The organism is Moraxella sp. CTOTU46711 (genome assembly GCF_031975715.1).
GTDB lineage: Bacteria > Pseudomonadota > Gammaproteobacteria > Pseudomonadales > Moraxellaceae > Faucicola.
In genome coordinates this window covers 1-230,686 of record NZ_DALYMP010000003.1, presented here as the reverse complement: position 1 = coordinate 230,686, position 230,686 = coordinate 1, and the positions used below count along the sequence as shown (strand labels likewise).

Genomic DNA, 230,686 nt, shown 5'->3' with positions numbered 1-230,686 from the left:
CAAAGGATTGCTTTTTTCTTCCATCGCATTTTCTGCGTCTTCTTATGCCTCAAGTTATTACAACTGTGCCAATGCCACTGGCTGTGTCGCAGTCACCACCCTCAACGCCACCTCAGATTATGCAAAAACTAAATATCCTATCGTACTTGCTCACGGGCTTGGTGGCTGGAGCAAACTGTTTGGCTTGGTCGATTATTTTAATGGCATCCCTCAAGATCTCACCAAAAATGGCGCAAGTGTGTATGTGACCAAGACATCAAGTGTCAATGACACCGAAGTACGCGGTGAGCAACTACTCCAACAAGTCAAAACCATCATTGCCATCACCGGCAGCCCGAAGGTTAACTTAATCGGCCATAGCCACGGTGGGATTGATATTCGCTATGTAGCGGGGGTTGCGCCATCGCTAGTATCCTCTGTGACGGCGATTTCTAGTCCTGAGCAAGGCTCAAAAATGGCGGACTGGACAGTCAAGATGGTGACTGAAGGCAGTGCGGCTGATGGGTTACCCGCTGGCGAATTTAATACCGCCTCTTTAATGGCAATCAAGTTTTTTGAATTGGTGGGCGGTGTGATGGATATCGGATCTGGCGTGCCACTGAATCAACTGCAGCAGCAAGATGGCTGGGCAGCCGTCAATTCACTCACCACCAATTACGCAGCCAAATTTAACCAAAAATTCCCTGCAGCGATGCCGACCAGTTATTGTGGATACCCAAAGAACACGGTGGTCAATAATGTACGTTACTACTCATTTAGTGGCGCCCAAACTATGACGATGCTTATCGATCCGTCTGATACGGTATTGGGGTTGACGGGTTTGTCATTCAATGGCGAAGCCAATGATGGGCTTGTTTCACCCTGTTCAAGTCGTCTCGGCGAAGTGATTCGTGATAACTATAAAATGAACCATATGGATTCAGTCAATCAGGTATTTGGCATTGTCAGTTTGCTAGACACCAATCCATTGACTGTATATCGCAACCAAGTTAATCGCTTAAAAGGTCAATCATTGTAAGCTTATGCCTATGGTTCCTTCAAACAACCCTGACACAAACCAACGATCGATAACCTGGCTAATAATCGTATTAGCCAGTGGCATCATCGCATTATTGATAGCCTGCATACTGTGGTTAAAACCTAAGGACGCTGTCAAAACAGCCAATCCTTTGCAGCATGATGCCGCTAGTACGATACCATCTGGTGTATTGTCGTCCAATCAAACCCTAACGCTAGCCAATGCATCCTCCGTCAGCGCGAAGAACGCTAACCCCTTGCCCACATCACTGCCCAAATCACTACAAGGCACCCAAGTCGATGGCGAAATTATTATCGATGAAAATAAGCAATTGGTGGTGACCGCAGGTTTGCGCCAACTATTTGATTATTTTTTGTCAGCACAAGGGGAAGAGCCGTTAAGCCAGATTGAACAACGGGTGATTGCGTACATTCGTGAACATACGCCTGAGCCTGCCGCAAGCCAAGCGGTTAACATTTTTCAAAATTATCTAACCTATTTGACTGCTATTAGCCAGCTAGATAAGCCTAAAGCACAGCAAAACCCCAATGTCAGTGCATTAGATTTATCTGCGATTAAAAACCAATTACGCGCAGTACAACAGCTGCAAGCCCGCTATTTTGACGCCAAAACCCGTGAAGCCTTTTTTGGGGATGAACAAGCCCTCAATGACTACAACATGACGGTCGTCGAAGCCAACCAAAACGCACAACTGAGCAATGACCAGCGCCAAGCCATCATTGATAAAGCGCAAACTGCCTATATCGCCAGTGTTAAAGACCCAAATCTACAGACAAAGCTAACCCAGCAGCGCAATATTGACAAGTTATTAGCGCAAACGCAGCAAATGCAGCAGCAAGGGGCAACGCAAAGCCAAATCAATGCCATGCGTAGTCAATATGTCTCGCCTGAAGCGGTCAAACGGCTTGAGCAGCTTGACCAATCTGAAGCGCAATTTGCACAGCGTGTGGCAACTTATCAGACACAGTCTAACCAAATACTGAGCAAATTGGGTAATGTGCCGCAAGCACAGCAACAAATTGTGGCGTTACAGCAGACGATGTTTACGCCTGAAGAACGGCTACGCCTAGATGTATTGACAAAGCAGCCTTAAATTCCTCATTAAAATGAGTTAAATGAGTTAAATGAGTTAAATGAGTTAAACGCCCCGTTGAATTGCCATAAGCTGTTGAATTACCAAAGGCGCGTTTGAGCCTATTTCACACGGTAACGGGCTGAACGTGCGTGGGCATCCAAGTTTTCTTCCACCGCCAATATATCGGCAGTTTTTGCCAGCGTTTGGCTACCTTGCTCGCTACAATAAATAATCGAAGATTTCTTTTGAAAATCATATACGCCGAGCGGTGAACTAAAGCGTGCGGTACCTGACGTTGGCAATACGTGATTAGGGCCAGCGCAATAATCGCCAATCGCTTCAGGGGTATAGCGACCCATAAAGATAGCGCCCGCATGACGGACATCTTTGACCATCGCTTCTGGGTCATCTACTGATAACTCCAAATGCTCCGGCGCAATGCGGTTAATCACCTCAATACCCTCTGCTCGGTCTTTCACCAAAATCAGCGCGCCACGGTTGGCAATCGCCACTTTAGCGATTTCAGCTTTTGGCAAATCTGCTAAGGCTTTTTCGATTTCCTGCGCAACTTTTTTGAGTAATGACTCAGATGGGGTGACAAAAATCGCTTGCGCGACGGTGTCATGCTCAGCTTGCGATAATAAATCCATGGCTAACCAGTCGGCTTTATCATTTGCCACACCTTCGGCATATACCAGTACTTCCGAGGGACCGGCAATCATATCAATGCCCACTTGCCCAAACACGGCGCGTTTGGCGGCTGCCACGTATTTGTTGCCAGGTCCTGTGATTTTATCGACTTGCGGGATGGTGTTAGTGCCGTAAGCCAACGCTGCCACCGCTTGCGCGCCGCCAATGGTAAAGACTTTATCTACACCCGCCAAATAAGCGGCCGCCAATACCAAGGAATTTAGTTCACCATGAGGTGCAGGCACCACCATGATAATTTGCCCGACCCCTGCCACTTTGGCGGGTAACGCATTCATCAAGACGCTGGATGGATAACTTGCCAGCCCACCTGGCACATAAATACCCACTTTATCAAGTGGCGTAACTTGTTGTCCAAGCGTATTGCCTAGCGCATCTTGATACGTCCAGCTTTCTTGCCGTTGGCGCTCGTGAAAAGATGTGACGCGCTGTGCCGCCAGTTCAAGCGCTTGCTTGATTGTAGGGTTTAACCCATCAAATGCTTGTTTGAGCTTTTCTTGTGAAATCTCTAGCTCAGCAAAAGTTTTGGCAGGATGGTTGTCAAATTGTTGGGTCAGTTTTAACACCACCTCATCCCCACCCTGACGCACTTGCGCGATAATATCATCGACCGTAGCCAGTAGCGCTGGATCATTTACCGTTTCAAAAGCAAGCAGCTCTGTCAATTCCTGCTCAAAACTGGCTTGTTGGCTATTTAACAATCGCATGGTATTCCCCTAAGAATAAAAATGACTAACACATAGCATAACAAATTTTATCATGGATGAAAGCGGCTTTTTAGCCTGCAAAGCTTCGCCAACCCATCAAAATTGGCACATCAAAATCGGCTAAACTGGGCCAATCCGTCACCACTTTTAGTTCTTGCCTAGTTAAAATTCGCCCAGTTAAAAAAAGACGTCTTAATAACGTCTTTTTTTAATCTTCAATGTTTTAGTTTTCCATGTTTTCATCTTCCATGTTTTAATCGGCATAGCCAGCTTTAATAATGCTGTAGATTGTCGAGTGCATAAACAAAGGTTTGGATTTTCGCACCATTGTCAAGTGTGGCTGTTACTTCAATGCGCTGATAGGCTTCACCTTCAAACTCATCTAGCCGCGTCCAATGATTGACCAAATCATCCGACGAAAACACCAAGCCCGCTACCATGTTGCCTTGTTCATCGGGGATGACTGCAGGAAATCCTAGCGCCGAGCCCCAACCGCCATCTGGCATCAAACGCCCACGAATAGTCGCAGGCTGCCAACTGCCGTTGTTGATGGGTGTCATAATGGTGTGGTTGTCGCGATTGGGCGCTAACGTGCCATACACAAAAAGATGCTGCATCATGGTGATTTTTGAACCGTTACTGGGTGTTATCAGCGATGCTTTGCTTAAAGCTTTCAATAATTGGCTCAAGCAGCGCAAATTTGCGTTTATAACTGACCTGATTGACAATCAAACGCGAAGAGACTTGGCAAATCTCTTGGCGCGGCTCTAGACCATTGGCTCTTAAGGTATTACCCGTATCGACCACATCCACAATCAAATCACCCAAGCCCACCAATGGCGCAAGTTCCATGGAGCCGTATAGTTTGATGACATCCACCTGTTCACCGCGACTGGCAAAAAACGCGCGCGTCACATTAACATATTTGGTGGCAATTCGAAGACGACGACTGGGTAATTGTAGCCCCACCTTACCTGCCGTCATCAAACGGCATTTGGCAATTTGTAGGTCAAGCAATTCATATAAATTACTTGAGCCATGCTCCATCAGCACATCTTTACCCGCCACACCAAAATCTGCCGCCCCATGCTCCACATAGGTTGGCACGTCACTGGCGCGTAAAATTAAAATCCGCACGTCAGCATGCGTGGTCGGAAAAATAAGTTTACGTGATTCTTCGGGGTCTTCAAGTAGTTCGATACCTGCCTTTTTTAGCAGGGGCAAGGTATCTTTTAAGATTCGCCCTTTGGATAACGCTAAGGTAAGACCGTTATAATTGGCATCATTTGCTTGTGTCATTGTCTTATACCTGTCATTCGCCTTTTACCCGCTCAATGGTGACGCCCAAGCCGCGCAGTTTGTCTTCCACATACTCATAACCACGGTCAATGTGGTAAATGCGCTCGATACAGGTCTCGCCTTGGGCTGCCACCGCTGCCATTACCAGTGACATGGAAGCGCGTAAATCGGTTGCAATGACAGGCGCGGCATTGAGCTTGTCGACGCCTTGAACAACGGCGGTATGACCATCGACTTTGATATTGGCGCCCATACGTTGTAGCTCAGGGACATGCATATAGCGATTTTCAAAAATATTCTCAATAATGGTACTGGTGCCTTCTGCAATACAGCAAACTGTCATGAGCTGGGCTTGCATATCGGTTGGGAAGGCAGGGTGTGGTAGTGTGCGGATATCAACGGCTTTTGGACGACCCGCCATTTTAACATTAATCCAGTCGCTACCAACAGTAACTTGGGCGCCCATTTCTTCAAATTTTTTAAGCACAGATTGCATTAAGCTTGCTTCGGTTTTTTTGGCAGTCACTTCGCCGCCTGTCATCATAGCAAGCGCAAGATATGAGCCTGTTTCGATACGGTCTGGTACTACTGAATACTCACAGCCATTCAATTTTTCAACGCCTTCAATGGTCATATAAGCGGTGCCAATGCCTTCAATTTTTGCACCCATTTTGACAAGCATATTAGCCAGATCAACCACTTCTGGTTCGCGCGCACAGTTTTCTAGGTGCGTGGTTCCTTCTGCCAATGCCGCTGCCATGATGGTGTTTTCCGTACCGCCAACCGTGACCATATCAAAGGTGAAATGACAGCCTTTTAGCCGACCGCTCGCGGGTGCTTTGGCTTTGACATAGCCATTTTCAACGGTGATAGTCGCTCCCATCGCTTCCAAGGCTTTTAGATGTTGGTCGACAGGGCGTGAGCCAATTGCGCAGCCACCAGGTAGCGACACTTCAGCCTGCCCAAAGCGCGCAAGCAAAGGCCCCAATACCAAAATCGATGCACGCATGGTTTTGACCAGCTCATACGGGGCATAGTAGCTATTGATGGTAGTGGTATCGCAAGTCACCGTATCGCCGTTCTTTTCAATGGTGATACCCGTGCCAGCAATCAATTTGACCAAGGTATTGACGTCTTTGAGTGTCGGTACATTGTGCAGGGTGACGGGGGTTTCTGCCAAAATCATTGCCGCAAGCAAGGGCAATGCCGCATTTTTTGCGCCAGAGATGACCACTTCCCCTTTGACCTGGGTACCACCCGTGATTAAAAATTTATCCATGTGTTTCTCCTAAAAATGGCTTATTGCGCAGCTTGTTTGGCTTGCATCTCATGCCACTGGGCATAGGTCAACGCTTGGATATTCAGTGCATGGATTTCACCTGACGCAAATTTATCAGACACCAACCCCAATACGGCTTGTTGACGCGCGACAGGACGTTTACCCTCAAAGCTGTCGTCCACCACGCGCACATCAAATTTGTTGCCTTGATTGGCGGCTTCGATTTTGCCACTCGGAAAATGGGGTTGTAGTAAAGTAATTAAATCTTGTGCGTTCATGGGAAATACCTAATAAAAGAGGGGTAAAATTATACTATTTTGCTGCGTAGCATAGCATAATTTTTGCTAAGTTTATACGTTATACAAAATGCTTAATTTACGCTAAAAGCGCCCTTCACCCACGTAGGCATTGGCATGACAGCCTGCCCTGCAGTTGCAGCGCCTTCATAACTTACCACATCAAAGCGAATGTCAAAGTTATCAAATTGCGGATGCGCTTGTAAAAAAGCTTCGGTGGTTTTAATGATTTTACGTTGTTTGGCGGGGGTGATACTGTCTAAACTTGTGCCAAATTGGCTGGCTTTTCGTTGACGCACTTCGACAATGACGAGGCAAGGGATTTTTTGCGTCGGCTCAAGCATCACCAAATCAAGCTCGCCCAAGTTTTTGTAGTGCCAGTTTTTGGCAAAAAACGTTAAGCCTTGCGCTTCAAGGTAGCCTTTGGCAAGGGTTTCATAATAGTCGCCTTGGCGCTGTTTTGGGGCGGTGAGTTTCATTGTTGGGTTATTTTACTGTTGCAAAGGCTTTTTCTAAAGCGGCACAAGTTGGGTATTTTTGCTGTAATTTTGCCAAATAATAGGCTTGGTTGTTGTCGATAAAGCCATCCAAAATCCCTGCGTAATTTTGACCAATCCCACATCGTTGCTGCTGTCGATTCCAACTGACCGGTATCACCAACGGGTTTTGTAAAATCAGCTTGTTGTTTTGACAAGTCAGCTTTGCCACACTATCAATGCAGTAATTATGCGGTTTACCCCCCATCATAATAACTCGCTAATGCCACAACGATATCGTTGGGTTTTAATGAGTTAATGGCAAAACACCTTCAAAACACTGCGCCGATGGCAAAATAAGCCGTTGACGCCATGTGCGAAATGCCCAGTGATAATCGGTAAATTTTAAGCCAAAACCTTGCTTAGATTGGGTTTCACGTTGCAATTCGCCGCCTTTTTCGATACTGGCAATTCTTCCGACCAACACATCAGCCGGGGATAAAGGTAAACAAGCCTTTGCGGTTGAAATTAAACTTACACTTAAAATAGCAAAGCAAATTGTTTTCATGACAAATCCTTTTTTCCGTAGAAAACCTTATAATACCACCAATATTTAGCAAAATTTGAGAAAAATCATGCAGCAAACCGGCACACTCTATATCGTCGCCACCCCAATTGGTAATTTATCCGATATCACCGCCCACGCCATCGACTGCCTAAAAAGCGTGGCTATCATCGCCTGCGAGGACACCCGCACCTCGGGCAAAATGCTCAACCACTTTAACATCCCCACCAAAACTTGGGCTTATCACGACCACAATGCCGAAGTACAGACCCCTAAACTGATTAAATTATTACAGTCAGGGCAAAGTATCGCGCTTATCAGTGATGCCGGCACCCCGCTGATTAGCGACCCTGGTTTTCGACTGGTACGCGCCTGTCACCAAGCCGGTATCAAAGTCTCACCGGTTGTCGGCGCCAGTGCTGCCATAGCCGCCCTATCGGTCGCAGGATTACCCTCAGACAAGTTTTATTTTTATGGCTTTTTGCCTGCCAAAACCACAGGACGACAAAGCGAATTGACTAAAATCAAAGATTTAACCGCTACGCTGATTTTTTATGAAGCGCCCCATCGTATTGTTGAGTGTATCGATGACATGATTACGGTGCTTGGCGACAATCGACAAGTGACGTTTTGCCGTGAGATAACCAAAACGTTTGAAACCATTTATCCATCAACGCTCGGTGAACTAAAGCAGTTTGTTGCAAGCGATGCCAATCAGCAAAAAGGGGAAATGGTACTGGTGGTCGCTGGGGCAAGTGACTTACAGAATCATGATAATCAACATGATGAATTGCTAAAACGATTATTGCAAGATTTGAGTGTGAAAAAAGCCGCACAGCTCGCCAGCGATATCACAGGGGCTAAGAAAAATGCCTTGTATGAAAGGGCGTTGGTTTTAAAAGAGCATCTAGATGAATAGCTTGACATTAGACGAACGCCAAATTTGGTTTTTGGATGATTTATTTACTTTTATGCTCGAAAATTATGATTTGACCAATACCGATTATGTACTATTAAAAAATAAAATTGAAGATTGGCAGCAATATGGGTTTTGGGATGATGCTATGCTCAAATTTTGGTACTATGAGCCTATCGAATCATTACACAGCAAAGCAATCGATAACTATTTGATTTTTTGTAAGGTAATTAACAATTTAGGCTTTTATTTACCTACCGATGAGCAGGTCGTCATTATCAACACGTTAAAATTGCTTAAGGAAATTGAAATCGCTGAAACAATGCATGATAAGCGTGATAAGATTGGCGATTTGTGGGAGGCATACGAACATGGAGAAGCTTACGAGTGCACACATATAATCACTGCTTTTAATATCGTCAGGGAAAAAGGTTTTTTTGAGTATCATTGCAATCTTGGGTTGTTTAATACGTTATACCAAAGATTAGTTAAATTATTTGAATTATGGAAAGCAAAATCCCCAACTAAAGAGCAAATTTATTTGTCACTGATTCAATAATTAAAAGCTTTGAATAAGGCGTTAACACCTAAAAGTAATAAAATCATTAACGTCATATTTTTGAACATTTTTTGTGAGATTTTATGACGAAAATAAAACCCAATATACAAACACAGCAACGACAACAGCGTCGCCACGCCAATCACGCCCAATTCTGTCGTTGGTAGGTTCACAAAGCCTTGCCACAGCACGATGAGCTGAGCGATTTTGCCGACCACATAGCACAGGTTACTGGCTTTAATCAGCTCGGTTTTGGGGTCTAGGCTGTCTTCGGTAGCCGATAGCAAATACATCACCAGTAGCGGCGACATGGCATTGGTCGCACCGCCGAGCACGCCTGCCACCAGCCCACTGAAGATTAAACTTGTTTGATTATTGGGCAGTCGAATATTTTTGCCCGTTTGACTTGCCAAAAACTGGGTCAGCACATATCCGACAATCAATAGCCCAAGGGCGATCAGCAAATAATGCGGTGCGATGAGAAACACCAACTTTGTGCCGATCAGACTGCCCACAAAACTAGTAAACACCAATAGCCAATATTTTTTGAGGTAGTAGCCAATATTGCCACCCTCCAAAAACACCACCAAGTTAATCACCAAACACGGCATGACCGTCAGCAGCAGCACATGCGACATCGGATAAAAACTTGCCAATGCTGTGGTCGCAATCAGCGTCACGCCAATCCCTGTCAGCCCATGAAACATACTGGCGATGGCAAATATCGCGGGGATCATGAGCATCGAAAGCATAACGCCTTGCTGAACGGAAAAAATCGCCATCAGCGACTATCTTACCAAGGTGAATTTACCCGCTAATTGCTTACCAATTAAGCTGACTAGATGATTGGCAATGATATCCTTGCTGGCTTTTTCGAGGCTGACTGCGGCGTCTTTGCCCTTAAAAAACACCGTCATGGCATTGTCATCACTGCCAAAACCAATATCGGTGCGGGACACATCATTACAAGCAATCATATCTAAGTTTTTGGCGTCAAGCTTGCCACGAGCATATTTTTCGATATCTTGGGTTTCTGCCGCAAATCCTACCACAAAAACCTCAGGGAATTCTTCGGCAATGGTCGCCAAAATATCAGGATTTTTCACCAAATCCAGCGACATCTGATCTTGCGTTTTTTTAATCTTTTGCGGCACGACATCACGCGTGCGATAATCAGCGACCGCAGCTGTGGCAATAAAAATATCGGTCGCTGTCCTGACAGGTTCGACTTCGATATCATTGCCAAATTCATCATGGTCATGATGGTGGTGATGATCATGGTCGTGATGGTGGTGACCATGGCACTCACATATATCGTCACTGGCGCATTGGCGAGCGGTCATTAGCATTTCTTCTGCCGATAACACATCGATACGATTGACCAGTAGTGGCGTTGGCAGCGGTACTTTACCCCCAACGATTAAGGTTACCCTCGCGCCTGCATTGCGGCACGCTTTTGCCAGCGCAAAACCCATTTTGCCCGTGGAATGATTGGATAGATAGCGCACAGGGTCTATGGCTTCAATCGTCGGACCTGCGGTGATTGTCACATTTTTACCCGCCAATAATTGCGGGGTGATTTGTCTAGCGATGAAATATTGCACGTATTCAAGCAGTTGCTCTGGCTCTGGTAATCTCCCCTCACCGATATCGCCACAGGCTTGCTCGCCGCTGGCTGGTTGGATGATTTCATAATCATAATCGGTTAATGTCTGCAAATTAAGTTTAACCGATGGATGTTGCCACATTTGCTGATTCATAGCAGGTGCCACCAAAATCGGGGCAGCGGTAGCAAGGCAGACGGTAGTGAGTAAATCATCCGCTATTCCCATGGCCAGTTTAGCAATCGTATTCGCGGTAGCAGGCGCGATAATCAGCAAATCCGCCCATTTTGCCAGTTCAATATGCCCCATTCCCAGCTCAGCGCTCTCATCCAACAAGTCGATATGCACTGGGTTGCCCGTCAGGGCCTGCAGCGTTAACGGTGTGATAAAGGCTTGCGCGCTTGCTGTCATAATAACACGGACGTCATAGCCACTTTTAATCAATAGTCGGGCAAACGAGGCAGATTTATAGGCAGCAATACCGCCTGTAATACCAAGAAGGATATTTTTCATAAGATAAAAGCACTAAAAAATTTCGCCTATAGTAACAATTTTCCGCCACTTTAGGTATGATTAATCATCATTTATTAGGAAATGCCTATGGCAATCAAAGACTGGCACCAAGACGAGCGCCCCAGAGAAAAGCTACTGCAAAAAGGCGCTGAGAGTCTATCCGATAGCGAGATTTTGGCAATATTTCTGCGCACAGGCACCAAAGACCAATCTGCCATCGAACTGGCTCGTGGCTTGATTGAAAAATTTGGCAGTCTGGCTCAGTTACTAGCTGCGCCTAGTGAAGCAGTTATGGGGTGTCATGGTATCGGCATGGCAAAATACGCGCAGATTTTGGCAAGCCTTGAGATGGGCAAACGCTACCTTGCCAGCCAAGTCAAACAAGCCCCTACCCTTAACGCCAGCCAATTGGTCAAAGACTATCTGACTACGCAGCTGCGACCGCTCAATCGCGAGGTGTTTGCGGTGCTGTTTTTGACCAATCAACTCACCTTAATCCAATATGAGGTGTTATTCACAGGCGGTATTTCATCGTGCTCGGTGTGTGTGCGGGAAGTGTTGCGCTGTGCGTTAAAATATGGGGCAAGTCAGCTTATAGTCGCCCATAATCACCCAAGCACCTCTGCCACAGCGTCACAAGCAGATTTAGAAATTACCCGCAGTTTGGCAAAAGCGTGTCAGCTTGTCGATATGACTCTGATTGACCATATTATCGTGGGTCAAGATGGTACGCTTTCTTTACAAGAAACAGGCAAGATGCCTTAGCGTTTGACGCGGTTTTTAACCATTATTACCACCCAAATCATCATCAGTAAACCAATGAGTAACGCAATCATCGCAAAAATGGGTGAAAAAATCGACAAAGCCGACAGCCCTATCGCTGTCCCGGTCTCTGCCACTGAAACAGCGGGATTTGCCAAACCGCCCGTCGTCGCAGTCGAAGCCACGCGCGTGGTGGCTGCTGTACCTTTTATCGTAGCCGCGGCGCCGCCGCCAGCAATGATCGCTAGCGCCCAAGTCATGGCAGGACTCATATCGGTCAGTGTCGAAGCCATGACTAATGTCCCTGCAATCCCTGCGAGCGGTACAGCAACCGTATCTAACAGATGATCAACCAACGGGATTAAATAACTGATCGACTCTGCAATACTGGCTACACCTAAAATAATTAACGCAGGCGTAGAGCCTACCCACTGCCAGCTGTCATTGAGCGAAATAATATGAAAATATGCCGCACAACTGAGCGCAAACAGCGGCACAAACACACGAAACCCGCTACTTGCTGCCAAACCAATCCCAAGAAAGATACTTAAAATCATTTCAGTTGTCATATTCTCGATACTCAAAGTATGAATAATGTTACCGCTATCATAAATAAAAATTATTAAGAAAAAAACACATATTTAATTAGCATCGCAAAACACATCACCACAATCACTGGTCGAATAAACTTGGTACCGCCTTTGACCACCATCTGCGCGCCCAATGAAGCACCGATAAATTGCCCTAGCATCATAGCAAGACCCACTGACCAAAGCACCTTCCCTCCCAATATAAAAAACATCAGTGACGCGGCATTGCTGGTAAAGTTGAGTAATTTGGCATTGGCAGTCGCGGTAATCATATCCAAGCCGCGCATGGTGATACCGCCTAGCGCAAAAAACATCCCTGTACCAGGGCCCAAATAGCCATCATAAAAGCCAATCAAGGGTGACATCCCATATTGCCATTTGTTTTTGCTGATTCGTGGAGCAGATTTGACCTCACCGATAGTGGGTGCAAACAAATAATAAATACCAATAAGCGCGATTAAAAAAGGAATGCCTTTGGCTAATAGCACTGGCGGAGAAAGCTGCACAGCCATGGCGCCTAGCACGGCCCCCACAAAACAGGCAATAATCGAACGCCAAATTTGCTTAGGGTGAATTTTGCCTTTGCGTATCATGGTAATAGAGGCAGAGAGCGAACCTGCAGTCGCTTGAAGCTTATTGGTGCCCAAGGTATATAGCGTAGGAACATTTGCCATTAACAGGGCAGGAATGGTCAATAAGCCGCCACCCCCTGCCATGGCATCTAAAAATCCTGCAATGCCCGCGACCAACGTTAACATCACTAGCACATCAAAACTCAATTGCATCATATTTCCAAAGGTTAATTGAGGATTTATTACTATAAACAAAAAAACCCCATAAGCGCGAACTTATGGGGTTTTTTTAGTCAGTACGATTAGTCACGGTCTACTAATTCAACGTATGCCATCGGCGCAGCATCGCCATCGCGATAACCACATTTGATGATACGTAAATAACCACCTGGACGCGCTTTATAGCGTGGGCCTAGTGTCGTGAATAATTTACCTACAGTCGCTTTATTACGTAAGCGGTTAAACGCTAGACGACGGTTAGCAACTGAATCTTCTTTTGCCAAAGTAATTAGCGGCTCTGCCACACGGCGAAGCTCTTTAGCTTTAGGAAGAGTAGTTTTGATGAGTTCATGTTCAAATAGTGAGTTCGTCATATTTTGGAACATGGCCTTACGATGGCTGCTGGTACGACCCAACTTAACTCCACTGTTACGATGTCGCATGGTCAAACTTCCTTTAAATTTTAACGGCTACGGTAAGAGAAGCGGTCATCAACACGTAAATCAGCAGGTGGCCAATTTTCAAGGCGCATACCAAGCTCTAAGTCCTTAGAAGCAAGGACGTCTTTGATTTCAGTTAATGATTTCTTACCGAGATTTGGGGTTTTTAACAACTCAGTTTCGGTGCGTTGTACCAAATCGCCAATGTAATAGATATTTTCCGCCTTCAAGCAATTTGCTGAGCGAACCGTTAATTCTAAGTCATCCACTGGGCGAAGTAGCACAGGGTCAACTTCTTCTTTTTCCTTAACAGGTTCTGGAGTAGCTTCTGCTTCAAGGTCAACAAATACGGCAATTTGCTGCTGCAAAATCGTTGCTGCTTTGCGAATCGCTTCTTCTGGATCGATGGTACCATTGGTTTCAAGTTCGATAACCAAACGGTCTAAGTCAGTACGTTGTTCAACACGGGCATTTTCAACTTGGTATGCCACGCGTAAGATTGGGCTATAGCTAGCATCCAATTTTAAACGACCAATAACTTTATTATCACCAGAATCTTTACGTACATTGGCAGGCTCATAACCACGACCTACTGCTACACGTAAACGCATTTTTAAATGACCACGATCACTTAATGTACCTAAAACTAAATCAGGATTGATAATCTCTACATTATGAGGTAACTCAATATCTGATGCTAGTACAGTGCCAGGACCTTGTTTGTCAAGGGTCAAGAATACTTCATTTTGATCATGCAATTGGATCGCTAAACCTTTTAAATTTAACAATAGATCTAGCACATCTTCTTGCAACCCTTCAAGGGTTGAATACTCATGATCAACGCCTTCGATTTCAGCTTCGATTACAGCTGCACCAGGCAATGAAGATAATAGAATACGACGTAGGGCATTACCTAACGTATGCCCAAAACCTCGTTCTAACGGTTCGAGCGTGACTTTGGCGTGTGTTTCATTGACCGTGTCCACATGAATGGCATTCGGTGTAAGAAACTCAGTAGCATTTAGCATCATTTGTCACCTCGACTTTATAGTAAAATTAATTATTTAGAGTACAACTCAACGATTAAGCTTTCGTTGATTTCGGTTGGTAAATCAGCACGCTCTGGCGCTTGTTTAAAAGTACCTTGCAATTTGCTGTGATCAACTTCCAACCATACAGGTGTACCACGTTGACCCGCCAATTCAATTGCGTTTTTAATACGTAATTGTTCTTTGGCTTTTTCGTGTACGGCAATCACATCACCATCTTGCAATTGGATTGAAGGAATGTTCACACGAACAAACTCATCACGACCCGCTTTTTTTACTAGAATAGCACGGTGGCTAACTAATTGGCGAGCTTCTGCGCGAGTTGCACCAAAACCCATACGATAAACAACGTTATCGAGGCGACGTTCTAACATTTGAAGCAAGTTTTCGCCAGTTGCGCCTTTCATACGCGCAGCTTCTTTATAGTAGTTTGAGAATTGACGCTCTAACACACCATAAATGCGTTTTACTTTTTGTTTTTCACGAAGCTGTGCAGAATACTCTGACGTTTTGCTACGTGGATTACCATGTTGACCAGGGGCACGGTCAGCTTTTTTGGTTTTTTCTTCGTACGCTTTTACGCCTGATTTTAATTGTAAATCAGTACCTTCACGACGAGAAAGTTTTAATTTTGGACCTAGATAACGGGCCATGAAAGTCTCCTTATACGCGACGTTTTTTCGGTGGACGAGTTCCGTTATGAGGAATCGGGGTTATATCGCTAATGCTGTTTATTTTATAACCCAATGCACCTAAGGCTCTTACCGCAGACTCACGACCAGGTCCTGGACCTTTAACCAAGACATCAACATTCTTGACACCATATTCTTGTGCTGCTTTACCAGCAACTTCAGCCGCAACCTGTGCAGCAAATGGTGTAGATTTACGTGAACCACGGAAGCCTTGTCCACCAGCGGTGGCCCAAGCCAAAGCATTACCTTGACGATCGGTAATCGTTACAATGGTGTTATTAAAAGACGCATGGATGTGCGCTACGCCCTCAGCTACCGAGCGGCGAGTCACTTTTTTGCGACTACGAGTGTCTTTTGCCATCTTTTAGCTTCCTAAGTTAATTATTTTCTGATTGCTTTACGTGGACCCTTACGAGTACGCGCATTTGTTTTTGTGCGTTGACCATTTACTGGTAAACCGCGACGATGACGCAAGCCACGATAGCAACCTAAGTCTACTAAACGTTTAATATTCATCGAGATTTCACGACGCAAGTCACCTTCAGTCGCATATTCTGCAACTTGGGTACGGACAGCATCAAGCTGAGTATCATTTAGTTCACTGATTTTAGTAGTTGGTGCAATGTTTACCGCTTCTAAAATTTTAGCAGCAGTGGTACGACCAATACCAAAAATATAAGTGAGTGAAATGATAGCGTGCTTGTTGTCCGGAATGTTTACACCGGCAATACGAGCCATTGACATTTCTCCAATTATAAGGAAAAGATGAGTTAATCATCTACTGATGTAGCATTTTGAGACATTTGGTTATCTACAAATGTGTCAAAATAACAACAAGTAGCGGATAATACAGTATCCGCTACCTGATTTCAAGTCCAATCTAACAATTTAGATTAACCTTGACGTTGTTTATGACGCGGTTCTGCACTACAAATAACGCGAACAACGCCTTTGCGGCGTACAATTTTGCAGCTACCGCAGATTCTTTTTACAGATGCTTGAACTTTCATTTTCAGCTCCTAGTAGTAGTTATGAATGCTTGACTTCCATGGTTGGAATGAGCGAATAATCATGGTATTGGTGAGTCATTAAGTGCGCTTTAACTTGGGCAATAAAGTCCATAATTACGACCACACTAATCAGTACTGAGGTACCGCCTAAATGAAACGGAATACCAAACGCAGATTGCAATATCATCGGCATCAAACAAATAATTGTCATATAAATCGCACCAATAAAGGTTAAGCGATTTAGTACATGATCTAAATAACGTTGAGTTTGTAAACCTGGACGAATACCTGGAATATACGCCCCACTTCGTTTCAAATTCTCTGATACTTCTTTTGGACTAAACACCAACGCGGTGTAAAAATAACAAAAGAAAATAATCAAGGCTGCAAAAATTACCAAATACAGTGGCTGACCGGGTGATAACACTAATGCCATATTCTGCAAGAAACTTTGAAAAATATTAGGATTGGGGGATTGACCTACCCACTGTCCCAAACTCGCTGGGAATAACAACAATGAACTGGCAAAAATCGCTGGAATGACCCCTGCCATATTAATTTTTAATGGCAAATGCGATTGCTGCTGTGCATATATTTTTCGTTCTTGCGATTGCTTTTGGGCATAGTTGACTGGGATACGGCGCTGGGCACGCTCAATAAATACAATCCCCGCCACCACCGCTAACGCCAATAAACTAAATATCAACAAGGCAATCATATTCATTTGACCTTGCTGGACAGAGTTAATTGACTGCGTGACCACTTGTGGAAAAGTCGCTACGATACCCGCTAAGATTAGCATTGAAATACCGTTACCAATACCACGTTCAGTAATCTGTTCACCTAACCACATTAAAAACATTGACCCTGCAACCAACGAGGTTACTGCAGGAATATAAAAACCAAGACCACTGGTCAACGTGAGATTCTGACTAATCAACCCTGTGCACATACCAATTGATTGAACCAAAGCTAAGGCAAGGGTTAATTGGCGTGTATACTTGTTGATTTGGCGTTGCCCGGCTTGACCTTCTTTTTTTAATGCATCCAATGATGGTATAACCGCCGTCATCATCTGAACAATGATTGAAGCAGAAATATAAGGCATAATCCCGAGTGCCATGACTGACATCCGCTCTAATGCCCCACCAGAAAACATATTAAACAAACCTAAAATAGTATTCTCATTGGTTTGAAAAAATTTCGATAAGCTTTCTGGATCCATACCAGGAATAGGTACGTGTGAACCGAAACGATAGACGACTAAAGCACCCAACAAAAATAGTAAACGATTAAATAATTCATCGTATTTACGAATAAATGCTAGAGGATTCATCGATGTTGAATGCTTAGTCATGTAGGATTACTCCTCAACAGTACCACCAGCTGCTTCAATAGCTGCTTTAGCACCTTTAGTCACTTTAACACCTTTAAAAGTATATGCTTTGGTTACGTCACCTGAAAGGATAATACGAACACGTTGCATATCGTGGCGAATGATATTCGCTGCTTTTAAAGACTCAACGCTTACCACGTCACCATCAACTTGATTTAATTCTGATAAACGCACTTCTGCCGTTACCATTGCAAGTTTACTAGTGAAACCAAATTTTGGCAAACGACGGTATAAAGGCATTTGACCACCTTCAAAACCTGAGCGAATACCAGAACCTGTACGTGAGGTTTGACCTTTGACACCACGACCACCGGTTTTACCGATACCAGAACCGATACCACGACCACGGCGAAGTTTATTTTTTCTTGAACCTTCAGCTGGGCTCAATTCATTTAAGCGTAGACCCATTATACTTCCTCCACTTTAACTAAGTAGTTAACGCGGTTTACCATACCACGGGTCGAAGGGGTATCTTCAACTTCGACAGTATGTCCAATACGACGTAACCCTAAACCTTTCAAACAAGCTTTATGGCTTGCTAGGCGATGGGCACTCGATTTTACTTGAGTAACTTTCATTTTTTTCATGTTAGCTCACCTTAGCTTAGCCCAAGATTTCTTCAACTGATTTGCCGCGTTTTGCCGCAACTTTTTCAGGAGAAGACATTTCTTTTAACCCGTTGAAAGTTGCACGTACAACGTTAGCGGCATTGGTTGAACCATAGCATTTTGCTAATACGTTTTCTACGCCTGCAACTTCTAATACTGCACGCATTGCACCACCTGCGATAACACCGGTACCTTCAGAGGCTGGTTGCATATACACGCGGCTTGCACCGTGGCTAGCAGTAATAGGATGTTGAAGGGTTGTACCCGCTAAATCAACGGTAATCATATTACGTTTGGCAGCTTCTAGTGCTTTTTGAATCGCTGCAGGCACTTCACGCGCTTTACCACGACCAAAACCAACACGACCATTGCCATCACCTACCACTGTGAGTGCAGTGAAAGAAAAGATACGACCACCTTTTACAACTTTAGATACACGGCCAACTGTGACTAAGCGCTCTACTAAACCGTCTGTTTGTTCAACTTTTGCCATGATTAGAACTCCAATCCATTTTCACGAGCGGCTTCAGCTAATGCTTTAACACGACCATGATATTTAAAACCGCTACGATCAAACGCAACTTTAGTAATACCAGCAGCTTTAGCGCGTTCTGCAATTAATTTACCAACGGCAGTTGCAGCTTCGATGTTGCTAGTTTGACCAGCACGTAAAGTAGTATCTAACGTTGAAGCTTGGGCTAACACTTCACCACCCGTTGGTGAGATAACTTGTGCATAGATGTGGGTGTTAGTACGATTAACAGATAGGCGATTTACGCCTAAACCACGGATATGTGCACGGGTTTTTTTCGCTCTGCGAAGGCGAGCAGCTTTTTTATCAAACATGTCATTTCACCTTATTTTTTCTTAGCTTCTTTACGAGCGACATACTCATCGCTATAACGAACGCCTTTGCCTTTGTAAGGCTCAGGTGGGCGATAGCCACGAATGTTTGCTGCTGCTTGACCTAGCTTTTGTTTGTCGCTAGATTTTAACACGATTTCAGTCGCAGTTGGGGTTTCAGCAGTAACACCTTCAGGTAGTACATATTCGATTGGGTGTGAGTAACCTAAGTTTAGGTTAACTTTATTGCCAGCAACAGCGGCTTTATAACCAACACCGATCAATTGTAGACGACGTTCGAAGCCTTCAGTAACACCTTTAACCATGTTGCTTAATAATGCACGAACTGTACCAGTGTGCATCCAACCGTCTTTGGTGTCAGATTTTGGTGAAAGAATAAGTTGATTATCTTCCTGTTTTAGCTCGACCAAATCATGCAGGCGTAAAGTTAGCGTACCTTTGCTACCTTTAACTTCAACCTGCTGACCGTTCAAAGTAACACTTGTACCATTTGGTAGTGCTACAGGGGCTTTAGCCACACGAGACATACGGGTAATTCCTATAAAAGTGATAAAAAAACGAACAGGCACAACAAACTATGCCTGTCCCTCTTAATGTTAATTAAGCTACGAACGCAATAACTTCGCCGCCTAATCCAGCTGCACGAGCTTCACGATCGCTCATGATGCCTTTACTGGTAGAGATGATTGCTACACCTAGACCTTTTTGGACGCTTGGTAGTGCATCTTTACCACGGTATTGACGTAAACCTGGACGACTATAACGTTTAATCGTCTCAATAACTGGTTTACCTTCAAAATATTTCAACTCAATGGTTAATTCAGTTTTACCTGTACCAATTTCTTGAGTTTCTGCGGTCGCAACATAACCTTCTTTCACTAGCAAATCAGCAATTGATTTACGCAGTTTTGAGCTTGGCATAGTCACAGACGCTTTTTGAGCCATTTGTGCATTACGGATACGAGTCAACATATCAGCAACGGTATCTTGCATACTCATATTGTTTCCCCTTACCAGCTTGCTTTATGAACGCCAGGTACATCACCTTGCATTACTTTTTCACGAATCATGTTACGTGAAAGACCAAATTTACGGAAATAACCGTGTGGACGACCTGTCAATGCACAACGATTACGTAAACGTACTGGTGAAGCATCACGTGGCAGTGCTTGTAATGTAAGCATTGCGTCCATACGCTCTTCGTCAGTTGCGTTGATGTCGCTGATAATTGCCTTAAGCTTTGCACGCTTCTCAGCATATTTAGCAACAGTCGCTTCGCGTTTAAATTCGCGATTAATCATACTTTTCTTTGCCATATTGCCTTATCCTTGCTGTTAGCCCTTGAATGGGAAGCCGAATGCTTTAAGCAATGCACGACCTTGATCATCAGTTTTTGCGGTAGTCGTAATGGTAATATCTAAACCACGAATACGGTCGATTTTGTCAAAGTCAACTTCAGGGAAAACGATTTGCTCTTTGATACCTAGTGAATAGTTACCACGGCCATCAAATGCTTTATCTGTAAAACCGCGGAAGTCACGGATACGTGGAATAGCGATTGAGATTAAACGATCTAAAAATTCGTACATCTGTTCGCCACGTAGCGTCACTTTACAGCCGATTGGCCATTCTTCACGGATTTTAAAGCCTGCAACTGATTTGCGAGCTTTGGTTACTACAGGTTTTTGACCGGCAATTGCCGTCATATCCGCTAATGCGCCTTCAAGAACTTTTTTGTCTTGAGCCGCATCACCCACACCCATATTTAGGGTGATTTTGGTGATTTTAGGGATTTCCATAACGTTGGCTAAACCAAGCTCTTGCTGAATTTTTTGCTTAAGCTGTTCGTTATATTGTGTTTTAAGTCTTGCCATTACTGATACCCTTAGATGGTTATGCAGTCGCCACAACTTCACCAGATGAACGATAAACGCGTTGTTTTTTGCCTTCGTCATTCAATTGGTAAGAAATACGATCTGCCTTTTGGGTTGCTGCATTATAAATTGCAACATTTGAAATGTGTAAAAATGCTTCTTTCTCGATAATACCACCTTCAACGCCAGTCTGTTGGTTTGGCTTTTGGTGTTTTTTAACGATGTTGATGCCTTCAACTTTTACACGGTCTTCTTTTACTGCTAGTACTGTACCTTGCTTGCCTTTATCTTTGCCAGCAATTACAATCACTTGGTCGCCTTTACGTAATTTTGCCATGTTTTCCTCACAATACTTCTGGGGCTAATGAAACAATTTTCATAAATTGTTCGCCACGTAGTTCGCGGGTTACTGGTCCAAAAATACGTGTTGCAATTGGTGCTTTATTGTTGTTCAACAACACAGCTGCATTATCATCAAAACGTAGTACTGAACCGTCAGGACGACGTACACCAAACTTCGTGCGTACGACTACCGCGTTCATTACATCACCTTTCTTGACACGACCGCGTGGAATTGCTTCTTTCACAGTCACTTTAATGATGTCGCCTACTGATGCATAACGACGATGTGAGCCACCTAGTACTTTAATGCACATAACTCGTTTTGCACCACTGTTGTCTGCAACTTCCAGCATTGTTTCAGTCTGAATCATCGCGTTACTCCATAAATTGGCAAAACAAGTCTTTGCCACAATAAGCCATTTTTAAGGTGGCGTATTGTAGCAGTTACTGACTTGCTTTGCAATTATAACTATCTATTTAAGTTAAATTAAATATTAACTGCTTTTTCTACGACGTCTACCAACACCCAAGATTTGGTTTTTGATAGTGGACGTGTTGATTTGATACGAACTGTATCACCAACGCCACACTCATTGTTTTCGTCATGAGCATGTAGTTTAGTAGAACGGCGAATCATTTTGCCATATTTGGCATGACGAATACGACGCTCAACAAGTACAGTAATGGTTTTATCCATTTTGTCACTGACAACTTTACCAGTGACTGTACTTTGTTCAGTAGCGTTAGCTTGGTTGGTATTTTGCTCACTCATGATTAAGCCCCTTGGTTTTCGGTGTTCTGTTTTTCAGAGATAAGAGTCTTGATTTGAGCAATCGTACGACGATTTGCTTTAATCTCATGGGTGTTGCCTAACTGACCAGTGGCTTTTGCCATACGAAGACGAAATGTTTCTAACTGTTTTTCGTCTAGTAATTGGGTCAGCTCTTCGACTGATTTGTCTTTAAGTTCACTGATCTTCATTACATTATCGTCCGTTTAACAATGGTGGTTTTGAAAGGCAACTTGGCAGCTGCAAGCGTGAACGCTTCAGTTGCTAGCTCGTCAGAAACCCCTTCGATTTCATAAAGCATTTTGCCTGGTTTGATTTCGCATACCCAGTATTCTACTGGACCTTTACCTTTACCCATACGAACTTCTAGTGGTTTTTCGGTAATTGGTTTGTCTGGGAATACACGAATCCAAATTTTACCACCGCGCTTGATACGACGTGAAATCGTACGACGAGCAGCTTCGATTTGACGTGCAGTCATACGACCACGTTCTACTGATTTAAGTCCGATTGTACCAAAAGATACGCTACTACCACGGTGAGCTAACCCCGTATTACGTCCTTTTTGTACTTTACGAAACTTGGTACGTTTTGGTTGTAACATATCGATTAACCTCTGTCTTTAGCTGGACGCTCACTACGTGGGCGGTCGCTACGATCATTACGAGCACGACGTTTTTGAGGTGCACGTGCTTGCTTTTCTTCTTTGACTGGATTATATACACGGTTCATGCCGTCAAGCACTTCACCACGGAAAATCCAAACTTTTACACCGATAGTACCGTAAGTGGTTTCTGCGCGTACATTTGAGTAGTCAATGTCAGCACGTAATGTATGCAAAGGTACACGACCTTCACGATACCACTCTGAACGAGCAATCTCAGCGCCGCCAAGACGACCTGATAGCTCAACTTTGATACCTTGTGCGCCAGCTTTCATGCTGTTTTGAACAGCACGTTTCATAGCACGGCGGAACATGACACGACGTTCAAGTTGTGAAGCAATACCATCAGCCACTAGACGTGCGTCTAAGTCTGGTTGGGTAATTTCTTCAATGCTAACTTGTGCTGGTACGCCCATTAATTTGGTAAGTTCTTTTTGTAGGCTTTCGATATCTTCGCCTTTTTTACCAATGATGATACCAGGACGTGCCGTGGCGATAGTGATTTTAGCTGCGCCTGTAGGACGTTCGATACTAATACCGCTAATCATTGCTGCTTTAAGCTTTTTCTCTAAATATTTACGAACTTGTAAATCGTTGATTAAGTATTCAGAGTATTTTTTTGGATCTGCATACCAGTTAGCGTTTGATTTACGGATTACGCCAAGACGGATGCCGATTGGATGAACTTTCTGTCCCATATTATGCTCCTACCTTAACTGTGATGTGGCAAGTACGTTTGCTAATACGGTCAGCACGACCTTTGGCACGTGGTAAAACACGTTTTAACGTAATGCCTTCATCCACATAAATGGTAGAAACACGCAATGTATCGATGTCTAAACCATTGTTATGCTCAGCGTTAGCAATCGCAGATTCTAAGCATTTTTTAACCAATTTAGCGGCTTTTTTGTTGCTAAAGGTTAAGATATCTAATGCACGCTCGATTGATTTGCCGCGAACTTCGTCAGCAACTAAGCGTACTTTTTGTGCCGAAATGGCGGCACCGCGTAATTTTGCAGTTACTTCCATGATGAGCACCTTATTTCTTAGATTTCTTGTCAACGCCGTGACCACGATATGTACGGGTTGGGGCGAATTCACCAAGTTTATGACCAACCATTTGCTCGTTTACAATAACAGGTACGTGTGTACGACCGTTATGAACAGAAATAGTTAAGCCGACCATTTGTGGCAAAATCATTGAGCGACGTGACCAAGTTTTGATTGGTTTGCGTGAGTTAGTTTCTAACGCATTCTCAACTTTGGCAAACAAGTGCGCATCGATGAATGGACCTTTTTTCAATGAACGAGGCATGAAATTATTCCTTATTTCTTATTGACGCGACGACGGCGGATAATCATGTGGTCAGTACGTTTGTTAGAACGTGTTTTAAGGCCTTTAGCCTTTTGACCCCATGGGCTGGTTGGGTGTTTACCGAAGTTACGACCTTCACCACCACCGTGTGGATGGTCAACTGGGTTCATTGCAGTACCACGAACGGTAGGACGAACGCCACGCCAGCGATTGGCACCTGCTTTACCCAATGATTTAAGGTTATTTTCAGTGTTTGATACTTCACCGATAACCGCACGACAATTTACGTGGATACGACGAGTTTCGCCTGAACGTAAACGAACGATTGCATAGATACCATCACGACCCAATAATTGAACCGCAGCACCTGCTGAACGAGCGATCTGTGCACCTTTACCGATTTTAAGTTCGATATTGTGAATCACTGTACCTACTGGAATGCTACGTAGTGGCAAGCAGTTACCTGGGCGAATTGGTGCAGTTTCACCAGAAATAACGGTATCGCCTTGTTGCAATTTTTTTGGTGCGATAATGTAACGACGCTCACCGTCTGCATATTTAAGTAGTGCGATGTGTGCAGTACGGTTTGGATCGTACTCAATACGCTCTACAACAGCAGGGATGTTGTCTTTGTTACGTTTGAAGTCAACAACACGGTAATGCTGTTTATGACCACCACCGATATGACGGGTAGTGATACGACCGTTGTTGTTACGACCACCAGTTTTGCCTTTTGACTCTACTAATGCTGCATAAGGACGACCTTTATGAAGGTGTGGATGCACCACTTTCTCGACAAATCGGCGACCTGGTGATGTCGGTTTGGCTTTTACGATAGGCATTGTGTAATCCTTATTCGTTGTCAGCAGCAGGTTGTTCTGCTACGTCGGCTACTTGAACATCTTGACCAGCTTTTAAGGTCACATAGGCTTTTTTGAAGTCTTGACGACGACCTACCGTGCGACCAAATCGCTTTGTCTTACCTTTAACATTCAAAGTGTTAACTTTAACTACTTCAACACCTTCAAACATTAATTCTACGGCTTTTTTAATCTCTTTTTTTGTCGCGTTGGTGTCAACTTTGAACACTTGCACACCTAAAGTATCGCCCAAGATTTGAGATTTTTCTGAAAATACAGGTGCTTTTAGTACCTGATATAGTCTTGCGTTATTCATGCTAACACTCCCTCAATTTCTTTGGCGGCTGCGACAGACATGATGACTTTGTCAAACGCAATTAGGCTAACTGGATCAACTTCAGTGCTACCTAGTACGCTGACGTATGGAATATTGCGAGCAGCTAAGTAAAGATTTTCGTCAACTTCATTGGTAACGATCAATGCTTTAGGGGCATTTAAGTCTTTAAGTTTAGCGATAAGCTCTTTAGTTTTTGGTGCTGAAATGCTGATGTCATCAACCAATACCAAACGGTCTTGACGAATCAATTCAGCAAGAATGCATTGCATGGCACCACGGTACATTTTACGGTTCACTTTTTGTGACCAATCTTGTGGTTTGGCTGCAAATGCGCGACCACCACCAACCCAAATTGGGCTACGGATAGAACCCGCACGTGCACGGCCAGTACCTTTTTGACGCCATGGTTTTTTACCACCGCCAGATACTTCACCACGCGTTTTTTGAGCACGGCTACCTTGACGACCACCCGCTAAATAAGCGGTAACTACTTGGTGTACAAGTGCTTCGTTGAATTCACGACCAAATGCTACGTCTGATAGCTCAACCGCCGAACCTGTTACTGTATTTAGATTCACGTTAATCCCCTTGATTAAGCTTTAACTGATGGACGTACGATAACGTCGCCACCGTTGGCACCAGGAATTGCACCCTTGATAACTAGGATACCTTTTTCAGCATCAACTGAAATCACTTCTAAGCCTTGTACGGTCACACGTTTGTTACCCATTTGACCTGGCATTTTTTTGCCTTTAAATACACGACCCGGTGTTTGGTTTTGACCTGTAGAACCCACAACGCGGTGAGATACTGAGTTACCATGTGTCCAATCTTGTGAACGGAAGTTGTGGCGTTTGATACCACCTTGGAAACCTTTACCTTTGCTGGTACCAATTACGTCAACGATTTGACCTACTTGGAACAAGTCAGCAGCGATTTCACTACCTGCTTCGCGGCCTTCAAGTTCGCTGTCTTCGACGCGAAATTCCCAAGTGCCACGACCTGCAGCAACGCCAGCTTTTGCAAAGTGACCTTTTTGAGCTGCATTAACACGAGAATCACGACGTTCACCAGTTGTTACTTGGATAGCTTGGTAGCCGTCTGTGTCTTGTGTTTTGATTTGAGAGATACGGTTGGCAGTAACTTCAACAACAGTTACAGGAATTGAAACACCTGCTTCTGTGAAGATACGAGTCATGCCGCATTTTTTTCCGACTAAACCGATCGCCATGTTGTTAACCTCTTAATTTTTACTGTTATTCAATATAGGTGTTACCCTAAGGGGTTAGCCTAATGCGATTTGTACATCAACACCCGCCGCCAAATCTAACTTCATCAGTGCATCGACTGTTTTGTCAGTAGGCTGAACGATATCTACCATACGTTTAAATGTGCGGATTTCGTATTGGTCACGGGCATCTTTGTTCACGTGTGGTGAGGTTAAGATGTTAAAGCGTTCAATGCGAGTTGGTAGCGGTACTGGACCACGAACTTGTGCACCTGTGCGTTTTGCGGTATCAACAATCTCTTGAGCTGATTGGTCAATCAGACGATGGTCAAAAGATTTAAGTCTGATACGGATTTTCTGGTTAGCCATGCCAGTAAGCTCCTAATATAAAGTTTGATATGGGTTAATTTGCGTTGGGTGTTAAGCTGTTATTGAGTAAACACCTAACTTGCATTTTTTACCTGTTTTTGACAGGCACTTTTTGAAAATAAAAAAATTTCAGTCCCACTCAAACCATTAACTTGCAATACATAGATAGCATTATTAATAGTCGGTGAAACTGTATTCTTTAATTTCGTGTCGCAAACAATGGAGCGACTGTATTAAAGGGCTTATTCTTTTAAGAATTGACGAATCATCTTCGTCGCCCTGCAATAAGTTAAGTGGGCTGTATTATACCGATTTTTTGGGTAAAAGCAATAGGCTAATCTAGCAGAATATCATATTGTTCTTGATTAAAACGGTTATCACTCTCCAAGTTAATCGGACGACCCAGCAAATATTCCATCTCTGCCACCGTGTCTGCTTCAATGGTTTCAAGCAAATCAATCACGCCGCTATTTGCGACCACGGTAAATTTCTTAGGGGCGTTGTAGGTTCTGGCGCAGCGCATCAATTCGCGGAAAATCTCCAAACACACGGTTTCGGCACTTTTGACAAACCCTTTACCGCCACAGGTTGGACACGGCTCGCAAAGCTGTTGTTGTAAGCTCTCACGCGTGCGTTTGCGAGTCATCTCTATCAGCCCAAGGGCTGAGACTTCGCTGATGTTGGTTTTGGCATAATCGCGCTTTAATTGTTCTTGCAGGCTTGCTAGCACTTCATCGCGGTGTTGTTGCTCTTGCATATCGATAAAGTCAAGAATGATAATCCCGCCTAAATTACGCAGTCGCAGCTGACGGGCGATGGCGTGGGTGGCCTCTAAATTGGTTTTATACACCGTATCCTCAAGGGAACGCCCTCCAACAAATGAGCCTGTATTGACATCAATAGTGGTCATGGCTTCGGTTTGGTCAATGATGAGATAACCGCCTGATTTGAGATTAACACGGCGATTGAGCGCGTCTTTTAAATCATCTTCAACGCGGTGAACATCAAATAACGCCTGCTCGCCTTCATACAATTGAATACGTGGATAAATCAGTGGGACAAATTCTTTGGCAAAATGACGAATAGCGTCAAACACTCGGGCGTTATCAACCGTCACCCTTTCAGTCTGCTCACCAATCAAATCTCGAATCGCGCGCAAAGGTAGCGACAAATCTTGATAAATCAGCTCAAAACGGCGATGGGTCGGCGTTTGTTCACGGCGTGCTTGTACCATACGCCAAAGCTGCAGTAGATAATAAATATCTTCTTCAAGTTTGGATTGCGGGATATTTTCGGCAGCGGTACGCGCAATCAATCCGCCTTGCAGATTGACTTGGTGCATCAGCTCGCCAAGCTGTGTTTTTAACCGCTCTCGCTCATCGCCATCAATCCGCTGTGAAATCCCGATATGTTCACCATACGGCAAGTACACCAAGTAACGCGAAGGCAATGACACATCCGTCGTCAGTCGTGCGCCTTTACTGCCTAATTGGTCTTTAATCACTTGTACCAAGATACGCTGTCCTTCATACAAGCGGTTTTCTATCAACTCGCTAGGCGGTGGCTGATAGGTGGATGTGGTCATCGCAAGCGTAGTGGTGTCAGGGTCTAAGGTATTGTCAATTGCGGGATTTTGCGGTTTTGGCGGTTCAATAGCTGAGAGCTTAGGACGCAGGGTCTGCATATCATTGACGTGCAAAAACGCAGTGCGCGATTGCCCAATGTCGATAAACGCCGCCTGCATGCCTGGCAGTACGCGCACCACTGTGCCAAGGTAGATATTGCCCACTGAGCCAAGTTTGCTATGGCGTTCGATAAAGATTTCGTTCAGTATCCCATCTTCGAGCACCGCGACTCGGCTCTCAGATGGGCTGATGTTGATGAGTAGTTCTTCGGTCATTGTAAACAGCTTTTTAAAATTTTTAGTTGCCGTTATTCTACTCGAAGTTAGTTATCTGCACAAAGCTAAACTAAATTAGCTGTTGTTTTAGTTCATTGATTGTGGTCACAAGCTTGGTTGGATGTTCTTTTGCTAAAACATCGGCTTTTTCACAGCCGTAACTTACAGCAATGCTATCCATCTGTATTGCATTTGCCATACGGATGTCATGAATACTATCACCTACGAATACCGCATCTTCCACCGTTTTACCCGTTTCGCTCAAAATTGCTTGCAGCATGAGCGGATTGGGCTTACCTGCGGTTTCATCAGCGGTTTTGGTAGTTGTGAAAAAGGCTTCAATTCCAGAGTTTGGCAATACTCGCTGCAGACCTTTACGTTTCTTGCCTGTTGCAATGGCTAAGGTTTTGCCTTGTGCGTGTAAATCTTGAATCAATTCTTTAATACCATCAAACAATTTGTCATTGTCGCAATGCTTGACATAATACTCAGAGTAAGTGGCTAAAAGTTCATCATATTTATCGCTATCATTGGGAAATAGCATGGGAAACGCATCGACTAACGCAATGCCGATAATAGATTTGGTGGCTTCATCGGTGACGGTTAAATCGTGCTTTTCAGCAGCATAGCGCATGGCATCGACAATTAAGCCAACCGAATCCATCAGCGTACCATCCCAATCGAAAATGATTAGGGATTTGTTTTTGAAATTATTTGTTGTCATTTTCTATCTTCAATTTCATTAAAATAGGGAGATAATAATTTGTCTTGCTGACATTCAAATTTACCTTTTTTTAAACTATACACTTGAAATTGATTGTCGAATCCTGCTTTATCTTCATCGTCAAAATAATGAAGCAACCCATATGCGCCAACAGCATTTTTAGCAAGCCACTGATAAATTTCTAAAACGTCAAAAAATTCTTGCGATTTATGATTATGAAACCCAAAAATCATAAATTGATAGTTGCCATTCAGAATACCCGTTTTAATCTGTGGATTTTCTAAATTTTTAAAGGTCATATCTATTTTAGAAAGAAATTCTTGCCAAATTTTACCCATCATCTCTTCAGATTCGTTGGCTTCATTAAAACCTTCTCGGACACACACCCAACCATAATATTCAATCATTTTCATTACCGATTAAGCTTTGCATATCCTCTGGCAATTTGGCTGTAATTGTTTCATATTCTGGAATAGCAAGCTGATAAGCATGCAAGCACAAACGGCGCACGCTTTTATCGCCTTTAGCTACATTAGGATTGTATTTATCATCACCCAATAATGGATGCCCGATACTCGCTAAATGCACCCGAATTTGGTGGGTACGCCCTGTGAGCGGTTTAGCTTCAATTAAGCTGACTTTTTGACCATTTAACTCGAATTTTTGCAACACGTTAATTTGGGTTTGGCTTGGCTTGCTATCTTCGGATTTTACATCTACTTTGACACGGCGTTCACCGCTTTTGCCTTCTTGTGTGGCAGGCAACGTGTATTTTAATAGTGGTTTATCAATGGTTTGTGTTTCGCTACTTATCCAACCTACCACCAAACACAGATAGGTTTTTTGCAAGGTTTTTTCTCGCAAATGCTCTTGTAAAGTTTTAAGGGTTGAGCGTTTTTTGGCAATCATCAGTAAGCCAGAAGTATCTTTGTCAATGCGGTGTACCAGCTCAAGGTATTTTTTACCCGTTGCTTCTCGCATAGCTTCAATCACACCAAAACTCTCCCCACTGCCGCCATGCACTGCCATACCCGATGGTTTATTGAGCACGATTAAACCCTCATCTTCATACACAATGCGCTCAAGCAAACTCTGGGCAAAGTCAGGGCTAATCACGGGTTTTTCACGCGTGGCAAGCTTGATGGGTGCAATGCGCACCACGTCATTACGCTGCAGTTTATCGTGGGGTTTACAGCGTTTGCCATTGACACGGATTTCGTCGGAACGAATCATGTTATAGACATGTGAGCGCGGCAGTCCTTTAAGACGACCCAACAAAAAGTTATCAACACGTTGGTCATGCTGCTGGCGTGTCACGGTCAGATAGTTGACTTTAGAAAAATCTAAAATCTCATCATCCGCCGATTGCGGCTGTTTGCTCGGTGGTTGTTTGCTAGGCGTGCGTTTTTGGGTTTGATGAGCCGATTGCTGCGATGGGGTGTCGCGTTTTTTGTTAGGATGGGCAGGACGTTTGGGAGACTGCGAGTGCTCTGTCATATTTTAATAGCCGTTTACATAAAAATTTGCTATAGTTTAGCAGTTTAGTGCCTGTGCCGCTATGAATTCGCGCCATCAATTCGACTTAAACCCTGTTAAGCTTCATTTCAAAGTAGTGTATGCAGGATAATTAAACTGTCGCTTTTGCTGTTGCCCATACTGCCGAAATTTATTCATGGCGGTATGACTCACGATAGGGCGCACTAGACTGCCAATATTTATAGATTTTAAGACTGATTTTAATCAATATCAGCACACGACATACGAGTAACGAAGATAATTGTCATTTGAAAACATGTTCAAATAGTTTGTAAAGATTAGTGATATATAGAGATAACAGATAAATGGTGGGTTTTGTGCCTTACAACCACAAAGCTGCTGGTAACGATTAGCGTATTATGCGCCTAGGTAAATGAACTCAATAGTTGCGATTTTGAGATAAACGTTTACGGTTTTGGACGATTTACCATTTTAAATTGCCCACGCCTTTGTAAAACCTAACTTATCAGGCTTGCCATTTAAAGCGAAAACTAACGCTAACACTTTTTGACCAATAGGGAAAGGGTTCATTCATTTGTCCTAAAACACGCATTGTTTTGGGCAACAACCCCAAATCCAGCATGATGGCTGTATTTACCTAACAGGCTTACAACCTTGTTATGGTAATCACGCAGCCTGTAATGGTCAATAAACCTTGATAACAAGCCGCCTACGCTTAGTATCAGCGAGTCTAGTCAAGACTGTTTGACGTTGTTTCATCTAATATTTGATAGTAATGTTTGATAGCAACATTTATCTACGCTCGTATGTTTTGTGTGTTTAGGAGAAAACACATGAAACGCATCCTCATCAATGCTACCCACGCCGAAGAAATCCGTGTTGCCCTGTGCAATGGCAATCATTTGTATGATTTCGATTTAGAAAACCGTACCCGCGAACAAAAAAAAGCCAATATTTATAAAGGTCATGTGACCCGTGTCGAGCCATCGCTTGAAGCGGTATTTGTGGAATACGGCTCACAACGTCAAGGTTTTTTACCGATTCGTGAAATCGCCCCAGAGTATCTAGCAGGTGACCCTCGCTCTACCAATAACATTAAACAACTGATTAAAGAAGGCGATGAGCTCATCGTTCAGGTGGAAAAAGAAGAACGTGGTAATAAAGGCGCGGCTTTATCTACTCTGATTTCATTGGCGGGTCGTTATTTGGTATTGATGCCCAACAATGCGCGTGGCGGCGGTATCTCTCGCCAAATCTCTGGTAAGTTGCGCGATGAGATGAAGCAAGCGTTAAGTGAGCTAAGACTACCTAAAGGCATGAGCGTTATCATCCGTACCGCAGGGATTGGTAAAACCACGGATGAATTACAACAAGACCTTGACCATTTATTAAACATCTGGAAAGGCATCCAACAACAAAGCCAAAAATTCCCCTCACCTCGCCTGTTGCACCAAGAAGCGGGCGTAGTCACCCGTGCCGTACGCGACTACCTGCGTGATGATATCACGGAAATTTGGGTCGACAATGAATACGCCTATAATGAAGCGGCGAATTTTATTGAAGCGGTGATGCCGCAGCAAGCGAATAAACTGCGTAAATACACTGACTATGAGCCGATGTTTGCCCGTTTTGGAATTGAAAAACAAATCGAAACCGCCTACCAACGTGAAGTACGTTTGCCAAGCGGCGGTTCGATTGTGATTGACCAAACTGAAGCCCTGGTATCAATCGATATCAACTCATCAAAAGCCACCAAAGGCGCGGACGTCTCAGAAACGGCGTTTAATACCAATTTAGAAGCGGCAGATGAAATCGCCCGTCAATTACGCTTGCGTGATATGGGTGGTTTGATTGTTATTGACTTTATTGACATGGCAACCGATGACCACCAAAAACAAGTGGAAAATCGTCTCAAAGAAGCCACCAAAAACGACCGCGCGCGTATCCAATTCGCTGAAATTTCACGTTTTGGACTACTTGAAATGAGTCGTCAACGCTTGCGTCCGTCACTTGAAGAAGCAACAGGTTACCTCTGCCCGCGTTGTCACGGTACCGGTATGATTCGTGACTTGCGTTCACTTGCTTTGTCAATCATGCGTCAAATCGAACAGCGCGCGCTACAAGAGCGTCATGGCGAAATACAAGCCGAAGTGCCAACCGATATCGCAGCATTTTTACTCAACGAAAAACGTGAAACGCTCGTCTGTCTTGAGCAAGAAAGTGGCACGCGCATTACCATTTTGCCGCATGCCCATCTTGAATCCCCTGAGTTTAATATCACTTATAACAGTGATGGGTTTGCGCCATCGAGCTATGAGCGTGTCGCCGAAAGCCAACAACAAGAATATAAAGACCGTGGCTACGATACTAGCAACTGGCATACCGATGACAATGAAGTCAGCCGTGTAGCACCGACAGGTAATCATAATGCCTGGAGCAATGCTAGCAACGCCGTCAACACCACGCCTAACCCTCCAACGCCATCCAACAAACCTCAGCAAACTGCCAACAATACGACTGCCGCCAAAGCTTCCGCGCCACAGCCCGTGCAGCCGGCTGCCAGTGTCCCTGCAACTTCTGCAGTCGCTTGGCTATCGAACTTGTTTGCTCCTACCCCGCAAGCCCAAGTCACCCCACACTTTAGCGGTCAAGATGCCGCTTCGGCGATTGAAAGTCTTGTCAATACCGGCGCGCAAAGCTTGGGGGTGCAAGGTCAAATCAATCACGCCGCCGCATTGACGGCAAGTATCCCTGCGGTGAGCGCAAACACCAGTGAAACCAGCGCCAATCCTTATCAAGAAGCGTCTCAACAACCTTCAGCCACGGCTGAATCAAGCGATAAAGATGCCGAGCGCCGTAAACGTGGTAACCGCAAGCCAAAAGCTAAAAAACCAAACCGTTATCAATCTGAAACGAGTGAGGCGGAAGTTTCATCACAGGACACTGATAGCAATAAAGACAAATCAAACGATGCGTCAAAAACTGCCAAAACTAGTGAGCTGCCAAAACGCGAGCCGAATAGTCGCCGTGACAGCCGTGGGGTCAAAGAACGTCGTGCTACACTAGCGAACGATGATAGTAACGCGGTTGTAGTCAATGATGTAACAGCGACTGATACCGCTGTTGCCCCTGTCGATGGTAGAAAAAACAACCAATCCAGAGCAGAAAAACCGAAAGGCACAAAACAACGTGACCCCAACAGTGTGCAAGTTCAAGTATTTAAAACTGAACAACAGCAACCTATAGCTGCGGTTGAAACAACGCACCTCTCGCTAGATGCTAGCAAAGGGGAAATTGCAAAACCTGAGGTTCAGCCAATAGCATCGGTTACGATGCCCGAACCCACAACACCCGAACAGGCAATTGAGACGCCAGTTAACCCTAGCAACGTTACAGTGTCCAATGACGAGGTAGCAGAGCTTTCTACAGCATCCAAACCATCTGCGCCATCAGCTGAACCTGCTACTGCAAAGCTGGCAGTGACACCGAGCCAAGGTCGTGCCAAAAATGACCCACGCGAAGTCTACAAGGCTTATCAAGCGCAATTTAGCCCAGTTGCCTCTGTAGTGACCACTTCGGTGACAAAAATTTCAGGTACCGTGAGTCAGTTTATTAACCAGTACTTAGATAATGCCGCTGAAAAAATGGCAACCGACAGCGTGGTTAGCTGCTTTATCCAAGCCATCGATGCTTTTAATCATCAAGCTGCTACCACCACTCCATCAAAAGATAATATCGTAGTGGCTGAACAACAGCGTTTTGGGCAGTACTTTAGAAATTATGGTTATGCCAGTCTATCTGCGCAAAACTTGGAGGATTATCATACGGCCATTTTGCCCGCCAATCAGTTCCAACGCCAAGCAGGCAAAACTGACGCTGCGCTACCAGCGGTAACTAAACGCGCCATCAATGACCCACGCGGTTCCTTGGTTAATACCGCTGTTGCTCAAGCGCCAATTGACTCAACCTCGTCAGTTGCTGAGCCTACCTCTAATGTAACTGACAGTGTTACAGGTCAAGTAGAAGCAGCCTCAACTCAATCAGCGTCGCCTAGACAAAACCACCTGTCATATCAAGCAGGTAGTGTAGGCGCATGGATTGTTGCGCGCTTAGGCGAGCAAGGTCATGCGTTGATTGAGCAAGGTAAATTAGTCGAAGCTTACTTGCAAGCGCACAATGCGCCAGTCGCTAACCAACCAGCCGAGCCAGTCTCTGTGACAACAATAGCGGATGATGCTATAGTGAATCAGGACGTTGACTTAGTGCCAACAGCTGATGAACCCGCATTAGACAATAACAGTGGCACCGAAGCGCTTGAACAAACGGACGTAGAAGATAGCGCAAAAGCAGCGGCGCAAAAACGCAAAACCACACCCGTTAGTTATAAGAATATGATTGAAAGTGTGGCAGAACAAATGAAACCGGCAACCGTTGGTATGCTGACGTTGGCAACCCCAAAAGCACCGAAAACCCGTACGCGTAAAGCTAAGGCGAGCGAAAAACCAGCAGCCAAACCCAAAACGCGTACCAGTAAAAAGGTGGAAAATGCCGTGGTTGTCACGAAAAAATCGACGACCACCGCCCAAACTGACGTAGCGCCCTCTCACGATGAGTCGGTAACGCCGCAGCACAATCAATAATTCAATCGCGTTTGCATGTAGGTATAACAATAAAAAAGCAGTTCAACATGAACTGCTTTTTTATTTTAGCTACAAATTTTAGATACAATGAATGGGCGGGCTTGTTTAATGGGCAGGTTTATTACGAATTTTCGAGATGACTGTCATGATCGCAACCACCACCAAACCTGCTACTAAACCAACCAGTGCATTTAATAGGTTGGTGGTTAAACCTGAAAATACGCCTGACAAGTCACCTAAATGTTCAATCCCATGATGTAATGCGCCAACGCCATGTGCCAAAATACCACCACCCACCAAGAACATTGCCAAAGTACCGGCGATTGATAGCACTTTCATCAAAATAGGCGCAAAGGCTAATAAGGCCTTCCCTATACTTTGTGCCGCTGATGACGACTTTTGCTGCAAGTGCAGCCCCAAATCATCTATCTTAACAATCATGGCAACAAAGCCATACACACCCACTGTCATGATGAGTGAAATTACTACCAGTGTTACTGCCTTATCCAGTAAAGGCACCGCTGCCGCAATGGTGCCCAGTGAAATCACAATGATTTCAGCCGATAAAATAAAGTCCGTCCGCACTGCCCCTTTGATTTTCTCTTTTTCATGCGCCACCAAATCTATGCTTTCATTGGCATTGGCTGCTACCCGTTCGGCTTGCTCGGGGTCATTGCTGCCAGCGTGGGGCCAAAATTTGTGTACCACTTTTTCTGCCCCTTCATAACACAGATATAAACCACCAATCATCAATAACCCGGTCACCAAGGCTTGCGAAATCGCACTAATAATCAAAGCCAGCGGCACCAAAATCGCTTTATTGACTAGAGAACCTTTGGCGACACTCCACACTACAGGCAACTCGCGATCGGCTTTTACCCCTGACACTTGATTGGCGTTGAGTGCCAAATCATCGCCCAATACGCCCGCCGTTTTTTTGGCAGCGACTTTTGTCATCACCGATACATCATCTAGGATGACACTAATATCGTCGAGTAAGGTTAACAAACTAGCAATTGCCATGATAAATTCCTAAAAAATAGTAAAAGATGAAAAAATAATAATAGTTATTAAACTAGCTGAAGATTTGTTAGTTTACAAATTTGTCATTTAAACACAATGTCTAAATTGTATCGCAACTTATCAATAGTTATTTACTTAAACGTTGAATTTTTTAATCAACCCAGTTAAACAAACTTTGTTAAATAAACTTTCAATCAATTGATAGAATCTGGCTTTGAGCCGATTGCTTTTAGTGGATTGAAAGATTGGAAAAAGCGTAAAGATTGAAACGGGCAAAAATGTGAGCCCCGACCTAGTAGACCTGGTAGATTATTAACAATAAGTTGACAGGGGTAGCACTCATACGCCATAACAATATGGTAAAATAAAAACCTATATTAACGTTCTGTGGGTTTTCTCATGCTCATTCGTTTTGCAACTTATCCTGCTAAAACCTCATTAACCACCCGTTTAATTACCAGTGTCATCGCCGTGGCTGGCATTGTTGGTTTGGCAGGTTGTGATAATGCTCAATCGCGCACACCCGCCAATTCTGAAACTCAGAAACACGAAGCAACTAGCAGCTCAGCCCCCGTGGCAAAAAATGAATCACAGCTACAGCAAATGCTAGCGGCAAATTTAGTCAAATCAGGTATCACTGCCAAAATCACCTCGGTGACAGCGACCAGTATGCCAAATATTTATTGGGTCAAAGCCGAAGGTTTACCGGCGTTTTTTACCGATGCGACAGGTCAATATGTGGTACAAGGTGATATCATCAAAGTCGGTGGTGCCAAACCTGAGCATATCTCAGCGAACTTGCAAGCGCAAGATGCGAAAGCCAGTCTTACCACCATCGATAAAAAAGATATGATTATCTTCCCCGCCAAGGGGCAGACGAAAGCGGCAATCTATGTATTTACCGATGCAGATTGTGGTTATTGCCGTAAATTTCACAGTGAAATTGATGAGGTGAACGCACTGGGTATCGAAGTGCGCTATCTACCTTGGCCACGTAGTGAACAGACCATGCCAATCATGGAAAAAATCTGGTGTAGCAGTGACCGCAAAAAAGCCTTAACCGATGCCAAATTGGGCATGCCTATCGATGCACCGACCTGCAGTAACCCCGTACGTAAAATTTATGAGTTAGGCGCAAATTTGGGTATCAATGGCACCCCAGCGGTTTTTGACACAGAAGGTCATCAACTTGGCGGTTATCTGCCACCGGCTGAATTGGCACAGGCGCTCAACCTCAAATAAGTCAACCCCGGATGGGATACAAACCAGCTAGTCATCATTAGCTGGTTTTTTTATTTTAATTTTTTTGGGCAATTGGATTTTATACCTTACCAATCACAAGTTAGCATGGTATATTTACCTAGCCAACTTTTAAACTTTTAAACTTTTATTTTTATATTTTTGACATTTGAGAATTTTTTTTATGAATAATCGACCTATTCAATTAGCGATTTTAGGGCTTGGTACTGTGGGTACTGGGGTGGTTGAACTACTACAAAACAACCTTGATGAAATGACGCGTCGCACAGGACGTGAGATTAAAATTACCCACGTAGGCACGCGTCGCAACCGTACCGATATCCCAACAGACATCAAACAATCTGCCGATTTGCTTGATATCGTCCAGCAAGATGATGTGGATATTGTAGTGGAATTGATGGGCGGTACCACCACAGCTAAAGAGGTGATTTTAGCGGCAATCAAGCATGGCAAACATATTGTGACTGCCAACAAAGCCTTACTGGCAGAACATGGCAATGAGATTTTTGCCAAGGCGGATGCCAAGGGCGTCAAAGTGGCGTATGAAGCCGCGGTTGCCGGCGGTATTCCGATTATCAAAATCTTACGTGAAGGTTTAGCTGCCAACAAAATCGATTGGCTTGCAGGTATCATCAATGGTACAGGCAACTTTATCATGACTGAAATGCGCGATAAAAAGCGGGACTTTGCAGATGTCCTCGCTGAAGCCCAAGCGCTGGGGTATGCCGAAGCCGATCCGACATTTGATGTCGAAGGGATTGATGCTGCGCATAAATTGACGCTGCTTGCGTCAATTGCATTTGGTATTCCATTGCAATTTGACAAAGTTTACTGTGAAGGCATTACCAAAATCACCAAGCAAGATGTGCGTTATGCCAACGAGCTTGGCTACCGTATCAAGCATTTAGGGTTTGCCAAACGTCGTACTCTAGATAGTGGCGAAGAAGGTATTGAATTACGTGTACACCCCACTTTGATTCCAAAACAGGTGTTACTTGCCAATGTAAATGGGGTAAAAAATGCCATCATGGTTGACGCAGAGCCTGTCGGACAAACCTTGTATTACGGTTCGGGTGCGGGGGCAGGCGCAACTGCATCAGCCGTGATGGCAGATGTGGTGGACATGGTACGCGCCCTTGCAGAGACCAATGATTCAACCGCCAATTTGGTGCCGCATCTGGCATTCCAGCCTGAGACACTCAATAACACACGCATTTTATCGAGCGATGAGATGATCACAGGCTATTATCTGCGCCTACAAGTCAAAGATGATTTAGGTGTACTAGCAGAAGTCACCCGCATTTTAAGTGAGTCTAAAATTAGTATTGATGCAATTTTGCAACAGCCAGCACATGATGATACTAGCACTGATTTGCCTGTCATTATTATGGTGGACCCCGTTGTTGAGCGCAATATGAATGAAGCGATTGCCAAAATTGAAGCGTTAGATACCGTGACCGATAAGGTGACACGCATTCGGTTGGATGAGTTAATGCAGTAAGATTTGGGTAGATTTGACTGGTATATTTTACAGTGTTTTCAGTAGTTTAATTTACATTTTAACTATGATAATATGAAATGTATCGCATTAGCTAAACTTAAAACATCTATTGTGATTGGCATGGTTGCCGTTTACAACCCTGTTTATAGACCGTAATGATTTAGGTCGTAGTTTGCTTGTGACAACAAAAACCCTAACTCAAAGGAAATTTAATATGGAAAATTCAGTCGTAATCGTAGATGGCGTTCGCACCCCAATGGGTGGATTCCAAGGTGATTTGAACGAAGTATCAATGCCAGAGCTTGGTGCAACCGTCATTAAAGAAGCCGTTAACCGTGCTGGCGTAAAACCAGAAGAAATTGACGAAGTTATCATGGGTTGTATCTTAACCGCAGGTGCAGGTCAAAGCCCAGCGCGTCAAGCGATGCGTAAAGCAGGTATCCCAGATGCCACAGGCGCAGTCAATGTCAACAAACTTTGTGGTTCTGGTATGAAAGCTATCATGCTAGGTGCCAACTCAATTCGTAGTGGTGAGTTTGATATCGTGGTAGCAGGTGGTATGGAATCAATGACCAACGCCCCTTATGTACTACCAAAGGCACGTGGTGGTTATCGCATGGGAGATGGCGAGATCAAAGACACCATGTTCTTAGATGGTCTTAAAGATGCTGATACCGGCAAGTTAATGGGTGTGTTTGCTCAAGAAATGGCAGATAAACGGGGTATCACACGTGAGGCGATGGATGCATTTGCTATCGAATCGCTAAAACGCGCCAACACCGCCATCAATGAAGGTCACTTCAAAAACGAAATCGTTCCGGTTACTGTCAAAACTCGTAAAGGCGATGTGGTCATTGACACGGACGAACAACCCGGCAAAGCCAATGTAGACAAAATCCCAACCTTAAAACCTGCGTTCTCGAAAGATGGTACAGTCACTGCTGCTAACTCAAGCTCAATCTCTGATGGGGCAGCCGCCGTTGTATTGATGTCAGAAGACAAAGCCAAAGAAAAAGGCTTAAAACCAGTCGCACGTATCGTTGCCCAAGCCACCCATTCACAACACCCAAGCGAATTTACCATCGCACCCATCGAGTGTGTGAAAAAAGTTTTAGCAAAAGCTGGCTGGACCAAAGAAGACGTTGATCTTTGGGAAATTAATGAAGCATTCGCCATGGTAACCATGCTTGCTATGCAAGAAAATGACCTTGATCATGCTAAGGTTAATATCGAAGGCGGCGCTTGTGCATTAGGTCATCCCGTGGGCGCATCAGGTGCGCGTATTGTAGTCACACTTATCAACTCACTCAAACGCACAGGCGGCAAAAAAGGCATTGCTAGCCTATGTATCGGTGGCGGTGAAGCGGTTGCCTTAGCGATTGAGTTAATCTAACTGTCTCATGCTAAAAAAATCCCTAATCTGTATTAGGGATTTTTTTAGCTCAACAATCGACCTATAACAACCAATTTATCAAGCAATCATCTGATTTTTAGGTTGATATAACTTATGATTGCCAAAGCTAAGAGATTCCCCATCACTGTCAAGTAAAAAGCCCTACGAAATTCTGGTTTGGTCGATTTATGGCGCAATAACCAATGGGCAAACGCCGCCCCTACCCAGCCCCCAGCAAAAGCTAATTTATGGAGTGACGCTTCTTGCACGCGCCAATCTCCATTTTGCGCAGCTTTTTTATCATGCGCGTACAGCAGATAGGTCGCCAAGCTTATCGCAAAATACCAACCTATAATCCATAAGGGTAAGTGCTTAACCAGCACAATAGCGGTCAGTAACACAAAGAACAGCACCCCAATAGCCACCCACGTGAGTAATGTTTGATTTTTAAGATCGTTTTGAGCTTGACGAACTTGGCGAGCATTTTGTTGGGCAACTTTTTGTCTAACAAACGTCTGTTGCTGCACATTGACAGCACAGGGTTTGCCATCTCTGCCTTGCCCTATTTCAAAAACTACCGCTTCATAAAGCACAGGACGTTGGTTCGCTCGGTATTCGCTAATATGAAAAAAGATGGCTGAGTCTTGCAAATTGTTATCCGTTCGCTCAATAAACCCAAAGCCTTTGTCATCTTGCCAGCGGGTTATTTTGCCCTGATATTTTTTCATTAAAAATTACCTAATGCTATGTTTTTATAACGCATTTTTTATAACCCATTATTGAGGTTTGCGGTTATGGTTTGAGCGATGTATTCTACTCAAATTTTTTAATATGTTTTTACTTTATTGCTAAAAGCCAAATTCTTTTACGCTTGGTTGCAAAAGTTACTTAAGACAACTGCCAATTACACCCACCAAACAAAACTTTATCCAATTCCACTATTTAACAGGCGAGTTTTTGAGTAACCTTGTGTGCATGTCGAACGATAAAGATTACGAAGTTTTTCATGACTATTATCATCGGCGAATTCAACAATCCATCAGTAATAAAATATTTAATTTGTTGAATTTTAAAAAATTTATTATAACAATTTTCAGTTAACTATAAAAAATTATCTTATATTTGTTAAATTTTAATTTAACGATTCTAATAAAAATAGACGATAAGATAAATAAGGGAGATTTTCTCATGGCAAGTTTAATGCGTTTACGCGATATCCAAGACACCCACGTTGACCTTTTAGGTAACGATTATTTTGATCCAACCGGTAAAACCGCTTATGGCGCCGATGGCGATAAAGTGGGTAGTATTCAAGGTGCTCTAGTTGACGATACTACAGGTCGTATCCGTTATTTCATCGTTGATGTAGGCGGTTGGTTTAGCTCAAAAGAAGTATTGGTACCAGCAGGGTTAGCCCGTATCCAAGATGACAATGTCTATTTTGATTCGCTCAGCCGTGATACTGTTGAAACAATGGATAGCTACGATCCTGACTACAACTACAGTATTGAAGAACAAACGGTTCGTGACCGTCATGTATTTGACCGTGCTGCAACGCCCGTTAAACTCACTGATAATCACTACCAATCACCCAATACACTGCAGTTGCTTGAAGAACGCCTTTCAGTCAATAAAGACAAAATTGTAGCGGGTTTACTAAAAGTTGGTAAACATGTTGTGTCTGAGCCACGCACTGTGAATGTTGAGCTAACTGAAGAACAAGCGCACATCCAGCGTACACCAGTTAATAAACCTACTAACCGCAGCATCGATGATAATGACAATGCTACTATTGAGGTCGAACTGGAAGCGGAACGTGCAAATGTCAATAAACAAACTTACGTGACTGAAGAAGTGAATGTAGATAAAGTTGCCCAAACTCGTACTGAGACATTTAATGAAACCGTTCGTCGTGAAGAGTTAGATGTACAAAAAGATGGCGTTGAGCGTGTAACAGGTGTTGATACCGTCGATGGTAATGTATCACCTGCAATCGATCCAAATGCGCCCCGTAAACTTTGATAATTAATATAATTAGAATTAATTACTATAAAGTTTAACTTCTGCCAACGGTGTTGCCATTGGCTAAAAAAAGGCAGATGATTTCATCTGTCTTTTTTGTGGTTGTTATATATTATTACAAAATTTTGGAACAATAACTTTGCAATGGAAAACACTCAATGAAAAACCCGACGATGAATACTGCTGAACTAAACACCCATGATACCCATACTCATGATAACATTGTCAAAACTGTCGATCTTCGTGAGGATACCACTAACACCTTAGAGCTATTAGCTGAACGCCCCCAAGTGCAAATTAAGCGATTTATCAAAGATAATATTAAATTATCAAAAAAAATCATCAGCCAAACGGTTAACGTTCCTGTGACACTCAATCAAGAAGTTTTGGTGATTGAACATGTATTTGCCCAGCCTAGCACCTCTCATGATAATTTAGTTAGTGTGGTTACTAATAACGTCAATGTGCCACAGTTGATGGTGAATGGGCAAGCGATTACTTTAGGGGATACCCCGATTGAGATTCCTTTACTTCAACAAATAGCTAAAGTAAATATTGAAACCATTGTGGCGGAAAAAGTACAGTTAATGACCCAAAACGTCAGTCATGAAACGCAAATTCCTGTAATACTTCGCCATGAGGAATTGGTTACTGAGAAAGTTCAATACGATGAGCCAACAGTATTAGCAACAACGCATATCCCACCCGAAGATGTTAACTTGGTTTCAAAGTAATTCCTTTCTACTTTGGGTGAGCTGGACTTAGCTTCTGTTGGTGTGTCTTTTGTTGGCGTGTGTGGGTATGTAATTTGGGTGTGGCATACATCAACATAAGTGTCATAATGTCACACCCAGCATTTTTAATTGATTAGGCTTAACCCATTAGGCTCGATGATGGGCGGGTAATATCGGTTTATGGGTAATCTCTGGTAGTAAATCCAAAAACCCTTGAATATAAGCCACCTCTTTACTTGTGGTACGGGTCGCCGCATAAAGCTGGCAAAACACACCTTCCCCCAATGCCCTTGATATTACCCAGCCCTTTTTTTCGTATTCATTGACCACCCAATTTGGTAACGAAGCAACCCCTCGCTCACTCGCAACCAGCTGAATTAACATCGCGGTCAATTCTGTGGTTCTTAGTTTCTTGGGTGCAAGTCCTGCAGGCGCAAAAAAATGCGCGATGATATCAAGGCGCTTGGCTTCCACAGGATACACGATGAGCGTTTCATCAATCAAATCTTCTGGCAAAATCGGCGATTTTTTATCGACTAATGGGTGCGTTGGTGATAACACCAAGCGACTTTCATATTGGAATAACGGCAGATAGCTGATTCCCTCCAAGGGTAAGCGACTGGCTGTGATAAGCACATCAATTTCTTCATCGAGTAGCATTTGGTGGGGATCTGGTTCAAAGCCTGAGCTAAAGTCCAGCTCAACGTCTTGCCATTCCCTGCGATAACGATTAAGGATAGGCATCAACCAATCAAAACAGCTATGACATTCCGAGGCCAAACGTAATTGTCCAGTTTGACCACGACCCAGTCTTTTAAGGTTGGCGGTGGTACGATTAAATTGCGGTAGCACACTGTCCGCAAGTTTGAGTACTTCTTTGCCTGCCGGGGTAAAGCTTAGCGGTCTTGAGCGGCGATTGACGAGACTAACACCATAATAATTTTCGATTTCTTTGAGCTGGTGGGAGACCGCTGATGCCGTGACATACAAGTCCTCAGCCGCGGCAGCAAGCGAACCTTGCTCACGTAGTGCGGTCAATAATTGAAGGTGGCGGATTTCAAGCATAAAATAATTTTACCGTTTGCCAAGCCCAAAAGAAAAAAGTTCACGATTTGATGAAACCATGAACTACTTTAACAAGAAACGTGAAAAAAGTTAATCAGTTTCAATGTCAAAGCGGCAGTATTACCTACTCACCTTGACTAACTATCACTGATAATTTGATTTTCTTCGTCTTTGACATAACGGGTAACGAGTAATTGGTCAATTTTATGATGATCGATATCGACTACTTCAAATTTATAACCTTGATATTCAACAAAATCTGCAGGACGAGGAATTTTGCGCAGTTTATACATCATAAAACCCGCTAAAGTTTCATAATTATCCCAATCAGGAAAATCTTCGATACCAAGCGCATGTTTGACATTTTCAATCGGTGTAGTACCTTCAATCAGCCATGAGAATTCATCACGCTGGATAATCTGCTGCTCATCTTCAATCGGTGCGACCCAATCCCCCATCACTGTCATCATGATATCAGATAGCGTAATGACACCGACAATGAGCGCATACTCATTCATCACCACAGCAAACTTTTCTTTACTGGAGCGAAAACGGTCTAGCAGCTCGGATAAGGTTAATGTATCAGGGATGATTAATACATTACGAATCGTAGTTTCATTGAGCAAAATTTGCGACTGGTTACTAAGAAGTTTTACCAAGATATCTTTGGTATCGACATAGCCAATCACTTCATCAATATGATCTTTACATACCAAAAATTTTGAATACGGGTAATTGGCGATTTTTTGGCGGATACTTTGCTCAGACTCGCCAAGGGTGAAATACACCACATCCTCACGGGTGGTCATACTCGATGGCACGTTACGTTCTTCAAGCTCAAAAACGTTCTCGATAAAGTGATGTTCTTGCTTGAGCAGCACCCCCGCTTGCGCCCCTGCATCCACCACAGCAGAAACATCATCAAAGGTGATATTTTCTTCTCTAACCATGTTGACTTTAAAAATTCTAAAAATCAGATTTGCCAGCCCGTTGATAATCCATGCCAGCGGCTTAAATACTTTGATTGACAGCAGTACAGGCTCAATCACCGCTAACGCCACGCGTTCTGGGTTAATCATGCCAATGCGTTTAGGAATCAAATCGGCAAACAAAATAAATAACAAAGTGACCAGCAAAAATGACATCATAAAACCGATATTATCAAGCATTTTGCCTTGATAAAAGGGGGAGATAAGGTCAATAAAGTAGGGACGAAGCGCAGACTCACCGACAATACCGCCCAAAATTGCCACGGCATTTAGACCAATTTGTGAGGTAGCAAAAAATTCGGCAGAATTTTCTTGTAAATGTAAAATTTTATTGGCGCGATTGTCACCCGATTCTGCCAACAACTTTAGCTTGATGCGCCTAGCACCTGCCAAGGCAATTTCGGAAATGGAGAAAAAACTGGAAATCAATACTAATATACAAATAATTAGTAGATTTTGGAATAAACTCACAATACACCTATATTTATCTATTTTTATCTAGACAACATAACAGATTTGGCAAAAAATTTCTTAGACTTTATGGTAAAGCAATAGTAGCAAACAAACATTGATAAAGAAACGGTAATAAAGAAATATGACAAAGAAAAAGAGATAAGAAAACATCGGTAAAAAAATGGGTAAAAAACTGCACGCATAAAAAAACCCTTGATTGAAATCAAGGGTTTTTTTAATAACAAAATAATTATACACGTTCAATGATGGTGGCAATCCCTTGACCCAGACCAATACACATGGTGGCAAGACCGATTTGGGTGTCCTGTTGTTCCATCACATTTAATAGCGTGGTGGTGATACGTGCACCAGAACAGCCTAGCGGGTGACCTAATGCAATAGCACCACCATTTAGGTTAACGATGTCTAGTTTGTCTTGTAGGTTTAAGCCCTTAAGAACCGATAAGCCTTGTGCGGCAAATGCTTCGTTAAGTTCGATGGTTTGCATATCGTCAATGCTCATGCCAGCGCGTTTTAAGGCTTTTTGGGTAGCAGGTACTGGACCATAACCCATGATAGCCGCATCACAGCCTGCAACTGCCATACCGCGAATACGGGCGCGCGGTGTTAGACCTAAGTCTTTGGCTTTTTGTGCAGACATGATAAGCATCGCAGACGCACCGTCAGATAAGGCTGATGACGTGGCAGCTGTCACGGTACCACCTTTAGGGTCAAATACAGGACGTAATGCCGCAAATGATTGCAGGTTGGCATCGGGACGAATCACTTCATCGATAGTGCAAAGTTGTAGGTTACCGTTTTCGTCATGACCTTCAATGCCGATGATTTCGTTTTTGAAACGACCTTGCTGTGTCGCTTCCCACGCACGGCGATGTGATTCCACACCAAACGCATCTTGTTCTTGACGGCTGATGTTATTCATACGTCCAAGCATTTCAGCGGTTAAACCCATCATGTTAGAGGCTTTTGCATAGTATTTTGAAGCCTCTGGGTTGATGTCAATACCGTGCATCATGCCCACGTGACCCATATGCTCAACACCCCCAATAATGAACACATCACCTTGACCGGTCATGATTTGTGCCGCTGCGGTGTGAAGCGCTTGCATTGATGAACCACATAGACGGTTGACCGTTTGACCTGCCGTAGTACGTGGTAATTCAGCCAATAAACCAATGTTACGACCAATGTTCATACCTTGCTCTAGGGTTTGGTTGACACAGCCCCAGATGACATCTTCTACAAGTTTGGTATCAAACGGGTTACGTGCTACCAAAGCTTTAACAAGCTCCGCAGACATGCTGTCAGCGCGTACATTGCGGAACATACCATTTTTTGATTTGCCCATTGCGGTACGAACGCCATCGACAATCACGACATCTTTTGGACTTAATGTAGTCATTCTATTCTCCTTAAAATTTATAATCGTCGATTACGCTTGTGGGTAAAAAGTTTTACCATTTGCCGCCATATCACGAATCATTTGTGGCGCTTCATAGGCTTTACCTAAGCTTGCGTATTTGTCGCAAAGGGCTAGGTAATTTTGTAGGCCGATTTGGTCGATGTAACGGCATGGGCCACCACGGAATGGCGGGAAGCCAATACCCATAATCATCGCCATGTCTGCTTCTGCAGGCGTAGATACGATGTTATCTTCTAAGCAGCGAACCGTTTCATTACATAATGCAATCATCAAACGATCGATGATTTCTTGGTCTTCAAACTGTTTTGGCGCATCGATAAATGGTTTTAGTAATTCAACGGTTTGTGGATCGGCAGTTTTAACTGGCTTGCCTTTTTTATCCGTTTCGTATTTGTAGAAACCAACGCCATTTTTTTGACCTAAGCGATTGGCTTCAAACAATATCTGACCGCTCACTTTGTAGTCTGGTTTCATACGGTCTGGGAAGCCTTCCGCCATGACTTCTGCCCCATGAACCCCTGTGTCGATACCCACAACGTCCATCAAGTAGGCAGGACCCATTGGCCAACCAAATTTTTCCATGACTTTGTCGATTTGAACAAAGTCAGCGCCTTGTTTGATCAATAAGTCAAACGCACCGAAGTAAGGGAATAATACGCGGTTAACTAAGAAGCCTGGGCAGTCATTTACCACCACTGGCACTTTACCCATTTTTTCTGCTAACGCTACCGTAGTCGCTACTGCTTCTTCGCTTGATTTTTCACCACGAATTACTTCAACCAGCGGCATACGATGGACTGGGTTAAAGAAGTGCATACCCACGAAGTTTTCTGGGCGCTCAAGTACCGATGCAAGATAAGTAATTGAAATGGTAGAAGTGTTAGATGCCAAGATTGCATCTTTTTTCACCAAACCTTCAACTTCTTTTAATACCGCGTGTTTAACTTTTGGATTTTCAACAACCGCTTCAATCACGATGTCAGTCTCACCAAAATCACCGTAGTTGAGCGTAGGACGAATACGGCTTAAAGTTTCGCCCATTTGTGCTGGGGTTACTTTACCGCGTGCCATACCGCTTGATAGGTGTTTGCTCGCCTCACTCATACCCAAGTCAAGCTGCTCTGCCTTGATGTCTTTCATGATGATTGGCAAGCCTTTTGAGGCGGCTTGGTAAGCGATACCGCCACCCATGATACCTGCGCCCAATACAGCAGCTTCTTTAATATCATGCGCTTTGGCGCTGTGAGTTTTAACCAGTTTACGAACGGCTTGGTCGTTTAAGAATAGACCGACTAGGCTTTCTGCTTGTGGGGTTTTTGCTGCTTTTGCAAAACCTGCAGATTCAATTTCTAACGCTTTGTCACGTGGTAGGTTCACGTGTTTTTCGATAGACTCTAACGCGATTTTTGGCGCTGGGTACTGCGCTGGATTGGCTTTTGAGAACAGTACACCTTTGGCTGAGTTAAATGCCATCGCTTGTTCTAAGGCGTTTAATTTGACTGGATTGATTTTTTCGTCATGGCGTGCTTTCCAATCTAAATCGCCTGCGATACATTTTTTGACTAAATCAATCGCTGAAGCCTCTAACTGGTCAGCGGCAACAACTGCATCCACCATACCGACTTTCAATGCAGCAGCTGGTTTTTGTGCTTCGCCAGTTGCGATGATTTCTAAGGCATTATCGATACCGATGATACGTGGCAAACGCACCGAACCACCAAAGCCTGGGAAGATACCCAATTTAACTTCGGGCAAACCGATGCTCGCTTTGTCACTCATGACACGGTAGTCACACACCAACGTCATTTCTGTACCGCCGCCCATTGATGCGCCATTGATTGCCGCAACTTTTGGAAAAGGCAAATCTTCAAAACGGTTGAATGTTTTGTTGATGTCAAGTACCCACGAAGCAATCTCGCCTTCTGGTTTTTTGAAGTTACCAACAAATTCAGTGATGTCCGCACCAGCGATGAAAACTTTTTTTCCTGAAGTAACGATTAGACCTTTAACGTCTGAAGATTGTTCTAATGCCGTGACTGCTTCGCCAAATTCTTTGATGGTGGCTTGGTCAAATTTATTAACGCTCTCAGTTTGATTATCGTAGTTTAATTTAGCAATACCGTCTTCGAGTAGCGATACCGAGATGCTATTTCCTTGATAAATCATTGCTAACTCCTTGAGTTATGTTGAAATCAACGGGGAAAACCGAAAAAATGATGTTTTGCACGATGTCTTTATATGATGTCTTTAAAAGATGCTTGTGAAAAGATGCTTATTAAAATTTTTACATACCGCAGACAAAACAAAATCTTGACTAGTTTACTATGTTTGCGATAAGTTGAGAATAACGCAAATGACTGTTTAGTCATTGGCTAGCAACGGGGCCGCTACTGCGGGTTTTGTTGCCAAACTTACTATCTTACCAATTGGTAAAAGTCAGCAAAAATGTCCTTAAAGCAGCCAATTTTTATCACTAAATCCTTTATTTGAATTCGACATACTGCTTGACATAATTGGCGCTTAGCGTGGTGGGATTGACGCAAATCTGTAAACTGCCAGCAGGCACCTCACTTTCAAATTCCTGCAGATGCGCTTTGATAGCATCGGCAATGCGCTGCGCTAATGATTGAATGGTAGCGTCATCACGCCCTGGCATCAGATAAAAATGCGCCATAACAAAGGCTTCATCTCCGCTATCGGTCAGTCCTACTAAGGCATGATTTGGATAGTAGATACGTGATTTGATATCACTTTGCAGCTTAAAGTTGCCAGACTGCCATAGCGTATCATTGACCCGTGCTAGCAGGTTATCAGGCTGACTAATAAGATGGTCGTGACTCACTTCAATAATGACATTGGGCATGGTGTTATCCTTTACTCTTGAATTAAATCTGCAAACTTGGCGTTTACTGCGCCTGCTAAATCCGACGGTGACAACTCAATCTCTAAGCCGCGTCTACCGCCACTACAATAAATGGTCGCAAAGTGTTGTGCCGACTGATCGATGACCGTGGGCAGACGCTTTTTTTGACCTAGCGGGCTTACCCCACCTAGCACATAGCCTGTGGTACGTTCTACCAATTTGGGGTCTGCCATTTGTGCTTTTTTACTGCCGATGGCTTTGGCGATTTTTTTTAGGTTTAGCAAATGCTCAACAGGCAGTATCGCAACAGCGAGTTTGTCATTGTCGTCTTGTACCACCAAGGTTTTGAATACCCGCTTTGGCTCAACTTGTAGTTTTTCTGCCGCTTCAAGCCCATAGCTTTCACTATGCGCGTCATGATGGTATTCATGTAATTGGAAGTTGATTTTTAGTTTTTTGGCAAGATTAACGGCAGGTGTCATGGCGGTTTCTTAACAGGGCTTGGTGATTGAACATAGTCATTCATCATAACCAAACTGCGGGTTAAAACAAAGCACATTGGGTATAAAAAACGTATAAAAAAAACCAGCCAACTATTTTATTAGTGACTGGATTTAGTGAAGTGCTAGATACTAGTTGTTGCATAGGCTTGAACGTACAGCCTTGAGTTATAAATGGCACACTACCTATTAGCTTGCTTTTGAGACCATATAATCAACGGCAGCTTTTACTTCATCATCAGAGGCTTGGCTACCGCCTTTGGCTGGCATTACACCGGCTTTTCCTTGATAGCCGCCAATGGCGTGTTTATACAGCGTGTCTTTACCTTGCGCAATGCGAGGTGCCCAAGCGGCTTTATCAGCAAGTTTTGGTGCGCCCATCAAGCCTGCTGTGTGACAAGTGGTACATACACTACCAAACAATTTTTCGCCAGCATCAGCAGAAACTGGGGTAGCGGTTGCGGTCGTCGTGGTGGCAGCGGCTGAGGCGGCTGTCGGTGGCACAAATGAAGCAGGCTGTGAAGCCACTGGCATGGGATGGTTTGCACGAGCGATTTCACCTTGCTGTGCAGCAATTTCTTCGGTTGGTTTGCTTTCGGCTGATTCATGCTTACTACATGCGCTCATGGTAAGACCCAAGGCAAGCATAAGACTGGCTAGCGTGGCATTGCGTGTTGATATCGGTAGCATAACCTTTTCCTTTCAAATAAGGTGAAATCTAATTTCACATCAATGTATAAATTTTTAATAGCCCTACAAACTGTTTTTGCATGGTAATATTTCGCGTGGTAATGTCAACTGGCAAATGACTAGTGCGACATTTGGCGGTATATGGTTATCATAAGATGATTAATGAGTATATTAGCATTACTGCCGTATGAATAAAATAACATTTTAAAGCCACCTTGCTAAATCATTACTATCGTTGTGTATTTTGTTACGATAACGGGCAAAAATTTTTTATTGGCTAGCTAAAACAGTGCAGTTGGATATAAATAGGATTTTTTAATTTAACTGGTTATTAAAAAGCTAAAATTTACATTGACTTACATTCAATATTTAGTTAAAATTCGCACCTATTTTTATCCTAATCTGAGCTGATGCCAAACCATGGGTAGGTTGGCTAATAATCACCTATACAGCCGGATTAATGTTCCTGACCCATTAACCCCGCTTTGTTGATAGCACATTCATTGTCTATCAATCAGCCTAGACTTAAGGAGTCTACATGCCAGCAGTAAAGGTAAAAGAGAACGAACCTGTAGATATCGCAATTCGCCGCTTTAAACGTGCTTGTGAGAAAGCCGGTATTTTAGCAGATGTACGTAAACATGAGTTCTATGAAAAACCAACTCAAGAACGTAAACGCAAAAAAGCAGCTGCGGTAAAACGTTACAAAAAGAAAATGTCACGTGAATCAGTACGCACGACTCGTCTTTACTAAGGTAATTTGTCGACAGACAACCCAATACCAGTAAATGATAAAATCCACTTTGTTAAGTGGATTTTTTTATGCTATGTTGCTAACCACAATTTTAAAAACGCCATTAGCTAACATTAGGGAGCGTTAAAACCATGAGTACCATAAAAGACACCCTGACCGATGTGGTCAAAACTTCCATGAAAGCGCGTGAGCTTGAAAAAGTTAAAGTGCTACGCAGCGTACAAGCGGTGATAAAACAAATCGAAATTGACCGCCAAATAACGCTCGATGATGCAGGTGTACTAGACATCTTACAAAAGCAAACCAAGCAGCGCCAAGAGTCGCTCGCGATTTTTGCAGCCAATGGTCGGGAAGACTTGGCACAAAAAGAACAATTTGAGATTGATGTGATTAGTCAATTCTTGCCACAACCCATGAGTGAAGCAGAAATTGCCAATCTGGTAGCGGCTGAAATTGCTGAGCAAGGTGCCACTTCAATGCAGCAAATGGGCGCTGTGATGAATGCGCTGAAAGTCAAAACCGCAGGTCGCGCTGACCCCGCTTTGATTTCAAAGTTGGTCAAAGCGACATTGGCTTAATCCATGCATCCTAAAAAAAGCCATAAGATTTGTACTTATGGCTTTTTTTTAAGTTTATTTTTACTGATGGGTTTGCAGCACCTGAGAAAGCAAATCTAAAGTTTCCACCAATGGCAGTCCAACCACATTGCTATAGCTACCATCAATCGCTTTGACCCACGCAGCGCCCAGCCCTTGAATGGCATAACCGCCGGCTTTGTCTTGTGGTTCACCCGTATGCCAATAATGCGCCATCATGCTGTCAGTGAGCGCGATAAATTTGACATCAGTTTTCACCACAGTGCGCTCAGCATAATCCATCTGCCATTCACCGCCACGCTGCGCCAGTCGGCTCACTTGCACTGCAGTCCATACTTGGTGCGAGGCATTGCTCATTTGCCGCCACATCGCACAGGCATCGGCAAAATCTATAGGTTTTTGCAGCACTGCCCCATCCAGCAATACGCCAATAGTATCGGCGGTAATCACCACACACTCGGTCATAGCGGTTGGCAAAACTTGTAAAGCGGCTTGCGCTTTTTGATTAACCATACGCCCAATATAGTCAATCGCCGATTCCTCTGCTAGCCGTGTTTCATCAATGTTGACTGCCACACAAGTATGTGGCACCGCAACTTGATCTAACAACTCACGCCGTCTAGGTGATGTGGACGCCAAGATAATGGGTATAGTGGCATTAAATTGATACATAATAACTTCTCAATACGCTTATCGCGTATAACGCAGCATGACAGCGACTAACAGTGGCCAAATTAAGGTACTGACCGCAACAGTATAAAGCAGTTGCGGTGCAAACACCCCTTGGGTAAATAAATGCAGAAAAATTAACCCAAATTGATAAATCAGCAGACAGGCTCCCGCCAAAAGCCACACCAAGTTTGAGGACAATTGGCGTAAATAACCACTGACAAACTTAATAAAAAATGCCACCAGCACTGCACATAAGGCTTGCTGACCGATTCGACTATCCGTCAGTAAATCAGCAAACAAACCAACCACAAACGCCAATCCCATGCCAATTAAAGTCGGTTGAAATATTAGCCAAAAAATCAGCATCATGATCATCCACATCGGACGAAATAGCGCAATCTCTGCCGACAGCGGATACACACTAAGTACCGATGCGATGATAAAACTGATTGCCATCACAATATATAAATGCTGTTTGGTTTTTTTGCGCTGAACGACGACCATAATCAGTGATTTTAAACCTTTTGTTGAAGCAATAAAACATAAGACGTATTGATAAAATTGGCAGCGGGTTTCACCATAATCTTGGCATAGCCGCCCGCTTGCTCGGCTTCTACTTTTGCCACCCGCCCAACAGGAAATCCGGCAGGAATACGACCGCCAAGCCCCGATGAAATCAGCTCATCACCAATGCGTACATCCGATGCCTTAAAGATATAATCTAGCACCAAATACTGCGGATTACCTTTGCCCGATACAATGGCTTTTTGCCCGGTACGTTTAATAGTCACTGCAACCGATTGTTGGTCATCGCTGATTAACACCACACGGCAGGTATCGGGATAAACATTGACGACTTGTCCAAGAATACCGTTTTCATCAATCACCGTTTGCCCGACAATCACTCCGTCTTTGCTGCCTTTATTGATGACCACCATTTGCCGCAGTGGATTGCTATCGGTACCAATGACATGCGACAACAGCAAATTAAACTGGTCTGGCGTGGTGGCGGATAAAATCCCTTGCAGTCGGGCATTTTGCGCGACAAGATAATCTTGCTGCTGCAATTGCGCTTTGGCATGCACCAGCTCAGCTTTTAACTGGACATTCTCACGGCGTAATGCTTCTTTTTCGGTCATGGTACTATCAAGCCAGCCTGCAAAAAAACTTGGGTAAGCCGATACTTGATAGATGGGCTGCATGGCGGCATGGGTCACGGTACGTACCGGCTGAAACCAAGTGCTATTTTTACTATCCAATAACATCAGCACAATCGCCGCAAACACCACAATAAGGGTCTTGCGAATGGCGAGTGGTTGTTGGGTAAAAATAGTAAGTGACATAAGTAACATCCAAGTAAAATCTGTGGCGGTCAATACAGCAAGCGGCACAACACAGATAAGGGTAGCAAAAATCTTTTAAAAAAAGCTATCGTAAAATCATCTTGTCAATAAAGCAATAAAACCGCTATTAAAAAATAGCGGTTAACGGTAACACATCAGTTAACATCAGACAAAAATCATATTCAATGCTTTGTTATTGATAAACTCTAGTGCTTTACCACCCCCACGGCTGACACAAGTCAGTGGGTCTTCAGCTACAGTGACGGGCAAGCCTGTCTCGCGTGAAATCAGTTCATCAAGATTGCGTAATAGTGCGCCACCACCGGTTAATACAATACCACGCTCTGCGATATCGGCTGATAATTCAGGCGGGGTTTGCTCAAGCGCCGCTTTGACACCTGAGATGATACCAGTAATAGGGTCGCTTAAGGCTTTTTGGATTTCGGCGGATGTCACCACAAATGATTTAGGCACCCCTTCTGCCATGCTACGACCACGCACTTCCACTTCCAAGGGGTTTTCGGGATCTTCAATTGCCGTGCCTACTTCGGTTTTGATGCGTTCAGCCGTGGTTTCACCAATCACACAGCCATGGGTGCGGCGGACATGAGTAATAATCGCTTCATCGAACACATCACCGCCGATACGGATAGAGTCGGCATACACACAGCCTGATAGCGCAATCACCGCAATCTCTGTGGTACCACCCCCGATATCCACCACCATCGAACCGCTGGCTTCATGCACGGGTAATCCTGCGCCAATCGCAGCTGCCATAGGCTCTTCAAGCAATAAGGCTTTGTTTGCGCCTGCCGATTCAACCGCTTCACGAATCGCACGACGTTCTACCAAAGTAGATTTACAAGGCACACAAACAATCACATTTGGATTGGCTAAAAAGCGTTTGACTTTCACTTTGTTGATAAAATGCTTGAGCATTTTTTGGGTCACTTCAAAATCGGCAATCACACCGTCTTTGAGTGGACGAATCGCAGTGATATTATCTGGGGTACGACCTAGCATCTGTTTGGCATCAAGACCGACGGCAGCAACGGTAGGATTTTGGGTACGGTTACTACGAAGCGCAACAACCGTTGGTTCATTGAGGACCACACCTTTACCTGGGGTGAAAATTAACGTGTTGGCAGTGCCAAGGTCGATGGCGATATTACTTGATAAAAATCCGAAAAGGCTCATGTATCATTTCCCAGTGATAACAAAACTACACTGCAAGCAAAGCAGAAATTAGCGGGGTGTTTAATCGCACATCGAGTCAAGGACGCATTTTTTAAAAGCGTTCATTTAAAAGCTTTTAATGCCGATGTTCCTAATACCCATGTTTCAAAACCACCCTATTATCGTACCCACTAACAAAAAAATCTGAAGCAAGCTACTTAACGCAACTATATTTTACATAAAAAATAGCAAGAAACTCTTAACGATTAACAGTTAAAAGGCTATCTTTTTAGATAAAAAAGGTGACGATGATTTTAAAGAGGTTTAGACGATAGTGACTTTAATGCGATTAATTTGCGTTTAGTAAGAATAGTGCTAGATTATAGCGGTAAAATATCGCAAAATATAGTGATTTAATCACATTCTATCTTTATTCACGAATTTTTTGTGACAAATTATTTAGGTCACATCACCCTATTTTTTCAAATTTGTTATTAAAAGTAACTAAACTAAAGCAACTGTTTTTATCAGGTTTTATCCTCTTTTATTATAGCCTGTTGCTATAATTGGGTGGTTTAAAATCGCATTAAACATTTGCCTTGTTTGTCCGTTTTTTATTTTTGTTTGTACTTAAGGAAGTCATCATGTCGCAGACTCTTTCAACTGATGAAATTATGAACATCGCAAAACTTGCTCGACTTGGCGTTAATACTGAGCAGGCTGATAGTTATGCCAATGACCTAAGCAAAATCCTATCGATGATGGATATTTTGGCAGAGGTCAATACTGACAATATCGCACCGCTTACCAATGTCCATGATATGACCCAGCCACTGCGTGAAGATGTTGTTGGCGGTAATGGGGTCGAAGTCAATCGTGAGCTAAATCAGTCCATTGCGCCAAGTGTCGCTGATGGCTTATACCTTGTGCCACAGGTCATTGAATAAGCCACAGCTCATCGAATAACTTGTCAAATTTTTGTTAATTAATTATAAGTGAAAATTATGTCTGAACTACATACGTTTTCGGTTGCCCAATTGGCGGCAGGTCTAAAAAATAAAGACTTTAGCAGTACCGAACTTACCCAACATTTTCTTAATCGGATTGCCCAGCATGATAAAGCCATCAACAGCTTTATCACGGTCACGCCTGAACAAGCATTAGCGCAAGCCGCTGCCGCCGATAAATTATTGGCAGAAGGCAAAGGCGCAGACTTGACGGGCGTACCACTGGCTCATAAAGACATTTTTTGTACCCAAGGCGTTTTAACCACTTGTGGCTCAAAAATGCTAGAAAACTTTGTGGCGCCTTACAACGCCACCATCGTTGAAAACTGCCAAAATGCAGGCTTAGTTATGCTTGGCAAAACCAGCATGGATGAGTTTGCAATGGGCTCGGACAATGAGTCATCATACTTTGGCGCCGTGCACAACCCTTGGGATATCAGCCGTGTACCAGGCGGTTCATCGGGCGGGAGCGCAGCTGCGGTTGCGGCAGGTTTTGCGCCCTTTGCCACAGGCTCAGATACCGGTGGCTCGATTCGTCAACCTGCGTCATTTTGTGGTTTGACAGGGATTAAGCCAACTTACGGGCGTGTTTCACGTTATGGGATGGTGGCGTATGCGTCAAGTTTTGACCAAGCTGGCAGCTTTGGTAAAACCGCAGAAGATTGTGCTTATTTGCTCAACGTGTTATCAGGTCATGACAGTAAAGATTCAACATCCGCCAACAAAGATGTGCCGGATTTTGTCGCTAGTTTGACCACCAAACGCCAAGCCAATGCCAGCCATGATAAACCGCTTCAAGGGTTACGCATCGGTATCCCAACCGAATACTTTGCCGATGGCTTAAATAGCGAAGTTAAAGCTAGTGTAGAAGCGGCATTAAAACAATACCAAGCCTTGGGTGCAAGCTTGGTGGATGTGAATTTGACCAAACCTGAAATCACTCTTGCCACTTATTATTTGCTCGCCCCAGCCGAGGCTTCATCTAACTTATCGCGTTATGATGGGGTGCGTTATGGCTACCGCTGTGACAGCCCAAAAAACTTGGAAGATTTATACACCCGCTCACGTTCTGAAGGCTTTGGTGCCGAAGTACAGCGCCGTATTTTGATGGGTACCTATGCGCTATCAGCGGGTTATTTTGATGCCTATTATGTCAAAGCGCAAAAAGTGCGCCGCCTCATCAGCCAAGACTTTGCCAAAGCCTTTGAAAGCTGTGATGTCATTGCCACCCCAACTGCACCAACGACGGCTTATAAAATCGGTGCAAGCCTTAGCCCTGCCGAAATTTATATGGGGGATGTTTATACCATTGGCGTGAATTTAGCCGGTTTACCTTCATTAAGCCATCCGGTGGGTTTTGATGGTGACAATCTGCCTGTCGGCTTACAGCTGATTGCAAAAGCATGGGATGAAGAGACACTACTGCAAACTGCCGATGCGTATCAGCAAGTAACAGATTTTCACCAACAACTATCACCCATCGCCAAAGCCTAAGGAGCCTTGTTATGACAAACGAAAATAAACCGCAAGCGCCTTTAGTTGATGGCTATGAAGTGGTTATCGGTATCGAAATCCACTGCCAACTCAACACCAACACCAAAATTTTCTCATCGGCTTCCACCCTATTTGGGCAAGAACCCAACACCCAAGCCAATATTGTTGACCTAGCCATGCCAGGGGCGCTGCCTGTACTCAACAAAGATGTGGTAGAAAAAGCGGTAATGTTTGGGCTTGGCGTCAATGCTGAAATTGGCATGATGAACGCCTTTGACCGTAAAAATTATTTTTATCCCGATTTGCCAAAAGGCTACCAAATCAGCCAAATGGCGCACCCGATTGTCGGTACAGGCTATATCGACATCGTGGTCAATGAAGGTGAAAAAAACGAATATCCCAAACGTATTCACATTACCCGTGCTCACTTAGAAGAAGATGCCGGCAAATCGGTGCATGATGCGGTGCCACAAATGACAGGCGTGGATTTAAACCGCGCCGGTACGCCGCTGATTGAAATCGTCTCAGAGCCTGATATGCGCTCAGCTGCCGAGGCGGTTGCCTATGTCAAAGCCATTCACCAGCTGGTCACTTGGCTCGGTATCTCTGATGCCATTATGGCGGAAGGCTCATTCCGTGCCGACTGTAACGTCTCCGTGCGAAAACCCGGTGCCGACTTAGGTACTCGCTGTGAGATTAAGAACCTCAACTCGTTTCGCTTTATCGAGCGTGCCATCATGGTGGAAATCGAGCGTCAAATTGACTTGATTGAAGACGGCGGCAAAGTCATACAAGCCACTCGCCTGTATGATCCAGACAAAGATGAAACGCGCTCAATGCGTACCAAGGAAGAAGCCAACGACTACCGCTACTTCCCAGACCCCGACCTTTTACCTGTGCATATTGATACCGCAACTTTTGAACAAATCAAAAACGCCATGCCAGAATTGCCAGTGGCACGTCGTGAGCGTTTTCAATCGGCGCTTGGCTTACCTGAATACGATAGCCGTATTTTAACCGCTAGCCGCTCGCTCGCTGATTACTTTGAGCAAGTAGTGGCAAAAGTCGGTCATGATAACGCCAAACTGGCTGCCAACTGGATAATGGGTGATCTGCTCGGCGCGCTCAACAAAGATGAAAAAACCATAGAGCAAAGCCCGATTTCAGTGAACCAATTTGCCAAACTGCTAGAGCGTATCAAAGACAATACGCTATCAGGTAAGCTGGCCAAGCAGGCCTTTATCGCCCTATTCGCTGGCGAAGGCGGTGACGATGAAACAGCCGTAGATAAAATCATTGCCGATAAAGGTTTAAAACAAGAAACCGATACAGGCGCGATTAAAGCGATTGTCGAAGACGTGTTGAAAAACAACCAAGCGATGGTCGATGAGTACAAGTCAGGTAAAGAAAAAGCCTTTAACGGTCTTGTCGGTCAAGTGATGAAAGCCTCCAAAGGTAAAGCCAACCCGGCTCAAGTTAATCAGCTGCTAAAAGAACTAATTGGATAAGTTGGTATTGCAAATTCTGTCATTTTTGGTAGAATAGTACACCTTTCGGGGCGTAGCGCAGTCTGGTAGCGCACTTGCATGGGGTGCAAGGGGTCGCGAGTTCGAATCCCGCCGTTCCGACCAAATTAAAAAGGCTTACGTGTTACGTAGGCCTTTTTCTTTTTTGAGTTTTTTTATACCTATTGTCACAGTATTTTTACGTGAATATGACAATAGTTTCTTTGTTTTGATAGATAATTTTTTGATAAAATTTTCTCCCTATTTGGCTGTATTTATTTGACTATATTTTTTGAAAAATCATGAGCGCGATCATTAAATCATTCCTTGCTAACTACAAACTGACAAATTTGGCTGCGGCTTTGGTATGGGTGGTTTTACCAATTACTGCGCAAGCCGATAGCGTTCATCGAGCACAAACCAACAAAGATGCGATTGTACGTTCTTGTCCCAATCGTTTATGCCCCGTGGTGCAGACTCTGCCCAAAGGCATCAAGTTTAGCTGGGTATTAGCCAAAAATGGCTTTGTGAACATTGCCGATTCTACCTTATGGGTATCCACTGCTGACATCAAATAAGTGATTGTATGTTTTCAAATTTTTCTTAAAAAGCCTGTCATGAATATGATGGGCTTTTTTGTTATGATAGTCTAAGCTTAATGTTGAACGAGTCGATTATGTGTTACCCAAAAATCATTATTTCAATTGAAAAACAACAGCTTACTTTACATCTGAGCCCCACTCAATCACAAACTTACCCCATCTCTACTGCCAAAAATGGTATTGGACAACTGCAGGATACTGGCTGCACCCCGCTCGGTGCGCACGTGATTAGCGAAAAATTTGGTGATAATTTACCTATCAACAGTGTATTTGTGGCACGTCAATTTACCGGCGAAATTTATGACGATCATTTGGCAACTACATTCCCAAATCGAGACTGGATTTTGACGCGGATTTTGTGGTTAGATGGTTATGAAGAAGGCTTTAACAAAGGCGCCAATGAGCAAGGGGTATGTGATACCAAGGCGCGTTACATTTACATTCATGGCACGCCCGATACCGAGCCGATGGGCATTCCGCTTTCTCATGGCTGTATCCGTATGCGCAATCAAGATGTTATCACACTGTATGACCAAGTGGATATTGGTACAGTTGTCGAAATTTTGCCGTAAATTTATCAAAGTTAACCTTAATAATATATTAGAAAAAATTGATAAATATGATTATTGGTTAAAAAAAATTACAAAATAGCTTTTTTTTACTTAGGTTTTAGGCATATAATAGCCGTGTCACATCAATCGGCTTTAACTTTAGTTAATATTAATAAGGTAGATTGATTATCAAATAACAATGAAAAGGAGCTGATTATGTCAGTCGAAACATTACACAATATCGCAGAAACTCGCCGTTCTATCTATATGCTCAATGACCAATTGCCTGTCTCAAAAGATGAAGTGGTTAAACTGGTTGAACATGCCGTGTTACATACCCCCTCTTCATTCAACTCACAATCAAGCCGCTTGGTGGTATTGTTTGGTGAAGACCATCAAAAACTTTGGCAAATCACCGAAGATTTGCTACGCGCGATGGTGAATGATGATGAAAAATTTAAATCAACTGCCGATAAAATGGCCATGTTTAAAGCCGGTGCAGGGACTATCTTGTATTTCGAAGACCAATCAGTGGTCAAAGGCTTACAAGAACAATTCCCACTTTATGCGCATAATTTCCCAGTATGGGCTGAACACACCAGTGCGATGCACCAATATGCAATTTGGAACGCCTTAGCTGCGCTCAACATCGGTGCAAACTTACAGCATTACAATGGTGTGATTGATGAAAAAGTGGCAGAAACATGGAACATCGATAGCAACTGGAAACTCATTGCGCAGATGGTATTTGGTGGTATCGCCGCTCCAGCCGGTGAAAAAACTTTTGAACCTATCGAAAAACGCTTAAAAGTTTACGGAAAATAATTTTCCAATACGCGTTTTGATAGGCGTTACAATAAAAGCAAAAAGCCAATATCTGACGGTATTGGCTTTTTTATATAAATTTGATTACCAATCACTACAAAACTGGGTCAATCAAGCTTCTTTTTCGGCAGCTGTTTGTTAGCTTTGAGCAGTAACATCAGGGCAGAGAGCAAAATAATCAGCCAACTTGCCGATAAAACACCAAACAGCATTTTACCATAACGCGTAAATCTATATTCTTCAGGCAGGTATAAATACCCAGAATACGGCGCTTGTACCAAATCCATGGCAATGGGCGTCGTTAAATTCTCTTGGTTTGCAAAGGTGATGTTATCAAGCCAGCCATTTTCTTGCAGTGTTTTAGCCAATTGGGTAGAAGGCGCTTGTTGCAAATCACTATGTTCAATGCCGACATGGAGGCTACTTAATTTGGAATCCGTGTCATCAAAACTCATCCAATCAATTTTGGTGTGGATAGCTATGGGGGATAAAAAATCGCCAATGCCTTTACCTCCAATCGCAGAAAATACGATGGCAAAAAATAACGTCAAGGCAACGCCTGTCTTGGGAATACTTGCGATGAGCATAGCACATACACCCGCCACCACCATCATAAATCCGATATTGGCTAAAGCAAGGTTGGCATAAACATCCAAGTAGCTACCAGTACGCTCGTTCGGAATCAACAACAGACCTACAGATATTAATACAAGCCAGCCTACTGCATGGGCAATGATGGCTTTTTTAGCAATGCGAGACTGCTTATCATAATTTGAAAAACAGATAAACCATAATAAGGCAAAAGCAAAGCTCAATAAAAATTCCACAAAACCGACAATATACATCATGGTTTCTGTGGTCGGTATCAAGATTAGCGGCTGAATGATGTCGTGCATGACTAACCCAACTAGTAATACAATGATTGACTGACTGGTGCTTTCTACTCAGGAACTTTTACAGGCATCAGCCACTTTTACAGGCACTTTTATTTTATTCTCTGTTATTTATATACAATCAAGCCAAACTATGACCAAAACTTTGGCGCATTTTTCACTGTTTTTAGACTCACCGCGCATTGCTCGGCACTCGCTTGCTCACGTCCGCTAAACCAACCCACCGCAAATAGCGCATTCGGGTCAGTTTTGGCTTTCTCAAGATAGTTAGCATGACCGACCACGTTGTCATTATATTCACCGAGTACGTCTTGTGCAGGCTCTAAGTATTGCAAAAAGGCATTGAGCTTCGTCGCTTTTTTTCCTTTTTTGCCATTGGTTTGGTTGGCAAAAAGCGGCGCAGCAAATTCACTGACATACCGCAGGCTTTTTAGGTCTTTACGCACACCATGCTGGCTGTCAGTATCAAGACTGGCAAATTTATCACTTGCCGCGGCAATTGCTGTAAATAGTTTTTCCAACTTTTTGGCAACTGGGGCTTTGGCTTTTGGATTATCGGCAGGTACGGGCAAATGGGTGAAGCCAATCAGCTCTAACAACAGAATTTGAAAATCATTGGCTCTGACTGCATCAATCGGCATGATATCGACTGCCGTTGACCACTCGACATGCGGTGCACCGACTGATTCCAGCAAGGGCTGGGTTTTTATTTGCAAGATTTCTTTATCGCGATACTCCCCTAGCAGACTAAAGGTTTGTTTGAGTACCATCAGCCAATTTGGGTCGATATAATCTGGGGCAAATTTGAAGTGTTTGAGGGCAGTACGCAAACGGCGAATACCGACACGCAGTTGATGTACTAAGTTTCCATCGGGACTGCCTTCAGCAATTGCAGAGGCATTTGGCAAAATCTGCACTAGGCAGTTATTGACCACTGCCTGCAAAAACGCAAATTGGCTGATGCCTTTGTGTAATTGCAGCACAGCCAAATCCGCTTTGACAGGTTGGGCAAATCGCTTATTCGCGAGTAGCAGACTACCCCGCTGGGCTTTGGTAACGGTTGATAAATATAATTTGTATTTTTTGCACCAAGTTTTAGCTACCTCAATCAAATCACTTGGGTCACCTTCAAGCAGCTCAAATTCAATTTCATGAATATCCGATTGGGTTAACCCATGATTATTGGCGGGTTTTTGTGAGTTTAGGCGACCTATGCCAACCTTGCCGATATCATAAGCGATTTCGATGCGGCTGTTATTTTTCTTAATTTGGCGAGAAGTGCGTTGCACATCGGTAAAATATTGTACGGTTAAGGCTTGAGCGAGCTCATCAAGCGGCATGATGCTAGCCAACTGCGCTACGACTGTTGGCTCTGTAATTAGTGAAACATCAGGCACAAGGCTACTAACATCAAGGGTATCTGGCGTACCCGTCAGGCTCAGCACGGTATTGAGCTCAACGCGTTTGGCAACGCCATCACCCGCTGTTTTGAGGGTTTGTACCCATTGGCTGTCTTCAAAGCGGATACGCAGGGCAATGCCTTTTTTGGCAAGGTCTTGATTGGGGGTATCAAAGTAATACGCAGATAGGCGCTGTTGCTGCGCAGTTTTGGTGTCAATGTTTTTTCTTAAGACGCTTTGTTGATAGCTTGGGACAGCAAACTTGAGTTCTAGTTCGTGCATGATGATGTCGATTAACCTATATAGCTAACGGATAAAACACCATCATAGCACAACTTTGCTTTTTAAAAATAACCACTTGGCTCATTTGTTAGTGGTAAAATTTTAAAGCATTTAAAGAATGCCCTATGATAAGTGATGACCAGTTATGCAATCACATCCAAACCTTCTTCTTTGAGCGATTTTTGTACTGCAGGTTGTGATTCCACGTTGTTAATCAGTTTTGCCAAATTCCGATACCCAGATAAATCCAATTTTAGCAAATGCGCCCAGCGCAAGGTGACATACAGATACACATCAGCAATAGTAAACTCGCCTGACATATAATCTTTATCAGCCAAGTTATCATTGGCGATTTTAAAAATTTCAATGACCCGTTGTTGCGCTTTTTCAGCGACTTTAGGCTGCAAGTCTTTATCGTCGATAAATGCCCCAGCGTTGAATAAAGGTAAAAAAGCTTTATGCACATCGGCATTGGCGTAGCCGAGCCATTGGTGCGCTTTGGCTTTTTGTTTATCACTGCCTTTACCAAAAATATGGGCTTGGGGGAATTTCTCGTCAAGGTAGTGTAAAATTGCCACGTTTTGCGCCAAATAAAAATCGTCCGCTTCTATTGCTAGCAGTGGCACTGTTCCTTGTGGATTTTTGGCAAGATAATCTGGCTTTTTTGAATCTGCATGGCTGATGAGCTGTAAGTCATAATCCACCCCTGTCAGGTTAAGCGCCGTATGGGGTACAAATGAACAGGCGCCTTTAAATCCGTATAATTTTAATTTTTGCATGATTTTCTCTTTGGGTTTGCTAATAAAGTAAAGTCAGATAGTAAAGTCAGGTATTGATATAAAAAAAATCCATTTTAAGCTATCATAACCACAAAATTTTGATGAATTTTGTAATAAATATTTACACTGACCCTCGATTAAATAGGTTTTTTAATAAATGCCAAACGCTACCGCTGACCAAACCCAGTCTACCCAACTCACCAAAAACCCAAGCAAAAAAATCAAACCCACCGCGCGGGTGCGTAAACGTTTGCAAGACGCCCCACCCGTTACCCTCACAGTAACCAACCTTGCCCATGACGGACGTGGCGTGGCAAGTTACGGTGATCAGCCCGACCATCACCTCGATAAACATGGCAAAAAAGTATTCGTCAGCTTTGCGCTGCCCAATGAGACCGTAAGCGTCAAAATCACAGGCTCACGTAAAAGTATGGAAGAAGGTGATGCGGCTCTCGTACTGGCAAACCCAAACCCTGAGCGCACGACCCCACCTTGTCCGCATTTTGGGGTGTGTGGTGGCTGTAGCTTACAGCACTGGCAACCCGATGGGCAGATTCAATTTAAGCAATCGGTACTAGCAGAGCTGCTCGAGCACCAAGCCCATATCCAGCCTGAACACTGGCTTCCTCCATTGGTTGCTGACCGTTTGGGCTACCGCACCAAGGCACGTATGGGCGTGCGCTATGTCGAGAAAAAAGGCACAGCATTGGTCGGTTTTCGTGAGCGCGCCAGCAATTTTTTGGCAAATTTAAATGAATGCCATGTGCTTGACCCGCGTGTCGGCTTTGAAATTGAACCGCTAAAAGCGCTTATCAGTTCGCTTGACGCCCGTGACCATATTCCACAGCTTGAGTTAGCGATGGGTGAAACGCTTGAGGATGTTATCGATAGCAAAAAATCCATCGCCGTTATTGTCCGTCACATGGTGGATTTAGGTGAGCATGATATCGCAAAACTGCAAGCTTTTTTTGCCGAGCGTAACTGGCAGTTATTTTTACAGCCCAAAGGTAGCGACACGGTACATCGTATTGACCCATTGTATGAAAATACTGGCCATGCGCGCCCATCAAGCCTGACCGTACCACCGACGGGCGGTTTGTTTTATCGATTGCCCGAGTTTGATGTGACGTTTGAATTCTCGCCACTGGATTTTACCCAAGTCAATTTGTCAGTCAATCGTAAAATGACCAAGCTAGCAATTGATTTGTTAGAATTGCAGCCAGGCGAGCGAGTGCTTGATTTGTTTTGCGGTTTGGGCAATTTTAGTCTGCCACTCGCGCGTCAAGTGGGTGAAACTGGCTTTGTGATTGGGGTGGAAGGTAGCAGTGAGATGACCGAACGCGCTAAAATGAATGCCACCGCCAACGGCTTGCACCATACCGACTTTTTTGCCCAAGATTTGACCAAAGATTTTTCTGCTGAGCCTTGGGTTGGGCAAGTCGATGCACTGCTGATTGACCCACCGCGCTCAGGCGCCTTAGAAGTGATGCAGTATCTGGATAAATTCAATGCCAAACGCATCGTCTATGTGTCGTGCAATCCCATCACGCTTGCTCGTGATACCGCTGTGCTACTTGAAAAAGGCTATAAACTCACCCACGCGGGCGTGATGGATATGTTCCCGCACACAGGGCATGTGGAAAGCATTGCACGATTTGAGAAACGCTAAAATTTGGCTTTATTCATACAATTTAAATAGCGTACGTTGACTTTGTCGGCGTACCATTTGGTATTGTAATCGCGGCTGAGTTTTGCCCCAGAGATAACCACTTGTGGCATGATGGCGGTAAGGGTATTTTTGCCGGTTTTCATTTTGTAAAGACTACCGATGGTACGGTAGGTTTCGGTATTTTCAAAATCTTGGCTTTTTTCTTTTGCCAAGTCCATACGTATTTGCCGTTCTGTTAGGCTAATCATGCCTTGTTGTATCATTGATATCAGCGCCTGCTCACTTTGGCTGATATTGGCACTGATTTTATTGCCTTTTTCATAAATCAATAAATCCCCATCGTAGTCAATCTTGGCATCAGATAGCTCGTGCAGCATTTTTTGAAAAGCGGCATTACGGCTTGAATACATCCCTGAATTGTAGTCAGCGAAGCGATAAATCGGGTCTTGATAATTGGCTTTATACAGTAGCAAGCGATGGATACCATAGTACAATCCGCCATATTGGCTATATAGGTCTTTACGCAGTTCAAGGTTATTGCCATTCATACGGCGATGGTCACGCGCATAACTTACTTGCACCTGCATTGAGCCTAACGTGGTAATCGGGTCTAATTTTTCTTCAATATCCCCGCCTACCAGTTTGGTGACACTGTTAAGCTTGCTGGCATAATATTTGCTTGAAAAATACGCAAACATCTGATGATAAATATCGTCAAGTTCTTCTTCGGTTTTGACTTTAGCGATTTGTTTTTCAAAGCTGTTATCGGGCGTGGGCTCAGTTTTTAGCATGGTGCGAAAATATGGGGCTAGCGTTGAGCCCAATTTTTCTTCCAACTCCTCATTCATCGCTTTTAGGCTTGATTGCCCCAAATTCGGAACAGGCGGATTGGCTTTAAAATTAGACTCTTGGTCGATAATGGCGACAGCGGTACAAATATTTTGCGCATTTTTTTCTATTTTTAGGGTATCAAAAATTTGATTGATATCTTGTGCCCAGCTTTTGCTATCTTGTCCACGTTTGGGAATCAGTTTGGCAATTTGTTTGGCACCAATGGGCGAGTTAGCGTCGGTTTGCGTTTGAAAATAATCACACCCTGTCAATCCAAGCGATAAAGTCAGCGTTATCGCCAACGTTGACAGGGTTTTACCAAAGTTCGCAAGGCTTTTTGAGCGGGTCATGGTAAAATCTGACGCTACAGTAGTCGCATTTGTAACAAAATGAGATGGTAATTTCATTAAACTCACCTATACTGAACAAGATAGTTTTATCTTAATTTGGATTGAAGTTCGGGCAAATCGCTGATTGGGTCGTTGCCTAACACTCATTTGAGTGATACAAAAATTTTATCGACGGGTTGACTTGCAATTGTTTGCTAATAGACACATCTTAATAAAATTAACACATGAGTAAGCGTAATAAAGTTAGTGTTAAATGGCCAAACATGGGCAACCCTAAAACGGTTAAGATATATAAAGTGAATATGGCATTTACTTTATTTTAACGTTTAACATTTATTTCAAGGGTTAACACGCCCAAAACCAACGCACTATCATAGCTAAAACGCGCTGCTATAGCGACTACTCTGTCATATTTTATTATTGCTAGCGCAGTATCAAATCAAACTTAATCACACAAAAATTCACAGGGAAAGTGAGTTGATAATTTTAAATGAACAAGGTTAGTTTTTTTGCTCTTTGAGGAAATCTGGTAAGTAAGGTGTAGAATTGACATGGTAAAAATACGAGAAAGTTTGCCGCTATTGGATGGAAAAGACGTTGATCATGATAGTACTACGATGATTGCGAGTATCACTGCCAGCCAGCGTCATTTCACCCATACTGATTTGCCCATTCTCTCTGAGCCTGCCAGCCACATCATCGATGAGCATACCATTGATACCGAAGCTTGGCTGGCATCGATGGCAAAACGTGCTCATCTCACTGAGCTGCCTGAGCTGACCAAAGCTTGTCAACTACTCAAAAATCAAGATTTAAGTACCGAAAGCAACCGCTCTAATGCGTTTTTGACTGGGATTGGGATTGCGGATATTTTGGGTTATCTATACCAAGATGAAGCCACGCTCGTTGCTGCGATGTTATATCGTGCCGCGCGTATCCAAATTTTTACCCCCAAACAAATCCAAGCCACCTTTGGCGATGAAGTCGCAGAGCTGGTTCAAGAAACCCTAGCGCTGGGGCGACTGTCCGATTTGATAGAGAACAATAAGCGCTTAGAAGACCACTTTAACAACAACCAGCGCGAGCAGTTATCGGGCATTTACAACATGCTCATCTCGATGACCAACGATGTGCGCGTGGTGCTAATCAAATTGGCTGAGCGTACTTTTGCGATGCGAGAGCTGTCGTATGCCAGCCCAGAGCGTCAGCAACGCGTCGCGCGTGAGGTCATGACAATCTACGCGCCGCTAGCGCATCGTATGGGTATTGCCCAGCTTAAATGGGAGCTTGAGGACTTATCATTTCGTTATCTTGCGCCTGACCGCTACAAAGAAATCGCCAAATTACTCTCTGAAAAACGTAGCGAGCGCGAAACCTATATCGACCGGGTTGCGCAACAGCTGCGCGAGGCGTTAGCTGCCCAAGGGATTGACGGGGAAATCACCGGTCGTGTTAAACACATCTATTCGATTTATCGTAAGATGAAACTCAAATCACTATCGTTTGACCAGTTATATGATATCCGCGCACTGCGGGTACTGGTGCATAACAATGCCGATTGTTATCACGTATTGGGGCTGGTGCATGGTTTATGGCGTTATATTCCCGAACAGTTTGATGACTATATCACCAACCCAAAAACCAATGGCTATCGCTCGCTACATACCGCGGTGATTGCCGAGAACAAATCGCTAGAAGTACAAATTCGCACCTTTGACATGCACTATGAAGCTGAACTTGGCATGTGTGCACACGTCAACTACAAAGAAGGCACCAAAAACAAAAAAGACGACTATCTAACCAAAAAAATCAGCTCACTGCGTCAGTTATTGCTCAATCAAGAAAATGCTGACAATCATGACCCGTTAAAATTTGTATTAGATAAACATGTTGAGCATGAGCAAGGCGAGCTCGATGAAGAAGAACAAGTCGTTGATTTTGGTGAATTTGAGCGGATTTATGTGTTTAGTCGTGATGGCGATATCATCGAATTGCCCAAAGGCTCAACCGTGCTTGATTTTGCCTATCATGTGCATACCCATGTCGGCAATCGCGCCCAAGCTGCTCGCGTCAACAAACGCTATGTGCCGCTCACCTATCAGCTCAAAACAGGCGAGCAAGTTGAGATTATTACCAAGCAATCACGCGAACCAAACCGTGATTGGCTAGTGGCATCCTTAGGTTATATCAATACCAGTCGCGCTCGCAGCAAACTACGCCAATGGTTTAATAAGCAAGACCGTGATAAAAATATCGAAACAGGTAAGCACATATTAACCAAAGAATTGGCGCGCATGTCGGTACACCCTAACAGTATCGATTTAAATGATTACGTCAAATTTTTTAATGCCAAAAATAGTGATGATATTTTGGTAGGGCTAGTCAATGGCAACGTTGAATTGCACAATTTGACCGGTCATATCAGTCGTCATCTAGATTTAGAACCCGAAGTCACTGATACTGAGCTTATCCCCAGCATTCACCCCAAAGCTACAGGCAAGCTGGATGCATATAAAATCGAAGTCGATGGCTTGGATAACATTGCTATTCACTTGGCAAATTGCTGCTCGCCTGTGCAAGGTGAGCCAATTGCGGGTTATATCACCCAGTCCAATGGCGTATCCGTCCACCGCAGTGATTGCGTCGAATACGAGCGATTGGTGGAGCGTGAGCCTGAACGCGCCATTAGTGCCGCTTGGTATGGCAATAAAGGCAAAAGCCAATTGGTACAAATATACCTTGAATCGTATGACAGGCGTGGCTTGCTCAAAGACTTGACCCAAATCATCGACCAAGAAAATGTCAATATCCGCCAAGTCGATACCCTAAGCGGGGATGATGATATCGCGCGGTTGAATTTTACCATAGAAGTGACGGGGTTAAGTCAGTTGTCTAAGCTGCTCGCAAAACTAGAGCAGCAACATGGTATTATCTTGGCGCGTCGTATCGTCAATAACAACAAGTCTTAATGCTTTAAATAGGAGTCACACGGCATATGCCAGAATTGCCCGAAGTGCAGACGACAGCGACGAGTCTGCAACCTTTGCTCAATCAAACCGTTGAAAAAGTTAGCGTCTTTCAGTCCAAATTGCGCTGGGCGGTGCCTGATGACTTGGTGAGTTTGATAGATTATCAACTTATCGACATTGAGCGCCGAGCCAAATATCTGATTCTCACCTTTAAAGGCGGCGCAGCGCAAAAAAAACTGCTCATCCACTTGGGGATGTCGGGTAGCTTACAGCAGCATCCTGTGAGGTTTGACAAGCGTAAACACGATCACGTGATTTTGACATTTAATGATGGCAAAAAACTTACCCAACTGCATTATCATGACCCACGGCGGTTTGGCATGCTACTGTGGTTAGAGGACTATGAAGGCAAACTGATTACCCATTTGGGTGTAGAGCCATTGTCAGAAGACTTTAGCGCTGACTATCTATATCACCATATCCACAATCGCAAAAAACCGATTGAACGCCCCATCAAATCGGTGATTATGGCGCAAGAGATTGTGGTCGGTGTGGGGAATATCTATGCAACCGAAAGCCTATTTTTATCAAAAATTCATCCGTTGACCCCTGCTCATCTAATCAGCCATGAACAGCTGACCACCTTGGTCGCCCATATTCGACAAGTCCTACAAACATCGATTGAAAAAGGCGGCTCAACGTTAAAAGATTTTACCGTGGCGGATGGACAAACGGGGTATTTTCAGCAGACGTTATTGGTGTATGGGCATAAAGGCGGCGATTGTCCGAGCTGTGGCACTACCATCGAAAATGTCAAAATCAATCAGCGAGCGAGCACGTTCTGTCCCACTTGCCAGCCGCTGATAACCCACAAAAAAACAGTGAAAAAACCGCTCAAACAACCACTCAAAAAACCGCTCAAAAAATAAAGGCTCTCCATTAACGTAAAAAAACCTGCGGCAAAGACAATTTTACTTGATAATTCTTGGCAAAATTGATGTAATGTTCCTGAACTATTCAGCAACAACCTAGCAAAACTTGTTAGGTACAACCTGTCAGTCAACCCCAGTTATTTGGTTATCTAGTTGCCTAATTATTTATTCATTTAATTTAGTTAGTTAGCTAGTCACCTTGTTAATAGTGGCCTGCTGCCAGTTAGGAACCTGCTATGAAACTATTAAATACGATTGCCTCAGCCATAGCCTTGATGGTTGCAACGACGACTTGCAGCTTTGCCGCTACCGAAATTGATGAAAAAGATTTTGGTCCAACCTATGGCTCCATGGTCGCTGATACCATTGTGGGTAAGCCATTGGGCGCATTGGCAGTGATAGGTGGCGTGGTGACGGCGATTGCCAGTATGCCATTTACCATCTATAACGATGAAATCGATCAGGTAGAACGCAAACTGATTCTTGAGCCACTGGCGGCACTCGATCGCTGCTTGGGCTGTACCCCTGCTGAAGACCAATATTTTCGCTCACAGCGCCCTAATAATAACCAAGTACGCGTCACCGTTGATGGACCTTCTGAGATTTTAATCGACACCAACCAAAAAGTTGTCGTTAAAACCCCTTAGTTTTTTCGTCAACGATTCAAACAAGCAATTGGTCACCGCTGATTGCTTTTTTTATGACTGTTATGTTCATGATAACTTTTTTGCACCGATAAATTGTTTGCTATAGTCGGTTTTAAACGAGTCTTATCATCATTTGTCAAAATTTGGCTTACTGCTCGTATAAAAAGCGCTCGTATAAGCTTGTATAAAAAGTTGATTACCAAGGAAGATAACAGTCATGTCGAATCTGAATCTAAAAACTCCGTCACAACTCTCCTCAACCTCTACCCAGCAAACCATTCAAATAGCCACCAAACACCCTGCCACACTGGCGGCGACTGTGTTTCGTCCCGATACGGTTAAAGCCGCCGTGATGATTGCGCCCGCAACAGGTATCAAACGCCAGTTTTATCAAAATTTTGCGCAGTATTTAATGGAGCATGGCTATGGCGTCATTAGCTATGACAATGAAGATATTGGCGAGTCGATGCAAGGCGACCTCAAGCACTCTAATGCGTCACTGATTAGTTGGGGACGCTACGATATGACTGCGGTACTTGATAGGCTGATTCAAGAGTTTCCCAACACCACCTATCATCTGGTCGGTCATAGCGCGGGCGGTCAATTATTTGGTTTGATGCCCAATCATCACAAGTTCACATCCGTGTTTAACGTTGCCTGTTCGTCTGGGCAAATCCGCAATATGGCGATGCCGTATCGTGCCAAAGCCATGTGGTTTATGGATGTATTTATTCCTGTGTCCAATGTGTTGTTTGGCTATACCCAATCAAGCAAAATTGGCATGGGCGAAGACTTGCCTAAAAACGTTGCCAAACAGTGGCGAGATTGGTGCAATGGCGCAGGCTATATCAAAACCGCCTTCGGTAAAACAGTAAAAAACCACTATTACAATGAGGTTAACTTGCCTGCTATGTGGGTGAATGCCCCAGATGATGATATCGCCAATGATAAGAATGTTGCCGATATGATTCGGGTGTTTCCCAACATGCAAGCGACCACCAAAACACTACAGCCCAAAGATTATGGCTTACAACATATCGGTCATATGAAATTTTTTAGCCGACAAAACCAGCTACTTTGGCAGCAAACCCTTGATTGGTTGCACCAACATGGGTAATTAAAAAAGGGGCATAGTGATTATGCCCCTTGTTTGACGCTAACAGTAGGATGAAAACAGCACTCTAACCCCTATCAATTTAAAAGATAGATTGCTAACAACCTACGCGATTAAAACGGCACGGGGCTTTCCCATTCCATCCATACACCCGTATTGGGATGTTTTAAACGTAATTTGTGTGCATGTAAGCAAAGCCTAGGCGATAAATCAAACGCTTGACCGTCCAGTACATCTTGCGCGTAGATGGGGTCGCCAAGCATTACATGCCCGATATGCAGCATATGAACGCGTAGTTGATGACTGCGCCCTGTGACCGGATACAAGGCAACACGGCTAACCGCCTTACCCTCACGCAGTTCATGGTGCAAGGTTTCATATTTCGTATAGGCGCGCTTATCCCAATTCATATCGACGATATGCTTGGGTTTTTGTGGTGGGTCGTAGCGCACGGGCACATCGATTTCGCCTTGCTGCGGTGACGTTCCCCAGACCAGCGCTTGATATTCTTTGCTCGGAATACGGTCGATAAATTGTTTGCTGATATGGGTTTGCGCCTCGCTATGGCGCGCAAAAATAATAATGCCTGAGGTGTCCATATCAAGTCTGTGAATAAGTTTGACGTTGGGATCGGCTTTGAGCAAACGAGATTGCAAGCTTACTTTGAGTTCTTTACCATCCACCGATAACAGCCCGTGCGGTTTGTCGATGACCCAAATGTCGTTATCGCGATACAAGGTAACAGATTTGGCAAACTCATCAAAAAAGTGTTGCGGCTGCTGACTTTCTTCAAGATTACGCTGTGCAATGGATTCTGGGGTTAACGCTTGGGGGAGTTGTCGCATGGGTGGTTTTTAGTCTCTAAAATCTATTTGATTGAAAATTGTTAGTCTTTAAATCACTATTTGCGCTCTAACCTTTGGCAAACTTCACCAAAGGCAACCGTCCAAACGCAATTAAAAATCCTTTGGCAAATTTTTTATGTGCATCCGTTATGCTTTCGCCATTATCGCAAAGACTTCTTTTGCCGCTTGCAAGGTCGCGTCCAAGTCTTCTTGCGAATGCTCACTACTTATAAAGGCTGCCTCAAAGGCGGATGGCGCAAGATACACACCGCGATCGAGCATACCGTGGAAGAAGGTCGCAAATTTTTGCGCATCGCATTGACACACCTCTTCAAAGTTTTGTGGCAATGTATCGCTATCAGTAAAGAACATCCCTAACATACCGCCACAGCGCGTGGTTTTAAAGCCAATACCCGCATCCTTCGCCAACTGTTCAAGATTATCAGTCAAGTAAACGACTTTTTCGCTTAATGCTTCATAAAAACCCTCAGCCGTGAGCAAATCAAACATGGCAATACCGGCACGCATCGCCAGTGGATTGCCCGATAAGGTGCCTGCTTGATACACACCGCCTAACGGCGCGATACATTCCATAATCTCACGTTTACCACCAAACGCCCCGACTGGTAGACCTGCACCGATGATTTTACCAAACGTGGTCAAGTCTGGTGTGATGCCAAAATGGGCTTGCGCTGACTGTAAGCCAACCCGAAAACCTGTCATCACTTCATCAAAAATTAGCACAGCACCATGCGCGGTACACTCGGCACGCAAGGTATCGTGAAATTCTTGCGTGGGTACAATCATGTTCATGTTGCCGGCGATAGGCTCGACAATCACACAAGCAATGTCATTGCCAAATTGCGCAAAGCAGTCTTTGATGGCTTGCGGGTCGTTGTAACGAATCGTGATGGTATGTTTGGCAAAATCGGCAGGGACGCCTTTTGAGCTGGGTTCACCGATATCTAGCATGCCCGAACCCGCTTTGACCAGTAGACTGTCGCTATGACCGTGATAACAGCCTTCAAATTTGACAATTTTGTCGCGCCCTGTATAGCCACGTGCTAGCCGAATGGCGGACATGGTGGCTTCAGTCCCTGAGCTGGTCATACGGATTAATTCAACACTGGGAATCAATTCACAGATTTTGTCCGCCACCGTGGTCTCAAACGTGGTGGGGGCACCAAAGCTTAACCCGTCATCTGCCGCATTTTTGACCGCTTCGATAATATGGGGGTGCGCATGACCCAAAATCATCGGTCCCCATGAGCCCACATAATCTATGTAGGGTTTGCCTTCGGTATCATACATTTTGCTGCCACGGGCACGGCTGATAAAGACAGGTGTACCCCCAACGCCTGCAAATGCCCGCACAGGGGAATTCACGCCACCAGGGATGTGGGCTTTGGCTTGTTTAAACAGTAACTGGTTGGTTGTCGTGTTGTTTGAGTTATTTGAATTCATGAGGCTCTCAGCTAGATAAATTTTTGCCTATTTTAACAAAATTCGGGGGTATTGAATACGCTTGCCGCCTATCTTGAATTTGGCTGGCTTGACTTTGGCTGGCGAAAAATAGGCGATTGTCGATAAAAAAATGTGGTTTTGGCTTGTTTGATATGTCCCCACCTTTTGGCAGCAGTGGTTTGGCGGCAATAGTAGCGAACTACTTGCTGCTATCTTTAACGCTAAAAACCCCAATGCCGTGCACTGGGGTTATTGTGTTGTTGTTTTGTGGTGTTTGACCCATTATTTTACTGGGTAATTATTTGTGGGCTTTAAACGAGATATTGGGTACTGCCAATTCGTTATATTCGCCTTTTTCATATAAAGCCCCGGCACGACCCACAATCAATGGGTCAACTGTTCCCACGACTTTAGGGTCTTTACTGTCGTAAGGTAGTTTGCTTAATACATAGCGCATCGCATTCAAACGCGCGCGTTTTTTATCGGTTGACTTGATGACAATCCAAGGTGATTCTGCACTGTCGGTGTTAAAGAACATGGTTTCTTTGGCAAGAGTGTAATCATCCCATTTGTCGAGTGATGCTTTGTCAATGGGTGAGAGTTTCCATTGTTTGAGCGGATGGGCTTCACGCTCAGCAAAACGGCGGCGCTGCTCTTCACGACTGACTGAGAACCAAAATTTGATTAAATGAATACCTGAGCTAATCAGATGTTTTTCAAACTCTGGGACTTGACGCATAAAGTCATTGTATTGTTCTTCGGTACAAAAACCCATGACACGCTCGACGCCCGCACGGTTATACCATGAACGGTCAAATAGCACGATTTCGCCTTTGGTCGGTAGATGCTGGACATAACGCTGGAAGTACCATTGACCGGCTTCTTGCTCGGTGGGTTTTTCAAGGGCGACGACTTTGGCACCGCGCGGGTTTAAGTGTTCCATAAAGCGTTTTATGGTACCGCCTTTACCTGCGGCATCACGACCTTCAAAGATGATGACGATTTTTTGCCCGCTATCTTTGACCCATTTTTGCAGTTTTAATAGTTCAACTTGTAACTCGTATTTTTGGGCTTCATAGTTTTTGCGTGACATACGGTTTTTGTAGGGATAACCGCCTTCACGCCAGTTGTCCGCCAATTCGTCGTCTTTGTTGATTTTGCTTTGCACGGTGGTGGTTTGGCTGCCAAATAGTTTTTTGACTTCGTTGATTTCATCGTTGGACATACCATTGATCAGCGCTTGCAAGTGCTCTGCCATTTTCTCGACACTGCCTGTTGTCAGGTCTTTATCCATGATGCTTTCGATGGCGCGTTTTTTGGCATTGGCTTTTTCACTCACCCCTGCTTGCTGCGACTGCTCAAGCAACACTGTGGGGTCGGTCTCATAAGGTTGGTCAATACGCTCGGTCGCTGGTGTTTTACTGCTGCGGCGCGCTGGGGTGTTGTTAGATAAGGTCTTTGTAGCTAGGGTCTTGCTAGGCTGCGACTTTTGGGGCTTCGCTTTATCCGTTTTGGCATTGTCAGTTTTTGTACTGTCAGTTTTGGCGCTATTTACCGCTGTGCTATTGGGGGGATTTGCCATGTCTCACTCCTTAAATTCAATGGTCGGCTGATGGGTTGAAGTAAAGTGTAACAAATTATTTACTATTGACTATAGACCATTTAAAACCAAGCCACAATCGCTTTTTGCCCTATATTTTGGTCATACTTTTCACTTGTAGTGGAGTCAAAAAAGGCGTTTAATAACCTTAGGTATATAAGGGAATTAGTCATCGAGTGAGGATAAACTGGATGACTAAATATCTTCAAGCTTTAGCACATCATAAGCAGGGGTTTCATACGGGTGTGCCTGTTTTAAGGCTTGCACCACCGCTTTGATGCGCTCATCTGCAACCACCATCTCGACTCGCCATTCTTCGATTGTTTGTAGTTGATGGGTGGTACCAATAAAGGCTTGATTGCCTGCCAATGGCATAAACTGTCCTGTACCCAACACCTGCCAACAGCAATACTGATAATTGCCAATCTGCCCTGCCCCTGCGTCAAACAAGGCTTGCTTTACAGCATCTAGATAATCGGTCGGTATGTAGGTGGTGAGTTTATACATGGGTTGCCTTATTAAACTGTTAAGCCGTTAAGCCGTTAAGCCGTTAAGCCCTATCATTATCGTTGCGCACTTATTTTAATCTAACATAGTTTTTTTGCAAAAAGCGCGTTGGTTGGCAGTTTTTCGTTGATTATTCTCCCGTTTTAAAAAAATTTACCCTTAAACGCGCTATATATTATACAATATTGTATAATATATATTATTGTGAAATGCTTAGGTGGCGTATGTTGTTATTTTCTATTGCAGATTATAGTCATCCATTGGTGGGTGGTATGTTGATTGGGCTCTCTGCGGTTATGCTGTGGTGGAGTATTGCCAAGATTGCTGGCATCAGTGGCATTATCGCTAGTCTCTGGCAGCCAAACTCACCCGATTTTACTTGGCAATTGGCATTTTTTGTGGGCTTGCTGGTATCGCCTTGGGTGTTTGCTATGTTCTTTAACTTGCCAACCATCACGGTATCATCATCGCCTTGGCTGTATGTCATCGCAGGGTTATTGGTCGGTGTGGGTACGCGGATGGGCTCAGGGTGTACCAGTGGTCATGGTATTTGTGGCAATGCACGTTTTTCACCGCGCTCACTGCTGGCAACCATTGTCTTTATGTCCGCAGGGTTTGTGACGGTGTTCATCGGTCGTCATTTGTTGTCATTGATTTAATTGAGACGTTAGCGGCATATATCATGCGAAAAGAAATTGTGTTATTGATCAGTGCTATCTGTGGGTTGGTTTTTGGTACAGGCTTGATTGTCAGCGATATGGCAAACCCAAAAACTGTGCAAAGTTTTCTTGATTTAGCAGGCGATTGGAATCCTGCGTTGATGTTTGTGATGATTGGCGCGCTTATTGTCGCGACCATCGGTTTTAACTTAAGTCGCTTAAAAAAAACCAGTCTATCGGGTGCGCCGTTTCCACCGATTCGCCGTGGTATTGATAAGCGCTTGGCGATTGGGTCGATGATATTTGGTGTCGGTTGGGGCATCGCTGGTATCTGCCCTGCCCCTGCGGTGGTGCTCATGGGCATGGGCATCTGGCAAGGGGTGGTGTTTTTTGTCGCCATGCTAGTGGGTATGAGAATAGTGATAGCGTTTGATAAAATCCAATCAGTTTAGTCATCGGTAGGGTGAAATAACCGATAAAACCCGCCCGCCATGAGCCAGCTTGCTAGTTGCTGTGGCGTTTCTGTTTGCCCTTGCCGCACCCAATGAATATAGGTGTGATACAGCATCCCTGAGGCAAATACCAGATTGTACTCCCCGCTTTTATCCTGTGGCGCGGTCATAGCTTGGCAAGTCAATGACTGCTTTTTGCGGTATTCGACAAAAATTTTGCTATTGAGTAGCGTATCTAAAATCAACCCTTCAAAGCCTTGATTGAGCAAAATCTTGGTCGATAACTCAAACTTGCTCAGATAGTCAAACACACGTACCAAAAATGCATAAAATTCGGACTCGCTTGCCGCCGTCAAGTCGATAAAAGGAAAATCATGCTCAATCTGCGCCAAATAGTCTTTGAGTAGCGCAAGTTTGCTATCGTAATTGCGGTAATACCCCATGCGACTCACGCCTGCCTTTTGGGTCAGCTCGGTGACGCTGATATCGGCAAATGGGGTGGATTCCATGAATTTGAGCAGCGCTATGGCGAGCGAACGTCTGACCACGGTGTTGGCATTGCCCATAATATGCGCCTGCTGTCCAAAATCACTCAAACTCGACTCAATACTCGTACCCGTGGGCGATGGAAGCGGTGTGAAGGTTGGCTTTGGCACGCGTTAATCCTTTCAACTCAATCCTTTACTTAATCTATCAAAACAAAACAAACCCAAATGTCACAGTTGCAGCAGCCTGCTGAAAAATTAGTATACCCTAATCAAGTAGCGGGTTGAACTGTTTAGCGGTAAACCGCTGTTATACAAAGACAGATACAGCCAAAAAGTCACTGCAACGTAGTCCGCGGCAGGTCAGCTTTAAGGAAAACTATTCAAGATAACTATTAAGGACGATAAGGAAAGCGACACATGGAAGATCAATCATTTGATACGGATTTTTTGGTCATAGGCTCAGGCTTTGGCGGTAGCGTGTCAGCGATGCGACTGACCGAAAAAGGCTATCGCGTGATTATTGCGGAGCAAGGCAAGCATATATCCCCCGAGACCATGCCCAAAACCGTGCGCGATATCAAGCAGTTTTTGTGGTTGCCTGCGCTCAAGTACAAAGGTTTTTTTTCGCTTCAGCTATTTAAGCATGTCATGGTGCTGCATGGTAATGCGGTGGGCGGCGGCTCAATCACTTATGCCAACACCTTATTACAGCCAGAAGACAAAATTTGGCAACAAGGTAGCTGGGCAGGACTTCACGACTGGGAAGCGGTGATGCCACAACATTATGAGACCGCCAAACGGATGCTAGGCGTGAGCCAAAACAAAAAAGTCGGCAATGCCGATTTGATGCTACAAAAAATGGCAAACCTGAGTGGCGTGGGCGATAGTTTTTATCTCACCGATGTGGGCGCCTACTTTAGTGAACATGACAAGTATGCTCACCCTTCTGTCAATGGTGACCCGTATTTTGGCGGCGCAGGTCCTAAGCGCAGCCCTTGTATAGGCTGTGGTGGCTGTATGGTCGGTTGCCGTTATGGCGCCAAAAATACCCTAGATAAAAACTACCTGTATTTTGCTCAAAAAAATGGCGCTACCCTGCTCGCCGAAACCAAAGTCACGGATATAGTACCGATAGCTGATGCTAGCAAATCGCCAAGCGACCCTACCTATCAAAACGGCTCGCAAGGCTATCGGGTGACGCTGCAATCAGCGGATAAAGGTGAGTATCAAATCACCACTCAACAGATTGTACTGTCAGCCTCCAGCCTCGGTAGCCAAAAACTGCTGTTTGAGCAGCGCCATAAAGGCAATATGCCCCATATTTCCCCTTATCTTGGCAAGCGTATCTATACCAATGCTGAATCTTTGCTAGGCGTACGATTTTTGGATGAGCAACATGGCGCCATGAGCGATGGCGTGGCTATTGGCTCTGGGATTTATTTGGGCGATGGCACACATATTGAGGCGACGCGTTATCCTGAAGGCTTTAATATTGCGTCATTTTTGGCGACGTTAAGCAATTATAAAAACGGCAAAAAAATCTCGCTACTGGCTTGGTTATGGTGTTTTATAGTGCAGTTTATCCTCAAGCCCCGTCAAGCGTGGCGTGCATTTCGACCACATAATATGGCAAAACAAAGCCTTATCTTGTTATGTATGCAAAGCACGCCCTATACGCTTGAAATGCGCTATCAAAAAAGCCCGTGGTGGCGGGCTTGGTTAGGTAGTCGCTACCAGATGCAAACCTATGGTCCTGCCATCCCCGCCTTTATTCCAGAAGCAAGCGCGTTTGCCGAGCAGATGGCAACCCAAATGGGGGGAGTCGGTTATGGCGTGCTGTCGGAAGTATTTTTGAACATCCCGACCACCGCGCATTGTATGGGTGGGATTTCGCTGGGCAATTCTGCAGCAGATGGCGTGGTCGATAAGTACCATCGATTGTTTAATTATCAAGGGTTTTATGTCTGCGATGGCGGCAATATCTCGACCAACTTGGGCGTCAACCCAAGTCTCACCATAACGGCGTTGACAGAGCATGCCATGAGCCATATTCCACACAAATCAACCCAGTTACTGCATGCTGCGGATACCACGAGACAAAACGTAACACTGGTTCAAAAAGATGCTAGCAAGATACCGGCTTAACTGCTATGTTGAGTTAAAATTTAACTAAATGATTGGAATAATACACATGACAACTCAAGACAACTGGGATGCAACTAATTCGAATGCAACTATCAATACCATGCAGCAGCAATTCGACATCATGCGAACGGCTAGCCGCCAAGACCAATATGTTGATTGGTCAATTCGTAGTGCGCGGCTAAAAAAATTAGAACAGTTGGTGATGGATAACCAAAGCGAGATAATCACCGCTATTCATGCCGACTTTGGACAACGCCCAGCGGCTGAAACCACCATGCTTGAACTATTCCCAACGCTTGAAGCGATTCGTTATACACAAAAGCACGGTAAAGCTTGGTCTGCCAAACAGCCGGTCAAAACTGGGATTTGGTTTTTGCCCGCTCGTAGCTATATCCAGCCGCAGCCGTTAGGACTCGTGGGCATTATCTCACCTTGGAACTATCCGTTGTATTTGGTGATTGCGCCGCTGGCTGCCGCATTGGTCGCAGGCAATCGTGCGATGCTCAAAGTCTCAGAAGCGTCACCAAATTTTGAGCAGTGGCTGGCTAATGCGTTACCCAAGTATTTTGCCGCAGACGAAGTGACCTTGATTACAGGGGGTGTCGAAGTCGCACAAGCCTTTAGCCGCTTACCGTTTGACCATTTGTTTTTTACTGGCTCTACCGCAGTGGGCAAACATATCATGAAAGCCGCTGCCCAGAATTTGACCCCTGTCACCCTTGAGCTGGGCGGAAAATCCCCAGTCGTGGTGACACCGAGCGCTGATGTGGCAAAAACTGTCAACCGCGTATGGACAGGCAAAACCATGAACGCCGGGCAAACCTGTATTGCGCCTGATTATGTGTTGATGGAAAATGATAAAAAACACGCCTTTATTGAACAATCAACCGCATGGCTTGACGCCCACTACCCCAATCTTGCAGACAACCCTGACTATAGCTTTGTCATCAACCCCAAACAAGCCAGCCGCGTGCAAGGTTATCTTGACGAAGCCAAACAGCGCGGCGCCACCCTCATTCCACTGACCGATTATGAAGTGAATATCGAGACTGGATTTTTCCCACCGATGATTGTCACCGATTTACCAAGCGATGCTAAATTGCTGACCGAGGAGATTTTTGCCCCTGTATTGCCACTGGTGTCCTACCAAGACTTGGCGCAAGCGGTGGCGTATGTGAATGAGCGTGACCGCCCACTGGCGCTGTATGTGTTTGGCGAGGACAAAACCGACACCGACTACGTACTTGCGCATACGGTGAGTGGCGGCGCGTGTATTAACGAAACTATTTTTCACATTGCCCAGCAAAATCTGCCGTTTGGCGGTGTCGGGGCATCAGGGATGGGACGTTACCACGGCAAATATAGCTTTGACACCTTCTCTCATCCAAAAGCGGTGTTTAAACAAAGTCACCTTAACTTCGCGCATTTGCTCCAACCACCGTATGGCAAGACCTTTTGGAACATGATGAAGGTGATTTTAAAAGCCTAGTGATTGCAATGCCTAGACAACCTTGTATGGATAACTTTGCCTATATAACTCGGCATAGATAACCATTACTGTCACTGTTATAAATTACTAACGTCGTATGTGCTAGTTTATTAGTATGTGCTAGCTCATTGGTAATAGCTGTCGTGCTTTTTGAGCCACCAGTTCATGTTATCTTGGCGTTTGGCACGAAATTGTTCCAATCTTTTGGCAATAGCCGCATTGTGCGCTCGCGCGGTATCAAGCCCAAATAGAATCGGCACACTGACAAGCACGCCATAGCGCCATTTTGGGCTAGGCAGTCCCAAGCCATCGCCAATATCATCACCCACTAAAGTCCGTGTGACACTGGCATTGATCCGCTCAACCAGCTGTCCACGTCTGTTATCCTCACCCATAATTTGCGAGGGTAAATCATGCAGCGCTTTGGCGAGAGGTTTACCAAATTCAAAATCTAATTGCTGGGTTGCCAAATAGCTATAAAGCCATGCCCACGCCTCGGTTTCATCTTCAGGAATCCGCGCCAGCTCAATCCCCATCCACCAACTCGCCAATTGCCATAAATGCATGATGCCTTGGGACTCTTCGGCGCTGATTCTTGCTCCGAGTAATTTTAGTCCGCGCATAATGAGTAGCGAAAACTGCAAGTGGGTTGCCACCATGTCGGTTTGGTTGATGGGTAACCCCCAGTAGGCACTATCCCAATCATGACTGCATAATTGTTGTCGTACCAGACCGTGTATTTGACGCACTTGCAGACTTTGCAGCCAGCCTTGCGTGCCGATTGCCAACGGTGGTTGCTGATTGCGGCTAATCGCTGGGTACTCAGACACTGCCAAAATATATGCATAGGTTCGCATGAGCCTTGGCAATGCATCGTGCACTAATGCCCCTGTTTTAATGAGTGGCAATGAGAGCGCAGGGATACTATACCCTGCCATTAGCGCGACATTACGCAGTAACCAAATCAGCATCAACGGATAGCGCCGATAGGCAATTGCACCAATCTCGGCAAGCTTGGCATCATACCAACTTGGATATTGGCGAAACTGCTGATACAGCGCCTCAAACGCGGGCTGTTGCAATAACGCTTTAGCTGCCGATACGTTATTCGTTTGCGCTATCCCTTGCTCATGCAAAATCAATTGCTGCAGGGGTTTGGCGAATTTGATACCGCTGGATAACAGCGCATCGACAGGCTGATCTGCGACACCATATCCCTGCTGCATCTGTTGCAATAAATCCTTTGACACCTCAAAATCACGGGGCAATAAGAATCGTTTGATACGCTGCAGCACTTGTAAATCAGCATGGTGGTCAATGTCAGTATTGCGCCCCAGTGTCGGCAAATCGGTTTGATAAAGCGGGTTCATAGCAGTGATGAATCAGTGATGAATGAACAGATAGCCTATCGCATTTTGGCAACTAAAAAACACCTATGTAGCAAAAAAATCGAATTTTTTTGTTTAAAAATGTTAGACCTTAAGCGACTAAATGTATTTACTAAAGGGACTTGATCGTAGCTTGCTTGATGGGTTTCAATGACCTGTGGGATAATGATTGATTGGATAATGACGGGTTGGGCAATGATGGCTAGCATAGCGCTAGTCCATTTCACATGTATCATGTCACATTTATCGAACTATTTTGTCGCTGACGCTAAGCCTATTTTTGATTACACTATAGCCAACCTCTCTTGTCTTAACAGTATCAAAATCGAGCCACCCTTTGAAATCACCTAGAATCTTAGAAACGCCACCCAATTGGACCGAGGATGAAAAACCCGCGTTACCCGGTTCACCACCGAGTATTGCTCACTCTCGATCAAAAAGCATTGTGTACTTCGTCATCGGTGTTTTTATTGCAATTTGTGGCGGCTTGGGCAACGGCATTATTACCGCCAATTTACCGCAAATCCAAGGCGAATATGCGCTGACACCCTCACAAGTGGCTTGGATACCTGCTGTGTATGTGATGGCAAATGTCAGCGCCAACCTGCTGCTGTTTAAAGCGCGTCAACAATTTGGGTTACGCTGGTTTTCTGAAATATCCCTGCTGATGTTCATGCTGGTGATGTTTATTCATATATTTGTGCAAAACTATCCGATGGCTTTACTGGTGAGGGCGATGGGAGGCTTTGTCGCGGCGCCGTTATCCTCACTTGGACTTTATTATGTGATGCAAGCCTTTAGTAGTCAGTATCGCCTGCAAGGTTTGTATATTGGCTTTGGGGTCAGTGCGCTGGCGATTCCGTTGGCTTGGATAATCTCCCCTTATTTGGTCAATGTGAACGACTGGACTCGGCTTTACACCTTTGAGTTTGGTTTGGCGCTGTGTTGTTTTGCGATGGTGGTCGCTGTCAAGTTGCCACGAAGTTTACGTATTGAAGTGTATGAAAAGAAAGACATTCTCACCTTTTTGTTATTGGCGCCCGGTTTTGGTTTACTGTGTGGTGTGCTAGTACAAGGGTCGATTTTGTGGTGGAAAAACTCACCGTTATTGGCGTATATGCTCATTGGCGCGTTGGCGCTGTTGATGTCAGGCTTTTTCTTTGAGCATTACCGCAAAAATCCCTTGATTATGACCCGCTGGCTGGGGAGTTTTGCGTTATGGCGTTTTGTAGTAGGCGCTTTTTTACTGCGTTTGATTATGTCTGAGCAAAGTTACGCGGTGGTGAATTTTTTAAAATCCCAAGGTCTAACGTCCGACCAGTTTGTGGGTTTTTATACGGTCATATTTTTTGGTATGTTGGCAGGTTTGATAGTCAGCGCACTAACCTTTTCACGGGATCATTTGATTCCGCCAATGGTGGTGGCGACTTTGCTCGTAGCGGTTGCCGGTGTGTATGATGCCAATATGCTCACCAGTGACGTACGACCCCAAAATTTTTATCTCAGTCAATTTGCAGTCGCGTTTGCAGGATCACTGTTTATGGGTCCATTGGTATTGATGGGATTTGGGCTGACGCTGCGACAAAGCGTCAATCATGTCATCACCTTTATCATATTGTTTGGGGCAACCCAAAACTTTGGCGGGCTGGTAGGCTCGGCTTTTTATAGCACCCTGCAACAGCAGCGCACCCAGTATCATAAACAAAGTATTTTACAGCAAATGCAATCGACAGATGCCACAGTAACCCAGCGGCTTCAACAATACCAAGCAGGGTTTAAACCCGTCATCACCGACAACAATTTGTCGCAGCAACAAGCCCAACAATCCCTCAACCAAATTGTCACGCGAGAAGCGCAGATTAAAGCGTATGGCGATATCATTACTGTGAACAGTTACATTGCCACGTTCTTATTTGCTTGGGGTATGATTAATATCGCCCGCAAAAAATACATTGAAAATCGGCAAAAAGCAGCAATTAAGCAAACATAGACTTGATACGCTAGAGGGTCTAACAAAGCGACCCAATTAGATAACTGTTTTTAGATAACAGTTTAATGATAAATAAAATTTAATCATCAATAAAATGCTTACGGAAAACCCAACTCATGAGTAGTGAAGCAAAAACCCAAAATGATGCGCCAGCTGATGACAGCGATGATAAAGCCACACAGGCGCCTGAAAAGATTATCAACCCTAGACCGCTTACCTTAATTATCATGTTGGTGGTTTTTTTGCTCGGTGTTGGGGTGATTTTATGGGCATGGCATTTGGGTCCGTTTAATACGCCACTGCAACAAACTGAAAACAGTTATGTCAAAGGCAATATCACCCTATTGTCAGCACAAATTAATGGTTATATCGAAAAAGTCTACGTTACCGATTTTGAGGACGTCAAACAAGGTCAGCCGTTAGTTAAAGTCAGCAGTGCGAACTACTCACAGCAAGTGGTACAAGCCGAATCAGGGCTGGAACAAGCGACCACCAATTTAGCCAACCAGCAACAAATCATCGAGCAGCGCAAAGCCGATGTCAAAGCCGCACAGGCAAAAGTAGCACAAGTTAAAACCCAACTAGAATTGTCTATCCAACAGCTGAAACGACTTGAGTCCTTGGTCGGTGTTGGCGCCGTGTCACAAAATGAAGTCGATACTGCCAAAGCGGCAGTTAAAAACAATGAAGCATTGATGAGCCAAGCAATCGCCAGTGTCGATGTCGCCCGCGAAGGTCAAAAGACCGCGGAAGTGGCAAAGATTGGTTTGGTAGCACAGATTAAAAGCGCCAATGCACAGTTAAATCAAGCCAATACCAACCAAGAGTATGGCTTAATCACCGCCCCGACCTCAGGTAAATTAGGGCAAATCAATATCCGTACCGGTCAGTTGGTGACGCAAGGCACGCAGTTGGTTTACCTCATTCCAAAATCGATGTGGGTCATTGCCAATTTTAAAGAAACCCAAATTGATAAAATGAAAATCGGGCAAAAAGCGTGGTTTACTGTCGATGCCCTAGGCAAACAAAAATTTACGGGGGTAGTCAAAAGTATCTCCCCCGCAACAGGGTCAGAATTTAGTGTCATTAAAACCGACAATGCCACCGGGAATTTTACCAAAGTGGTACAGCGCATTTCTGTACGCATTGACATCGATGGCAACCAAAGTCGTCTGAATGAATTGATGCCCGGCATGTCCGTAGTGGCAACGGTAGATACGTCAAGTTAGCAAATTAACCCTTGTTTATTCTCCCTGGCCAAACGCAGTTTAGTCAGATAAGCTTAAAAAATCTTTCGCTAAATAAGCTGGGTTAGGATATTGATAGAACCCCTCACCCGTGGCTTCACCCAGTTTGTTAATATTGACCAGTTCTGCTTTGAGCTTTGCAGCGGGCTGCTGCAAAGAAGGGTCCGTTTTTGCCAGTTCATTAAAGATGTTGTAGTTGGTTTTCATGCCATTTTTATCCAAAATCGCCATCGGTCCAAAGGGTGAACCCGTGGCTATCATCCACGTTTTATCAATGGTTGCGGCATCGGCAACGCCGTTTGCCCACAGTTTTAACCCCGCTACCAACAACGGAATCAATAAGCTATCAAGCACATAGCCCGACTGTTCTTTTTTTACCGCTATCGGTAACATGGCAATGGCTTTGGCAAATTCGATTACGTCAGCATAGACTTGTGGGTCGCAGCTTGCTGCCGCCATCAACTCCACCGTATTACGGATATGGATGTGATTGGCAAAATGCAGCATCAAGAATTTTTCTGGGCGGTTAGTAAAGGTCGATAACACGCTTGGCAATAGCGTCGATGAGTTACTGGCAAATACGGTTTTGGCAGGTGCGGCGGCTGAGGCTTTGCTATAAAAATCTTTTTTTATGTCTAAGCTTTCTGGCACCGCTTCAATCAATAGGTCTGCATCTTTTAACGCCTCATTCAAGTCCGTGGTGTAAGCTAAATTTTTGCTAGCTGCTGCCACTTGGGCATCGGTTTCACCTAGGTCATGCTGATGCTGATTGGCAAGGTCGGTAAAGCGGGTTTTCGCCTTAGCAATCGCGTCATCATTAATGTCATAAATCGTCACGTTAAACCCATGAAACGCACATTGCACCGCAATTTGGTTGCCCAATACGCCACTGCCTGCCACAGTAATATTTTTATAGGGTACTTTGGATAAATCCGCTTTCGGTGGTTTTAAAAAATCAGGGTGGTTAAAGGCGGGATTGGGGTATTGATAAAATCCTTCGCCCGTTGGCACGCCCAGTTTATGTTGCTCGATATACTCTTTTTTGAGCATATCAACGACTGCTTGGTCTTGTTGTTTGCCCTTAGCCACAGCAAGCTTGTAAATATTGTAAGGGGTAGTCAGCCCCAGCATGTCATAAAAAGCAAATGGTCCCATCGGCGAGCCTGTGCCAAGCATCCAAGTTTTGTCGATGGTTTTAATGTCAGCAATACCGTGGATATACAGCTGCATCCCTGCATTTAACCAAGGATTAAGGAGTGAATTTAGTACATAACCCGAGGTTTCTTTGTTGACGATAATAGGCACCATGCCGATTTGTTTGGCAAACGCGGTCACCGCATCAAATACATTAGGGTCAGTATCGGCATGCGACATAATTTCGGCAAGATTGCGCTTCCAAATCTCATTGGCAAAGTGCATCATCAAAAACTTAGCAGGACGGTCGGTAAATTTGACCAAATCACTGGGCAACATGGTAGATGAGTTACTGACAAATACAGTTTTTTCGGGGGCAGCGGCCGAGGCTTTTTGATAAAAATCTTTTTTGATGGCAACATCTTCGGGCACCGCTTCAATCAACAAATCTGCGTCTTTTAAGGCGACGCTTAAGTCTGAGCTATAACGCAAGTTTTGCTCAGCCTGTTTGGCTTGTTCGCTTGTTTCGCCCAAATCATCCTGATGACGTTTGGCGATATCGGCAAATTTGGTTTTGGCTTTATTGAGCACCTCGTCATTGATATCATAGACAACGACTTTAAAACCATGAAACGCCGCTTGTACGGCGATTTGATAGCCCAAAACACCACTGCCTGCGACTGTGATATGGGTAAAATTAACAAGAGGATTCGACTCTGACATACAATACTCCTAGATTAATAGGCAAATACGCAACTTTATTTTTGGTATTATCGTATTTGCTGTCGACTATTTTTGATTAGATTAAAAGAAAAAAAACCGTTAGCCCAGTCACCGGCTAACGGTTGTTGAATGATTGAGGGCGATGTAGTTTTTCACCCATTGGGTGAAATCTTACCCCAAATAATGCCCCCATAACCGCCCCGCTACTGATTTTTTGCTAAATTTAAAGACTATAAAAATCTTTATCAAATGCCTGTTTTAGGTTGGTTGGCTCGGCACGTTTTTTATGATTTAAACGATGGCGAGTGGTTGAGGCGGTTTGATAAGCACGCAGTCGCGCGTGCTGCAAATTACCAATCGGACGGTTGGCTTCAATACAGCGAAACGGGGTAAATGACAAGTGTTCCATGATGTCAAAGTTACCGTCATCCGGCACATCTTGGCAAGGGATGGTAAGTTTTGCTACTGTCACAAATGGCGCATCTTTTTCATCCCATTCTTTGGTCAAGTCATTGATGGGTTGGTCTTTTAAGTTACGGCACAGCTGGATTTGCACATCAAACTCATAATCATGCTCACGGATTTCTTGTAAAATCAGAGGACGAATCGCCTCGTTGGTGGCGTTGACATCTAGGTCACGGCGTTTGATTTTGGCTTGTGACGCTTTGGTCGGGGTGACGCGGATTTTTGCCATATAGTCGCCATGACGCACGGCACCTTGTGAGTAAAAACTGTATAACAAGGTATTTTGCGGTTTGATGGTTTTAAATTTACTAAAAGCCCTAAAAGTCTTGAGGGATTCTTTGGATGGTAGTTTTTTGCCATAGTGGGTAACCCAGTCAAAAGCAAATTTGGCTTGACCTTTTGCGCCTTTGGCAAAATAATCATTTAATTGTAAAAATAGTCGTGAAATATAACTATAGTCTTGGATAGTATTACAAAAGAAAATAGGAAAATTAATCAGATTATAGTCAAAGTTTGGGCTATCTGGCTCATCTGGCAGTAATTTTTCGCCTTTGATACCAAAGACTTTAATCGCCAACCCTTGAGAAAGCCCCAACTTGTTGTCGGCAGCCACACGAGATGAGCCGTTAGAAAAACGAATCACCGCTTCATGGCGAGCGGGTTTGGCATAGATACCTTGGGCGTATTCTTTGGGCAGTTTTGGTAAAATCTCAAAGTTGGCTTTTAATGCACAGTAGCCTTTGGCATGGGCATCTCGGGTGTGATAGTTGATTTTGCTAACGGTGTCTGATTTGCCGATATAGTCACGAATATCTGCGGTGATTTGGTCGATGGCTTTTTCATCGTCACTCGTAAGCTTGTCGATGGCTGGGTCAAACTTGGCATAACGACGACCGAATAATTTATTTAACATGATGATTGTCCTTTGTTATTTTCATTATTTTATAAGGTTAGCAGTACTAAAAACGCCTAACCTTTTTTTATTTAGTTTTACTCTAATATGAATTTTCGTTAAGTTCACTAATCCATTTGAGTGCCGACAAGCTCGGTACAAAAAGATATTCACCGCCTTGTAGGGTATTAAATTGCAAAATATTGGTATGACGCTTACGAATTGGCTCATCGGGTACGGTGAACACATCGCTATCAGCGTCACTACCTGCGTGTACGCCTAGCATTGGGTCACGTTCTTCCCCAAGGTTCATAAAGTTACCGTCATTAATCCATTGGCTTTGCAAAAACTCCAGCGTGTCCATGGCATGCGCGTTAATACCAATAAAAAACAAACCCCGCTCTTGACCGTCGTCTTGGGTCACGTTGGGCGGCACGATATCGCCATACGAAACGCTACGGCGGATGATACGGTGAAGACGCACATCGCTTAGAATAAAGTCTTTGGTATTGCGGGGGTTCATACGGCGAGCATGGGCACCAAACGGGCAGCCTTTGCCATAGGGGTCGTCCGTGTAGTCAAATTTATTGTTTGCTACATTGTCTTTGCCGAGGGCTTCATCATCGTGATCTGGGCTTAGGGTAATAGGGGCACCCGAACGCCAGCGACCGAACATTTTTGCCCCCAGTTTATCGGCTTTAGCTGGGTCATTGTCGCTTTGTTCTAGGCAATAGCGGTGAAAGTCAGCCACATTACTGCGGTATTTTCGTAGTACCATAAACGAGCCGTTTTTTCCCAATACTTTAGGCTGTGGCATGGGGGGTACCACGCCCGCCTCACCTTTATAACCTAACACAAATTCACCCGCTGCAATCGGGCGTTCGGTGTTATTTTCAAGGGTGATACCACTGCCATCAACTTCTGGGTTACTGATGCCATCGCGATAACCAAACACGTTTTTGACGTCACCATCTGCGCCAAAATCATGCTCCACTAAGATTTCGATGGCGTTACGGCTGGTATCTAGATAAGGGGCAAACGCCTGTTTAAGTTCGGCAAGTTTGGCTTGCCATTTTTCTTGGCTATCGGCAATCACCGCGCCGCAAATATGAATATCGCCTTTATCACCAAATGGCGCAAGCCAGTTGCTAGGGTCATTATCGCCTTTGTCACCCAAGATATCGGAGCGGCGTGCCATACCTGCTTTGAAATTTTCTGGGAAAGAATCAAGCGAGCTTTGCGGTAACCCTAAAGCTTTTAGCCCCTCATACGTCATCACAATGGTCAAATTGGCATCCATGTCTTTTTGGAAATTTCTTGAGCCTGTGACGTTTGGTAATACCGCTTTTAGTAATTCACGACCCGCATTGCTGTCATTGACTTTTAGCGCGACAAGCGTGCCATAGTAAGGCGCAGGGCGGTCATGCAAAATGATGGCTTGAATATCCTCAAGTTCCATTGTGGCGATATTGGGATAGATAGCGTTCGTTGCCCGTGTGGTGACGCTGTGCAGCTGCGTGCTGATTTTTTGTTTGGCTTCGTGTACCCGTTCTTTGACACTGCCTTTTTCAGCGGGTTTATCGCTGTGTTCAAATTTGTCTTTAACGGCCTCTATGCCATGCTCGATACCATCTTGTAGATGGGTTTTTAATTTGCCAAGTAGGCTTTCATTCGCTGGGTTGTCGTTATTCATGGTTGTTCCTAGCAGGGAATTTTAAAAATTCGATGCTAAGAACCTGCTCACCATACACCACGCTAAATATCGCTTATGGTAAAAGTCACTGAAAAAATCGCTTTTGTATCGAAATTTTAACCTAAAGCTTGCCCGTTCAGAGTACCCTTAGAATAGTACACTGATAAACGTGATATGGTGAATACAGGTTCTAAGCAGGCTTATTGGGCTTGTTCAATGGCTTTATTAATGCCACGCACGATTTTGTCATTACGCGCAATATCGCGAACCGTCAGATGAGGCACACCCACATACCAACCGGTAGCGGTAATCTGATGGTCAAGGATGAATTGCTTGACAGTCGGGTCTTTAATCCCAGGCCAACCCTCTACATTGCCAAAAATTAAGTCCATGAGTTCTGGAATTTTGGTAGCAAAGTCGTTGATGTAGGCATCCCAATCGCCATCATAGGCGGTACAAAACAGGAGCTTGGTGTCATTGTCTAAAAATACTAACCGCAAATCATGCAAGGTTCCTACATTGGTCGCCCCTGCAAGATTGCCTTTGGTAATTTCCAAAATTCGCTTGATACGAGCTGCCCCATCTTTGGTTAAGGGAGCGATAGCGGTGAGTTCAGACACTTTGCCTGATTTTAAGCCCTTTTCACCAGCGCTGGTAACAGAATGGTCATAGCCATCATTAGCGCCCTCTTTTAGATTTGCCATCAGCATTTGGGCTTTTAATGCCACATCGTCTAATAAAGAAAGTTTTTCGTTGTTTTCAGTTGTCATGTTTTATTGCCTTTATAGTTAGTTGATCATTAAGTGAAGTGCATGATTTAAATTTATTTATCCCATTGTTTTATTATTTAAAATTTAAATCTTTTTCATTATATAAGCCGTAAAAAGTAAAAAGCGCTAAATTAACTTTTATCACCCATAAAATTACATAACTAAACTATTGATTAAAAAATTACATATTACAAACTGCAAAGTTAACAGTATTAGGTTGCAAAATTTTTATTGCTATCAATAGGTTATTCAAATTACGAATGTAACCCATTATAGAGAAGTCTTTTTCCTGCTTTGTATTTGCTAAAAAAAGTTGGGATATTGACACTTTGATGATTAACTTTGGCAAAGTAGCTTATTGGTCTAATCTCACTGCATAACTGGCTACCACTTTTAAAAAAAATGTTTATCATTTAAAAGATTTATCAGTTAAAAGATGTTTATCATGGCTAGGGTAGATTCCGCGTACTCTGTCGGATAATAGATATAGATAGGTATAGACGAGGCGCAAAACGTGCTTTACTTAGCACGTTTTATCACAAGTATTTAAGATACATTTAATATGTCTTTAAGATTAATTTAAGATGCAATGGCGTGTTTTGATGCGACAGTGGCGCGTGTTTTTTGGGTTGCCGTGTCACGGGTTTGTTGCGGGGGTGCATAGTTATTAGCAACAATTTCACCAAACGGCCCTGTCAAATTTGGCTTGACCAAGGTGTTTTGGGTGTCAATCGGTAATAATGGGAAAACCAATTCAGCAAACCGATAGGCTTCTTCCAAGTGTGGATAGCCTGAAAAAATAAAGTTATCAATGCCCAAATCAGCATACTCTTGAATACGCGCGGCAACGGTTTGTGGGTCGCCCACCAATGCGGTACCTGCGCCACCACGTACCAATCCAATCCCTGCCCATAAGTTGGGCGAAATTTCTAAGTTATCACGGCGACCGCCATGTAAGGCTGCCATACGTTGTTGTCCCACCGAGTCCATTTGGGCAAATTTGGCTTGGGCGGCGGCAATGGTGTCATCATTGACGTGACTCAATAATTCATCAGCAGCTTGCCAAGCGGCTTCATTGGTTTCACGCACAATCACGTGCAGACGAATACCATAGCTTAATGTGCGACCTTTGGCAGCGGCTTTGGTTTTAAGCTGCTCAATCTTCTCTTTGACGGCGGCAGGCGGCTCACCCCAGGTCAAATAACTGTCAACCTGCTCGGCAGCCAGTGTTTGCGCCGCCTCAGATGAACCCCCAAACCACAAGGGCGGATACGGCTGTTGTAGAGGGGGATATAGCAATTTGGCATCCTCGACTTGCAAGCGTTCACCGTTAAAAGTAAAGGATTCGCCTGTGTGCGAGCGAGTTAAAATCTCTCGCCAAATCGTGGTGTATTCACTGGCTGTCTGATAACGCGTGGCGTGGTCTTCAAAGATGCCATCGCCTTTAAGTTCTTGTTCATCGCCGCCTGTGACCAAATTAAGCAGTAATCGACCATTTGATAGTCGATCAAAGGTGCCTGTCATACGAGCGGCCAGCGCGGGTGTCGTCACCCCAGGGCGTAATGCCACCAAAAATTTTAAGCGAGTGGTCGCATCAATGAGACTAGCAGCGACCAGCCAAGGGTCTTCACATGAGCGACCTGTCGGAATCAACACGCCCTCATAGCCGAGGTTATCGGCTGCCACTGCAATTTGCTTCATATAGGTATGATCAACGGTTCTTGCCCCTTTACTCGTGCCTAAATAACGACTATCGCCATGTGTCGGTATAAACCAAAAAATTTTCATCGTAACCCCTGCTTGTAAGCTCAAAAATTGATTAAGATAACTCGCCTTTTGTCATGGGCGGTTTATCAGTAGCCATAAGCTTAAAGCAAATATCGCTCAATAAAAAATAACAAAAACTGCTTTGGTTAGCACAAAAACTACTTAATAGTTTTGCTGCTAACCCTATCAATTTAATCGCTAAAGCAGTGACATCAAAAAACGCTTTACAGTTTTCACCATAAAGCGTTTTATCGTCAAATGAATTGATATCAACAGCAGATAAACAAGCCCAAATCTTAAAAATGGCCCAGCAAGCGAGACAGCAAGCGAGTTTAATGCGTATTACATCGGATGTAACAGACGATAAGTTTGCCAACTTGCTTATCAGTATTTAGCATTATCAGGATTTAGCATTAGCTGCTAGGTTGTATGGCATCATGCATTGTTGCTTGGGTCAACGTAGGGTTACACAAGGCTAAAAACTGATAGCCAAACCCTCGTAAAAAATGCCCTTGTCGCACCGCCAGCAAGGTGGTATTTTGATGAAATAGCGGCTCGCAACTGAGTAATGTTAACTGGGTGTCTTTATTGGGATTAAACGCCATATCCGCGATGATACCAATGCCCATGCCAAACTCCACATAGGTTTTTATCACATCAGAATCCAACGCCGTCATCACGATATCAGGCTGTAATGCTGCTTTGGCGAACGCTTCATCAATCATCGTTCGCCCGGTATGACCACTAATGTAAGTGATAATCGGATAATGGGCTATGTCGGCAAGCGTTACCTGTTCAAGCTGGGTCAACGGGTGATTAGGCGGCACCACAATCGCATGATACCAGTGATAATAAGAAAAAGTCACAAGCTCGCTATAGCTTGACAAGGCTTCGGTGGCAATGCCAATATCTGCTCGCCCATCAAGTAGCATTGCCGCAATTTCTGGCGGCGCGGCTTGTAACAATCGCAAATGCACCTTAGGAAAAAGCTGTTTAAACGCTTGCACAACGGGCGGCAAAATATAACGAGATTGGGTATGGGTGGCTGCGATGGTCAATTCGCCTTTATCTTGGCTGGTATATTGTTCAGCCAAGGTTTTGATATTATTGGCATCATGTAGCATCCGCTCTACAATCACCAATAACTCTTTACCCGGTTCGGTCAAACCTAAGAGCCGTTTACCCTTACGCACAAACAGCCCGACGCCAAGCTCATCTTCTAAGTCTTTGATATGTTTGGATACACCCGATTGTGAGGTAAATAATGCATTGCCTACTTCCGTCAAGTTATAGTCACAGCGCACCGTTTCTCGAATAATACGAAGTTGTTGAAAATTCATAGTCTGTTGCCCCAAATAATCCGATAATGAATAAAACTAGTGTAAGCCGAGCGGCCTAGGACAACAAACGCCTATCAAACAAATTAATATTCCAAAATTACATATATCACTCACACAAAAAAACAAAATTCGAATAACCCAAGCAGTTTGTTGCTCGGGTTGTATTTACTCATACTGAGCTGGTGATGTCAGCTAATACACACTAAGGCATGCGCCCTTCAGGCGACGGATGGATGGGTTTTAGGGGATGATTGAACAGTTTGCGGGTGTAGTCTGGCTTCAGCGCTCGATAAATCTGGCACTGCCACAGAGGGTAATATTTCGGCTTGTTCGACTTGTTTATTAATGCCTAACTGCTGATTGGCTTGCGCCGATTTTTCTTTAATGGCTTGGGCGCGTCTGCCTTTGGCGGGTGCCCACTCAAGTATCGGCAACGCGCGCGCCACGGCTAACACGATACGGTCACGCAACTGTTGGCTTGAGACGGTGTATTCTGGGGTAAAGTCTTTATCCGTCGCATACACGCCTATTGGCAATGTCTGGGCTTGAAAAAAACTAAACAATGGGCGAAGTTGATGCTCTAGTACCAGTGCATGACGCTCGCTACCGCCCGACGCTGCCAATAATACTGGCACATCCACGAGCGCGGTTTGCTCTACAAAGTCAAATAAGTGCTTAAACAATCCGGTAAAAGACGCGCGATACACCGGTGTTCCTACAATCAAGGCGTCCGCCGCTTCAATCGCTGCCAAGTCGTTTTGCACACGTTCGGGTAGTTGGTTACGATAAATCGCCCCACTGAGTAAAGGCCCGATTTCGCTAAGCTTGATAAAATGTACGTTGATGGGTGTGGCTTGTGCCAATTCATCTACAATATTTTGCACCAGACTTTCGGTTTTTGATGGTGTGTTGAGCCCACCCGATACCGCAACGATATTGAGTGGAATGGCTGGATTTGGTTGATTTGTGAAATTTTGAGTGATAGACATCTTTATTCCTTATTTAGTTTAATACCGTAAATCGATGACATTTCGATAAGCCCATTAAACGAAAAATTAAGCCGTTTGTGAAACAACAATATCTGCATTATTTAGCTGATTTTTTGCTATATCAAATTTGCCATATCAAAGGGGTAAATCTGCAGAGCTACAATTGGCGTTTATCGACCCATTGAGCCAAACTATCGCCTGTGGCTTGCACCAACATCACCAATGCCACCAAAACGACAATGACTGATACCATCATTTGCACATCAAAGCGCTGATAGCCATAACGATAGGCAATATCGCCCAAGCCCCCCGCCCCAATCGCGCCAGCAATGGCAGACGAATTAATCATGGTGACAATCGTCACGGTAAACCCGGCAATAATGCCAGGCAATGCTTCGGGCAATAAGACATACCGAATAATCTGTGTACGGTTGCAGCCGATTGCTTGTGCCGCTTCTATGAGCCCTGGGTCAACTTCACGCAGACTCACTTCGGCAATTCGAGCAAAAAAAGGGGTCGCTGCTAAGGTTAACGGCACCACGGCTGCCCACACACCATAGCTTGTACCGACAATCATTCGAGTGGCTGGAATAATAGCCACCATCAATATCAAAAAGGGAATAGCACGCACAATGTTCACCGACCAACCCAAACTTAGATTGGTCAAAAATGATGGGGCAATACCTTGCTCGCTTGAATTGACCAATACCAATGCGATCGGTAACCCCAATAAAAACGCTAAAATCGCTGATACGCCAACCATAATCAGCGTATCAGTCAACCCCGTCAGTAACAACTCAAGCATAACCGATTAACTCCACATGCAAAATTTGATGACCCAAGCGATGCGCTAATTGCGCGACATCTAAACCCGTGGTTGCGACGCCAACGACGATATTGCCTACCAAGTAGCCTTGAATGGTATCCACTTGACTTTGATACAAAGAGACGGGCGCTTCAAATTGTGCAAAAATTGCTTTTAAATCAGGCGCAGATTTTACTGGGGCAACGTATCTTAGGTTGAGCAAGGTATGAGTGGCATTGTGCTTGTCGGTGAGTTTATCCTCACCCAAATCAATGGATGACTGGTTATAGCCTAGTAATTCTTGGGTCATGGTGTGCATGGGTGAGGCAAATACTTTCCACACTGGTCCTGTTTCAACGATTTGCCCTTGGTTAATGACAATCACTTGGTCACAAATATCTCGAATGACTTGCATTTCATGGGTAATGAGCACAATGGTAATGCCAAGTTTTTTATTAATTTGCTTGAGTAACTGCAAAATCAACTGGGTACTTTCTGGGTCTAGTGCTGATGTGGCTTCATCACACAATAAAATTTTGGGTTCATTTACGAGCGCCCGCGCAATGCCCACCCGCTGTTTTTGACCGCCTGATAACTGAGAAGGATACATCAATGCTTTATCACTGAGCCCCACCATCTCGAGCACTTGCGCCACACGTTTCTTGATATCAGCCTGACTTACCTTGGCGACTTTTAATGGCAAGGCGACGTTGTCTTGTACCGTTTTACTCGACAGCAGATTAAAATGCTGAAAAATCATACCAATGCCTTGTCGCAGCTGTCGTAGCTGGGCTTGGTTGAGTGAGGCCACATTGTTATCATCGATATAAACATGACCATCACTAATCGACTCCAAGCCGTTGATAATGCGTAATAAAGATGATTTGCCTGCCCCGCTTTTACCGATAATACCCAGAATTTTGCCTGTTGGCACCTCAAGCGAGATATCTTTTAGTGCATGTATCGTTTGCGCTTGTCCTTGATAAAACTTATTGACCTTATCGATTCGGATATAGGGAGGTGATGAATGACTGTCATCTTGGGTAATATGAGTAAACGACTGCATAGCATGATCCTTTGTAATTGTTATGGCTAAAACTTGTTAACGCATTACGAGGTCCAACCTGGAAACCAAAGTTTTCCCCCGATTTCTTTGTCAAGCACTTGTTTTACGTTGGGTGACGTTTGATAAATGTGAATGAATTTTTTCAGCTGTTCGGCTCGTTCAGGATTTTTTTGGGCAAAATCATCCCGAGTGACAAATAAAATCGCATAGCGGTTGTTGGTGGTATCATCAAGGATTAAGGCTTGATTGGGGTCAATGGTTTTGGCTAAGCGCAAATAATGCGGGTAGCTAAACACCAAATCAGCATCATCAACCGCTCTTGCGGTCTGCGGGCCTTCGACTTCAACAAACTGCAATTGTTTTGGATTGCTGCTGATATCGCTTAAGTTAGACAGAAAATTATTTGGGTCTTTTAGCCCAATTAATTTTGCCTGTTGCAGCAGTAGTAGCGCTCGCCCTTGATTAACAGGGTCATTTGGCACCACCACACGGGCACGCGTCGGCAATGCCGCTAGGCTTTGGTATTTTTTAGAATACAAACCGACATGGGTGGCAACCCCTTTCCCCAATGCCGATAGCTTATACTCTGGATGCTGTTTGAGTGCATTGGTTAAAAACGGCTGATGTTGAAAATAATTGGCATCGATGTCGCCACTGTTAAGTGTTACATTTGGGGTATTCCAATCCGTAAACTCGACCAATTTGACGTTGATACCTTGCTGTTTTGCCGCCGCGACTGCTTCTTTAAGTGGATTGGCAAAAGGCGGGCTAATACCGATGGTTAACGGATTGTCTTTGGTGACGTTTGATGCTTGGCTTTTATTGTAAAATGCCCAGCCGCTCAGTAACACCAAGACAGCAATGATGGTTACTCCCAAAACAGTAGCACGATGTTTTGCTGCGATTGCCATAATAGCTCCTTAAAAATGATGGTTTAAAAATAGCTGCTTAGAAATAGCTGCTTAAAACATAAAAAACTGATAGCACTAAAAAATGTCGTCTAAACAAGCCCTTAACATCGAAAGCTTTGCACTGGGTGTGAACTGGGTAACCGCTCACCTTTGCCAATGAGCTTGTGGCGTAGACTGCCTTGTTTGTATTCGGTTTTGAAGCGTCCACGACGTTGTAGCTCAGGAATGACATACTGGATAAAGTCCTCGTAAGACTCAGGCGTGACCGTGCGAGTGACATTAAAACCGTCAATCCCTGTCTCATCCACCCAAGTCAACAATGCCTCAGCCACCTCGCGCCCATCCCCCACGATCAGCGGATAGCGTCCCCCTAACCGATGCTCTGCTATCAGCTGCGCTTTGGTAACCTGCTGATGCTGAAAGCGCTGGTTCACCGACGCAATGCTATTGGTTTGTTGGTAGGCAATCACCTCATCATCGGCATACTGTGATAAATCAATCCCCACCGAACTTGAGTAATGTGCCAATCCTGCCTCGCTACTGGCATAGCCTTCATACTCCGCCAGTTTTGCTTGGGCAAGGTCGTGACGCTTGTCTGTCACTACCGTGATTCCCATCAGCACTTTGATGTCATTGGGATTGCGACCCTGTGCTTTTGCCAACTGGCGAATCGTCTCCACCTGCCGTTTAATCGCTGATTTTTCACCACCCCCAATAAAAATCGCCTCCGCGTGCTGGGTGGCAAATGCCAAACCTTTGGCTGATGCCCCTGCTTGAAATAACACAGGCGTGCGCTGAATAGACGGCATCACTTGAAAAACGCCGTCACTTTGGTAAAAACGCCCTTGATGGTGAATCGCTTTTACCTTGGCAGGGTCAGTAAAAATGCGCGCCTGTTTGTCTATTTTGACTGCATCGTTTTGCCATGAGCCTTCCCAAAACTGGTAGCACAACTGCAAAAACTCGTCCGCTTGCTCATAACGTAAATCATGCGCCTTTAGCCCTTGATTACCAATCAATCGTTCAGCGCTGTCCAAATACCCTGTCACGATATTCCATCCCAAACGACCTTGGGTTAAGTGATCTAGACTCGCCATACGTCTAGCAAATTGATAAGGCGTCTCATAACTTAAATTTACAGTGATACCAAAGCCCAAATGCTCGGTCACCGACGCCATGGCAGACACCAAGGTGGTCGGGTCATGGCTTGGCAATTGCACCGACTCTTTAAGGGTCACATCGATGTTATGTTGATAAACGTCATAACAGCCTGTGATATCCGCCAAAAACAACCCATCAAACAGCCCTTGCTCCAAGGTTTTTGCCAAGCCTGTCCAATAGCTAAGCTCATTGAATCGATAAGATTCATCCCTTGGGTGCGTCCACAAACCATGATTGATATGCCCAGCGCAATTCATATCAAAGGCGTTTAGAATAATCGGCTTTGGCGGGTTATTTTCTTTTTTTACCGTCTCACCCATCACAACGTCCCTCGCCGTGGCGGCAATACGCCATTGAGTACATAGTTGGCAATAAAGTAGTATTTCCACCGTGCCGCATCGTGCAAGGTATGCACCCGTGCGTTTCGCCAAAATAAGTCTAATCCTTTGTCACGTTGGCTACCGCGACTGCCTGCCAGCTCAATGAGCTGTGAGGAGGTTTTTAGTGCCACTTCGGTGCTTAATGCGCGCACTGCCGCGACCGCCAATGACGCTTGGGCAATATTTTGCTCATTGGGCGTTGGACGAGCGGCATCGATGGTTTGGGCAGCGTGTTTGAGTAACACCTCCACCGCTCGCACATCTGCCGCACTGCGCCCAATTTGCAATAGCGTGAGTGGGTCATCGGTGGCTTTATCCACGCCCGAATCAATCCAAGGACGAGCTTGCCGCACTTGTACCAAAGTTTCATCAAACGCCCCACGTGCAATACCTGTCTCAATGGCGGCGTGCAACAGCTGGGCAAACGGCCCGCAAACCGTTGGACTTTGATAGGCTGTATCCAAAGCAATGACATCGTCTTTATCTACAAAAACTTGGTCAAATAAGACCGTGCCTGAGCCTGTGGTACGTTGACCAAAACTTTGCCAATCATCAATTAGCGTGAGACCTTTGGCGTCTCGCTGCACAAATGCCAAAAATTCACGGTCGTTGTCATCTTTTACCAAAGTCGGAATACGGTGTGCAAACAGACTGCCTGTGCAGTAAAATTTTTCGCCATTGATTAGATAACCGCCTGGCGTTGAGGTGAGTTTGGTGGTTTTATCAACGGCATTTTTGGGCTTAAACTCAGCCAACGCATTGCCTAGCCGCGCCCCTTGTAATACCTCAGCAAAAATTCGTTGCTGCTGGGCTTCTGTCCCCGTGTTTTTTAATACTTCTAACGCATAGTAATGATTTTGCGGAATTTGCCCAATCGCCCCATCTGCACCACTCAATAGCGCAATGATTTGAGCGAGGGTCCAACTTGATACATCAGCGCCGCCAAAGCGTTTTGGCACGGTGATTGCCCATAACCCTGATTGGCTCAAGCTTTCAATTTCTGCAAAGGGTAATAGCCGTTCGCGGTCTCGTTTTATACGCGCTTGTTTAAACGATTGGGCAAGCTGATAGGCGATTTCTAATGCTTCGTTGTCCGACTTGATGATATGGGCGACTGGCGCAGGTTTGACTAGCGAGGCTTGAACGTCCGTTACTGGACGGGTGATGGTATCTGACATGGTGTTTTCCTTACTTTCTAAATCCAAGCATGACGGTTGGGCAATTTGTGATTTAAGTAATAATCGCCCAATGCGTGCAACTTCCAGCGCACTGGGTCATGCAAAGTATGCACGCGGGCATTTCGCCAATGCCGATCCAAGCCATGCTCGCTAAGTGATGAACGACTACCGCCAATTTCAAACAGTTTTTCAGAAATCGTGAGAGCGGCGTCATTGGCATATACTTTGGCTTCTGCCACTTTGATAGACGCGAGTGCTGCCTCTTCTGCGGTGACAAAATCCAATCTATCCAGCGTATCCAAATAATCAGCCGCTTCTTGCAGTAATAGGGTAGCCGCATCCAAGCGTACTTTTAACTTTCCCACTACTTGTAGCAAATACGGCTCAAAGCGCGCAGCTTCGACTTTGGCATCGACAATGGGACGGGCTTTTTTTGCCACGGCTAAGGTATCTTCAAACGCCCCTTCTGCAATTCCGACATCAATCGCCGCTTGTATCAGCTGAGAATAAGCTCCTCGATAGGTCGGTGCATCGCTGAGCAAACGCTCATCAAAAATTAGCTCAGGTAGGACTTTGACTTGGTTGAGTTTGACCGTGCCGCTTGAGGTGGTACGCAGTCCAAAACCATCCCAATCATCTACTACCTCAACGCCGGTTGCGGCTTTATCAATAATGGTCAGTACCACATGACCTTCAGGGTGTAAGGCTTTAATCGCCAAGTAATCGGCAAAACTGCTGCCTGTTGAATAGAATTTTTCCCCGTTAAGATAGTAACCATTGTTGGCAATGGTCAATGTCGTCGCCAAGGTTTTGCTGTCTTTGGTGTCACGTTCTGGCCCGCCATTGGCTAAGCGACTGCCTGACAAAATCTCGCCAAAAATAAAGTGTTTTTGACTGTCATTGCCGATGATATTGATGATATTGAGTAGGCTGATTTGATTTTGTGGAATCAATCCAATATTGGCATCGGCTTTGCTCAAAATGCGAAAGACGTCTGCCAAGGTACGATTTGACACTTCGGCGCCGCCATATTGTTTGGGAATACGTATGCCGCCAAGCCCGGTTTGGCTAAATAGGTCCATCACTGCAAAAGGCAATTGTCGCTGTTGGTCGCGCTCGTCGCGCTTGATGAGGGCAAAAGCCGCCACTTGCTTGGCAGCTTGAATGGCTTGCTCATCAGTGACAATGCGTTGCGCTGGGGCATATTTATCAAGTGGCTGATTAAAATCCGTCATGCTAATTCCTTATGGCTAAATGCTTAAATAAGGCATCATGGTAAAGATTTTTTTTCGCAAAGATAACCAAGATATTTTGCTATCTATAGCAAGAAATATGATGAACAACATGTCATTTGATTGATTGGGTGAACATAAGAAAAGCCCATTAATTTTTTAATGGGCTTATATCAGGGCTTAGACCAACAGGTAAATTTTTGGATAAATTTCTAACCAATAACAAAGCTAATTTGTAGAGATAGGTTTTTTCAAACCATCAAAAATATCCCCACTGTCGGCTATAATTTACTGTCAGCTGATATTGATTTTCATCGATACCCGCTGCTTTGAGGGCTTTTTTTAACTCCCATGTATCAAAGACGGCTTGGGAGCAATGATTGCTAAAGCCAAATTGCACTAACACCGTCTTTGGCAATGGGATTTGACTTTTGATAGTGGTTGATTGGGTAATCATAAATTTATCCAATAGTTTGCAAACACATGGTTAGAGAGCCAATAGCCTAGCGGTAGATTGACCAAAACACCCGCTGTAAACGCAAGTACAGGTTTAATGCCCACGCTTGCCAATGCTTTAAATCGCGTTGTCATACCAATTGATAAAAATGTTAAGGTAAAAAACCAACCGCGATAGTCTTTGATAAGACCTAATGCTTGTTTATTAAAGGCTTCAGCGTTGGGTGCAATCAGTACAAATAAGGTAGTGATGATTGAGGCAATAAAAAAACCGATAATAAACTTAGGAAATCGACGCCAAATCTCTGATTTATCAATTCGCTCGTTCGTTGAAGCACGCTCCCAGACGGTGACCGATAAATAAGCTGCCAAAAATGCCCATAATCCAACAAACATATCTCGGCCTACCACTTTCATTAATGTAAAGGCTTGGGTAGCAGACTCATTACCAATCGCTTCAACCGCCGCAAAACCAGCCGCATCTGCAAATTCAGACGTTCCAATCCAGGCACCGGCAATCGCAGGTGGCAAATCCAACAACTTACAAGCAAATGGCAGCGCAAAAATCATAATTACCGCCCACACAATCACCAACGAAATTGACGCCGCCACATGCTCATGCTTGGCTCTACAGGCACCGCCAATGGCAATCGACGCTGACACCCCACACACCGAGCCACCTGCCCCAAGGGTCGCTGCAAATCGGTTATCAAGCTTGAATACTTTTGTTGCTACGAAATAAATGGTAGAAAAAGTCACAACCGAAACAATTAAGGCTTGTACGATGGCCGCCGGACCCGCTTTTAAAATCGTAGTGAAGGGTAAGGTCGCCCCCATTAAAATAATACCAATTTTGACATAGTATTCGGTTCTCAGCACTTCCTTTAATTTATCAGCAATTGAGGTAAAATTGCCAAGTAACAGACCAATGAACAAGGCTACTAAAGGACTTTCTAGTTGCCATGCTTTGACAGTCTTATTACTGCTTAAAATCAAAATGCCCGCCGCCATCAAAAATAATAAGATAAATTTGGCTAAAAATGGGGGTAACTTTATTTCTGGTTGCGCGGATTTGGCACCCAAAAATAGCAATAACCCAAAACCAATCGCTAAGCTTAGCAGTCCTAGGATTGAATGGCTAACTAGGTTAAATAGCTCACTAAAGTCTGACCAAGGTTTTATTTTGACATTTAAGTTGGTGATAGGTATTTGCAATATATACAAGGTGCAAATCACCACCACAATAAATAGTCCCAACACAACCGACCAATTATCCTCATTTTTTAAAAATTTCATGACCGCACGCTCCTTTCTCCCAGTATTGATATAGCACTTGCATCAAATAAAAAAGGCATTATTCCATAAATTATTGATTACACTTAATAACCATAACTGATATGAACATAAGAAATTCTGCTAACAGGCGGTACTGTGACCGCATAATGTTTAGGTGTTTTTTACTGACTGACTTAGCACCAATGAAAGCGCTGAGCAAAGATTTGACTAGCCTAGACAGAGAGAAGCAAATCAATTAAGTTTATCATTAAAAAAGCCCATTAATTTTTTAATGGGCTTTTGCTAAATAAGTGTTACCAAAGGGTGTCAGTGGCTTGCCATTGAACGATTGACAGACTCAATGCACCGCTAAAATTTTATCAAGCACAATTTGCTCAAGTGGTGCAGTTTTAGTCATGTTATTACGGGGATGTGGCAATAAGATTGGCAAGTCCAGTCCAATTTTGCCTTGTTCAATTAAAATCACCCTATCAGCCGTGATGACCGCTTCACTGACATCATGGGTCACTAAAATCACCGTAAATCGATGTTCTTGCCATAATTTGACCAACAGTTGCTGCATATCAAGACGGGTTAACGCATCGAGCGCCCCCAATGGCTCATCAAGTAGCAACAGCTGCGGACGATGAATAATCGCTCTGGCCAAAGCCACTCGCTGCTTTTGCCCCCCTGACAATGCCGATGGCCAATCATCCGCCCGCTCTGCCAAACCGACCTCTGCCAACGCTTTCAACGCTTGCGCTTTCCAGTCTGGCGTTTTTAGCCCAAGCCCCACATTTTCCAGTACCGTTTTCCAAGGTAATAATCGGTCATCTTGAAACATCAGCCGCGTGGCTTGTCGCCATGCCTGAGGCGACATTGCTTGATTGGCAATTGACATGGCTGTCAACTCCCCACTACTCGCCGTTTCTAACTGAGCAAGTAAACGCAGCAACGTTGATTTGCCACAGCCACTGTGCCCGACAATAGCGATAAAATCACCACTTTGAATGTGCAAATCTAGGTTTTTAATGACTTCTCGATTGTCAAATTTTTTGACCACATTTGTTAAGCTTAAAGCCAATCCTGCTGATGTTTTTGATGGCGCTCTTGAAGGCGCTGACAATGGTGCTGACAATGGCGTTGACATTAGTGTGCTCCTTGTTGATACGCGGGGTGCCATTTGAGCCAAACAAACTCAAGCTTTTTGGCAATAAAATCGGCTAAAAACCCTAATAATGCATAAACCAAGATTGAAAACATAATGATATCAATCTGAAAAAACTCGCGAGCGTGCATGGCTAAATACCCAATGCCTGTGGTGGCCGAAATGGTTTCCGCCACAATCAGCGTCAGCCACATAATGCCCAATGAAAAACGCACCCCAACCAAAATACTCGGCAATGCGCCAGGTAAAATCACTTCTTTAAACAATGCCCAACCTGTTAAATCATAGCTTTTTGCCATCTCAACTAGTTGTTTATCTACATTACGAACGCCATGATAGGTATTCAAATAAATCGGAAAAAATGTGCCAACTGCCACTAAAAAAACCTTTGCCGCTTCATCAATCCCAAACCACACGATGACCAGAGGAATTAGTGCCAAATGTGGAATGTTTCTCAGCATTTGAAAGGTGGTATCCAATAACGTGCGAAATACAGGCAAAGTGCTGGTCAATAGTCCAAACCCCAACCCAAACAACCCGCCAATCAACAACCCCGCAAACGCTCGCAGCGCACTAATACCGAGATGCTGCCAAAGCTCACCACTTTTTATGAGTTGATAGCCCGCTTGAAGAACGGCATGGGGTGACGAAATATTTTTAAGGTAAGCTTCAGGCAGTAATTGAAAACTTGCTACCAGTTGCCAACCCGCCAACATAAGTAACGGCAACCACCAACCCCCCGTACGCTCAAATAGGGTTTTAATAACCTTGCGGGTTGACAATGTCTTGACTGACGTATCCACCCTTATCGGTTTAGTAGGTAGCGGCTTTGATACCGCTACCACTGAATTATCCGCAACAAAACTTGACGTTTTCATAAACAATCTCTCAATGCAAATTTATCAATGCAACTTTATTAATGCCTGTTAAAAGCTTAACTGTCGGCTGTATCGCTTCAAAGTAGTAAGTGTAAGCTAGCGTCATAAAGGTTACCTACCCTTTTTTACTAGCCATGTTTTTACTAGCAATAGCTTTTACTTGGGTGGATACCAGACAATATCTTTTACCTGTATTTGTTTTGGCAGCAATTTATTTTTATAAAAAGTATCAGCTTCTTGCTGCTGCGCTTGAATGATGTCATCGGTGATATAGTTGACACCGTAATTTCTTGATTTCACCGAGGCTAACGCCACGTCAGGTTTTAGATTGGTGACTTTTTGGATCATTTTGCTAAAAGTTACCGGGTCAGCGGTAATGGCTTTATCCGCTTCATCAATGGCTTTGACAATGTCTTTAACCACATCGGGATGTTTTTGAGCAAAATCCGTTGATGCCAAATAAAACGATGTATTATTGGGCTTAAGACCTGTAGCGTCGGTCAAAACTCGCGCTTTTAGCTCAATTTTGGCACTCGATAGATAAGGCTCCCAAACGGTCCAAGCATCCAGTTTCCCCGATTCAAAGGCAGCACGGGCGTCAGATGGTTGTAAATACTTGACATCTATGTCTGCAAAACTTAGTTTGTCACGTTCCAATGCTTTTAGTAACGTATAGTTGGCACTAGAGCCTTTAGTCACCGCCACAGATTTACCTTTTAATTCAGCCACTGACTTTAAGGTTGAATCGGCGGGGACAATGACGGCTTCAGACTGTGGTGAAGGATTTTCATAGGCAACATACACCAGATTACTACCCGCGGCTTGGGCAAAAATGGGTGGCGTGTCCCCTGTGGTGCCAAAGTCAATATTGTTGGTATTTAGCGCTTCTAGCATCGGCGGTCCCGATTGAAACTGCACCCAATTGACTTTGATGCCGGATTTTTCGAGCGACTTTTCAAGCAGCTTACTTTCACGCAAATACACCAACGCCCCTGAACTTTGTAATCCGATACGCACTTCTTCGAGTGGTTTTGAATCAACGGTCTTAGTGTCATTGGTCTGTGCTTCATTGGTGGTTGCCGCATTGGCAGATTTGGTGGTATTTTGCTGGCAACCTGCTAATAGCAAGCTAATACTAAACCCCGAAATAAGTAGAGCAGAAACTTTTTTCATTACAACACCTTATGCAATATTTAGGACAATTTGTCCTTATCCTCAAAATTTTTCATTTTTTTCGATATGAAATGCTATAAAGCCCTATCAAGTATCATCGAATGGTGACATTATTCCACAGAATAATAACAAAGCTTAATAATTATAATTGATAAGAATATAGAGGATTCTGCTAACCGCTCTACAATGCGGATACTTTAGCTTGCGGATATATAAGGGAAGTGTGAATAGATTAACTGCTGTTATCCGTAGAAAAAAAGGCGCAATCTTTAATCAAGCAGACCCGATAAAGCAACTTGCTGACCAGTACAGTAGACTTATGTACTTATTAGCTTAATCACTTAGCTTAATCACCTAAATGCAATCTAACTGAGCAGTTTTGAGCGGTAATTAAAAGGGTTCGTTTAATGCGCAGCAAATTTGGTACGCTTAAAGATTGGATTGAAGGTTATATTGTAGATGGAATTGAAGGAAGATAGGATTGAAGGGTGTTTGGTATTATTCAGTTTCGACTCATAGCCGCTTGCAGTTTGTGAAATTGGCTTTCACTGGGTTATTATTGAAAAGATTGTGAACAAATTTTTGCAAGCAACAAGGCTGCATAACAATAGCAGCCTTGCCCTTGTGAGTCATTCAGTTAAATTCAGCCAGTCGGTTACATTCAAATAGAAGCCGCTGTAAAATGCTGATGAAGATGGGCTTTATTTTCTAAATCATCGGCAATGGCAATCGCTAAATCCGCCACACTGATACCTGCAGGTATATCGCCGTTCATCAACAGTTGGTTGTCACCTAAACGATACTCTCCTGTACGCTCTTCACTATAACCAGCGGTTACACCAAGCATGGCAGGCGGAGAAATAAACGCCCAATTCACATCACGACGGTCTGTTAACGATTTGATTAAATGGCGTGCTGCATTGGCACCGTCAAAGATTTCTTTAGGAAAATCTGGTGTATCAATCAACTGTTTATTGTCAGCGACATACAAACTACCAGCACCGCCGATAATCAGCAGATAAGGTACATTTGCCTGTTTACCACCTTCGATAATCGCCTGAGAACCTCGTGTAAATTCTTCACCAATATTGGGGTTAGTCCATCCGGGGTTATATGCACTCACAACGGCATCAAACCCTTGTAATTTTTGTGGAAAATCCGCACTCATCACGTCAGCTTGTACAGCGGTGACATTGTCTTGGGGTTCAACTTTATCAATATGGCGGGCAAACGCAGTAACTTGATGTCCACGTTGTGCTAATTCTTTGACAACCGCTTTCCCAACATACCCTGTGGCTCCGATGACGGCAATTTTTTGTGAGTTCATTTTTGTTCCTTTATTTGACTGAGTTAAGATAAAGCTATTATAAAACGCTTATTCACAAACGATTAGTCTGTAATAAGCTAAAATATTATTAGCTAAAAGACAATAATAGAGAAGTTATCATGAATCAATCTGACTTTGGGCAATTACTGATTTTTCATAGTATTGTTCAAGAAAAATCGATTACCAAGGCGGCTAAAAAGCTAGGTATCGCGATACCATCGGTAAGCAAGGCGCTTAAGACATTGGAGCGTAATGTTGGTATTGCCTTATTCGTTCGCACAACACGTAAACTACAATTAACCGACGCTGGCGAACAACTTTACGGCCAAACCCGAGAACCGATTTCTAGGTTACAAAACACTTGGCAACATATTGGAGATCAGTACCAACAACCAAGTGGTCTTGTACGAATTACCCTATCACAGCTACATTTCGAGCTGATATTTAAACCTTTTTATGCAGAATTTTGTGCGCGTTATCCAAAGATAATTTTGGAATTCTCTATTAATAATGCTAGTGTGGATTTGATAGAAGCAGGGTTTGATTTGGGGGTAAGATTTGGTAATAACTTGACTGATAACGTGGTGGCTAAGCCCATTTATCCTGCGTTTCGGCAAGGGCTGTATATTTCTTTAGACTATGCAAGCAAATACGGCATACCAAAGACCCTAGATGATTTACAACATCATCGGATGATTGGCTTTCGTTTTATGAGTAGTAATCGAATCGAGCCCTTATTTTTGCAGATAAATGGGGAAAATAAACTACAACCCATTGAAAACACGCTGATTTTTAATGATTCTGAACAAGTGTTAGATGCCACTTTGCAAGGTTTAGGCATAGGGCGAATCTTCGAACCTTTAGCAACCAACTCAGCGCTGATACCCGTACTTGAAGAATATTGGATAACCTTTCCTGCCAATTATTTATACTATTTGCCGACACCTGTTAAAGCTAAAAAAATACAGCTTCTCATTGATTTTTTAATGGAGAAATTTGGCGGTTAGGCCTCATCTTAAATTAACAATCTGTGTTCATGACTATGAAAATTAAGTCGATAACAATCCTTGGTTCGCATTTCTCACCCAATTTAATTGCACTGTTAGCCTTTATCAAAGAGCATCATGGTAGTCGCACCCAATGGTAATGCCTATGTGGGAAATTTTGGCTATGATTTAATGGGAGGGGCTGACCATAAGGATACAGGGATCGTGTTGGTAAAACCAGATGGTTCAACACAAAAAGTTGCCGAAGGTTTATCCTTCCCTAATAGTATGGTGATAACACCCGATGAGAAAACACTGATTGTCAATGAATTATTTGGCAATCGTATCTCTAAATTTGCCGTTCATGCGGATGGCAAACTCGGGGAAAGACACGATTTTGCCAGCTTTGGGAGTTTAGGCGATGAACCAAGTGTCGCTAGACGTATGGAAAAAGCAATGATCAAGCCTGATGGGCTTGCTTTAGATGCTGAAGGCGCTGTTTGGTTTGCCGATACAGTGAATCAAAGAGCCGTTAAAATGGCAGAAGGGGGTGAGATACTCGAAACAGTTGACGTCGCTCCAGAACTAGTGTTTGCTGTGACTTTGGGGGGTGATGACGGCAAAACACTGTTTATGTGTGTCGCACCTGATTGGGATAAAGCAAATCGTAAAAGTGAAAACCTTGGACGTATGATATCAACCAAAGTCTCAGTGGGTCATGCAGGTACACCTTAATGCACAAAACAATCTATACCGTTAAAGCATAAATTTTTGCGTAAGTCCTAATATACAAGTTGTGGTTCAAATCAATACGATAGTTTATTGCTGAAATGAGAAAGCCGTTACTGGGGATTCCCTGTAATGGCTTACAAGTTCAATAAAAACAGGTGTTTTGACTAAATTGTCGGCTCAATCTTTTCCCCATCTTCTTTGATAAAGGTTTTGGTTAAGGGCGTATCAATCAAATCTAGTACAACTTCGGAAGGACGGCACAGCTTAACGCCTTTATCACTCACAACGATTGGACGATTGATTAGAAGTGGGTCAGCTAACATAGCTTGAATAAGGTCATCATCAGTCAAACTAAGGTTATCTAGCCTACGTTCAGCGTAAGGCGGCACATTTACACGCAGTAATTGTCTTGGGGTAATACCCATTTTGGTAATTAAATCATGCAGGGTTGTTTCATCAGGTGGGTTATCCAAATACTGAATAACAGAAGGCTCAATGCCTTGATGTTTGATAAGAGCAAGCGTGTTGCGTGATGTGCCACAGTTAGGGTTGTGGTAAATTGTGATATTTTGCATACTTGTTCCTTTTTAAGTTTTAAAATTATTGAATTATTGGTAACCAAATTGCCAATGCAACCAATGTAGCCACCAATACAGGCAAGGTTAAAATAATACCGACTTTAATATAATAGCCCCAACTCACCGTAATATTTTTACTGGCTAAAACGTGCAACCATAATAAGGTAGCGAGTGAGCCAATCGGGGTAATTTTCGTGCCTAAATCACAGCCTATTACATTGGCATAAATCATGGCTTGCTTTATCATGGGGTCATGGATAGTCGCCTCATCAATCGCTAAAGCCTGAATTAGCACCGTTGGCATATTATTCATGACAGATGAAAGCCCTGCCGATAATAACCCTGTTCCTACTGTAGCTGTCATCATGCCATGATTAGCGAGTTGGCTTAACTCATGAGCTAAATAATCGGTCAGCCCTGCATTTTTTAAACCATACACCACCAAATACATACCCAATGAAAATATTACCACTTGCCACGGGGCATTTTTGATAATCGGCAGCACCGTTATTTTTTTACCCATTTTCGCTACCACAAGCAACACCAACGCTCCAACCCCTGCAATGAAGCTAATGGGCACACCTATAGGCTCAAGCACAAAAAAACCCAACAAAAGTAACGCCAACACCACCCAACCCATGATAAAGGTATTTTTATCCATGATAGCCGATTGTGAGCTTTCGATTAAATCCAACGCATAAACCGTAGGAATGTCTTTATGATAAAACCCATACAATACCAATAATGAGGTGACAACCGCTACCACGTTTACTGGTATCATCACTTTGGCATAATCGGTAAAAGGGATTTTAAAAAAGTCAGCCGACACAATATTTACCAAATTAGACACCACGAGCGGAATACTGGCGGTATCAGCGATAAACCCTGCTGTCATAATAAAAGCAAGAGTAGTCGCAGGGGAAAAGCGTAACGTGGTTAAAATCGCAATCACAATGGGTGTTAATATCAAAGCCACACCATCATTGGCAAACAATGCCGATACCACCGCCCCAAGTAGCACAATAAACGCAAACAACCGATTACCGCTACCTTTTGCTAATCTTGCAACGTGCAAGGCGATATAGCGGAAAAAGCCTGCTTCATCAAGTAACAGACTAATGATGATAATGGCAATAAAGGCAAAGGTAGCGTTCCAAACAATATTCCACACTACAGGAATATCGGCAACCGTTATTACCCCTAATAGCAAAGCTATCCCAGCCCCGATACTGGCAGTCCAACCGATACCCAAGCCTTTAGGTTGCCATATTACAAATATCAAAGTCACTAGAAAAATGAGTAATGCGGTAATCATTGACTGCCTATAGAAACCTGTTAAAATTGATCTATACTATAATCTATATATTTGGATATGTAAATATATGAATAAAACAGACTTTCTCAAGGCGTTAAGCGACCCCACCCGATTAAAAATTGTGCAACTACTTAATCAGAAGCAAGCGTTATGCGTGTGTGACATCATCAGCGAGTTAGACCAACCACAGCCAACTATCTCACGGCATTTAAACCAATTAAAGCAAATCGGTATTTTAGAAAGTGAGCGTAAAGGCACTTGGATTTGGTATTCGATTAGTCAAGAGTTGCCAAGTTGGGGCAAAGCGATAATTGGTGCATTGGAATTAAATTAAAGGCGTTTCCTCGCTTAATTCAAAATACCTCTCCATAGGTGTTTTTCCCTTCAAAGCTGAATGTGGTCTTAGCCAATTAAGGCTATGTCTGAGCTGTTTTATTTTAGGGGAGAGTTACAGCTAGCGATGGCGTCATCGTTGTTTCAATCCATGATAAGACATTTTCCCATAATGGTTGGGCATTGGCTCTAAAATAGCCCATATGCCCAATCTTGGGCAGTGATACAGTTAAGGGAATGTCTAGCAAGGTTAAGTCTGCGTTTGTATAGCCTTGCATAAAGGCATCCCGAGATTTTGGTAATGCCCACAAATCATCCACCGCGTTTGCCGCCACAATAGGCATCTTTATTTGGGCAAATTTTTCTTGCATTTTTTCTGATACAATTGGGTCATCAAAAAAATAATGCGGATATTTGCACCATTGTCGCCACTGCTTATAGACACCATAAGGCAAATCTTCACCCATTCCCAACATTGACATCGGGGTATAACCTTTAAAGAACGTTAAAGCAGGTAAGATAGCATTCCACAACAAATTAACGCGCATCGATTCTCGGCGTGTCATCCATCCACGCCACCCTGCACCCGTAGCAAAGACATACATATCTGAAATTTTATAATGGTTGGGTAGAAGTCCAAAGGCATGACCACCAAATGAGTGTCCAACGATAAAGGTTGGGGTTTCACCTGTGGCAATTTCATCAATCACTGCCGCCAAATCTAACCTAGCCCAATCAAGAAAACTTGCTTTAAAGCCTTTAAGCCTCGCTACCTTAGATCGAGCAATGCCCCTATAATCAAATGTCACTGTGCGATAGCCATTGTCTGCGGCAAACCTAGAAAATCTTTGGTAAAATTGTTGTGGCACACCCGTTGCCCCTGCGATCACAATCGTGGCTTTATACTCATCAGGCTCATAGCTTGTGGCTGCCAATGCGAAGCCATCGGCTGCTACAATGGTAAAATCTCTTTGGGTGAAGTGTTCACAAGTAGGTGTCATAAGTCACAATTCATTGGTTGATAAAATGCGTCGATAAACTAGGCATTGACCTTAGTCATCTCTTTACTTGCCTTGAAACTGAGCTGGTCGTTTCTCTCTTAAGGATGCGACACCTTCTGCAAAATCTTGGGATAAAAACAAATCTGGTAAGTAACCAAGGACATTGGCAAAGGCAGTTTTAGGATCTTGCTCAGTCCCTTGTTTGGCAGATTGTAATAAACGTTTGACGGCTAAAGGGGCAGAATGGCTGCTAATCTGTGTGGCAATCTTAAGTGCGACGGCAAACTGCTCGCCTTTAGGCACTACTTGGCTGACCAATCCCATCGCATCTGCCGTCGCGGCATCAAAGCGATCGCCAGTGAGCAAATAAGGCATGGCTTTTTGCCAACCTGCCGTTTGTACAAAACGGATGGTTGCCCCACCAAACGGCATCAAGCCTCGTTGCACCTCCATTTGGGCAAAGCGGCTGTCATCACTGGCAATCACAATGTCGGCATTGAGCATCAGCTCGATACCCGCCGTAAAACAAAGCCCTTGTACCGCAACGACATAAGGTTTAGTACGCGGCATGCCAGATACGCCCCACGGGTCAATACGGTCGTTCGGATAATCAAAAATACCTGACAGTACCTTGTCTTGCAGCTCCATTAGATCAAGCCCTGTGGTGAAATTCTCCCCACGCGCATACAGTAAGGCGCAGCGTAATTCATCCCGCTGCTCATACTCAGTAAGCGCCTTTGATAGCTCTTGAATCATCAAGCTATCAAAGGCGTTATATTTCTCTGGGCGATTGAGCTCAATGAGTAACACACTATCTTTTTGTTCTACATTCAGACGGACATAATCGGTCTGGAAACTGGCTTTATCTTGGTTATTAGATGTCATCTCTGACTCCTTGTATTAATTGGCTAAAACTCGCTTACTGGCTAATTGAGCATCGATGCGTTCATAAACACCTTGTAAATAACTGGGGTCATCATAAATTCGCCCCAGTAAAATCGCCCCTTCATAATCTGCTACACTTTGCTTGGCTAAGGCATCCGCCTGTGCTTTAGGATAGACCTCATCAAATAACACCTGCATGGTTTGTTGCCAACGGCTTAAAAACTGCCGAGTTAATCCCAGTAGCGATGGCGATAAATACCTTGCCTCACCGCCAATCACCGCCATCAAGCAGCCCATACCGCCTTGGCTAAAAAACTTGACCGCTTGCTCATGTAGCCGTTGATAACGCATTTGGACGCTGCCTGCCTCATACACCAAACTAAATAATTTATGGTCAACCAATTGGTGCACATAGCTGAGCATATCTGCTACTAAGCTTTCTTTGTCTTGGTACTCATAATAAAACGCCCCTTTGGTCAAATCACAGGCACTTGCCAACATCGCCATACTAGTGCCTTGATAGCCATGTTGTTTGAAAACAGGCATACAATACTGTAATAGCTGCTCTCGACTGAGCTTTTGTGGTCGCATGGTTCGCTATACCTCATTTTTTAAAGTAAATGATCTCGCCACTTGTAGATAACGCACGACATACACCAATAGCCCAATCGCCGCAAGTGCCTCTAACCAAATAAACGCATGAATCTTAAGGCTAATGTGCTCACTGGGGATGAGGTAGTGACCCAATACCAATAAACTCATTAGGCAATACAGCACCATACTCACCACGCCCCAATACAAGCGCTGATGTTTAATTAGCCAAAGTGCCAAAAGGGCAAATGGGGTCATCACAAACCAAAATGCATCCACCAACGTGGGATTGAGCCAGGTAGGTTCGGGATAATGCTCAAAAAACAAAATATTGTCCACATAGTGCAAAATCGTGGTGAAAATATTAAACCATACCAACCATTTTAAGCTGGTATATGTCCAATATTTGCGGTTAGGTTGTTCAATTAGCATATTAACTCGTTAACGATGTCCATTTAGCTCTTTAATGATCATAATAAAAGTAATTTAAACGAACGTTTAAAAATAGTCAATAAACATTTTGCTATTAGTGCATGCTGCAAAGCAGTACTTTAAGGTACTCCCCAATGTCTAGACCCATCAATTACCGCCACCAAGTATACAAAGCCCCTGATTAGGCGAACGTAGGTGATATCCGTACGCCATACCTGATACATCATGTAATGGGCAAACTCATCTCGGGGGTGAGCTTGGTGTGGTGCTTTTTAACCAGTCATTAAGGCGGCTGAGTCTTAATTAGTAAAACAGTGAAGTTTATTTATTTTTACTAAAGTGACCAAAAACAAGTGGGTGTGAAATTAAAATTCTTAAAAAAATTCGTGGCCACCAAATGGTCACCTTTTGGTCACCATTCAATTTCTGTAATAAAAAAGGTGCCCAAAATCACAAAAGTGGTCAAAATTTCAACTCTCGAAAAACTATGTAAACCGTTGATATCACTGCAATAAAAAAGCCCCAATCAATCGACTGGGGCTTTTGGAATATGGTAGGCATAATCTGACTCGAACAGACGACCCCCACCATGTCAAGGTGGTGCTCTAACCAACTGAGCTATATGCCTAAAAGGGTCTAACAATCTACTTGCGTAAGTAGGAGTGCCATTTTACCAAAAAATTTTGCTTTTGCAAGTGGTTTTAATTCTTCGCTTCAATTTTTATTGCGCCATCTTCAGCTAAGTTTTCGTTAAGGTTATGTTGTTTTAATACACTCAGCCACTCGGATATACCTCAGTATCGACTTTATCCCGTGACCTGACAACTTTATCAAAAACTTAGGATGGCATTATGAAAAAATCATTAATCACCTCAGGCTTATTGGCACTTGCTATGTTATCAGCCAGCAGCGCATTTGCCGAAGCCAACTGCCAAGCGCACCCAAAAAACGAACAAATCCCGCAAGCCGATTTTCAAAAAGCGTTAGAAAAACATGGCTTTACTATCAAAAAATTCAAAACTGATGGCAACTGCTATGAAATGTATGGCAAAAGCAAAGGTGGGAAAAAAGTCGAAATGTACTTTGATACCAAAGACGGCAAAATCGTTAAATCAGAAATCGACTAATGATAGGATAAGCAAACCGTCCAACCAACGTAATTTGAGGTAGGTTTGCCAATGTTACACCTTCACACGGCTAACTTAGCCGTGTTGATATTTTAGACAATGGAAACTAACAATGTTACCACAACCACAATCTGCACAAACCGTCAAAGTCTGGGATATTTGGGTGCGCATCACTCATTGGGCAGTCGCTGCGGGTATTTTTGCCAACCTTATCGTCACTGAAGGTGGTAGTGATGTGCATGAGTACATGGGCTATGCCGTCGTGGCGCTCGTAGTGTCTCGTTTGATTTGGGGGTTGGTGGGTAGCCAATACGCCAGATTTAGTAATTTTTTCCCTACCCCAACCCGCATTCGCGAGCATATGACCGACATCAAGCAGCATAAGTTTCAAGGTCATCTGGGTCACAATCCGTTGGGTGCGCTGATGATGTTTGCGCTGTGGGGCGTTATTATCGCGCTGGGTGTCACAGGCTATTTGCAAACCACCGACCAATTTTGGGGAGACGATAGCATCCAAGCGATTCACGAATTTTTAGCCAACAGTCTTTGGGTGCTAGTCCCTTTACATGTGGCAGCCGCGATTATAATGGGAAGACTACAACAGCAAAACTTGGTAAAATCGATGATAACGGGTGAAAAAACCGTTCAATAAATACCTTCGCTAAAAAATAAGATAAAACCCACGGAAAACCCTCATGACCCGAATTTTACTGATTGAAGATGATGCCACCATTGCCGATGGCATTGTCAAAGGCTTAAGCCAACAAAACATGATGGTGGATTGGTTTGCTGATGCCAAACTCGGTGAAATGGCAATTCATGAAGGGGTGTTTGATGCTGTGTTATTGGATTTGACCTTGCCACGTGGCGATGGGATGACCATTTTAGCCAATTGGCGACAGCAAAAGATTGACACGCCTGTCTTGATTATTACGGCACGCGATGCCATTGCCAACCGCGTGGCAGGCCTGAATGCTGGGGCAGACGATTATTTGGTCAAACCGTTTGCCTTAGATGAAGTGGTTGCCCGTTTGCAGGCTTTGATTCGCCGTAGCCAAGGTCGCAGTCAAACTGAAATCCGCTATGGGGATGTCAGCTACTTGCCACAGCAGCAGCAAGTTTTTTATCAAGGCAAATGGGTGGATTTGACTGCCAAAGAAATCACTGTTCTTGAGCAGTTTATCAGCTATCCCAATTTGGTGCATAGCCGTGCCAGCCTTGAGGATAAGCTATACGGTTGGCAGCAAGATATCGAAAGCAACGCGATTGAAGTACATATTCATAACCTGAGAAAAAAACTCGGCAATGATTTTATCCTCACTCGGCGTGGTATTGGCTATTATCTCAATCCTGCCTTGCAGCGTCCTGAATGATTCCCCCGCTATCCCGCTTTAAGCTGTTACCACAATGACCCATGCCACCCAAAAAGCTTATAGTATCCAACGGCAGCTGCTCAATTCCCTGCTCATCGGACTACCGATTATTTGGCTATCGATTACCCTCATATCGGTATGGCGGCTTTCGCATGAAATCAACGAAATCAATGACACCCAAATCACCCAATTAGCCCGCTATCTGATTGGTATCTCACAAGACGTTAAACTTCATCTCACCAACCCTGCCAATGCGCCTAAAATTTTAAATCTTGAAAATGGCTTGCTATCAGGCGATTTAGGGGATGCCGAAGAAGATTACATGGGTTTTGCGATTTGGGATAAAAACGGTAAATTACTGATGGCTGATAAAGACGGTCAGCATTTTACATTTTTGCCCAAACAACACGGTTTTTTGGAAAACAACAGTGCCTATCAAGAGCTCAATCCCTTTAGTCACTCGTGGCGCCTGTTTTATGCGCACGATGACGTCACCAACCATCTCATCGCCATCGGGCAAAACCTTAATTCGCGTCAAGAGATTATCTATAAATCATTAACCATTCAACTTGTTCCCTCGCTGATTGGGGTGATGCTATTGATTATGCTGACATGGCTGTCAGTGCGGCGTGGCTTTGTTCCGCTTAAACAGATTAGTGACTTGTTGAGCACTCGCAGCCCTGAAGATAAAACCCCTTTATCGGTTGATACACCGTTAGAAATTCAACCCTTGCTAAACGCGCTTAATGGGTTATTTGATAAAGTCGCGGATACCCTTGAGCGTGAAAAACGCTTTACCGCAGATGCCTCTCATGAATTACGCAGCCCGCTCACTGCCATCAAGCTACAGACCGATGTGCTACAACAAACCATTTTGCAAGCCAATTTAACCGATAGCCAAACTGATGCACTCCTGAGTCACTGCCGACAAATCAGTCACAGTAATGAGCGCGCCAATCGACTGGTTGAACAGTTGCTGATTTTAGCAAAACTGGCACCGCAGCAAGGCCTAGACCCGCAGACCTTTGCACCGATTGATTGGATAGCCCTATCCAATGACATCCTCTCAGAAGTCAACCGCCGTGCCCGCGAAAAAAACAGCCAATTACGCCGTGATGTGTTAGTGGATGCCAAAGCTATCTTGCCTTTGACAGGTAACGCCACTTTAATCAGTATTTTGCTGCGTAACCTATTGGATAATGCCATTCGCTATAGCCCTGACCATACCACGATTCGGTTAGTATTAGATAGCGATGCGATTACAGTCATCGACAATGGCAACGGGGTCGCACCTATCGACCTTGCTCGGCTGTCAGAGCGGTTTTTTCGTCCCGCAGGTCAAGCTGAGATTGGTAGTGGCTTGGGTCTGTCGATTGTGTGCCGTATCGCTGAGCTTCATGGTTTGCAAATTACTATGCAGAACCTAGAACAGAATGGGCAGATTTGCGGTTTTCAAGTCAGTCTCTTTAAGCGCTGACTTGCCCACTGCTGAATTTTAACTGACCAACAACAGGGGGCGTTTAAAAAAGGTACATAGCGTATCTTTTTTTGCGAGTAAACTAAAAAATTAATACACGTTGGGCACATACATATCTTCCCCGATTGGCTCACGTTGGTAATTGTCGTGATGCTCGCGTTCTGGCAATACCACATTATCCCGTTGTATTTCTTGGTAGGGAATTTGTGAGAGCAGGTGGTTGATGCAGTTTAGCCGCGCTTTTTTCTTATCATCACCCTCAACTACCCACCAACGGGCTTCTGGAATATGGGTGCGTTCAAACATCACTTCCTTGGCTTTGGTATAATCTTCCCAGCGGCGACGCGATTCTAAATCCATCGGTGAGAGTTTCCACTGTTTGAGCGGGTCATAAATACGGCTCATGAAGCGTGACTCTTGCTCGTCATCTGAAATAGAAAACCAATATTTGATTAAGCGAATCCCCGAGCGCACCAACATACGCTCAAATTCTGGCACTGACTCAAAAAACTCTTCGTATTGCGCGTCAGTACAAAATCCCATCACTCGCTCAACCCCAGCACGGTTGTACCAACTGCGGTCAAATAGCACAATCTCGCCCGCGGCTGGCAGGTGCGCGACATAGCGCTGAAAATACCATTGGGTCTTTTCTCGGTCATTAGGTGCAGGCAGTGCGGCTACACGGCAGACGCGCGGATTGAGCCGTTGGGTGATACGTTTGATAGCGCCGCCTTTACCTGCTGAGTCGCGACCTTCAAAAATGACAACGATGCGCTCACCGGTTGCCACTACCCAATCTTGCAATTTGATCAATTCTTTTTGCAGACGAATCAATTCATTGAAATAAATATGACGAGCGATTTTTTGGCTGTCGGTCAACGGCTGACCGTCATATCGTAAATCTTGGATGTAGTCGTCCATTTCGGACTCAATCTCTTCATCGTAGCTGTCAATCAAGTCGTCGTGCATTTGTTGTCGCAGTCTATCATTATTTTTGAGGGTTTCATCATTTAAAAAATGTGATTGCGGTAAGTCATCAAGCATATCGGTAATATGATTGCTGATAACAAGGTTACTATTAGCAGTGGGCTGATTATTTGGCATATTGAGACTCTCTAATGAGCATTAAAAATGCTGATAATATGACAAAATTATGAAGGTATGATGATAGAGGATGTTAAAAAAATAGGCTTATCGGAAAAAAACAACGTTCTGACATAAGTTTGTTGTTTTTGGTTTTATTTCAATTTAATTGTCGTTAAAATTGTACCAATGCTTACTTATTTTTAAGATAATTAAATAATTGTTACATTAGGATAACTCTATGCAATATGCTAAGCCCAAAGTCTATTGGCTGATGCTGATAGGTGTAATATTTTCAATATTAAATATCAGCACTTCTTATGCTGCTGCTACTGCTCCGACTTGTCCTAGTGGTGATAAAATGTATTATGTTGGGGCAAGTGCTCCCTCTGGGTCTACCAGTATGGCATTGTCATGGACGGCTGGGAATACAAGTAATACATTTAGTTTTACTGAGGGCAGCATTAATATAATATTAACGCTTACTTTTAGCAACGTTAAAAATTTATCACCAGATGGCAACCCACCATTTTATGGAAATATATCCGGTCTATCCACGAATGCTATCAATATGCGCCATACGAGCCAAACTGCAGATATTAATCATACTTTATCGGCAGCAATTAATAGACCAGTGACTAAGTTTGGTTTTGTAGTTCAGGATTTGGACACAAACCAAACGTCAGGATATGTTGAAACCCTTAACTTAGATACCGCAGGTGGCTCTTTCTCAAATATCAATACTAGTAAGATTTCATTAGTTAATAATGGACAAAAAGCTCAAGGTATTGCTTGGCAAAATTGTAATGATACTACTACTACTACTGATAATTGTGATTTTAATATTAACTGGGGTTCTCAAACTCAAAATACACCATTTAGCGTATCACATGGTAATAGCTATTCACCAGGCACAAATAGCACCCATGTAGTAGCTTATAAAAACTTTTATTTCTGCGTTACCCCGCCCAAACTGACAACTAAAAAAGTTCTAACAGGCAACCGTGTGGAAACAAACGACCAATTTACCATTGCCACTACCACAGGCACAACGTCTGTTAGTAGATTTACGACCACAGGCACGGGTAGCAGCTTAAGCAGCAACAGTACAACCGCCTCAGGGCTGTCCACTACCGCGACCTACACAATCGCTGAAACCATCGCCAACACGGACGGTAAAGGCGACTTAGCCAAATATAGCACCACTTATGCCTGTACCAATGCTAGCTCATCTTCGGCGACCACCATGCCGAGTGGTTCAACCACTAGCTTTAATCTACCGAATTTGACCTATGGAGACGATATTACCTGTACCATTACCAATACGCCCGCTTACATTTTCTCTGGCATCATATTTAACGATAACGGTGGCTTAACTTTAACAGAACGTCAACTCACTGGTACCAATACTCAATACTTTAATGGTGTGTATGATCCAACCGCAGGTGAAACAGGAATTTCTCAAGCAGGACTAACCATTAACCTTGCCAAAAACTGTAATACAGCCACACCAACCGTTATTAAAACCGCCAATGTCACTACTTCAGGGGCGGATATCGGTAAATATAGCATCACTGCGACCCAAACTGAAATGGCAGGTGCGACCAATGTCTGTCTGATTGAACAAGAACCAGGTGGTAACTTAACAACATACCCTGTGGATACCACCAACAACCAGCTCAATGTAAACTATATCGCCACGACCTCTAACTATCCCAATCTCAACTTTGGTGAAGTCAGCCAAAATAACGCAGGCTTAGTATTGGTCAAAGAGCAAGCTACCAATGATTGTAATATCACCAATACCGATATGTTAGGCTTGACTTATAACGCTGTCACTCAGTCAGGTATTGATGCGCGTAAGTGCGTGGCGTACAGAATCACCGCTTATAACCGCACTAATTTGACCAAACCATTAACCAATGTGCGAATCACAGACGCGCTGCCCAAAAAAGGGGTAAATACCTCAACAGTCACATCAACCCTCGTTGCGCCAACAGATACCACGCCTGCTAACTTTAATATTAATTTTAATAGTGGGGTGACAGGTGCAGTCACTGCCTTGGGGCAGACTGGTACTGTAGTCAGTAATCTTAAATCATTGAATGCAGGTGCTAGTATGTCACTGTATTTTAATACCAAGTATGATAGTAGTTTGCCTTAAGCTTAATTTATGATTAAAAAAGACCACCAAAGCGTAGTCTTTTTTAGTGCAGATATTTTTTAGCGAGGGTTAGGATGGAGGTATAGTTCAACATTTAACTCGCTACTCCTTTTAGTCAAAACCTGTATTTCCCATCCTTAATCGTCATAACCTCAGTTTTTATACGCTTAACAAAGTTATCAATAGGATGGATTAGATTAATGGTTACGTTAGCCGATAAATGGTTAAATTCTTAATAAAAATGCTGATTTATACCCTAAACTATAATTTTATAAAATTAAATAAAATTATTAGGGGAAATAAATTAACAAATATAAAATAAATCAACGGCTTATTTTTCTGCCTTAACAATTGTTGTTTTTTTAATCAACTCTCATCTAGTGCTAACTCACCCTATCCCTGTTGACGATAGAATCAATACAAACCTTAGCGATATAACTTTTTTAAAAATTCAAACGATTAGGCTATTTGCAGCATTTTACAGCTTATCGACTTTTTAGGACGTTTGACGAATTTCAATTATTTGTCGCATTATTCGCTAAGATATAATAGATACAAGTTAACAAAGAGGTAATTAAATGAAACACAATCTATACAATTTAAAATTTTTAAAGACCTTTGCCTTATCAACTGTTCTAAGCTTAAGTTTGGCAAATATTGCCCATGCCGCAGAGGCATTATCGGTCAATTTACAAGCCAAACAAATCGTCACAGAAAATGGCAAACAAGTGCTAAAAACAGTCAATCGAGCCAACAGTGGCGATGTCATCCAATATCAAGCGATTTACCGTAATAACATCCAAAAACCCATGACGGATCTAGCTTTGACCCTTCCTGTCCCAGCGAACATGGTCTATGTCAGCTCAAGCTCCCCTGCGCCTACACAAGCCAGTTTAGATGGCAAAAAATTTGAGCATTTGCCAATCATGCGTAAGGTCAATGGCAAAATGGTTGAAGTACCCACATCACAGTATCGTGCGGTACGCTGGATTGTTAAAACCTTACCTGCTCAGCAGAGTACCACTGTTAGTTTGAATGCAAAAGTTCAATAACTGGGTAATTTTTTTATTTTTAATGTTTTGCTGTTACCTATAACGTCTTATTTTAATAGGGTGTTTTCCCAAGTCTTATTTTTTTCCTATTTTCGGAGTTATGAATGAAAAAATTCAATTTTAACCCTAATGTACTGACAGCTGGCGTAGCGTTAGCTCTGGGTTTTGGTATTGCTAATGGTGTATCAGCAAGCACATCTTCAGGTTCTGCCTCACCAACTGGTGGTATTCAAATTAACAATACTGCGACTGCAAGTTACAGTGTGGATGGCGTTGCTCAGCCTACGGTCACTTCAAATGCTGTTGTTGTTAACGTGAATGAAATTGGTAGTTTCACCTTAGTCGCTACGCTAGGTACAAGTCCAACAGATGACAAGAACGAAGGGATTTTAGCATTGCCTAATAGCAGTGTTACCTTTACCAATACCTTAAGAAATGCGGGTAATGTCACCGATACTTATACCATTGACCTAAAAGATGTTAATTCCAATATCATCGGTGCTAAAAAAGATGGTACGTTTGGCAATCTAGCAGGACCTATTACAGTAATTATTAGAGATACAAATGGTAATCAGGTAGGTGCTACTACCACAATTAATCCAGGTCAAACCATCACACTGCCAGGACAATATACTGCGGATCTAAGCTACGCTTTGAAAGTACAGACTAGCAGTACCACACCACTTGCGAATGATTCAATTCTTTCAACATTGAGCGCTACCAGTTCTTATCTTACAAAAGTTGATTCAACCAAAGCCAATCTTATCAACGAAAACCAGGCGATTGTATCAACGCCTATTTTTAGTATTGTCAAATCGGCTTCTTCAACGATTGATTTGAATACCACAACGTCATTTCAATACACAATTAAAGTCACCAATACTGACAAACTTACTTATAGCGCTGATGCAACCAATATTTTAATCCAAGATACTATTCCCGCAGGTCTTGCATTGGATACCACTCAAGCAATTACAGTAACTGGCGCAGCCAATAATGGCAGCACGTCAGGCTCTACTGCTTCTAAACTTGTGGTAAGCGGAGTTAATCTCAACCGTGGTCAAACTGCAACCATTACCTTTACTGTTAAAGTAACTGACAAAGCAGCATTAGCTGCAGCTGGCTCAGTGGTTAATAATGCAGAGGTATATGACAATTACGACACATCTACCCCAGATACAGCAAATCCGCAAATTCGTGATAGTACAGACTCTAGTGTACCTAACACCAGTACTAAGACCACCACCACAGATGATGGTACTGATCCAGCTCAACCAGGTGGCGACCAAAATTCTACCGTTGTGTTTACTAACCGTAATGTAACCATTTCAGCTGGTACACCTAGCTCTGGTGTTACTGCAGCCGATGGCAGTTTTGAAATTGCACCAACATCAACCCAAACTATTAAGCATACAATTACCAATACTGGTAACCAAGCTGAAGGCTCTACCACCAATCCATTACAGATTGCCATCACTGATGCAACTACTGGCAATAATATACAACCTACTGGCCCTGTAACTGTTACTATTTTTGATAAGAATGGCTCCCAAGTAGCCACCAAAACTTATACTCAGCTTACTAATCCTATTAATGTTAGCGATGTTTTAGCAACTGGTATCCCAACGGGTGGTACAGCAACGGTAAGTTATACAGAAGCTAGTAGTAACAATACTACATCTAATGGTGCAGTTGTTACCAAAACTGAAAAAACCGCGCTTACATTAACACCAAGTGGTACTGGTGCACCAGCTGCTGTGACGGTAACTGATACTTTCAATGTTCAATCTATGACTTTAAATAAAACTCAAGTCATTGATGCTAACTGTGACGGCAATCCTGATGCAAACCAAACTTATTCGAAAGCGGACATTAACGATGTCAGACCTGGTCAATGCATTATTTATCGTATTGAAGCATTAAATGGATTTACCACAAAAGACCTTACTGGTGTACAAATTACGGATACTGCTGATAAATGGTCTAAAGCAGCGAACTATGTTGCGGGTACTGCGCGCGATTCTGCAAATGGCTTAGTAACAACGCCAACTCAAGATGCTTCGGGCACAGATACTGGTTCAGTAGTTTCTTCGTTGATGTCTATACCGAAAACAACTGATACAGCCAATCCAAGTTCAGTGTTTTTACGTTTTATAGTTAAAATTAAAACTTCAAAATAATCAGTGCAATACTAATTATTGTGATATGAGGTGGAAGTCTAGCAAGGTGGCGATTTCTCTAGACTTCCCCTCAATTAAAGTTAGTTGATTATTTATTTGTATAAGTGAGAAACGCTGATATGACACTTTTTTGTCATCATATGCCGAAGCTAGCTAGTATTGACCAGTTACCTAGTGCAAGAAAAACTTGTCTAAGTAAACCTACCTTACTAATGACAAGTTTGTTACTTATTCAAGTAAATTTAGCACATGCTGCGATTGGTCACGGTGTTATCGAAATCAATAATACTGCCAATGCTACTTATAGAGTATATGATAACGCTGATATTAATAACGTAATCGAATCAAATACCACCATCGTTCAATCTTTTACTCTGCCTCGTTACGATATCAAGCTTACCCAACCCCTTAAAATCACGATCAAACCAGGGAATAAAGTGCAATGGCAAAATACCCTTGAAAATACGGGCGCATCTGATGAGACCGTTGCCGTCAACTTTACTATTCCAAAAACCTTATCAAATTTTCAAGTGTATGTTGATGCCAATAACAATGGCATTATTGATAGCAATGAGACCGAGCTGCAGCCTACGATAAGTATCGCGGCAGGTGAGCAAATTCATCTGATTGTCAAAGCCTTGTCCAGTACCGAGCTTAAAGATGGCGACACAGTCGATGTACCCGTCACCGCGGTAGTGCAAGAAGATAACACAGTACAAGCTAGCGCAACGGATAGCTTAGTGGCTATCGTGCCAAGCATTGTATATAAAGACCCAACTTACCAAAATAATCTGAGTCAAACCTCTGCTGGACAGCCTGTCTATATTGAAGTCGGTCTTGCCTACTGTAATGCCAATCCAACACAGGTTGACAATGTATGGCTCAATGTTACTTCCAGCAAAACAGGCGATACCATTCGTCTAAAAGCCGTTGAAACGGGCGTCAATACAGGTAAATACCGTATCTCAGCCCCTACCGAGCTCAATGCCAATGCCATTGCCGATGCCGTCATTCAGACATTGGATGGTGATACTTTAACAGCCCAAGCCGATAGGTGCGAAAGTGCCGACGGTAGCACGACTGGGGTGATTTCAGACAAAATCTTAACATCAATCAATGTTAATAACGATCAAACCGCGTTAAGCATTAGTAAAGAAGCGAATGTCAAATCTGCTGAAATTGGTGATTTTGTTGATTACACCATCAATGTCAAAAACGTGGGTAAAACCGATGCGGTAGACGTGGTGGTCAAAGACGATTTACCCTTAGGCTTTACTTATGTCAAAAACTCGGTCAGAGTAGATGGTCAAAAATACACCCAAGATTTTGCCCAGTCTGGCAAGTATATGACATTGGGTTTAAACAGCCTAAAAGCCAATGAAACCAAAAAAGTCACCTATCGTGTTGCTTTGGGGTCTAATGCTGCATCAGGCACAGGCACCAACATCGCATTTGCAGAAGGTAAAAACTCGCTCACAGGCAGTGTCGTTCAATCGCCCTTAGGTGAAGCGCATATTGACGTAACAGCTGGAGTATTAAATACCGATGGCATTATCATTGGTAAAGTCTATGCTGACCTAAACCGAGATGGCATTCAACAAAAAGCGCAAAATGAACTGGGCGTTGCAGGTGTTCGTCTGTATCTAGAAGATGGTACCTTTGTCGTCACAGATAGTGAAGGTAAATACAGTGTGTATGGCATGAAAGCCAAAACCCACGTTATCAAACTTGACCGTACCACGCTACCGCGCGGTGTGGAACTTATCGAACAAAGCAATCGTAATGCAGGCGATCCAGGGAGCCGTTTTGTTGACTTAAAATTTGGTGAATTGCATCGTGCTGATTTTGCGATAACCGATGGGATTGACAGCAATGATAACCAAAGTCATGCTGCATTAATTAGCGATTTGCAAAAACGCGCCAAACAAATTGCGATTAAAAACGATGCGTTAGAGCAAGCCATCAAAACAGATCTGGCTTTAGAGCCTACTTACACGGTTGATAACGACACCAATATTGAAGCCTCTGGGTGTAAAAATCCCAATATCGCTGATGCTCAAATTAATTGTGAATCGGTAATTTCTGATAATACTGTATCTACCAAAAAAACTGGTCAGCTTGAAGTTCATCCGATTGCCCCTGTCAAAGCGCCTGAGATTGAAAAAGCCTTGTCTACAGGCGATGACAAGCGTATTGAAGGCGTGACCGCTGATGCAGATTTCTTAAATTTGACCAATAACCAACGTGTCGATAGTACAAAAATCCGTGTTCAAATTAAAGCACCCAAAGGCGCAAGCACGCAATTATTGGTTAACAACCACCCTGTTGATGCAAGCTTGATGGGTAAAGAGGTCGCTTGGGATAAAGAAGGCATCTCAGGGTTTGATTATTTTGCAGTACCATTACAACGTGGCAACAATACACTGGCTATCCGCTCTACTGACAGCACAGGCAAAGTTGTTTCTAGTAAATCTATCATCGTGCACGCGCCTGACCAAATTGCAGATATCTCTACGGTTAATCAATCAAACACCGTAGAAGCGGATGGTATTAGTGAATATCAAGTGGTAATTCGCCTGAATGATAGTGATCATGGTCAATATGCTGGTTCTGCCACCATGTCGCTTGATACTGATATCGGTACTATTATCAGTCATCAGCCAGATCACAGTAAAGACCAAGCTGGCATTCAAATGATGGCTGAAGGTGGTGAATTGCTAGTGAGTGTGCGTGCTCCCACCAATCCAGGCAAAGGCAACTTGATGGTCAAAGCCGGTAACTTACAAAAAATTATCCCTATCCAATTCGTGCCACAACTTCGCCCGATGATTGCGGCAGGTATTGTTGAAGGGGCGATTTCCTTTAACAACCTTGGCTCAAAAATTGAATCCGTCAGCAACAATGACGGTTTTGAACAAGAATTACGCAGTCTATCAGGCAATGATAGCGATAACACCAGCACACAGGGTCGTGCCGCATTTTTCTTAAAAGGTAAAGTACGCGGCAATATGCTATTGACCATGGCGTATGATTCCGATAAAGACAAAAAAGATCGTCTATTTCGTGATATTGACCCCGATCAATACTATCCTGTGTATGGTGATGCCTCTGCCAAAGGTTTCGATGCCCAGTCTAGCGAAAAATTCTACGTACGCTTAGACAAAGAGCGCTCATTCGTGATGTATGGCGATATCAAAACCCATATCGACAACGAAGAAGGCTTATCATTGGGTCAATATGACCGTACCCTAACAGGTGCAAAAGCACACTACGAATCCGATAAAGCCAAAGTCACTGCCTTTGCGGCACAAACGAGCTCAAGCCAACATGTCACAGAAACTCGTGGTTTGGGTATCTCAGGTCCCTATCCGACTGGCGTTAAAGATTTTGCGGACATCCTACTCAACAGTGAAACGGTTGAAGTACTGGTTCGCGACCGCAACAATCCAGGGACAATTATCTCTCGTCAAGCGCTCAACCGTTATAGTGACTACGATTTTGATAGTGTTAGCCGTGCTATTTATTTACGCGCACCGATTGCTAGCACGGATATTGATGGCAACCCCATTTATTTGCGCGTGACCGTTGAAACGGATGATGTTGGTGAAGACTATACCATTGTGGGTACCGCTGGTAACTATCAGCTCACCAAACGAGTGAATATTGGCGCAAGCTATGCCCAAAGTGACGACCCCACCAATAACGAAAAACTCTCAGGGGTGAATAGCGTTGTTAAATTTAACGATAAATTAAAACTTATCGCTGAGGTTGCCCATTATGATTCGGATAAAATCAATGACTCACTTGCATCAGCCATTAATGTTCAAAGCTTAAATTCAGAGACATCCGGTGATGCGGCGCGCGTTGAATTGACTTATAAAGACAAAGCGCGTGATGCCAAATTGTATTACAACCAAGCCGATGAAGGCTTTACGCCTGCAACTTCACCCATTACTGCTGGGCGTACTGAGGCTGGCTTGACGGTCAATAGCCGTATTAATGATAAAACCTTGCTAAAAGCTGAAGCCATTCAAACCAAAGACCACACCAATGACAGCCAACGTCAAGGTGCGACGGTCAGTATTGAGCGTAAACTCAGCAACATCTTAACAGGTGAGTTAGGCATACGTTACTACGAAAAAGATGCCAAAGCGGCTTCCACCAATTATCAAGAAGTGGTCAATACCGATGACCTTAATCAATCATTGACTTCAAGCGTGACTAACAATAACAGCAATTATCAAGGTACGACGCTTCGTGGTAAATTGACTGCGGATTTACCAAGACTGAATAAATCAAAAGTGTTTGTCGAATATGAGCAGGATATTGATGATGCTAGCCGTAATGCGTGGAGTGTTGGTGGTGAAACGAGCCTATGGAATAAAGGTCGCCTATATGCGCGTCACGAATTGGCTTCAACCTTAATCGGTGATTATGGTCTAGATAGTACAGATGAACACCAATCAACCATCATCGGGGTAGATGCCAACTACATGAAAGACGGTCAAGTCTTTAGCGAATACCGTGTCAAAGATGGCATATCATCACGCGAATCCGAAGCGGCGATTGGCTTACGCAATAAATGGAAAGTGCAAGATGGCGTCTACGTCAATACGTCATTTGAACACCTTGAATCTATGCAAGGTGAGAGCGACAACACAGCAACAGCAGCAACGGTAGGTATTGACTACTTAGCCAGTGACAAATATAAAGTGAGTGGGCGTGTTGAAAAACGTTGGGGCGTACAAACCGACACCTTGTTGACTAGTTTTGGTTATGCCAACAAAATCAATGATGATGTCACCTTGCTAGCCAAAAATATCTATTCGCTGCAACAAGATAATGAGCACAATAAAGATCGCACCATTGATCGGTTTCAGTTGGGTGTGGCTTATCGTGACTACGATAACAACATCAGCGACCATCTAGCAAAAATTGAATATCGCTATGACAATAACGGTCTAGATGCAGATAGCCCTTACAAAAAAGAAACCTATATTGCTTCTTTACATAGCAATTATCATCCTGTACGCCGCTTGACTTTATCGGGTCATTACGCGGGTAAATACAATGAATTGACGATGGATGGCATCACCAGTGATAGCACCTCTCAAGTATTATCCGCTCGCGCTATGTATGACATCAACGAACGTTGGGATGCGGGTATCCAAGCGGGTACCATGTGGAGCGATAATGACTCACGTAATTATTTAATCGGCGCCGAGGTGGGTTATACACCCATGGCGAATCTGTGGGTTTCTGCAGGTTACAATTTCAAAGGCTATCATGACGATGATATCGCCAGTGGCAGCGACAACCAACAAGGCGCGTATGTCCGCTTACGTTATAAATTTGACGAAGATTTATTTAACAAAAAACGCCCTACCGTCAATAGCCGTATGATGGCAGATGATGAGGTTGCTAAAAAATGAAATTAAACCCAATTCAGGCTTGTGTCTCGGCTGTGTCTTTATTCGCCCATCCATCGTTATCCATTTGCTCTGTCGCTATCATGGTAGGGATTATGGCAAGTTCTGCTCATGCTGAACTAGCCAGTCAAGCAGTGCCTATCCAATATAAATCAGGGGCTTATTGTTCAACTGATACAAAAGCCGTTGCACCTGTTATAGCTAAAGGCACCCAAAATAAAGCCTTTGTCGCAGATGTTTTTTGTATTCGTGAGCAGCTACAGCCCTATCAAGCTGAGCACCAGCCAATCAATACTCGCTTTCAAGCTTATAAAGCCGATGCGTGGCTAAGCTATGTGGGACATGAAAGAAATGAAGCCAGTCTCACCAAAGCAAGTCATTATGCGTTGGCTGAAGCATTAAGTATTATTGAGGCGTTAAAAACCAACCAAGTTGACAAGTTGCCTTTGACAGCAGACATTCCGCCCACATCAGGCTTACAGCGTCCCGATCTTTGGGCAAGTCTGTTGACCATTAAACAAACGCCTGCATTCACCCCGCTCGTCAAAACGGTAGCCGATAGTGAAGTCAAACTCATTTGGGCAGAAGCAGAATTTTGTGAGTTTGGTTGGCGCCACTCTCGCGAGCACTATAACACTGTTGACCGCTGGGTTGCTACGGCTGAATTAACCGCCTTAAATACGTCGGGCGTGGATAAACAAAGCTTTAATGCGTTAAAAACCCAGTATTTGGCGCGCTTAAAGCCGCTTGCCGCGACTAAAAATAGTAAAGAAATTTGCCGTGGCGCTGTGTTACCTTATATCGAGCCACCCAAAGTTGGCATGGCTGAGCCCAGCTCGCAACCTCTACCACCTATTGTTGTATCCACTCATTGAACTCAACACCGCGTTCAAACCTGCCATTATACGATTTGGCTTAGCTAAATCAGCTATTGCTGCCAGTGCTCGTCAAGTGATTTTGGTAGAGCACGCCTGACGCACATCATTTCAAATCTATATCTATTGTAGTAAAATGACACCTGCACCAGATAAGCCTGCTGAGCGCCAGATTCTTTTAGCAGGCATCAATAATTTTCGAAATATTTATTAAACTATTACTATTGTCTTTTAAACTTTGAGTTATTTATTGTTTCTAACCCCTACCACGCGATTTTTCAATATATATTTTATTTAACTGTAAATCATTTTCTTTTCTTTCATTTTCTTTTCTTGCATTTTCTTTACAGTATAGATGCTAAAGGTCTACGCTTATGATGTCATCTGATGCAGCACTTGAGATAAATACCGAAGTTTCTCATGCCGCAGGTCGCCCCAAACTTGATCATAAACCCAATAAACTCACCGCCATTGTATTTATTGGTACGTTGTTAGCTGGGTTTGTTTATATGATTTATAGTCTAAATCATGATATCAACTCGACCATAGGTGCACCCACTACCTTGTTGCCTTATTTGCTTTTAGGGCTGGCGCTACTGATTGCATTGGCATTTGAGTTTGTCAATGGCTTTCATGATACCGCCAATGCGGTCGCTACCGTGATTTATACCCACTCTTTACCTGCCCCAATCGCTGTGATTTGGTCAGGATTTTTTAACTTTTTAGGGGTGTTAATGTCAACGGGTTTGGTTGCCTTTGGTATTATTGCCTTACTGCCGGTTGAGCTGATTTTACAAGTCGGTTCAGCCAATGGCTTTGCGATGATTTTTGCCTTATTACTTGCGGCAATTATTTGGAATTTAGGCACGTGGTTCTTTGGTTTACCCGCTTCGTCATCGCATACCTTGGTGGGCTCGATTGTGGGCGTTGGTATCACCAACGCACTGCTACATGGCCGTGATGCAACAGCAGGCGTGGATTGGTCGCAAGTTGAAAAAATTGGGTTATCTTTATTGATTTCGCCGATTTTTGGGTTTGTATTAGCCGCCTTGTTATTTTGGATTGCTAAAAAAGTATTATCTAGCCGTCCCGAGCTGTTTGAAGCCCCCAAGGATCAAACACCGCCACCTTTATGGATTCGTGGCTTATTGATTTTAACTTGTACCGGTGTGTCATTTTTCCATGGTTCAAACGATGGACAAAAAGGCATGGGTTTAATCATGTTAATTTTGGTCGGTGTAGTTCCCATGACTTATGGGCTTAATCATGCCATTTCTAAAGAAGAAAGTGCCCAATTTGGCGCATTAGCCCAAGTCACCGCCCAAGAACTCAACCAAATGAGCAAGTCAAATAATGGGGTGACAGACGCAAATGCCCGTAACATTCTGACAACCTATGTGCAAGACAAAAAAATGAATGACCAAGTTGTACCGGCACTGGCAAATACCATTCAAAGTATTGGACGACAAGCCCAATCTGAGCCCGACATAAAACGCTGGAACAGCAGCGTGGTGGGTAATATCCGTAATGACATGTATCTTACTTCCGAAGCCATTAAGAATATTGAGAAAAAAGAACCTACACTACTAGAAGGTAAAGTTAAAAAAGACGTTGAAGGTTTTAAAAACAACATCGATAAAGCCACCAAGTTCATCCCAACCTGGGTAAAAGTCATGGTAGCATTGGCACTGGGTTTGGGCACTATGGTGGGTTGGAAGCGTATCGTCATCACCGTCGGTGAAAAAATCGGTAAAACTCACCTTAACTACGGACAAGGTGCTTCTGCAGAATTGGTGGCAATGTCCACGATTGGGGCGGCAGATATGTTTGGTTTACCTGTATCTACCACACATGTATTATCATCAGGGGTGGCAGGTACTATGGTTGCCAACAAAGCAGGACTGCAAAAATCCACAGTGATTAACTTGCTAATGGCATGGGTACTGACCTTGCCTGCCGCGATTATCCTAGCCGGTGGGTTATTTTGGTTATTTAGCACCCTATTTGCCTAATCAAACTAGCTTAACTGTGCTAAAAAAGGTATGCCGCGTGTATGCCTTTTTTTATTGGTGCTGAGTTATGTGCTCCGTTTGATTTTTGTCAGCTTTGATTTTGGTGAACTGGGCATTCAATATGCCACAAATCTCACGATTGCCCGCCCACAAAATGCTATAATTGCTCGATTAAAAAGATTGATGACATTTGAATTAAGACAAGTCTTATTGCGAGTATTAGCATGAGTATCAGCACCAGTAACGCACCTACCAGTCACAAACCCCTCGACCCAGCCAATTTTCAACTCACACCCCCTGCCAATTTTCCGTTCAAAGCCATACAAGCGACCAACAAAGTCCGTTTAGCTGACCTGTTAAAGCAGCGGATTTTGTTCCTTGACGGCGCGATGGGGACAGAAATCCAAAACTATAAACTAGAAGAAACGGACTACCGTGGTGAGCGATTTGCAGGCTTTGGACGTGATGTCAAAGGCAACAATGACTTATTGGTACTAACCCAGCCGCATATTATCCGTGATATTCACCGCTCGTATCTCGAGGCAGGCGCAGATATCATTGAAACCAACAGTTTTAATGGCACGCAAATTTCGATGGCGGACTACGGCATGGAAAATCTCGTCTATGAGATTAACAAATCCGCCGCCGCCCTTGCCCGTCAAGTGTGTGATGAAGTCACTGCGACAAACCCAGACAAACCTCGGTTTGTCGCAGGCGTGATTGGTCCCACCTCACGCACTTGCTCGATTTCACCCGATGTCAATGACCCAGCGTTTCGTAACGTCACCTTTGATGAACTCGTTGATAACTACACTGAGGCGACTTACGCTTTGATTGAAGGCGGTGCAGATATCATCTTGATAGAAACCGTGTTTGATACCCTAAACGCCAAAGCAGCGATTTTTGCGGTGACGGGCGTGTTCGAGACCATTGGGTTTGAATTGCCGATTATGATTTCGGGCACCATTACCGATGCGTCGGGACGTACGCTGTCGGGGCAAACTGCCGAGGCGTTTTATAACTCAATCCGCCACGCCAAGCCGATTTCGATTGGGTTTAACTGTGCGCTGGGCGCAGATGCGTTAAAGCCGCATATCAAAACCTTGTCGGATGTGTGCGAAACTTTTGTCTCCGCTCACCCCAATGCAGGCTTGCCCAACGAGTTTGGCGAATATGACGAAACGCCTGAGCAAACTGCCACCATGGTTGCCGACTATGCCAAATCTGGCTTGGTCAATATCGTGGGCGGCTGCTGTGGTACCACGCCCAAACATATCGCCAAAATTGTCGAGATGACGTCACCCTTTGCCCCACGCCAACTGCCAGACTACAAGCCAGCTTGCCGATTGTCGGGACTCGAAGCATTCAACATCACCCGTGATAGTCTGTTTGTCAATGTCGGTGAACGTACCAATGTCACAGGCTCAAAGAAATTTTTGCGTCTCATCAAAAACGAAGAATACACCGAAGCGTTGGATGTGGCTCGTGACCAAGTCGAAGGCGGCGCCCAAGTCGTTGATATCAACATGGATGAAGCCATGCTAGATAGCAAGGCGGCGATGATTCACTTTGTCAATTTGGTTGCCAGTGAGCCAGATATCAGCCGTGTACCGCTGATGATTGACTCGTCAAAATGGGACATCATCGAAGCGGGTCTTAAATGCACGCAAGGCAAATCTGTGGTCAATTCGATCTCGTTAAAAGAAGGCAAGACAGAGTTTGTGCAAAAAGCCAAACTATGTCAGCGTTATGGGGCAGCGATTATCGTCATGGCGTTTGATGAAGACGGACAGGCGGACAGCTTTGAGCGTAAAATCCAAATCTGCAAACGCTCCTACGATATTTTGGTTGATGAAATCGGTTTTCCGAGTGAAGACATCATCTTTGACCCCAATATTTTTGCCGTCGCCACGGGGATTGAAGAGCATAACAACTACGGCTTAGACTTTATCAACGCCACCCGATGGATTACCGATAATTTACCCAATGCCATGGTATCAGGCGGTGTGTCCAATGTGTCGTTCTCATTTCGTGGCAATCCCATTCGTGAAGCCATTCACGCCGTGTTCTTGTACCATGCTATCAAAAACGGCATGACCATGGGGATTGTTAACCCAGCCATGCTAGAGCTGTATGACGATATCGAGCCAGACGCTAGAAATGCCATTGAAGATGTGATTTTGAACCGCAACCAAGGCGAGTCAGGTCAAGATGCCACCGACCATTTGATGCAAGTGGCAGAAAACTATTTGAGCGGTAAGAAAAAAGACAGCACCGTCGATTTGTCATGGCGTGAATTGCCCGTCGAAAAACGCATTGAACACGCGCTAGTCAAAGGGGTAACCACTTATATCAACGAAGACACCGAAGAAGCACGGCTAAAATTCCCGCGCCCCTTAGACGTCATCGAAGGACCCTTGATGGATGGTATGAATGTGGTCGGTGACTTGTTTGGGGCAGGCAAAATGTTCTTACCGCAAGTGGTAAAATCCGCCCGTGTGATGAAGCAAGCGGTGGCATGGCTTAATCCGTATATCGAAAAAGAAAAAGTTGCAGGCGAAACTAAAGGCAAAGTGCTCATGGCAACGGTGAAAGGCGATGTGCATGACATCGGCAAAAACATCGTCGGCGTGGTGCTCGGCTGTAATGGCTATGACATCATCGACTTGGGTGTGATGGTGCCTTGTGAAAAAATCCTACAAGTCGCCAAAGATGAAAACGTCGATATCATAGGCTTGTCAGGCTTGATTACCCCAAGCCTTGATGAAATGGTGTATGTTGCCAAACAAATGCAGGAGCAAGGCTTTAATCTGCCGCTACTGATTGGGGGTGCGACGACTTCAAAAGCCCATACCGCGGTAAAAATCGAGCCCAACTATCAAAATGATGCGGTTGTCTATGTAGCGGATGCTAGCCGCGCAGTGGGCGTAGCGACGACTTTACTATCCAAAGAAAAACGCGTCGATTTTATCAGTGAGCTGCGTCAAGAGTATGGCGAAGTCCGTGAACGTCTTGCCAATCGCCAACCTAAAGCGGCGAAGCTGTCATATGCGGAATCGATTGAACAAGGTTTCCAATACGACTGGGCAAACTACACGCCGCCTAAGCCCAACCAATTAGGACAAGTCATTCTGGACGATTATCCGTTACAAAATTTATTGCCTTATATCGACTGGACGCCTTTCTTTATCTCTTGGGGATTGGTCGGCAAATATCCCAAAATCTTTGACGATAACATCGTCGGGGAGGAAGCCAAAGACTTATTTGCCAATGCCCAAGCCATGATTGACAAATTAATCAAGGAAAAATTGGTCACAGCTAAAGCGGTGTTTAGACTAAGCCCTGCCCAACGCCCAAGCTCAGACACGGTGCAGGTAATCGATGAGCAAGGCAATGTCACGCATACCTTTGAGCATCTACGCCAGCAATCTGATAAAGCCAGTGGTAAACCTAATTACAGCCTAGCGGATTTTATCAGTCCTGAAAAAACCGATTATCTCGGTGGTTTTACCGTGTCATTGTTTGGCGCAGAAGCACTTGCCAATGACTATAAAGCCAAAGGCGATGATTATAGTGCCATTATGGTACAGGCGCTTTGCGACCGTTTTGCTGAGGCATTTGCTGAGCATTTGCATGAGTTGATTCGTAAACAGTATTGGGGTTACCAAGCCGCCGAGCACTTGACCAATGAAGAGCTAATTAAAGAAAAATACGTGGGTATTCGCCCTGCACCGGGTTATCCTGCCTGCCCTGACCATACCGAAAAAGGCAAGCTGTTCGACTGGCTTGATACCACCAACGCTATTGGGACGTATTTGACGGAAAGCTATGCGATGTACCCTGCCTCTAGCGTGAGTGGGTTTTATTATAGCCACCCAGAGAGTGATTATTTTAATGTGGGTAAAATTAGTCAAGACCAGCTTGAAGATTATGCTAGACGTAAGGGTTGGGATAAAGCTACAGCAGAAAAGTGGCTAAATCCGAATTTGTAATTTAAAGTTAAAGTTAAAAAAACGACAATGTAGGGTTGTCGTTTTTTTATCGCTTGGTGTTAATCAGTGCAAATATCTCATTTGTTATCTTTACTCTTGTCACACCAAAACATATTGTTGGCATTAGGCTGTGTGTTTTTACCCAAAATCATTGTGGTATAAGTGACCCTTGCACCGCCACCTGTATGAACAATCCAACTTTGCGTGATTTTCAATTTATTATCGTAAAACAAATAACAACGCTCTTTTTGGTTAGCATTGTCATGCGCGAAACTGGCGGATGATAAAGTATTAAACACCCTCATGCCATAATTTTAGCAAAGCTATTCATAAAAACTGCCTTCATACACGCTATAATTATTGCTCAATCGCATAATCAATGGTGACAACGAGCCGCACCAATTTATCCACGCCATCTTTATCATACGTCCCACCATAATCCGAATCATCGGTATCAGGGTTATGCGCATCCAAAATATTAAATGACCCTTGCGATGCTGAGCGCATCACCCCCACTTTGGCATGACCGGTTTTGGCAAATTCTTCGGCGCGTTTGTTGGCATCATCGGTGGCTTTGGCAATCAAATCATGCTTGATTTTCTCAAGGTCATTGAGCAGATATTGCGGCTTTTCAAACGTCACGGATTCATGGCTGATACGATAATTTTGCACTTGAGCGAGCATATTGGTGATTTTATTGAGTTCTTGACTGCTAATTGACAGCGTTTGGGTGGCTTTATAGCCATTTTGACGGGTGCGGGTTTGTCCCTGCTCATCCACATAGTCCTCATTATACGGCTCAACGCTTATGGGCGTGACATTTTGACTAGATACGCTAAAGCCTTTACTTGCCACAAATTGCTGCAGCGCTTTAAAGTCATTTTTACCATTGGCTAATGCACCTGCATAGTCTTGCCCCCAAGCGCTGACACCCATTTGGATTTGGGCAAGATTGGCTTTGTAAGGGGCTTCCGCCAAGCCTTTGACAGTGATTGTACCAGACTGTTTTAGATTCTTAAACTGCGTGCCGAGTACAAATGCCGCGGCGATGAGACCGAGTGCCAAGATAATGCCAAAGATAATCAAGGGTAATGAGTTTTTATTATCGGTTTGTAGCGGTGGCGTAGGTAAATTACTCATATTTAGTGAGCCCTATATTTATTTACTATATTTATTTCAATTCTATAGAGTATAGCAAACAAATATTGAATATTAATGTTTTTTTAGCGCGATGGTTTTCGCCAAATTGTCTAATTGCCGTATGGATTGTTTGTTATCCGTAGGCTGCTGATAGCGGATTTGTCGATATAGCACGGCAAGTGCTTGAAGGGCTGCCTTATCGGTGACTTTTGGCTCAAGCCGAGTAAGCCAAGCCAGCACCCCCTCACTATCCTGCCTTGCGAGCGTTTTGTCTTTTTTTGCCAAGCGATTGGATAACTGTACCATAATCCAATCATGCCTATCCCACACCCGGCGACGACGCCACCACAGCCACAATCCCAATAAAGCAAGGACGCTCACAAGGGTGACAAACATCACCATCACTTGCTGATAGACAGATTGGATATTGAGCCATTTGAACAGCGATGACCGCTGGCGGTCTTGGTCATAGCCGACCACATCGCGTTGCCAATAATAGCTAGCTTGGTCAAACAAGCGGCGCGCTTGCTGTAGCATTTGAAACTGTTGATAGCTAATTTGCCCTGCCACGCCATCACCAAATAGCTGCGCCCCAGCCGTTTGGGTCACCGTTTGCATCCCTTGCTCGACCCGATTGGGTGCGACAAAACCCGTAGGATCTACACGCACCCAGCCGCGCCTTTGCACCCAAATCTCGCTCCATGCATGGGCATCCATTTGGCGCACTTCCCAACTTTTGCCATCACGCCCTAACTGCCCACCTTGATACCCCGCTACCACCCGAGCAGGCACACCTGCCGCTCGCATAAGGTAAGTAAAACTTGACGCATAATGCTCACAAAACCCTGCACGGGTAGCAAATAAAAAATCATCGATGCGATTATTACCCAAGGTAGGGGGTGATAAGGTGTAGCGAAACTGTTGGGTACGCATCCACTGGGCGATGGCGTTGGTATAGGCAATCGGGTCATCGCCTGCTTGATGGTAGAGTCGCTGCGCAAATTGGCGACTTTGCGGATTACCGCCTGCTGGCAATGCTAAATTGACCTGACGTTGCTGGGTAGATAAGGCTAAATTGATAGGCGCATCATCTAACCAATGCACTTGATAAGTAAACCGCTGATTGACAGTGTCCCAATACCGCAAGGTAAAATCCGACGTCAGCCCAATGCCTCTTTGGTTGGTTATCGGATAATCAAGCCCAAACAGCCAATTTTGTCCCGTCTGCTCCAAAATCACCCGATAGTCAGGGTTAACGGCTAAGGTAAAGCGTTTACTCAGCTTCAACGTCGGTAACAACCAATCAGCAATCGGCTGATCGGGCGTCCAAAGCGAGGTGCGAGGATTGGCGCGCCAGGTGGTGCCATCAAAATCAGAAAATACCAAACCGCGCCAATATAAATTTTGTTGGCTTGGCTGCTGATTGCCAAATTCCACCCGAAATGCCAATTCAGTCGATTGACTGAGGTTGGCAAAATCGCCCGGTGACATACTATCTGACATGCCGGTCTTTGCTTGCGCGCCGCTCAAATGCACCGACCATAGTGGCGGCAATCGGGGAAAAAATAAAAACAGAATAATGGTCAGGGGAATGGCTTGGCCGACCAATAAGCCAAGCGTGCGGTAGCGTCCTGTACCATCATCATTTTGCGCAATCATGGCAAACAGCACGACCATCGTGCCAATCGCCACTTGTAACGTTGTAATCAAATCTTGGTTGATTAAAAACAGCCCTGCCAATACAAACAGTGATAAACTCAGCACCACATAGCCATCACGCCTGGTATGCAATTCCAGTAGCTTACTGACGGCACACAATAGCAAAAACGCGATACCGACATCCAATCCAAAGGCGGTACGATAGGTCAAATACAGCCCCACCAAGCTTGCAATAAATCCTGTGTACTGTATCAACTGTAATGAGCGCGGACGATACAAAGCGTTGGGCAACCAACGTCGCAGGGGTTGCAATTGAAAGATGATAATAAAAAAGGCATACACCGATAGCCAAATGGGTAGATTTTTGACGTGAAAAGCCACAATCAACAGTTGAGACAGCAATATCCACTGATACGCCGAGATTTGGTTTAGGCGCTGAGATAAGGTTAAGCTAGGGTGATTTGGGTTAGGGCGACTCATGGCGTTTTTGCCAATCTTAGCAAACATTGCTGACGAAATGCTTGTCCTTCGCCTATTGCGCCTTCACCATCAGGCAGTCGCAATTGAAAAGCGATTTGGCTTTGGGTCAAACTATCCACCCCGTAGCGCAGCTGGCTGAGTTTTTCTTCATGCGTCACCGCAGGCATTTGATAGTAATCAAGCAATTGCTGCTGCCCCACACTCTCCACAAAGCGTTTTGACATGAGTCCTTGCCCGCGCGCGACATGCGCCCACGAAATACGCGCCAATGATTCTCCTGGGACATAATTATCCAGCTGGTCAAAATCTTCCTGCCCTGCTTGGGTGTGTACGGCAGCGGTTTGTTCATCATCAGATGGCACAAACTGACTGGCTTTCATCTCATAGCTCAGTGGCGCAGGATACACCCACGCGTGTCCTGCAAAAAACACATACGACCAAGCTTGCAAAATCCCTAAGGGATATACGGTACTCACCGTGAGTCTGGGTAACACAAATTTGCCGCGTTTGTCGGCTGTTAACCATAAGCTCACCTGTTGCGGTGCTTGTATTTGACTGACCAACAGCCAATCATTTGGTGCGGACAGTGCATTGGGTTTGCGGCGTATCGGCTGTTTAAAGTCAAAGGCGTTGTTGGCAAAACTTAATCGAATTTGCCGATGCGGCTGCCTTGACTCACTACTAATTTGCAGTCGCACTTGCACTTTGTCACCCACTTGTGTATCGCTGATATCCACCAGTTTGATTTGCAACCCTGCCAAGTGGGCAAAGGTATAATGGATAGTCACCACGAGTAGACTACCTAGCAAAAAGCACAAACCCAACACCAAATTATTGGCGTAATTAATCCCTGCTACAAAGGTAATGATGAGTAAAAAAGCGTACAGCAACCCTTCTTTACTCAAAAAAATATATACGTTGCGCAGGTTGAGGGTGATGTCGCGACTGACCGGCGCCCGACGCTTAAACCATGGTTGCAAGTAGTTTTCAAGTCGCTGGCGAATGGCAAACATGATAGGCGTGGGCTCTTAATTGGGATAATTTAATCGGATAATAAAAATACAGTAATGAGAAAGTTTTTAACGCTAAAACACGTTTACATCATGGTTTACACCATTACTGGCACTTGGCGTAACAACTGGGTCGCAATCGATTGCGGCTGCTCACCGCCCAAATGATTAAATGGGATAAAAGCTTGCCCCAAGCGATGATCAACGACGGCAGCAAATACCGCTTGGATATCTTCTGGCGTCACTTCATTGTAGCCACCCAAATATGCAAAGGCTTGTGCCGCTTGCTTTAATGCCAACACACCACGGGTAGATAAACCATGATAGTCTCGGCTTTCACGCGTTTTTGCTACCAATCGCTGCAAGTAGTCAATCACGACATCTGCCATATATACGTCTTTGGCTTGCGCTTGTGCCTGCTGCAATGATTGGGTATCTAACATCGGGGTAATTTGACTTAGCAGTTGACGTCTATCTTTACCCAGTAGCAACTCTCGCTCTGCATTAACCGAGGGATAACCCAGCGATAAACACATCAAAAACCGATCGAGCTGTGACTCAGGTAAAATAAACACACCCGATTGCTGCGTCGGGTTTTGGGTGGCAATCACAAAAAAAGGTTCAGGGAGTTTTCGTGTTACCCCATCTTGCGACACTTGCCGCTCTTCCATCGCCTCTAACAGCGCAGATTGGGTTTTTGGGCTTGAGCGATTAATTTCATCGGCAAGTAACAACTGACAAAATATCGGCCCTGGCTTAAATTCAAACGTGCCAGTATCAGTTTTATACAGCGAAATTCCTAAAATATCGGCAGGTAGAATATCACTGGTAAATTGCACCCGATTAAACGATAACCCCAAATGGTTGGCAATCGCGTGCGCCAGCGTGGTTTTACCCATTCCTGGTAAATCTTGAAGCAGTAAATGACCATTGGCTAACAAACAAGCAACCGCCAGCTTCACCACGGCAGGTTTATCCAACACGATCTCATTAATACTCACCAGCATGGCTTGCAATCGTTGTTGTAACGGCTGATTGTCTAAGTTACCCATCACAGTGTGGTCTATCCTTTAAAAGTTTAAATTTTGTTTATCAATCATGTTAACTCAAAATATCGCTTAAAGGCATAGCCACAAAGCAATCTAACGAAGCGTCGAAATATAAGCAATAATATCTTGGCGGACTTTGGCATCAGCAATCGGGTCAGAACGCATACGCGTTCCTGGGATAGTTTGTTTTGGATGGGCGATATATTTATCCAAATTTTCCGCTGTCCACGTCATATTGCTGTTTTTTAGTGCGTCTGTATATTGATAATCGGTTAATAAGGCGGATTTTGCCCCATAAATACGCAGTAATTGCGGGCCTTTCTCGTTATTTCCTGGCTGCAGCTTGTGGCATTTGAGACAGGCTTCTTCGTATTGCTTTTTACCGTTATCGGCATCCCCTTGGCTATAAACGGGCAAGGTAACTGCTGGGCGCTGAGCGGGTGGCTGATGTTGACAACCTGTCGCAATAACGATACAAAGACCCAATCCTAGAATAGGCAATCGGTTTGATTTATGAATGATTGTTTGGTGCATTTTGGCTAACTCGTTTTTATCTTATAAATTCAGCACTTGGATTTAGCTTGGTTCAGTCTCGATGTGCATGGTGTCACTCGCTTTTTGCAAATATGCCCCTTGCAAATAACGCGCACCGACTGTCCACGCCGCTGACATGGCAGCAGGGTCTTCAATGAAGGGCATCAAACAACTGGAGCCGCGTTCAGTGATTTCGCGCACCACCGTTGCCACGGTATTGACATTGTCATTGTTGCTCAAATCTTTGATATAGCTGCGATCGAGTCGTACCAGCTGTGGTTTGACAAATTCCAATATTTCCATGGCATTGACCGCCGAGCCAAAATTATAGATACCTAGGTGACAACCCATTTGATTAAGCTCATTACTTTGTTTGGCTGCCACCGCTAGATGATCCATTACCATGGTTTCATTAAACTGTAACGTCAATACCCCCTGCTCGCTGGTACCTAATGCTTGCATCAATCGACTCATAAAGCTTGGCAAGGTGGCATCTGCTAGTGATATCGAGCTTAAATGCACTAATAATCGGGCACTGGCATCGACCTCATGACGGTAACGTTTTAAATCTTTACAGGCTTGAATTAACACCCAACGGTCGATTTTATCCATTAACTGATGTCGGGTCGCCACTTCTAAGAATTTATCAGGTGCCATTAAGCTGCCATCTGCTAGCGGCAGGCGTAAAAACACCTCAAACATGTTACTGACATCGTTTTCAACGTCATAAATCGGCTGATATAATAATTTAAATTTGCTGTGTTCTAGCGCATCACGTAGCGATTCGTACAGCGCACTGTCATCACTGCTGGCAAAGCTACTTGGGTCATATAGATAGAATAAATCTTTATCGTCGTTGCTGTCTTTATTGGCTTTGGTCGCCATGCCGACGGCTTGGATGACACGGTTAATAATACTATTGGTATCAGGTGCACTGGCGTTGACTAAGGTTGCACCAATCGTTACCGTGGTCTTAACCGTACGATGACCAATTTCAATAATGGTGCTATTAATATCGGCAACCAATTTTTGTCCCAATGCTGTCAAATCTTGTTGTCGCATATTAGGGATAATCAGCATAAACATGCTATCATTAAACCGGCTCAAATAGCCATTTTTCACCCGCTCTACCCCAACAATCTCGGTGAGATGTTGCTCAAGAATATTGGCAACAGCAACCACCACCCCATCAATCCCTTCAATCCCCACACTGGCATGGATTTTACCAATATTATCGACGCGTAGCGCCATCAAGCCTACAGATAGGTTTTTCTCAACAATCACGTCATGCAGTCGGTTAAACAGTCTTTCAAAACCATGACGATTAAATAGCCCTGTGATTGAGTCAATGCGTTCCATCGCCTCAAGTTTTTTGGCAAGCTCAGCGCTATTGGCTTGTTCGTTGGGCTGGATAATGACTTGTAGACACGGCTGACCGTCATAGGTAGCAGCCGCTAACTGCAGCTTAGCGGCGAAGGTGGTATTATCTTTTCTCACACTTTCAAATTTAAATTCGACGTTTTTACGGTTGCCTTTTTCAAAGTCTTTTAAAAACGTTTTAAAATCTTGAATATTGTTGCGCGCAATCAAGTCAACAACGGGTATACCCATCAATTCATCGAGTGTTTTAAACCCAAACATTTCAAGATAGGGCTCATTGGCATAAATATGTAAACCATCTTCAATATAAGCCACTGCACTCTTGGAGTTTTTGATAAGAATATTGGCACGCTGTTCGGCATCGTTTAATACCATTTTTAGCCGCTCAAGCTCGCGGACGAGTTTATGATGCTCGTGTTCACGGCAGATACGAATGGCCATGCGCAGTAACTTATTTTTGCGCAAAGCATCCGCTGCACCCCAATAGGTATATAAAGGTAATAACTTATGAGTTTGATCAGGGTCGCTAACAAGCTGGGTCTGGGCTTGCTCATTGGCAGTTAATGCCTCAGGGTGAGCAGTGGCGTCATCCGGCAACAGAGCGATGACGGGGATGTGAGCATCGTGAGCTTTTAAAATCTCTTTGACGTCTTTAAACGATAAATCATATGCATTCCCCATTAAAATAATGTCCCAAGACTGGCGCAATAACTTTATCAGCTCGTCTTTGGCATCCAAAAATCCTAAATTAACCTGTCTATAATAATGTTTTTCTAATAACCCAACTAAGTGTTCGGCATACAGCTGGTTATCATCAATGATTAACAGGTTGAGTTGTTTTTGTTTTTGCATCGATTAACTATCCCATTAAACGCTTGGTTTATAGAGCACTAAGCGAACTATTATAAGCGAATTTTTTGATAAATTATTTATAATATTAGATTCAATTTCTTATTATATTATTAATCAATCAAAACGGCTATAAAGATATGAAAATCTTTTATTTTTAATGGGTTAGATTCAGTTTGGCAACTTTTGTTGCCATTTTTTAGTGATTAAAACTGAATTCTCACAAAAGCGTATTCCTCGATATCATCAGTCATATCAAGTAGCTCAGTTAAACGCACGTTAATTTCTTTGTTATCAATACGTATCACCAGCTTGTCTGCCACTTGGTAGCCAAAACGCGCCATCAGTAAACGGGTCTGGCTATCAGCGTTGTTTGGGGCGGTCGGAATTATAAATGCCGCAACAAAATGTGGCTGACGGCTACCGGCATTTTGAAAGCGCACGCCACAGGGAATCGCATTTTGACAATGCACTTGCACTTGTGCCTCAATTTCTAAGTAGGTTTTGTTGGTTGGTTGCCCAGCTGGCGTATCGATAAAACCCTGACGGTTGTCTTTAATATAGCCGAGCTGCCAAGTTTTTGAACCATTCACCTTTCGCATCGCTATTAAGGAATTGACTTGCAATTGACTCAGCGGGTGATAGCTATCACCACGGCTAATGCTCGGATATTGGTCAACGAGCTGATTGTGGTAGCTAAACACATGCGACAGGCACATGGATTGGGGATTTTCTTTGTTCAGCTCGACAACGGTATATTTTTTAAGATACTCAGTATTTTGAGCTTTGGGTTTTAACCGCTCAGGCAGCTCATTGGCCTGAATTAGATTGCCCAAACTGGTTTTATTGGCAAGCATGTAGTGGATATTATTAAAGCCGAGCACGACTTCACATTTTGAATGGCTATGATAATACTCTGCCGCTGGTTTTAACCCATCTTGCAGATTATTCAATACTAATTTGGCCTGACGCGCGCTATTTTTTATCTCAGCATCGGTGCTGATTTGACCTTGGGTAATGGTTTGATGCAAGCGTTTAAATAACCGGCTAAACATCACAAACAGACAGTTGCTATTTGCTGCAAAAGGATTGAATAAATCATCGACTGCTAGCAGTTGGGGCGGCTGTTTACCTTCTAAATCAATATACAGGTAAGGTTTTTCAACCAAATCTTTACTGATAATGAGCTCTTCCATCAACTGGGTACTTATTTTTTGAATGGCCAAAATATCCGCACGTCGACAAGCATACGGATTGGTGACCGCCACCATCAAGCAGTGAAAATAAATTTCCTCAATCGATAGCGGTGTCCCCTGTTTGCTATATTCATTGGCAGAATGCAGTTTGACTGGCAGGGTGATAGATTGCCAATCATTAGTAACTGCAAACCGATAGCAGGCATTCAGGTATTGCCAAATTACCTGTGTATCTTTACGATAGCCGATATATTTTTCAAACAGCGATTGGCGCAGTAATAGCATGATACCGTATAGGCAGCGCTGAATGACTTGGGTGGGGGTAAGGGATTGATGTTTATGGCGAAACAAGCCAGTGATGCCTTTTTTATCAGCCACTTCAGGGCAAGCCGCCGCTCGTTGCCAGATAACATGGTAAAACATGATGCTTAGATAATGCACCGATAATACGGTATCTAAGCCTTGCTGTTTTTCTTCATCAAAAATCCCGGGTTGGGTTTGGTAATTCACCCGCAATTTGCCGATTAATACGCTGACGGCTTTATTAACCTCCTCAAACAATGCAAAGCGTTTGACGTCGTCAATATCGGCAAACATCAACTGGTTGATCACGAATTTATATTCGTCATACATCTCACACGCCGACATACGATTAAAGTGCATCTGCCAATCGGTCGTATCCTGCAATGAACTCTGCGTTACTTTAAGTTCAATAGGACTAGTCGGTGTATCGTTTATACGCTGTAAGAAATCGTCTAGTATGAGATCCGTAACCATTTTTTTGCACCCAAATGCACAACATTTTTCGACTTGTTTAACAACAATAAATAACACAAAAGCCATATTTTATCTAGTTATTTTAAGATAATTGCACTATTTAAAAGACAAATAACAGATAAACCGTTATTTAGTTGTTGTCTTTCAACGAATTTTAGTGGTTATACAAGTCAATCGGTGTTTTAAATGGCTTATTAGGTAATTCTTGCACCAACTTTGGCACCAAGTAGCCAGCACATTTGGCGAGTAACTCCCAGTACAGAGCGACTGCTTGCTCATCTGAAATATAGAAATGGCTCGCCCCGGCAACTTTATCAAGCACATGCAAATAATAGGGTAAGACGCCTGCTTGCCATAATTTTTCGTTCAAGCTTGCAAGCGTATTTGCATCGTCATTAATCGACTTGAGTAGCACGGTTTGGTTAAGTAAAGTAACACCCGCTTTTTTTGCCTTACCCAAAAATATTTGTGTTTCTTGGTCGATTTCATTGGGGTGATTGGCATGAATGACCATGACGATGTGACAGCGGCTGTTGGCAAATCGCGCAAGTAACGGCTCATCTAAGCGCTCAGGAATCATCACAGGTACACGGGTATGGATACGAATGGTCTGCACTTGGGGTAGTGCTTCAAGGGTGGTGAAAATCTCCAATAAACGACGATTGCTCAGCGATAATGGGTCACCGCCGCTTAAAATCACTTCATTGACCGCGGGGTGCGCTGTGATGTAGGCACTAATGGCTTGCCAATCGTTTTGGGTTGGTAGATTCTCATGGTAGTCAAAGTGCTGGCGAAAACAATAGCGGCAATTGACCACGCAAGCCCCGGTGACAGGAATCAGCACCCGTGATGCATACTTATGGATGATGCCTTTGACGGGATTGGCGTGTTGTTCATCGAGTGGGTCGGTGACAAATCCGGTGACTTGTACCGTTTCTTGAAACGTCGGCAACACTTGCTTAAGCAGCGGATCATTAATATCGCCTTTCCCCATTTTTTGCACAAAGCGGCGTGGCACTTTTAGGGGAAATTGACCGACCTGACTGTCAAAACTATCTATCGGCAAATCCAACGCTTGCGCCAATCCAGCAAAGCTCGTGATGGTATCAGAAAACGCATTTTGCCAGTTTTTTTGTGTCGCCAAATAGTTTATCATATAGTGTTTATCCAATTGTCAATGCCGCTTGCTGATAACGCCTGTCGCTGATAGGGTTACCGCGTAGGAAGCGCATGTTTAGCAAATTGGCTATTATACAAAGATTTGATTTACCTCGGTTATTTTTTAGTCGCAACACCTTATTAGGAAATTTTATGGCAAATTACTCAACCAATGAATTTAAAGCTGGCTTAAAAGTCATGCATGAAGGCAACCCATTTGCAATTTTAGAAAATGAATACGTTAAACCAGGTAAAGGTCAAGCATTCAACCGCGTCAAAATGCGTAACCTAAAAACGGGTAAAGTATTAGAAAATACCTTTAAATCTGGCGATAGTCTTGAAGGCGCTGACGTTGTTGATACTGAAATGAACTATCTATACAATGATGGTGAATTCTGGCACTTTATGCACCCAGAAAGCTTTGAGCAGCTACAAGCCGACAAAAATGCGATGGGCGATGCGGCTAAATGGTTAAAAGAAAATAGCAACGAAGAATGTACCATTACCCTATTCAATGGCGTACCTTTAAGTGTGGCCGCGCCAAACTTTGTTGAGTTAGTCATTACCGAAACTGACCCAGGTCTAAAAGGCGATACATCAGGTGGCGGCGGCAAACCTGCAACCCTTGAAACTGGTGCAGTCGTACGTGTGCCATTATTTGTCCAACAAGGCGAAAAAATCAAAGTCGATACCCGCACTGGCGAATACCTATCACGGGTACAATAATATATTTTAATACCAAGAATTTTGAAAAAATAAAAGCCCAACTAACTGTTGGGCTTTTATTTTTTTAACATGTGATTGAAAAATTTTTTGTTACGCTGTCACATTGACATAGCATTATGCGATAAATCATAAAAATCATTCGTCAAACACGCATGGAAAAATGATTACCCAAATAGAACAACAAATGAAATAATTCACCAAGATAATCAAACTAGCGTTAGCTCAAACCGCTAAAATACAAAGACAAATTAAAAGGTAAGTTAACATACAAACATAAGTATAGACAACTCAAGGATATATCATGCCAGAACTCACCCCGCCAGAAACCAGCCCTGTCATCACCCTTGAAGCGCCGCAACCCGTTGCCGTTGTGCCACAAGATGAAGCCGACCAACTAGTCAAACTTGACCTAACCAAAGTGCCTGAGCTTGATGCCAAAGTGAACGATTTTGTGATGCATGTATTACAAACCCCTGTCAACACGTCTGTATTCGATGAGAAAGTCAACGCCATTCATCAGCTGGGTAGTGCCGAAATTCGCGCTTCCGCGCAGATTGCAAATCGCATGCTTGATCGTCCTGCCAAAAGCATGGATAAAGCCTTATTTGACAACTCCCCGATTGCCAAATCCTTGACTGAGCTACGCAGCGTGGTCGAAGAGTTAGATCCAACCCGCCAAGGTTCACTGTCAAGTCCACGCAAATTTTTGGGCATCATCCCAATGGGCAAATCCGTACAAGATTATTTTCGTAAATACCAATCTTCGCAAACCCATATCAATGCCATCATCGAAAGCCTGTATCACGGCAAAGATGAACTGATGAAAGACAATGCCAGCATTGAGCAAGAAAAGGTCAATATGTGGGCACTGATGCAGTCGCTCCGTCAATATATTTATGTCGGTAAAAAAATTGATGAACGTCTAGAGCAAAAAATCGGTGAGCTTGAAGCCACTGACCCTGAAAAAGCACGCGTAGTCAAAGAAGAATTGCTGTTTTATGTGCGCCAGAAAAATATGGATTTTTTGACCCAACTGGCGGTGAACATCCAAGGGTATTTGGCGCTTGATATGATTCGCAAAAATAACTTAGAGCTTATCAAAGGCGTTGACCGTGCCACGACGACAACGATTGCTGCGCTACGTACTGCGGTGATGGTGTCACAAGCACTGAGCAGTCAAAGATTGGTACTCGACCAAATCAATGCGCTTAACTCAACGACCAGTAACTTGATTGAATCAACGTCAGTCATGCTCAAACGCCAAACCGCGCAAGTGCATGAGCAAGCCAGTGGCAGTTCAGTGGACTTGGAAAAACTGCAAAAATCCTTTAATCACATCTATGAGACCATGCATGCGATTGATGCCTTTAAAGTTAAAGCACTGGGCAATATGCAGCAAACGCTCAATGTACTTACCCAAGAAGTTGACCGCGCACAAACCTACCTTGACCGCACCAATCGCCAAACGGTGAGTGAGATTGCCAACGAGCTACAAATTGATGAGGATAAATTGGGTAATGTCAAACTTTAATCCCCGTTTGATTTGACTATGAGCAACCTCACGAATGATTGCGGCTTTTACTGTTTATCACCATCTTTTATCAGTAATAATAAAAGGATAATTGATGAGAACTAACAAGCAAAAACTATCAAAGTGTCCGTTCGTGAAGATTACTCTTGCAAAGCAAAGTTTTTGAAAAACAAGGTATTTTTAGCTTAAAAAAACACCGCCATGATTGCGGTGTCTTTGCTGATACATGGCTTTAGTCAGACAATTTATTGGGTAATTTTGCAACCACTTGCGCGACCGTGTTATCCAGTTGACTGCTATCGCTCGGCATGACAGTGATATGAGCGATTTTTCGACCTTCGCGTTCTTCTTTATCATAATTGTGCACGTGCACGCCAGCGAAGGCTAGGACTTCGTCAAGTTTTGGGTACTCTCCGATGACGTTCAGCATGACAGAGGGTTTGACGATGGCTGTGTCTCCCAATGGCAACCCTGCCACCGCACGGATGTGATTTTCAAATTGACTGGTTACCGCGCCTTCAATACTCCAGTGCCCTGAGTTGTGCACGCGGGGTGCGATTTCATTGGCTAGCAATTTTTCAGCGCCGCCTTCAGAAGTCACAAATAATTCTAACGTCAACACGCCCACATAGTTTAAATGTTCGAGCAATTTTTTGATATTACTTTGGGCTTGTTCGGTCAATTGCTCGACGTTCGGTGCTGGTGCGGTTGATTTGGCTAAAATACCATTACTATGCTCATTTTGCACGAGCGGATAATAGCGGATTTCACCGTTTTGGGCGCGCACTGCAATGATAGATACTTCGCGCTCAAAGTGAATAAAGCCTTCGGCAATGAGGGGCGCTGTTTTGGTTGCGTCGCCAAGTTCTGCCCACGCGGTGTCGATTTGGTCAGCGGATTTGACCACAAACTGCCCTTTGCCATCATAGCCCCCGCGTGTGGTTTTGAGTACCAAGGGTAGCCCCAATTTGTCAGCGGCGGCTTGGATATCGGCTTTGTTATGCACTGCCATAAAAGGCACGGTGGCGATATCTAATTGATTAAACAAGTTTTTTTCATTTAACCGATCTTGTGCCACTGATAGTGCAAATGATGAAGGGTATAAGGTTTTGGTCGATTCCAAAAACTGGGCAGGTTTGAGCGGGGTGTTTTCAAACTCTAAAGTAAAAATATCACAGTTTTGGGCAAAATCTTCAAATTGCTCGCTACTAAACACTTTGCCCAGTAAGCGTGCGGGGCAATTGGCACTATCTTCCAAAAACACGCAGCGGATACCGAGTGGCAATGCTGCTTGCGCCAACATCATACCAAGTTGTCCGCCACCTAAAATCCCAATCGTTTTGACAGGATAATTGGAATGATTGATGGTATAAAAATTGGCGGTTTGCATAGGCATGGTGGCAGCTCTTTTTGATAAGTAAAACACAGAAGAAAAATTATGGCTAATTATAAAGGATTTGCCCACAAATAAAAAATCTAAGCATAAAAAAACCCATAAGTCTTTAGTCTTATGGGTTCAATAAATCAATGAATAGGTTTTACGCGTTAACTGTAATGCACGGGTTCTTCGTCATACACATTGGCATGCCACTGCGAGAGCTGCTTTTGCATTAAGGTTTGAATGGCCGCATGAATCATACTTTGACCAATCAGCTGGGTATCATCCCCCAACAGTTCTTTCACTTTGTCAGAAAATTCAATACTTACCAAGTCTTCTGATTCGTCATTCGAGGTACGTAGTACCATTTTGCCGTCAGCTTGCTCAATAAACTCCAGCATCATCGCTTCTGCTTTGGCATCCTTTGCCGCTTGCAGTAGGCTTTGGTAATCTGATTTTGTATCTTTTTGCATCGTCGCTCCTCAATCTTTTATCCGCCCCAGTGACTACTTTGGTTACTACCTTAATAACTATCTTATGAACTAGGCTTATGAGCTAGGCTTATAAACTAGACTAAGAAACCTGTTAGTCACCCTATCATATCGCTTTAATCAACCTAAGCATGGTTTAACGCTTGCATCTTTTTAAAAGCTTGTTGACAGCTTATTAACAGGGTTTGGCATCTTGCATGATTATTAAAATGGCGACTTTAACGGTAAAAATCAAGCATAATTTGTGATATTAACACAGCCACTACAATGCATAATGCTTAAGGGTTGCTGTGATAAATTATTGAGCGAACCGATTTAGCGACCTGGTGAACTTACAACAACTGCGGAAATACGCTTTTTAAGCCGCCAACAAAAATCTCTACCGCAACGGCCGCAAGTAGCATCCCCATGATACGGTTGAGCACATTAAGCCCGGTATCACCTAAAAAACGACTTACCTGCCCCGCTGCCATAAAGCTTAGATAAGTAATAATACTGATAATCAAACCTGCGGTGATAATCGCTAGCATATTAAAATAACTATGCCCGCTCGCGGCATAAATAATCACGGTAGAAATCCCACCAGGACCAATCACCATCGGAATCGTCAACGGCACCACGGCAGATGCCGCTCCTTGAAACGCCACACCATTTAAATCCCCTGATTTGCCGACATGCGGTTTGGCTACATTGCCAGCGCCATTCATCATGCCAATGGCAATAATCAATACCAAGATACCGCCTGCGATACGAAATGACCCAAGCGAAATCCCCAGCACCTTTAAGATAGGCTCGCCTGCCAACGAAAATATCGCAATGGTCACAAACACGGTAATGGCTGAAATCAGTGCAACTTTGCGAGTTTGTTGTCGATTGGCGTCTTTGGTGATATCAATAAATAACGATAACGCAGCAAATGGATTGACCAGTACCACCAGTGCCAAAAATATTTTTAAGACTTGAGATTCCATGAGTATTGACTAACTTGTTGGGTGAATATTACAAAACAGTTATGGTAGCATAAATTTAAGTCAGCATGGTTACGGCGTTAATTCGCTTAGCGCCACCAGTACGCATGCTGACTACTAAGCCTGCATGATGAACCCAAAATTAATGGCTCTCTAACGTTTGGGTGATTTTATCAAGATTTAAACTATCGGACATGGCATTAAAAATCTCATAGTATTTGCCTTGCTTGCGATACAGTTCATCATGCGTGCCTGTCTCCACCACGCGCCCTTGCTCGATGACCACCAAATCATCAGCGTCAATAATCTGCGCGATATTGTGCGACACAATAATCACCGTGCGGTTTTGTTTGATTAAATCCAAACTGCGCTTGATTTGCTGGCTGGCAATGGCATCTAGACTTGCAGTCGGCTCGTCCAAAAACACAATCGGCGGATTTTTAAGAAACATACGTGCCAGTGCAATACGCTGCTGCTGTCCACCTGACAAGGATTTGGCTTCGCTTTGGTAGCCTTTGGGCAACTGGGTGATTTGTTCATGAATGGAGGCTTGTATTGCTGCCTGCTCAATCTGGGCTTGGCTGGCAGTTAAATCGCCATAACGAATATTTTCTTCAATAGTACCGCCAAAAATATGGTTTTTTTGCAACACCAAACCGATTTGTTGGCGTAGCTCATGGGTATCATAGTCTTGCAAATCCTTGCCATCGAGCAAAATTCGTCCCTGCGTAGGCTGATAAAATTTTACCAACAAATTAATAATGGTGCTTTTACCTGCGCCGCTCAAGCCGACCAATGCAGTAATTCGATTGCGCCGAATGCGAAAGCTGACATCTTGCAAGGCTTGGTTGCCGTTGGGATAGACAAAATCCACGTGCTGAAGTTCGATATCACCCTGTACCGTCGCAGGATTGACACCACCTACCACTTCGATTTGGCTATCATCTTCTAAAATATCAAAAAACCCTTCGGCATAAGTCAGCGCATCATTGACCTCATCGTAGATACGGTGCAACTGGCGAATCGGCGATGCCACGTTTTGAAACAACAACACATGAAACATAATCATGCCAATGGTCATCTGCCCATCAAGCACAAAATACGCGGTTAAAATAATAATCGCCACGACACCAATCTGCTCGATAAAACTTTTGAGTGCATCATAACCAAAGCCAATACCGCGCGTTTTGAGTTGGTTATCGGTCATCTCTTTTTGAATAGCAAAATGTTTCTGCGCTTCAATCGGCTCGCGGACAAAGGATTTGATCACGGTAATAGCGTTAATCAGCGAAATGATTTGCTCGCTTTTGCTCTCCCGGTAGTGGCGCATCTGCCGACGAAATCCTTGCAAGCGCGTGGCTTGTTTTTGACTGATATAAAAATAAATCGGCACAATCACCAGCCCTACCATCCCCACCCACACATTGGCGCTAAACATCACTACCAGTGCTACAATCGCATTGGCAAATAATGGCAACATATCAATAAAAAAGTTTTGCACCAAGCGCGTGAGACTACTAACACCCAAATCAATGCGCGTCTGCAGCTTACCACTGTCGTTATCAGGATGGGTATAAAACCCCATGCGGTAACTTAAAATGCGCTCTACGACTTTTTGCGATAAATCTCGGGATAAATTAATACGGATTTTTTCACCGAAATAACGCTGTCCAAAGCTGATTGCCGCGTATAACAGCTCTTTGAGCAGTAGCACGATGCTGATAGTCGTGAGCAGTTTTGCACCTTCCTGCCACGGCTCGCTGAGTTTGAGAATCTCGGTCAAATGATCGACCGTGTAACGCAGTACAAAAGCATTGACCTGTGCGGCAAATGAACCAACCACCGTAAGCAGCAGCGTCGCTATGATTAATGAGTGATAAGGTTTTGCAAAAACGGATAATTTTTTGATAATTGACCACAGCACGGCGCCGCGTTCGCGTTTATTGAGTGATGTCGGCGCAGGTTTGGATGGCAGTGTCGACTTATTAGCTAGCGATGGATTAGGAGATTGTTTGTGAAGATTTGGCAAGAGTTGCTCACAAATGATTTTTCAATACGTTTGGTTGTTTAATATCTTTGGTAAAGTTTAAATAAAACCAGTGCTTTTAAGGTAGTTGGTAATTGTTGCATTCTTGTCCATGCGGCGCTTTGCACTACAAAATCATAAAATAATTTTATGATAATTAGTATTATCTATGAATATTTATTATGATTTGAAGCTTTTAGCGGGAAATACCTTTATACTGAGCGGACTTATTTTTACCTTTCCCTTTTTATCTTAGTTAATAGCCTATTAAAAGGATTTCAGTGTATGCCATTATCATATAAAGCCCCCCTCCGTGATATTCGCTTTTTAACCAATGAAGTATTTAATTATCCCGAACACTATAAAACCTTAAAATCTGGTGAAAATGCCGATCCTGAAACCGTGGATATGATGCTTGACAGTTTTGCGGATTATTGTAGCAATGTGTTGATGCCACTGTACCAATCAGGCGATGATGAAGGTTGCCATTTTGACAAGGGTGTCGTCACCACGCCAAAAGGTTTCAAAGAAGCTTATGATATGTTCGTTGAAGCTGGGTATCAAGCCATACCGTTTCCTGAAGAATTTGGTGGCTTAAATATGCCAATGTCAGTCAACCTCATCAAAAGTGAAATGATGGGTACGGCAAACTGGGCATTTGCCATGTATCCAGGGCTGTCGGTGGGCTGTATGAATACCATCATGCAATACGGCACCGCCGAGCAAAAAGCCACTTATATGCCAGCTTTGGTAGAAGGTCGCTGGTCAGGCACCATGTGTTTGACTGAACCACAATGTGGTACCGACTTGGGTCAAGTTAAAACCAAAGCCATCCCACAAGAGGATGGTACTTATAAGATTAGTGGTACCAAAATCTTCATTTCAGCCGGTGAACATGACCTAACAGAAAATATCGTGCATATCGTATTAGCACGACTACCTGATGCGCCTGAAGGTACCAAGGGTATTTCGTTATTTATCGTGCCAAAATTCTTGGTTACAGAAAACGGTGGCATTGGTGAGCGTAATCCAGTTAACTGTGGCTCAATTGAGCACAAAATGGGTATCAAAGCCTCAGCAACTGCGGTACTCAACTTTGATAATGCGACAGGCTATTTAATCGGTGAGCCGAATAAAGGCTTAAAAGCCATGTTTACTTTTATGAACACTGCCCGCCTAGGCACAGGCATGCAAGGCTTAGCGCATATGGAATTGGCTTTCCAAAACTCATTGCCTTACGCCAAAGAACGCCGCTCAATGCGTACGCTATCAGGTACCAAAGAGCCAAACCAAGTGGCTGATGCGATTATCCATCATGCCGATGTTGCGCGCATGCTACTTACCCAAAAAGCCTTCTCAGAAGGGGCGCGCTCAATGATTTATCACGCATCACGCTATGCTGATAAAATGTTTGAAGGAGCGATGCTCGGTGACGATGCTGAGTTCCACAAATGGGATGATAAATTGGGCTTTTATACCCCAATACTTAAAGGCTTCTTAACTGAACTAAGCATTGAATGTGCCAAACATGGTATGCAAATCTACGGCGGTCATGGCTACATCAAAGAATGGGGCATGGAACAAATCGCTCGTGATGCGCGTATCTCAACCTTGTATGAAGGCACCACAGGCGTACAAGCGCTTGACCTACTAGGTCGTAAAGTGTTAATTCAATCAAAAGGCAAAGTGCTACTTGATTACACCGCCAATATCATGAAATGGTGTAGTGAATACGCACTAGACAAAGGCATGCGTAAATTTGTTTGGGAATTGACCAAATATTGTGCAGAGTGGAATACCCTTACCACACGTATCATGTTGACGGCGCGTAAAGACCGTGAAATCGTCTCAGCAGCATCCGATGATTACTTAATGTACTCAGGGTACGTCATCATGGGCTATCACTGGGCACGCATGGCAGCGGTAGCGTATGATAAACTCAAAAATGGCGGCAGCGAAACCAAAGAATTCTATGAAGCCAAAATCAAAACCGCTGAGTTCTATTTTGAAAAACTATTGCCACGCGCCTCAGGTCACTCAGAGAGCATGTTGGCACCAAGCGAGTTAATGGCGATGGATTTAGATAGCTTTAATTTCCTAGACTAATGGGTTAAACTTGTTGCGCCATTTTGCAAAAAGGCTGCTCAACCTTAATGGGGGCAGCTTTTTTATTGCTCAAAATTTTAACACATACAAAAGAATTGATTATGGAATTTACTGCTTTTTCGCGCCAAGTCATTGACCAACTAGAATCGGATATCACAGCCTACCTCCAAGCCTGCAAGTTACCCTCACCGCTGCATGAAGCAAGCCTATACGCGATGACCAATGGCGGCAAACGGGTACGTCCTTTGCTGATTGCAGCAACTTTTGCCACGGTAAAAATCGGCAACAATCTTGCCAACCCATCCTATCAATTATCAAATGACGTGCGCCGTGCCATGATGGCGGTGGAGTGTCTACACGGCTATTCGCTGGTGCATGATGACTTGCCTTGTATGGATGATGATGCGCTGCGCCGAGGTCGCCCTACGACCCATATCGCCTATGGTGAAGCCGCTGCCATGCTTGCCGGTGATGTGCTACAGACCTTAGCATTTGAAGCCCTGACCCATACGTATTTTGGTGAAAACAGTGAGTTTGCTACGCCGCTTTCTGCCACGTTTGCGCCACGGGCACGGCGGATGGTCATGGGGCAAATGCTGGATTTAAATGGCGAGCACCAACAGCTTAGCCAAACTGAGCTTGAAGCCATCCACCGTGACAAAACAGGCGCGCTCATTGAAGCGTCAGTCTTGATGGGTGCCATCTGTGCCAACGCGACTGAAAGCGAGCGCCAAGCACTCAATAGCTTTGCCGAGCAGATTGGTTTGGCTTTCCAAGTACAAGATGATATTTTGGATGTGACTGCCGATACCAAGCAGCTTGGCAAACCTGCGGGTAGTGATGAAAAATTGGATAAATCCACGTATGTGAAATTATTAGGCGTCGATGCTGCCAAGACCTACGCCCAAAGCTTGTTTGATACCGCGAAAAATGCGGTGATTGCTGAATTTGGCGATGATAACTATTTGGTCGATTTGGCAGACTGGTTGTGGGCGAGAGACAAGTAATTATTTCTTTCTAAACCCAGCAAACAAGCCTTCGTGGTTAATTTTTGGCATTTTCATGGTCACGGTGTTTGATAGCAAATCATGTAGCGCCAAGCCTTGCTTATTGACCCAAGCAAACCAATAATTAAACAATAGCCCGATAAACATACTAAAATACAGCGCACCCACTGACTGGTGGATAAGATAGCCTATCATCCCGCAGACCACAGGCAATAAACACGCGGCTAATATCCGCATCATCGATTGCCGCCAACTTAGCAATGAGCCATCACGGTTCATGGTTTTAAGCCGCCAAGTCTGCATGCCAAGCGTCTGCCCTGCCTTACGCCAAAATACCCCATAAAACCCGACCAAGATAATCACGAACGCCGGGATTTGCACAACATTACGATACCATAGCGGTAATGTCGCCGCTTGCTTCATATCCGTCCCTGCCAAACCTAGCATTTTAGTCCCCAATACTATAAGCAACATCTGCACAAAAAATAGCATCGCCAAAATCAACATACCATCGTACAACATAGCAATCAGCCGAGTAGCCGCTTTTGCCATCACGGGTTGTTGTTCTGGCAATGGCGCTGATGGCAGAGATTGCGGGTGGCTATTGGTGTCAGCTGTTTTTAACATTGGGGTTTTGGTCTTAGGCATAGGTATGGCGAGCGAATGATGGTAGAAATTAAGCGAAATTGTAGCCTAAATACAACCAAAACGCTATGACTCAAACGCTAACTACAGACCCATCAGCGCATGGCTTAGATAAACATAACTGGGATAAACATGACTGGGATGAAAATGCCTTAGGCAATAGTGAGGCAGTGGTGAAAAAACGAAATGGCAAAATACCCCGCCGAGTAATATGAGGCATAAAAGAATAAGGCATAAAAAAAATCGCCTAAACTCAAAGAGTGGCGATTAATTTTAACAAAGTAATTAGTGGTGCGCTTGGAGGGAGTCGAACCCCCGACCCTCAAGTTCGTAGCCTGATGCTCTATCCAACTGAGCTACAAGCGCTTAACTAATGTCTTCGTTTGAAGTGGGCGCTATTATAAGTTAGAGTGTTTATTTTGTCAAACTTTATTTTAAATAATTTTAAAATTAATTTTGATTCAATAAATGGCGGTGACGGAGGGATTCGAACCCTCGATACAGTTTCCCGTATGCAGCCTTAGCAGGGCTGTGGTTTCAGCCACTCACCCACGTCACCAAATTGGTCTTACTTATCTATAACACCGTACAATAATTTTAGTCAATGTCGCCATTAACCTCAAGTATTGTGGGTGGGCATTATAACAAACCAATCCAAATTTGCAAGACTTTTTAAAAAAATTATGTGAGAATAATTGCAGCACCTTGGCAGTGGCACCGTGACTACCTATAACCCAGTCGCTGTTTATGGCTCAGTCGTTATATGATAATCTGTTTGAAAGTAATGATTAAAAAAACCATTTAACCAATCCTTTATGAGGATTGATAACTAGCCTGTGAGAATCTTATGTCAACCCCTGCTACCCTTGCCCCTATTTTAGCACCCAGCATGACACTGCGCCCCACTGTATTGTGTTTTTCGGGGTTAGATCCATCAGGCGGCGCAGGCTTGCAAGCGGATATTGAGTCGATTGGGCAATCAGGGAGTCATGCAGCGATTGCCTGTACCGCAGTGACCGTTCAAAGTTCACAGCAAGTTTTTGGGTTTGAGGCATGCGCAAGTGAACTGGTAAGGGCGCAAGCACTAGCAGTGCTCAATGATTTGCCTGTCAAAGCGATCAAGTCAGGGATGCTTGGCACCACTGACAATATTGCAATGCTCGCGCAGCTTTTTATCGATGGCAGTATTGCAACAGGTACGCCATATGTGCTTGACCCCGTACTGGTGGCGAACAGTGGCGGTGCTTTAGGTGACAAAGACACTTTGGTGGCTGCCTTTGCCCAGTTGACCCGTTTTGCGACCCTGATGACCCCCAACAGCATTGAACTGCGGGATTTGACAGGCATCGACAATCTACACGCCGCCGCCAGAGATTTGTGCCAGCAAGGCGCCAAAGCAGTGCTAGTCAAGACGTCTCACGATAACCAAGCCTCTGGTATTGAGCAGTATTTATACGTTAATGACAACCAAACCTGCCGACTGGCATACCAAGCAATTTTGCCAAGACTGGCGGGTGAATATCACGGCTCAGGCTGTAGTCTAGCAAGTTATATCGCAGGTCGCTTGGCACTGGGTGATAAGCTTGTGACAGCGGTACAATGCGCAGATATTTGGACGCAACACGTGCTCAAAGTTGCTGACATTGTACACCCTCATGGTCAACGAATTCCCAAGCGCTTTCATTACAACTCAATACTAGGTTAGGTAAGCTAGTATGGGGTTATTATTGGAGTGGTCGATTGTTAAGACGTTGCTATTACAGTTAGGTGTGATCGCCCATTTTCTCATCACGCTTTGGCTAGTTGTGCGGGTTATTCAACAGCAGCGCCACCAAAGCGTGGCAATTGCTTGGATTGCGGTGTTATTTGCCCTGCCTGTTGTCGGCATCATCGGTTATATGTTATTTGGTGAAATCAATATTGGACACCAGTACCGTAAGCGCAGTTTGATGGCGCAAAAATTACTGCGTGACTTTGCTAACGCCCAGCAGATTGATTTTAATGAAATTTCCAAAAATTTAGACACCGAAGCATGGCAACTGAGCAATATCGCCCTATTAAAAACTGGGCTTGGCGTTTATGACCATCATACGCTGACGCTGATGACAGACGCTGACCATATTTTTGCCAGTTTATTAGCCGATATCCGTGCGGCAAACACGATGATTTTGCTAGAATTCTATATTGTGTCGCCACAAGGCCGGGTGATTGAGTTATTAGAAGCGTTGATGGAGGCTAGCCAGCGCGGCGTATCCGTGCATTTGCTGGCTGATAGCGTTGGCAGTCATGCGTTTTTTCGCAGTCAGTGGGTGCAAAAATTGAGAGATGCTGATGTCTTTGTGCATGAGTCGTTGCCCGTGGGTTTGTTCAAGACTATTGTCAAACGTATTGATATCCGCAATCATCGTAAGCTGGCTATTTTTGATAATTGCTATGGCTATACGGGAAGTTTTAATTTAATCGACCCCGATTTTTTCAAACAAAACGAGCATGTGGGCAAATGGATTGATGTCATGATACGGGTGGAAAGTCATGATACTGTCAATTCGGTGAAAGCCATGTCACTAGTCACGACCACGGATATCAGCGCAGAAACCAACGCCAATTTTTCCGGCCTTAAAAAAATCGTTAATCGTTTTACCAAGTCGCTGTATATTGGCACCCCAAAGCTGCATCATCGCAAATTACAACGCGTGGCTAACTCTCGCGAGGTACTTAAAAAAGCTAACACTGGTGTCGCTCAGCCGCCCCTGCTTAACATTTTGCCGCTGCAAAGCGACCAACAAGCTTACCCATCGGTAAGTCAAGTCAGCTTGCAGCTTATTCCATCGGCGCCAGAATTAACGGGACATGTCATCTACGAAACCTTGGTATGTGCGATTTTTGCCGCCAAAAAACAAGTGGTTATTACCACGCCCTATTTTGTGCCAGATGATGCGCTGCTGCTCGCTATCACTACCGCTGCCAAGCGTGGGGTCAAGGTGATTTTAAATGTACCCAAAAAAGTAGATTCGCTGTTGGTGCGGTTTGCCTCACAAGCTTATTTTGAGCCGCTGTTGTCAGCAGGGGTGCAGATTTATCTGTTCAATGCAGGCTTGCTACATGCCAAGATTTTGTGCGTGGATGACGATTATTGCTTGTTTGGTACCGTCAATATGGATATGCGCAGTTTTTATCTGAATATGGAGGTGAGTATGGCGATTTATAATCGTACCATGACCCAGCAAATGCTTACTTGCCAGCATGAATACCTGCAACAAAGTGAGCCATTACAGCGCGATGGATGGCAGCAACGTAGCTTTGGGGCAAAATTCTTGGACAACGCTATTCGCCTGTTTAGCCCACTGCTTTAAAGCTTAATCATTTAATCGTCGTTTGGGAAATACTATAGGGTTAATAAATAAACACCTACGGTTTGCACCAAGGTTTCTAGCAAAATAATCAAGAAAAACCCCAGCATAGGTGCCAAATCAAGCATACCTGTGGCAGGTAATACTTTGCGAAATGGCTGAATAATTGGCTCACTAAGCAAGGTGAGCAGGCCAAAAATTGCTGGCATTTTTTGGGTAAAAAGCATCACCCAACCCCCGATAAACGAGCCAATAATGATGTACTGACACATTCTTAAAAAATCAATCAGCAAGGTCACCGCCGCCACAAAAAACATCATGACGGGTGAAAAATGCCGCGATAGATAATCAACCATGGCTAAGTTCACCTCTGGCATATAGAACAGCCCAATATTTTGACTATCAACGCGCATCATGCCAAGCACGCCCCAAATAAAAATCATCCGCAGCAAAAACAGCAGCACCAAACTTGCGGTATTGATTCTGCCATCGCCAAGGGTTGGGAAAATACGTCCAAACACATCGACAATGCGTGTCATACGATAAATGGGTTTGGCAAACGCATCTTTTGCAGTAATGCCAGCAAACTGCAGCATAAATCGAAAGAAAACCAGTATCATCGCCGCCCCGACGACGATATCAAACAACCCTGCCAAAAGATTAGTCATGCCCTGTTTTTATCCTTATTTGCTGCTTACACACTTGTTAACGATGAGCGGTTAAGATAGTCAATTAAAATTTGCCGTTGTAGCCAATGTTATAGCCAAATCAAGTTATTTGCCAAACGCTTGGCTGAGCTCACGCGAGCGCTGCTCACATGCTAGCATGGCATCGGCGATAATTTGATGCATTTGTTTGTCATCCATCACTTCAATTGCCGCTTGGGTAGTCCCATTGGGCGAGGTCACTTTGCGACGTAGCTCAGCTGGCGTATCATGACTGGTCAATGCCATTTGCGCTGAGCCCAATGCCGTTTGCATTGCCAAAGCCGTTGCTTGGGTTTGGGTCAGCCCCAATTTTTCACCCGTGGCAATCATGTTTTCTAACATATAAAAGAAATACGCAGGCGCTGACCCTGAGATAGCAGTCACGGCGTGCAGTAGGTCTTCGTCATCTACCCATAACACCAGTCCTGCCGCAGACATCACTTGCTGCGCGAGTTGCTGCTGCGCCTCGCTAACTGCTACTGTCGCATACAAGCCTGTGGCACCCATTTGAATCATCGCAGGGGTATTTGGCATCGCTCGCACTAGTTTGACTTGCGGTCCCAACCATTCGGCTAAACTATCGGTACCAATCCCTGCGGCAATTGAAATAACCACTTGCTCGCCCCAGCTGTCTTTGACTGGTAGTAGCACATCTTTAATGACCTGCGGTTTGACGGCTAGCACGACTACATCAGCTTTTTCAATAGCATGCTTGGTATCATCGATATTGCTCGCATTGTAAGTATTTAACCCTTTGGCTTGAAAATCCGCTAACTTCTCAGCATCGGTTTCTACCACATGCAGTAGGCTACTTGGCTGACCTTTTGCTAATAGCCCTGCAATTAGCGCCGATGCCATATTACCGCCACCAATAAAAGCGATGTTAAGAGAAGTTGTGGTTGCCATAGATGTCCTTTGTAATCATTTTTTGTAGGGTGACGAAAGCAGTTAAAGGGTTCGCCCTCGCTATTATTCGCAAATAAGTCTACCATACCTACTGCAAATTTTGATGACAAATTTACAGCGTTAATTGGTGTACATGGCGCAAATTCAAGGGATTATTGCTGGTTTGATAGCCTTAGTCCATGATAGCCTCAGTCCATGATAGTCTTAAATCAATGAGACTTACTCTCAAGACTGTCTGTCCAAACCAAGTGCCACGGACAAGGCGCTTGGGTAGCCAAATTCAGCTCACTGGCATCTGCCAGCCAAACACTGATATTCGGCAATAATAAAGCCAACCGTTTTGGTATTTGGGATGCAATGGGTGCCTTTTCTTTGTTGTCATGCATGATGACCACTTTGGCAAATTGTCGCTCCCAGCTAGGAATATCAAATCGTTGGCACAGTTTTTTAAACGATTGGTGAAAAGATTGTGACAATAATTGAAAAGACTCATTTGGCAACACGGCTCTGCTAGCAAGCGACAATTCTAGAGATAGCCCCACAGATAATCCCAAATCAGCAGTCAAATTGGCTAATACCTTGTTATCTGACTTGCCATGAATCGCCTTCACATAATCGGTATCAAGGCGGTATAACGTATCGCGGTATTTTCTAATTTCAATTCCCTGCCACTGCAAAATCGCTTGCTGGTCTGTTTGCGCTAATTGTAGTAACTGCTCAATTTGTGCAATCCATTGCCGAGTGGGGGCAAATTTTTGCGAGCCTTTGACCCAATGATGCAATAGGTTAAAGCGTCTGGCTTGGCTAAATGATTTTAGATTGGGAATATGCAAACATTGTTGATGACTTGTCCAGCCATTTGACCACTGGCATAGCGCCAAATCTTGTTGATATTGCTCCTCGACTATGTGATGCGCTTCGGTCAGGTTTTGCTGGGTGCGGGTGATATTTTGCACTACTTTATGAAAGCGCTCATCAAGGAGTGGCAAAATCTGATTACGTAAAAAAGCGCGCTGATTAGTTACGCCAAAATTGGTAGGATCATCGACATAAGGGATGTGTTGCGCTGCTACAAAGTCGCTAATCTCATCACGCGTTACCCCGAGCAACGGACGCCATAACCAAATGGGTGTGCCAAATTCGTGTTGCACCCCAAACGCCGTCATGCCTGTTAGCCCTGCCAACCCTGTCCCTTGGCATAGGTGCATCAACAAGGTTTCGACTTGATCGTTAGCGTGATGCGCCAAGGCAACAATGGCATTTTCGCCTGCAATCTGTATGATGGCATGATAGCGGGCAGTTCTGGCTTGTTGTTCATTGACTTGTTGTTCATTGGCTTGTTGTGTGCTCGCTTGTTGTTCTGGGCTGATTGTGCTGCCGGCTGCATAAACTTGCTGCGATTGCCAATCGATGCAAACGCTGTCATAGTCGATGTGGTGCTTGTGGCAATAGGCTTCTACGAGTTGTTGCCAGTCATCACTGATTTTTTGCAATTTATGGTTGATATGAATCACATGAATCGGTAGTTGTAGCTGCTGACAGGCGAACAGTAATGCCATCGAGTCTCGCCCGCCACTGCACGCAATATAAATTTTAGTGGCAGCCTTGGGTTGCGGGTTGATATGGGTTTGATAACTTTGCTTAATCGCTTCAATGACAGGTGACATAGGGACAGATGACATAAGGATAGACGACATATTGCTCAAGCTCATGCGGCAAGAGAAAAACCAGAGGATAAAACAAATGCGATAAAATAATGGGCGCCTCAATAAACGCCCATGGGTCATTAAAATAGGTCAAATCACTGAGAATTAAGCAGAGGCTTTTGGTAAGGACACCGTAGAATTAAAGCTCATCAGTTTTTCATAGCGTTGTTGCAGACGCGTTTGCTCATCAAGCTTTACCAGCGCCGCTAGCTGTTGCTCAAGCGTGGCTTTAAGGTTGGTCATAGCCACATCGCTGTTGATATGCGCGCCCTCACCTTCCTCAATGACTTCATCAATCAAGCCAAGTGATTTTAAATTTGCCGCACTGAGTTTCAATGCCTCACTGGCTTGGGGCGCTTTTTCAGCCGTTTTCCATAGAATCGATGCACAACCTTCAGGCGAAATCACGGAATAGATGCTGTTTTCTAGCATATTGATACGATCAGCGACGCCGATCGCCAAGGCACCACCTGATCCCCCTTCACCGATTACCGTGGCAATCACAGGCACATTTAATGATGAAAATACCGCAATACTTTGGGCAATCGCTTGGGCTTGACCACGCTCTTCTGCACCCACGCCAGGATATGCGCCTTGGGTATCAATAAAGGTAAACACCGGCAATTTAAACCGTTCTGCCATTTGCACCAGTCTAACAACTTTGCGGTAGCCTTCTGGGTTCGCCATACCAAAATTGTATTCAATACGCTCACGGGTGCTGCGACCGCGATGTTGACCAATCAGCATGACAGGCTGGTCGTTAAACATCGCCATACCCCCCAAAATCGCTTTGTCATCGGCATACGCGCGATCCCCTTGCAGCACATCAAATTCCGTGAACAGCTGGTTGGCATAATCCAAAAATAATGGTCGTTTTGCATGACGTGCAAGCTGTACTTTTTCCCAAACACTCATTGTCGTTATTCCCTTGTTTTATTACAACTATTGTCATCTCAATATCGTATGACAGACCTAAACGCTTAACTTTATTTAAAATTTAAAAATTTGCTTAGCTGTTTATTTAACTCTTTACTTACCCAATAGCTGGCTCATAAGTGGTAAGGGATAAGCTCATGCCCCACTTTTGCCAAATATCAATTTCATCTTGCAAATCTGATAGCACAAGACTTGCATTATCATCGGCTAAATTTACCGAAACTTCCCAAGTATGGTTATCTTTAGCCGCTAGGTGAATCGGTAGCGTATCATGTTTGCTACGGCTGTGATGCACCAGTACCGCTAGGCGTAAAATCAAAGTTAAATACACCAGATTGTCACCGCCGACCATTTTGACTTCATCAAAACTATCTGGTTTTAATTTACGGCGATGGTGCATCACGAGCTGCGACAAGCGTGTTTTATCGACTTGTGAAAACCCGTCAATATCCGAATTTTCTAGCAAATAGGCACTGTGCCTGTGATAGCTACTATGGCTGATGGCAAGACCAATTTCATATAGATAGGCACCACGACGAAGTAAATCTGCGTCTTCTTCATCAAGCCCCAAGCGATTTCTCACTTGGTCAAACAGCTGCTGGGCGGTACGTACCACACGTTTTGCTTGTTTTCTATCGACCGAATAACGCGTCATCAAGGCTTGTACACTGCGATCGCGCACATCTTCACTGGCAAAACGCCCAAGCATGTCGTACATGACGCCTTCACGCAGCGCACCATCTGAATAAGAGATGGTATCAATGCCCAAAACATTCATCGCTGCCAACAGCACTGCGACACCAGCCGGCAACACTGCTTTACGAGTGTCTTTAATATCGGCAAAATCAATATTGTCGATATGCTTTGCTTTAATCAGTAATTTTTGGATTTCTTTGACACCGCTGTAAGTCACACGAGCATTTTCATCGGCAAGTCCAAGTTGCAGCAAAATTTGATTGACCGCTTTAATCGTGCCGCTTGAGCCCGTGACACTGTCCCAGCCCGTTTTTTGATACAAGCGGCTAATGCCAAGCACTTCTTTTCTCGCCGCAGCAATCGCTTTTTCAAACGCTTTTTCGGTGATGGCGCCGTCAGTAAAATAGGATTTGGTAAAGGCAACACAGCCCATCTGTAGGCTTTCGGTCAAAATCGGGTCAAAGCCTTTACCAATAATAAACTCCGTTGAACCACCCCCAATATCAATCACCAAGCGTTTGTCAGTACTGGCATTGGTATGAGAAACCCCCAAATAAATTAGACGCGCTTCTTCTCGCCCAGCAATGACTTCTAAGGGTTTGGGTAAAATTAAATTGGCTTGTCGAATAAATTCATCCGCATTCTTGGCTTGGCGCAGGGCATTGGTAGCCACAATCCGTAACCGCTGTGGTGAAACAGCGTCTAGTCGTCCGACAAAACGGGTCAAACAATCCAGCCCGCGTTTTTGTGCCTCAAGCGACAAATAGTTGTTTTCATCAAGTCCAGCGGCAAGCTGCACTTTTTCTGACATTGATGCTAATTTTCGTACTTCCCCATGGTCCAACCGCGCGATGGCAAGATGAAAGCTATTTGAGCCAATATCAATGGCGGCCATAAGTTCGTTGTTAGCAAGTAAGTCAGGCATATTTCACTTAGTGTTGGTTAAAGTCAATAATTCGATTAGACACCATTTTACGCATTTTCCCCACTGAGTAAAAGCCATTTTATTGCAACTACCATTTTTGCCTCCCCACATACCTGTCCATCAGTGAAAAAAATTGACTTTAATATTTTCTAAAAACTTCTATCATTACAATCATTTAGATACAATTAATTAGATACCATTAATGTTTCTTATCATAACTATCAAAACAATTAACCATAGCCATACCCTGTTTTGGGGTTGTGTTATGCTAAGATGACCCTATCATGATAATCACTATAAAGTAATTTGCCGTTGGGTGTCCGTTTAATAGATTTCATTATCCTATCATTGTTTCTATCACTGTTTGATTGTATCCAATATTAAGATTTTTTTATTAGGCAAAAACAAGCACTGGGCAAAAACAAGCGTTTGGGTCATTACTTAACCGTAATCCAAAACCTAACAGTTAACAACATCAACACGTAGGAGTTACTATGTCTTCAGTTATTCATGCCGATGAAGGTACTTTTGAAAAAGCAGTACTACAATCAGATACCCCAGTATTGGTCGATTTTTGGGCAACTTGGTGTGGTCCATGTAAAGCCATCGCCCCTGTATTAGACGAGCTTTCTTCAGAATATGAGGGTAAAGCGCGAATCGTTAAAATCGACGTTGATCAAAATCCAAACCTAGCCGCACAATATGGTATCCGTAGTATCCCTACCTTATTTATGTTTAAAAACGGTGAAAAAGTGGATGCCACTATGGGTATGCAACCAAAAGCCCAATTGACTGCCCTTATCAACAAACACCTATAATCGCTAGGTTAAGAATCACTAGCGTAGGTTAAATTGAATTTTTATATTGGTAACGGTGTATTTTTTTATAGTTACCAATGAGATTCGCCGCGATTTTGATACTTATCAGTAAAAAAAATCGCGGTTTTTTATGTCGATACATTGACAAATGAATATGTCAAGTCGTATAGTGTGTTTCACAAAATAACTATCTTATCGATATGCTTAACGTCACGTTAGCAGGCATCTACTATTATTTGGTCTAGTAATTGGTATTGTCTGTGTGCAACGCTTAGTTAATCATTTCAAACGTTTCTAGTTTTTTCTCTTTATATTCTCTTCACCCCTACTGTCTTAAAACGATGCAGCGCCTTTACTCGACTCACGTTTTTAGGTGGTTCAAAATTAGTTATTGATGATTTACCTATGAATTTGACTGAACTCAAAAAAAAATCGATTGCTGAATTGTTGTTGATTAGCGAGCAAATGGGTCTAGAAAACATGGCCCGTAGTCGCAAACAAGATATCATTTTTGCTATTTTAAAGACCCATGCCCGAAACGGTGAAGCTATCTATGGGGATGGCGTGCTTGAGATTTTGCCCGATGGCTTTGGTTTTTTACGATCGTCGGAAGGCTCTTATCTAGCGGGCCCCGATGATATCTATGTGAGTCCGAGCCAAATTCGCCGTTTCAATCTCAAGACGGGTGACTCTATCGCTGGTACTATTCGCCCACCCAAGGATTCTGAGCGATATTTTGCCCTATTAAAAGTCAACGAAATCAACTTCGACACCCCAGACCGCTCTCGCCACAAACTGATTTTTGAAAATTTAACCCCACTTTTCCCCACGCAGCAGCTTCGCTTAGAACTCGGCAACGGTACCACAGAAGACTTAACCGGCCGTATCATTGACTTGATTGCCCCGATTGGTAAAGGACAACGCTCGATTATCGTCGCTCCACCAAAAGCGGGTAAAACCGTACTGCTACAATCTATCGCGCAATCCATCACCAAAAACAACCCGGAATGTTATCTCATCGTGCTGCTTATTGACGAGCGTCCTGAAGAAGTGACCGAGATGCAGCGCACGGTGCGTGGTGAAGTGGTCGCATCGACCTTTGATGAGCCGCCAGCCCGTCACGTGCAAGTCGCCGAAATGGTGATTGAAAAGGCCAAACGCTTGGTTGAGCACAAACAAGACGTGGTGATTTTACTCGACTCCATTACGCGTTTAGCCCGCGCTTACAATACTGTGTTACCCTCATCGGGTAAGGTATTGACGGGTGGTGTTGATGCCAATGCGCTAGAACGTCCGAAACGCTTTTTTGGTGCCGCGCGTAATGTCGAAGAAGGTGGTAGCTTGACCATTATTTCAACCGCTTTGATTGACACAGGCAGTACCATGGATAAGGTGATTTATGAGGAGTTTAAGGGGACAGGTAACCAAGAAATTACCCTTGAGCGAGACATTGCCGAAAAACGGGTATTCCCTGCCATCAATATCAAAAAATCGGGCACTCGCCGCGAAGAGCGGTTGATGGATGAGGCGATGCTACGCAAAGTCTGGATTCTGCGCAAACTGCTACACCCCATGGATGAACTACAAGCCACGGAGTTTTTGCTAGAAAAACTTAAAGACTCAAAAACCAATGATGAATTCTTTGAGCAAATGACGCGTAAAGATAAATCTTAATCATGTTAACTCATAATCACGTTAACTTAGCCGACTCATAAAAATAAAAAAGCTCAACCTTGTGTTGAGCTTTTTGTTTGCATCTTTTTTATTGGCGTGCTTTGGGCTTAAATCGCACCGCTACTTAAATTGCACCACTAAAAGTATCGCATTGGTTGATATCACCCGATTTTAGACCGCGCGAAAACCACGTCATACGTTGTTGACTGGTACCATGGGTAAAGCTATCAGGGACAGCGGCACGACCACTGGCTTGGGCCAAACGGTCATCACCGATTTGCTCCGCCGCATTAATCGCTTCTTCAATATCGCCTTGCTCTAAGAATTGAACACGTTGTTGGTTACGGTTTGCCCAAACACCGGCAAAACAGTCCGCTTGTAGCTCTTGACGCACTGATAAATTGTTGGCTTGTGCTTCAGTGGCACGGCGACTGGCTTCATCCACTTTTTGGCTAATACCCAATTGATTTTGTACATGGTGACCCACTTCGTGAGCAATCACATAAGCCTGTGCAAAGTCACCCGCTTTACCTTGGTTTTGTGTATCACCTGAGCCATTTTGGTCACCTGTAATACCCAATTTTTGGCGCATTTCTTGGAAAAAACTGGTATCAAGATAAACGCGTTGGTCAGCAGGACAATAGAAAGGACCTGTGGCTGAAGAAGCGTTACCACAACCCGAACGCACCATGCCATTAAATAATACTAATTTAGGCTGTTGGTATTGCATATTGTTTTCACTAAAAATTTTACCCCAAACTTCTTCTGTGTCTTTTAACACCACTGAGGCGAATTTTTGGTCGCGATCAGCCGTTTGCTGGTCAAGGGTTTGTTGACCACCACTATTGCCACCTGTGATTGCAGAACCTGTTTGCATAGCAGTCATAGGATTCATACCAAACACCAGCCACAAAATCAATCCAATGATAATACTACCGATACCGCCGCCCACGGCTTTACCGCCGCTGACTAATACATTTGAACTACCACCACGATCTTCCCACTTCATACCAATACCTCCTTAAATATTGTCTTGCTTTTATAATATGCTCATATAGTTTGCTTATTTTGGCATTGTAGCATTTTGCCTAAAATTTACTGTATGAAATCGTATTCTTATACAGATTTTTGACAATAAACCCTAACAATATATTACTAATGTAACTTATTATTACCTATCTAAATTCTGCCAAACCTGATTAAAATTAACCATTTATTACGATAAAAATTTATTTTTTAGGTATTGTTTAATCCAGTACTGGAAATAGAAAAAATTTTGTAAATTTACAAAAATAAAGATATCCTTACCAGATTTTTATGCGTATAATACGTCATTTTCTGCGAAAAGCTAAAAAAGATATCTTTTTCGTACGATATTAATGAGTCTAAAAAGTTGTATTTGTGATTGCGGTGTTATTTTGTTACAACCTTTTATCAGATTTATTATATTTTTTTATGCGAAAGTTATTCTATCTTGACTAAGTTTCCGCTACAATATTGCCAGTTTCATGTCCCGTGTGTCTTTAATTCTAAATAAACTCTTTATTTAGAGTATCGTCGAGTGAATACGGGGTTATTTTCTTTAGGAGAACACGTAATGAACGTTAAATTAATCGCTGTATCAAGTTTAGTTGCTGCATCTTTAGCTATGACTGCATGTAGCAAAAAAGAAGAAGCTGCACCAGCTGCTGCCTCTACCACTGCTTCAACTACAGTTGCTTCATCAACTACTACTACCACTGTTGAAGCTTCTGCACCAGCAGTAACTGCATCTGCTGCAACTGTTAACGCTTCTACTGTTGTAGTAGAAACTGCATCTGCTGCTGCACCAGCTTCAGCTGCTGCTGACGCTGCTAACCAAGTTGCTGATGCTGCCGCTTCTGCTGCTGCAACTGTTGCTGACGCTTCTGCATCTGCTGCAAAATAATCAGTTTTTTAAACTGAACAAAAAGGAAACCTCATCGGTTTCCTTTTTTTATGCTTAAAAATTTTATGGTTAAAGATTTTGTGTGGCATAAAATTTTTAACATTATTTAGATTTTAAAAAAGTGGGTCATTGCCCACTTTTTTAGCTCTATAACTTTGTTAGCCAGCTGATTTTTTAGCTAATTAATTTTTTAACTAAGGGACTTTTTGGTTAAGTGACTTTATTGTTTAACAGGGGTGGCTGGCATAAACTGTGCTTGGTTGACGTCAGTGCCGTTGGCTTGATGCTGCGTTTTTAGTGATTTTGCCACTTCAGGCGGCATATAATTCTCATCATGCTTTGCTAATACTTCGCTTGCTACAAAGGTATTGCCTTCAAGCGCGCCTGTTGCTACCACGCCCGAACCTTCGGCGAATAAATCTGGCAAAATGCCTTTATACGATACCGGTACGGTGGATTTAAAATCGGTGATTTTAAATTTGACATTGAGTGGGTCTTTGCTATCTCGCTCGACACTACCACGCACAACCATGCCCCCTGCTCGGATACGGGTATCTTCAGGTGCCTTGCCTTGACTAATGGCTGTGGGGTCAAAATAATAGTCGGTTTGTTGTCCTACCGCATAAATCACAAGGACGACGGCAATGATTGCGCCAAATAAGGTTGCCATCACCCACATTAATTTTTTTTGTCGTACTTTATTCATCGCTTTTTTTCATCTCACTTTTGATGAACCAAACCCTATGGGGATACTTGTTTATTATAACACCGATTAGGGCGATAAATACTATTATCCGCTACCCTTAGCCGTACGCTGATGACGCTGTTGCTGGCGCGCCTGCTGGGTAGTGATATCTCGGTAGGTCGCTTTACGCTGACTACGACTAAAAAAGACGAGCGCGACAATGCCTAGTAAAGTCAGTAGCCAAGTCGACCACACATAGCTACCATGCCCACCCATGGCGATAAACTCGGCAAAATTATGAAAATACGGGCTCATTGGTCACCTCAGGTTTGGATTTAGGTTTATATAATGGATTGATGCCATAGGATTGAAGCTATCGCTAGTTAAATGGCGATACTTTACGTCAGTAGGGAGGCTTTAACGATAACACTTTAGCGATATAGCCGTTTGCATTCATCAATCACCCACTGTTTGCTACTTTCACGTTGCAAAATCAAGGTATTGGTACGATAGATGGTCAGCGCAGCTACCAAAAAATAACTGCCTAACATCATCAGCAACAGCGGAATATACATATCAGGCGGCATTTTTGGACGCTCAGTTACGGTAAATGTCGAGCCTTGGTGTAGGGTGTTCCACCAGTTGACAGAATATTTGATAATCGGCAAATTAACCGCACCGACAATCGATAAAATCGCCGCCGCTTTACCACGACTGGCGGTATGCTCAAATGCAGCAAATAGCGCCATCACGCCTGCGTATAAAAACGCCAAAATCAGCATAGAAGTGAGACGCGCATCCCATACCCAGTATGTGCCCCAAGTAGGCTTTGCCCAAATCGAGCCTGTGAGTAGACTTAACACACAAAGCATGAAGCCTATCGGCGCAATCGCTTGGGCAACCAAATTTGCGGTTTTAATTTTCCAGACCAAAAAAATCACCCCCAAAATTGCCATGCCCAAATAAATTGACATGGCTAGACTGGCAGTGGGGACATGGATAAAGATAATGCGATAGCTATTGCCTTGCAAATAATCGGGTGGCGCAAACGCTAAACCCCAAACGGCACCCACCGCCAATGGCAGCGCAGCAATGACAGCTAAGTATCTCACCCAAGGGGCAAAAATACGATAAAACTCTTTGGTGCCAACAGTTTTAAGAAACCCTTGCCAAAGGCGAGAAAAAAAGCCAGTTTTGCCAACGTTTGGGGTAATTTCTGCCATGGAATGCGCCTTGCTTTTTTTTCTAAAATGAATGTAAGCCATCAACAATAAGATATTTGTTCGCTTATTTTACTGGTATTTGGGGATTTTTTCATCTAAAAATCATCAGCTTAACCAAGCCAGTTTTAATGAAAATGCAATCACAAAAGGCGTGACGATGACTGCCAAAATACTGCCCGCCAGTAATAGTGCTAAAATCGGATAACCGTTAAGCCCCATGGCAAATTGCCCCACTGCCCCTGTGGCAAAAATCAGCACAGGGAGCTGCATCGGTAACGAAATCAATGGCACTAACACCGCGCCGTTTTTTAGCGATAATGTCAAGCTACTGGCAATCGCTGATAAGCATAGCAAAATCGGACTACCCACCAAAATCGAAGCACTAAGGGCAATGGCTGCTTGGCTGGTCAAACCAAAAAGCGGCATCGCCAAAAATGCGAGCAGACACACCATCCCCGCACTGGTCAGCCAATGCACGATGAGCCGTACTAGAACCCAAGTGGGAATCGAGGCACGAGCGACAACCAATTGCGCCAGTGTGCCGTTATCGAGGGCTGGGCGAAATAAGTTTTCCATACCCATAATCAGTGACAATAACGCTGCAATCCATACCGCAGGCACGCCCAGTTGCTGCAGTAATTTTGGTTCCGTCCCCATCGCCAGTGGAAACAAGGTGATGATAATTAAAAACAACACCAATGGATATAACCACTGCACTTTGTTTTGCTGCTTAATTTGCCATTCGCGTTGCCACAGGGCAGAAAAATCAATCATTGCAGTTGCCCCTAAACCATATACAAGGTTAAATCTAATTGCTTGTTAGCGACGGCGACAGTTTGGTGACTGGTCATGAGCACTGCCCCGCCGCGCTGAACGAATGTCTGCATCAAGTGTTCAATTTTGGCAATCATATTGACATCAAGCGCGGTCAGCGGCTCATCAAGTAGCCAGCAAGGAAATTGCACTACATACTCCAGCGCAAACAGCAAGCGTGCCAGACCCACGCGGCGCGTCTGCCCTGCCGAGAGTTGATAGCAGTTGATTTTCTCATAACCTGCTAATCCAACCCAATCGAGTGCTTGCTCAAGGGCGTCTGCGCTTGGCTTGATGCCATACAAGGCTAACAAAAATCGCAAATTTTGCTCAACGGTGAGTTGCAAATGAATACCCAATTGATGCGCCACATAAAATGGCTGCACAGGTAGTCCTGCCTTGCCCTCCCAGCTGATATCACCGGTCAACACAGGAATCAACCCTGCAAGCTGCATCAAAAATGTGGTTTTGCCGGTGCCATTTTCACCCACCAAATGACAAATATCGCCACGGTTTAGCACCAAATTCACCGCTTCACACAGTGGAAATTCGCCACGTTGTATGGTGACGTTTTGACAGTTTAGCAGCGAACTGGTCGCCGAGATAGGCATAGCAGTGGGTGTTGGATTTGGCATAGCATTGATTAAAATTTGCAAGTCATTAAATAGATAACGGATTAAATTGATAAATCATGGCCTCATACCCATTGTATAGATAATTGGCTATAGTTGTGTAGAAAGCTTATTATATACTAACTTGCGACAGGTCTTTGCTATTATCAATATAAAGTATCCATATAAAGCTTGGTAGTAGCGTCAAAGTTTTGCTAACCTGTTTGTTAACTTTTTTGTTTTTTAACTGTTCTGCTTTTCGTTTTTCTTTCTATTTTTAGCTATTTCTTCTTGGGTAAGTGAAATCAATGTCCAAAAATCCGAAGCGTTTATGGCAACGCCTAAAACTGTTCTTTACTGCTGAAAAATCAGCGCCGCTCCCTGTAGCCGATAAAACAACTGACCCTAGTCATTGTGCTGAGACAGGCGAGCATACCGAAGCTACTGGTTATCAGCCTTTTGCCGAAAACCCGGTCAATCCAGCGTTTGATGAACATAGCCATTCACAAGATGAACCGCTTTTAGCCAGTGAGTCGCTCGAGTCAGATGACGAATTAGCGCTACAACCGATTACCCCCGATGATATAGAGCATATCTTAGCCAGTATGGGTTATCAATTTATGTATCACCCGGCCAGCGAACAAGATGAGCAAAACATTCATCATTATACGATGCAAGTGTCAGATAAAGAGCGGCATTGGGGTTGTATGATTCGTTTTTTTAGTGAGCAGCAATTGATTGCGGTGTACAGTGTTTATCCTACTGCGATTGCTGAAGCCAATCGCCCCGAGATGCTCGCCATGCTAGCTTATCTTAATTATGATTTGATGATTGGCAATTTGGAAATGGATGTGATGGACGGCGAGCTGCGCTTTAAGACGTCGCTTGATTTGGAAGTGACGGGGGTGAGCGAGCTAATTATGAGTTATTTGCTACAGAGTAATTTCTCGTTGTTTTCACGGCTGTATGACACCATTAGCGAGATGATTGAGCAGCCGCACACTACGCATGATTTGCAACGTGCGGTAGACAAGCTGATTGACTCTCAGCAAGCCCGCAATTTTTTCTTAGCCTCTGATGCCATTCAATAATACGCGGCCAACATAAAAAAGGCGATGAATGAATGTCACCGCCTTTTTTATCACATAGTAAAAGCTGCTACAACATGGCAGCGACTTCCGCGCCTTCGCGAATGGCACGTTTGGCATCCAATTCGCCTGCCAATTTTGCCCCACCAATCAAGTGATATTGCGCTGTCAAGTCATCACCCACCGCAGGCATTAAGTGATTGACCGATTCTTGCCCCGCGCAGATAACTATACTATCAACGCGCAATAATTGGCTATGACCGTCTGGGTTAGTAATCCAAATCCCTTCATTGGTAATTTTCTCATAGCCAATGCCGCTCACCTGTTTGACGCCATGCTTATTGATATGAGCACGGTGCACCCAGCCTGAGGTTTTATTGAGACCTACCCCCAAGCGACCTTTTTTACGCTGCATCAAATACACTTCACGGGTCGGGGTAATGGGCTCTGGTTTTACCAGTCCACCTTCGCTGTCATAGTGTGCGTTGGTGTCTACGCCCCACTCACGTTTCCATGAGGCCACGCTTTGCGGATGGGGTTGATAAATCACATTGCCTTGGGCATCTTTTTCAAACGGTTTAACATGGGTTGAGGTCAAATATTCGCTGACATCAAAGCCAATTCCGCCTGCACCAATCACCGCGACTCGCTTACCTGCAACTTTTTGACCTGATAGCAATTCGGCATAGCTCATCACTTGCGGTAACTCTACCCCTTCAAAGTCAAGCGCCCGTGGCACAACGCCTGTGGCAATAATCACATCATCAAACTGACCTGACTCTAGTTCCTCTTTGCTCACTTTGTGATTCAATTTGAGCTCAATGTTTAAACTATCCACCAAATTGGTGAAATAGCGGATGGTTTCAAAGAATTCTTCTTTACCTGGAATCACTTTGGCATAGTTAAACTGTCCGCCGATTTTATCCTGTGCTTCAAACAAGGTGACCTGATGACCGCGTTTGGCGGCGACCGTCGCTGCTGATAAGCCTGCCATGCCTGCGCCCACTACGGCAATTTTTTTGGCTTTTTTGGCAGGTTTATAGACCAATTCTGTTTCATAACAGGCTTGGGGATTGACCAGACAGGTTGAGCGTTGGTTCTCAAATGTATGGTCTAGACATGCTTGGTTACAGCCAATACAGGTATTAATTAAGTCAGTTTGTCCTAAACTGGCTTTTGCCACCCAGTCTGGGTCTGCCAAGAACGGACGCGCCATTTGTACCAAGTCAGCTTGGTTGTCTGCTAGCAGCTGCTCGGCAGTCTCCGGCATATTGACACGGTTGGCAGCAATCACAGGAATACTCACGTGGCGTTTGACTTCAGCAATCACATCGGCAAACGCTGCGCGTGGTACCGACGTGACGATGGTCGGGATACGCGCTTCATGCCAGCCAATGCCCGTATTTATTATGGTCACGCCGGCTTTTTCGATGGCTTTGGCGATAGTAATGACTTCATCCATGGTGTTGCCATCGGGCACCAAGTCAATCATCGACAAACGGAAGGTGATAATAAACGCTTCTCCCACCGCCTCGCGTACCGCTTTGATGACTTCAAGCGCAAAACGCATACGGTTTTCTAGACTACCGCCCCATTGGTCGGTGCGCTGATTGACGTGATTGCTTAAAAACTGATTGAGTAAATAGCCTTCTGAACCCATGATTTCGACACCATCATAGCCCGCCATTTGTGCAAGTTTGGCAGTTTTGGCATAGTCTTTAATGGTCGCTAAAATATTTTTTTCACTCATTTGACGGGGTTTGAAGGGTGAAATAGGCGATTTGATGGCACTGGCTGATACCGCCAATGGATGATAACCATAGCGCCCGCTGTGCAGAATTTGCAAGATGATTTTGCAGTCATATTGGTGCACAGCTTTGGTGACTTTACGATGATTCACCACATCGCCTTTGTGATTGAGCGTTCCGCCTGCCGGCACTAACCAACCTTCATGATTGGGCGAGATACCGCCCGTGATCATCATGGCAACTCCCCCTTTGGCGCGCTCGGCAAAATAAGCGGCTAGCTTTGGATAGTTAAAGAACCGATCTTCAAGCCCTGTATGCATCGAGCCCATCACAATACGATTTTTTAACGTGGTAAATCCTAAATCCAGGGGTTCAAAAATATGCGGATAATGGGTGTTATGAGTAGATATCTGGCTGTTATTTGACATAAATAATCCTTGGCAGTAATTTCCTTTCACTATTTGGTCACATTAAGGAACTAATCTTGTCATTTTGTAAATGAGCTCGTTTTCATAATCAATTCGTTAATGTGGAAATTCGTCAATTTGGTCACGCAATGTAGCTGTATCAATATACCTTAAGCATACATCAAACCAAAAATAGGTCAACCTATTATAAATAGTCATGTTTGAAAGCATAAGGCAAATTTTGTCCCGATGAGTCTACAAAAAAATCATGCTTATTTTTGCGACAATGTTAATATCACGCTAGGATAAAAGTACAACAGGAGGGAAATTACTGTGAAGAAAATGATTGTTAGCACGTCCACGTCATGTCTAGACGACCTTGGCATTCCAGAAAATGTCAAAATGTTGCCGATGAATATCCATATGGGCGGTGCCAATTATCTAGATGGACAAGACCTAAGCCTAGATAGGCTGTCGCGTGTTCTACTCGATAACCCCAATATCGACATCAGTACCTCTGCACCCACTGAAAATCAGCTCATTGAATTCTTTTATCAACTCATCAAAGAAGATGTGCAAGAAGTTTTAATCATCTGTTTATCCTCTTCTTTAAGCCAAACCTACAACAACTTGCTCAATATCAGCTCGATGTTTAGTCATCGCATGAAAATTTATATCTATGATTCACGCACGATTTCACATGGCGAAGCGGTTCTTGTAAAAGAAGCTTCACGCTTACTCAAACAAGGCATGGAAATCCCTCAAATCATCACCGAAATCAACCGCCTGCGCGATAAAATCCATATCTATTTGGCAGTTGATAACCTTAAAGGTATGATTCGCACCAAACGTATTTCAGCGCCAGTAGGCTTTTTTGCCAATTTATTTGGTATTAAACCGATTGTAAAAATGGAAGACTCAGGTCAAATGGTCGCCTTTGAAAAGGTGCGTAGTTTTGAAAAATGTATTGAGCGACTCGCGGATGCTGCCATCAACCCCGCCAATGGTAAAAAAGGTAAAATGTATGTGATCAGCGGTAATTTAAACCCTCATACCAAGTCACTACTCAACTATTTATCGTCACGCGGTTATGATAAAACCGAAGTTCTTCCTGCCGCCAGTGTCTCTATAGCAAATATCGGTGTGTTCACACTTGGCTGCGTATTTGTCGAAGACTAAACCCTGACGGAGTTTTGCTAGCTTATAAAATGACAGGCGGGGCTGTCTGTTTTGGTCATTTTTTATATTTGTGAAAAAGCAGATTGATATATAGGATTTCGTCAAAATCCTTGTTATGATAAAGGCGTTTATTTGTTAACTACAGGGATGTCGTTATGCCAAACTTCCATACTGGGCTGGAAAAAAATCCTGCCAACTATACCCCGCTTACTCCCATTGATTTTATTGAGCGTACTGCTAGCATCTATTCCGATCAAACGGCGATAGTGTATAAAGATTATGAGCACAATGACCTACGGCAAAGTTGGGGCGAAACCTATAATCGCTGCCGCAAAATGTCGGATGCCCTAAAAAAATTGGGCATCGATAAAGACGATACCGTTGCAGTGCTACTGCCCAATACCCCACCCATGGTTGAAGTCGCGTTTGGCGTACCGATGTCTGGTGGCGTGCTATGTACCTTAAATACCCGTTTGGATATCAATGCGTTGGTATTTTGCCTACAGCACAGTGAGGCTAAAGTATTGATTGTTGATACTGAGTTTGAACAGCATATTGCACTGGTTCAAGAGTCATTTCCTAACTTAATTATCATTCATGCCACCGACCCTGCCGTCAAGCCAACTGAGCAGTTTGGCAACATGACGTATGAAGAATTGATCGCCTCAGGAACCGACTTAGACAACTGGGAAAAACCAACTGATGAATGGGATGCCATTGCGCTCAACTACACATCAGGTACCACAGGTATCCCAAAAGGCGTGGTGTATCACCATCGTGGTGCCACCTTAAATGCCGTCTCTAATATTTTAGATTGGGATATGCCAAAGCACCCTGTGTATTTATGGACGCTACCCTTGTTTCACTGTAATGGCTGGAGCTTTCCTTGGAGCATTGGTGAGCGTGCGGGTACCAATGTGTGCTTACGCAAAATTGATGCTGATTTGATTTTACGGTTGATTGCCGATGAAAAAGTCACCCATTATAGCGCAGCGCCTATCGTGCACAACATGATTGCAAATGGTAATGAAGCGCTGAAAAAAGCCATCAAACATGAAGTACGTTGTAATGTCGCAGGCGCGCCACCCCCTGAGTCTTTGCTTGCCAAAATGGAAGAAATGGGTTTTAAAATCACGCATGTCTACGGTTTGACAGAAGTATATGGTCCCGTCACCCTGTGTGTTGAGCGCCCAGAATGGGATGATTTGACTGTCAGTGAACGCGCGCAAAAAAAATCCCGCCAAGGCATGAATTCACATCTGCTAGCGGGGTTTGATGTGTTCAAACAAGGCACCACCACCCCAGTCGCAGCCGATGGTAGTGAAATTGGTGAGCTTGCTATCCGCGGCAATATGGTGATGAAAGGCTATCTAAAAAATCGCAAAGCTACCGCAGAAGCCTTTGACGGTGGCTGGTTTAAGACCGGTGACTTGGGCGTCAAATACTCAGATGGTTACATCAAAATTATGGACCGGCTCAAAGACATCATCATCTCCGGCGGCGAGAATATCTCAAGTATTGAAGTAGAAAACGTACTGTATCGTATGCCAGAAGTGGAAAGCTGTGGGGTGGTTGCTGCTCCCCATGACAAATGGGGTGAAGTACCGGTAGCCTTTATCGAAATCCGCGAAGGCTCAACGCTAGATCGGGAAGACATCATTGCCCATTGCCGTAAATATTTGGCAGGTTTCCAAGTGCCCAAACATATTATTTTTGCGCAAATCCCAAAAACCTCGACAGGTAAAGTGCAAAAATTTGAGCTACGTCAAGCTGCGCGCTCACTGGCGCATGAAGAAGCAAAAATCACTCACCATCATCCGCAAAGCTACTTGGCAGCGACAGCCGACTCAAATCCGAGCACTGCCATGCCTGACTCTGCCATACCTAGCTCTGTCATACCTAGTAACACCCAACCCCTACCCAATGATTCATCAGAAGATGCGCCCTAATACTTAATAGTGGCGAATCGCATTGCATATCCTCACTTTGTTAGTGGGGATTTTTGTTGCAAAATATAGCTTGAAAACACCCAAAAAACACCCATTTATTTAGAGATTTTCTCATGTTATTTTTAATTAATTTTTAACAATCATAAGCGACAATATATGTCGTATATCAGTGATTTAGCCCTATAATTTTTCGTGTATTTTGTTATTATAGCCTTATCAATTCACTTCTTTTTTAACTTATTCCTACTTTTATATTTTTCCCTTTTTTATTAACTTTTTTTATGACAAGGAGTCCTTATGGACGAGAATAAAGCCAAAGCTTTAACTGCCGCTTTATCACAAATTGAAAAACAATTTGGTAAAAATACCATCATGCGCCTGGGTGATGAGTCAGCAAAAATTAACGTGGATGTAGTCTCCACAGGCTCATTGGGTTTGGATATTGCACTGGGCATTGGCGGTTTGCCAAAGGGTCGTATCGTCGAAATTTATGGTCCTGAAAGTTCGGGTAAAACCACTTTAACCTTGCAAGCAATCGCCCAATGTCAAAAGCAAGGCGGTACCTGTGCTTTTATCGATGCTGAACATGCGCTAGACCCTATTTATGCCAAAAAATTGGGCGTTGATGTCGATGCTTTACTTGTCACGCAGCCTGACAACGGTGAACAAGCGCTTGAAATCACCGATATGCTAGTGCGCTCAGGTGCGGTGGATATGATTGTTGTTGACTCGGTCGCCGCCCTTACCCCACGCGCGGAGATTGAAGGCGAGATGGGCGACAGCCACATGGGTCTGCAAGCACGTTTGATGAGCCAAGCGCTACGTAAAATCACCGGTAACGCCAAACGCTCTAACTGTATGGTGGTATTCATTAACCAAATTCGTATGAAAATCGGTGTCATGTTTGGCTCGCCAGAAACCACGACCGGTGGTAACGCCCTAAAATTTTATGCGTCGGTGCGCTTGGATATTCGTCGTATTGGTGCGGTCAAAGACGGTGAAAACATCGTCGGTTCTGAGACCCGCGTTAAAGTCATCAAAAATAAACTGGCGCCGCCGTTTCGCCAAGCAGAATTTGACATCATGTATGGGACAGGTACCAATCATTTAGGTGAAGTGGTTGACTTGGGTGTCGATATTGATGCGGTCAAAAAATCGGGCGCTTGGTACAGCTACAATGACAGTAAAATTGGTCAAGGTAAAGCCAACGCCATTAGATTCTTGGAAGAAAACCCACAAATCGCCCAAGAGATTGAAGCCAAAGTGCGCGCTGCTAAGCTTGGTAATGTCGAACCTGTGCAAGAAGAAGCGCAAGACGTTGAACCCCCTGAGTTTGTCGAAGGTATGCAATAACTGCCTAGCTAACCAAAACCCTAGTTTTTACTGGGGTTTTTGTTTTTAAACCGTTCAACTTGTTCCCCAGCCTGTTAGCTTTTTTTAGTCACGGTTAAAACCGCTATGCCAAATCCTAAATCCTTGTTAGAAACTATCGAAAATCAGTTAATGACTGATGAACAACGCCAAGCTTACCATGACAAACTTAAAGCCGAGAGCTACATGCGTTGGCTGGCGTTTTATTATCTTGGGCGGCGTGAGCAATCTAAAAAAGAGCTGCGGGATAAACTACTGGCTAAAGGATGTGATGCGGGGGCTATCGAAGCGCTTTTGCGCGAATTTGAAGCAGAAGGTTATCAAAGCGATGAGCGTATGACATCTGCATTGATCAAAGAAGGTATTGGCAAGCAGCATGGTACCCAGCGGATTTTTCAAACGTTAAAAAAACATGGATTAACCACCGTCCGTTCGGTCAGTGCGATTAATGCATGGATTGAGACGCACAATGATTTTTTTGAGCATTTATTACTCAATGACATTGAATCAGACACGGCGGATGACGACCCAGCTGAGACCTATGAAGTGGATTGGCTTGCCCAAGCGGTGGCAGCACGGGTACGAAAATACGGTGATGCCATTCCTACGGAGCCTAAAGAAAAAGCCCGTCAACTGCGATTTTTGCAATATCGGGGCTTTGCTGCAGAGGTGTGTTTTGATGCCTTAAAGTATGACCTAACTACCTTAGCCAATCGCTAGCGCCACGGCTATTTTTTTACCGCTAATTGGTCAAAAATTGCGCCATCTTTAAAAAACTTGCTCATAATCTCATCCCAGCTACCAAAAACTTGATTTGGCTCAAACGTGGCAATTGCAGGAAATTGGCTTTGGTATTTTGCCAAAGTCGCCGCATCCACAGGGCGCAAATAATTCTTGGCCATAATCTCTTGGGCAGGCGTATCCCACAAACCTTTTAAATAGGCTTTTGCCAATTCAGTGGTACCTTTTTGCTCGGTAACGGCATTCACCACAGCGACAGGGTTACTAATCTTGACCGAATAACTGGGATAAATAATCTGTAAGTTTTTATCGGCAAATTCTTTTTTGGTGATTTGTGCTTCATTCTCTGTGGTAATCAGCACATCGCCGATTTCTCGTTGTAAAAAGCTTGTTGTCGCTGCCCTTGCGCCACTGTCATACACTGCCACATTGCTCAAAATTTGTTTCACCAAGGTTTTGGTTTTGGCTTCGTCATTATTGAAGTGGTGCAAGCCATATCCATACGCCCCCAAGAAACCATATCGCGCTGTACCACTCGTTTTTGGATTGGCAATCACGATACTGACACCAGGCTTTGCCAAGTCATCCCAGTCTTTGATTTGCTTGGGGTTGTTGTTGCGAACTAGTAGTACCATGGTGCTAGTATAAGGTACCGCGTTATTGGGAAACGCTTGCTGCCAGTTTTTATCCACCAAGCCTTTTTTCACCAGCAGTTCTATATCTGAGGTTTGGTTCATGGTCACCACATCCGCTTTAAGCCCATTGGCCACGCTCAAGGCTTGTTTACTTGAGCCGCCATGCGACTGCTGGATAGTGACGGCCTGTTTTTGCTGCCCCGTAAAAATTGGGTTGTATTCTTTATACAACTCGCGGGACACATCGTAAGATACGTTTAGCAAAGATACACCATTGCCGTTAGCGGCTGAAGCGCTGGCTGCACTCTCGTTTTTGGGCGGGGCTTTTTGGCAGGCAGTTAAGCTTGCCACTGCCATCACTGAAATACCGACTAATGCAAAGACTTTACTTTTAGAGTAAGTACGGGTGGTGAATGGGTGATTTTGGGTCGCGTTTGTCATGTTTTCCTCATAAGTTTTCAAAGTGCCAAGCTAAACATCCAATGGCTTAATGATTGAAAATATAGTAAGGATTTTTAATTATACTGTCTTGGAATATTTAATACTTTCATTATTCCTTAGTTGAATAAAAAAGCCCGTAATGCATACGGGCTTTGAAAGTACAATCCTGCGATTAAAATTTTAAAAACGGGTTTTAAATTTTGGCGCAACTGGATTGGCTTGACCATTAACTGTTGTGGTATTTGCGCCTGCTTGGTTGTTTTGTCCAAATAATGGACCACCGCCACCGCCCATGCCTTTGGTCAACCCTTGCACCGCTTTCATCATTTTGCTGATGCCCGATGGGTCAGATAACATTTTCATCATTTTTGCCATTTGCTTGTGCTGCTTTAACAGCTGATTGACGTGCTGCACGTCTTTACCCGCGCCTGCCGCGATACGGCGTTTACGGCTTGGGTTGATTTTATCGGGGTTTTTACGTTCAAATGGGGTCATTGAATGAATGAGTGCTTCCATTTCTTTGACCTTTTCTTCTGGTTTGGCATCTGATACCGCTTTTTGGACATCTGCACCGCTCATACCTGGCATTTTATCTAAGAAGCCCGCCATGCCGCCCAAATTTTTCATTTGTTGGAATTGGGTTAGCAAATCCTCAAGGTCAAACTCACCACCTTTTTGGATTTTTTTCGCCATTTTTTCCGCTTTTTCGCGGTCAATTTTTTGCTCGACTTCTTCGACCAGTGACAACACGTCACCCATGCCCAAGATACGCTGTGCCACACGCTCAGGGTGGAAGGGCTCAAGCGCATCCAGTTTTTCACCACGACCCAAAAATTTGATCGGTTTACCGGTGATGGCACGTACCGACAACGCCGCACCACCGCGCGCATCGCCGTCAGTCTTGGTCAAAATCACGCCAGTCAAAGGTAGTGCATCATTAAAGGCTTTTGCAGTATTTGCCGCATCTTGACCGGTCATTGAGTCAACGACAAATAAGGTTTCTGACGGAGTGACGGCTGCGGTTAAGACTTTGATTTCGTCCATCATGGCTTCGTCAATGTGCAGACGACCTGCGGTATCGATAATCAAAATATCTTGAAACTGTACTTTGGCTTGCTCGATAGCGCGTTTGGCGATATCAATCGGGTTTTGGTCAGCACTTGATGGCACAAAACTGGCTTTGACTTGCTCAGCGACTTGCTCAAGCTGCTTGATTGCTGCGGGGCGATAGACGTCCGCAGAAACTAGCATGACCTTTTTCTTATGGCGCTCTTGCAGATATTTGGCAAGTTTACCGGCTGTGGTGGTTTTGCCCGCCCCTTGCAAACCCGCTAGCAAATATACAACGGGTGGTTTGCCTGTCATTTCAAGTGATTGGTTAGCACTGCCCATCATCTCGGTCAGCTCGTCATAGACGATTTTGACAAAGGCTTGACCTGGGGCGAGTTCTTTAAGGACTTCTTGACCTAGGGCTTTGTCTTTTACCCGTGACACAAAATCGCGCGTCACTGGCAAGGCGACATCAGCTTCTAGTAGTGCCATACGCACTTCACGCAAGGTGTCTTTGATGTTATCTTCAGTTAGCTGCCCTGTACCAGAGATACTACGTAAACTCGTCGACAGGCGTTCGGTTAAGGTTTCAAACATATAATTTCTCTAATCTATTGCTATCAATTTTATAATCTTACTATTTTATGCTAAATTAGCTAAAACTGCTAATATAATACCGATAAAATCGCGATTTGTTACATGGCTCATGCTAGTATAACCATCGCATTTTGCACGTATTTGATGATTTTTGATGAGGCTAGGGTGTTTGTAATCTTTGTACTTGCGTTAGTCTGTTATGGCTTAACTACCGTCTATTTGATGTGGGCAGTTACGCAACAAAAGCCCATCCGTAAAGGCATGGTGCTTGGGCAATTGCTGATTGGGTTATTGGGTCATGCGGTGGTGTTATATCCTGATATCATTACCCAAGGCGGTCTAAACTTTAATATTTTTAATGTCGTGTCGTTGACGACATTGTTTATGCTGTTATTTTATTGGGGATTCTGTCTTTATCGCCAAATTTTGCCGCTTGGGATTTTGGCAACGCCGTTGGCATTCTTAGGCATGATGATTGGTTTTTTTGGCGATGCACCATATCACCCATTATCAACCATCAGTCCTATCTTACAAGCCCATATCATCATGTCTTTAGCTGCTTATTCGGTACTATTTATGGCAGCGATTGCCGCGATTATGCTGCGGCTACAAATCAGCGAACTCAAACGTCAAACCTTTCACCGTGTCTGGGTCGATAAACTACCTTCACTCCAAAGCATGGAAGCCTTGCTGTTTGATATGATTACTGTGGGTTTTACGCTATTGTCGATTTCGCTGTTGTTGGGCTTTATCGATACGACCAATTTACTGGCGCAGCATTTGGTACACAAGACTGTGTTTAGTCTGTTGTCTTGGTTGGTATTTGGGGCGCTATTGGTTGGACATTGGCGCTTTGGCTGGCGAGGTCAACGCGCGGCTAATATGACGCTATATGGTGTGATTTTGCTTGGCTTGGCGTTTATCGGGACGAAGTTTGTGTTGGAGCTGATTTTAAACAAATAAAAACCCCAATTTTATCGCTAAAACTGGGGTAAAATGCCGCTAAACTAAGTAATAAGTAAGCTGCTAAATTAAGTAACTAGTAACTAGTTAGCCAATTTTGATTGTACATAGCTGATAGCACTTTGCACCGTGGTCAATTGTGCGCTGTCTTCGTCAGGAATGGTAATACCAAATTCGTTTTCAAAAGACATCACCAATTCAACAAGGTCAAGTGAATCTGCACCGAGGTCATCCATGAATGAAGATTCATTTTTGATGTCTTCTGCATTCACGCCTAATTGCTCAGCTACTGCGGCTTTTACTTTTTGTTCGATTTCGTTACTCATGCTTCTCTCCTTGCATTGGGGTATATGATATATCGAGTAAACTACATATTAGAGCATATTATCATGCTCATTGCCTATTTCAAAATAAAATAATGCAACCTGTTACTATTTCAAAAACTGTATTTTAAGTTCAAAACTGCATTTTAGAGCCCGTTAGGTTGGTGTTTGGCAGGCTAATCCATTTACATGTACATGCCGCCATTGACGTCAAGCACGGTGCCGGTAATATAACCTGCTTCTTCACTTGCCAAGAAATTTACCGCTGCGGCGATGTCTTCAGGTTTGCCCAGTTTGGCTAGCGGAACGGCATTAAGCATGGATTGAATCAATGCTTCATCAAGCTCGCTGGTCATGTCAGTGTCGATAAAGCCTGGTGCCACGCAGTTGACGGTGATTTGGCGTGACCCAATCTCCCGGGCCAGTGAACGGGTAAAGCCTTCAATGCCTGCTTTGCTTGCCGTATAGTTGATTTGTCCGGCATTGCCCATCGCTGCGACTACGGAAGTGATATTGATGATGCGACCTTGCCGCGCTTTCATCATGCCTTTCATGGCGCGTTTACTGGTACGAAATACCGAGGTCAAATTCACGTCGAGCACGCGCTCCCAGGCATTGTCATCCATCCGCATGAGTAGACCATCTTGGGTAATACCGGCATTGTTGACTAGCACCTGTACATTGCCAAATTCTTTTTCAATGCTATCAAATAACTGGTTGATTTGCTCGGCATCTTGCACATTGAGCACGCGACCTGCGCCACCCGATTCCTGTAGGTAATCATTGACTGCCACTGCACCTTTTTCACTGGTAGCAGTGCCGATGACAAGATAGCCTTCATTTGCTAGACGTTTGGCAATTGCTTGACCAATCCCACGGCTAGCGCCTGTCACTAATGCAATACGTTGAGTCATATACTTCCTTGGTTTTTTATTGGGCTGATAATTGTTGTTTTATATTGTCTAGTTTGGCCACTGTATCGGTTGATAGTGTGGTAATTTTCTGCGCTTGGCGTTTGGCTAGTCCTGTCAGCACACTACCACTGCCACATTCGATTTGTAAAGTGATTTGCGCATCTGCTAAATTATTCTCAATAGTCGACCATAACACGGGCATATTGAGCTGTTCAATCAAGGCTTGTTTGATTGCGGTCACATCGTTTTCTACCCGCGCATGGCGATTTTGTATCACCGGAATGCTGGGCTGGTTAAATGTCACGTTTTCTAATTCTGCGGCAAGCTTATCGGTGGCAGGTGTCATCAGTTGGCAATGGGACGGTACACTAACTTTAAGCGGCATGCTTTTTTTACCGAGTGAAGCGATTTTCTCTGACGCTAAATCCACGCCTGCCACATTGCCTGCAATCACCACTTGCCCTGGCGCGTTAAAATTGGCTGGACTGACTACTGCCTGCGTATGCGCCGCTACCACAGCATCACATATTTGTTGTACATCTTCATCAGACAGACCTAAAATCGCCGCCATTTTACCTGTTTGTGATTGCATGGCGGCGCTCATATACTGACCACGTTGATGCACCAGCTTTACAGCATCTGTCAAACTCAATACCCCAGCGGCACACAGCGCACTGTATTCACCCAGTGAATGTCCGGCAACATATGCCGGCTGTAAATCAAGCTCATCGCGCAGCACTCGCCAAATCGCCATACTAGCGGTCAAGAGTGCAGGTTGGGTATACGCAGTATCATCCAAAGACGCGGCACCTGACGCCCCTTGGCATATCGCCCACAAGTCAAACCCAAGGGCTGTTGAGGCTTCATCAAACGTTGCTTTGACAGTAGGATACTGGGCTGCCCAATCTTGTAGCATACCCACACTCTGCGAGCCTTGTCCTGGAAAAATCACAGCATATTTCATAGGTGCAGCATTGTCTTTTGCTGAAGTGGCTGGTTGATTTGCGCTGGCTTGGCTTTGCATTGGGTTATCCATAATGTCCTAACTTATTATATTGTACTGCTTCAGTTGTACTGCTTAGGTTGTATCGTGTCTACTAGAGCGCTAAAAAATACGGTCAAAAAAACTTGCTTGGGCTATTTTTAGGTCGATTACTTTACCAAAAGTTATCGGCAAAATCAAAATGGCGTCAGTAGCTTAGATTGACGTTATAGGCTTATTAAACTTAACTGGCAATCATATAACTTACTATCCAGCAAACAGGCAAAAGTAAGCCAGCAAATTTATGTGTACAATTGTACTCTGATTATTATGGCATATTGAAAAAAAAATTCTAGCTTTTTCTTTGGGGTATTTTAAAATCTAGGACGGTTATGTCCGCTTCACTGTTATAAGGTGATAGTAAATTTTTATTTTAAGGCTGAACGAGCATGATGAGGTAGGGTTACTTTAGCCATGCCTTTTTTTATTGTCTAAATGTAGTAAAAACACTACAATATAAAAATAATGAGGGGCTATAATGACAACTTACACGATTAACCAAACAAATATATTTAGCGATTGGCTTAATGCCCTAAAAGACCCTATAGGCAAAGCAGGCATAGCGATAAGAATTAAACGGGCTGAAAGTGGTAATTTTGGCGATTGCAAGCTACTACCTAGTACTGGCGGTATATATGAAATGCGAATATTTAAGGGCAATGGCTATCGAGTATATTACGCCCAACAAGGCGAAACGATTTATTTATTATTGATGGGCGGCGCAAAAGATAGCCAGCAAACAGATATCAACAAAGCCGTGAAATTATGGCAAACCATACAACAGCAGGACACCACAGACAATGATTGCAACTAACCAACCTATTAAAATCAGCCGTTTTGATGTGGCAAGTTATTTAACTGATGAAGCCACCATACAGGCGTATCTTAATGAACTGCTAGAGGACGGAACGCCAGCCGAATTTGTGCAAGCCCTTAACGATGTTGCTAGAGCAAGGGGCATGAATGACGTAGCCAAAGGGGCAAATATGGGTAGGACTACCCTGTATAAAACCTTACAATCTGAAAAGCCACGTTTTGAAAGCCTAGCCAAAGTATTAGACAGTTTGGGCTATCAATTACAAGTAGTGAGTAAACACGCCTAACTACATTTTAAATGATTGGGTGATGGTTAAACCTTTGCCCTTTTTTATTGCCCAAACATCGCCCCATATCTCAGCGTTAAGGCATTAGAGAAGCAAATTTACCACCGACACCACAAGCATGTGCATAACGCGAATGGTAAGTAATGAGCGGACTTTTTGCAGTGCCTAAAATGCATTCAGCTCCATCAGTACTGAACGCTGGCAAAACTATCTAATCAGTAATTGCTTGCCCATAACTTATCGTATATAGTAAAAATCCAACTTATGTAAGGGATGGAGTATGAAACAGTTAGCGGTAGCAGTTTTTGGCTTCATGATGGCTGGTGTGGCAGTTGGTGCAGAAACTTATACTAAAAATGATATACGCTTAGCATTAAAACCATTAACTGATAAGAATAACAAGTATTCAGATGAATGGATTTATGCAACGCAAGCAAATGATACCAAAGTGTTTTTTTTAAGAAATAGTTGGAATATATCATATATGTTTGGTGAAGATTATGACCTCGATTCAAGAATTAAAACAGTCGAGGGTTGGTTAAAGACCGTTGCACTAGATGAAAAACAGATAGAAAATGTGTTCTTCAATAACACGGTTGAGCATTGGAATATTAATTGTGCTAATAATACATATTTTATAGATTCAGTCGAATACTATCTTGATGATGAACTTAAGAGCAATGAAGAATATATAAGACCAACAACTAAAAATGAATATATGGCTAAAGAGAATTTTAAATTTCGATATCCTGCACCAAAAGGTATAGCTATTAATACTATTGATATAGCTTGCTCATTTGAACAGCCAAAGGAAGAAATAAAAAAATATTTAAACGAAAAATACAAGTAAACCCACTCAAGCAGTGGGTTTTTTATACTCAAAAATTTTATGAGATAAAAATATCAAAGTTTTCAAATAAACTAAATTAATGAAATGACAAACCCATTATTATCAAGGCTTACAAAAAAAAGGCTGATGAATTATCATCAGCCTTTTTGGTGCTTAGCCAATACATACTAAGCTATGTCAAAGCCCTGCATTTTGCGCTAATTATTCAGCAACCGCTGCTACTTTGAATAATTGACGACCACGGTAAAAACCGTCTTTGGTCGCATGGTGACGGATGTGTTTTTCACCGGTAGTTGCATCTATAGCAACAGCATTGATTGTGATGCGGTCGTGTGAACGACGCATATCACGGCGTGAACGGCTTTTACGGTTTTGTTGAACAGCCATGAGGTTAGCTCCTGTGCTTCTCGCTATTAAAACATCGTTCCCTTAACCTCATTACATCATCATGCAAACAACTTGATATCGATATTTGACATGGATATAAGGCAAACTATTGGAACAGACAATCAGATAAATTTATAAACGCCATATTATACGTAAAAAAACCTATTTAGCAAAGCCTTAACCGACATTTAGTGGCAAGTTTTTGTTACTACGTGTATGAAGGCATATCTAATGGCGTGGTTGTTATTAACTTTTTAGGCTTGCCAGTACCGCAAACGGATTTTCTTTTTCCGCCACGGCCTCTGGCAACTCGCCCACCTCAGTCACTGCCATCTCGCAGTCATCATGCTTGGGTGCTAATGGCAAATCAACCAATAACTCATCTTCAATCATTGGTAATAGCCACAGCTTGTTGTCATCTGTTAGCTCATCAATCAGGATCATTTCTGTCCCTTCATCAAGCAATGCGACGTGATTTTCATCTTCAAGCAGTGCAAGCTCACTATCGACATCCAGACTCACTGCGACGGGGTCTAGGCAGCGCTGGCAGGTTTGCCAAAGCACGCCCGTAGTGTGTAATTGCCAAAATACCACGTCCCCTTTTTTCTGAATGTCTAATATCACATCCAGTGGTTGATCGTTGTCATGATGTTCATCACCCAAGGCATAGATACGTGGCAAATCCTTGAGACTCACCTTGCCTTCCCAGTGATAATGGTTGTCATTGTTATGCTCCCAACGTGCCAAATCAATAAACTTAACCAAGCTGGCACTAGAGCCAATCTCACTGGTGGTGTTATTAGCGGTTTTGGATGAGGCAGTTGTCGGTACATCTTGCGATGATTGTGCTAGTACGTTTGATGAAGAATGTAGCGTCATTTCACCGCTCCTGTTAGTTATGTTACGTTGTAGTATAAAGCATACTGACGTCCATTGCATGGTAGCATGTTGTAGGCGTGATTTCCTAGTCGATGCGGGCTGTTAAATTGTATAATAGCAATTTTTATCAACCCTACTTTTGCTATGTCCACACACCTATCGCCAATATCCGCACCAACCCTTGCTATTTTTCCCTTTATGACGCTGCCTTTTGTCAGTCAATTCGCGGTGGCGCCTGTGTTAGCCAATGATATTGACACAACTGTGATTGACCAAAAAAGTGCGCATTTAGCATTAAGGGTTAATTTTGTGCCCGTACTCGCCAGTATATCAAAGACAAAAAATCGCCCTTTGACTGACTATCAATGGGTATCGGTGGAAGCATTACAAGTGCAATGGCTGATGGGTTGGTTCAAACTATGGTTTTGCCATCGTGATACGATTTTGGTCAAAGGCGAGCATGAGCCTGAATATTTTGCCGCGACCGATAACGAGCCTGCCAAAATTGTGTTTGCGCATGGATTTTTTGCCAGTGCCTTGCATGAAATTAGCCATTGGTGTATGGCAGGTCAAAAACGCCGATTGCTCAATGACTTTGGCTACTGGTATGCGCCTGATGGACGTAATGAGCAGCAGCAGCAACAGTTTGAACAAGTAGAAATCCTGCCGCAAGCGATTGAATGTTTATTGACGCTCGCCTGCAACAAACCTTTTAGCGTGTCTAAAGATAATTTGTTTGCTGATTTTGATACCAGTCAGAGCACTTTTGAAGCCGATGTACAAGCCCAAGCGGTGAAGTTTTGGCAAACGGGGCAAAAACTGTCAACCGATGCCAAAGTGTTGCTAAGCCAGTTAATCAAACTGCGCCCGCTACCATTGACCTCGTTTGATATCTATCACAATTTTATCAAAGCGAATTAAATCAATAAAAAAGGCAGTCATTAAACGCTGCCTTTTTTATGGGGGATAAAAACTTAATCTTCTTTATATTTGTCATGACAGGATTTACAGCTAGCGCCCAAATCGCCAAATTGGGTTTTAATGCCATCGACACTGGTTGCAGTCGCAGCGGCGGCATTGAGGGCACTGGCAGCGGTTTTAAATTTATCAATCTGCTGTTGGAACCCTGCAGCATCACTCCAAATTTCATTTTTTGCTTCACCGCCTTTGGCTGTCTCTGGATAATGCACCCAAGGATTTTGGTTAAGTTTCTCGGCAGCGGCTTTGACTTGCGCGGCATCAAATTTGCTTGGATCTTTGACCATGGCACCAATGGTTTGGTTGGTTTTTTTCCAATCTTTCATGATTCTTTCACGCGCTTTTTTGTGGTCTTCTGGCGTCATATTAGGGTCAACTGCCGTGGTCGACGTCGTTGTGGTACTTACCGTAGCGGTTGCCGTTGCACCATTGGCACTAGCGGTAACTGTGGTAGCAGGCGCTGAAGCAGTAGTTGTTGTGGTTTCTGTTTTTTTATTACAGCCTACCAGCGCCATCGCAATGATTAATGGGGTGGCAAATTTTAATGCAGTTGACATCGTCCTTTCCTTCCGTGTTTTTGGTTTATATGAATTAAATAATTAATGTTATTATCAGAGTGTGGATTAATCATCTCTAAGGATTTTAACAAGTATTGGCAAAAAAATTATTATGATTTGGTAACTAAGCCTAACCACTGTGCCTAACCACTGTGTGAGATAGGGTGTGGTTTTTTGATTAAGTGCTTTGTAATTTGATTGCTTTGCCTTGGGTTTTGATAGGCTTACCTTGTAGGACGGCTTGGGCGATTTTGATATGTTTAGGGTCATGAAAACCTGTGATGTGATACAAGGTTAGACCGTCAGCATTGTAGATGGTCATGCCATCAATAGTGGGCTCAATGCTATCGCTGGGCAATAATTGATAACTTGTGACTTTAGCACCTTGGTGATGGCTAAAACCCTGTTGGGTCAGTCGCAGTTCACCCCCTGTTAAAGTAGGCACCTCTTTTTTTCGGTTGAATGATTGCCACGCAACACTTGCGATGATGGCTAGTAAAATCATCAGCGAGCCGATGGCGACTGAGAGCATTTTAAATGCCATTAATAGCCCTACCACGGCAATGGCTATACCCACCCAGAGTATTTGGGTCAGCTTGTTTGGTGTCACCGCTTGACTTTGCAAACCAATGGTAACGCCTATCTCGGTGACTTTTAACATAATAATCTCTATAACGATTTCAAGGGCGTATGCGCTACGCCCTTACTAGTCTAGCTTGTTTTGTTAGGCTATTTTACCAACCTAGCACTGCTTGTTGTTCGGCAATCAGCTGTTTGATACCTTCTTCAGCAATCGCTAGCATTTCATCCACTTGCGCACGGGTGAACGGTTTTTCTTCGGCAGTGCCTTGAATCTCGATAAACTCGCCTTTTTGCGTCATCACGACGTTAAGATCTGTGTCACAGCTTGAGTCTTCGCTATAGTTCAAATCTAAGAGCACTTCACCATTTTTGATGCCCACAGAGACGGCTGCTACCAAGCCTACCAAAGGATCGGCTTTGAGTTTTTTGGCGGCTTGCAGTTTTTCTAATGCATCGACCAATGCCACAGCCGCACCGGTGATACTGGCAGTACGGGTACCGCCATCGGCTTGCAGCACGTCACAGTCGATATGGATGGTATTTTCCCCAAGCTTTTCAAGATCTACCATCGCCCGTAAGCTACGACCAATCAACCGCTGAATCTCTTGGGTACGACCTGATTGCTTTCCTTTGGCGGCTTCGCGTTGGGTACGCTCGTGGGTCGCGCGTGGCAACATACCGTATTCAGCAGTAATCCAGCCTTTACCTGTGCCTTTAAGCCAGCGCGGTACTTGGGTTTCAATACTGGCGGTACATAGCACTTTGGTATCACCATAGCTGACCAGCACGGCGCCTTCGGCATGTTTGGTAAAGTTACGCACAAAACTAATTGGGCGAAGTTGGTTGTTTTCACGATTATCGATACGCATAAGATTCCCTAAAAGACCGCCTTGACGGTTTGGTAGATAGTTTTTAAGCAATGGGCAAAAATTACAGTGGTTTTATGCTACCTTGCCAACCCAGTTTTAGCAAGACAATTCCGTCGGCAACATGGTAGGTTGCTATTCAAGCCCTTCGCGCTTACGTAGCTCTTTACGTAAAATCTTACCAACATTGGACTTGGGCAGACTATCGACAAACTCGACATAGCGTGGGCGTTTATAGCCACTTAAGTGTTGTTTACCAAACGCCAGTAGTTGCTCAGCGGTGACGCGGTTGTGTTTTCTGACCACGAATATTTTGGGCTCTTCGCCGCGCGTCGCGCTTGGTACACCAATCGCCACACACTCAAGCACATCGGCATGCTCGAGCATCACTGACTCAATCTCATTTGGGTAGACATTAAACCCTGACACCACAATCATGTCTTTTTTACGGTCAACGATTTTGATAAAACCGCGCTCATCAATGATGCCAATATCGCCCGTGCGCAAATAGCCTGTCGCGGTAAACGCATTCGCGGTCTCGACAGGTAGATTGCGATACCCCACCATCACTTGCGGGCCTTTGACGGCGATTTCTCCGCGTTCGCCAATGCGCACAGGTTGGTCGTTGTTATCCAATAAGATGATGTCAGTGGCAGGGGTTGGAAGCCCGACTTTATTGGTAAATTCTGCGATAGTTAACGGATTAAAGGTAATCACAGGCGCGGTTTCTGAAAGCCCATACCCTTCAATAATCGGTAACCCTGTGATAGTGTGCCATTTTTTGGCAACGCTAGGTAAGATTGCCATGCCGCCGCCAATGGTGGCTTTGAGTTGGGAAAAATCGAGCCTTCGAAATTCAGGATGCTGTATCAAGGCGCTAAATAGCGTATTGACCCCCAAAATAAAATGCGGCGGTGTACGCTTTAGCGTATTAACCAGTTCATTGATATCACGTGGATTGGGCACGAGCCTTGATGCAAACCCACGATATAAAATAAAGACACAACAAATGGTGAATGAAAATACATGATACAGCGGCAATGATGCCAAAATAATATCTTCTTGCCCTTCTTCATCGTACGCGCTGCGAATCAACGCATCGATTTGCAGCAAATTGGCAATCACATTGCCATGACTGAGCATCGCGCCTTTTGCCGTCCCTGTGGTACCACCGGTATATTGAATTAATACGATATTCGATAACGTGAGATTTGGCCGTTGATAAGCCTTGCTAGCGCCCGCTAATAAATGACTAAAATATATCCAATTACCTTTGGGCGGCAAATCGGTGGTCGCTGAGACCAGATTGATTAACGCGCCTTTGAGCTTACTTTTTAAATCGCCCAAACGACAGATGATTAAATGATGTAAATCGCGGTTAAGGTTATCGGCAATGTCTTTATAGGTATAAATAAATTTATCTAGTATAAACAACGCCTTGATATCGGCATCATCCATTTGGTGCTCAAGCTCGCGGCTGGTGTAGGAAGGGTTCATACTCACCAGCACCATACCAGCACGGATGACGCCAAGGGTAATCACAGGATATTGCAAAATATTGGGCAACATCACGCCAATGGCATCGCCGACATTGAGCCCTAACTGCTGTAAATAAATGGCAACTTTTAGACTCAGTTTATCTAACTGTTCGTAAGTAATCTGCTGATCATCGCAATAATACGCCACTTGCCGCGCATGTTTAGCAAACCCCGCTTCTAACATGTCAATCAGCGAGGTTTGGTCATCTGGCATATCGATGGTACTACAAATATTATAGCGCTCGTAGCTAATCAGCCACGGTTGCTGATTTTCTTCCCATTCATACATCTCATGCATCGGGCGGTCATTGATTGGTGAAATAGCGTCATCCATAAACTCAGTATTGCTCATAACAGCCTAGTGGTATTCCCAATTTTATAAGGTTAGTTGGGCGCGATGCAATAAAAAACCCAACTAATCTGATATAGAAAAGCTGGGTTTTGGCAACAAGCGTTAGCTTACTTTTTTTCTTCAAGTTTACGCAGTTCTTTACGCAAGATTTTGCCAACGTTCGATTTTGGCAATTCATCCACAAACTCAACTTTACGCGGACGTTTATAACCGGTTAACTCGCTTCGCGCATATTGCAGCAACTCTTCCTCGGTGAGGCTTGGGTCTTTACGTACCACAAACGCTTTTGGTACTTCGCCGCTTTTTTCGCTCGGCACCCCAATCACCCCGACTTCCAATACTTTAGGATGCGCCGCTAGCACTTCTTCAACTTCGTTTGGATAGACGTTAAATCCTGATACCAAAATCATGTCTTTTTTACGGTCAACGATTTTGAAGTAGCCTTGCTCATCAATGACAGCGATGTCACCGGTTTTGAAATAACCGTCTGCTGTCATTACTTCTGTAGTGGCTTCAGGACGCTGCCAGTAGCCTTTCATCACTTGTGGACCTTTAACTGCAATCTCACCACGCTCACCTGCTGCGACTTCATTGCCGTTGTCATCAAGCAGTTTGATGTCGGTGTTGGGCATCGGGATACCAATTTTGGCGCTAAATTGTTCTTGTGCCAAGGGGTTTAGGGTGGCAACGGGTGAGGTTTCGGACAAGCCGTAGCCTTCTAGGATATTGGTACCTGTAATACGTTTCCACTCTTCAGCGGTTGAAGGCAATACCGACATACCACCGCCTAGCGACAAACGCAATTTGCTGTGGTCTAATGCACGAAAACCGGCGTGGTGCGCCAAACCATTAAATAATGTGTTTACCGCTGGGAAGAAGACTGGCTTATATTTTGCTAATTCTTTGACAAAACTGTCCATGTCACGGGGGTTTGGAATCAATACACCTGTAAAGCCCATGTTCATACCTAGTAGCGCACAGGCAGTAAATGAGAAAATATGGTAGAGCGGTAAGGCAACGACGACGTACTCACCCACCATTTGATTGGGAAACACTTGTCTGGCGAACTCTTGGCACTGTAGCATATTGGATACCAAGTTACTGTGGGTAAGCATCGCACCTTTGGCAACCCCTGTGGTGCCGCCAGTGTACTGTAGTACCGCAATATCACTGCCTTTGATACCTTCTGGGCGCTGATAGCGACTGGCAGACGCTTGCTTGATAACACTCTTAAAGGTCACATGCCCGTCAATTTGCCAAGCTGGAATGGCTTTTTTGACATACTTGACCACGGTATTAACTAGCATACCTTTGAAGGTACCCATCAAATCACCGATTGAACAGACGATAACGTGATCAACCATTTTTTTGCCGATATCTTGATAGGTTTTGGCAAAGTTTTCAACGATAAATAACGCTTTGGCTTGCGAGTCTTCTAACTGATGCGCTAATTCATGAGCGGTGTATAAGGGATTGACATTGACCAAGATAAAACCTGCGCGGATGATACCAATCATACACACTGGATATTGCAAGATATTTGGCATCATCACTGCAACGGTATCGCCTTTTTGTAGACCCAATCCCTGCAAATACGCTGCAATTTGGCGGCTATAAGTATCTAGCTGACGATAGGTCATGCTACTACCCATACACACAAAGGCATCACTACCATTGAATTGTTCGAAATTCTTTTCAAAAACATTCATTAGGTTAACTTCGTCACCGGGCATTTGCATGTTATAGTTCATGCCGTAATGCTGGTAAGTCTTTAACCAAGGTTTCTCATGATGATCGGTAAGCTTTGGCGCATGTGGCTGCGCTTCCATATTATCGACGGGAGTATCGATAGGCGCATTGTATTGGGTATTGTTGTCAGGGGTTTGAGCTGAGGTGGTTGATTCATTCATGAGAAATGTTTTCCTTAGGTATGCGGTCTATCAGCGAATAGCATATTGATAATTAAAAGAATTTTTATAAAAAGGTCAATCCCACTGCTAAAAATTATATTAAAAATCGCGGCCAAATGTACTATTAACATACTAAATATTTACTCAATTCTCAAGCCTATTCTCTGTACTTATGGGATGATAAAAATGATTTCGCGTCGAAATAGTTATCGTTTATTTGACCATTAAAGCGGCTACAGTGTCCAATTATCTTTAAAAGGCGTTTTTGCGACACAGTTTGACGTGTAAAACTGGGCAAATTTGCCATGTCATGGATTAGCACTTGTTTTTCTACTCTCAAGCTTTATGATATTTCCTCATACTTCTTATCTATCTTTTGCACTTTCTTTCTTTTGCACTTTCTTTTATTTTTTGTCATTGATTAAGTAACCATTATGTCTGATACCCTTGTAGCAAAAATTACCAAACCAAACGATTTGAACAACCCCACTCGCTCAGTCGCTGAATTTACCGAAAACGCGTATCTCAACTACGCGATGTACGTCATCATGGACCGGGCATTGCCAAACGTTGCCGACGGCTTAAAACCCGTGCAGCGCCGTATCGTGTATGCGATGAGCGAGCTTGGGCTCAAAAATACCGCCAAACCCAAAAAATCAGCGCGCACTATCGGTGACGTCATTGGTAAATACCACCCGCATGGCGACTCCGCCTGTTATGAAGCCATGGTGTTGATGAGTCAGCCGTTTAGCTACCGTTATCCACTCATTAGCGGTCAAGGCAACTTCGGCTCGCCCGACGACCCAAAATCCTTCGCTGCGATGCGCTATACTGAAGCCAAGCTATCGGCTTATGCCAATACTCTGCTAAACGAGCTCGGTCAAGGCACTGTCGATTGGCAAGACAACTTTGACGGCACCTTGCAAGAACCTGTCACCTTGCCTGCTCGCCTGCCGAACATCTTGCTCAACGGCACAACCGGCATTGCGGTCGGTATGGCAACCGATATCCCGCCACATAACTTGTCTGAAGTAGTCAAAGGCTGCATCGCGCTACTTAAAAAACCCACGATGACGGAAAAAGAGCTGGCAAAGTACATCCCTGCACCCGATTTACCGACCAAAGCAGAAATCATCACCTCGCCTAAGGATTTGCTACAGCTATATAAAACGGGTCGTGGTAGCTACAAAATGCGCGCTACTTATCATGTCGATGACAAAGAAAAAAACTTAATCATCATCGATGCGCTACCCTATCAAATCTCCGGCAATAAAATCATTGAGCAAATCGCCAATTTAATAAATGCCAAAAAACTGCCTTGGGTAACTGACATCCATGACGAATCCGACCACCAAAACGCTTGCCGTATCGTGCTTGAGCTGCGCTCTAACCGTGTTGATATCGAGCCGATGATGAGCCATTTGTTTGCCAGTACCGACCTTGAGAGTAATTACCGTGTTAATCTCAACATGATTGGCACCAATGGCAAACCCCAAGTCAAATCACTGCTTACCATTCTCACCGAATGGCTCTCTGTGCGCCGAGATACCGTCACGCGCCGTCTGCAATACCGCTTGAGTAGAATCGAGCAGCGCCTGCATATCTTGGCAGGTTTGCTAATTGCCTATCTTCATATTGATGAAGTTATCCGTATCATCCGTGAGGAAGACGACCCAAAAGCAGAATTGATGACCCGCTATGATTTGACCGAAATCCAAGCCAACGCGATTTTGGATATTCGTCTGCGTCAATTGGCGCGTCTTGAAGAAATTGAGCTCAAACGTGAACAAAGTGACCTAGAAGCAGAGAAAGCCCAAATCGAAGCATACTTGAACAACCCAGACAAATTGACGGGTTTAATGATTGAAGAGCTCACTGCCGATATGAAAGAACATGGCGATAAACGCCAATCGCCGATTATAGAGCGCACGGAAGCCATTGCGCTTAAAGAAACTGACCTAGCCCCAAGCGAGCCTGTGACGGTCATCGTGTCAAAATCAGGCTGGATTCGCTCCGCCAAAGGGCACGATGTCGATGCCGCCAATATGAATTACCGTTCGGGCGATGCCTACCTTGCCCATGCGCAAGGCAAATCCAATGAAAAAGTCTATCTCATGGATAACACCGGTCGCAGCTATCGCCTCGATGCCCATACCTTGCCCTCTGCGCGAGGACAAGGCGAGCCGCTTACCAGCCTGCTAAAACCCACGGGCGGAGCAAGTTTTGTCAATGTGCTGATGGGACAAGATGGCAGTAAGCTTATCATGGCAAGCTCACAAGGCTATGGCTTTATTAACACTTTTGCTGATCTTGATACCAACCAAAAAGCGGGCAAAAATGTGATTAATTTTGATGACGCCTTTGGTTTAATAACCCACCAAATTGGTGAGCAAGATACGCTAGTTGGCGTGGTCAGTTCGGCAGGGCATTTGCTGGTATACCCATTGACTGAGTTACCGATGATGAAAAAAGGTAAAGGCAACAAGCTGATTGATTTAAAAGACGGTGACAGCGTGGTCGCCATCACCACATTTGCCGAAGGGGATAGTTTGTCATTGGACAGTGGTAAACGCACGTTGACGCTCAAACCGATGGATATTGCCAATTTTATGGGTACACGCGGTCGACGCGGCGGACTATTGCCAAAAGGTTTTCAAAAAGTAAGTAAAGTGGAGAAAATTTGATGGAAAATCAAGATAAATTTTTTGAATCTAGTGGCTTATTATCTACTGACCTTGCGGAAGCTAAAGTTTCGAAAGATACTTTAGTAGAAATTCTAAATGATTATTTGTCTAATCAAGAAAGATTGAAATATCAAGCCAGTTATTTTGCTAACATCCTTCAATTTGGTGATAGTGTTAATTCTGTTAAGTGGCGAATTAAAGACCCCATTCATTTACTACAAAAGATTGTTCGTAAAAGAAAAGAAGCAATTAAAGAGCAAGATAAAAACTCAAAATATATGACTATTGATGTTGAAAATTATAAAAATATTGTAAATGATTTGATAGGTTTAAGAGCAATTTATCTATTTAAAGCTGATTGGTATAAAGTTAATGATTTTATTTTGAAAGAATTTAAGGTTTGTGAAAATGAACCAATTACTATCTACTATGCTCCAAACGATGACTTAACTCAAATTCCTGACAATAACTTTATTGAAGCTAATAATAAAAAATATAATTTGGAAAAGAAAGTTAAAGAAAAGACCAACTACCGCTCAACTCATTATTTAATAGAGGGCATACCACCACATAATTTCAAATTTGAGTTGCAAACTCGAAGTATTCTTGAAGAAACATGGGGTGAAATTGACCATTATGTGAGATATCCTAACTTTGAAAATCATCCAGAACTAATTAGACGAATGTCAATTTTAAATGGTGCATTAAGTGCTTGTGAACAAATGGTTTCAACCGATTATGAATATTTTGTCAAGTTAAGCGAAGAGGAATTAAAGAAGAATGCAAATTCTCTTGACAATATAAATTTAGATGCGGGAGAAAATCAAAAAAGTAGCTTAGAGCAAAATCCTAAATTGGATCGAGATAAAGTTACGGTAAGTGATGAATCTTGGGATAAGGATATTAAAACTATTAGTAGAGCTCAAAGAAAATCACGTCTAGTGGAAGCTGTTAACAACAAGAATGACAGAATAAAGATTATAAAGAGCTCTAAAGGATTAGATAAAGAAATTGCATCTAGCACACCTGTAATTAGAATTCTTCTTGGTGACTCCGCTTATAATGACTTGTTGAAGTTAGAGTTATCAAAAAATGAAGACGAAAGTATAAAACAAAAAATAAATGCTAAAGCTGACCCAGAAGTGAAGTTATCTAGTCAAAAAGCTCCACCAACTGAACGAAAAAAACCTAAAGATAATGAATAAAATTAGTTAAATTAGATGCCCCAGCCATTTACAAGATATCAAGCTTTTCATGATCAATCTCGTCGGGCTTGAACGAGATGTCCTCTACCACGCTAAGAAGCCCGTAATAATTCAACACAAAAACCGCATTTAACCATTGGCAGAAAATAGCTATGCTCTGGCAACTTTTCAATCAAAATTAAACTTTCTATGTACGACTCCGTATTTCAAGACATCAAAACCCACATCGTTAGCTTCACAGGCTTAGAGCGAGATGCCCTACATATCTATGTCGGTATTGGGGTATTTCTTATCACAAGCCTACTTTTTAAAAATCACCGCTACCGTTGGCTTATCGCCTTATTTGCGGTGATTGCTGCTGCCAGCATGGGTGAAGTGCTAGACAGACATGACCAGCTTATAATTGCCAAGCACTGGTACTGGCAAGGCAGTGTGCATGATATAGTAAACACCTGCTTTTTCCCCACCCTTTTTACCTTGATACTCACCTTTACCCATTTTTTTGAGCGAAACATCGCCCAAGCTCATGGTTCAAAACGTTAATTGGCTATCAACTTTTAGCAAACTTTTGGTTCAATCTTGGCAAACTCAGCGATTCGGGGTAAAGTAACCTCATTTTTCACAGTATTTTTAACATCCCAGTATTTTTAAAATCCCGGTAACTTTAAAATCAGAGTATTTTTAAAATTAGTTCTCTCGAATATATGGATAGCCAACCCCTTATGAATCCGCAATTACAGCTTTTGCATCCTTATCCATTTGCCAAGATGGCAACCTTGCTACAAGGCATCACGCCAAACCCCAACTATGCCCCGATTAAACTAGGTATCGGTGAACCGCAGCACACACCACCACAGTTTGTGTTAGACGTCATCAAAGACAATCTGGCTAAAATCCAAAATTACCCCACCACCAACGGTTTGCCTGAGCTGCGCCAAGCGATTGCCGATTGGGTACAGCGCCGTTTTCAGGTCAAACAATTAAATGCCGACACCCAAGTATTACCGGTGATGGGTACGCGTGAGGCGCTATTTAGTTTTGTACAAGCGGCATTTGACCGTGAGGATAGCAAACGACCTTACGTGGTGATGCCCAATCCGTTTTATCAGATTTATGAAGGGGCGACGCTGCTCGCTGGTGGACAGCCGTATTTTGTCAATTGTACCGCCGACAATAACTTTGTCGGTGACTATGACAGCGTGCCAAGCGAGGTTTGGGAAAAAACCCAACTGGTCTTTGTGTGTAGTCCAAACAACCCAACTGGCTCAGTGATGGATTTGGCGCAGTGGCAACGTCTGGTTGAGTTATCGGATAAATACGGGTTTATCCTAGCCAGTGACGAGTGCTACAGTGAGCTGTACTTTGATACGCCGCCAATTGGACTACTTGAAGTCTGCGCCAAACTCGGACGCGATGATTTTGCCAATTGCGTGGTGTTTCATTCGCTGTCAAAACGCTCCAATCTACCTGGCATGCGCTCAGGATTTGTGGCAGGTGATGCCAAGTTACTAGCGCCATATGCCCAATACCGCACTTATCAAGGCTGCGCGATGCCGATTCATCATCAGCTCGCTTCGATTACCGCGTGGCAAGATGAAGCCCATGTGGAAGAAAACCGCAAACTATATCGCCAAAAGTTTGATTTGTGGATGGACAAGCTGTCAGACAAATTACCGCTACGCCGTCCTGATGCCGGTTTTTATTTTTGGTTGCCGGTACAAGATGATGAGCAGTTTGTCAAAGTGATTTATGAACAGCTAAATATCCATGCGCTTGCAGGGCGTTACCTATCTCGCGATATGCCCCCATACCAAAAGAACAGCGGCAACGCTGGCAAAAACCATGTGCGCATGGCATTGGTTGCAGATATCGCACAAAGCAGCGAGGCGATTGATCGATTGCTGAGCTTGGACTTATCAAATTTGGTGTAATTTTTCATAAAAAAAGTGATGGCTAGATACCATCACTTTTTTTGACTTTTTGTAAGCCTTCAGCTTGTAAAGATTCAACGTGGAACGACTGCTAGTCTTCAAGATTTTTTAGCAGGGTACTGACCTGTGCCAAGCGTTTGCGTTTTTGGTGGATATCATGGCTGACAAAGATGTCATCGGTTTCAGGTAGCATAAACCAATCGGGGTGGCGAAAAGTGTTCTCAATATCTTGTAAGCCACTTTCCCAGTGCTCTTGCATGGTTGAGCCGCTAAACTCGTAGTCTTTATAGCCGCGCTCGTAAGTCTTTTTGTGATAAATCAGATGAATCACGTTTTTGACACCGACTTCTGTCATTTCGCGGGCTTTATTGACGCACAGTTCTTCAACTTTATCAATTTTGGCATCGTCATCGATGATTTCGAGTAACTCTTTGATAAGGCGCGTATAACGCAATTTTTGCGCCATAAAGTCAGTGACCATGCGGGTTTTGCTGGAATATTGGATGTCTTTGACGCGCTCATCAATCTCCATCATATTCTCTGGCACCGTGCCCTTGGCATTCCATAAATCCACTTGGAAAATCAATTGCTTGAGGTGCTCTTCATGGCTTAAGATTTCATTGAGTGGCGTGTTGGACACCAATCCGCCATCCCAATAATACTCCCCATCAATCTCAACCGCTGGAAAACCTGGCGGCAATGCGCCCGATGCGATAAAGTGATCATAGCGCAGTTCTTCATTTTCATTGCTAAAAATAGCAAAGTTACCGTTACGCACATTGACCGCAGACACCGATACTTTCATCCGATTGACGTCATTGACCAGTTTTAAGTCACAATAACGCTCAAGGGTCTCGCGCAGCTTGTCGGTGGTATAATAGCTTAAGTGATTGGGGGTGGTGTCATACGGCACAAAATAACGCGGTTTAAAAAAGCCACGCTGTCCTTCAATCATGGTTTGCCAAGCCTCAGCGGTAGATTCCATCACCCGTAGCTGCTGCTTTAAAAAGCCATTTTCAAATATCCAAGGCATAAAATGGCTTACCATGTCAATCTTGCTGAGTTTATCTAGCTCATTGGCCGTTTGACGGTAGACATTCATCCCTGCAGGGGTGTAGTTACGATGGGTGATGGTATTCCAAAACCCTTGCAGTGCCGCCAAGCGGTTCTCTGGACGGTTACCTGCGATGATGGCGGTATTGAGCGCGCCGATTGAAATACCTGAGATACGGTCGATTTTGATGCCTTGTTTATGCAGTCCTTCATAAATTCCTGCTTGGTAGGCACCGAGCGCACCGCCACCTTGCAGCAGCAACGACACGCTATCGTATTGTTTGACCAATTCTTTGAGCGGTGGTGTGCCTTGTGGGGTGGGTTGATTGGGGTTTGGGTTTGGTGGCTCTATCGCCTTGAGCGGTGATAAATTATCAGGTGATGGCTTAATATCAGGTGATGGCTTGGATGGTTGTGCAGGTGTAGGGATGGTTTTTCTAGTTGACATAATAATCTCATCATCCATAAGTATAGTGGTTTTTATCTAGTATAGAATATATATCACTCAAGTATTGTAGCAAGATTTTATAGCGACAAAATGATATATGCGTGACTTTTTTGATGATTTTGTCATTCATGAACCTTTGATTAAACATCAACATTGTTGCTTAAATATCTATGTCGTATCAAGGTGAATACGCGCAATTTTAAAAAAAACTCAATGCTATATTAAAAAAATTGAATCGCTGCTTGATTTTTTAAGACGTTAGCATAATAATAATTATCACTAAAAGATAATGTCTCTCATTTATACTTTAGTTCGTATTTACTCGCTTTCATTGAGTGCTTTATTTTCTATTTTAAAGCTAAACCGTTCGCGAAAGGCAGCAAGATGACCGTATTGACATTTTCTAATGACATGGCACCCGTGCCAGAGTCAATCTCCCCAAAAGCAGCGGCTCAGCCCTTGTTAGACCTACCAAAACACACTATCGCTTATGTGGAAGAAATCATTGCCAATCCTGCATTTGGTTTGCAAGACAATTTAGTGAGCCGGCGCCTGCATGATTTGGGATTTTTGCCAAATACAGCGATTAAAATCGTGGCAAAAGGCTTGTTTGGGCGCCCCCCCTTTGCTATCCAATTAGCAGGTGGTGCGCAGTTTAGTTTACGCCGTGATGAGCTTGCTAAGATTAAGTGCCGTAGGGTGTAACGATTTTTGTCACTGTTTAATAGATGTTAGGTTGAGAGATAGCAGGCGTAGCAGATGAGTGGCTACGCTTTTTGTTTTTTTAGGGTATAGATAGATAGTGTTGAATTAGAGGGTTATTATGGCAATCACGTTGGCATTGGTCGGGGCACCAAACTGCGGTAAAACGGCTACTTTTAATGCCTTGACGGGTGCAAAAGCAAAAATTGCCAACTACTCTGGCGTCACCGTGGACAAAAAATTTGCCACGTGGTTGGGCAATCCAGCGGTCACTATCTTAGATTTACCCGGTACTTATAGTTTGCGCACCACCAGCCCTGATGAGCAGGTCACCCGTGAGGTATTGCTCGGTCAACAGGCAGGTGAAAAACCGCTTGATGGCATTATCGCGGTCGCCGATGCGACGAATTTGCGTCTGAGTTTGCGGATGCTACTGGAGCTCAAACAACTGGGCTTGCCGATGATGGTTGCGCTCAATTTATCCGATGTCGCAGCTTCACGCGGGGTGGTGATTGATGAAGATGCGCTAGCGGAAGTCTTGGGTATGCCCGTGGTCAAAACCATCGCCATCAAACGTGACGGCACTGCCAAATTGCACCAACTACTCGGTGAGTTTGTGGCGCAGCAAGCCAACCAATCCGCTATCGCGCTGCGTAACGCGCAATATTTTACCCAAGTCGCTGACACCATTGATAACTTAGATGCCACTGTCTTATACCATGAAGCCGACTCGATTATCGCCCATGCGGTACGCGAAAAAGGCGCCCTACCCAATTGGCATGAGCGTTTAGACAGTCTGTTATTGCACCCATTTTGGGGCATGGTGATTTTGCTGATGGTGCTGTTTGTGATGTTCCAAGCGGTGTATTCGTGGGCTGCCCCGTTGATGGATGGCTTAGATAGCCTAGTCAATACGCTAGGGACTTGGATTACCGCTCAGTTAGGTTCTGGACTGTTACAAAGTCTATTGGTCGATGGCGTGCTTGCGGGTGTCGGCGGGGTGATTGTTTTTTTGCCGCAGATTACGATTCTGTTTTTGTTTATTTTGGTGTTAGAAGATTCGGGTTATTTGCCACGCGCCGCTTTTTTGCTGGATAACTTATTGGCAAAAACAGGCTTGTCAGGTCGGGCGTTTATCCCGCTGCTTTCAAGTTTTGCCTGCGCCGTACCTTCGGTCATGGCGACTCGCACCATTCCCAATGCCCGCGAGCGCCTTGTCACCATGGCATTGGCACCGATGTTGACCTGTTCAGCACGCTTGCCGATTTATGCATTAATCATCGCTGCCGTGATTCCTGATACCAAAGTATTGGGGCTGTTTAATCTGCAAGGTCTGACTTTGTTTGCGCTCTATCTTGCTGGGATTGTATCAGCCGCTTTGGTCGCCTTGGGGCTTAAATGGATAGCTAAAGTACAAGGGCGCACGAGCTTGACGGCGCTGATGATGGAGCTACCGACTTATCGCTTGCCCAATGTGCGCCATATTGCGATTAGCCTTTGGGATAAAGTTAAAGCGTTCTTGACACGCGCAGGTACGATTATTTTTTCGTTGTCTGTATTGTTATGGGTATTGGTGACTTTCCCAAAACCGCCTGCCAACGCCACAGGTCCTGCGATTGATTATAGTATTGCCGGTCATCTTGGGCATTGGATTCATCCGCTTTTCGCGCCGATTGGGTTTGATTGGCAAACCTGTATCGCCATGATTCCTGGCATTGCTGCCCGTGAAGTGGTGGTCGCTGCGATGGGTACTGTGTATGCGGTGAGTGGTGATGAAGCGGCGGTGAGTGAAGGCTTAATCCCGATTATCCGCAATCATTGGGGACTCCCAACGGCGTTTGCGTTTTTGGCGTGGTATATCTATGCACCCATGTGTATGGCAACGATTGCCACCATTAAACGAGAGAGCAATTCCGGCAAATATACGGCGATGATTGTGGCATTTTTATTTGTATTAGCCTATATCGCAGCTTTTATTACTTATCGTGTGACAGATATACTCGTTAATTAATTGATTGGAAGGAGTCATTATGAACGCGCAAATGCAGACTTTTATTGTGATGTTGATGGTATTGATAGCGCTAATATATGTGGCAATCAAAGCCAAAAAGCGCTTAACTAGCAAAAATAATAGTTGTGGCGGCTGTGGTAAATGCGGTCATTGAGTGAAGATTATAATCTTGGTGTTTAGAACGTAGATAGTTAGGGCGTATGCGCCACGCCCGTATCTTTTTAGCGAACAATTTGCCGTTTAAAATTTACTATTTAAATGGACACTTAATCGCCCAAATGCACGTATTTGGTAATTACTTGCTGATGGATGGGGAAATTACCCAAAGTTGCCCCTGCTTTACGGTCAGCAAAATAATGTTGCAGCGTTTCAATGACATTTTGGAATGCCAAGTCTTGCCAAGGGATATCTTCTTCGGCAAACAGCGCACATTCTAGGCTCTCGATGCCCACGCCAAATTTGCCATCTTTGAGCGAGCCAATAAATATCATATGAATCTGTCCGATATCTGGTATGTCGTATAGACAATATAGCTCTAATCCACTGCCGATGGCTTCGGCTTCTTCAAAGCACTCACGATTGCCGCCATCTTTCATGGTCTCGCCAAGCTCCATAAAGCCTGCAGGCAGCGTCCAATAACCATGCCGCGGTTCAATCGCGCGGCGACAGAGCAAAACTTTATCTTCATGGATGAGTAAACAGCCGTTGATGACTTTGGGATTTTCGTAATGGATGTAGCCACAAGACGGGCATACAATGCGCGGCAGACTGTCCATCGGCGGGATTTTGGTTTCGGCTAGATGACCGCATTGCAGGCAGTAAGGCATGGTATTTTCCTATTATTTTTATGTTTTGTAAGGTGAAAGTCGTTTTAAGTATGGTAGCATTGATTGCAGGTTTTTACATGATAAAAATGATTTGAGCAGCCGATTATGAGCAAGTTTAGCTTAGTATTTAGCTGGGTATTAAGTTTGGAATTATTAGCAGGTTGTAACGCGCTGCATACCCAGCCTAGTATGCAAAAAACTGTTTCAGCTATGCCAGCATTACCGCTTGATAGTGATATCGACAATAGACAATGAGTTTTAGATAAATTCGTTCAACTCAAAGCGCCGTATAAACATTGCGAAATTGCCCATTAAATTTTGATGAATTAAAAAATATGTCCACAACTAGATTTCAAAGTCCTTTACTGACCCAACTGGCAGAGCGAATTGCAAAACTGCCATTCGACCCTACGCCGCAGCCGTATTCGGTACTCATCGCCATTACCAACGAAGCTGAGCCAAAAGTTTTGTACTCGTTGCGCGCTTCGGATATGCGAGAACATGCCGGCGAAGTATCATTTGCAGGGGGAAGACGCGAAGACACGGATGATAGCAACCAAGCTACCGCGTTACGAGAAACGCATGAGGAAACAGGTATTCATCCCAGTCAAGTGACTGTGTTGGGCGAATTGCCACTACAATTTGCCAAAAGCGGCAGACCTGTCAAACCGATTGTGGGGGTAATACCACCCGGTGTTAACCTTGTGCCAGAAATGTGCGAAATTGCAAGGCTATTTTGGGCAGATTTAGCCACGCTCATTCACCAGCCGACCATCGATTATGCGTATGATTTGGGTCGCCAAGTGATGGTATCACCGAGCTTTATCATTGATGGCGAGACCGTGTGGGGCTTGACTGGACGCATCACCGCAAGCCTACTGGAAATGGGATTTGACCGCCAGATTGATTGGTATTTTAATGTTCACGATAAATAGCCAATCAACCACAAACCAATCACTGCAGCGCTGTCCACGCTAGCATTTCATCCAGCACGGCTTTGGCATTGCTATTATTTTTGACATTGTCGGCATTAATCATCCCAACCACTGCATACCATTTTCCTGATTTGCCTTGAACATAGCCTGCCATACTGGTGACATTATCGAGCGTGCCTGTTTTGATCCAAGCATGCCCAATGGCAGGGTTATTTGGCTGGCGCAGTTTGAGCGCTTTGATGGTACCCGACTCGCCTGCCACGCCCAAGGAATCACGATATACGGTAAAATTGGGTGAATGATAAGCGAGAGTTAGCAGCGCTAACATACTATTGGGCGCCACGCGGCAATCACGGCATAAACCTGAGGCTCTAGTCATCACAGGGGGCTGTGTTTGGGGCAGCTTTTGTTGCCACCACTGGTGGATGTAGGCAAAGGTTTTTGGATAAGTGCTGATACGCTGCTTGTCGGCATACAGTGGTAGCGACAAGGCGATTTGTTCGGTCATCACATTGTTGGAGTGCTGATTGATGTCTTTGATTTGCTCGTGCAATGGATTGGAGGCGACATAGCCAACCAATTTTGGGGTCAAGGGTTTGCCAAAGTATTTTAGGTATAACCGAATATACCAAGGTAGCGCTTGCGGTATCGCCTTGGCTTGCTGCATATAAGGCACCGCAGGATTGGCAAATTCAATATTCCCTGTAAAGTTTGGCAAGATGTTTTGCCAGTCAGCGATGATTTGTTGTTTGACCAGTACATCCCCATCAGGAAACGTCAGATAGCGCTTTTGCTCACCACAAAAGGCGGACGCGGTTTGGTGAAAGCTCAATCCTGTGGACGTCAATGTCCCAATCCAATCATCTTGGTTGTTATTACAAGGCTCTTGACTGGCTTTAAGTGTTGAAGGCATAGTAAAGTTTGCCAGCGCAGGCTTTAGGCTGACTTGATACGCCGCTACGTCTTTGGGATTAATCGAGGGTTTGCTTTGGATTTGCTCAAGATTTGCCGCGGGATTGTCGATATCTGTCGAAGCTGATGTTGTGGATCGCGTGACGCTACTGGTATTAGGCTTTACGACGGGTGTGGCATTGGGTTTTGGCAGTGGCACTAAATCCACTTCCACTGTACCAAAATTGGTTAACAAAGCATTGGGCTGGGCATTATAAGGGCGTAACCCTTTACCATCAAACGCGTTAACATCAAAATCCACCCCTTCAAATTGGCGATTATCGATGATTAAATTGCCTTGTACTTGCTTAATACCCTGCGCTTTAATCATGGCAAGTAGCTGGTACAAGCGCTCGTTTTCCAGTTTTGGGTCGCCACTGCCCTGCACAATCACATCACCATAAAGCGTGCCTTTCCACACAAAACCATTCTGGTATAATTTGGTTTGCCAAACAAAATCTTTGCCCAAACTATCGAGTGCCACATAAGTGGGAATCAGTTTTTGCGTAGATGCAGGGGTGCGTGGCACATCAGCATTATAACTAAACAAAGGCGTTTGGGGCGCAGTCGACGCTGCATTTTGTGGATTGTCCGTTAGCGGTTGTACCACCATACTCATACTATCGGTCGGAATATTGGCTTGGGCAAGTTTGGCCTGAATCGTTTCAGGTAGCTTACTGACTGGATCGCGTTGCCCCATGACTGCATGGCTTTGCTTAGCCACTGGGTCAGTGGGTATTGGCGGCTGGACTTGTGTGGTATCTGACGTATGACCCACCAAGGACAGACAAGCCATCCATAGCAACAAACCCGTTTTTAAAGACAATAATTGAGTAGCGCGGGTTTGCAGACCCACGGATTGGCGCGAATTTTTCATAACAACAGCAACAATGTGACGAATCTATACTAGGTATCGAATCTTATTAAGCAAAAATAAATTAGGCAAAAATAAGCTGCCACCTTATCGCTTTTTGCCGTAAAAATCCACCTGATTTCATAGCAAATCGGCTAAAATTAAGGCATTTAGACAAACTGCCGTAGCCTTCTGTTGCAATTCTCTACATTTCAATTTTTAGATATTTGCTAAACTGTCGCCTAATTGCAACATTTCAGTCACTGCTATTGCCGTTTTGGGTTTCAATCGAGAACGCTGCCCCCAATTGTTTTGGGTGAAAAATTATTTAAATTAAAAAATTATTTAGGTTAAAAAAACTCTATGTTAAACAAATCTATCGCCACCTCTGCCATGACTATAGGCGCTATGAGTGTTGTGCTAGCGCTATCTGCATGCTCAAAAAAAGATGACAAAGCCGCAACCACCACTGCTTCTGCAACGACGACCACCACCACGTCAACCTCTACGACTACTGCCCCTGTGGCGGCTTCCCAAGCCACCTCTAGCGCGCCTGCTAGTGCTGCCGTTATCACCGCTGCTTCGTCAACCACGATAACTGTCACCACGCCAGCGACTGCAGAAAAAACCGCCAACGTCAGCAGCGCGCCTACAGTTGCCGCCAATAATGCCGCGGCTGCGACCCCTAATCTTGCTCTAAAAGCGGATTTGACGCAGTTATTTAAAACCTTAAACGAGCTTGACCGCAATACCCAAGCCAAACAAGCAGAAATGGCAAAAAAAATGCAAAACGCCAAAACACCTGCTGACCAACAAGCTTTCTTTAAAGAAGTGGTGGCACAGTTAGATTTGCAAAAAGCCACGCTCAACAAATTAAAATTTAATGACCCCCGTGTTGCACAAACCCGCGATAAAATGGTTGAAAGTATTACCAATAGCCGTGCCGGTACGGCGGCTTTAATCAAAAAACCAACGGCAACCCCAGAGACCAATCCAGAAATTGCTAAGTCAATGGAAAAAGCGCAAAAATCCGCTGAAGAAGCCCGTACCATGTTGATGCAATTAACCCAAGAAGCAGGCATCAAGCCAAAAGGCGCAGACGCCGCGGCTAGCAAAAAATAAAGTCATTTTTAAATAAAAAACTCTCATGATGAGAGTTTTTTTATGTCGGTTAGTTTTTATGACTTCATAAGCCTGCTATGACTGCATCAGGTGGGTAAATAACATGGCAGTCATGATGGCATCATTCAAGGCATTATGGGCAGGTAATCGCGGGATTTGGTATTCTTCTAGCAGTTGATTGAGGTGTGGTAACTGCCCAACTTGGCTAGGGTCATGTCGATGCTGATTTTGTTGATACAAGCGACTGACATCGACAAGTTTATTAGCCAGTTCCACACCCAAAAACGGTTTGGCAATGGCATTTAAAAACGCCATGTCCATGTCCACACAAAACCCAATTATCGGACGGTTTTTAAGCATTGGCAATAATTGGGTGAGCATCTCGTCATACGATAAGCCATTGTCAACATCTATCGGTCTTAATCCGTGAATCACAATGGTGTCCTGGGTTGGCATCACAGGCGGACGGCATACCAAGGACAGCGCGCTATCGGTATCAATCACAAACCCGTTACTTTCTTTGCGTACCTGTACTGCGCCGACACTTAAAATATAATCTTGTTTGGCATTAAGCCCGGTCATTTCTAGGTCTAGGCTCACCCACTCATTGGGGACTTTAGATAGCGGGGTATCAAACAGATAAGCGTACTCAGGCTTGCTGAGCCGCTGTTTTTGTCGCTCAAGTTTTTGAACGCTGAACAGATTTTTGATGCGATGAAACATGGCTTTTCTCTAGGCAATTAACACTATCTATTTAGTTAAAAAATATCTTCAATTAAAAAATATCTACTTAGTTAAAAAATATCTAGGCGATAATGATGGGTAATGAAGGTTTTAAAATCTTTGACCATCGCCAAACATTCTTTTAACAAGTCTTTTTCCAGTGCTGATAAGTGATTGGGATTTACCGCTCGCGCTGTTCTATCCTGTGTGGTCAATGCCACATCCAGTCGTTTTGCCATAAAAAAATCCAGTGCTTCTGCCAGATTTTGCGCCATGATGTCATCTAGCACCTGTTGCTGTGCCAGCTGCTGCAGTCGACTTCGAGTATTGGTCTCAGTGATATGATATTCCAGTGACAAGGCGCGCACGCCGTGGACAATCGGGAATATCCCTGCTTTTTTTAGGTCAATATCGGTTTCACTGGCACCGACAAATTTTTGCCACCAACCACTGCTATCGCCAAATTGTAAAATTGGTTTGGCGAAACGGTTGATAAAGTTACTAGTCGCCACATTTTGCGCGCTGACTTGCCAATGTTTTTGCAGCTGCTCAAAGAGCTTAATATCGCCGCAAACAAAATGCGCATCGACTAAGGTCGCAATCCACATCATATCTTCACTACTGCCACTCACGTACCATGCGGTGATTTGTTTTTCAAATGCGGTTGAAGTTTTTCGCCAACGCTCGTTGCTAAGCATAATCTTGCCATCACAATAGGGATAACCCATGTTCGCCAATGCCTCATTGAACTGCGCGGCATAGCTGGGCAGATTATCATCTTTAAAACCATTGCGGATAATCAGCGCATTGTCTTGGTCAGTACGCAAGATTTGTTCGCCACGCCCTTCTGAGCCCATCACAAACAGACAGGTATTGTAGAAGGTGATAGCAGGCACAATTAGCTGCCATACCTTGGCAAACACTTGTAAATTCAAACTTTGTACCATACGGCTGATAACATGGATTTTGATGCCGCTCGCGTGCTGCTCACGGATAAATTTACCAATCAACTCCACCGCCACCGCAACATCCTCTAGGCTCTGCGCTTGCTCAATACGAGCAACAATAAGATTGGAATGGTTGGTTAAAAAGCTCAGTAATTCGGTTTGTCCCAAAATCCCAATGATTTGACCTTGACTGTCAATAATGGGTAAACGGTGGGTACGAGTTTGTAGCATGGTCAGCAAGGCTTCACTCACATCTTGCGATTGATGCACGGTATGGATTTTAAAATTAGTAAAGTCCAGCACAGGCGTGGTAGCAAAATCAACTTTTTGTCCAATCGCTCGGCACACATCGGTTTGGGTAAAAATACCGATGCGCTCGACATACGCTGCGATGGTAGATTTTTCGACACCTTGTGCGATGAGTTTGTCACGCTCCGCTTCGGTCATTCGCGCTTGTGACTTAACCAAAATATGCTTGATGTCAAATTGGTTCATCGCCATGGTGGCTTCATACAGCGTTGCCGTATCATCGACAAAATGCGGCGGTTTGATATGCTGCCCCAAATTGGCAATCGGTTGATATAGCAGTTTTTGACTTTCACTTTGGGCAAGGCGGGCTTGGTGATGGTTGAGACGGGCAGCGACATCGGCAAACAAGGCGTTTTTTAAGGTGGGATTTTGCTCGGTGATTGCACTTAGCACTTGCCCATCGATACGGTACATCAGACTTTGCTGCTGGGTGATAAAGTTGAACACGCCGTTTTGCCTGACCTTGGTATCAAACCAATCGCCTGCGTTTAAGGTAGAAATCAACGTATCACCTTGTAATTGATGAACAAAGCCTTTAAGGATAATGAAAAAATCCCCTTGCCATCCTGCAGGTATGGGCTGCAAGTTGTCCAAATAGACGATTTTACTGTGCTGCTGCAGATGGGTTCGCTGCTGAACGCTTAATGTATCAAACGGGGGCTGGTGTAGATGTTGTATGTCCAAAGTCTGTATCGTTGAGCCACTCATATCACCATCCTTGTATTGCGGCTAAAAATAAATCTCATGTCCTATGAGTCTTGTTAGATTATAATCAAAGTTGTCTGAGGCAACAATCATGTTTCAACAAATATCGATGGGTCGTGGTGGTATGTAATTTACACCCGTCAAACATATCAGTATGGGTAATGGGTAAACAGATGAATTATTTAGGTTTTCTTTGTTTAGGTCTAGGGATTTTGACATTGGTCGCGGGTATGCTATGTTTTTTATTATCTAAAGTCAGTAAGGAGCCGCCTGTCAGGCATAAAACCCAACGCATTGCGATGGTGCTATTGCCGCTAGCGATTGTACTCACTAGTATCGGACTCAAATTTAGTATGAATGTGGTTAATCCTGAGAGGTAATCCCTATTAGCTTTGGGGGCTTAACATTTTTTCAATATTAACGTTAATTTATTGAGAGTCAAAATGTACTTACCGCTAACCATAATTATATTAGGGTTATAAAAAATACTAAAAAATAAATTTTATTTTTCTTATCTATATTGTTGCTTTATGTAACAAAAACTTTTAGTTTTCTAAATATTTGTTAATATCATAAAAGACTTTAGTTCACTCTTTTTAACTAAAATTGGTTAACTAACTCTTTTTATCTAAACTTAGGAGATATATATGAAAATTAAAAAACTCTCAATTGCCACCCTTTCTATCATGTTAATGGCAAGCGGATTGACGGCTTGTGGCGGTAGCGACTCATCTTCATCCAGTACAGGCAATGCGACAAATCCCCCTGTAAACACCAGTTTATCAGAAATTGAACAAGCCAAAGAAATTGTTCGTACTGCAAAGTTGTTTTTGACCGATGCAGATTCTGTGCAAAAAACGTATGAAAGTGCTAGCGATTTAATGACTGATAAACAGCAGGATCGCTTATCTGATGCAGTAGATATACCAGCCATCATCCATGATTATATGCGTAAGCATAATTTAACTACATTGACTGCAGCACAATTACAAGATTTGACTAAGCGTGATACCACATCATTTGAAAATTTATATTCATATTTGGGACAAATTAGTCTAGTGCCTAGTAGCGATTTTCAAATTTCTCGTACTGCTGATGACCAATTTACGATGCAAGGCAAGCTAACAGCAACCAAAGATATTTATGACTATGTTCGAGTCAATAATCGTTATACTTATCAACAAGTTGACAAAGATATCTATGAGGTAGTTTATAAAGGTTATAAAGATACCTTAGATAGAATACAAAATAGCAGTACCATTCAAGGTAATTTTGGTTTTGACAGTATTACAATTGGTAGTGGCGCAGAGTTGGTTAACTTAACTGCCAACCAAACCGCAGGGCAATTTAACGCAAGTTTCAGCAAAAACGTGAATTATGACAGCGAATTTGATATTGATACCGTGCACATGGCTGGGACTACCCTTAACAAAGGTGAAGCCACTATTAAAAATATTGTGCTAACTGCAAATGGCAATACAGTTAATGCTACTGAACTCTCAGCATCGGCTTTAGACATTAGCAATATCGTCAATGGTCAAACACTAATTCGTACAGTCCCATATCAATTTAAAATCGCAGGTCAGTTGAAAATGGCGACGCCAAAAACTGATGCAACGTTTTCTTTAAATGCAAGTGCTAAAGAAAGTGATATCAAAAATATGCTTGTGATTGATGCCAATGATGAGGTTGTTGAAAAAAATGGCGTAACTTTGCCAATCACTGCCTTGGTTAGTATCAAAGGTCAAGCGACCGGCGAAAACAACAAAGCCATTCCATTAGATTTCCAAGCAACCTTAAATCGTAAAGCCAATAAAGTTGTTAGTCTTGATAACTTGGTTGCCACCGTAGAAGGTAAAACACTATACGCATTGGGTACAAGCAATTTTGATGCGAATAATGAGTTACTAAACTCGGAAGTTACTTTCAAACAAAACAAAGCGACGATTACTGTCAAGTTTGACAAAAATAATGATGCTATTAGCACGAATGGTAAACTCGCGGACATCCTTGTTAATGGTAAAGACTATGGCGATTTAATCCAAAATGGCAGTATGATTACTGCTAAATTCACTGATAATAGCTTAATCACACTTTAATACGTGATGATAGTTGCTTTAAAGAGACAGTTTGCTGTCTCTTTTTATTATCTTAATTAAAATAATCTCTTATGACCGTTCGGTGCTCAACTTGAAACTTTTATTTAATGCCAGCCGTTCTCAAGCATCTCTGCAACTACTATCTGCACTGCTATTCATATCTTACAGTTTGAACAGTCACGCCCAAGCGGATACCTATGAATCTGAGAAACCTTATAACATTCAGTGGGAAACTGACATTACCAGTTATAGTCCGACTCAGTCGATTGATAGTTTTACCGATGATTGGGATGAGCCCTTAGAAAATGGTGATTTTGCTTATATTCAAGGTCGCAGTGACATCCGCTATTCTACTGACCAAAGCCCCCTAAGCTATGCTTTAAACTACCGTTATGATTATCTTTTATCTTTTAATCCTGCGACTGCTCAAGTCTATTGGGATTATAAAAATAACAAACTACCGTCAGAAAACCGTCGTTATCCATTAAAGCTCACTGCCGATTATAGTGAGCGCTTAGGGTTTGGTATTGCCAACCAATTTGAACTACCAAAACAATGGCAGATAACGCCCCAGCTCAATATTTGGCAGGGATTACATGGGTTGACTGGCACTTTAAAGGGGGATTTAACTACCAAAACTGCTTATGATGAACAGCGTAAGCTTGTTGATACGGTAAGCGTAGCAACTATTGATTTGTCTTATCAATATGACAAACCCGCTTTAAAAGAGGATCGTATCGGTTGGCAGCCTAACCACCCAAATGGTATTGGCTACTCGCTTGACTTACATATAAACGGCAAATTACCTTACGATACCACTTTAATGGTTGATGCTTATGATATCTTAGGAAAAATGTATTGGCACGATATGCCAATGACAGATTATAACTTTAACTACAGCGCCATTGGGCGTCCACCGTACACACTAGAAGGACAGCTGAGCAAAAAAGACTTGAGTCAAAACTTACCTTGGCATGTTCAAACTGCGATTGAAAAACGCTTTACGCCAGCTTGGTCGCTTGGTTTATATAGTGAGTTTAACGATGTAACTAATTTACACCAACTAGCGCTAACGCATCATACCCAATTTAAACACACGCCATTGGCAATGACTGGCTTACTAGAACCCCAAACTAAAGCTATCGGCCTGCAAGTCAAGCATAAAGACTTTGGCATAAGTTATCTAGCCGATGACTTAAACATGAATGACGCCAAACGCATCGCACTCAATTTTTTTGTACGACACGATTGGTAATCTGTCCTAAACGCATTTTAAAATCACAAGGATAGCAAGGGGGTTGATTGCGAGGGGTTGTTATACCACCAATAAAAAAGTCAGCCTAATATAAGCTGACCTTTAACCTAAATTAACCTAAATTAACCTAAATTCAAAACAATTAAGTGGGCTTGACCGCGACTAGCACACGGATACTATCAGGAATTAAGGATAAATGACCTAGGGCATGTAAGCCCTGTTCTTGCAAACGTTTTAATTGATTGATTTCTGCGTCTCGTACATTCGGATTGATGGATTGCAAATATTGCAGGCGCTCAACTTCACGCTCATAGCGCTGATTAAATACCTCTTTGGCTTGCTCACTTATCGCAGGTAATTGCTGGTTTGCCAATGCTACTGCTTGCTCATAGCGCACTTCGATAATGTCTTTACGCGCTTTGATGACTTGACGCGCTCGGGTTTTATCCAAACGATGAATATGCGACACAATCATATCAGGCGCAATTTTATCGCTAAAATCAGTCCCTTGCTGGCTTAAAAACACCCGAATGAGCGGCTTTGGCAAAAATGCAGGTAAATTAAGTAGCTTTGGCGCAATCGCTTCAACACGGAAATTAACTTCGACCAATACTAGTCCTTCAGGCATGGCATTACTTTGCAAAGTTGCAACCGTGGTATTACCAAACGTGCCTGCGTTGACCGTTTCAAAGATACTTTGCATCAAAGGATGCTCATAAGTCATAAATTCCATGTCTTCGCGTAGTAACGCTTGGTCACGCTCAAAGGTCAAGTTCATACCATCTTCAGGGACAGACAGTCCTTGCACTTGTACTTCATCGCTCGGATGCAGCATCAATGAGCCATCACGCTGTCCACTATATTCCATATTGATGGACGACATAAAGCGTTCAAACAAACGTGGCAACATGTGGGTATCATCAAAATCACGCATGGTGTAAGCGATTTTACTGGCGACACGCGGGCGACAAGAATTGTATTCAAGCAGTCTGTCACGCCCTGCTTGCATGGCTGCTTCCAGTGCGAGGCGCTGGGCGTTGCCTTCTTCAATCAACTGATCTAAAGTAATTTCTTGACCATCATCTTCGGCTTTTTGCCCTTCAAGTAGCGGTTTTAAATCCACAATAAACTGCTCTTGAACGGTTTGCGCCGTGGGTGAGATTTGGTTAAAAATATTTAGGGCTTCGTTATACCAGCGGTACATACGTTCAGTTGCCGTGCCTTCGACAAAAGGCACATGAATGGTAATCTCGTTTTGCTGACCAATCCGATCGAGGCGACCAATCCGCTGCTCTAATGTGTCAGGATTGGCGGGCAAATCAAACAGCACCAAATCACTGGCAAACTGAAAATTACGCCCTTCAGAGCCAATTTCAGAAGCCAACAAGACTTGCGCGCCTTCAATATCGGCAAAATATGCCGCCGCTTGGTCGCGCTCCAGTAGGGTCATTTGCTCAGTAAAAATCGCGGTTTTAATGCCCGCATGCAATCGTAATACTGCCTCTAAACTCTCAACCGTTGCCCCACTGCGCGCAATCAGTAGCACCTTTTGATGTTTTAAGGTGTTTTTAAGCAAATCAACCAGCCAAGGCACCCGCGGGTCTTGTTCCAGCCAACTGCCATCCGGCTGTAACTCTTCTGGCCATAATTGTTCGCGCAATTTACCTTGCGTGTGATAACTGTCTTGCCAACTTATCGGGAGCGGCAGCGGGTACGCCATTGAGCGCCGACCTTTGAAGCCAGAAATGAGCTCAGAGACGCTCTCACGGGTGTTGCGAAATAGCACACGACCAGTACCATGACGATCTAACAATTCATTGATGGCGCGCGCACGACCTTGCTCGTCATCACTGATGTCATGACCTAACAACTGCGCTAATGCTGATTTTTGCTTATCTGACAGCGATTGGTCACTTAATAACACCTCAGCAATTGCGGCGGTTTGCGCAAAATTTTCTTCTGCATCGATAAAGTCGTCTAAATCATTAAAACGATTGGGATCTAACAATCGTAACCGCGCAAAATGGCTTTCTAAACCTAACTGCTCAGGGGTTGCTGTGAGTAACAACACACCTGCGGTTTGTTCGGCCAAATCTTCAACCAAATCGTATTTGTCATTGCCCCCTTGCTCACTGTCCCAATGCAGATGGTGCGCTTCATCCACAACCAGCAAATCAAACCCCGCTTCCAAGGCTTTTTCATGCAAATCTTCATGGTCGAGTAGCAAATCGATACTGGCAATAATCAACTGCTCAGTCGTAAAAGGATTTTGCTCAGGGTCATGCTCTGCAATCGCTGCGGTTCTGACCAAATCAAAAATCGCAAACTCAAGATTGAAACGGCGACGCATTTCAATCATCCATTGGTACTGTAAACTATCAGGTACCAAAATCAAAATACGCTCAGATTTGCCGGTGATGAGTTGCTGATGAATAATGAGACCCGCTTCAATCGTCTTGCCAAGCCCTACCTCATCGGCAAGCAGGACACGCGGCGCGATACGTTTACCGACTTCATGGGCGATATACAGCTGATGCTCAATAACATCGACACGTGCACCCATCAAGCCTCTTAGTGGATGAGACGCCAAATAGGCTTGGGTACGCAGTAGCTCTTGGCGCAGTTCGTACCAATCATTTTGGTGGATACGACTGGCGAGCAAGCGCTCAAGTGGTTTTGCCAAATTAATATTAGCCGCAAGGCGCGTTTCCATAATCGCACGGTCATGACCTTCAACCGAGTATTTATAGACGCCATTAGTTTCTTCAAAATCGCTGACCACATACGACGCGCCATCTTGGTCATGTATGGTATCCCCTGCTTTGAAAGTCACACGCGACAAAGGCGCCGATGTCTTGGCATACACACGCGTTTCTTCACTTTGCGGGAACAAAATATGCACGCAGCGTTCATCAACGAGCACGACGACGCCCAGCCCCAATTCATTCTCTGTATCCGACAGATAACGTTGTCCAATCGCAAAATCAGTCATACCGCTTAACCATGCTTCCAAATTAGAAATTTAAATGATGAAAAGTAAAACTGTTTATGATAGCAAAAATTACATTTTCAAGTGAATGATTTTGTTGATAGCTGCTGTTTAGTTATTCATCATTCGCTATCAACCGACTGACGACTGGCATACCTTCGGTCATGAGCGCTTGTGTGAGCATCTCGATATTATACACCGCGTGACCTTTTACCGTATTTTCAAAGTAAATATACAAAGTATCAAAATTGGCTTGTTGATTGGCAATTGTCTTTGCCCAAGCTTGCATTTCTGTATCCCTGTATCGATAATCATGCCGCTCGGCCGCCGAATGGGCATCCCACCAGTCTAAGTTTTGCCCATGCATGCGTAAATAACCGATGCGGCTAGTAAATAACAACCGACTGGGCGGCAAACCATGGATATTTGGATAGTCCACACTACACCAAATCAAATTTTGCTGCTGAAAACTGGCGTAAACTTGCGGGATATGCCAGCTTTGGTGGCGAAATTCTATCGCCAATGGCAACCCATCAAACCAACTGGTTAAGATTGCCAAATACTGACGATGTGCCACCGTTCTATCAAAACCATGCGGAAATTGAATCAATAACGCAGACAAGCAATCTGCCGTCAAGATAGGTTCAATCGCCTGCAAAAAAGCTTGCGCAGTCTCTGCGGTGGCGGTTAATCGGTGGGTAAAATCTTGGTGAATCTTAATCGAAAATTTTAGCTGCCCGTTGGATTTTTTGAGCATACCTTCATACGCTTTTCGACCTAAAGGCGCATAGAAGCTACTATTGATTTCAACAGTGGCATAATGACGACTATACTCGGTTAAAAATTCGGTTTTTTTGGTGTCAGCAGGATATAGGATTCCCAAAAAATCCGTATCACTGTATCCACCGGTTCCGATATAGATGCTCATAGAAAATTGTTCTACTCAATTGCAAAATTAGCCCGTCATTGATTAATAGAAATTAATAAAAGTCGTATATAGCGCCATCATCCATAACAAAAACAGCATCGTCAAGGCTAATAGCTGCGCGGCAGAACCTACATCTTTACCAATCTTTGCCAACGGATGCCGTTCTGTCGATGTATGGTCAATTGACGCTTCAATACCGGTATTAAACAACTCAACGATGAGAGAAAAAAACGATGAAAACACCAGTATCATTTTAATCGGCATCATAAAAGGTAAAAAAATCAGCACAACTAATAAAATGCTATTGAGCCATGCAACCTGTCGAAAAGCTGCTTCATTTTGATACGCCGCAACCAAACCATCTTTTGAGTAACCGGCGGCATTGATGATACGTTTGAACCCTGTTTTTCCCTTGGTCTGCGCGGCATACCCATCTAAATGGCTAGCAAATTTATCAGAGCGCTGATTTGAACTAGGTGATGTCATGGTGGTAATGGGTTTTAAAAAATTTCCTCATTCTACCATAGATTAATCCTAGAGTTTTCACAATATCTACTGCCGTGAGCATTGATAGCCACTGATAAACAAGCTTTAAATTATGAGAATTTAAGTGCAAATAAAATCTATAAATATTGATTGCCATTTTAATGATAATGACATAAATTCTAAGCCTTCTGCTATTTTTTTGCAGCAATCACTCCACCTTGCAATTTTTAGTTAGTGCTGTCACCTTATTTGATGAAAAATCTATGATGAAATTACGCGCCACTTGCCAACTCGATTATTACTTTTCCCAGCCAACCCCTGCAGTGTTCCTATTACGACCGCAATCAGGGTTAGCACAGCAGATCACTCAAGAAGAATGGCAAGTCACGCCACCCTTACCAGTTACAAGCTATAACGATAATTTTGGTAACTTATGTGACAGGGTTTTATTTCCGATGGGGGATTACCAAGTTCGTCTAACAGTTGAGCTATATACTAGCGAATGGATAGATGTCGCACCCGGTATGCCAAAAACACCGATTGAGCAGCTGCCTTCAGATACGATGGTATATTTGTTACCCAGTCGCTATTGTCTGCCAGAATTTCTACTTCAAGAAGCCCAAATGATAACCCAAGATTTTGCCGACGGTTATGACAAAGCGGCGGCAATTTGCGCCTATATTTACCAAAACTTTACTTATCAATATGGGAGTAGTACAGCAGAGACCACAGCACTAGATACGTGGCAACATAAAAAAGGCGTCTGTCGTGATTTTGCCCATTTGGGCATCAGTCTATCACGGGCATTAGATATGCCGGCTCGCATGGTAGTTGGGTACTTATATCAACTTGACCCAATGGACTTACATGCATGGTATGAGGTTTTTATTGGCGACCGTTGGTACACATTTGACGCAACGCAATCATCGCCCAAAGGCGGTCGTGTGATCTTAGGTTATGGAAGGGATGCTGCGGACGTTGCTTTTGCGACTTTCTTCGCGCCATTTGAATTAAAAGATATGAAAGTTAACGTAGAAAAAATCGATTAATTTTGGCATAAACATTTGAGATTGAAGCCTTGGTTAGAAGGCTTTAATACCAATTTTTCAACGTCAATATGCGAAATTTATTTTAGAATTTCAAAGACCAATAAAAACACCCACTTACTTATGTAAGGTGGGTGTTTTGGAATAGGGAGCTGACGAT

216 protein-coding genes, 4 tRNA genes and 1 pseudogene (1 of these 221 cut by a window edge) are annotated in these 230,686 nt (G+C 43.9%); 79 read left to right on the top strand and 142 right to left on the bottom strand.

Going from position 1 to position 230,686, the window contains the following annotated elements:
- Together RTJ53_RS06820 and RTJ53_RS06815 are read left to right on the top strand one after the other, a co-directional pair.
- A protein-coding gene (locus RTJ53_RS06820) for an esterase/lipase family protein (protein ID WP_312276377.1) crosses the window boundary here: on the top strand, window positions 1-1,018 show its 3' portion. The gene continues 32 nt to the left of window position 1, outside the view; 1,018 of the gene's 1,050 nt are visible here — the last part of the coding sequence; the start codon falls outside the window, past its left edge; the stop codon is at window positions 1,016-1,018.
- A 10-nt stretch (window positions 1,019-1,028) separates the two neighbouring features.
- A complete protein-coding gene (locus tag RTJ53_RS06815) occupies window positions 1,029-2,132 on the top strand; it encodes a lipase secretion chaperone (RefSeq protein ID WP_312276376.1) in 1,104 nt (367 codons plus the stop codon).
- Between the two features lie 101 nt (window positions 2,133-2,233).
- Here the strand turns inward: RTJ53_RS06815 and hisD are convergent, their stop codons facing one another.
- The 8 genes from hisD to RTJ53_RS06775 form a co-directional block, all read right to left on the bottom strand.
- Window positions 2,234-3,529 carry a histidinol dehydrogenase gene (gene hisD / locus RTJ53_RS06810; RefSeq protein WP_312276375.1) on the bottom strand — a complete coding sequence of 432 codons (1,296 nt, stop codon included), beginning with the start codon at window positions 3,527-3,529 and terminating at the stop codon, window positions 2,234-2,236.
- Between the two features lie 272 nt (window positions 3,530-3,801).
- Window positions 3,802-4,149, bottom strand: a complete 348-nt coding sequence (locus tag RTJ53_RS06805; RefSeq protein WP_312276374.1) for a gamma-glutamylcyclotransferase family protein — start codon at window positions 4,147-4,149, stop codon at window positions 3,802-3,804.
- Window positions 4,150-4,165: 16 nt separating this feature from the next.
- Window positions 4,166-4,828, bottom strand: coding sequence for an ATP phosphoribosyltransferase (gene hisG, locus RTJ53_RS06800; RefSeq protein WP_007115580.1), 663 nt, complete (start codon window positions 4,826-4,828; stop codon window positions 4,166-4,168).
- A gap of 13 nt (window positions 4,829-4,841) precedes the next feature.
- On the bottom strand, window positions 4,842-6,107 hold the full coding sequence (murA, locus tag RTJ53_RS06795; protein WP_312276373.1) for a UDP-N-acetylglucosamine 1-carboxyvinyltransferase: 1,266 nt from the start codon (window positions 6,105-6,107) through the stop codon (window positions 4,842-4,844).
- Window positions 6,108-6,127: 20 nt separating this feature from the next.
- Window positions 6,128-6,385 (bottom strand): BolA/IbaG family iron-sulfur metabolism protein, encoded by a 258-nt coding sequence (locus RTJ53_RS06790; protein WP_065263076.1) that lies wholly within the window; start codon window positions 6,383-6,385, stop codon window positions 6,128-6,130.
- Between the two features lie 92 nt (window positions 6,386-6,477).
- Window positions 6,478-6,882: a YraN family protein gene (locus RTJ53_RS06785; protein WP_312276372.1), complete on the bottom strand. Its 405-nt coding sequence runs from the start codon at window positions 6,880-6,882 to the stop codon at window positions 6,478-6,480.
- A gap of 7 nt (window positions 6,883-6,889) precedes the next feature.
- Window positions 6,890-7,150 (bottom strand): hypothetical protein, encoded by a 261-nt coding sequence (locus RTJ53_RS06780; protein ID WP_312276371.1) that lies wholly within the window; start codon window positions 7,148-7,150, stop codon window positions 6,890-6,892.
- Window positions 7,151-7,186: 36 nt separating this feature from the next.
- Window positions 7,187-7,447 carry a hypothetical protein gene (locus RTJ53_RS06775; RefSeq protein ID WP_312276370.1) on the bottom strand — a complete coding sequence of 87 codons (261 nt, stop codon included), beginning with the start codon at window positions 7,445-7,447 and terminating at the stop codon, window positions 7,187-7,189.
- A 67-nt stretch (window positions 7,448-7,514) separates the two neighbouring features.
- On the opposite strand from RTJ53_RS06775, the gene rsmI reads away from it, so the two are divergent.
- A complete protein-coding gene (gene rsmI, locus RTJ53_RS06770) occupies window positions 7,515-8,363 on the top strand; it encodes a 16S rRNA (cytidine(1402)-2'-O)-methyltransferase (RefSeq protein WP_312276369.1) in 849 nt (282 codons plus the stop codon).
- Window positions 8,356-8,919: a hypothetical protein gene (locus tag RTJ53_RS06765; protein WP_312276368.1), complete on the top strand. Its 564-nt coding sequence runs from the start codon at window positions 8,356-8,358 to the stop codon at window positions 8,917-8,919. Before rsmI ends, RTJ53_RS06765 begins: the two co-directional genes overlap by 8 nt.
- Here RTJ53_RS06765 and RTJ53_RS06760 read toward each other — a convergent pair.
- Window positions 8,913-9,662 carry a sulfite exporter TauE/SafE family protein gene (locus RTJ53_RS06760; RefSeq protein ID WP_312276367.1) on the bottom strand — a complete coding sequence of 250 codons (750 nt, stop codon included), beginning with the start codon at window positions 9,660-9,662 and terminating at the stop codon, window positions 8,913-8,915. The genes RTJ53_RS06765 and RTJ53_RS06760 overlap by 7 nt on opposite strands.
- A gap of 45 nt (window positions 9,663-9,707) precedes the next feature.
- Window positions 9,708-11,036, bottom strand: a complete 1,329-nt coding sequence (gene coaBC / locus RTJ53_RS06755) for a bifunctional phosphopantothenoylcysteine decarboxylase/phosphopantothenate--cysteine ligase CoaBC (RefSeq protein WP_312276366.1) — start codon at window positions 11,034-11,036, stop codon at window positions 9,708-9,710.
- An 87-nt stretch (window positions 11,037-11,123) separates the two neighbouring features.
- On the opposite strand from coaBC, the gene radC reads away from it, so the two are divergent.
- Window positions 11,124-11,801, top strand: a complete 678-nt coding sequence (gene radC / locus RTJ53_RS06750) for a RadC family protein (protein WP_312276365.1) — start codon at window positions 11,124-11,126, stop codon at window positions 11,799-11,801.
- Here the strand turns inward: radC and RTJ53_RS06745 are convergent.
- The 34 genes from RTJ53_RS06745 to RTJ53_RS06580 all read right to left on the bottom strand — a co-directional run bounded on the left by RTJ53_RS06745 (window position 11,798) and on the right by RTJ53_RS06580 (window position 31,138).
- Complete coding sequence (locus RTJ53_RS06745) at window positions 11,798-12,367, bottom strand: DUF4126 domain-containing protein (RefSeq protein WP_135889644.1); 570 nt, start codon at window positions 12,365-12,367, stop codon at window positions 11,798-11,800. The two genes, radC and RTJ53_RS06745, sit on opposite strands and share 4 nt — an antisense overlap.
- A gap of 53 nt (window positions 12,368-12,420) precedes the next feature.
- The gene (locus RTJ53_RS06740; RefSeq protein ID WP_312276414.1) at window positions 12,421-13,173 is read right to left on the bottom strand and encodes a TSUP family transporter; all 753 of its coding nucleotides are present in this window, start codon (window positions 13,171-13,173) and stop codon (window positions 12,421-12,423) included.
- Between the two features lie 89 nt (window positions 13,174-13,262).
- Entirely contained in the window at window positions 13,263-13,622 is a 360-nt protein-coding gene (rplQ, locus tag RTJ53_RS06735) for a 50S ribosomal protein L17 (protein WP_036593417.1), read from the bottom strand.
- 20 nt (window positions 13,623-13,642) lie between these two features.
- Window positions 13,643-14,650, bottom strand: a complete 1,008-nt coding sequence (locus tag RTJ53_RS06730) for a DNA-directed RNA polymerase subunit alpha (RefSeq protein WP_007115569.1) — start codon at window positions 14,648-14,650, stop codon at window positions 13,643-13,645.
- A gap of 29 nt (window positions 14,651-14,679) precedes the next feature.
- Window positions 14,680-15,321 carry a 30S ribosomal protein S4 gene (rpsD, locus tag RTJ53_RS06725; RefSeq protein WP_007115568.1) on the bottom strand — a complete coding sequence of 214 codons (642 nt, stop codon included), beginning with the start codon at window positions 15,319-15,321 and terminating at the stop codon, window positions 14,680-14,682.
- A gap of 10 nt (window positions 15,322-15,331) precedes the next feature.
- The gene (gene rpsK / locus RTJ53_RS06720; protein ID WP_007115567.1) at window positions 15,332-15,721 is read right to left on the bottom strand and encodes a 30S ribosomal protein S11; all 390 of its coding nucleotides are present in this window, start codon (window positions 15,719-15,721) and stop codon (window positions 15,332-15,334) included.
- Between the two features lie 20 nt (window positions 15,722-15,741).
- Window positions 15,742-16,098, bottom strand: a complete 357-nt coding sequence (gene rpsM, locus RTJ53_RS06715; RefSeq protein ID WP_007115566.1) for a 30S ribosomal protein S13 — start codon at window positions 16,096-16,098, stop codon at window positions 15,742-15,744.
- Between the two features lie 155 nt (window positions 16,099-16,253).
- Window positions 16,254-16,370, bottom strand: a complete 117-nt coding sequence (rpmJ, locus tag RTJ53_RS06710; RefSeq protein ID WP_040403280.1) for a 50S ribosomal protein L36 — start codon at window positions 16,368-16,370, stop codon at window positions 16,254-16,256.
- Between the two features lie 19 nt (window positions 16,371-16,389).
- Window positions 16,390-17,727 (bottom strand): preprotein translocase subunit SecY, encoded by a 1,338-nt coding sequence (gene secY / locus RTJ53_RS06705; RefSeq protein ID WP_312276364.1) that lies wholly within the window; start codon window positions 17,725-17,727, stop codon window positions 16,390-16,392.
- Window positions 17,728-17,733: 6 nt separating this feature from the next.
- Window positions 17,734-18,174: a 50S ribosomal protein L15 gene (gene rplO / locus RTJ53_RS06700; protein WP_007115564.1), complete on the bottom strand. Its 441-nt coding sequence runs from the start codon at window positions 18,172-18,174 to the stop codon at window positions 17,734-17,736.
- Complete coding sequence (gene rpmD, locus RTJ53_RS06695; RefSeq protein WP_007115563.1) at window positions 18,174-18,353, bottom strand: 50S ribosomal protein L30; 180 nt, start codon at window positions 18,351-18,353, stop codon at window positions 18,174-18,176. Before rpmD ends, rplO begins: the two co-directional genes overlap by 1 nt.
- Window positions 18,354-18,369: 16 nt before the next feature.
- Complete coding sequence (gene rpsE, locus RTJ53_RS06690; protein ID WP_007115562.1) at window positions 18,370-18,867, bottom strand: 30S ribosomal protein S5; 498 nt, start codon at window positions 18,865-18,867, stop codon at window positions 18,370-18,372.
- Between the two features lie 2 nt (window positions 18,868-18,869).
- Complete coding sequence (gene rplR, locus RTJ53_RS06685; RefSeq protein WP_007115561.1) at window positions 18,870-19,220, bottom strand: 50S ribosomal protein L18; 351 nt, start codon at window positions 19,218-19,220, stop codon at window positions 18,870-18,872.
- An 11-nt stretch (window positions 19,221-19,231) separates the two neighbouring features.
- Window positions 19,232-19,765, bottom strand: a complete 534-nt coding sequence (rplF, locus tag RTJ53_RS06680; protein WP_036593421.1) for a 50S ribosomal protein L6 — start codon at window positions 19,763-19,765, stop codon at window positions 19,232-19,234.
- Window positions 19,766-19,838: 73 nt separating this feature from the next.
- Window positions 19,839-20,237 carry a 30S ribosomal protein S8 gene (gene rpsH / locus RTJ53_RS06675; RefSeq protein WP_135889652.1) on the bottom strand — a complete coding sequence of 133 codons (399 nt, stop codon included), beginning with the start codon at window positions 20,235-20,237 and terminating at the stop codon, window positions 19,839-19,841.
- Window positions 20,238-20,248: 11 nt separating this feature from the next.
- Window positions 20,249-20,554: a 30S ribosomal protein S14 gene (rpsN, locus tag RTJ53_RS06670; RefSeq protein ID WP_036593424.1), complete on the bottom strand. Its 306-nt coding sequence runs from the start codon at window positions 20,552-20,554 to the stop codon at window positions 20,249-20,251.
- Between the two features lie 18 nt (window positions 20,555-20,572).
- Window positions 20,573-21,112, bottom strand: coding sequence for a 50S ribosomal protein L5 (gene rplE, locus RTJ53_RS06665; RefSeq protein ID WP_007115557.1), 540 nt, complete (start codon window positions 21,110-21,112; stop codon window positions 20,573-20,575).
- 19 nt (window positions 21,113-21,131) lie between these two features.
- On the bottom strand, window positions 21,132-21,449 hold the full coding sequence (rplX, locus tag RTJ53_RS06660) for a 50S ribosomal protein L24 (RefSeq protein WP_036593426.1): 318 nt from the start codon (window positions 21,447-21,449) through the stop codon (window positions 21,132-21,134).
- Window positions 21,450-21,456: 7 nt separating this feature from the next.
- A complete protein-coding gene (gene rplN, locus RTJ53_RS06655; RefSeq protein WP_007115555.1) occupies window positions 21,457-21,825 on the bottom strand; it encodes a 50S ribosomal protein L14 in 369 nt (122 codons plus the stop codon).
- Window positions 21,826-21,941: 116 nt separating this feature from the next.
- Entirely contained in the window at window positions 21,942-22,226 is a 285-nt protein-coding gene (rpsQ, locus tag RTJ53_RS06650) for a 30S ribosomal protein S17 (RefSeq protein ID WP_007115554.1), read from the bottom strand.
- Window positions 22,227-22,228: 2 nt separating this feature from the next.
- A complete protein-coding gene (gene rpmC, locus RTJ53_RS06645; RefSeq protein WP_007115553.1) occupies window positions 22,229-22,435 on the bottom strand; it encodes a 50S ribosomal protein L29 in 207 nt (68 codons plus the stop codon).
- Window positions 22,435-22,848 carry a 50S ribosomal protein L16 gene (gene rplP, locus RTJ53_RS06640; protein WP_007115552.1) on the bottom strand — a complete coding sequence of 138 codons (414 nt, stop codon included), beginning with the start codon at window positions 22,846-22,848 and terminating at the stop codon, window positions 22,435-22,437. The genes rpmC and rplP overlap by 1 nt, the downstream gene beginning before the upstream one ends.
- Before the next feature lie 5 nt (window positions 22,849-22,853).
- The gene (gene rpsC / locus RTJ53_RS06635) at window positions 22,854-23,606 is read right to left on the bottom strand and encodes a 30S ribosomal protein S3 (protein ID WP_007115551.1); all 753 of its coding nucleotides are present in this window, start codon (window positions 23,604-23,606) and stop codon (window positions 22,854-22,856) included.
- Between the two features lies 1 nt (window position 23,607).
- On the bottom strand, window positions 23,608-23,937 hold the full coding sequence (rplV, locus tag RTJ53_RS06630) for a 50S ribosomal protein L22 (RefSeq protein ID WP_007115550.1): 330 nt from the start codon (window positions 23,935-23,937) through the stop codon (window positions 23,608-23,610).
- Window positions 23,938-23,947: 10 nt separating this feature from the next.
- Window positions 23,948-24,223 (bottom strand): 30S ribosomal protein S19, encoded by a 276-nt coding sequence (gene rpsS / locus RTJ53_RS06625; RefSeq protein ID WP_007115549.1) that lies wholly within the window; start codon window positions 24,221-24,223, stop codon window positions 23,948-23,950.
- An 11-nt stretch (window positions 24,224-24,234) separates the two neighbouring features.
- Window positions 24,235-25,065: a 50S ribosomal protein L2 gene (gene rplB / locus RTJ53_RS06620; protein WP_007115548.1), complete on the bottom strand. Its 831-nt coding sequence runs from the start codon at window positions 25,063-25,065 to the stop codon at window positions 24,235-24,237.
- 10 nt (window positions 25,066-25,075) lie between these two features.
- Complete coding sequence (rplW, locus tag RTJ53_RS06615) at window positions 25,076-25,399, bottom strand: 50S ribosomal protein L23 (RefSeq protein WP_007115547.1); 324 nt, start codon at window positions 25,397-25,399, stop codon at window positions 25,076-25,078.
- Entirely contained in the window at window positions 25,396-25,998 is a 603-nt protein-coding gene (gene rplD, locus RTJ53_RS06610) for a 50S ribosomal protein L4 (protein ID WP_007115546.1), read from the bottom strand. The genes rplW and rplD overlap by 4 nt, the downstream gene beginning before the upstream one ends.
- 14 nt (window positions 25,999-26,012) lie before the next feature.
- Window positions 26,013-26,651: a 50S ribosomal protein L3 gene (gene rplC, locus RTJ53_RS06605; RefSeq protein WP_007115545.1), complete on the bottom strand. Its 639-nt coding sequence runs from the start codon at window positions 26,649-26,651 to the stop codon at window positions 26,013-26,015.
- 54 nt (window positions 26,652-26,705) lie between these two features.
- Window positions 26,706-27,017: a 30S ribosomal protein S10 gene (rpsJ, locus tag RTJ53_RS06600; RefSeq protein ID WP_007115544.1), complete on the bottom strand. Its 312-nt coding sequence runs from the start codon at window positions 27,015-27,017 to the stop codon at window positions 26,706-26,708.
- Between the two features lie 334 nt (window positions 27,018-27,351).
- Window positions 27,352-28,917 carry an Rne/Rng family ribonuclease gene (locus RTJ53_RS06595; protein ID WP_312276363.1) on the bottom strand — a complete coding sequence of 522 codons (1,566 nt, stop codon included), beginning with the start codon at window positions 28,915-28,917 and terminating at the stop codon, window positions 27,352-27,354.
- A 70-nt stretch (window positions 28,918-28,987) separates the two neighbouring features.
- Complete coding sequence (locus RTJ53_RS06590) at window positions 28,988-29,641, bottom strand: HAD family hydrolase (protein ID WP_312276362.1); 654 nt, start codon at window positions 29,639-29,641, stop codon at window positions 28,988-28,990.
- Window positions 29,638-30,048 (bottom strand): Imm7 family immunity protein, encoded by a 411-nt coding sequence (locus RTJ53_RS06585; RefSeq protein ID WP_312276361.1) that lies wholly within the window; start codon window positions 30,046-30,048, stop codon window positions 29,638-29,640. Before RTJ53_RS06585 ends, RTJ53_RS06590 begins: the two co-directional genes overlap by 4 nt.
- Entirely contained in the window at window positions 30,041-31,138 is a 1,098-nt protein-coding gene (locus tag RTJ53_RS06580) for an RluA family pseudouridine synthase (protein WP_312276360.1), read from the bottom strand. The genes RTJ53_RS06585 and RTJ53_RS06580 overlap by 8 nt, the downstream gene beginning before the upstream one ends.
- A gap of 833 nt (window positions 31,139-31,971) precedes the next feature.
- Between RTJ53_RS06580 and RTJ53_RS06575 the strand changes: the two genes are divergently transcribed.
- Window positions 31,972-35,778 carry an Rne/Rng family ribonuclease gene (locus RTJ53_RS06575; RefSeq protein ID WP_312276359.1) on the top strand — a complete coding sequence of 1,269 codons (3,807 nt, stop codon included), beginning with the start codon at window positions 31,972-31,974 and terminating at the stop codon, window positions 35,776-35,778.
- Between the two features lie 105 nt (window positions 35,779-35,883).
- Here the strand turns inward: RTJ53_RS06575 and RTJ53_RS06570 are convergent, their stop codons facing one another.
- Window positions 35,884-36,801, bottom strand: coding sequence for a DUF808 domain-containing protein (locus RTJ53_RS06570; RefSeq protein WP_312276358.1), 918 nt, complete (start codon window positions 36,799-36,801; stop codon window positions 35,884-35,886).
- Between the two features lie 399 nt (window positions 36,802-37,200).
- On the opposite strand from RTJ53_RS06570, the gene RTJ53_RS06565 reads away from it, so the two are divergent.
- The 3 genes from RTJ53_RS06565 to RTJ53_RS06555 all read left to right on the top strand — a co-directional run bounded on the left by RTJ53_RS06565 (window position 37,201) and on the right by RTJ53_RS06555 (window position 40,955).
- The gene (locus RTJ53_RS06565) at window positions 37,201-38,043 is read left to right on the top strand and encodes a DsbC family protein (protein ID WP_312276357.1); all 843 of its coding nucleotides are present in this window, start codon (window positions 37,201-37,203) and stop codon (window positions 38,041-38,043) included.
- Between the two features lie 181 nt (window positions 38,044-38,224).
- Window positions 38,225-39,562 (top strand): homoserine dehydrogenase, encoded by a 1,338-nt coding sequence (locus tag RTJ53_RS06560; RefSeq protein ID WP_312276356.1) that lies wholly within the window; start codon window positions 38,225-38,227, stop codon window positions 39,560-39,562.
- Window positions 39,563-39,776: 214 nt separating this feature from the next.
- Window positions 39,777-40,955 (top strand): thiolase family protein, encoded by a 1,179-nt coding sequence (locus tag RTJ53_RS06555; RefSeq protein ID WP_312276355.1) that lies wholly within the window; start codon window positions 39,777-39,779, stop codon window positions 40,953-40,955.
- Window positions 40,956-41,041: 86 nt separating this feature from the next.
- Here the strand turns inward: RTJ53_RS06555 and RTJ53_RS06550 are convergent, their stop codons facing one another.
- On the bottom strand, window positions 41,042-41,683 hold the full coding sequence (locus tag RTJ53_RS06550) for a DUF1294 domain-containing protein (RefSeq protein ID WP_312276354.1): 642 nt from the start codon (window positions 41,681-41,683) through the stop codon (window positions 41,042-41,044).
- Between the two features lie 460 nt (window positions 41,684-42,143).
- Between RTJ53_RS06550 and RTJ53_RS06545 the strand changes: the two genes are divergently transcribed.
- Both RTJ53_RS06545 and RTJ53_RS06540 read left to right on the top strand, forming a co-directional pair.
- Window positions 42,144-42,977 carry a PRC and DUF2382 domain-containing protein gene (locus tag RTJ53_RS06545; protein WP_312276353.1) on the top strand — a complete coding sequence of 278 codons (834 nt, stop codon included), beginning with the start codon at window positions 42,144-42,146 and terminating at the stop codon, window positions 42,975-42,977.
- Between the two features lie 158 nt (window positions 42,978-43,135).
- Entirely contained in the window at window positions 43,136-43,711 is a 576-nt protein-coding gene (locus RTJ53_RS06540; protein ID WP_312276352.1) for a DUF2382 domain-containing protein, read from the top strand.
- Between the two features lie 147 nt (window positions 43,712-43,858).
- On the opposite strand, the gene RTJ53_RS06535 is transcribed toward RTJ53_RS06540, so the two are convergent.
- The 7 genes from RTJ53_RS06535 to RTJ53_RS06505 all read right to left on the bottom strand — a co-directional run bounded on the left by RTJ53_RS06535 (window position 43,859) and on the right by RTJ53_RS06505 (window position 51,715).
- Window positions 43,859-44,776 carry a LysR family transcriptional regulator gene (locus RTJ53_RS06535; protein WP_312276351.1) on the bottom strand — a complete coding sequence of 306 codons (918 nt, stop codon included), beginning with the start codon at window positions 44,774-44,776 and terminating at the stop codon, window positions 43,859-43,861.
- Between the two features lie 137 nt (window positions 44,777-44,913).
- Window positions 44,914-46,236, bottom strand: a complete 1,323-nt coding sequence (gene paeA / locus RTJ53_RS06530; RefSeq protein WP_312276350.1) for a polyamine export protein PaeA — start codon at window positions 46,234-46,236, stop codon at window positions 44,914-44,916.
- A gap of 232 nt (window positions 46,237-46,468) precedes the next feature.
- Window positions 46,469-47,641 (bottom strand): acetyl-CoA C-acyltransferase FadA, encoded by a 1,173-nt coding sequence (gene fadA / locus RTJ53_RS06525; RefSeq protein WP_100270450.1) that lies wholly within the window; start codon window positions 47,639-47,641, stop codon window positions 46,469-46,471.
- 30 nt (window positions 47,642-47,671) lie between these two features.
- Window positions 47,672-49,828, bottom strand: a complete 2,157-nt coding sequence (gene fadB / locus RTJ53_RS06520) for a fatty acid oxidation complex subunit alpha FadB (protein ID WP_312276349.1) — start codon at window positions 49,826-49,828, stop codon at window positions 47,672-47,674.
- A 316-nt stretch (window positions 49,829-50,144) separates the two neighbouring features.
- Window positions 50,145-50,525, bottom strand: a complete 381-nt coding sequence (locus RTJ53_RS06515; RefSeq protein WP_312276348.1) for a 5-carboxymethyl-2-hydroxymuconate Delta-isomerase — start codon at window positions 50,523-50,525, stop codon at window positions 50,145-50,147.
- An 11-nt stretch (window positions 50,526-50,536) separates the two neighbouring features.
- On the bottom strand, window positions 50,537-51,007 hold the full coding sequence (ybaK, locus tag RTJ53_RS06510; RefSeq protein WP_007115525.1) for a Cys-tRNA(Pro) deacylase: 471 nt from the start codon (window positions 51,005-51,007) through the stop codon (window positions 50,537-50,539).
- A 207-nt stretch (window positions 51,008-51,214) separates the two neighbouring features.
- Window positions 51,215-51,715, bottom strand: coding sequence for a c-type cytochrome (locus tag RTJ53_RS06505; protein ID WP_312276347.1), 501 nt, complete (start codon window positions 51,713-51,715; stop codon window positions 51,215-51,217).
- A 538-nt stretch (window positions 51,716-52,253) separates the two neighbouring features.
- On the opposite strand from RTJ53_RS06505, the gene rpsU reads away from it, so the two are divergent.
- Together rpsU and RTJ53_RS06495 are read left to right on the top strand one after the other, a co-directional pair.
- Window positions 52,254-52,469 (top strand): 30S ribosomal protein S21, encoded by a 216-nt coding sequence (gene rpsU / locus RTJ53_RS06500; RefSeq protein WP_007115522.1) that lies wholly within the window; start codon window positions 52,254-52,256, stop codon window positions 52,467-52,469.
- Between the two features lie 131 nt (window positions 52,470-52,600).
- A complete protein-coding gene (locus RTJ53_RS06495) occupies window positions 52,601-53,047 on the top strand; it encodes a GatB/YqeY domain-containing protein (RefSeq protein ID WP_100270455.1) in 447 nt (148 codons plus the stop codon).
- A gap of 60 nt (window positions 53,048-53,107) precedes the next feature.
- Here the strand turns inward: RTJ53_RS06495 and RTJ53_RS06490 are convergent, their stop codons facing one another.
- From RTJ53_RS06490 to RTJ53_RS06475, 4 genes are all read right to left on the bottom strand, one after another.
- Window positions 53,108-53,737 (bottom strand): Maf family protein, encoded by a 630-nt coding sequence (locus RTJ53_RS06490; RefSeq protein WP_312276346.1) that lies wholly within the window; start codon window positions 53,735-53,737, stop codon window positions 53,108-53,110.
- 18 nt (window positions 53,738-53,755) lie between these two features.
- The gene (gene mreD / locus RTJ53_RS06485) at window positions 53,756-54,241 is read right to left on the bottom strand and encodes a rod shape-determining protein MreD (RefSeq protein WP_060995642.1); all 486 of its coding nucleotides are present in this window, start codon (window positions 54,239-54,241) and stop codon (window positions 53,756-53,758) included.
- A gap of 11 nt (window positions 54,242-54,252) precedes the next feature.
- Window positions 54,253-55,080 (bottom strand): rod shape-determining protein MreC, encoded by an 828-nt coding sequence (gene mreC / locus RTJ53_RS06480; protein WP_312276345.1) that lies wholly within the window; start codon window positions 55,078-55,080, stop codon window positions 54,253-54,255.
- 165 nt (window positions 55,081-55,245) lie between these two features.
- The gene (locus tag RTJ53_RS06475) at window positions 55,246-56,277 is read right to left on the bottom strand and encodes a rod shape-determining protein (protein WP_128679945.1); all 1,032 of its coding nucleotides are present in this window, start codon (window positions 56,275-56,277) and stop codon (window positions 55,246-55,248) included.
- Between the two features lie 623 nt (window positions 56,278-56,900).
- Between RTJ53_RS06475 and gatC the strand changes: the two genes are divergently transcribed.
- The 7 genes from gatC to RTJ53_RS06440 all read left to right on the top strand — a co-directional run bounded on the left by gatC (window position 56,901) and on the right by RTJ53_RS06440 (window position 62,240).
- Window positions 56,901-57,203: an Asp-tRNA(Asn)/Glu-tRNA(Gln) amidotransferase subunit GatC gene (gatC, locus tag RTJ53_RS06470; RefSeq protein ID WP_312276344.1), complete on the top strand. Its 303-nt coding sequence runs from the start codon at window positions 56,901-56,903 to the stop codon at window positions 57,201-57,203.
- Between the two features lie 57 nt (window positions 57,204-57,260).
- Window positions 57,261-58,757, top strand: coding sequence for an Asp-tRNA(Asn)/Glu-tRNA(Gln) amidotransferase subunit GatA (gatA, locus tag RTJ53_RS06465; RefSeq protein ID WP_312276343.1), 1,497 nt, complete (start codon window positions 57,261-57,263; stop codon window positions 58,755-58,757).
- 11 nt (window positions 58,758-58,768) lie between these two features.
- Window positions 58,769-60,265 carry an Asp-tRNA(Asn)/Glu-tRNA(Gln) amidotransferase subunit GatB gene (gene gatB, locus RTJ53_RS06460; protein WP_312276342.1) on the top strand — a complete coding sequence of 499 codons (1,497 nt, stop codon included), beginning with the start codon at window positions 58,769-58,771 and terminating at the stop codon, window positions 60,263-60,265.
- A 46-nt stretch (window positions 60,266-60,311) separates the two neighbouring features.
- Window positions 60,312-60,388: transfer RNA gene (locus RTJ53_RS06455), tRNA-Pro, on the top strand.
- A 176-nt stretch (window positions 60,389-60,564) separates the two neighbouring features.
- Entirely contained in the window at window positions 60,565-60,840 is a 276-nt protein-coding gene (locus RTJ53_RS06450) for a hypothetical protein (RefSeq protein WP_312276341.1), read from the top strand.
- Between the two features lie 98 nt (window positions 60,841-60,938).
- A complete protein-coding gene (locus tag RTJ53_RS06445; protein ID WP_312276340.1) occupies window positions 60,939-61,436 on the top strand; it encodes a L,D-transpeptidase family protein in 498 nt (165 codons plus the stop codon).
- Between the two features lie 195 nt (window positions 61,437-61,631).
- Entirely contained in the window at window positions 61,632-62,240 is a 609-nt protein-coding gene (locus RTJ53_RS06440; RefSeq protein ID WP_050324646.1) for a nitroreductase family protein, read from the top strand.
- A gap of 107 nt (window positions 62,241-62,347) precedes the next feature.
- On the opposite strand, the gene RTJ53_RS06435 is transcribed toward RTJ53_RS06440, so the two are convergent.
- The 3 genes from RTJ53_RS06435 to RTJ53_RS06425 form a co-directional block, all read right to left on the bottom strand.
- Complete coding sequence (locus tag RTJ53_RS06435) at window positions 62,348-63,136, bottom strand: hypothetical protein (protein ID WP_312276339.1); 789 nt, start codon at window positions 63,134-63,136, stop codon at window positions 62,348-62,350.
- A gap of 128 nt (window positions 63,137-63,264) precedes the next feature.
- Window positions 63,265-64,815, bottom strand: coding sequence for a CYTH and CHAD domain-containing protein (locus RTJ53_RS06430; RefSeq protein WP_312276338.1), 1,551 nt, complete (start codon window positions 64,813-64,815; stop codon window positions 63,265-63,267).
- Between the two features lie 143 nt (window positions 64,816-64,958).
- Entirely contained in the window at window positions 64,959-65,594 is a 636-nt protein-coding gene (locus RTJ53_RS06425; protein ID WP_312276337.1) for a glutathione S-transferase family protein, read from the bottom strand.
- Window positions 65,595-65,751: 157 nt separating this feature from the next.
- Between RTJ53_RS06425 and rlmD the strand changes: the two genes are divergently transcribed.
- On the top strand, window positions 65,752-67,263 hold the full coding sequence (gene rlmD, locus RTJ53_RS06420) for a 23S rRNA (uracil(1939)-C(5))-methyltransferase RlmD (protein ID WP_312276336.1): 1,512 nt from the start codon (window positions 65,752-65,754) through the stop codon (window positions 67,261-67,263).
- Here the strand turns inward: rlmD and RTJ53_RS06415 are convergent.
- Window positions 67,260-68,444 (bottom strand): DUF1615 family protein, encoded by a 1,185-nt coding sequence (locus tag RTJ53_RS06415; protein WP_312276413.1) that lies wholly within the window; start codon window positions 68,442-68,444, stop codon window positions 67,260-67,262. The two genes, rlmD and RTJ53_RS06415, sit on opposite strands and share 4 nt — an antisense overlap.
- Before the next feature lie 551 nt (window positions 68,445-68,995).
- On the opposite strand from RTJ53_RS06415, the gene RTJ53_RS06410 reads away from it, so the two are divergent.
- From RTJ53_RS06410 to RTJ53_RS06395, 4 genes are all read left to right on the top strand, one after another.
- Entirely contained in the window at window positions 68,996-71,413 is a 2,418-nt protein-coding gene (locus RTJ53_RS06410; protein ID WP_312276335.1) for a RelA/SpoT family protein, read from the top strand.
- Window positions 71,414-71,439: 26 nt separating this feature from the next.
- Window positions 71,440-72,342 carry a bifunctional DNA-formamidopyrimidine glycosylase/DNA-(apurinic or apyrimidinic site) lyase gene (gene mutM / locus RTJ53_RS06405; RefSeq protein WP_312276334.1) on the top strand — a complete coding sequence of 301 codons (903 nt, stop codon included), beginning with the start codon at window positions 71,440-71,442 and terminating at the stop codon, window positions 72,340-72,342.
- A gap of 239 nt (window positions 72,343-72,581) precedes the next feature.
- On the top strand, window positions 72,582-72,992 hold the full coding sequence (locus tag RTJ53_RS06400) for a hypothetical protein (protein ID WP_312276333.1): 411 nt from the start codon (window positions 72,582-72,584) through the stop codon (window positions 72,990-72,992).
- A gap of 217 nt (window positions 72,993-73,209) precedes the next feature.
- Window positions 73,210-74,109, top strand: a complete 900-nt coding sequence (locus tag RTJ53_RS06395; RefSeq protein WP_312276332.1) for an alpha/beta hydrolase family protein — start codon at window positions 73,210-73,212, stop codon at window positions 74,107-74,109.
- Window positions 74,110-74,219: 110 nt separating this feature from the next.
- Here RTJ53_RS06395 and RTJ53_RS06390 read toward each other — a convergent pair whose 3' ends face one another.
- The 4 genes from RTJ53_RS06390 to RTJ53_RS06375 form a co-directional block, all read right to left on the bottom strand.
- Window positions 74,220-74,951 carry an RluA family pseudouridine synthase gene (locus tag RTJ53_RS06390; RefSeq protein ID WP_312276331.1) on the bottom strand — a complete coding sequence of 244 codons (732 nt, stop codon included), beginning with the start codon at window positions 74,949-74,951 and terminating at the stop codon, window positions 74,220-74,222.
- 147 nt (window positions 74,952-75,098) lie between these two features.
- The gene (gene hemL, locus RTJ53_RS06385; RefSeq protein WP_312276330.1) at window positions 75,099-76,415 is read right to left on the bottom strand and encodes a glutamate-1-semialdehyde 2,1-aminomutase; all 1,317 of its coding nucleotides are present in this window, start codon (window positions 76,413-76,415) and stop codon (window positions 75,099-75,101) included.
- A 298-nt stretch (window positions 76,416-76,713) separates the two neighbouring features.
- The gene (gene ppk2, locus RTJ53_RS06380; protein ID WP_409418146.1) at window positions 76,714-77,640 is read right to left on the bottom strand and encodes a polyphosphate kinase 2; all 927 of its coding nucleotides are present in this window, start codon (window positions 77,638-77,640) and stop codon (window positions 76,714-76,716) included.
- Between the two features lie 570 nt (window positions 77,641-78,210).
- Window positions 78,211-78,522 (bottom strand): YqfO family protein, encoded by a 312-nt coding sequence (locus tag RTJ53_RS06375; RefSeq protein ID WP_312276329.1) that lies wholly within the window; start codon window positions 78,520-78,522, stop codon window positions 78,211-78,213.
- Window positions 78,523-78,746: 224 nt separating this feature from the next.
- Here RTJ53_RS06375 and RTJ53_RS06370 point away from each other — a divergent pair, with 224 nt between their 5' ends.
- Window positions 78,747-79,181: a YeeE/YedE family protein gene (locus RTJ53_RS06370; protein WP_312276328.1), complete on the top strand. Its 435-nt coding sequence runs from the start codon at window positions 78,747-78,749 to the stop codon at window positions 79,179-79,181.
- A 23-nt stretch (window positions 79,182-79,204) separates the two neighbouring features.
- Complete coding sequence (locus tag RTJ53_RS06365) at window positions 79,205-79,633, top strand: DUF6691 family protein (RefSeq protein WP_312276327.1); 429 nt, start codon at window positions 79,205-79,207, stop codon at window positions 79,631-79,633.
- On the opposite strand, the gene RTJ53_RS06360 is transcribed toward RTJ53_RS06365, so the two are convergent.
- Window positions 79,630-80,289, bottom strand: coding sequence for a TetR/AcrR family transcriptional regulator (locus RTJ53_RS06360; protein WP_312276326.1), 660 nt, complete (start codon window positions 80,287-80,289; stop codon window positions 79,630-79,632). The genes RTJ53_RS06365 and RTJ53_RS06360 overlap by 4 nt on opposite strands.
- Window positions 80,290-80,538: 249 nt before the next feature.
- Between RTJ53_RS06360 and RTJ53_RS06355 the strand changes: the two genes are divergently transcribed.
- Both RTJ53_RS06355 and RTJ53_RS06350 read left to right on the top strand, forming a co-directional pair.
- On the top strand, window positions 80,539-82,266 hold the full coding sequence (locus RTJ53_RS06355; protein ID WP_312276325.1) for a GMC oxidoreductase: 1,728 nt from the start codon (window positions 80,539-80,541) through the stop codon (window positions 82,264-82,266).
- Window positions 82,267-82,312: 46 nt separating this feature from the next.
- Window positions 82,313-83,755 (top strand): coniferyl aldehyde dehydrogenase, encoded by a 1,443-nt coding sequence (locus RTJ53_RS06350; protein ID WP_312276324.1) that lies wholly within the window; start codon window positions 82,313-82,315, stop codon window positions 83,753-83,755.
- Between the two features lie 125 nt (window positions 83,756-83,880).
- On the opposite strand, the gene RTJ53_RS06345 is transcribed toward RTJ53_RS06350, so the two are convergent.
- The gene (locus RTJ53_RS06345; protein ID WP_312276323.1) at window positions 83,881-85,125 is read right to left on the bottom strand and encodes an oxygenase MpaB family protein; all 1,245 of its coding nucleotides are present in this window, start codon (window positions 85,123-85,125) and stop codon (window positions 83,881-83,883) included.
- A 355-nt stretch (window positions 85,126-85,480) separates the two neighbouring features.
- Between RTJ53_RS06345 and RTJ53_RS06340 the strand changes: the two genes are divergently transcribed.
- Window positions 85,481-87,133: an MFS transporter gene (locus RTJ53_RS06340; protein WP_312276322.1), complete on the top strand. Its 1,653-nt coding sequence runs from the start codon at window positions 85,481-85,483 to the stop codon at window positions 87,131-87,133.
- Window positions 87,134-87,249: 116 nt separating this feature from the next.
- Entirely contained in the window at window positions 87,250-88,362 is a 1,113-nt protein-coding gene (locus RTJ53_RS06335; RefSeq protein ID WP_312276321.1) for an HlyD family secretion protein, read from the top strand.
- A gap of 39 nt (window positions 88,363-88,401) precedes the next feature.
- Here RTJ53_RS06335 and RTJ53_RS06330 read toward each other — a convergent pair whose 3' ends face one another.
- From RTJ53_RS06330 to RTJ53_RS06235, 20 genes are all read right to left on the bottom strand, one after another.
- Window positions 88,402-90,237, bottom strand: coding sequence for a 3-hydroxyacyl-CoA dehydrogenase (locus RTJ53_RS06330; RefSeq protein ID WP_312276320.1), 1,836 nt, complete (start codon window positions 90,235-90,237; stop codon window positions 88,402-88,404).
- 223 nt (window positions 90,238-90,460) lie between these two features.
- Entirely contained in the window at window positions 90,461-91,615 is a 1,155-nt protein-coding gene (locus tag RTJ53_RS06325) for a catalase family protein (RefSeq protein WP_312276319.1), read from the bottom strand.
- Window positions 91,616-91,697: 82 nt separating this feature from the next.
- A complete protein-coding gene (locus tag RTJ53_RS06320; RefSeq protein WP_312276318.1) occupies window positions 91,698-93,287 on the bottom strand; it encodes a Dyp-type peroxidase in 1,590 nt (529 codons plus the stop codon).
- Between the two features lie 200 nt (window positions 93,288-93,487).
- Entirely contained in the window at window positions 93,488-94,057 is a 570-nt protein-coding gene (locus RTJ53_RS06315) for a hypothetical protein (RefSeq protein WP_007394488.1), read from the bottom strand.
- A gap of 579 nt (window positions 94,058-94,636) precedes the next feature.
- The gene (gene ssuD, locus RTJ53_RS06310) at window positions 94,637-95,845 is read right to left on the bottom strand and encodes an FMNH2-dependent alkanesulfonate monooxygenase (protein ID WP_312276317.1); all 1,209 of its coding nucleotides are present in this window, start codon (window positions 95,843-95,845) and stop codon (window positions 94,637-94,639) included.
- A 31-nt stretch (window positions 95,846-95,876) separates the two neighbouring features.
- On the bottom strand, window positions 95,877-96,200 hold the full coding sequence (locus RTJ53_RS06305; RefSeq protein WP_312276316.1) for a hypothetical protein: 324 nt from the start codon (window positions 96,198-96,200) through the stop codon (window positions 95,877-95,879).
- Between the two features lie 37 nt (window positions 96,201-96,237).
- Window positions 96,238-97,164 carry a CysB family HTH-type transcriptional regulator gene (locus tag RTJ53_RS06300; protein WP_312276315.1) on the bottom strand — a complete coding sequence of 309 codons (927 nt, stop codon included), beginning with the start codon at window positions 97,162-97,164 and terminating at the stop codon, window positions 96,238-96,240.
- Window positions 97,165-97,382: 218 nt separating this feature from the next.
- Window positions 97,383-98,153, bottom strand: a complete 771-nt coding sequence (gene msuE / locus RTJ53_RS06295; protein ID WP_312276314.1) for an FMN reductase — start codon at window positions 98,151-98,153, stop codon at window positions 97,383-97,385.
- A 157-nt stretch (window positions 98,154-98,310) separates the two neighbouring features.
- Window positions 98,311-98,958 carry a methionine ABC transporter permease gene (locus RTJ53_RS06290; protein WP_312276313.1) on the bottom strand — a complete coding sequence of 216 codons (648 nt, stop codon included), beginning with the start codon at window positions 98,956-98,958 and terminating at the stop codon, window positions 98,311-98,313.
- The gene (locus RTJ53_RS06285) at window positions 98,951-100,024 is read right to left on the bottom strand and encodes a methionine ABC transporter ATP-binding protein (protein ID WP_312276312.1); all 1,074 of its coding nucleotides are present in this window, start codon (window positions 100,022-100,024) and stop codon (window positions 98,951-98,953) included. The genes RTJ53_RS06290 and RTJ53_RS06285 overlap by 8 nt, the downstream gene beginning before the upstream one ends.
- Window positions 100,025-100,068: 44 nt before the next feature.
- Window positions 100,069-100,935, bottom strand: coding sequence for a MetQ/NlpA family ABC transporter substrate-binding protein (locus RTJ53_RS06280; RefSeq protein WP_007117075.1), 867 nt, complete (start codon window positions 100,933-100,935; stop codon window positions 100,069-100,071).
- Window positions 100,936-101,036: 101 nt separating this feature from the next.
- Window positions 101,037-102,416 carry an LLM class flavin-dependent oxidoreductase gene (locus tag RTJ53_RS06275; RefSeq protein ID WP_312276311.1) on the bottom strand — a complete coding sequence of 460 codons (1,380 nt, stop codon included), beginning with the start codon at window positions 102,414-102,416 and terminating at the stop codon, window positions 101,037-101,039.
- Entirely contained in the window at window positions 102,416-103,654 is a 1,239-nt protein-coding gene (locus tag RTJ53_RS06270; RefSeq protein WP_312276310.1) for an SfnB family sulfur acquisition oxidoreductase, read from the bottom strand. Before RTJ53_RS06270 ends, RTJ53_RS06275 begins: the two co-directional genes overlap by 1 nt.
- A 17-nt stretch (window positions 103,655-103,671) precedes the next feature.
- Window positions 103,672-104,889 carry an SfnB family sulfur acquisition oxidoreductase gene (locus RTJ53_RS06265; protein ID WP_312276309.1) on the bottom strand — a complete coding sequence of 406 codons (1,218 nt, stop codon included), beginning with the start codon at window positions 104,887-104,889 and terminating at the stop codon, window positions 103,672-103,674.
- Window positions 104,890-105,145: 256 nt separating this feature from the next.
- Window positions 105,146-105,343, bottom strand: coding sequence for a hypothetical protein (locus tag RTJ53_RS06260; RefSeq protein ID WP_312276308.1), 198 nt, complete (start codon window positions 105,341-105,343; stop codon window positions 105,146-105,148).
- Window positions 105,340-106,638, bottom strand: coding sequence for a YeiH family protein (locus tag RTJ53_RS06255; RefSeq protein WP_312276307.1), 1,299 nt, complete (start codon window positions 106,636-106,638; stop codon window positions 105,340-105,342). The genes RTJ53_RS06260 and RTJ53_RS06255 overlap by 4 nt, the downstream gene beginning before the upstream one ends.
- 337 nt (window positions 106,639-106,975) lie before the next feature.
- Window positions 106,976-107,767: an ATP-binding cassette domain-containing protein gene (locus RTJ53_RS06250; RefSeq protein ID WP_312276306.1), complete on the bottom strand. Its 792-nt coding sequence runs from the start codon at window positions 107,765-107,767 to the stop codon at window positions 106,976-106,978.
- On the bottom strand, window positions 107,767-108,663 hold the full coding sequence (locus tag RTJ53_RS06245; protein ID WP_312276305.1) for an ABC transporter permease subunit: 897 nt from the start codon (window positions 108,661-108,663) through the stop codon (window positions 107,767-107,769). The genes RTJ53_RS06250 and RTJ53_RS06245 overlap by 1 nt, the downstream gene beginning before the upstream one ends.
- Before the next feature lie 156 nt (window positions 108,664-108,819).
- The gene (locus RTJ53_RS06240; RefSeq protein WP_312276304.1) at window positions 108,820-109,836 is read right to left on the bottom strand and encodes an aliphatic sulfonate ABC transporter substrate-binding protein; all 1,017 of its coding nucleotides are present in this window, start codon (window positions 109,834-109,836) and stop codon (window positions 108,820-108,822) included.
- A 661-nt stretch (window positions 109,837-110,497) separates the two neighbouring features.
- Complete coding sequence (locus RTJ53_RS06235; RefSeq protein ID WP_312276303.1) at window positions 110,498-111,163, bottom strand: NAD(P)-dependent oxidoreductase; 666 nt, start codon at window positions 111,161-111,163, stop codon at window positions 110,498-110,500.
- 119 nt (window positions 111,164-111,282) lie between these two features.
- Between RTJ53_RS06235 and RTJ53_RS06230 the strand changes: the two genes are divergently transcribed.
- Together RTJ53_RS06230 and RTJ53_RS06225 are read left to right on the top strand one after the other, a co-directional pair.
- A complete protein-coding gene (locus RTJ53_RS06230) occupies window positions 111,283-112,170 on the top strand; it encodes a LysR family transcriptional regulator (RefSeq protein ID WP_312276302.1) in 888 nt (295 codons plus the stop codon).
- A 117-nt stretch (window positions 112,171-112,287) separates the two neighbouring features.
- Window positions 112,288-112,884: an SMP-30/gluconolactonase/LRE family protein gene (locus tag RTJ53_RS06225; protein ID WP_312276301.1), complete on the top strand. Its 597-nt coding sequence runs from the start codon at window positions 112,288-112,290 to the stop codon at window positions 112,882-112,884.
- Between the two features lie 161 nt (window positions 112,885-113,045).
- Here RTJ53_RS06225 and arsC read toward each other — a convergent pair whose 3' ends face one another.
- Both arsC and RTJ53_RS06215 read right to left on the bottom strand, forming a co-directional pair.
- Window positions 113,046-113,456 (bottom strand): arsenate reductase (glutaredoxin), encoded by a 411-nt coding sequence (gene arsC / locus RTJ53_RS06220; protein WP_312276300.1) that lies wholly within the window; start codon window positions 113,454-113,456, stop codon window positions 113,046-113,048.
- A gap of 25 nt (window positions 113,457-113,481) precedes the next feature.
- Window positions 113,482-114,774 (bottom strand): arsenic transporter, encoded by a 1,293-nt coding sequence (locus RTJ53_RS06215; RefSeq protein WP_312276299.1) that lies wholly within the window; start codon window positions 114,772-114,774, stop codon window positions 113,482-113,484.
- A 67-nt stretch (window positions 114,775-114,841) separates the two neighbouring features.
- Between RTJ53_RS06215 and RTJ53_RS06210 the strand changes: the two genes are divergently transcribed.
- Window positions 114,842-115,108, top strand: coding sequence for an ArsR/SmtB family transcription factor (locus RTJ53_RS06210; RefSeq protein WP_312276298.1), 267 nt, complete (start codon window positions 114,842-114,844; stop codon window positions 115,106-115,108).
- Between the two features lie 103 nt (window positions 115,109-115,211).
- Here the strand turns inward: RTJ53_RS06210 and RTJ53_RS06200 are convergent, their stop codons facing one another.
- From RTJ53_RS06200 to RTJ53_RS06180, 5 genes are all read right to left on the bottom strand, one after another.
- Window positions 115,212-116,108 carry an alpha/beta hydrolase family protein gene (locus RTJ53_RS06200; RefSeq protein ID WP_312276297.1) on the bottom strand — a complete coding sequence of 299 codons (897 nt, stop codon included), beginning with the start codon at window positions 116,106-116,108 and terminating at the stop codon, window positions 115,212-115,214.
- 63 nt (window positions 116,109-116,171) lie between these two features.
- Window positions 116,172-116,993 carry a crotonase/enoyl-CoA hydratase family protein gene (locus RTJ53_RS06195; RefSeq protein WP_312276296.1) on the bottom strand — a complete coding sequence of 274 codons (822 nt, stop codon included), beginning with the start codon at window positions 116,991-116,993 and terminating at the stop codon, window positions 116,172-116,174.
- Window positions 116,994-117,008: 15 nt separating this feature from the next.
- Window positions 117,009-117,584, bottom strand: a complete 576-nt coding sequence (locus RTJ53_RS06190) for a TetR/AcrR family transcriptional regulator (protein ID WP_312276295.1) — start codon at window positions 117,582-117,584, stop codon at window positions 117,009-117,011.
- A gap of 6 nt (window positions 117,585-117,590) precedes the next feature.
- Window positions 117,591-118,016: a hypothetical protein gene (locus RTJ53_RS06185; RefSeq protein ID WP_312276294.1), complete on the bottom strand. Its 426-nt coding sequence runs from the start codon at window positions 118,014-118,016 to the stop codon at window positions 117,591-117,593.
- A 551-nt stretch (window positions 118,017-118,567) separates the two neighbouring features.
- Window positions 118,568-118,644 (bottom strand) — tRNA-Val (locus RTJ53_RS06180).
- 223 nt (window positions 118,645-118,867) lie between these two features.
- On the opposite strand from RTJ53_RS06180, the gene RTJ53_RS06175 reads away from it, so the two are divergent.
- The 4 genes from RTJ53_RS06175 to RTJ53_RS06160 all read left to right on the top strand — a co-directional run bounded on the left by RTJ53_RS06175 (window position 118,868) and on the right by RTJ53_RS06160 (window position 121,993).
- On the top strand, window positions 118,868-119,143 hold the full coding sequence (locus tag RTJ53_RS06175) for a PepSY domain-containing protein (protein ID WP_076776395.1): 276 nt from the start codon (window positions 118,868-118,870) through the stop codon (window positions 119,141-119,143).
- 112 nt (window positions 119,144-119,255) lie between these two features.
- Entirely contained in the window at window positions 119,256-119,795 is a 540-nt protein-coding gene (locus tag RTJ53_RS06170; RefSeq protein WP_312276293.1) for a cytochrome b/b6 domain-containing protein, read from the top strand.
- 43 nt (window positions 119,796-119,838) lie between these two features.
- Window positions 119,839-120,516, top strand: a complete 678-nt coding sequence (locus RTJ53_RS06165; protein ID WP_007117116.1) for a response regulator — start codon at window positions 119,839-119,841, stop codon at window positions 120,514-120,516.
- A 34-nt stretch (window positions 120,517-120,550) separates the two neighbouring features.
- Window positions 120,551-121,993: an ATP-binding protein gene (locus RTJ53_RS06160; protein WP_312276292.1), complete on the top strand. Its 1,443-nt coding sequence runs from the start codon at window positions 120,551-120,553 to the stop codon at window positions 121,991-121,993.
- A 90-nt stretch (window positions 121,994-122,083) separates the two neighbouring features.
- Here the strand turns inward: RTJ53_RS06160 and ppk2 (RTJ53_RS06155) are convergent, their stop codons facing one another.
- The gene (gene ppk2, locus RTJ53_RS06155; protein WP_409418140.1) at window positions 122,084-123,097 is read right to left on the bottom strand and encodes a polyphosphate kinase 2; all 1,014 of its coding nucleotides are present in this window, start codon (window positions 123,095-123,097) and stop codon (window positions 122,084-122,086) included.
- A 550-nt stretch (window positions 123,098-123,647) separates the two neighbouring features.
- On the opposite strand from ppk2 (RTJ53_RS06155), the gene RTJ53_RS06150 reads away from it, so the two are divergent.
- The 7 genes from RTJ53_RS06150 (at window position 123,648) to metH (ending at window position 140,780) form a co-directional block, all read left to right on the top strand.
- Complete coding sequence (locus tag RTJ53_RS06150; protein ID WP_312276291.1) at window positions 123,648-125,240, top strand: hypothetical protein; 1,593 nt, start codon at window positions 123,648-123,650, stop codon at window positions 125,238-125,240.
- A gap of 578 nt (window positions 125,241-125,818) precedes the next feature.
- The gene (locus tag RTJ53_RS06145; RefSeq protein WP_312276290.1) at window positions 125,819-126,292 is read left to right on the top strand and encodes a hypothetical protein; all 474 of its coding nucleotides are present in this window, start codon (window positions 125,819-125,821) and stop codon (window positions 126,290-126,292) included.
- A gap of 104 nt (window positions 126,293-126,396) precedes the next feature.
- Complete coding sequence (locus RTJ53_RS06140) at window positions 126,397-128,472, top strand: beta strand repeat-containing protein (RefSeq protein ID WP_312276289.1); 2,076 nt, start codon at window positions 126,397-126,399, stop codon at window positions 128,470-128,472.
- Between the two features lie 212 nt (window positions 128,473-128,684).
- Window positions 128,685-133,904, top strand: coding sequence for a hypothetical protein (locus tag RTJ53_RS06135; RefSeq protein WP_312276288.1), 5,220 nt, complete (start codon window positions 128,685-128,687; stop codon window positions 133,902-133,904).
- On the top strand, window positions 133,901-134,776 hold the full coding sequence (locus RTJ53_RS06130) for a hypothetical protein (protein ID WP_312276287.1): 876 nt from the start codon (window positions 133,901-133,903) through the stop codon (window positions 134,774-134,776). Before RTJ53_RS06135 ends, RTJ53_RS06130 begins: the two co-directional genes overlap by 4 nt.
- 377 nt (window positions 134,777-135,153) lie before the next feature.
- Window positions 135,154-136,788 carry an inorganic phosphate transporter gene (locus RTJ53_RS06125; protein ID WP_409418145.1) on the top strand — a complete coding sequence of 545 codons (1,635 nt, stop codon included), beginning with the start codon at window positions 135,154-135,156 and terminating at the stop codon, window positions 136,786-136,788.
- A gap of 224 nt (window positions 136,789-137,012) precedes the next feature.
- A complete protein-coding gene (gene metH / locus RTJ53_RS06120) occupies window positions 137,013-140,780 on the top strand; it encodes a methionine synthase (protein ID WP_312276285.1) in 3,768 nt (1,255 codons plus the stop codon).
- Window positions 140,781-141,137: 357 nt separating this feature from the next.
- Here metH and RTJ53_RS06115 read toward each other — a convergent pair whose 3' ends face one another.
- The 8 genes from RTJ53_RS06115 to epmB all read right to left on the bottom strand — a co-directional run bounded on the left by RTJ53_RS06115 (window position 141,138) and on the right by epmB (window position 152,010).
- Entirely contained in the window at window positions 141,138-141,920 is a 783-nt protein-coding gene (locus RTJ53_RS06115; protein WP_312276284.1) for an SIMPL domain-containing protein, read from the bottom strand.
- 72 nt (window positions 141,921-141,992) lie between these two features.
- Window positions 141,993-144,059, bottom strand: coding sequence for a transglutaminase TgpA family protein (locus RTJ53_RS06110; protein WP_312276283.1), 2,067 nt, complete (start codon window positions 144,057-144,059; stop codon window positions 141,993-141,995).
- Complete coding sequence (locus RTJ53_RS06105) at window positions 144,056-145,072, bottom strand: DUF58 domain-containing protein (protein WP_312276282.1); 1,017 nt, start codon at window positions 145,070-145,072, stop codon at window positions 144,056-144,058. The genes RTJ53_RS06110 and RTJ53_RS06105 overlap by 4 nt, the downstream gene beginning before the upstream one ends.
- Window positions 145,073-145,167: 95 nt before the next feature.
- Complete coding sequence (locus RTJ53_RS06100; RefSeq protein WP_312276281.1) at window positions 145,168-146,121, bottom strand: AAA family ATPase; 954 nt, start codon at window positions 146,119-146,121, stop codon at window positions 145,168-145,170.
- A gap of 90 nt (window positions 146,122-146,211) precedes the next feature.
- The gene (locus tag RTJ53_RS06095) at window positions 146,212-146,652 is read right to left on the bottom strand and encodes a c-type cytochrome (RefSeq protein WP_312276280.1); all 441 of its coding nucleotides are present in this window, start codon (window positions 146,650-146,652) and stop codon (window positions 146,212-146,214) included.
- A gap of 42 nt (window positions 146,653-146,694) precedes the next feature.
- Complete coding sequence (locus tag RTJ53_RS06090) at window positions 146,695-148,884, bottom strand: GGDEF/EAL domain-containing response regulator (RefSeq protein WP_312276279.1); 2,190 nt, start codon at window positions 148,882-148,884, stop codon at window positions 146,695-146,697.
- Window positions 148,885-149,087: 203 nt separating this feature from the next.
- Entirely contained in the window at window positions 149,088-150,854 is a 1,767-nt protein-coding gene (locus tag RTJ53_RS06085) for a hypothetical protein (protein WP_312276278.1), read from the bottom strand.
- Window positions 150,855-151,008: 154 nt separating this feature from the next.
- Window positions 151,009-152,010 (bottom strand): EF-P beta-lysylation protein EpmB, encoded by a 1,002-nt coding sequence (gene epmB, locus RTJ53_RS06080; protein ID WP_312276277.1) that lies wholly within the window; start codon window positions 152,008-152,010, stop codon window positions 151,009-151,011.
- A 155-nt stretch (window positions 152,011-152,165) separates the two neighbouring features.
- Here epmB and efp point away from each other — a divergent pair, with 155 nt between their 5' ends.
- Window positions 152,166-152,738 (top strand): elongation factor P, encoded by a 573-nt coding sequence (efp, locus tag RTJ53_RS06075; RefSeq protein ID WP_204155483.1) that lies wholly within the window; start codon window positions 152,166-152,168, stop codon window positions 152,736-152,738.
- Between the two features lie 301 nt (window positions 152,739-153,039).
- Window positions 153,040-154,269 (top strand): toxic anion resistance protein, encoded by a 1,230-nt coding sequence (locus RTJ53_RS06070; RefSeq protein WP_312276276.1) that lies wholly within the window; start codon window positions 153,040-153,042, stop codon window positions 154,267-154,269.
- Between the two features lie 232 nt (window positions 154,270-154,501).
- Here the strand turns inward: RTJ53_RS06070 and RTJ53_RS06065 are convergent, their stop codons facing one another.
- The 4 genes from RTJ53_RS06065 to RTJ53_RS06050 form a co-directional block, all read right to left on the bottom strand.
- Entirely contained in the window at window positions 154,502-155,659 is a 1,158-nt protein-coding gene (locus RTJ53_RS06065; protein WP_409418144.1) for a 5-(carboxyamino)imidazole ribonucleotide synthase, read from the bottom strand.
- A gap of 155 nt (window positions 155,660-155,814) precedes the next feature.
- On the bottom strand, window positions 155,815-156,120 hold the full coding sequence (locus RTJ53_RS06060; protein ID WP_312276274.1) for a hypothetical protein: 306 nt from the start codon (window positions 156,118-156,120) through the stop codon (window positions 155,815-155,817).
- Between the two features lie 350 nt (window positions 156,121-156,470).
- Complete coding sequence (locus RTJ53_RS06055; protein ID WP_007117140.1) at window positions 156,471-157,109, bottom strand: MarC family protein; 639 nt, start codon at window positions 157,107-157,109, stop codon at window positions 156,471-156,473.
- A gap of 139 nt (window positions 157,110-157,248) precedes the next feature.
- Complete coding sequence (locus tag RTJ53_RS06050) at window positions 157,249-159,030, bottom strand: ABC transporter ATP-binding protein (RefSeq protein WP_312276411.1); 1,782 nt, start codon at window positions 159,028-159,030, stop codon at window positions 157,249-157,251.
- 387 nt (window positions 159,031-159,417) lie between these two features.
- On the opposite strand from RTJ53_RS06050, the gene RTJ53_RS06045 reads away from it, so the two are divergent.
- Both RTJ53_RS06045 and RTJ53_RS06040 read left to right on the top strand, forming a co-directional pair.
- Window positions 159,418-161,238 carry an acyl-CoA dehydrogenase C-terminal domain-containing protein gene (locus RTJ53_RS06045; RefSeq protein WP_312276273.1) on the top strand — a complete coding sequence of 607 codons (1,821 nt, stop codon included), beginning with the start codon at window positions 159,418-159,420 and terminating at the stop codon, window positions 161,236-161,238.
- Window positions 161,239-161,339: 101 nt separating this feature from the next.
- Entirely contained in the window at window positions 161,340-162,245 is a 906-nt protein-coding gene (locus tag RTJ53_RS06040; RefSeq protein WP_312276272.1) for a polyprenyl synthetase family protein, read from the top strand.
- Here the strand turns inward: RTJ53_RS06040 and RTJ53_RS06035 are convergent, their stop codons facing one another.
- The gene (locus tag RTJ53_RS06035; RefSeq protein ID WP_312276271.1) at window positions 162,246-162,893 is read right to left on the bottom strand and encodes an RDD family protein; all 648 of its coding nucleotides are present in this window, start codon (window positions 162,891-162,893) and stop codon (window positions 162,246-162,248) included. It abuts the gene before it with no gap.
- Between the two features lie 65 nt (window positions 162,894-162,958).
- On the opposite strand from RTJ53_RS06035, the gene RTJ53_RS06030 reads away from it, so the two are divergent.
- Complete coding sequence (locus RTJ53_RS06030) at window positions 162,959-163,105, top strand: hypothetical protein (RefSeq protein ID WP_312276270.1); 147 nt, start codon at window positions 162,959-162,961, stop codon at window positions 163,103-163,105.
- A 74-nt stretch (window positions 163,106-163,179) separates the two neighbouring features.
- Here RTJ53_RS06030 and RTJ53_RS06025 read toward each other — a convergent pair.
- Both RTJ53_RS06025 and RTJ53_RS06020 read right to left on the bottom strand, forming a co-directional pair.
- Window positions 163,180-163,256, bottom strand: a tRNA-Arg gene (locus RTJ53_RS06025).
- A gap of 103 nt (window positions 163,257-163,359) precedes the next feature.
- Window positions 163,360-163,449: transfer RNA gene (locus tag RTJ53_RS06020), tRNA-Ser, on the bottom strand.
- A 336-nt stretch (window positions 163,450-163,785) separates the two neighbouring features.
- Between RTJ53_RS06020 and RTJ53_RS06015 the strand changes: the two genes are divergently transcribed.
- Window positions 163,786-164,595, top strand: a complete 810-nt coding sequence (locus RTJ53_RS06015) for a hydroxymethylpyrimidine/phosphomethylpyrimidine kinase (RefSeq protein WP_312276410.1) — start codon at window positions 163,786-163,788, stop codon at window positions 164,593-164,595.
- 10 nt (window positions 164,596-164,605) lie between these two features.
- Window positions 164,606-166,243 carry a phospholipase D-like domain-containing protein gene (locus RTJ53_RS06010; RefSeq protein WP_312276269.1) on the top strand — a complete coding sequence of 546 codons (1,638 nt, stop codon included), beginning with the start codon at window positions 164,606-164,608 and terminating at the stop codon, window positions 166,241-166,243.
- A 32-nt stretch (window positions 166,244-166,275) separates the two neighbouring features.
- On the opposite strand, the gene RTJ53_RS06005 is transcribed toward RTJ53_RS06010, so the two are convergent.
- The 5 genes from RTJ53_RS06005 to RTJ53_RS05985 all read right to left on the bottom strand — a co-directional run bounded on the left by RTJ53_RS06005 (window position 166,276) and on the right by RTJ53_RS05985 (window position 172,116).
- Window positions 166,276-166,908, bottom strand: a complete 633-nt coding sequence (locus RTJ53_RS06005) for a YggT family protein (protein WP_312276268.1) — start codon at window positions 166,906-166,908, stop codon at window positions 166,276-166,278.
- A 105-nt stretch (window positions 166,909-167,013) separates the two neighbouring features.
- Window positions 167,014-167,853: a pyrroline-5-carboxylate reductase gene (gene proC, locus RTJ53_RS06000; RefSeq protein ID WP_312276267.1), complete on the bottom strand. Its 840-nt coding sequence runs from the start codon at window positions 167,851-167,853 to the stop codon at window positions 167,014-167,016.
- A 209-nt stretch (window positions 167,854-168,062) separates the two neighbouring features.
- Complete coding sequence (tilS, locus tag RTJ53_RS05995) at window positions 168,063-169,550, bottom strand: tRNA lysidine(34) synthetase TilS (protein WP_312276266.1); 1,488 nt, start codon at window positions 169,548-169,550, stop codon at window positions 168,063-168,065.
- A gap of 114 nt (window positions 169,551-169,664) precedes the next feature.
- Entirely contained in the window at window positions 169,665-170,474 is an 810-nt protein-coding gene (locus RTJ53_RS05990) for an acetyl-CoA carboxylase carboxyltransferase subunit alpha (protein ID WP_312276265.1), read from the bottom strand.
- Between the two features lie 118 nt (window positions 170,475-170,592).
- Window positions 170,593-172,116, bottom strand: coding sequence for a Ppx/GppA phosphatase family protein (locus RTJ53_RS05985; protein ID WP_312276264.1), 1,524 nt, complete (start codon window positions 172,114-172,116; stop codon window positions 170,593-170,595).
- A gap of 494 nt (window positions 172,117-172,610) precedes the next feature.
- Here RTJ53_RS05985 and trxA point away from each other — a divergent pair, with 494 nt between their 5' ends.
- Together trxA and rho are read left to right on the top strand one after the other, a co-directional pair.
- Window positions 172,611-172,934 carry a thioredoxin gene (gene trxA / locus RTJ53_RS05980; protein WP_036589854.1) on the top strand — a complete coding sequence of 108 codons (324 nt, stop codon included), beginning with the start codon at window positions 172,611-172,613 and terminating at the stop codon, window positions 172,932-172,934.
- 405 nt (window positions 172,935-173,339) lie between these two features.
- Window positions 173,340-174,608, top strand: a complete 1,269-nt coding sequence (gene rho / locus RTJ53_RS05975) for a transcription termination factor Rho (protein ID WP_007117155.1) — start codon at window positions 173,340-173,342, stop codon at window positions 174,606-174,608.
- A gap of 124 nt (window positions 174,609-174,732) precedes the next feature.
- Here rho and ypfJ read toward each other — a convergent pair whose 3' ends face one another.
- A complete protein-coding gene (ypfJ, locus tag RTJ53_RS05970) occupies window positions 174,733-175,617 on the bottom strand; it encodes a KPN_02809 family neutral zinc metallopeptidase (protein ID WP_312276263.1) in 885 nt (294 codons plus the stop codon).
- A gap of 588 nt (window positions 175,618-176,205) precedes the next feature.
- On the opposite strand from ypfJ, the gene RTJ53_RS05965 reads away from it, so the two are divergent.
- The gene (locus RTJ53_RS05965; RefSeq protein ID WP_312276262.1) at window positions 176,206-176,535 is read left to right on the top strand and encodes a hypothetical protein; all 330 of its coding nucleotides are present in this window, start codon (window positions 176,206-176,208) and stop codon (window positions 176,533-176,535) included.
- A gap of 220 nt (window positions 176,536-176,755) precedes the next feature.
- Here RTJ53_RS05965 and ccmE read toward each other — a convergent pair whose 3' ends face one another.
- The 5 genes from ccmE to ccmA form a co-directional block, all read right to left on the bottom strand.
- On the bottom strand, window positions 176,756-177,241 hold the full coding sequence (gene ccmE, locus RTJ53_RS05960; RefSeq protein WP_312276261.1) for a cytochrome c maturation protein CcmE: 486 nt from the start codon (window positions 177,239-177,241) through the stop codon (window positions 176,756-176,758).
- 84 nt (window positions 177,242-177,325) lie between these two features.
- A complete protein-coding gene (gene ccmD, locus RTJ53_RS05955; RefSeq protein ID WP_135889747.1) occupies window positions 177,326-177,535 on the bottom strand; it encodes a heme exporter protein CcmD in 210 nt (69 codons plus the stop codon).
- A 116-nt stretch (window positions 177,536-177,651) separates the two neighbouring features.
- A complete protein-coding gene (locus RTJ53_RS05950) occupies window positions 177,652-178,443 on the bottom strand; it encodes a heme ABC transporter permease (protein ID WP_312276260.1) in 792 nt (263 codons plus the stop codon).
- 105 nt (window positions 178,444-178,548) lie between these two features.
- Complete coding sequence (locus tag RTJ53_RS05945; protein WP_007117161.1) at window positions 178,549-179,217, bottom strand: heme exporter protein CcmB; 669 nt, start codon at window positions 179,215-179,217, stop codon at window positions 178,549-178,551.
- Between the two features lie 11 nt (window positions 179,218-179,228).
- A complete protein-coding gene (gene ccmA, locus RTJ53_RS05940; RefSeq protein WP_312276259.1) occupies window positions 179,229-179,891 on the bottom strand; it encodes a heme ABC exporter ATP-binding protein CcmA in 663 nt (220 codons plus the stop codon).
- Between the two features lie 284 nt (window positions 179,892-180,175).
- On the opposite strand from ccmA, the gene RTJ53_RS05935 reads away from it, so the two are divergent.
- On the top strand, window positions 180,176-180,958 hold the full coding sequence (locus RTJ53_RS05935) for a YbjN domain-containing protein (RefSeq protein ID WP_312276258.1): 783 nt from the start codon (window positions 180,176-180,178) through the stop codon (window positions 180,956-180,958).
- A gap of 67 nt (window positions 180,959-181,025) precedes the next feature.
- Here the strand turns inward: RTJ53_RS05935 and RTJ53_RS05930 are convergent, their stop codons facing one another.
- Complete coding sequence (locus RTJ53_RS05930) at window positions 181,026-183,131, bottom strand: 2,4-dienoyl-CoA reductase FMN-binding domain-containing protein (protein WP_312276257.1); 2,106 nt, start codon at window positions 183,129-183,131, stop codon at window positions 181,026-181,028.
- A gap of 321 nt (window positions 183,132-183,452) precedes the next feature.
- Here RTJ53_RS05930 and RTJ53_RS05925 point away from each other — a divergent pair, with 321 nt between their 5' ends.
- The 4 genes and pseudogenes from RTJ53_RS05925 (at window position 183,453) to RTJ53_RS05910 (ending at window position 188,329) form a co-directional block, all read left to right on the top strand.
- Window positions 183,453-184,289, top strand: a complete 837-nt coding sequence (locus RTJ53_RS05925; protein ID WP_312276409.1) for a DegV family protein — start codon at window positions 183,453-183,455, stop codon at window positions 184,287-184,289.
- Window positions 184,290-184,444: 155 nt separating this feature from the next.
- A pseudogene (locus tag RTJ53_RS05920) lies at window positions 184,445-186,076 on the top strand (AMP-binding protein); the annotation flags it as partial.
- 459 nt (window positions 186,077-186,535) lie between these two features.
- Complete coding sequence (recA, locus tag RTJ53_RS05915) at window positions 186,536-187,591, top strand: recombinase RecA (protein ID WP_312276256.1); 1,056 nt, start codon at window positions 186,536-186,538, stop codon at window positions 187,589-187,591.
- A 105-nt stretch (window positions 187,592-187,696) separates the two neighbouring features.
- Window positions 187,697-188,329: a regulatory protein RecX gene (locus RTJ53_RS05910; protein WP_312276255.1), complete on the top strand. Its 633-nt coding sequence runs from the start codon at window positions 187,697-187,699 to the stop codon at window positions 188,327-188,329.
- Window positions 188,330-188,337: 8 nt separating this feature from the next.
- Here the strand turns inward: RTJ53_RS05910 and RTJ53_RS05905 are convergent, their stop codons facing one another.
- A complete protein-coding gene (locus RTJ53_RS05905) occupies window positions 188,338-189,426 on the bottom strand; it encodes a sulfate ABC transporter substrate-binding protein (protein WP_312276254.1) in 1,089 nt (362 codons plus the stop codon).
- A gap of 180 nt (window positions 189,427-189,606) precedes the next feature.
- Window positions 189,607-191,073 (bottom strand): signal recognition particle protein, encoded by a 1,467-nt coding sequence (gene ffh, locus RTJ53_RS05900; protein ID WP_312276253.1) that lies wholly within the window; start codon window positions 191,071-191,073, stop codon window positions 189,607-189,609.
- Between the two features lie 144 nt (window positions 191,074-191,217).
- Here ffh and RTJ53_RS05895 point away from each other — a divergent pair, with 144 nt between their 5' ends.
- Window positions 191,218-192,036 (top strand): cytochrome C assembly family protein, encoded by an 819-nt coding sequence (locus RTJ53_RS05895; RefSeq protein ID WP_257621694.1) that lies wholly within the window; start codon window positions 191,218-191,220, stop codon window positions 192,034-192,036.
- 83 nt (window positions 192,037-192,119) lie between these two features.
- On the opposite strand, the gene acpP is transcribed toward RTJ53_RS05895, so the two are convergent.
- The 3 genes from acpP to fabD form a co-directional block, all read right to left on the bottom strand.
- Complete coding sequence (gene acpP / locus RTJ53_RS05890; protein ID WP_007115622.1) at window positions 192,120-192,362, bottom strand: acyl carrier protein; 243 nt, start codon at window positions 192,360-192,362, stop codon at window positions 192,120-192,122.
- Between the two features lie 182 nt (window positions 192,363-192,544).
- The gene (gene fabG / locus RTJ53_RS05885; RefSeq protein ID WP_312276252.1) at window positions 192,545-193,273 is read right to left on the bottom strand and encodes a 3-oxoacyl-ACP reductase FabG; all 729 of its coding nucleotides are present in this window, start codon (window positions 193,271-193,273) and stop codon (window positions 192,545-192,547) included.
- 16 nt (window positions 193,274-193,289) lie between these two features.
- Entirely contained in the window at window positions 193,290-194,237 is a 948-nt protein-coding gene (gene fabD / locus RTJ53_RS05880; RefSeq protein WP_312276408.1) for an ACP S-malonyltransferase, read from the bottom strand.
- Window positions 194,238-194,793: 556 nt separating this feature from the next.
- Here fabD and RTJ53_RS05875 point away from each other — a divergent pair.
- From RTJ53_RS05875 to RTJ53_RS05865, 3 genes are all read left to right on the top strand, one after another.
- Window positions 194,794-195,129: a type II toxin-antitoxin system RelE/ParE family toxin gene (locus RTJ53_RS05875; protein ID WP_312276251.1), complete on the top strand. Its 336-nt coding sequence runs from the start codon at window positions 194,794-194,796 to the stop codon at window positions 195,127-195,129.
- On the top strand, window positions 195,116-195,418 hold the full coding sequence (locus RTJ53_RS05870) for an addiction module antidote protein (protein WP_312276250.1): 303 nt from the start codon (window positions 195,116-195,118) through the stop codon (window positions 195,416-195,418). Before RTJ53_RS05875 ends, RTJ53_RS05870 begins: the two co-directional genes overlap by 14 nt.
- A 280-nt stretch (window positions 195,419-195,698) precedes the next feature.
- Window positions 195,699-196,268 carry a hypothetical protein gene (locus RTJ53_RS05865; protein ID WP_312276249.1) on the top strand — a complete coding sequence of 190 codons (570 nt, stop codon included), beginning with the start codon at window positions 195,699-195,701 and terminating at the stop codon, window positions 196,266-196,268.
- Window positions 196,269-196,469: 201 nt separating this feature from the next.
- On the opposite strand, the gene rpmF is transcribed toward RTJ53_RS05865, so the two are convergent.
- Entirely contained in the window at window positions 196,470-196,655 is a 186-nt protein-coding gene (rpmF, locus tag RTJ53_RS05860) for a 50S ribosomal protein L32 (protein WP_312276248.1), read from the bottom strand.
- A gap of 246 nt (window positions 196,656-196,901) precedes the next feature.
- Window positions 196,902-197,534, bottom strand: a complete 633-nt coding sequence (locus RTJ53_RS05855) for a YceD family protein (protein ID WP_312276247.1) — start codon at window positions 197,532-197,534, stop codon at window positions 196,902-196,904.
- 144 nt (window positions 197,535-197,678) lie between these two features.
- Between RTJ53_RS05855 and RTJ53_RS05850 the strand changes: the two genes are divergently transcribed.
- Window positions 197,679-198,455 (top strand): elongation factor P hydroxylase, encoded by a 777-nt coding sequence (locus RTJ53_RS05850; protein WP_312276246.1) that lies wholly within the window; start codon window positions 197,679-197,681, stop codon window positions 198,453-198,455.
- Between the two features lie 53 nt (window positions 198,456-198,508).
- On the opposite strand, the gene RTJ53_RS05845 is transcribed toward RTJ53_RS05850, so the two are convergent.
- The 5 genes from RTJ53_RS05845 to RTJ53_RS05825 form a co-directional block, all read right to left on the bottom strand.
- Window positions 198,509-199,069: a c-type cytochrome gene (locus RTJ53_RS05845; protein ID WP_312276245.1), complete on the bottom strand. Its 561-nt coding sequence runs from the start codon at window positions 199,067-199,069 to the stop codon at window positions 198,509-198,511.
- 178 nt (window positions 199,070-199,247) lie between these two features.
- Window positions 199,248-199,730 (bottom strand): hypothetical protein, encoded by a 483-nt coding sequence (locus tag RTJ53_RS05840; protein ID WP_312276244.1) that lies wholly within the window; start codon window positions 199,728-199,730, stop codon window positions 199,248-199,250.
- 73 nt (window positions 199,731-199,803) lie between these two features.
- Window positions 199,804-200,520 (bottom strand): ribonuclease PH, encoded by a 717-nt coding sequence (gene rph / locus RTJ53_RS05835; RefSeq protein ID WP_060994509.1) that lies wholly within the window; start codon window positions 200,518-200,520, stop codon window positions 199,804-199,806.
- 132 nt (window positions 200,521-200,652) lie between these two features.
- Complete coding sequence (locus tag RTJ53_RS05830) at window positions 200,653-202,407, bottom strand: AMP-binding protein (RefSeq protein WP_409418139.1); 1,755 nt, start codon at window positions 202,405-202,407, stop codon at window positions 200,653-200,655.
- Between the two features lie 107 nt (window positions 202,408-202,514).
- Entirely contained in the window at window positions 202,515-204,236 is a 1,722-nt protein-coding gene (locus RTJ53_RS05825) for an AMP-binding protein (RefSeq protein ID WP_284034824.1), read from the bottom strand.
- 515 nt (window positions 204,237-204,751) lie between these two features.
- On the opposite strand from RTJ53_RS05825, the gene parC reads away from it, so the two are divergent.
- The 4 genes from parC to dapC all read left to right on the top strand — a co-directional run bounded on the left by parC (window position 204,752) and on the right by dapC (window position 210,137).
- Window positions 204,752-207,001, top strand: a complete 2,250-nt coding sequence (parC, locus tag RTJ53_RS05820; protein WP_312276243.1) for a DNA topoisomerase IV subunit A — start codon at window positions 204,752-204,754, stop codon at window positions 206,999-207,001.
- Window positions 207,001-208,206, top strand: a complete 1,206-nt coding sequence (locus tag RTJ53_RS05815) for a RelA/SpoT domain-containing protein (protein ID WP_312276242.1) — start codon at window positions 207,001-207,003, stop codon at window positions 208,204-208,206. The genes parC and RTJ53_RS05815 overlap by 1 nt, the downstream gene beginning before the upstream one ends.
- 189 nt (window positions 208,207-208,395) lie before the next feature.
- Complete coding sequence (locus RTJ53_RS05810) at window positions 208,396-208,749, top strand: hypothetical protein (protein ID WP_312276241.1); 354 nt, start codon at window positions 208,396-208,398, stop codon at window positions 208,747-208,749.
- Between the two features lie 179 nt (window positions 208,750-208,928).
- Window positions 208,929-210,137: a succinyldiaminopimelate transaminase gene (gene dapC / locus RTJ53_RS05805; protein WP_312276240.1), complete on the top strand. Its 1,209-nt coding sequence runs from the start codon at window positions 208,929-208,931 to the stop codon at window positions 210,135-210,137.
- A 91-nt stretch (window positions 210,138-210,228) separates the two neighbouring features.
- Here the strand turns inward: dapC and RTJ53_RS05800 are convergent, their stop codons facing one another.
- Window positions 210,229-211,638, bottom strand: coding sequence for a patatin-like phospholipase family protein (locus tag RTJ53_RS05800; protein WP_312276239.1), 1,410 nt, complete (start codon window positions 211,636-211,638; stop codon window positions 210,229-210,231).
- Between the two features lie 384 nt (window positions 211,639-212,022).
- On the opposite strand from RTJ53_RS05800, the gene RTJ53_RS05795 reads away from it, so the two are divergent.
- The 3 genes from RTJ53_RS05795 (at window position 212,023) to RTJ53_RS05785 (ending at window position 214,505) form a co-directional block, all read left to right on the top strand.
- A complete protein-coding gene (locus RTJ53_RS05795; RefSeq protein ID WP_312276238.1) occupies window positions 212,023-212,343 on the top strand; it encodes a FeoA family protein in 321 nt (106 codons plus the stop codon).
- A 118-nt stretch (window positions 212,344-212,461) separates the two neighbouring features.
- Window positions 212,462-214,351 carry a ferrous iron transport protein B gene (gene feoB / locus RTJ53_RS05790; protein ID WP_312276237.1) on the top strand — a complete coding sequence of 630 codons (1,890 nt, stop codon included), beginning with the start codon at window positions 212,462-212,464 and terminating at the stop codon, window positions 214,349-214,351.
- 19 nt (window positions 214,352-214,370) lie between these two features.
- Window positions 214,371-214,505 carry a FeoB-associated Cys-rich membrane protein gene (locus tag RTJ53_RS05785; RefSeq protein ID WP_135890164.1) on the top strand — a complete coding sequence of 45 codons (135 nt, stop codon included), beginning with the start codon at window positions 214,371-214,373 and terminating at the stop codon, window positions 214,503-214,505.
- 112 nt (window positions 214,506-214,617) lie between these two features.
- On the opposite strand, the gene RTJ53_RS05780 is transcribed toward RTJ53_RS05785, so the two are convergent.
- Window positions 214,618-215,178 carry an NUDIX hydrolase gene (locus RTJ53_RS05780; protein ID WP_312276236.1) on the bottom strand — a complete coding sequence of 187 codons (561 nt, stop codon included), beginning with the start codon at window positions 215,176-215,178 and terminating at the stop codon, window positions 214,618-214,620.
- A 105-nt stretch (window positions 215,179-215,283) separates the two neighbouring features.
- Between RTJ53_RS05780 and RTJ53_RS05775 the strand changes: the two genes are divergently transcribed.
- Both RTJ53_RS05775 and RTJ53_RS05770 read left to right on the top strand, forming a co-directional pair.
- The gene (locus tag RTJ53_RS05775; RefSeq protein ID WP_312276235.1) at window positions 215,284-215,433 is read left to right on the top strand and encodes a hypothetical protein; all 150 of its coding nucleotides are present in this window, start codon (window positions 215,284-215,286) and stop codon (window positions 215,431-215,433) included.
- Window positions 215,434-215,513: 80 nt separating this feature from the next.
- The gene (locus RTJ53_RS05770; RefSeq protein WP_312276234.1) at window positions 215,514-216,113 is read left to right on the top strand and encodes an NUDIX hydrolase; all 600 of its coding nucleotides are present in this window, start codon (window positions 215,514-215,516) and stop codon (window positions 216,111-216,113) included.
- A 19-nt stretch (window positions 216,114-216,132) separates the two neighbouring features.
- On the opposite strand, the gene RTJ53_RS05765 is transcribed toward RTJ53_RS05770, so the two are convergent.
- Window positions 216,133-217,941, bottom strand: coding sequence for a D-alanyl-D-alanine carboxypeptidase/D-alanyl-D-alanine-endopeptidase (locus RTJ53_RS05765; protein WP_312276233.1), 1,809 nt, complete (start codon window positions 217,939-217,941; stop codon window positions 216,133-216,135).
- Window positions 217,942-218,280: 339 nt separating this feature from the next.
- On the opposite strand from RTJ53_RS05765, the gene RTJ53_RS05760 reads away from it, so the two are divergent.
- Window positions 218,281-219,039 carry a hypothetical protein gene (locus RTJ53_RS05760; protein ID WP_312276232.1) on the top strand — a complete coding sequence of 253 codons (759 nt, stop codon included), beginning with the start codon at window positions 218,281-218,283 and terminating at the stop codon, window positions 219,037-219,039.
- A 75-nt stretch (window positions 219,040-219,114) separates the two neighbouring features.
- On the opposite strand, the gene RTJ53_RS05755 is transcribed toward RTJ53_RS05760, so the two are convergent.
- Together RTJ53_RS05755 and RTJ53_RS05750 are read right to left on the bottom strand one after the other, a co-directional pair.
- Window positions 219,115-219,762, bottom strand: a complete 648-nt coding sequence (locus RTJ53_RS05755) for a 3'-5' exonuclease (RefSeq protein ID WP_312276231.1) — start codon at window positions 219,760-219,762, stop codon at window positions 219,115-219,117.
- 71 nt (window positions 219,763-219,833) lie between these two features.
- Entirely contained in the window at window positions 219,834-221,726 is a 1,893-nt protein-coding gene (locus RTJ53_RS05750; RefSeq protein ID WP_312276230.1) for a DUF294 nucleotidyltransferase-like domain-containing protein, read from the bottom strand.
- Window positions 221,727-221,896: 170 nt separating this feature from the next.
- Here RTJ53_RS05750 and RTJ53_RS05745 point away from each other — a divergent pair, with 170 nt between their 5' ends.
- The 3 genes from RTJ53_RS05745 to RTJ53_RS05735 all read left to right on the top strand — a co-directional run bounded on the left by RTJ53_RS05745 (window position 221,897) and on the right by RTJ53_RS05735 (window position 225,077).
- The gene (locus RTJ53_RS05745; RefSeq protein WP_312276229.1) at window positions 221,897-222,103 is read left to right on the top strand and encodes a hypothetical protein; all 207 of its coding nucleotides are present in this window, start codon (window positions 221,897-221,899) and stop codon (window positions 222,101-222,103) included.
- Window positions 222,104-222,370: 267 nt separating this feature from the next.
- Window positions 222,371-223,822: a hypothetical protein gene (locus tag RTJ53_RS05740; RefSeq protein ID WP_312276228.1), complete on the top strand. Its 1,452-nt coding sequence runs from the start codon at window positions 222,371-222,373 to the stop codon at window positions 223,820-223,822.
- 91 nt (window positions 223,823-223,913) lie between these two features.
- On the top strand, window positions 223,914-225,077 hold the full coding sequence (locus RTJ53_RS05735; protein WP_312276227.1) for a hypothetical protein: 1,164 nt from the start codon (window positions 223,914-223,916) through the stop codon (window positions 225,075-225,077).
- A 142-nt stretch (window positions 225,078-225,219) separates the two neighbouring features.
- On the opposite strand, the gene rapA is transcribed toward RTJ53_RS05735, so the two are convergent.
- The 3 genes from rapA to RTJ53_RS05720 form a co-directional block, all read right to left on the bottom strand.
- Complete coding sequence (gene rapA, locus RTJ53_RS05730) at window positions 225,220-228,069, bottom strand: RNA polymerase-associated protein RapA (RefSeq protein WP_312276226.1); 2,850 nt, start codon at window positions 228,067-228,069, stop codon at window positions 225,220-225,222.
- Window positions 228,070-228,181: 112 nt separating this feature from the next.
- Window positions 228,182-228,994: a DUF72 domain-containing protein gene (locus RTJ53_RS05725; protein ID WP_312276225.1), complete on the bottom strand. Its 813-nt coding sequence runs from the start codon at window positions 228,992-228,994 to the stop codon at window positions 228,182-228,184.
- Between the two features lie 42 nt (window positions 228,995-229,036).
- Window positions 229,037-229,480: a diacylglycerol kinase gene (locus RTJ53_RS05720; RefSeq protein WP_312276224.1), complete on the bottom strand. Its 444-nt coding sequence runs from the start codon at window positions 229,478-229,480 to the stop codon at window positions 229,037-229,039.
- Window positions 229,481-229,743: 263 nt separating this feature from the next.
- Here RTJ53_RS05720 and RTJ53_RS05715 point away from each other — a divergent pair, with 263 nt between their 5' ends.
- Window positions 229,744-230,529, top strand: coding sequence for a transglutaminase-like domain-containing protein (locus RTJ53_RS05715; RefSeq protein WP_312276223.1), 786 nt, complete (start codon window positions 229,744-229,746; stop codon window positions 230,527-230,529).
- Window positions 230,530-230,686 lie beyond the last annotated feature (157 nt).

What these genes read in the sequence shown, in the direction of transcription:
- RTJ53_RS05745 (WP_312276229.1), top strand. Translation starts at nt 221,897, where the DNA reads ATGAATTATTTAGGTTTTCTTTGTTTAGGTCTAGGGATTTTGACATTG.
- trxA (WP_036589854.1), top strand. Translation starts at nt 172,611, where the DNA reads ATGTCTTCAGTTATTCATGCCGATGAAGGTACTTTTGAAAAAGCAGTA.
- rplO (WP_007115564.1), bottom strand. Translation starts at nt 18,174, where the DNA reads ATGGGTCTACGCTTAAATGAATTGAGCCCAGCTGAAGGTTCAAGAAAA.
- fabG (WP_312276252.1), bottom strand. Translation starts at nt 193,273, where the DNA reads ATGACTCAACGTATTGCATTAGTGACAGGCGCTAGCCGTGGGATTGGT.
- rpmF (WP_312276248.1), bottom strand. Translation starts at nt 196,655, where the DNA reads ATGGCTGTTCAACAAAACCGTAAAAGCCGTTCACGCCGTGATATGCGT.
- RTJ53_RS06450 (WP_312276341.1), top strand. Translation starts at nt 60,565, where the DNA reads ATGAGCGCGATCATTAAATCATTCCTTGCTAACTACAAACTGACAAAT.
- recA (WP_312276256.1), top strand. Translation starts at nt 186,536, where the DNA reads ATGGACGAGAATAAAGCCAAAGCTTTAACTGCCGCTTTATCACAAATT.
- RTJ53_RS05715 (WP_312276223.1), top strand. Translation starts at nt 229,744, where the DNA reads ATGATGAAATTACGCGCCACTTGCCAACTCGATTATTACTTTTCCCAG.
- RTJ53_RS06575 (WP_312276359.1), top strand. Translation starts at nt 31,972, where the DNA reads ATGAAACGCATCCTCATCAATGCTACCCACGCCGAAGAAATCCGTGTT.
- rplN (WP_007115555.1), bottom strand. Translation starts at nt 21,825, where the DNA reads ATGATTCAGACTGAAACAATGCTGGAAGTTGCAGACAACAGTGGTGCA.
- gatC (WP_312276344.1), top strand. Translation starts at nt 56,901, where the DNA reads ATGTCGCAGACTCTTTCAACTGATGAAATTATGAACATCGCAAAACTT.
- RTJ53_RS05755 (WP_312276231.1), bottom strand. Translation starts at nt 219,762, where the DNA reads ATGTTTCATCGCATCAAAAATCTGTTCAGCGTTCAAAAACTTGAGCGA.
- RTJ53_RS06330 (WP_312276320.1), bottom strand. Translation starts at nt 90,237, where the DNA reads ATGTCAGAGTCGAATCCTCTTGTTAATTTTACCCATATCACAGTCGCA.
- RTJ53_RS05720 (WP_312276224.1), bottom strand. Translation starts at nt 229,480, where the DNA reads ATGACATCACCTAGTTCAAATCAGCGCTCTGATAAATTTGCTAGCCAT.
- RTJ53_RS05740 (WP_312276228.1), top strand. Translation starts at nt 222,371, where the DNA reads ATGAAAATTAAAAAACTCTCAATTGCCACCCTTTCTATCATGTTAATG.
- RTJ53_RS06560 (WP_312276356.1), top strand. Translation starts at nt 38,225, where the DNA reads ATGAATAATCGACCTATTCAATTAGCGATTTTAGGGCTTGGTACTGTG.
- ppk2 (WP_409418140.1), bottom strand. Translation starts at nt 123,097, where the DNA reads ATGCCAAATAATCAGCCCACTGCTAATAGTAACCTTGTTATCAGCAAT.
- RTJ53_RS06070 (WP_312276276.1), top strand. Translation starts at nt 153,040, where the DNA reads ATGCCAGAACTCACCCCGCCAGAAACCAGCCCTGTCATCACCCTTGAA.
- RTJ53_RS06730 (WP_007115569.1), bottom strand. Translation starts at nt 14,650, where the DNA reads ATGATGCTAAATGCTACTGAGTTTCTTACACCGAATGCCATTCATGTG.
- RTJ53_RS06185 (WP_312276294.1), bottom strand. Translation starts at nt 118,016, where the DNA reads ATGCTAATTGAACAACCTAACCGCAAATATTGGACATATACCAGCTTA.
- RTJ53_RS06045 (WP_312276273.1), top strand. Translation starts at nt 159,418, where the DNA reads ATGCCATTATCATATAAAGCCCCCCTCCGTGATATTCGCTTTTTAACC.
- RTJ53_RS06495 (WP_100270455.1), top strand. Translation starts at nt 52,601, where the DNA reads ATGAGTACCATAAAAGACACCCTGACCGATGTGGTCAAAACTTCCATG.
- RTJ53_RS06170 (WP_312276293.1), top strand. Translation starts at nt 119,256, where the DNA reads ATGTTACCACAACCACAATCTGCACAAACCGTCAAAGTCTGGGATATT.
- RTJ53_RS06125 (WP_409418145.1), top strand. Translation starts at nt 135,154, where the DNA reads ATGTCATCTGATGCAGCACTTGAGATAAATACCGAAGTTTCTCATGCC.
- RTJ53_RS06055 (WP_007117140.1), bottom strand. Translation starts at nt 157,109, where the DNA reads ATGGAATCTCAAGTCTTAAAAATATTTTTGGCACTGGTGGTACTGGTC.
- RTJ53_RS06275 (WP_312276311.1), bottom strand. Translation starts at nt 102,416, where the DNA reads ATGGGTGAGACGGTAAAAAAAGAAAATAACCCGCCAAAGCCGATTATT.
- parC (WP_312276243.1), top strand. Translation starts at nt 204,752, where the DNA reads ATGTCTGATACCCTTGTAGCAAAAATTACCAAACCAAACGATTTGAAC.
- tilS (WP_312276266.1), bottom strand. Translation starts at nt 169,550, where the DNA reads ATGTCGTCTATCCTTATGTCATCTGTCCCTATGTCACCTGTCATTGAA.
- RTJ53_RS05855 (WP_312276247.1), bottom strand. Translation starts at nt 197,534, where the DNA reads ATGACGCTACATTCTTCATCAAACGTACTAGCACAATCATCGCAAGAT.
- rpsU (WP_007115522.1), top strand. Translation starts at nt 52,254, where the DNA reads ATGCCAGCAGTAAAGGTAAAAGAGAACGAACCTGTAGATATCGCAATT.
- RTJ53_RS06270 (WP_312276310.1), bottom strand. Translation starts at nt 103,654, where the DNA reads ATGTCAGATACCATCACCCGTCCAGTAACGGACGTTCAAGCCTCGCTA.
- RTJ53_RS06400 (WP_312276333.1), top strand. Translation starts at nt 72,582, where the DNA reads ATGAAACTATTAAATACGATTGCCTCAGCCATAGCCTTGATGGTTGCA.
- hisG (WP_007115580.1), bottom strand. Translation starts at nt 4,828, where the DNA reads ATGACACAAGCAAATGATGCCAATTATAACGGTCTTACCTTAGCGTTA.
- RTJ53_RS06245 (WP_312276305.1), bottom strand. Translation starts at nt 108,663, where the DNA reads ATGAAAACGTCAAGTTTTGTTGCGGATAATTCAGTGGTAGCGGTATCA.
- rpmJ (WP_040403280.1), bottom strand. Translation starts at nt 16,370, where the DNA reads ATGAAAGTTCAAGCATCTGTAAAAAGAATCTGCGGTAGCTGCAAAATT.
- RTJ53_RS06090 (WP_312276279.1), bottom strand. Translation starts at nt 148,884, where the DNA reads ATGCAAAAACAAAAACAACTCAACCTGTTAATCATTGATGATAACCAG.
- rpsS (WP_007115549.1), bottom strand. Translation starts at nt 24,223, where the DNA reads ATGCCTCGTTCATTGAAAAAAGGTCCATTCATCGATGCGCACTTGTTT.
- RTJ53_RS06260 (WP_312276308.1), bottom strand. Translation starts at nt 105,343, where the DNA reads ATGATTACCCAATCAACCACTATCAAAAGTCAAATCCCATTGCCAAAG.
- RTJ53_RS05810 (WP_312276241.1), top strand. Translation starts at nt 208,396, where the DNA reads ATGTACGACTCCGTATTTCAAGACATCAAAACCCACATCGTTAGCTTC.
- RTJ53_RS06300 (WP_312276315.1), bottom strand. Translation starts at nt 97,164, where the DNA reads ATGAATTTTCAACAACTTCGTATTATTCGAGAAACGGTGCGCTGTGAC.
- fadA (WP_100270450.1), bottom strand. Translation starts at nt 47,641, where the DNA reads ATGACTACATTAAGTCCAAAAGATGTCGTGATTGTCGATGGCGTTCGT.
- RTJ53_RS06390 (WP_312276331.1), bottom strand. Translation starts at nt 74,951, where the DNA reads ATGCGACAACTCCCCCAAGCGTTAACCCCAGAATCCATTGCACAGCGT.
- radC (WP_312276365.1), top strand. Translation starts at nt 11,124, where the DNA reads ATGGCAATCAAAGACTGGCACCAAGACGAGCGCCCCAGAGAAAAGCTA.
- rlmD (WP_312276336.1), top strand. Translation starts at nt 65,752, where the DNA reads ATGCCAAACGCTACCGCTGACCAAACCCAGTCTACCCAACTCACCAAA.
- RTJ53_RS05760 (WP_312276232.1), top strand. Translation starts at nt 218,281, where the DNA reads ATGTTAAACAAATCTATCGCCACCTCTGCCATGACTATAGGCGCTATG.
- epmB (WP_312276277.1), bottom strand. Translation starts at nt 152,010, where the DNA reads ATGATAAACTATTTGGCGACACAAAAAAACTGGCAAAATGCGTTTTCT.
- rplV (WP_007115550.1), bottom strand. Translation starts at nt 23,937, where the DNA reads ATGGAAGTAACTGCAAAATTACGCGGTGCCGCCATTTCGGCACAAAAA.
- rpsE (WP_007115562.1), bottom strand. Translation starts at nt 18,867, where the DNA reads ATGGCAAAAGTTGAACAAACAGACGGTTTAGTAGAGCGCTTAGTCACA.
- RTJ53_RS06265 (WP_312276309.1), bottom strand. Translation starts at nt 104,889, where the DNA reads ATGACGGATTTTAATCAGCCACTTGATAAATATGCCCCAGCGCAACGC.
- RTJ53_RS05830 (WP_409418139.1), bottom strand. Translation starts at nt 202,407, where the DNA reads ATGAGCAATACTGAGTTTATGGATGACGCTATTTCACCAATCAATGAC.
- RTJ53_RS06540 (WP_312276352.1), top strand. Translation starts at nt 43,136, where the DNA reads ATGAAAAACCCGACGATGAATACTGCTGAACTAAACACCCATGATACC.
- RTJ53_RS05930 (WP_312276257.1), bottom strand. Translation starts at nt 183,131, where the DNA reads ATGTCAAATAACAGCCAGATATCTACTCATAACACCCATTATCCGCAT.
- gatA (WP_312276343.1), top strand. Translation starts at nt 57,261, where the DNA reads ATGTCTGAACTACATACGTTTTCGGTTGCCCAATTGGCGGCAGGTCTA.
- RTJ53_RS06805 (WP_312276374.1), bottom strand. Translation starts at nt 4,149, where the DNA reads ATGATGCAGCATCTTTTTGTGTATGGCACGTTAGCGCCCAATCGCGAC.
- RTJ53_RS06565 (WP_312276357.1), top strand. Translation starts at nt 37,201, where the DNA reads ATGCTCATTCGTTTTGCAACTTATCCTGCTAAAACCTCATTAACCACC.
- RTJ53_RS06135 (WP_312276288.1), top strand. Translation starts at nt 128,685, where the DNA reads ATGACAAGTTTGTTACTTATTCAAGTAAATTTAGCACATGCTGCGATT.
- rplQ (WP_036593417.1), bottom strand. Translation starts at nt 13,622, where the DNA reads ATGCGACATCGTAACAGTGGAGTTAAGTTGGGTCGTACCAGCAGCCAT.
- RTJ53_RS06555 (WP_312276355.1), top strand. Translation starts at nt 39,777, where the DNA reads ATGGAAAATTCAGTCGTAATCGTAGATGGCGTTCGCACCCCAATGGGT.
- rph (WP_060994509.1), bottom strand. Translation starts at nt 200,520, where the DNA reads ATGCGTATCGATAATCGTGAAAACAACCAACTTCGCCCAATTAGTTTT.
- RTJ53_RS06515 (WP_312276348.1), bottom strand. Translation starts at nt 50,525, where the DNA reads ATGCCCAATGTCATTATTGAAGTGAGTCACGACCATCTTATTAGTCAG.
- RTJ53_RS05870 (WP_312276250.1), top strand. Translation starts at nt 195,116, where the DNA reads ATGATTGCAACTAACCAACCTATTAAAATCAGCCGTTTTGATGTGGCA.
- RTJ53_RS06110 (WP_312276283.1), bottom strand. Translation starts at nt 144,059, where the DNA reads ATGAGTCGCCCTAACCCAAATCACCCTAGCTTAACCTTATCTCAGCGC.
- RTJ53_RS05950 (WP_312276260.1), bottom strand. Translation starts at nt 178,443, where the DNA reads ATGGCAGAAATTACCCCAAACGTTGGCAAAACTGGCTTTTTTTCTCGC.
- RTJ53_RS06195 (WP_312276296.1), bottom strand. Translation starts at nt 116,993, where the DNA reads ATGACATCTAATAACCAAGATAAAGCCAGTTTCCAGACCGATTATGTC.
- RTJ53_RS05895 (WP_257621694.1), top strand. Translation starts at nt 191,218, where the DNA reads ATGATTTTTGATGAGGCTAGGGTGTTTGTAATCTTTGTACTTGCGTTA.
- RTJ53_RS06240 (WP_312276304.1), bottom strand. Translation starts at nt 109,836, where the DNA reads ATGAAAAAAGTTTCTGCTCTACTTATTTCGGGGTTTAGTATTAGCTTG.
- rapA (WP_312276226.1), bottom strand. Translation starts at nt 228,069, where the DNA reads ATGACTGATTTTGCGATTGGACAACGTTATCTGTCGGATACAGAGAAT.
- RTJ53_RS06535 (WP_312276351.1), bottom strand. Translation starts at nt 44,776, where the DNA reads ATGCTTGAAATCCGCCACCTTCAATTATTGACCGCACTACGTGAGCAA.
- RTJ53_RS06375 (WP_312276329.1), bottom strand. Translation starts at nt 78,522, where the DNA reads ATGTATAAACTCACCACCTACATACCGACCGATTATCTAGATGCTGTA.
- RTJ53_RS06580 (WP_312276360.1), bottom strand. Translation starts at nt 31,138, where the DNA reads ATGACAGAGCACTCGCAGTCTCCCAAACGTCCTGCCCATCCTAACAAA.
- RTJ53_RS06040 (WP_312276272.1), top strand. Translation starts at nt 161,340, where the DNA reads ATGGAATTTACTGCTTTTTCGCGCCAAGTCATTGACCAACTAGAATCG.
- RTJ53_RS06585 (WP_312276361.1), bottom strand. Translation starts at nt 30,048, where the DNA reads ATGATTGAATATTATGGTTGGGTGTGTGTCCGAGAAGGTTTTAATGAA.
- RTJ53_RS06235 (WP_312276303.1), bottom strand. Translation starts at nt 111,163, where the DNA reads ATGAACTCACAAAAAATTGCCGTCATCGGAGCCACAGGGTATGTTGGG.
- RTJ53_RS06440 (WP_050324646.1), top strand. Translation starts at nt 61,632, where the DNA reads ATGTCAGTCGAAACATTACACAATATCGCAGAAACTCGCCGTTCTATC.
- proC (WP_312276267.1), bottom strand. Translation starts at nt 167,853, where the DNA reads ATGGCAACCACAACTTCTCTTAACATCGCTTTTATTGGTGGCGGTAAT.
- RTJ53_RS05850 (WP_312276246.1), top strand. Translation starts at nt 197,679, where the DNA reads ATGTCCACACACCTATCGCCAATATCCGCACCAACCCTTGCTATTTTT.
- RTJ53_RS06030 (WP_312276270.1), top strand. Translation starts at nt 162,959, where the DNA reads ATGACTCAAACGCTAACTACAGACCCATCAGCGCATGGCTTAGATAAA.
- hisD (WP_312276375.1), bottom strand. Translation starts at nt 3,529, where the DNA reads ATGCGATTGTTAAATAGCCAACAAGCCAGTTTTGAGCAGGAATTGACA.
- RTJ53_RS06115 (WP_312276284.1), bottom strand. Translation starts at nt 141,920, where the DNA reads ATGAGTAATTTACCTACGCCACCGCTACAAACCGATAATAAAAACTCA.
- RTJ53_RS06175 (WP_076776395.1), top strand. Translation starts at nt 118,868, where the DNA reads ATGAAAAAATCATTAATCACCTCAGGCTTATTGGCACTTGCTATGTTA.
- RTJ53_RS05905 (WP_312276254.1), bottom strand. Translation starts at nt 189,426, where the DNA reads ATGACAAACGCGACCCAAAATCACCCATTCACCACCCGTACTTACTCT.
- rpsC (WP_007115551.1), bottom strand. Translation starts at nt 23,606, where the DNA reads ATGGGACAGAAAGTTCATCCAATCGGCATCCGTCTTGGCGTAATCCGT.
- RTJ53_RS05775 (WP_312276235.1), top strand. Translation starts at nt 215,284, where the DNA reads ATGAGCAAGTTTAGCTTAGTATTTAGCTGGGTATTAAGTTTGGAATTA.
- rpsD (WP_007115568.1), bottom strand. Translation starts at nt 15,321, where the DNA reads ATGGCCCGTTATCTAGGTCCAAAATTAAAACTTTCTCGTCGTGAAGGT.
- RTJ53_RS06060 (WP_312276274.1), bottom strand. Translation starts at nt 156,120, where the DNA reads ATGCAAAAAGATACAAAATCAGATTACCAAAGCCTACTGCAAGCGGCA.
- ssuD (WP_312276317.1), bottom strand. Translation starts at nt 95,845, where the DNA reads ATGAAAATTTTTTGGTTTATACCGACACATGGCGATAGTCGTTATTTA.
- RTJ53_RS05765 (WP_312276233.1), bottom strand. Translation starts at nt 217,941, where the DNA reads ATGAAAAATTCGCGCCAATCCGTGGGTCTGCAAACCCGCGCTACTCAA.
- RTJ53_RS06190 (WP_312276295.1), bottom strand. Translation starts at nt 117,584, where the DNA reads ATGCGACCACAAAAGCTCAGTCGAGAGCAGCTATTACAGTATTGTATG.
- RTJ53_RS06150 (WP_312276291.1), top strand. Translation starts at nt 123,648, where the DNA reads ATGCGCCATACGAGCCAAACTGCAGATATTAATCATACTTTATCGGCA.
- rplF (WP_036593421.1), bottom strand. Translation starts at nt 19,765, where the DNA reads ATGTCTCGTGTGGCTAAAGCCCCTGTAGCACTACCAAATGGTACAAGT.
- RTJ53_RS06365 (WP_312276327.1), top strand. Translation starts at nt 79,205, where the DNA reads ATGCGAAAAGAAATTGTGTTATTGATCAGTGCTATCTGTGGGTTGGTT.
- RTJ53_RS05815 (WP_312276242.1), top strand. Translation starts at nt 207,001, where the DNA reads ATGGAAAATCAAGATAAATTTTTTGAATCTAGTGGCTTATTATCTACT.
- RTJ53_RS06095 (WP_312276280.1), bottom strand. Translation starts at nt 146,652, where the DNA reads ATGCACCAAACAATCATTCATAAATCAAACCGATTGCCTATTCTAGGA.
- rpsN (WP_036593424.1), bottom strand. Translation starts at nt 20,554, where the DNA reads ATGGCAAAGAAAAGTATGATTAATCGCGAATTTAAACGCGAAGCGACT.
- feoB (WP_312276237.1), top strand. Translation starts at nt 212,462, where the DNA reads ATGGCAATCACGTTGGCATTGGTCGGGGCACCAAACTGCGGTAAAACG.
- RTJ53_RS06035 (WP_312276271.1), bottom strand. Translation starts at nt 162,893, where the DNA reads ATGCCTAAGACCAAAACCCCAATGTTAAAAACAGCTGACACCAATAGC.
- RTJ53_RS05770 (WP_312276234.1), top strand. Translation starts at nt 215,514, where the DNA reads ATGTCCACAACTAGATTTCAAAGTCCTTTACTGACCCAACTGGCAGAG.
- RTJ53_RS06395 (WP_312276332.1), top strand. Translation starts at nt 73,210, where the DNA reads ATGTCGAATCTGAATCTAAAAACTCCGTCACAACTCTCCTCAACCTCT.
- RTJ53_RS06490 (WP_312276346.1), bottom strand. Translation starts at nt 53,737, where the DNA reads ATGTATCAATTTAATGCCACTATACCCATTATCTTGGCGTCCACATCA.
- RTJ53_RS05965 (WP_312276262.1), top strand. Translation starts at nt 176,206, where the DNA reads ATGAACGTTAAATTAATCGCTGTATCAAGTTTAGTTGCTGCATCTTTA.
- ffh (WP_312276253.1), bottom strand. Translation starts at nt 191,073, where the DNA reads ATGTTTGAAACCTTAACCGAACGCCTGTCGACGAGTTTACGTAGTATC.
- ccmA (WP_312276259.1), bottom strand. Translation starts at nt 179,891, where the DNA reads ATGCCAAATCCAACACCCACTGCTATGCCTATCTCGGCGACCAGTTCG.
- RTJ53_RS05725 (WP_312276225.1), bottom strand. Translation starts at nt 228,994, where the DNA reads ATGAGCATCTATATCGGAACCGGTGGATACAGTGATACGGATTTTTTG.
- RTJ53_RS05945 (WP_007117161.1), bottom strand. Translation starts at nt 179,217, where the DNA reads ATGATTGATTTTTCTGCCCTGTGGCAACGCGAATGGCAAATTAAGCAG.
- RTJ53_RS05865 (WP_312276249.1), top strand. Translation starts at nt 195,699, where the DNA reads ATGAAACAGTTAGCGGTAGCAGTTTTTGGCTTCATGATGGCTGGTGTG.
- RTJ53_RS06315 (WP_007394488.1), bottom strand. Translation starts at nt 94,057, where the DNA reads ATGACAACTGAAAACAACGAAAAACTTTCTTTATTAGACGATGTGGCA.
- msuE (WP_312276314.1), bottom strand. Translation starts at nt 98,153, where the DNA reads ATGTCTATCACTCAAAATTTCACAAATCAACCAAATCCAGCCATTCCA.
- RTJ53_RS06250 (WP_312276306.1), bottom strand. Translation starts at nt 107,767, where the DNA reads ATGTCAACGCCATTGTCAGCACCATTGTCAGCGCCTTCAAGAGCGCCA.
- RTJ53_RS06415 (WP_312276413.1), bottom strand. Translation starts at nt 68,444, where the DNA reads ATGACCCGCTCAAAAAGCCTTGCGAACTTTGGTAAAACCCTGTCAACG.
- RTJ53_RS05780 (WP_312276236.1), bottom strand. Translation starts at nt 215,178, where the DNA reads ATGCCTTACTGCCTGCAATGCGGTCATCTAGCCGAAACCAAAATCCCG.
- RTJ53_RS06350 (WP_312276324.1), top strand. Translation starts at nt 82,313, where the DNA reads ATGACAACTCAAGACAACTGGGATGCAACTAATTCGAATGCAACTATC.
- RTJ53_RS06210 (WP_312276298.1), top strand. Translation starts at nt 114,842, where the DNA reads ATGAATAAAACAGACTTTCTCAAGGCGTTAAGCGACCCCACCCGATTA.
- RTJ53_RS06145 (WP_312276290.1), top strand. Translation starts at nt 125,819, where the DNA reads ATGAAACACAATCTATACAATTTAAAATTTTTAAAGACCTTTGCCTTA.
- RTJ53_RS06355 (WP_312276325.1), top strand. Translation starts at nt 80,539, where the DNA reads ATGGAAGATCAATCATTTGATACGGATTTTTTGGTCATAGGCTCAGGC.
- RTJ53_RS06775 (WP_312276370.1), bottom strand. Translation starts at nt 7,447, where the DNA reads ATGAAAACAATTTGCTTTGCTATTTTAAGTGTAAGTTTAATTTCAACC.
- rpsJ (WP_007115544.1), bottom strand. Translation starts at nt 27,017, where the DNA reads ATGGCTAACCAGAAAATCCGTATCAGACTTAAATCTTTTGACCATCGT.
- RTJ53_RS06140 (WP_312276289.1), top strand. Translation starts at nt 126,397, where the DNA reads ATGAAAAAATTCAATTTTAACCCTAATGTACTGACAGCTGGCGTAGCG.
- RTJ53_RS06255 (WP_312276307.1), bottom strand. Translation starts at nt 106,638, where the DNA reads ATGAAATTTTTAAAAAATGAGGATAATTGGTCGGTTGTGTTGGGACTA.
- coaBC (WP_312276366.1), bottom strand. Translation starts at nt 11,036, where the DNA reads ATGAAAAATATCCTTCTTGGTATTACAGGCGGTATTGCTGCCTATAAA.
- RTJ53_RS06745 (WP_135889644.1), bottom strand. Translation starts at nt 12,367, where the DNA reads ATGACAACTGAAATGATTTTAAGTATCTTTCTTGGGATTGGTTTGGCA.
- RTJ53_RS05750 (WP_312276230.1), bottom strand. Translation starts at nt 221,726, where the DNA reads ATGAGTGGCTCAACGATACAGACTTTGGACATACAACATCTACACCAG.
- RTJ53_RS06085 (WP_312276278.1), bottom strand. Translation starts at nt 150,854, where the DNA reads ATGGTTACGGATCTCATACTAGACGATTTCTTACAGCGTATAAACGAT.
- fadB (WP_312276349.1), bottom strand. Translation starts at nt 49,828, where the DNA reads ATGATTTATCAAGGAAATAGCATCTCGGTATCGCTACTCGAAGACGGT.
- metH (WP_312276285.1), top strand. Translation starts at nt 137,013, where the DNA reads ATGAGTATCAGCACCAGTAACGCACCTACCAGTCACAAACCCCTCGAC.
- rho (WP_007117155.1), top strand. Translation starts at nt 173,340, where the DNA reads ATGAATTTGACTGAACTCAAAAAAAAATCGATTGCTGAATTGTTGTTG.
- RTJ53_RS05800 (WP_312276239.1), bottom strand. Translation starts at nt 211,638, where the DNA reads ATGTCAACTAGAAAAACCATCCCTACACCTGCACAACCATCCAAGCCA.
- RTJ53_RS06100 (WP_312276281.1), bottom strand. Translation starts at nt 146,121, where the DNA reads ATGGGTAACTTAGACAATCAGCCGTTACAACAACGATTGCAAGCCATG.
- rplE (WP_007115557.1), bottom strand. Translation starts at nt 21,112, where the DNA reads ATGGCAAGACTTAAAACACAATATAACGAACAGCTTAAGCAAAAAATT.
- rsmI (WP_312276369.1), top strand. Translation starts at nt 7,515, where the DNA reads ATGCAGCAAACCGGCACACTCTATATCGTCGCCACCCCAATTGGTAAT.
- RTJ53_RS06200 (WP_312276297.1), bottom strand. Translation starts at nt 116,108, where the DNA reads ATGACACCTACTTGTGAACACTTCACCCAAAGAGATTTTACCATTGTA.
- RTJ53_RS06410 (WP_312276335.1), top strand. Translation starts at nt 68,996, where the DNA reads ATGGTAAAAATACGAGAAAGTTTGCCGCTATTGGATGGAAAAGACGTT.
- RTJ53_RS06790 (WP_065263076.1), bottom strand. Translation starts at nt 6,385, where the DNA reads ATGAACGCACAAGATTTAATTACTTTACTACAACCCCATTTTCCGAGT.
- hemL (WP_312276330.1), bottom strand. Translation starts at nt 76,415, where the DNA reads ATGAATTCAAATAACTCAAACAACACGACAACCAACCAGTTACTGTTT.
- RTJ53_RS06290 (WP_312276313.1), bottom strand. Translation starts at nt 98,958, where the DNA reads ATGCTTGAGTTGTTACTGACGGGGTTGACTGATACGCTGATTATGGTT.
- gatB (WP_312276342.1), top strand. Translation starts at nt 58,769, where the DNA reads ATGACAAACGAAAATAAACCGCAAGCGCCTTTAGTTGATGGCTATGAA.
- RTJ53_RS06815 (WP_312276376.1), top strand. Translation starts at nt 1,029, where the DNA reads ATGGTTCCTTCAAACAACCCTGACACAAACCAACGATCGATAACCTGG.
- RTJ53_RS06760 (WP_312276367.1), bottom strand. Translation starts at nt 9,662, where the DNA reads ATGCTCATGATCCCCGCGATATTTGCCATCGCCAGTATGTTTCATGGG.
- RTJ53_RS06335 (WP_312276321.1), top strand. Translation starts at nt 87,250, where the DNA reads ATGAGTAGTGAAGCAAAAACCCAAAATGATGCGCCAGCTGATGACAGC.
- rplX (WP_036593426.1), bottom strand. Translation starts at nt 21,449, where the DNA reads ATGGCAAAATTACGTAAAGGCGACCAAGTGATTGTAATTGCTGGCAAA.
- rpsK (WP_007115567.1), bottom strand. Translation starts at nt 15,721, where the DNA reads ATGGCAAAAGACACTCGTAGTCGCAAAAAAGTGACTCGCCGCTCGGTA.
- ccmE (WP_312276261.1), bottom strand. Translation starts at nt 177,241, where the DNA reads ATGAATAAAGTACGACAAAAAAAATTAATGTGGGTGATGGCAACCTTA.
- dapC (WP_312276240.1), top strand. Translation starts at nt 208,929, where the DNA reads ATGAATCCGCAATTACAGCTTTTGCATCCTTATCCATTTGCCAAGATG.
- RTJ53_RS06445 (WP_312276340.1), top strand. Translation starts at nt 60,939, where the DNA reads ATGTGTTACCCAAAAATCATTATTTCAATTGAAAAACAACAGCTTACT.
- RTJ53_RS05990 (WP_312276265.1), bottom strand. Translation starts at nt 170,474, where the DNA reads ATGAGTGTTTGGGAAAAAGTACAGCTTGCACGTCATGCAAAACGACCA.
- RTJ53_RS05985 (WP_312276264.1), bottom strand. Translation starts at nt 172,116, where the DNA reads ATGCCTGACTTACTTGCTAACAACGAACTTATGGCCGCCATTGATATT.
- rplB (WP_007115548.1), bottom strand. Translation starts at nt 25,065, where the DNA reads ATGCCTATCGTAAAAGCCAAACCGACATCACCAGGTCGCCGATTTGTC.
- RTJ53_RS06550 (WP_312276354.1), bottom strand. Translation starts at nt 41,683, where the DNA reads ATGAAAAAATATCAGGGCAAAATAACCCGCTGGCAAGATGACAAAGGC.
- RTJ53_RS06475 (WP_128679945.1), bottom strand. Translation starts at nt 56,277, where the DNA reads ATGAGCCTTTTCGGATTTTTATCAAGTAATATCGCCATCGACCTTGGC.
- RTJ53_RS06165 (WP_007117116.1), top strand. Translation starts at nt 119,839, where the DNA reads ATGACCCGAATTTTACTGATTGAAGATGATGCCACCATTGCCGATGGC.
- RTJ53_RS06430 (WP_312276338.1), bottom strand. Translation starts at nt 64,815, where the DNA reads ATGCACGAACTAGAACTCAAGTTTGCTGTCCCAAGCTATCAACAAAGC.
- ppk2 (WP_409418146.1), bottom strand. Translation starts at nt 77,640, where the DNA reads ATGTCCAACGATGAAATCAACGAAGTCAAAAAACTATTTGGCAGCCAA.
- fabD (WP_312276408.1), bottom strand. Translation starts at nt 194,237, where the DNA reads ATGAAATATGCTGTGATTTTTCCAGGACAAGGCTCGCAGAGTGTGGGT.
- RTJ53_RS06105 (WP_312276282.1), bottom strand. Translation starts at nt 145,072, where the DNA reads ATGTTTGCCATTCGCCAGCGACTTGAAAACTACTTGCAACCATGGTTT.
- RTJ53_RS06785 (WP_312276372.1), bottom strand. Translation starts at nt 6,882, where the DNA reads ATGAAACTCACCGCCCCAAAACAGCGCCAAGGCGACTATTATGAAACC.
- RTJ53_RS05825 (WP_284034824.1), bottom strand. Translation starts at nt 204,236, where the DNA reads ATGGAAGCGCAGCCACATGCGCCAAAGCTTACCGATCATCATGAGAAA.
- RTJ53_RS06570 (WP_312276358.1), bottom strand. Translation starts at nt 36,801, where the DNA reads ATGGCAATTGCTAGTTTGTTAACCTTACTCGACGATATTAGTGTCATC.
- RTJ53_RS05925 (WP_312276409.1), top strand. Translation starts at nt 183,453, where the DNA reads ATGATTGTTAGCACGTCCACGTCATGTCTAGACGACCTTGGCATTCCA.
- RTJ53_RS06740 (WP_312276414.1), bottom strand. Translation starts at nt 13,173, where the DNA reads ATGCAATTGAGTTTTGATGTGCTAGTGATGTTAACGTTGGTCGCGGGC.
- RTJ53_RS06505 (WP_312276347.1), bottom strand. Translation starts at nt 51,715, where the DNA reads ATGCTACCGATATCAACACGCAATGCCACGCTAGCCAGTCTTATGCTT.
- RTJ53_RS06160 (WP_312276292.1), top strand. Translation starts at nt 120,551, where the DNA reads ATGACCCATGCCACCCAAAAAGCTTATAGTATCCAACGGCAGCTGCTC.
- mreD (WP_060995642.1), bottom strand. Translation starts at nt 54,241, where the DNA reads ATGGTCGTCGTTCAGCGCAAAAAAACCAAACAGCATTTATATATTGTG.
- RTJ53_RS06010 (WP_312276269.1), top strand. Translation starts at nt 164,606, where the DNA reads ATGGGGTTATTATTGGAGTGGTCGATTGTTAAGACGTTGCTATTACAG.
- RTJ53_RS06285 (WP_312276312.1), bottom strand. Translation starts at nt 100,024, where the DNA reads ATGCAGTCGTTTACTCATATTACCCAAGATGACAGTCATTCATCACCT.
- RTJ53_RS05910 (WP_312276255.1), top strand. Translation starts at nt 187,697, where the DNA reads ATGCCAAATCCTAAATCCTTGTTAGAAACTATCGAAAATCAGTTAATG.
- ypfJ (WP_312276263.1), bottom strand. Translation starts at nt 175,617, where the DNA reads ATGAAGTGGGAAGATCGTGGTGGTAGTTCAAATGTATTAGTCAGCGGC.
- RTJ53_RS05795 (WP_312276238.1), top strand. Translation starts at nt 212,023, where the DNA reads ATGACCGTATTGACATTTTCTAATGACATGGCACCCGTGCCAGAGTCA.
- RTJ53_RS06370 (WP_312276328.1), top strand. Translation starts at nt 78,747, where the DNA reads ATGTTGTTATTTTCTATTGCAGATTATAGTCATCCATTGGTGGGTGGT.
- RTJ53_RS06425 (WP_312276337.1), bottom strand. Translation starts at nt 65,594, where the DNA reads ATGCAAAAATTAAAATTATACGGATTTAAAGGCGCCTGTTCATTTGTA.
- RTJ53_RS05840 (WP_312276244.1), bottom strand. Translation starts at nt 199,730, where the DNA reads ATGTTAAAAGTCACCGAGATAGGCGTTACCATTGGTTTGCAAAGTCAA.
- RTJ53_RS06215 (WP_312276299.1), bottom strand. Translation starts at nt 114,774, where the DNA reads ATGATTACCGCATTACTCATTTTTCTAGTGACTTTGATATTTGTAATA.
- RTJ53_RS05875 (WP_312276251.1), top strand. Translation starts at nt 194,794, where the DNA reads ATGACAACTTACACGATTAACCAAACAAATATATTTAGCGATTGGCTT.
- RTJ53_RS06345 (WP_312276323.1), bottom strand. Translation starts at nt 85,125, where the DNA reads ATGAACCCGCTTTATCAAACCGATTTGCCGACACTGGGGCGCAATACT.
- secY (WP_312276364.1), bottom strand. Translation starts at nt 17,727, where the DNA reads ATGACTAAGCATTCAACATCGATGAATCCTCTAGCATTTATTCGTAAA.
- RTJ53_RS05785 (WP_135890164.1), top strand. Translation starts at nt 214,371, where the DNA reads ATGAACGCGCAAATGCAGACTTTTATTGTGATGTTGATGGTATTGATA.
- murA (WP_312276373.1), bottom strand. Translation starts at nt 6,107, where the DNA reads ATGGATAAATTTTTAATCACGGGTGGTACCCAGGTCAAAGGGGAAGTG.
- RTJ53_RS06545 (WP_312276353.1), top strand. Translation starts at nt 42,144, where the DNA reads ATGGCAAGTTTAATGCGTTTACGCGATATCCAAGACACCCACGTTGAC.
- RTJ53_RS06435 (WP_312276339.1), bottom strand. Translation starts at nt 63,136, where the DNA reads ATGCACGACATCATTCAGCCGCTAATCTTGATACCGACCACAGAAACC.
- RTJ53_RS06765 (WP_312276368.1), top strand. Translation starts at nt 8,356, where the DNA reads ATGAATAGCTTGACATTAGACGAACGCCAAATTTGGTTTTTGGATGAT.
- RTJ53_RS06590 (WP_312276362.1), bottom strand. Translation starts at nt 29,641, where the DNA reads ATGACAACAAATAATTTCAAAAACAAATCCCTAATCATTTTCGATTGG.
- mutM (WP_312276334.1), top strand. Translation starts at nt 71,440, where the DNA reads ATGCCAGAATTGCCCGAAGTGCAGACGACAGCGACGAGTCTGCAACCT.
- efp (WP_204155483.1), top strand. Translation starts at nt 152,166, where the DNA reads ATGGCAAATTACTCAACCAATGAATTTAAAGCTGGCTTAAAAGTCATG.
- ybaK (WP_007115525.1), bottom strand. Translation starts at nt 51,007, where the DNA reads ATGACACCTGCCGTTAATCTTGCCAAAAAACTAAAAATCAACTTCCAA.
- rpsH (WP_135889652.1), bottom strand. Translation starts at nt 20,237, where the DNA reads ATGAGTATGCAAGATACCGTTGCTGATATGTTGACTCGTATCCGTAAT.
- arsC (WP_312276300.1), bottom strand. Translation starts at nt 113,456, where the DNA reads ATGCAAAATATCACAATTTACCACAACCCTAACTGTGGCACATCACGC.
- RTJ53_RS06780 (WP_312276371.1), bottom strand. Translation starts at nt 7,150, where the DNA reads ATGATGGGGGGTAAACCGCATAATTACTGCATTGATAGTGTGGCAAAG.
- rpmD (WP_007115563.1), bottom strand. Translation starts at nt 18,353, where the DNA reads ATGAAAAAAATGAAAGTTACTCAAGTAAAATCGAGTGCCCATCGCCTA.
- acpP (WP_007115622.1), bottom strand. Translation starts at nt 192,362, where the DNA reads ATGAGTAACGAAATCGAACAAAAAGTAAAAGCCGCAGTAGCTGAGCAA.
- RTJ53_RS06595 (WP_312276363.1), bottom strand. Translation starts at nt 28,917, where the DNA reads ATGACCGAAGAACTACTCATCAACATCAGCCCATCTGAGAGCCGAGTC.
- RTJ53_RS06065 (WP_409418144.1), bottom strand. Translation starts at nt 155,659, where the DNA reads ATGCAAACCGCCAATTTTTATACCATCAATCATTCCAATTATCCTGTC.
- rplP (WP_007115552.1), bottom strand. Translation starts at nt 22,848, where the DNA reads ATGTTACAACCAAAACGTACCAAGTTTCGTAAAGTACAAAAAGGACGT.
- RTJ53_RS06325 (WP_312276319.1), bottom strand. Translation starts at nt 91,615, where the DNA reads ATGTTAAATAAATTATTCGGTCGTCGTTATGCCAAGTTTGACCCAGCC.
- RTJ53_RS05935 (WP_312276258.1), top strand. Translation starts at nt 180,176, where the DNA reads ATGTCCAAAAATCCGAAGCGTTTATGGCAACGCCTAAAACTGTTCTTT.
- rplW (WP_007115547.1), bottom strand. Translation starts at nt 25,399, where the DNA reads ATGAATAACGCAAGACTATATCAGGTACTAAAAGCACCTGTATTTTCA.
- mreC (WP_312276345.1), bottom strand. Translation starts at nt 55,080, where the DNA reads ATGTCACTTACTATTTTTACCCAACAACCACTCGCCATTCGCAAGACC.
- rpsQ (WP_007115554.1), bottom strand. Translation starts at nt 22,226, where the DNA reads ATGAGTGAGCAAAATACCAACCAAGCTAACGCTACTGAACAAAGTACA.
- RTJ53_RS06230 (WP_312276302.1), top strand. Translation starts at nt 111,283, where the DNA reads ATGAATCAATCTGACTTTGGGCAATTACTGATTTTTCATAGTATTGTT.
- rplC (WP_007115545.1), bottom strand. Translation starts at nt 26,651, where the DNA reads ATGGCGATCGGTTTAGTCGGAAAAAAATGCGGCATGACTCGTATCTTC.
- RTJ53_RS06320 (WP_312276318.1), bottom strand. Translation starts at nt 93,287, where the DNA reads ATGAATAACGACAACCCAGCGAATGAAAGCCTACTTGGCAAATTAAAA.
- rplR (WP_007115561.1), bottom strand. Translation starts at nt 19,220, where the DNA reads ATGTTTGATAAAAAAGCTGCTCGCCTTCGCAGAGCGAAAAAAACCCGT.
- ccmD (WP_135889747.1), bottom strand. Translation starts at nt 177,535, where the DNA reads ATGAGCCCGTATTTTCATAATTTTGCCGAGTTTATCGCCATGGGTGGG.
- RTJ53_RS06280 (WP_007117075.1), bottom strand. Translation starts at nt 100,935, where the DNA reads ATGGCAATCGCAGCAAAACATCGTGCTACTGTTTTGGGAGTAACCATC.
- RTJ53_RS06005 (WP_312276268.1), bottom strand. Translation starts at nt 166,908, where the DNA reads ATGACTAATCTTTTGGCAGGGTTGTTTGATATCGTCGTCGGGGCGGCG.
- rpsM (WP_007115566.1), bottom strand. Translation starts at nt 16,098, where the DNA reads ATGGCTCGTATTGCCGGTGTAAACATTCCGGACAACAAGCACGCTATC.
- RTJ53_RS05845 (WP_312276245.1), bottom strand. Translation starts at nt 199,069, where the DNA reads ATGTCAACTGCATTAAAATTTGCCACCCCATTAATCATTGCGATGGCG.
- RTJ53_RS06130 (WP_312276287.1), top strand. Translation starts at nt 133,901, where the DNA reads ATGAAATTAAACCCAATTCAGGCTTGTGTCTCGGCTGTGTCTTTATTC.
- RTJ53_RS06225 (WP_312276301.1), top strand. Translation starts at nt 112,288, where the DNA reads ATGGTAGTCGCACCCAATGGTAATGCCTATGTGGGAAATTTTGGCTAT.
- rpmC (WP_007115553.1), bottom strand. Translation starts at nt 22,435, where the DNA reads ATGAAGATCAGTGAACTTAAAGACAAATCAGTCGAAGAGCTGACCCAA.